Origin of the sequence: Amycolatopsis sp. CFH S0740 (assembly GCF_004522315.1) — a bacterium.
GTDB lineage: Bacteria > Actinomycetota > Actinomycetes > Mycobacteriales > Pseudonocardiaceae > Amycolatopsis > Amycolatopsis nivea.
Window position 1 is genome coordinate 228739 of sequence record NZ_SDLS01000005.1, and the last position, 192897, is coordinate 421635.

At 69.0% G+C, this 192897-nt stretch carries 174 protein-coding genes and 1 pseudogene (1 of these 175 only partly in view); 94 read left to right on the forward strand and 81 right to left on the reverse strand.

All coding sequences use genetic code 11. The features are described from left to right. Both EIZ45_RS11485 and EIZ45_RS11490 read left to right on the forward strand, forming a co-directional pair. A protein-coding gene (locus EIZ45_RS11485; RefSeq protein WP_134664967.1) for an indolepyruvate ferredoxin oxidoreductase family protein crosses the window boundary here: on the forward strand, positions 1-1160 show its 3' end. The gene continues 2284 nt to the left of window position 1, outside the view; 1160 of the gene's 3444 nt are visible here — the last part of the coding sequence; its start codon lies off the left edge, out of view; the stop codon is at positions 1158-1160. 522 nt (positions 1161-1682) lie between these two features. Beyond that, a complete protein-coding gene (locus EIZ45_RS11490) occupies positions 1683-3086 on the forward strand; it encodes an IniB N-terminal domain-containing protein (RefSeq protein WP_205671773.1) in 1404 nt (467 codons plus the stop codon). On the opposite strand, the gene EIZ45_RS11495 is transcribed toward EIZ45_RS11490, so the two are convergent. Then, positions 3080-3886 carry an SDR family NAD(P)-dependent oxidoreductase gene (locus tag EIZ45_RS11495; protein WP_134664962.1) on the reverse strand — a complete coding sequence of 269 codons (807 nt, stop codon included), beginning with the start codon at positions 3884-3886 and terminating at the stop codon, positions 3080-3082. The two genes, EIZ45_RS11490 and EIZ45_RS11495, sit on opposite strands and share 7 nt — an antisense overlap. 13 nt (positions 3887-3899) lie before the next feature. Beyond that, positions 3900-5330, reverse strand: a complete 1431-nt coding sequence (locus EIZ45_RS11500) for an MFS transporter (RefSeq protein ID WP_240690722.1) — start codon at positions 5328-5330, stop codon at positions 3900-3902. A 51-nt stretch (positions 5331-5381) separates the two neighbouring features. On the opposite strand from EIZ45_RS11500, the gene EIZ45_RS11505 reads away from it, so the two are divergent. Beyond that, positions 5382-6104 (forward strand): TetR/AcrR family transcriptional regulator, encoded by a 723-nt coding sequence (locus EIZ45_RS11505; protein WP_134664960.1) that lies wholly within the window; start codon positions 5382-5384, stop codon positions 6102-6104. A gap of 44 nt (positions 6105-6148) precedes the next feature. On the opposite strand, the gene EIZ45_RS11510 is transcribed toward EIZ45_RS11505, so the two are convergent. The 4 genes from EIZ45_RS11510 to EIZ45_RS11525 all read right to left on the reverse strand — a co-directional run bounded on the left by EIZ45_RS11510 (position 6149) and on the right by EIZ45_RS11525 (position 8887). Further along, positions 6149-6946, reverse strand: coding sequence for a sigma-70 family RNA polymerase sigma factor (locus EIZ45_RS11510; protein WP_134664958.1), 798 nt, complete (start codon positions 6944-6946; stop codon positions 6149-6151). 393 nt (positions 6947-7339) lie between these two features. Next, positions 7340-7603 carry a metalloregulator ArsR/SmtB family transcription factor gene (locus EIZ45_RS11515; RefSeq protein WP_240690721.1) on the reverse strand — a complete coding sequence of 88 codons (264 nt, stop codon included), beginning with the start codon at positions 7601-7603 and terminating at the stop codon, positions 7340-7342. A gap of 34 nt (positions 7604-7637) precedes the next feature. Continuing rightward, positions 7638-8000: a DUF5313 family protein gene (locus tag EIZ45_RS11520; protein ID WP_037817763.1), complete on the reverse strand. Its 363-nt coding sequence runs from the start codon at positions 7998-8000 to the stop codon at positions 7638-7640. 20 nt (positions 8001-8020) lie between these two features. Beyond that, positions 8021-8887 carry an RNA polymerase sigma-70 factor gene (locus EIZ45_RS11525; protein ID WP_134664956.1) on the reverse strand — a complete coding sequence of 289 codons (867 nt, stop codon included), beginning with the start codon at positions 8885-8887 and terminating at the stop codon, positions 8021-8023. Positions 8888-9021: 134 nt separating this feature from the next. Here EIZ45_RS11525 and EIZ45_RS11530 point away from each other — a divergent pair, with 134 nt between their 5' ends. Continuing rightward, entirely contained in the window at positions 9022-9756 is a 735-nt protein-coding gene (locus EIZ45_RS11530) for an SDR family oxidoreductase (RefSeq protein WP_134664953.1), read from the forward strand. Between the two features lie 39 nt (positions 9757-9795). Here EIZ45_RS11530 and EIZ45_RS11535 read toward each other — a convergent pair whose 3' ends face one another. Together EIZ45_RS11535 and EIZ45_RS11540 are read right to left on the reverse strand one after the other, a co-directional pair. Continuing rightward, positions 9796-10347 carry an HAD family acid phosphatase gene (locus tag EIZ45_RS11535; protein ID WP_037817768.1) on the reverse strand — a complete coding sequence of 184 codons (552 nt, stop codon included), beginning with the start codon at positions 10345-10347 and terminating at the stop codon, positions 9796-9798. 209 nt (positions 10348-10556) lie between these two features. Next, positions 10557-11426, reverse strand: a complete 870-nt coding sequence (locus EIZ45_RS11540) for an oxidoreductase (protein WP_134664951.1) — start codon at positions 11424-11426, stop codon at positions 10557-10559. A gap of 152 nt (positions 11427-11578) precedes the next feature. Between EIZ45_RS11540 and EIZ45_RS11545 the strand changes: the two genes are divergently transcribed. The 6 genes from EIZ45_RS11545 to EIZ45_RS11570 all read left to right on the forward strand — a co-directional run bounded on the left by EIZ45_RS11545 (position 11579) and on the right by EIZ45_RS11570 (position 20513). After that, the gene (locus EIZ45_RS11545) at positions 11579-12766 is read left to right on the forward strand and encodes an amidohydrolase (RefSeq protein WP_134664949.1); all 1188 of its coding nucleotides are present in this window, start codon (positions 11579-11581) and stop codon (positions 12764-12766) included. 63 nt (positions 12767-12829) lie between these two features. Then, positions 12830-13033 carry a hypothetical protein gene (locus EIZ45_RS11550; protein ID WP_205670037.1) on the forward strand — a complete coding sequence of 68 codons (204 nt, stop codon included), beginning with the start codon at positions 12830-12832 and terminating at the stop codon, positions 13031-13033. Between the two features lie 87 nt (positions 13034-13120). Continuing rightward, positions 13121-14476: a serine hydrolase gene (locus EIZ45_RS11555; protein WP_134664947.1), complete on the forward strand. Its 1356-nt coding sequence runs from the start codon at positions 13121-13123 to the stop codon at positions 14474-14476. Between the two features lie 60 nt (positions 14477-14536). Next, positions 14537-18265, forward strand: a complete 3729-nt coding sequence (locus tag EIZ45_RS11560) for a serine/threonine-protein kinase (protein ID WP_134664945.1) — start codon at positions 14537-14539, stop codon at positions 18263-18265. Further along, positions 18262-19542 carry a hypothetical protein gene (locus EIZ45_RS11565; RefSeq protein WP_134664943.1) on the forward strand — a complete coding sequence of 427 codons (1281 nt, stop codon included), beginning with the start codon at positions 18262-18264 and terminating at the stop codon, positions 19540-19542. The genes EIZ45_RS11560 and EIZ45_RS11565 overlap by 4 nt, the downstream gene beginning before the upstream one ends. Then, on the forward strand, positions 19539-20513 hold the full coding sequence (locus EIZ45_RS11570; protein WP_134664942.1) for an alpha/beta hydrolase: 975 nt from the start codon (positions 19539-19541) through the stop codon (positions 20511-20513). Before EIZ45_RS11565 ends, EIZ45_RS11570 begins: the two co-directional genes overlap by 4 nt. A 45-nt stretch (positions 20514-20558) precedes the next feature. Here the strand turns inward: EIZ45_RS11570 and EIZ45_RS11575 are convergent, their stop codons facing one another. Then, positions 20559-21995 (reverse strand): aldehyde dehydrogenase, encoded by a 1437-nt coding sequence (locus tag EIZ45_RS11575; RefSeq protein WP_037817773.1) that lies wholly within the window; start codon positions 21993-21995, stop codon positions 20559-20561. Positions 21996-22136: 141 nt separating this feature from the next. Between EIZ45_RS11575 and EIZ45_RS11580 the strand changes: the two genes are divergently transcribed. Both EIZ45_RS11580 and EIZ45_RS11585 read left to right on the forward strand, forming a co-directional pair. Continuing rightward, positions 22137-23576, forward strand: a complete 1440-nt coding sequence (locus EIZ45_RS11580; RefSeq protein WP_134664940.1) for a GMC family oxidoreductase — start codon at positions 22137-22139, stop codon at positions 23574-23576. Positions 23577-23719: 143 nt separating this feature from the next. Beyond that, positions 23720-24283, forward strand: coding sequence for a hypothetical protein (locus EIZ45_RS11585; protein ID WP_134664938.1), 564 nt, complete (start codon positions 23720-23722; stop codon positions 24281-24283). Positions 24284-24367: 84 nt separating this feature from the next. Here the strand turns inward: EIZ45_RS11585 and EIZ45_RS11590 are convergent, their stop codons facing one another. Genes EIZ45_RS11590 through EIZ45_RS11600 form a run of 3 tightly spaced genes read right to left on the reverse strand, consistent with a single transcriptional unit; the run spans position 24368 to position 28652 of the window. Beyond that, positions 24368-25978, reverse strand: coding sequence for an amidohydrolase (locus tag EIZ45_RS11590; RefSeq protein WP_134664936.1), 1611 nt, complete (start codon positions 25976-25978; stop codon positions 24368-24370). 3 nt (positions 25979-25981) lie between these two features. Then, complete coding sequence (locus tag EIZ45_RS11595; protein ID WP_134664934.1) at positions 25982-26770, reverse strand: molybdenum cofactor biosynthesis F family protein; 789 nt, start codon at positions 26768-26770, stop codon at positions 25982-25984. A gap of 10 nt (positions 26771-26780) precedes the next feature. Further along, positions 26781-28652: a primary-amine oxidase gene (locus EIZ45_RS11600; RefSeq protein ID WP_134664932.1), complete on the reverse strand. Its 1872-nt coding sequence runs from the start codon at positions 28650-28652 to the stop codon at positions 26781-26783. A 142-nt stretch (positions 28653-28794) separates the two neighbouring features. On the opposite strand from EIZ45_RS11600, the gene EIZ45_RS11605 reads away from it, so the two are divergent. Both EIZ45_RS11605 and EIZ45_RS11610 read left to right on the forward strand, forming a co-directional pair. After that, positions 28795-29511, forward strand: coding sequence for an SDR family NAD(P)-dependent oxidoreductase (locus EIZ45_RS11605; RefSeq protein ID WP_037817781.1), 717 nt, complete (start codon positions 28795-28797; stop codon positions 29509-29511). A gap of 15 nt (positions 29512-29526) precedes the next feature. Further along, the gene (locus EIZ45_RS11610) at positions 29527-30330 is read left to right on the forward strand and encodes an SDR family NAD(P)-dependent oxidoreductase (RefSeq protein ID WP_037817998.1); all 804 of its coding nucleotides are present in this window, start codon (positions 29527-29529) and stop codon (positions 30328-30330) included. A 140-nt stretch (positions 30331-30470) separates the two neighbouring features. Here the strand turns inward: EIZ45_RS11610 and EIZ45_RS11615 are convergent, their stop codons facing one another. Further along, positions 30471-31157, reverse strand: coding sequence for a TetR/AcrR family transcriptional regulator (locus EIZ45_RS11615; protein ID WP_037817783.1), 687 nt, complete (start codon positions 31155-31157; stop codon positions 30471-30473). A gap of 70 nt (positions 31158-31227) precedes the next feature. Here EIZ45_RS11615 and EIZ45_RS11620 point away from each other — a divergent pair, with 70 nt between their 5' ends. Further along, complete coding sequence (locus EIZ45_RS11620) at positions 31228-31983, forward strand: SDR family oxidoreductase (RefSeq protein ID WP_037817784.1); 756 nt, start codon at positions 31228-31230, stop codon at positions 31981-31983. Between the two features lie 23 nt (positions 31984-32006). After that, on the forward strand, positions 32007-32336 hold the full coding sequence (locus EIZ45_RS11625) for a nuclear transport factor 2 family protein (protein WP_134664930.1): 330 nt from the start codon (positions 32007-32009) through the stop codon (positions 32334-32336). A 46-nt stretch (positions 32337-32382) separates the two neighbouring features. On the opposite strand, the gene EIZ45_RS11630 is transcribed toward EIZ45_RS11625, so the two are convergent. The 14 genes from EIZ45_RS11630 to EIZ45_RS11695 form a co-directional block, all read right to left on the reverse strand. Further along, positions 32383-33078 (reverse strand): ABC transporter ATP-binding protein, encoded by a 696-nt coding sequence (locus EIZ45_RS11630; protein WP_037817788.1) that lies wholly within the window; start codon positions 33076-33078, stop codon positions 32383-32385. After that, positions 33075-34793 (reverse strand): ATP-binding cassette domain-containing protein, encoded by a 1719-nt coding sequence (locus EIZ45_RS11635; protein WP_134664928.1) that lies wholly within the window; start codon positions 34791-34793, stop codon positions 33075-33077. Before EIZ45_RS11635 ends, EIZ45_RS11630 begins: the two co-directional genes overlap by 4 nt. Beyond that, entirely contained in the window at positions 34780-35640 is an 861-nt protein-coding gene (locus EIZ45_RS11640; protein WP_043836415.1) for a branched-chain amino acid ABC transporter permease, read from the reverse strand. Before EIZ45_RS11640 ends, EIZ45_RS11635 begins: the two co-directional genes overlap by 14 nt. 30 nt (positions 35641-35670) lie before the next feature. After that, positions 35671-36849 carry an ABC transporter substrate-binding protein gene (locus tag EIZ45_RS11645; protein ID WP_235146988.1) on the reverse strand — a complete coding sequence of 393 codons (1179 nt, stop codon included), beginning with the start codon at positions 36847-36849 and terminating at the stop codon, positions 35671-35673. Positions 36850-36945: 96 nt separating this feature from the next. Continuing rightward, positions 36946-37332: a nuclear transport factor 2 family protein gene (locus EIZ45_RS11650; protein WP_037817792.1), complete on the reverse strand. Its 387-nt coding sequence runs from the start codon at positions 37330-37332 to the stop codon at positions 36946-36948. A 14-nt stretch (positions 37333-37346) separates the two neighbouring features. Continuing rightward, on the reverse strand, positions 37347-38114 hold the full coding sequence (locus EIZ45_RS11655; protein ID WP_043836487.1) for a MoaF C-terminal domain-containing protein: 768 nt from the start codon (positions 38112-38114) through the stop codon (positions 37347-37349). Positions 38115-38235: 121 nt separating this feature from the next. Then, on the reverse strand, positions 38236-39180 hold the full coding sequence (locus EIZ45_RS11660) for a helix-turn-helix domain-containing protein (protein ID WP_134664926.1): 945 nt from the start codon (positions 39178-39180) through the stop codon (positions 38236-38238). A gap of 83 nt (positions 39181-39263) precedes the next feature. Then, on the reverse strand, positions 39264-40316 hold the full coding sequence (hpaD, locus tag EIZ45_RS11665) for a 3,4-dihydroxyphenylacetate 2,3-dioxygenase (RefSeq protein ID WP_134664924.1): 1053 nt from the start codon (positions 40314-40316) through the stop codon (positions 39264-39266). Further along, entirely contained in the window at positions 40313-41821 is a 1509-nt protein-coding gene (hpaE, locus tag EIZ45_RS11670; protein WP_134664921.1) for a 5-carboxymethyl-2-hydroxymuconate semialdehyde dehydrogenase, read from the reverse strand. The genes hpaD and hpaE overlap by 4 nt, the downstream gene beginning before the upstream one ends. A 2-nt stretch (positions 41822-41823) precedes the next feature. Beyond that, positions 41824-42768 (reverse strand): 4-hydroxy-tetrahydrodipicolinate synthase, encoded by a 945-nt coding sequence (gene dapA / locus EIZ45_RS11675; RefSeq protein WP_037817798.1) that lies wholly within the window; start codon positions 42766-42768, stop codon positions 41824-41826. A 15-nt stretch (positions 42769-42783) separates the two neighbouring features. Further along, complete coding sequence (locus tag EIZ45_RS11680; protein WP_167754113.1) at positions 42784-43458, reverse strand: GntR family transcriptional regulator; 675 nt, start codon at positions 43456-43458, stop codon at positions 42784-42786. Further along, positions 43446-44891: a fumarylacetoacetate hydrolase family protein gene (locus EIZ45_RS11685; protein ID WP_134664917.1), complete on the reverse strand. Its 1446-nt coding sequence runs from the start codon at positions 44889-44891 to the stop codon at positions 43446-43448. Before EIZ45_RS11685 ends, EIZ45_RS11680 begins: the two co-directional genes overlap by 13 nt. A gap of 612 nt (positions 44892-45503) precedes the next feature. After that, a complete protein-coding gene (locus EIZ45_RS11690; protein WP_134664915.1) occupies positions 45504-46571 on the reverse strand; it encodes a P1 family peptidase in 1068 nt (355 codons plus the stop codon). Further along, positions 46568-47179, reverse strand: coding sequence for a TetR/AcrR family transcriptional regulator (locus EIZ45_RS11695; RefSeq protein WP_037817810.1), 612 nt, complete (start codon positions 47177-47179; stop codon positions 46568-46570). The genes EIZ45_RS11690 and EIZ45_RS11695 overlap by 4 nt, the downstream gene beginning before the upstream one ends. Positions 47180-47343: 164 nt before the next feature. Between EIZ45_RS11695 and EIZ45_RS11700 the strand changes: the two genes are divergently transcribed. From EIZ45_RS11700 to EIZ45_RS11720, 5 genes are all read left to right on the forward strand, one after another. Beyond that, positions 47344-48738, forward strand: coding sequence for an APC family permease (locus tag EIZ45_RS11700; protein ID WP_134664913.1), 1395 nt, complete (start codon positions 47344-47346; stop codon positions 48736-48738). Positions 48739-48814: 76 nt separating this feature from the next. After that, a complete protein-coding gene (locus EIZ45_RS11705; protein WP_167756414.1) occupies positions 48815-49768 on the forward strand; it encodes an MsnO8 family LLM class oxidoreductase in 954 nt (317 codons plus the stop codon). Between the two features lie 119 nt (positions 49769-49887). Then, positions 49888-50817: an ABC transporter ATP-binding protein gene (locus tag EIZ45_RS11710; RefSeq protein ID WP_134664909.1), complete on the forward strand. Its 930-nt coding sequence runs from the start codon at positions 49888-49890 to the stop codon at positions 50815-50817. After that, positions 50814-52163 (forward strand): ABC transporter permease, encoded by a 1350-nt coding sequence (locus EIZ45_RS11715; protein ID WP_134664907.1) that lies wholly within the window; start codon positions 50814-50816, stop codon positions 52161-52163. Before EIZ45_RS11710 ends, EIZ45_RS11715 begins: the two co-directional genes overlap by 4 nt. A gap of 4 nt (positions 52164-52167) precedes the next feature. Next, positions 52168-54891: a bifunctional YncE family protein/alkaline phosphatase family protein gene (locus tag EIZ45_RS11720; RefSeq protein WP_134664905.1), complete on the forward strand. Its 2724-nt coding sequence runs from the start codon at positions 52168-52170 to the stop codon at positions 54889-54891. Positions 54892-54959: 68 nt separating this feature from the next. Here EIZ45_RS11720 and EIZ45_RS11725 read toward each other — a convergent pair whose 3' ends face one another. From EIZ45_RS11725 to EIZ45_RS11735, 3 genes are all read right to left on the reverse strand, one after another. Continuing rightward, complete coding sequence (locus EIZ45_RS11725; RefSeq protein ID WP_134664903.1) at positions 54960-56153, reverse strand: cytochrome P450; 1194 nt, start codon at positions 56151-56153, stop codon at positions 54960-54962. A 119-nt stretch (positions 56154-56272) separates the two neighbouring features. Then, on the reverse strand, positions 56273-57580 hold the full coding sequence (locus EIZ45_RS11730) for a lipase family protein (protein WP_134664901.1): 1308 nt from the start codon (positions 57578-57580) through the stop codon (positions 56273-56275). Between the two features lie 105 nt (positions 57581-57685). Next, positions 57686-58660, reverse strand: a complete 975-nt coding sequence (locus tag EIZ45_RS11735; RefSeq protein ID WP_134664899.1) for a YafY family protein — start codon at positions 58658-58660, stop codon at positions 57686-57688. 93 nt (positions 58661-58753) lie between these two features. On the opposite strand from EIZ45_RS11735, the gene EIZ45_RS11740 reads away from it, so the two are divergent. The 9 genes from EIZ45_RS11740 to EIZ45_RS47595 all read left to right on the forward strand — a co-directional run bounded on the left by EIZ45_RS11740 (position 58754) and on the right by EIZ45_RS47595 (position 65867). Next, complete coding sequence (locus EIZ45_RS11740; protein WP_134664897.1) at positions 58754-59155, forward strand: RidA family protein; 402 nt, start codon at positions 58754-58756, stop codon at positions 59153-59155. 51 nt (positions 59156-59206) lie between these two features. Continuing rightward, positions 59207-59551 carry a PadR family transcriptional regulator gene (locus tag EIZ45_RS11745; protein WP_199818003.1) on the forward strand — a complete coding sequence of 115 codons (345 nt, stop codon included), beginning with the start codon at positions 59207-59209 and terminating at the stop codon, positions 59549-59551. Positions 59552-59672: 121 nt separating this feature from the next. Next, positions 59673-60551, forward strand: coding sequence for a hypothetical protein (locus EIZ45_RS11750; protein ID WP_134664895.1), 879 nt, complete (start codon positions 59673-59675; stop codon positions 60549-60551). Between the two features lie 174 nt (positions 60552-60725). After that, a complete protein-coding gene (locus EIZ45_RS11755; protein WP_205670036.1) occupies positions 60726-62303 on the forward strand; it encodes a glycosyltransferase family 39 protein in 1578 nt (525 codons plus the stop codon). Between the two features lie 78 nt (positions 62304-62381). Further along, positions 62382-63119, forward strand: coding sequence for an IclR family transcriptional regulator (locus EIZ45_RS11760; protein ID WP_134664891.1), 738 nt, complete (start codon positions 62382-62384; stop codon positions 63117-63119). 89 nt (positions 63120-63208) lie between these two features. Beyond that, a complete protein-coding gene (locus EIZ45_RS11765) occupies positions 63209-64189 on the forward strand; it encodes a thiamine pyrophosphate-dependent dehydrogenase E1 component subunit alpha (RefSeq protein ID WP_134664889.1) in 981 nt (326 codons plus the stop codon). A gap of 23 nt (positions 64190-64212) precedes the next feature. Continuing rightward, the gene (locus EIZ45_RS11770) at positions 64213-65247 is read left to right on the forward strand and encodes an alpha-ketoacid dehydrogenase subunit beta (RefSeq protein WP_134664887.1); all 1035 of its coding nucleotides are present in this window, start codon (positions 64213-64215) and stop codon (positions 65245-65247) included. After that, complete coding sequence (locus EIZ45_RS11775) at positions 65244-65477, forward strand: biotin/lipoyl-containing protein (protein ID WP_037817837.1); 234 nt, start codon at positions 65244-65246, stop codon at positions 65475-65477. Before EIZ45_RS11770 ends, EIZ45_RS11775 begins: the two co-directional genes overlap by 4 nt. A 129-nt stretch (positions 65478-65606) precedes the next feature. After that, the gene (locus EIZ45_RS47595; protein WP_167756415.1) at positions 65607-65867 is read left to right on the forward strand and encodes a hypothetical protein; all 261 of its coding nucleotides are present in this window, start codon (positions 65607-65609) and stop codon (positions 65865-65867) included. Positions 65868-66013: 146 nt separating this feature from the next. Here the strand turns inward: EIZ45_RS47595 and EIZ45_RS46790 are convergent. Further along, positions 66014-66142: pseudogene (locus EIZ45_RS46790) on the reverse strand (carboxymuconolactone decarboxylase family protein); the annotation flags it as partial. A gap of 179 nt (positions 66143-66321) precedes the next feature. Further along, positions 66322-66801 carry a carboxymuconolactone decarboxylase family protein gene (locus EIZ45_RS11805; RefSeq protein ID WP_037818008.1) on the reverse strand — a complete coding sequence of 160 codons (480 nt, stop codon included), beginning with the start codon at positions 66799-66801 and terminating at the stop codon, positions 66322-66324. Positions 66802-66988: 187 nt separating this feature from the next. Between EIZ45_RS11805 and EIZ45_RS11810 the strand changes: the two genes are divergently transcribed. Next, positions 66989-67954, forward strand: a complete 966-nt coding sequence (locus EIZ45_RS11810) for a DMT family transporter (protein ID WP_134664885.1) — start codon at positions 66989-66991, stop codon at positions 67952-67954. On the opposite strand, the gene EIZ45_RS11815 is transcribed toward EIZ45_RS11810, so the two are convergent. Further along, positions 67929-68405 (reverse strand): (2Fe-2S)-binding protein, encoded by a 477-nt coding sequence (locus EIZ45_RS11815; RefSeq protein ID WP_037817840.1) that lies wholly within the window; start codon positions 68403-68405, stop codon positions 67929-67931. The two genes, EIZ45_RS11810 and EIZ45_RS11815, sit on opposite strands and share 26 nt — an antisense overlap. 8 nt (positions 68406-68413) lie before the next feature. After that, complete coding sequence (locus EIZ45_RS11820) at positions 68414-70750, reverse strand: molybdopterin cofactor-binding domain-containing protein (RefSeq protein WP_134664883.1); 2337 nt, start codon at positions 70748-70750, stop codon at positions 68414-68416. 183 nt (positions 70751-70933) lie between these two features. Between EIZ45_RS11820 and EIZ45_RS11825 the strand changes: the two genes are divergently transcribed. Continuing rightward, positions 70934-72553 carry a sigma-54-dependent Fis family transcriptional regulator gene (locus tag EIZ45_RS11825; RefSeq protein ID WP_240690726.1) on the forward strand — a complete coding sequence of 540 codons (1620 nt, stop codon included), beginning with the start codon at positions 70934-70936 and terminating at the stop codon, positions 72551-72553. On the opposite strand, the gene EIZ45_RS11830 is transcribed toward EIZ45_RS11825, so the two are convergent. The 3 genes from EIZ45_RS11830 to EIZ45_RS11840 all read right to left on the reverse strand — a co-directional run bounded on the left by EIZ45_RS11830 (position 72550) and on the right by EIZ45_RS11840 (position 75936). Beyond that, complete coding sequence (locus EIZ45_RS11830) at positions 72550-73509, reverse strand: AraC family transcriptional regulator (RefSeq protein WP_134664881.1); 960 nt, start codon at positions 73507-73509, stop codon at positions 72550-72552. The two genes, EIZ45_RS11825 and EIZ45_RS11830, sit on opposite strands and share 4 nt — an antisense overlap. Before the next feature lie 35 nt (positions 73510-73544). Beyond that, positions 73545-74432 carry an SDR family NAD(P)-dependent oxidoreductase gene (locus EIZ45_RS11835; protein WP_167756416.1) on the reverse strand — a complete coding sequence of 296 codons (888 nt, stop codon included), beginning with the start codon at positions 74430-74432 and terminating at the stop codon, positions 73545-73547. Between the two features lie 94 nt (positions 74433-74526). Beyond that, positions 74527-75936, reverse strand: coding sequence for a pyridoxal-dependent decarboxylase (locus tag EIZ45_RS11840; RefSeq protein WP_167756417.1), 1410 nt, complete (start codon positions 75934-75936; stop codon positions 74527-74529). 108 nt (positions 75937-76044) lie between these two features. On the opposite strand from EIZ45_RS11840, the gene EIZ45_RS11845 reads away from it, so the two are divergent. Then, positions 76045-76497, forward strand: a complete 453-nt coding sequence (locus EIZ45_RS11845; protein ID WP_037817843.1) for an Lrp/AsnC family transcriptional regulator — start codon at positions 76045-76047, stop codon at positions 76495-76497. 183 nt (positions 76498-76680) lie between these two features. Here the strand turns inward: EIZ45_RS11845 and EIZ45_RS11850 are convergent, their stop codons facing one another. Further along, positions 76681-78255, reverse strand: coding sequence for a CdaR family transcriptional regulator (locus tag EIZ45_RS11850; RefSeq protein WP_134664875.1), 1575 nt, complete (start codon positions 78253-78255; stop codon positions 76681-76683). Positions 78256-78347: 92 nt separating this feature from the next. Between EIZ45_RS11850 and EIZ45_RS11855 the strand changes: the two genes are divergently transcribed. The 3 genes from EIZ45_RS11855 to EIZ45_RS46100 all read left to right on the forward strand — a co-directional run bounded on the left by EIZ45_RS11855 (position 78348) and on the right by EIZ45_RS46100 (position 80850). After that, positions 78348-79202: a hypothetical protein gene (locus EIZ45_RS11855; protein WP_134664873.1), complete on the forward strand. Its 855-nt coding sequence runs from the start codon at positions 78348-78350 to the stop codon at positions 79200-79202. Then, positions 79199-80308 carry an o-succinylbenzoate synthase gene (gene menC, locus EIZ45_RS11860; protein ID WP_037817846.1) on the forward strand — a complete coding sequence of 370 codons (1110 nt, stop codon included), beginning with the start codon at positions 79199-79201 and terminating at the stop codon, positions 80306-80308. The genes EIZ45_RS11855 and menC overlap by 4 nt, the downstream gene beginning before the upstream one ends. Before the next feature lie 395 nt (positions 80309-80703). Continuing rightward, positions 80704-80850, forward strand: coding sequence for a hypothetical protein (locus tag EIZ45_RS46100; RefSeq protein WP_167756418.1), 147 nt, complete (start codon positions 80704-80706; stop codon positions 80848-80850). A 67-nt stretch (positions 80851-80917) separates the two neighbouring features. On the opposite strand, the gene EIZ45_RS11865 is transcribed toward EIZ45_RS46100, so the two are convergent. Then, positions 80918-86068: an AAA domain-containing protein gene (locus EIZ45_RS11865; RefSeq protein WP_134664871.1), complete on the reverse strand. Its 5151-nt coding sequence runs from the start codon at positions 86066-86068 to the stop codon at positions 80918-80920. Between the two features lie 223 nt (positions 86069-86291). Here EIZ45_RS11865 and EIZ45_RS11870 point away from each other — a divergent pair, with 223 nt between their 5' ends. After that, positions 86292-87635: a DUF4041 domain-containing protein gene (locus tag EIZ45_RS11870; RefSeq protein ID WP_134664868.1), complete on the forward strand. Its 1344-nt coding sequence runs from the start codon at positions 86292-86294 to the stop codon at positions 87633-87635. A 3-nt stretch (positions 87636-87638) separates the two neighbouring features. Beyond that, positions 87639-88214: a DUF2510 domain-containing protein gene (locus EIZ45_RS11875; RefSeq protein WP_134664865.1), complete on the forward strand. Its 576-nt coding sequence runs from the start codon at positions 87639-87641 to the stop codon at positions 88212-88214. A gap of 73 nt (positions 88215-88287) precedes the next feature. Here the strand turns inward: EIZ45_RS11875 and EIZ45_RS11880 are convergent, their stop codons facing one another. From EIZ45_RS11880 to EIZ45_RS11905, 6 genes are all read right to left on the reverse strand, one after another. After that, on the reverse strand, positions 88288-88773 hold the full coding sequence (locus EIZ45_RS11880; RefSeq protein ID WP_134664863.1) for a hypothetical protein: 486 nt from the start codon (positions 88771-88773) through the stop codon (positions 88288-88290). Beyond that, positions 88770-89798: a MerR family transcriptional regulator gene (locus EIZ45_RS11885; protein WP_205670034.1), complete on the reverse strand. Its 1029-nt coding sequence runs from the start codon at positions 89796-89798 to the stop codon at positions 88770-88772. Before EIZ45_RS11885 ends, EIZ45_RS11880 begins: the two co-directional genes overlap by 4 nt. 240 nt (positions 89799-90038) lie before the next feature. Then, positions 90039-91469 carry an aminotransferase class V-fold PLP-dependent enzyme gene (locus tag EIZ45_RS11890; protein WP_134664859.1) on the reverse strand — a complete coding sequence of 477 codons (1431 nt, stop codon included), beginning with the start codon at positions 91467-91469 and terminating at the stop codon, positions 90039-90041. Positions 91470-91591: 122 nt separating this feature from the next. Beyond that, the gene (locus EIZ45_RS11895) at positions 91592-92431 is read right to left on the reverse strand and encodes an aminoglycoside adenylyltransferase domain-containing protein (RefSeq protein WP_134664857.1); all 840 of its coding nucleotides are present in this window, start codon (positions 92429-92431) and stop codon (positions 91592-91594) included. Positions 92432-92449: 18 nt separating this feature from the next. After that, on the reverse strand, positions 92450-93058 hold the full coding sequence (locus tag EIZ45_RS11900) for a CatB-related O-acetyltransferase (protein WP_134664855.1): 609 nt from the start codon (positions 93056-93058) through the stop codon (positions 92450-92452). 641 nt (positions 93059-93699) lie between these two features. Beyond that, complete coding sequence (locus EIZ45_RS11905; RefSeq protein ID WP_134664853.1) at positions 93700-94329, reverse strand: DUF5701 family protein; 630 nt, start codon at positions 94327-94329, stop codon at positions 93700-93702. A gap of 96 nt (positions 94330-94425) precedes the next feature. Here EIZ45_RS11905 and EIZ45_RS11910 point away from each other — a divergent pair, with 96 nt between their 5' ends. Together EIZ45_RS11910 and EIZ45_RS11915 are read left to right on the forward strand one after the other, a co-directional pair. Further along, positions 94426-95052, forward strand: coding sequence for a TetR/AcrR family transcriptional regulator (locus EIZ45_RS11910; protein WP_134664851.1), 627 nt, complete (start codon positions 94426-94428; stop codon positions 95050-95052). Positions 95053-95190: 138 nt separating this feature from the next. Continuing rightward, a complete protein-coding gene (locus tag EIZ45_RS11915; protein WP_134664849.1) occupies positions 95191-96717 on the forward strand; it encodes an MFS transporter in 1527 nt (508 codons plus the stop codon). 96 nt (positions 96718-96813) lie between these two features. Here the strand turns inward: EIZ45_RS11915 and EIZ45_RS11920 are convergent, their stop codons facing one another. After that, on the reverse strand, positions 96814-97659 hold the full coding sequence (locus tag EIZ45_RS11920) for an SAM-dependent methyltransferase (protein WP_134664847.1): 846 nt from the start codon (positions 97657-97659) through the stop codon (positions 96814-96816). Between the two features lie 84 nt (positions 97660-97743). Next, on the reverse strand, positions 97744-98889 hold the full coding sequence (locus tag EIZ45_RS11925; RefSeq protein ID WP_037817856.1) for a pyridoxal phosphate-dependent aminotransferase: 1146 nt from the start codon (positions 98887-98889) through the stop codon (positions 97744-97746). A 108-nt stretch (positions 98890-98997) separates the two neighbouring features. Here EIZ45_RS11925 and EIZ45_RS11930 point away from each other — a divergent pair, with 108 nt between their 5' ends. After that, on the forward strand, positions 98998-99756 hold the full coding sequence (locus EIZ45_RS11930) for a GntR family transcriptional regulator (protein ID WP_037817858.1): 759 nt from the start codon (positions 98998-99000) through the stop codon (positions 99754-99756). A 42-nt stretch (positions 99757-99798) separates the two neighbouring features. On the opposite strand, the gene EIZ45_RS11935 is transcribed toward EIZ45_RS11930, so the two are convergent. The 8 genes from EIZ45_RS11935 to EIZ45_RS11970 all read right to left on the reverse strand — a co-directional run bounded on the left by EIZ45_RS11935 (position 99799) and on the right by EIZ45_RS11970 (position 110787). Then, on the reverse strand, positions 99799-101286 hold the full coding sequence (locus EIZ45_RS11935) for a CoA-acylating methylmalonate-semialdehyde dehydrogenase (RefSeq protein WP_037817860.1): 1488 nt from the start codon (positions 101284-101286) through the stop codon (positions 99799-99801). 85 nt (positions 101287-101371) lie between these two features. Continuing rightward, entirely contained in the window at positions 101372-102166 is a 795-nt protein-coding gene (locus EIZ45_RS11940; RefSeq protein ID WP_051729435.1) for an SDR family NAD(P)-dependent oxidoreductase, read from the reverse strand. Then, a complete protein-coding gene (locus tag EIZ45_RS11945; RefSeq protein ID WP_240690720.1) occupies positions 102163-103344 on the reverse strand; it encodes a glycine C-acetyltransferase in 1182 nt (393 codons plus the stop codon). The genes EIZ45_RS11940 and EIZ45_RS11945 overlap by 4 nt, the downstream gene beginning before the upstream one ends. Continuing rightward, the gene (locus EIZ45_RS11950; protein WP_134664845.1) at positions 103323-103874 is read right to left on the reverse strand and encodes a cysteine hydrolase family protein; all 552 of its coding nucleotides are present in this window, start codon (positions 103872-103874) and stop codon (positions 103323-103325) included. Before EIZ45_RS11950 ends, EIZ45_RS11945 begins: the two co-directional genes overlap by 22 nt. Further along, the gene (locus tag EIZ45_RS11955) at positions 103871-105199 is read right to left on the reverse strand and encodes an MFS transporter (protein WP_037817867.1); all 1329 of its coding nucleotides are present in this window, start codon (positions 105197-105199) and stop codon (positions 103871-103873) included. Before EIZ45_RS11955 ends, EIZ45_RS11950 begins: the two co-directional genes overlap by 4 nt. A 40-nt stretch (positions 105200-105239) precedes the next feature. Continuing rightward, positions 105240-106952, reverse strand: a complete 1713-nt coding sequence (locus EIZ45_RS11960; RefSeq protein WP_037817869.1) for a hydantoinase B/oxoprolinase family protein — start codon at positions 106950-106952, stop codon at positions 105240-105242. Next, positions 106949-109027 carry a hydantoinase/oxoprolinase family protein gene (locus EIZ45_RS11965; RefSeq protein ID WP_134664843.1) on the reverse strand — a complete coding sequence of 693 codons (2079 nt, stop codon included), beginning with the start codon at positions 109025-109027 and terminating at the stop codon, positions 106949-106951. Before EIZ45_RS11965 ends, EIZ45_RS11960 begins: the two co-directional genes overlap by 4 nt. 1004 nt (positions 109028-110031) lie before the next feature. Next, on the reverse strand, positions 110032-110787 hold the full coding sequence (locus EIZ45_RS11970; RefSeq protein WP_134664841.1) for an alpha/beta fold hydrolase: 756 nt from the start codon (positions 110785-110787) through the stop codon (positions 110032-110034). 67 nt (positions 110788-110854) lie between these two features. Between EIZ45_RS11970 and EIZ45_RS11975 the strand changes: the two genes are divergently transcribed. After that, positions 110855-111274, forward strand: a complete 420-nt coding sequence (locus tag EIZ45_RS11975; protein ID WP_134664839.1) for a MarR family winged helix-turn-helix transcriptional regulator — start codon at positions 110855-110857, stop codon at positions 111272-111274. On the opposite strand, the gene EIZ45_RS11980 is transcribed toward EIZ45_RS11975, so the two are convergent. Continuing rightward, positions 111217-112215: a YafY family protein gene (locus EIZ45_RS11980; protein WP_134664837.1), complete on the reverse strand. Its 999-nt coding sequence runs from the start codon at positions 112213-112215 to the stop codon at positions 111217-111219. The genes EIZ45_RS11975 and EIZ45_RS11980 overlap by 58 nt on opposite strands. An 84-nt stretch (positions 112216-112299) precedes the next feature. Here EIZ45_RS11980 and EIZ45_RS11985 point away from each other — a divergent pair, with 84 nt between their 5' ends. Further along, entirely contained in the window at positions 112300-112698 is a 399-nt protein-coding gene (locus tag EIZ45_RS11985; RefSeq protein ID WP_134664835.1) for a VOC family protein, read from the forward strand. A 48-nt stretch (positions 112699-112746) separates the two neighbouring features. Further along, positions 112747-113268: a phosphoribosyltransferase family protein gene (locus tag EIZ45_RS11990; RefSeq protein ID WP_134664833.1), complete on the forward strand. Its 522-nt coding sequence runs from the start codon at positions 112747-112749 to the stop codon at positions 113266-113268. On the opposite strand, the gene EIZ45_RS11995 is transcribed toward EIZ45_RS11990, so the two are convergent. Together EIZ45_RS11995 and EIZ45_RS12000 are read right to left on the reverse strand one after the other, a co-directional pair. Further along, a complete protein-coding gene (locus EIZ45_RS11995) occupies positions 113269-114963 on the reverse strand; it encodes a bifunctional diguanylate cyclase/phosphodiesterase (RefSeq protein ID WP_167756420.1) in 1695 nt (564 codons plus the stop codon). Positions 114964-115183: 220 nt separating this feature from the next. Further along, a complete protein-coding gene (locus EIZ45_RS12000; protein WP_134664829.1) occupies positions 115184-116092 on the reverse strand; it encodes an SAM-dependent methyltransferase in 909 nt (302 codons plus the stop codon). A 107-nt stretch (positions 116093-116199) separates the two neighbouring features. Here EIZ45_RS12000 and EIZ45_RS12005 point away from each other — a divergent pair, with 107 nt between their 5' ends. The 10 genes from EIZ45_RS12005 to EIZ45_RS12050 all read left to right on the forward strand — a co-directional run bounded on the left by EIZ45_RS12005 (position 116200) and on the right by EIZ45_RS12050 (position 127578). Next, complete coding sequence (locus EIZ45_RS12005) at positions 116200-117810, forward strand: thiamine pyrophosphate-binding protein (RefSeq protein WP_134664827.1); 1611 nt, start codon at positions 116200-116202, stop codon at positions 117808-117810. A 124-nt stretch (positions 117811-117934) separates the two neighbouring features. Further along, positions 117935-119383: an aldehyde dehydrogenase family protein gene (locus EIZ45_RS12010; RefSeq protein ID WP_134664825.1), complete on the forward strand. Its 1449-nt coding sequence runs from the start codon at positions 117935-117937 to the stop codon at positions 119381-119383. 151 nt (positions 119384-119534) lie between these two features. Next, on the forward strand, positions 119535-120989 hold the full coding sequence (locus EIZ45_RS12015; RefSeq protein WP_134664823.1) for a 4-hydroxyphenylacetate 3-hydroxylase family protein: 1455 nt from the start codon (positions 119535-119537) through the stop codon (positions 120987-120989). Between the two features lie 17 nt (positions 120990-121006). Further along, on the forward strand, positions 121007-122008 hold the full coding sequence (locus tag EIZ45_RS12020; RefSeq protein WP_134664821.1) for an amidohydrolase family protein: 1002 nt from the start codon (positions 121007-121009) through the stop codon (positions 122006-122008). A gap of 10 nt (positions 122009-122018) precedes the next feature. Then, on the forward strand, positions 122019-123035 hold the full coding sequence (locus tag EIZ45_RS12025) for a hypothetical protein (protein WP_134664819.1): 1017 nt from the start codon (positions 122019-122021) through the stop codon (positions 123033-123035). A gap of 2 nt (positions 123036-123037) precedes the next feature. Further along, positions 123038-123706, forward strand: a complete 669-nt coding sequence (locus EIZ45_RS12030) for an RraA family protein (protein WP_134664817.1) — start codon at positions 123038-123040, stop codon at positions 123704-123706. Then, the gene (locus EIZ45_RS12035) at positions 123706-124353 is read left to right on the forward strand and encodes an RraA family protein (RefSeq protein ID WP_037817901.1); all 648 of its coding nucleotides are present in this window, start codon (positions 123706-123708) and stop codon (positions 124351-124353) included. The genes EIZ45_RS12030 and EIZ45_RS12035 overlap by 1 nt, the downstream gene beginning before the upstream one ends. Continuing rightward, positions 124350-124988 (forward strand): 4-carboxy-4-hydroxy-2-oxoadipate aldolase/oxaloacetate decarboxylase, encoded by a 639-nt coding sequence (locus tag EIZ45_RS12040; RefSeq protein WP_134664815.1) that lies wholly within the window; start codon positions 124350-124352, stop codon positions 124986-124988. The genes EIZ45_RS12035 and EIZ45_RS12040 overlap by 4 nt, the downstream gene beginning before the upstream one ends. Before the next feature lie 5 nt (positions 124989-124993). Beyond that, entirely contained in the window at positions 124994-125956 is a 963-nt protein-coding gene (locus tag EIZ45_RS12045; RefSeq protein WP_134664813.1) for a flavin reductase, read from the forward strand. Between the two features lie 11 nt (positions 125957-125967). Next, positions 125968-127578: an FAD-dependent monooxygenase gene (locus tag EIZ45_RS12050; RefSeq protein ID WP_240690719.1), complete on the forward strand. Its 1611-nt coding sequence runs from the start codon at positions 125968-125970 to the stop codon at positions 127576-127578. Between the two features lie 59 nt (positions 127579-127637). Here EIZ45_RS12050 and EIZ45_RS12055 read toward each other — a convergent pair whose 3' ends face one another. Both EIZ45_RS12055 and EIZ45_RS12060 read right to left on the reverse strand, forming a co-directional pair. After that, the gene (locus EIZ45_RS12055; RefSeq protein WP_134736049.1) at positions 127638-129014 is read right to left on the reverse strand and encodes an aldehyde dehydrogenase family protein; all 1377 of its coding nucleotides are present in this window, start codon (positions 129012-129014) and stop codon (positions 127638-127640) included. A gap of 55 nt (positions 129015-129069) precedes the next feature. Beyond that, the gene (locus tag EIZ45_RS12060; RefSeq protein WP_205670031.1) at positions 129070-130221 is read right to left on the reverse strand and encodes a CdaR family transcriptional regulator; all 1152 of its coding nucleotides are present in this window, start codon (positions 130219-130221) and stop codon (positions 129070-129072) included. Between the two features lie 74 nt (positions 130222-130295). On the opposite strand from EIZ45_RS12060, the gene EIZ45_RS12065 reads away from it, so the two are divergent. After that, positions 130296-131906, forward strand: coding sequence for a thiamine pyrophosphate-binding protein (locus tag EIZ45_RS12065; protein ID WP_134664807.1), 1611 nt, complete (start codon positions 130296-130298; stop codon positions 131904-131906). A gap of 208 nt (positions 131907-132114) precedes the next feature. Here the strand turns inward: EIZ45_RS12065 and EIZ45_RS12070 are convergent, their stop codons facing one another. Further along, complete coding sequence (locus tag EIZ45_RS12070; RefSeq protein ID WP_134664805.1) at positions 132115-133287, reverse strand: M20 family metallopeptidase; 1173 nt, start codon at positions 133285-133287, stop codon at positions 132115-132117. A 166-nt stretch (positions 133288-133453) separates the two neighbouring features. Here EIZ45_RS12070 and EIZ45_RS12075 point away from each other — a divergent pair, with 166 nt between their 5' ends. From EIZ45_RS12075 to EIZ45_RS12110, 8 genes are all read left to right on the forward strand, one after another. After that, a complete protein-coding gene (locus tag EIZ45_RS12075; protein ID WP_037817913.1) occupies positions 133454-134134 on the forward strand; it encodes a FadR/GntR family transcriptional regulator in 681 nt (226 codons plus the stop codon). 89 nt (positions 134135-134223) lie between these two features. Beyond that, complete coding sequence (locus tag EIZ45_RS12080) at positions 134224-135273, forward strand: histidinol-phosphate transaminase (RefSeq protein ID WP_134664803.1); 1050 nt, start codon at positions 134224-134226, stop codon at positions 135271-135273. Positions 135274-135434: 161 nt separating this feature from the next. Continuing rightward, positions 135435-137201: an iron ABC transporter permease gene (locus tag EIZ45_RS12085; RefSeq protein ID WP_037817915.1), complete on the forward strand. Its 1767-nt coding sequence runs from the start codon at positions 135435-135437 to the stop codon at positions 137199-137201. Positions 137202-137217: 16 nt separating this feature from the next. Then, positions 137218-138333, forward strand: a complete 1116-nt coding sequence (locus tag EIZ45_RS12090) for an ABC transporter substrate-binding protein (RefSeq protein WP_134664801.1) — start codon at positions 137218-137220, stop codon at positions 138331-138333. A 38-nt stretch (positions 138334-138371) separates the two neighbouring features. Then, positions 138372-139532 (forward strand): ABC transporter ATP-binding protein, encoded by a 1161-nt coding sequence (locus tag EIZ45_RS12095; RefSeq protein WP_134664799.1) that lies wholly within the window; start codon positions 138372-138374, stop codon positions 139530-139532. 22 nt (positions 139533-139554) lie between these two features. Beyond that, complete coding sequence (locus EIZ45_RS12100; RefSeq protein WP_043836458.1) at positions 139555-140820, forward strand: amidohydrolase family protein; 1266 nt, start codon at positions 139555-139557, stop codon at positions 140818-140820. Further along, complete coding sequence (locus tag EIZ45_RS12105; RefSeq protein ID WP_167756421.1) at positions 140820-141104, forward strand: hypothetical protein; 285 nt, start codon at positions 140820-140822, stop codon at positions 141102-141104. Before EIZ45_RS12100 ends, EIZ45_RS12105 begins: the two co-directional genes overlap by 1 nt. Beyond that, positions 141101-141478: a Rieske (2Fe-2S) protein gene (locus EIZ45_RS12110; RefSeq protein ID WP_078870676.1), complete on the forward strand. Its 378-nt coding sequence runs from the start codon at positions 141101-141103 to the stop codon at positions 141476-141478. The genes EIZ45_RS12105 and EIZ45_RS12110 overlap by 4 nt, the downstream gene beginning before the upstream one ends. A gap of 283 nt (positions 141479-141761) precedes the next feature. On the opposite strand, the gene EIZ45_RS12115 is transcribed toward EIZ45_RS12110, so the two are convergent. Continuing rightward, the gene (locus tag EIZ45_RS12115; RefSeq protein WP_037817921.1) at positions 141762-142343 is read right to left on the reverse strand and encodes a TetR/AcrR family transcriptional regulator; all 582 of its coding nucleotides are present in this window, start codon (positions 142341-142343) and stop codon (positions 141762-141764) included. A 79-nt stretch (positions 142344-142422) separates the two neighbouring features. Here EIZ45_RS12115 and EIZ45_RS12120 point away from each other — a divergent pair, with 79 nt between their 5' ends. Beyond that, the gene (locus tag EIZ45_RS12120) at positions 142423-143820 is read left to right on the forward strand and encodes a cytochrome P450 (RefSeq protein ID WP_205670030.1); all 1398 of its coding nucleotides are present in this window, start codon (positions 142423-142425) and stop codon (positions 143818-143820) included. Here the strand turns inward: EIZ45_RS12120 and EIZ45_RS12125 are convergent. Beyond that, positions 143803-145266, reverse strand: a complete 1464-nt coding sequence (locus tag EIZ45_RS12125; RefSeq protein ID WP_370318137.1) for a SulP family inorganic anion transporter — start codon at positions 145264-145266, stop codon at positions 143803-143805. The two genes, EIZ45_RS12120 and EIZ45_RS12125, sit on opposite strands and share 18 nt — an antisense overlap. Positions 145267-145496: 230 nt before the next feature. Between EIZ45_RS12125 and EIZ45_RS12130 the strand changes: the two genes are divergently transcribed. Genes EIZ45_RS12130 through EIZ45_RS12145 form a run of 4 tightly spaced genes read left to right on the forward strand, consistent with a single transcriptional unit; the run spans position 145497 to position 148226 of the window. After that, a complete protein-coding gene (locus EIZ45_RS12130) occupies positions 145497-146063 on the forward strand; it encodes a TetR/AcrR family transcriptional regulator (protein ID WP_134664791.1) in 567 nt (188 codons plus the stop codon). A 14-nt stretch (positions 146064-146077) separates the two neighbouring features. Next, a complete protein-coding gene (locus EIZ45_RS12135; protein ID WP_134664789.1) occupies positions 146078-147277 on the forward strand; it encodes an FAD-dependent monooxygenase in 1200 nt (399 codons plus the stop codon). Then, entirely contained in the window at positions 147274-147771 is a 498-nt protein-coding gene (locus EIZ45_RS12140; RefSeq protein WP_240690718.1) for a nitroreductase family deazaflavin-dependent oxidoreductase, read from the forward strand. The genes EIZ45_RS12135 and EIZ45_RS12140 overlap by 4 nt, the downstream gene beginning before the upstream one ends. Beyond that, positions 147771-148226, forward strand: coding sequence for an NUDIX hydrolase (locus tag EIZ45_RS12145; RefSeq protein ID WP_134664787.1), 456 nt, complete (start codon positions 147771-147773; stop codon positions 148224-148226). The genes EIZ45_RS12140 and EIZ45_RS12145 overlap by 1 nt, the downstream gene beginning before the upstream one ends. Positions 148227-148338: 112 nt before the next feature. On the opposite strand, the gene EIZ45_RS12150 is transcribed toward EIZ45_RS12145, so the two are convergent. Further along, positions 148339-148908: a heme-binding protein gene (locus tag EIZ45_RS12150; protein ID WP_134664785.1), complete on the reverse strand. Its 570-nt coding sequence runs from the start codon at positions 148906-148908 to the stop codon at positions 148339-148341. Positions 148909-149093: 185 nt separating this feature from the next. On the opposite strand from EIZ45_RS12150, the gene EIZ45_RS12155 reads away from it, so the two are divergent. Further along, entirely contained in the window at positions 149094-150212 is a 1119-nt protein-coding gene (locus tag EIZ45_RS12155) for a sensor histidine kinase (RefSeq protein ID WP_167756422.1), read from the forward strand. Beyond that, the gene (locus EIZ45_RS12160) at positions 150205-150840 is read left to right on the forward strand and encodes a response regulator transcription factor (RefSeq protein ID WP_043829723.1); all 636 of its coding nucleotides are present in this window, start codon (positions 150205-150207) and stop codon (positions 150838-150840) included. Before EIZ45_RS12155 ends, EIZ45_RS12160 begins: the two co-directional genes overlap by 8 nt. Before the next feature lie 392 nt (positions 150841-151232). Here the strand turns inward: EIZ45_RS12160 and EIZ45_RS12165 are convergent, their stop codons facing one another. Beyond that, entirely contained in the window at positions 151233-152396 is a 1164-nt protein-coding gene (locus EIZ45_RS12165; protein WP_134664781.1) for an IS110 family transposase, read from the reverse strand. Between the two features lie 459 nt (positions 152397-152855). On the opposite strand from EIZ45_RS12165, the gene EIZ45_RS12170 reads away from it, so the two are divergent. After that, positions 152856-155045 carry an ATP-binding protein gene (locus EIZ45_RS12170; RefSeq protein WP_134664779.1) on the forward strand — a complete coding sequence of 730 codons (2190 nt, stop codon included), beginning with the start codon at positions 152856-152858 and terminating at the stop codon, positions 155043-155045. On the opposite strand, the gene EIZ45_RS12175 is transcribed toward EIZ45_RS12170, so the two are convergent. The 4 genes from EIZ45_RS12175 to EIZ45_RS12190 all read right to left on the reverse strand — a co-directional run bounded on the left by EIZ45_RS12175 (position 155020) and on the right by EIZ45_RS12190 (position 158951). Next, complete coding sequence (locus tag EIZ45_RS12175; protein ID WP_240690717.1) at positions 155020-156600, reverse strand: hypothetical protein; 1581 nt, start codon at positions 156598-156600, stop codon at positions 155020-155022. The two genes, EIZ45_RS12170 and EIZ45_RS12175, sit on opposite strands and share 26 nt — an antisense overlap. Before the next feature lie 151 nt (positions 156601-156751). Beyond that, complete coding sequence (locus EIZ45_RS12180; RefSeq protein WP_043829827.1) at positions 156752-157621, reverse strand: SAM-dependent methyltransferase; 870 nt, start codon at positions 157619-157621, stop codon at positions 156752-156754. A 39-nt stretch (positions 157622-157660) separates the two neighbouring features. Beyond that, on the reverse strand, positions 157661-158563 hold the full coding sequence (locus EIZ45_RS12185; RefSeq protein ID WP_134664776.1) for a Scr1 family TA system antitoxin-like transcriptional regulator: 903 nt from the start codon (positions 158561-158563) through the stop codon (positions 157661-157663). A gap of 157 nt (positions 158564-158720) precedes the next feature. Further along, on the reverse strand, positions 158721-158951 hold the full coding sequence (locus EIZ45_RS12190; RefSeq protein ID WP_009081852.1) for a DUF397 domain-containing protein: 231 nt from the start codon (positions 158949-158951) through the stop codon (positions 158721-158723). Between the two features lie 939 nt (positions 158952-159890). Between EIZ45_RS12190 and EIZ45_RS12195 the strand changes: the two genes are divergently transcribed. After that, entirely contained in the window at positions 159891-160289 is a 399-nt protein-coding gene (locus EIZ45_RS12195) for a hypothetical protein (RefSeq protein WP_134664774.1), read from the forward strand. Here the strand turns inward: EIZ45_RS12195 and EIZ45_RS12200 are convergent. Further along, positions 160277-161152: a helix-turn-helix domain-containing protein gene (locus EIZ45_RS12200; protein WP_134664772.1), complete on the reverse strand. Its 876-nt coding sequence runs from the start codon at positions 161150-161152 to the stop codon at positions 160277-160279. The genes EIZ45_RS12195 and EIZ45_RS12200 overlap by 13 nt on opposite strands. Positions 161153-161255: 103 nt before the next feature. Between EIZ45_RS12200 and EIZ45_RS12205 the strand changes: the two genes are divergently transcribed. Together EIZ45_RS12205 and EIZ45_RS12210 are read left to right on the forward strand one after the other, a co-directional pair. Further along, positions 161256-162161, forward strand: a complete 906-nt coding sequence (locus EIZ45_RS12205) for an MBL fold metallo-hydrolase (protein WP_134664770.1) — start codon at positions 161256-161258, stop codon at positions 162159-162161. Positions 162162-162171: 10 nt separating this feature from the next. After that, positions 162172-163476 (forward strand): carboxylesterase/lipase family protein, encoded by a 1305-nt coding sequence (locus EIZ45_RS12210; RefSeq protein ID WP_134664768.1) that lies wholly within the window; start codon positions 162172-162174, stop codon positions 163474-163476. A 3-nt stretch (positions 163477-163479) separates the two neighbouring features. Here EIZ45_RS12210 and EIZ45_RS12215 read toward each other — a convergent pair whose 3' ends face one another. Continuing rightward, positions 163480-164262 carry a helix-turn-helix transcriptional regulator gene (locus EIZ45_RS12215; protein WP_134664766.1) on the reverse strand — a complete coding sequence of 261 codons (783 nt, stop codon included), beginning with the start codon at positions 164260-164262 and terminating at the stop codon, positions 163480-163482. A 73-nt stretch (positions 164263-164335) separates the two neighbouring features. Between EIZ45_RS12215 and EIZ45_RS12220 the strand changes: the two genes are divergently transcribed. Continuing rightward, positions 164336-165001 carry a nuclear transport factor 2 family protein gene (locus tag EIZ45_RS12220; RefSeq protein ID WP_205670029.1) on the forward strand — a complete coding sequence of 222 codons (666 nt, stop codon included), beginning with the start codon at positions 164336-164338 and terminating at the stop codon, positions 164999-165001. Between the two features lie 76 nt (positions 165002-165077). Here EIZ45_RS12220 and EIZ45_RS12225 read toward each other — a convergent pair whose 3' ends face one another. Continuing rightward, positions 165078-165719 carry a hypothetical protein gene (locus EIZ45_RS12225; protein ID WP_370318135.1) on the reverse strand — a complete coding sequence of 214 codons (642 nt, stop codon included), beginning with the start codon at positions 165717-165719 and terminating at the stop codon, positions 165078-165080. Between the two features lie 87 nt (positions 165720-165806). On the opposite strand from EIZ45_RS12225, the gene EIZ45_RS12230 reads away from it, so the two are divergent. Together EIZ45_RS12230 and EIZ45_RS12235 are read left to right on the forward strand one after the other, a co-directional pair. After that, complete coding sequence (locus EIZ45_RS12230; protein WP_240690716.1) at positions 165807-167012, forward strand: MFS transporter; 1206 nt, start codon at positions 165807-165809, stop codon at positions 167010-167012. A gap of 59 nt (positions 167013-167071) precedes the next feature. Next, on the forward strand, positions 167072-167845 hold the full coding sequence (locus EIZ45_RS12235) for a hypothetical protein (RefSeq protein WP_134664764.1): 774 nt from the start codon (positions 167072-167074) through the stop codon (positions 167843-167845). Positions 167846-167851: 6 nt separating this feature from the next. Here the strand turns inward: EIZ45_RS12235 and EIZ45_RS12240 are convergent, their stop codons facing one another. Continuing rightward, positions 167852-168247, reverse strand: coding sequence for a PaaI family thioesterase (locus tag EIZ45_RS12240; RefSeq protein WP_205670028.1), 396 nt, complete (start codon positions 168245-168247; stop codon positions 167852-167854). Between the two features lie 31 nt (positions 168248-168278). Between EIZ45_RS12240 and EIZ45_RS12245 the strand changes: the two genes are divergently transcribed. Continuing rightward, a complete protein-coding gene (locus tag EIZ45_RS12245) occupies positions 168279-168860 on the forward strand; it encodes a TetR/AcrR family transcriptional regulator (protein WP_134664762.1) in 582 nt (193 codons plus the stop codon). Positions 168861-168864: 4 nt separating this feature from the next. On the opposite strand, the gene EIZ45_RS12250 is transcribed toward EIZ45_RS12245, so the two are convergent. Further along, positions 168865-169446: a TetR/AcrR family transcriptional regulator gene (locus EIZ45_RS12250; RefSeq protein WP_167756423.1), complete on the reverse strand. Its 582-nt coding sequence runs from the start codon at positions 169444-169446 to the stop codon at positions 168865-168867. 583 nt (positions 169447-170029) lie between these two features. On the opposite strand from EIZ45_RS12250, the gene EIZ45_RS12255 reads away from it, so the two are divergent. The 4 genes from EIZ45_RS12255 to EIZ45_RS12270 all read left to right on the forward strand — a co-directional run bounded on the left by EIZ45_RS12255 (position 170030) and on the right by EIZ45_RS12270 (position 173417). Next, positions 170030-170377 carry a lactococcin 972 family bacteriocin gene (locus EIZ45_RS12255; RefSeq protein ID WP_051729447.1) on the forward strand — a complete coding sequence of 116 codons (348 nt, stop codon included), beginning with the start codon at positions 170030-170032 and terminating at the stop codon, positions 170375-170377. A 113-nt stretch (positions 170378-170490) separates the two neighbouring features. After that, positions 170491-171444, forward strand: coding sequence for a hypothetical protein (locus EIZ45_RS12260; protein ID WP_134664758.1), 954 nt, complete (start codon positions 170491-170493; stop codon positions 171442-171444). Beyond that, entirely contained in the window at positions 171441-172748 is a 1308-nt protein-coding gene (locus tag EIZ45_RS12265) for a hypothetical protein (protein WP_134664756.1), read from the forward strand. The genes EIZ45_RS12260 and EIZ45_RS12265 overlap by 4 nt, the downstream gene beginning before the upstream one ends. A gap of 3 nt (positions 172749-172751) precedes the next feature. Continuing rightward, positions 172752-173417, forward strand: coding sequence for an ABC transporter ATP-binding protein (locus EIZ45_RS12270; protein WP_134664753.1), 666 nt, complete (start codon positions 172752-172754; stop codon positions 173415-173417). Here the strand turns inward: EIZ45_RS12270 and EIZ45_RS12275 are convergent. Next, entirely contained in the window at positions 173397-174389 is a 993-nt protein-coding gene (locus EIZ45_RS12275) for a GlxA family transcriptional regulator (RefSeq protein WP_134664751.1), read from the reverse strand. The two genes, EIZ45_RS12270 and EIZ45_RS12275, sit on opposite strands and share 21 nt — an antisense overlap. Positions 174390-174511: 122 nt before the next feature. Here EIZ45_RS12275 and EIZ45_RS12280 point away from each other — a divergent pair, with 122 nt between their 5' ends. Genes EIZ45_RS12280 through EIZ45_RS12290 form a run of 3 tightly spaced genes read left to right on the forward strand, consistent with a single transcriptional unit; the run spans position 174512 to position 175868 of the window. Continuing rightward, positions 174512-175156, forward strand: a complete 645-nt coding sequence (locus EIZ45_RS12280) for a DJ-1/PfpI family protein (protein WP_134664749.1) — start codon at positions 174512-174514, stop codon at positions 175154-175156. Beyond that, positions 175153-175602, forward strand: coding sequence for a hypothetical protein (locus EIZ45_RS12285; RefSeq protein WP_134664747.1), 450 nt, complete (start codon positions 175153-175155; stop codon positions 175600-175602). Before EIZ45_RS12280 ends, EIZ45_RS12285 begins: the two co-directional genes overlap by 4 nt. Next, positions 175599-175868: a hypothetical protein gene (locus tag EIZ45_RS12290; RefSeq protein ID WP_134664745.1), complete on the forward strand. Its 270-nt coding sequence runs from the start codon at positions 175599-175601 to the stop codon at positions 175866-175868. The genes EIZ45_RS12285 and EIZ45_RS12290 overlap by 4 nt, the downstream gene beginning before the upstream one ends. Here EIZ45_RS12290 and EIZ45_RS12295 read toward each other — a convergent pair. Then, a complete protein-coding gene (locus EIZ45_RS12295) occupies positions 175840-178500 on the reverse strand; it encodes an AAA family ATPase (protein ID WP_134664743.1) in 2661 nt (886 codons plus the stop codon). The genes EIZ45_RS12290 and EIZ45_RS12295 overlap by 29 nt on opposite strands. A 106-nt stretch (positions 178501-178606) precedes the next feature. Here EIZ45_RS12295 and EIZ45_RS12300 point away from each other — a divergent pair, with 106 nt between their 5' ends. The 3 genes from EIZ45_RS12300 (at position 178607) to EIZ45_RS12310 (ending at position 181795) form a co-directional block, all read left to right on the forward strand. Further along, positions 178607-179449, forward strand: coding sequence for an SDR family oxidoreductase (locus EIZ45_RS12300; RefSeq protein WP_134664741.1), 843 nt, complete (start codon positions 178607-178609; stop codon positions 179447-179449). A gap of 12 nt (positions 179450-179461) precedes the next feature. Next, positions 179462-179878 (forward strand): Dabb family protein, encoded by a 417-nt coding sequence (locus EIZ45_RS12305; RefSeq protein WP_134664739.1) that lies wholly within the window; start codon positions 179462-179464, stop codon positions 179876-179878. Positions 179879-180187: 309 nt separating this feature from the next. After that, complete coding sequence (locus EIZ45_RS12310) at positions 180188-181795, forward strand: ABC-F family ATP-binding cassette domain-containing protein (RefSeq protein WP_134664737.1); 1608 nt, start codon at positions 180188-180190, stop codon at positions 181793-181795. On the opposite strand, the gene EIZ45_RS12315 is transcribed toward EIZ45_RS12310, so the two are convergent. Then, on the reverse strand, positions 181779-183074 hold the full coding sequence (locus EIZ45_RS12315) for an MFS transporter (protein WP_134664735.1): 1296 nt from the start codon (positions 183072-183074) through the stop codon (positions 181779-181781). The genes EIZ45_RS12310 and EIZ45_RS12315 overlap by 17 nt on opposite strands. Positions 183075-183160: 86 nt before the next feature. Here EIZ45_RS12315 and EIZ45_RS12320 point away from each other — a divergent pair, with 86 nt between their 5' ends. Both EIZ45_RS12320 and EIZ45_RS12325 read left to right on the forward strand, forming a co-directional pair. Further along, positions 183161-183517, forward strand: coding sequence for a helix-turn-helix domain-containing protein (locus EIZ45_RS12320; RefSeq protein ID WP_037817963.1), 357 nt, complete (start codon positions 183161-183163; stop codon positions 183515-183517). A gap of 21 nt (positions 183518-183538) precedes the next feature. After that, positions 183539-184411, forward strand: coding sequence for a cyclase family protein (locus EIZ45_RS12325; protein ID WP_134664733.1), 873 nt, complete (start codon positions 183539-183541; stop codon positions 184409-184411). A gap of 51 nt (positions 184412-184462) precedes the next feature. On the opposite strand, the gene EIZ45_RS12330 is transcribed toward EIZ45_RS12325, so the two are convergent. Next, positions 184463-188452 carry a trypsin-like peptidase domain-containing protein gene (locus EIZ45_RS12330; protein ID WP_134664731.1) on the reverse strand — a complete coding sequence of 1330 codons (3990 nt, stop codon included), beginning with the start codon at positions 188450-188452 and terminating at the stop codon, positions 184463-184465. Beyond that, entirely contained in the window at positions 188449-188787 is a 339-nt protein-coding gene (locus tag EIZ45_RS12335; RefSeq protein WP_134664730.1) for a CU044_2847 family protein, read from the reverse strand. Before EIZ45_RS12335 ends, EIZ45_RS12330 begins: the two co-directional genes overlap by 4 nt. Positions 188788-189100: 313 nt before the next feature. Here EIZ45_RS12335 and EIZ45_RS12340 point away from each other — a divergent pair, with 313 nt between their 5' ends. From EIZ45_RS12340 to EIZ45_RS12350, 3 genes are all read left to right on the forward strand, one after another. Continuing rightward, a complete protein-coding gene (locus tag EIZ45_RS12340; protein ID WP_134664728.1) occupies positions 189101-189700 on the forward strand; it encodes an RNA polymerase sigma factor in 600 nt (199 codons plus the stop codon). Between the two features lie 21 nt (positions 189701-189721). Next, positions 189722-190102, forward strand: a complete 381-nt coding sequence (locus tag EIZ45_RS12345) for a hypothetical protein (protein ID WP_134664726.1) — start codon at positions 189722-189724, stop codon at positions 190100-190102. Positions 190103-190487: 385 nt separating this feature from the next. Beyond that, positions 190488-190769, forward strand: a complete 282-nt coding sequence (locus EIZ45_RS12350) for a hypothetical protein (RefSeq protein ID WP_134664724.1) — start codon at positions 190488-190490, stop codon at positions 190767-190769. 8 nt (positions 190770-190777) lie between these two features. On the opposite strand, the gene EIZ45_RS12355 is transcribed toward EIZ45_RS12350, so the two are convergent. Further along, complete coding sequence (locus tag EIZ45_RS12355; RefSeq protein ID WP_134664722.1) at positions 190778-191692, reverse strand: hypothetical protein; 915 nt, start codon at positions 191690-191692, stop codon at positions 190778-190780. Continuing rightward, positions 191689-192027 (reverse strand): PadR family transcriptional regulator, encoded by a 339-nt coding sequence (locus EIZ45_RS12360; RefSeq protein ID WP_037817971.1) that lies wholly within the window; start codon positions 192025-192027, stop codon positions 191689-191691. Before EIZ45_RS12360 ends, EIZ45_RS12355 begins: the two co-directional genes overlap by 4 nt. Positions 192028-192116: 89 nt before the next feature. Here EIZ45_RS12360 and EIZ45_RS12365 point away from each other — a divergent pair, with 89 nt between their 5' ends. Beyond that, positions 192117-192833 (forward strand): TetR/AcrR family transcriptional regulator, encoded by a 717-nt coding sequence (locus EIZ45_RS12365; RefSeq protein WP_134664720.1) that lies wholly within the window; start codon positions 192117-192119, stop codon positions 192831-192833. The last annotated feature ends 64 nt before the right edge of the window (positions 192834-192897 follow it).

Genomic DNA, 192897 nt, shown 5'->3' on the forward strand with positions numbered 1-192897 from the left:
AGGCCCCGAAGCTCGCCAACGGGGAGTGCGACCTCTACCTCGCGTGCGACGCACTGGTCGCCGCCGACCCGGCGTACCTCGGCGTTGCCGACGCCGAGCGGACGGTCGCCGTGGTGTCCACTTCGGAGGTTCCGACCGGGCGAATGGTGGTGGACAAGGAAGTTTCCTACCCGGACCAGTCGAGCATCCGCGGCGCGCTCGGCGACGCGACCGCCGCCGGGCACTACCTCGACGCGCGCGGCCTCGCCGAGCAGATCTTCGGCGACGACCAGTTCGCCAACATCCTCCAGCTCGGCGCGGCGTACCAGACCGGCTCGCTCGCGGTCACCGCGGAGAGCCTGGAACAGGCCATCAAGATCAACGGAACCGCGGTGGAGACGAACCTGCAGGCGTTCCGGCGCGGCAGGCAGCTGGTCGCCGACCCGGACGCGCTCAACGCGGAACTCTCGCCGTCGGCGGGGGACTCGGCCCCGGCCGCGGTCGACGCGGAAGCCGTCCGCCGGGTGCGCGCGCTGGTGCGGGCCGACGGCGACCTCGCCCGAGTGCTCGACCTGCGGGTCCCGGACCTCATCGCCTACCAGGACGAGCGCTACGCGCGGGAGTACGCGGAGTTCGTCGAGCGGGTCCGCGCCCGCGCCAGTGCTTCGGTCACCGAGGCAGTCGCGCGGAACCTCTACAAGCTCATGGCCTACAAGGACGAGTACGAGGTGGCGCGGCTGTCGCTGGACCCGCAGCTGACCGCGGAAATCGAAGCCCAGTTCGGCGTCGGCACGCGGTTCGCGCACCGGCTGCACCCGCCGGTGCTGCGCGCGCTGGGCATGAACCGCAAAATCAGCCTCGGCGGCCGCAGCTTCCGGCCGGCGTTCGCGGCGCTGCGGGCCATGCGCAAGCTTCGCGGGACGAAGCTGGACCCGTTCGGCCGCGCCGAGGTCCGGCGGGTCGAGCGGGCGCTGATCGGGGAGTACCGGCAGGCCCTGACGCGCGCGCTCGAGGTGGCCGACCGGGGCGACTCCCGGCTGGTCGAGCTGGCCGCGCTGCCGGACGCGGTGCGCGGGTACGAGGAGATCAAGCTGGCGAACGTGGCGTCCTACCGGAAGCGGCAGGAGGAGCTGCTGCGGGAGCTGGAGACGCCGGACTCGGTGCGGGTCGCCACTGCCTGAGGGCGGAGCCAACCGCACTGTTGCGGCAGATTTCGCACCGAATCCTCTTAATCGGAGCGTGATCAACCTCCGCAAACGGTATCTAACGCGGATTCCGTGCCGAACTTCCGCGAAACCTCCGAAACGGCGGGAGGGCCGGGCAAACCCGGTCTCCCGCCGTTTCGGCTTTCCCGCCGCGTCCGTCCCGGCGCGAAAAGCCCTGTAGGTGTCACACCAATGGGTGGTCCTGGCGAACCTCTTCGGGCGACCCGCGTCCGTCCCCCGATCGGTGGGGTGGGCGGCGCCCGGCGGGGTGGCACGACGGCAGCCCTGTGACCAGCACGGACGCGCCGAATCCCCTAATGCCCCTAATCGGAGGAGCGGCGAAGTCCCTAGTGGGTGCCCCGGCTAACCCGGGTGACCCCCCGATGGCGGGCATTCGGCGGCGTCCTATGTTCGGAAAAGGAGCCGGCTCTGGGGCCGGCTCGTCCGTTTCTCGGACACCCCACCCCGATCCGTTGTCACCACAGGAGAATACAAACTATGGGCCCGGTGCAGACGCTGCACGAATTCGCGCTGAACCTGCTGAACGACCCGCAGTCGCTGGCGGAGTACAAGGCCGACCCGCAGGGGGTGCTGAACGGCGCCGGTCTGGGCGAGCTGAACCCCTCGGACGTGCAGGACATCATGCCGCTGGTCATGGACAGCGCCCCGCTGCCCGCCGCTCCCGCCGTCCCGGCCGTCCCCGCGGTGCCGGGCGTCCCGGCCGCGCCGAGCATCCCGGCCGTGCCGGGCGTCCCGGCCGCGCCGAGCATCCCGGCCGTGCCGGGCGTGCCCGCCGCGCCGAGCGTTCCGTCCGCTGACCTGGGCGGTGCCTTCGACCAGGCGAACTCCGCCGCCGAGCCGGTGGCGCACCAGGTCGGCGACGGCCTCGGCGGTCTCGCCGGCGCCCTGCCGAACCTCAGCCCGGTCTTCGAGGGCGTCAGCAACGTCGCGGACGCGACCGGCCTGAACACCGTCACCCACGGCGCGCTGGGCGCGGTCTCCGGCGTGCTGGACCACGTCGCCGAGGCGACCCACTCGGTGCCGGTCGTCGGCCCGATCGTCGACGCCGCCGCGATCGACACGCAGAACACCGTCAACGCGGTGGGCGAGCACGTCTTCGACGGCAAGCTCGTCGGCTCCGCGGTGGACGCCACCACCAACCACCTCGGCGACGCGCTGACCTGGAAGGCCGTCGTGGCCGAGTCCGGCAAGCTCCCGGTCGTCGGCGGTCCGGTCAGCGGCATCGTCGAGGACGTCCGCCAGGGCGGCTCGCACCTGCTGGGCACCGTCAACGAGGCGATCGGCTCGACCCCGGTCGGCGTCCACGAGGACAGCCTCCGCGCGGACCTGACCCAGGCGACCGGCGACCTGACCCAGGCCGGCGACCTGTCCGGCACGCTGGACCACGCGACCGGCGCGGTTCCGGGTCTCCCGGCCGTCCCGGCGGTGCCGGGTGCGGGCGAGCTGCCGCAGGTGCCCGGTGTCGGTTCGCTGCCGCAGGTCCCGGGTGTCGGTTCGCTTCCGGCCGTGCCGGGCGCGGGCGAGCTGCCGCAGGTTCCGGGCGTCGGCGCGCTGCCGGCCGCCCCGTCGGTCCCGGGCGTCGGCGAGCTGCCGCACGCTCCGGCGCTGCCGGCCGCCCCGAACGCGGGTTCGCTGACCCACGCCATCGAGGGCGCGACCGCGCACGCGCCGGCCGTCAACGCGGCTGCGCACCACGTCACGAACACCGTTCAGGACGCCGTCGAGACCGGCACCCAGCACGCGACGACCGGCGAGCTGCCGGACGCCTCGCACGCCGCGCCGGTGCTCAACGAGGTCCAGAACCACCTGCACGACGTGGCGGGCGGCCTCGAGTCGCACGCGAGCAACGTGCACCTGGACAGCCTGCACCTGGGTCACTGATCCTGGCGCGTTAAGGGTTTTCCCGCCGCGGGCTCGGACCGGTCACGGTCCGGGCCCGCGGTGTTTTCTGTGCCGGGCAGCAGCGACAGCACCAGTTCGCGGTCCCGGAAGAGGCCGCCGGTGGGAGCACCGGCCGGCAACGTCGCGGCCCACACCACACCGCGGGCGCTTTCGCTCGCCGGGCGGGCCGTGTCCTCGTCACCGCGTTCGGGATGGGTGGCGGTTTCTCCCGGATCGACGGCGTTGACCAGGATCGGGGTGCCCCGCAGCGCCGAGGCGAGTACGCCAGTCAGAGTGTTCAGCGCGTGCTTGGCGAAGGAATGAGCTGGCGCGCGCAGGCTCGCGCCGAGGTCGAGCCCGGTGGAGATCTGCAGCGCGGAAACGCTGGAAACATTGACGATCCGGGCGGCCGGAGCGGCTTTCAGCGAAGGAAGCAGCAACTGCGTCAACTGCCACGGGCCGAGCACGTCGATGTTCAATGCGGATCGGACGGCGGGCAGATCGACGTCGAGCGCGGACAGCGTCGCGAAATCGACGACGTCGCTGGCATTGTTGATCAACACGTCGAGGTAGCCGAAGGTTTCGGCCACCCAATCGGCGGCGGCGGTCATGGTGGCGAGATCGGCGAGGTCGAGCCGTAATGCGGTGGCGTTCGGGAGTTGTGCGGCAAGGGATTCGGCGCGGGCGAGGTCCCGGGCGGTGAGGACGACGTGGTAGTCCTGCTCGGCCAGAAGCCGGGCAATGGCGAAACCGAGGCCGGCGGCACGGCTGGTTCCGGTGATCAGGGCGGTTTTCGACACTGCGTCGCTCGTTTCAGTGGGCGGTGTGTTTCGGGAGGAATCCGACGAGGGCCAGCGCCACGAGGTAGAGACCGGCGCAGAGGCCGAAAACCAGTTCAGCGGCAGGGATCCAGGACGGTGCGGCGGCAGGTCCGACGCGGGCGAAGAACACCGTGCCGAGCGCGGCGACACCGATGGCTCCGGCGAATTGCTGGGCGGCGTTGAGCATTCCGGAACCGCTGCCGACTTCTTCGGGCGTCGCGTCGCCGAGGATGAAATCGAAGAGCGGGATGAACAACAGCCCGGAACCGGCGCCGGTGACGAAGAGGGCGGGGGCGAGCTGCCAGATGGTGATGGCGGCGCCCCAGTGCGCGATCGACCACCACAGGGCGAGCAAGCCGACAACCGCGATGGCCAGTCCTAAGTGGAGGGACGAGCGCCCGAGTTTCGCGGCGAGCACCGCGCCGGACAGCAGGGTCGCGATCGCGGTGCCGGCGGCCCAGGGGAGCAGGGCGAACCCGGATTGCAGCGGCGTCCAGCCGAGACCGGACTGCAGCAAGAGGTTCACGACGAGCACGAAGCCGCTGAGCGAGGCGTAAAACCCGCCGGTGATCAGCAGTCCGAACACGAAACCGCGCTTGGCGAACAGGGACGGCGCGATGACCGGGTGGCTGCTGCGGCGTTCGGATCTGGCGAAGAGGACGAAGGCGACGACACCGGCGGCCATGAGCACGTACGTCCAAGCAGGCCAGCCGAGTTCGCGGCCTTGGATGAGCGGGACGATGAGCAGCGCTGACGCGGCGGTGAGCAGGCCGACGCCGCGCAGGTCGAGGCGGGCGCCGCGGTCCTCGCCGCTGTGTCGCGGCAGCACGCGCAGGGCGAGCAGTCCGGCGAGGATGCCGAACGGGACGTTGATCAGGAAAATCGAGCGCCATTCGCTGCCGAACAGGTTCAGGTGCAGCAGCCAGCCGGCGAGGATCGGCCCGGCGACGGTGGCCAGGCCCATGATCGGGCCGAACGGCATCAGGGCTTTGCGCAGCTGATCGGGCGGGAAGACGACCTTCACCAGCGCGATGCCCTGCGGGATCATCGCCGCGCCGAACAGGCCCTGGAACACGCGGGCCCCGATCAGGAACCCGGGGCCGGGGGCGAGGCCGCAGGCCAGCGACGCGAGGGTGAAGCCGGTCATGCCGAGCAGGAACAGCCTGCGCCTGCCGAGCAGGTCGCCGAGGCGGCCGGACGTCACGAGGCCGAGCGCGAACGCCGCGGTGTAGGCCGACAGCACCCACTGCAGGGTCATCGGCCCGCCGCCCAGGTCAGCGCGGATCGAGGGGCCGGCGAGGGCGGCGACGCTGGTGTCGATGAGGTCCATCAGATCGGCGATCACGACGACCGCCAGCACGAGCCACGCCTGGACCAGCGGAAGCGGCTCGGCGCGCGTTGACGAACTAAGTTCAGTAGTCACGAACTAAGTTCTAAATGACGAACTAAGTTCGTGTCAAGCTATAGTGACGGCATGCCCGCTGCCCCCCGAGAGCGCCGCGCCGCCCGGCACGCGTCCGCCGAGGCCCCGCCGAAACCGCGGAAAGAACCCATCACGGTCGACCGGATCACCGACGCCGCGCTGCAGGTCGTCGCCACCGAGGGCTACGACGCGCTGACCGTCCGCCGGGTCACCGCCGTGCTCGGCACCGGACCGTCCTCGCTGTACGCGCACATCGTCAACAAAGAGGACCTCGACGATCTGCTCATCGGCAGGCTCTGCGCGCAGATCGACCTGCCCGAACCGGACCCGGCGAAGTGGCGGCAGCAGGTCCTGGACGTCTACGGGCAGATCCGCGACCTGTACCTGAAGTACCCCGGCGTCTCCCGCGCCGCGCTGGCGATGGTGCCGACGCACCTGGAAACGCTGCGGGTCAGCGAAGGGATTTTCGCGATCCTGCTGGCCGGCGGCATCGAACCGCAGACCGCCGCGTGGGCGCTGGACTCGCTCACGCTCTACGTCACCGCGTACGCCTGGGAGCGGTCGCTCGTCCAGCAACGGCAGCAGCACGGCGGCGAGTGGGTGCTCAGTCAGGAGGAGTTGATGGAGCGGTTCAGCGGGCTGTCGGAGGAGAAGTTCCCGCACACTCGGCGGTATGCGGCGGAGCTGACGTCCGGTGCCGGGCATGACCGGTTTGCCTTCATGGTCAACCTGATCACGCAGAATCTGGCAAGCGGGGCGCCCGAAGGTGCGTGAGGGTTCCCCTCACGCACCTCGCGGGCTGCTTGGTGCGGCTGGGGTTAGCGGGGTTCCGGGATCGCCGGGTCGCAGCAGCCGGTCATCCGGGGCAGTTCGCGGTTGACCTCGGCCAGTTCGGCGGCGACCGCGTGGCATTGCGCGCACACCGCGAGGTGTCCGGCGAGGACTCCGGCCCGGCGGGCGGGCAGGGTGCCGCGCAGCCACGCGCCCATCCGGCGGCGGACTTCTTGGCACTGCGGCAATTCCGCGTCCGGCACCTGGACTTGCAGGTACGCCTGCCGCAGCCCCTCTCGGGCGCGGCGGGCGAGCACCGCGACGCCGTTCGGGGAAACGCCGAGCACCGGCGCGAGTTCCGCCGGGGTGTTGCCCTCGGCGGACATCCGCCACAACACCGTGCGCCAGCGGCCGGGCAAGGTTCGGTACGCCGACCACACCAGCCGGTCTTCGGAGCGCATGACTGCGAGTTCGTCAGCGCCGCCGTCAAGAGTTACGGGTTCCGGAACCGTGGCATAGAGATCGATGCGGTTTTCGTGGCGGCTCCACCGGGCGAAGAGATTTCGCATGGTGGCTACGAGATACGCGGGCGCGTTCGATTCCGGGCCGCCGCCCGCCGCGACCGTGCTGAGCACGCGGGCGAAGGCTTCGGCGACGAGATCGTCGCGTTCGGCTTGCTGGCGCACCAAACCGGCGGCGACGCGGCGCATCAGCGTGACGTGCCGCCGGAACAATTCCCCGCCGGCCTGGCAATCTCCGGCGCGCACGGCGGCGAGGAGTTCGGCGTCGGTGCGCTCGTCCTCGTCCTCCTCGGCGACCAGCGTGCTGCCCAGTGTCGCGTCCACCGTGCACCTCCCACCGGACCGGCCCACACCTCGTCACGCGGGACTACTGAAAGTAACTGGTACAGCAGTGTACTCCATATGCCGCCGAGGATCCGGCAGTCGGTCGCGCGATTCCGCGCCGGTCGCTGCTGTCAGCCGAACGGGGAAGTCCTGGCCGTCCAAGGACATTTCGTTCGGCCGCCGACTGTCCGAAGTGGACTATTGACGGACGGTCAGGAGGGTTTTCCGGCCAATTCGGTGAAATAGGGCGCCGTGGCCGGGTGGTAGTCGGCGAAGTCCGGCTTCGGTGTGCCGTCGTCGCGCCTGGGGACTCCAAAAGCAGTGCCATCCTCCAGGCGTCGGATTCGTCGGTGGCCGAAACAGTCAGTCGCCGCGACGGTCGAGCCGCTGCTGTCAGGCGGGCGGGGCGAGAAGCCGGGTGAGCCAGGCGGTGAGTTCGGCGAAGCCCCGCGGGTCGAGGGCGTAAAACCGTTGCCTGCCCACGAGTTCGTCGCGCACCAGCCCGCTTTCCCGCAGTACGCGCAGATGCCGCGACACCGCCGGGCGGCTGATGGCGAAGCGCGCGGCGATTTTCCCGGCAGGCAGGCGCTGGTGTTGCAGAAGCGCCAGGATGTCCCGCCGCACCGGGTCGGCGATCGCACTGGCGGCCAGGTCCACAGCGGAAGCGTAACCCTGCAGTTACGCGACCGGCTCACGGCCAGGTCGACGCGCCGCCGCGGCGTTTGCGGACCGCTTTCCCGGTGCCGGGCGGAAAACCGTGCTTGGTGAGCCGGACCTCGGCGAGTTCGTCGGCGCTGGTGACGGTGAGGAACAGGCTCAGCAGCAGGCTGATCAGCAGCGCGGCGACGATCATCCCGGCGGGCATCGGCGTGACCAGGGTGAGGACGACGTAGCCGGCGATCAGCCAGGGCAGCGCCTCGGCGAAGATCCGGAACGCGAAGCGCAGCACCCAGGTCTTCGCGGTCGCGTCGTACAGCACCCACTCGCGGTACTCCTCGGGGAGTACCCCGCCGTAGACGTAGTGCAGCCAGCGCACCGGGCCGGGTCGCTTCATCCCCGCCGGGTACCCCGGGCTCAGGCGGGATACGCCCCGAGCTTGGCCGGGTTCATCAGCCAGAACACGCGGTGGATGCCCTCCTCCGACGCCGTCGCGGTGAGCACCGCGGTGACGGTTCCGCCGTGGCTCACCACCGCCGCGGGCTGGCCGTTGGCATCGCTCCAGCGGACCTCGGCGCCGGCCCAGAACCGGTCGGCGAACGCGCGGACGTACTTCGCCACCGTGACCGCGCCGACCACCGGAATCCGCGTCGCGCGGACCGCGCCGCCGCCGTCGGAGTAGCTGACGACGTCCTCGGCGAGCAGTTTCTCCAGCGTCGCCAGGTCGCCGGAGCGCGCGGCGTCCACGAACGCGGTGAGCAGCCGCCGCTGTTCCGCTGGTTCGACGGGCGCCCGGCGTTCCGCGGCGAGGTGCTTGCGCGCCCGGCTGACCAGCTGGCGCGCGCTCACCTCGGTGGTCTGCACGATGTCGGCGATCTGCTGGTACGGGTAATCGAACGCCTCGCGCAGCACGTACGCCGCCCGTTCCGTCGCAGGGAGCTTTTCCAGCAGGAACAGCACGGCGACCTCGAGCGCGGCGGCCCGCTCGGCGCCGAGCTGCGGGTCTGCCGAGGTATCGACGGGTTCGGGCAGCCACGGGCCGACGTAGGTTTCGTGCCGGGCGCGCGCGGTCTGGCTCGCGGTGATGGCCAGCCGGGTCGTGGTGGTGGCGAGGAACGCGCCCGGGTTGCGGACGGCCGAACGGTCGCAGGTCTGCCAGCGCAGCCAGACGTCCTGCAAGAGGTCCTCGGCGTCGGCGACGCTGCCGAGCATCCGGTAGGCGATCCCGAACAGCCGCGGCCGGACCTGCGCGAACACCGAGGCGGCCTCGGCGATTTCCTCCATCGGCGGCGCGTTCCTTCCTGTTCCGGCGGGCATTCGCGAGCTTAGCGGGCCGGGGTGTCACAAATCGGCGCGCTGTCCGGTCCTGACTGGCGACGCTCGCGGCGGCCGCCGCGGCGGGAACGGAGGGAACGAGCATGAAGATCGTCGTCATCGGCGGAACCGGGCGGATCGGCTCGCAGGTCGTGGGGCTGCTCGAGGGGCACGAGGTCGTCGCCGCCGCGCCGAGCACCGGCGTGAACGCCTTGACCGGCGAGGGGCTGTCCGGTGCGTTGCAGGGTGCCGACGTGCTGGTGGACGTGTCGAACTCGCCGTCGTTCGCGGACGACGACGTGATGGAGTTCTTCCGGCGTTCGACCGGGAATCTGGTCAAGGCGGCGAGTGAAGCCGGGGTGGGGCATTTCGTCGCGCTGTCCGTCGTGGGCGCCGACGAGCTGCCGGATTCCGGGTATCTGCGGGCGAAGGTCGCGCAGGAGAAGCTGATCCAGGACAGCGGGCTGGACTACACGATCGTGCGCGCGACGCAGTTCCTGGAGTTCGCGGTCGCGATCGCGGACACCTCGACGGTCGACGGTGTGGTGCGGCTCTCCGACGGCGGCACGCAGCCGATCGCGGCGGAGGACGTCGCGGTGGCGGTCGCGCGGGCCGCGGGCGAGCCGCCGGCCGGCGGGATCGTCGAGATCGGCGGACCGGACGTGCTGCCGATGGACGAGTGGATCCGGCGGGTGCTGACCGCGCGAAAGGATCCGCGCGAGGTGGTGACCGACCCGGCCGCGAAGTACTTCGGGACGGTGCTGGGCAAGGACAGCCTGGTGCCCGCGGAAGGCGCGTGGCGGGGGAGGGTCGGGCTGGCGGAGTGGCTGGGCCGGTGAACGGCGATCCCGGTTCTCGCCGGGATCGCCGCTCGCGAGTTACGAAAGCTGGCCGTCGTAATCCGGGAGTTTGAAGCCTTTTTCGTAGTCCCCGCCTTCGAGGTCGGTGGACCGGTTGCCGATGTTCGCCGTGATTGTGTAGCCCTGGTCGGTCAGGTCCGCGCGGCAGCGTTGCTTGCCTTCCGCGGTGTGCTCGCCGGATTTGCGGGTGCAGATCGCGTCGATCGGATAGCCCGCATTGCCCAGCTGCGTGCGCGCCGAGGAAGAACTGGTCCGCGCCGTCACGAAGAGGACGGACACGTGGTGCTCGCCTGCCCATTGCGCGACCGCGAGCACCGGCCGGTTCGGTTCGCCGGGGTGGTATTCGGTTTCCAGCGACGTGTTGTCGATGTCCAGCACGATCGCCAGCCCGGACCCGCCCTGCGCGACCCGGTCGGTCAGCCACGGAATGGCCGGATCGACGGCTTCGCGCACGTCGGCCTGCCATTGGTCGTAGCTGGGCAAGTCGGCTGGCGCGGCCGAGGCGGTGGCAGGCGCGGCGATCAGCCCGGCGACGGCGAGAATGGCGGCGCAGGCGGTTTTGACGTTCATCGGCGCGTTTTCTCCTTAGCGTGGCGGAAAGTGCCGTCGAGCACGCTAATCGCGCGGGGGATTCCGGTGTACCGTCGTTCGTCGGTGAATATTTCGTTCGCGGAGGAGAATTCTCGGTCCGTTCACCGGGAGCTGCGGGGGAGTTTTCCGCCGCGATTCGGGGTGATGATTGTCGACGCGGGTTGACAATCATCACCCCGAATCCGCCGTTATCCGGCGATGGTGTCCAATTCGGCCAAGGCGTCCGCGGGCAGTTCCAGTTCGCCCGCCGCCACGTTCTCGCGCAGGTGCGCGACCGACGACGTGCCGGGGATCAGCAGGATGTTCGGCGACTGGTGCAGCAGCCAGGCCAGCGCGACCGCCTTCGGGCTGGCGCCGAGCCGGGCGGCGACGTCGTCCAGCGTCGAGGACTGCAGCGGGCTGAACCCGCCGAGAGGCCAGAACGGGACGTAGGAAATCCCTTGGGCGGCAAGGGATTCGATCAGCTTCTCGTCCCCGCGGTGCGCCACGTTGTACCAGTTCTGCACGGTGACCACCGGCGCGATCGACTGCGCCTCGGCCACCTGCTCGGCGTCGACCACGCTCACGCCGAGTTCCTTGATCTTGCCTTCCTGGCGCATTTCGGCGAGCGCGCCGAACGGCTCGGCCAGCGAACCCGGAACCGGCGAGTGGCCGTCCGGTCCGCCGCCGACGCGCAGGTTCACCACGTCGAGCGCCTCGACGCCGAGGTTGCGCAGGTTCGACTCGACCTGGTCGCGCAATTGCGCGGGCGAACGCTCGTGGATCCAGCCGCCCTGGTCGTCGCGCACCGCGCCGACCTTGGTGACGATCTGCAGCCCGTCGTAGGGCGCGAGCGCTTCGCGGAGCAGTTCGTTCGTGACGTGCGGCCCGTAGAAGTCAGCCGTGTCGATGTGGTTCACGCCCAGCTCGACGGCCGTGCGCAGGACCGCGAGCGCCTCGTCGCGATCGGTCGGCGGCCCGAACACGCCGGGTCCGGCGAGCTGCATCGCGCCGTATCCCAGGCGGGCGACGGTGCGCCCGGCCAACGTGAACGTCCCGCCGGGGAGGTTGTCGGTCAATGTTCCGCCCTTCTTTCCTCGCCGCGCCGGTGCCGTCGCGGCTGCCGTCCATGGTGCGGCCGGTCGCGCGGCGCGGCCAGTACCCCTCGGTCCTGGGAGTGTCAGGGCCAGGCTCGCGGGACAGCCGTCCGATAATTTGGTATACCATTAGCATGGCTTCTCTGACTGTGACCGGCGTGCGTCCGTGGGGCGGCGAGCCGGCCGACCTCGTCCTCGACGGCGACCGCATCTCCGATGTCCGGCCCGCGGGTTCCGCCCCGGTCGAGGGCGAGCGCCTCGACGGCGCGGGGCTGCTCGCGCTGCCCGGGTTCGTCAACTCGCACGCCCACGTCGACAAGAGCTGGTGGGGCAAGCCGTGGGTCTCCTACGGCGGTGTCGCGAGCACCGAAGGCCGCATCGCGCACGAGCGGGCCGAACGGGACGCGCTCGGCATCCCGAGCGTCGAAATCGCCGAGACGGTGCTGCGCGAATTCCTGCGGCACGGCACCACCGCGGCGCGCAGCCATGTGGACATCGACCTGGGGCTCGGCCTGCGCGGGATCGAGATCGTGCAGGAGGCCGCGGAACGGCTGGGCGGCGCGGTGGAGGTCGAGATCGTGGCCTTCCCGCAGGACGGCGTGCTGCGGCGGCCGGGTGTGCTCAAACTGCTCGACGAGGCCGCCGCGGCGGGCGCGGGCCGGATCGGCGGCCTCGACCCGGCGGGCATCGACCGCGACCCGGTCGGCCAGCTCGACGGACTGTTCGAGATCGCCGAGCGCCGCGGCGTCGGCCTCGACATCCACCTGCACGACGGCGGTGAGCTGGGCGCGTTCCAGTACGAGCTGATCGCGGACCGGACCGTGCGCACCGGGCTGCAGGGCAAAGTCACCGTGTCGCACGGCTTCGCGCTCGGCGAGGTTCCCCCGGCGCGGCAGGCGGCGCTGCTCGACCGGATCACCGAGGCAGGCATCTCGCTGGCGACGGTCGCGCCGGTGCGGGTGGCGCCGCTGCCGTGGGCTGAACTGTCGGCGCGCGAGATCCCAGTCGGCCTCGGCACGGACGGGATCCGCGACCTGTGGTCCCCGTACGGCGACGGCGACATCCTGCAGATCGCACTCGGTTTCGCTCGCTTGCACGGCTTGCGGAGGGACGAGGATCTGACGGCGGCGGTGGAGCTGGCGACGCGGCGGGCGGCGTCGTTCGTGGGCCGGGAGCGGCATGACCTGGCACCGGGTTGCCGGGCGGATGTGGTGCTGGTGGCGGCGGAGAACGTGCCGGACGCGTTGATGCGGGTGCCGGTGCGGTCGTGGGTGATCGCTGGTGGCCGGGTGGTGGCGCGGGAGGGCGAGGTGCTCGTCTGAGGGGGTTGGCCGGTGGTTCTTCCGGCTTCGCCTCGCTTGCATGGCTGCCGGAGGGATGAGGATTTGACGGCGGCGGTGGAGCTGGCGACGCGGCGGGCGGCGTCGTTCGTGGGCCGGGAGCGGCATGATCTGGTGCCGGGTTGCCGGGCGGATGTGGTGTTGGTGGCGGCGGAGAACGTGCCGGACGCGTTGATGCGGGTGCCGGTGCGGTCGTGGGTGATCGCGGGTGGCCGGGTGGTGGCGCGGGAAGGCGAGATGCTCGTCTGAGCAGTTAGTCCGATGCTCCAGTCGAGCGCGGATTTTTCCGCATCCTGAGACGAACTTTTGCTCCCGCCGCGGCGATACCTTCCCGGGATGGACAAGCTCGACGCTCTCCGCAGGCGGCTGGAGCAGGACCTTCCCGCGCTGCTGGACCACCACCGAGTCCCCGCCGCGGTGATCGCGGTCGCGGTCGGCGAGGAGACCGCCACCGCGGCCGCCGGGGTGCTGAATCTCGGCACTGGCGTCACCGCCACGGCTGATTCGGTATTCCAAATCGGTTCGATCACCAAGGTGTGGACCGCCACTCTCGTCCTGCAACTCGTGGACGAGGGCCTGGTCGATCTCGACGCTCCCATCCGGAAGTATCTCCCCGATCTCAAACTGGGCGACGCGGCCATCACCGTGCGCCAGTTGCTCAGCCACACCGCCGGGTTCGAGGGCGATCTCTTCACCGACACCGGTCCCGGCGACGACGCGGTGGAGAAGTTCGTCGAAACCCTCGACGGCGTCGCCCAGCTGTTCCCGCCCGGAGAGTTGTTCTCCTACAACAACGCCGGGTACGTCGTCCTCGGGCGGCTGGTGGAAGTGTTGCGCGGCAAGCATTACGAGGACTGCCTTCGCGAATACCTCGCCGCCCCGCTGAAGCTCCAGCAGTTCTGCCCGAACGCCCTCGACGCGATCCGCTTCCGCGCCGCGATCGGGCATCTCGAACCCGAGCCGGGCGCGGACCTTGTGCCCGCGCCGTTCTGGTCGATGCTGCGGTCCAACGGACCGGCTGGGTCGTCGCTCGCGATGTCCGCGGCGGATTTGCTCGCGTTCGGCCGCATGCACCTCGCGGGCGGCGCGGGGGTGTTGAGCGCGGAGAGCACCGCGGCCATGCTGCAGCGGCAGGTCAGCCTTCCGCCGCTCGGCATCATGGGCGACGCTTGGGGCCTCGGCTGGGAGCTGTTCGACACCCCGACCGGCCAGGTTTACGGCCACGACGGCAACACCGTCGGCCAGGCGGCGTTCCTGCGGCTGGTGCCGGAAAGCGACCTCGTCGTGGCGTTGCTGACCAACGGCGGCGACGCGATGAGCCTGTACGCCGACCTCGTTCCCGCGCTGCTCAAGGAATTCGGCGGCGTCGAGGTGGCGCTGCCGCCCCGTCCGCCCGCCGAACCGGAGCCGTTCGCCGCCGACCGGTATCTCGGCACCTACGCCAGCACGGTCGCCGATCTCGTGGTCTCCCAGGACGACGACGGCCGGGTCTGGCTGGAGCAACGTCCTAAAGGGACAGCCGCGGAACTGAGCGCCGCCAGCAAATCCGAACTGGTCTTTCTCGAGGGCGACACGCTGATCCTCCGCGAGGCGCAGGGCGGAATCTATCTGCCGCTGGTCTTCCTTGGCGACGACGGTTCGGGCCGCGCGCGATACGTCCATTCGGGGAGGGCGACCCGTCGCGCCGGGTGACCGGACGGCTTTGCCCGAACTGAACGATCCGGAGGCCGTTCCCGGGTAAGGTTTTACCTCGTGGCCGCTGATCTGGGGTGGAATACGGGGCAGACGCGCATCCACGCTGCCGACGGCCGCCTCCTCGGCGCCGGCGTGCTGATCGGCGGCCGGTACGTCCTGACCTGCTCCCGGGCGGCCCGCGACGAAACCGTTTTCTGGGTCGAATCGGCGGGTTCCGCGGCGCTGGCCGGGCTGGTCCCGCCGCTCGCGGGCGCGCGCGGCGACCTGGCGCTGCTCGAACTGGACACTCCGGTGATCGGCGGCGCGACGCTCCGGCGGAAGGTCGGATCCGGGCGGGAAGTCCGGATCCACAGTCTTCCGCTCCGCCTCGGCTACGGCATTTGGGTACGTGCCACCACCGGTGCGGCCGACGGCGAACGGGTGCCGCTCACTCTGCTGGAGGGCGGCGTCGACCCGGACCTGTCCGGCTGTCCCGCGTTCGACCGCACCACCGGGCGGCTGCTCGGCATCGTGGTGGTCGACAGCGCGGTGCGGCTGGTTCCGGCGGACACCGTGCTGGCGTACTTCCCGCAGCTGCGCGAATGGGTGACCGACGATTCGGTGATCGAGGACCGGCTCGACGAACTCCTCGTCCGCACCGGCAGCCGGCCCGTGCCCGGGGACCTCCGGGTCTCGCTGCCGAAAGCGACGCCGCCGGACCCGTTCGACGCCGTGCTGCCCGACGCGGCGCTGCCGGAACGGCACCGGTTCTGCGGGGAATGCGGCAATCCGGTGGGCCGCGGCGAGGCCGGGCGGCCCGGCCGGGTGCGCGGCTACTGCGTGCGCTGCGGCACGCCGTTCACCTTCCTGCCGACGCTGGACCAGGGCACGGTCGTCGCCGGCCGGTACCGGGTGCTCGGCTGCATCGCGCACGGCGGGTTCAGCTGGATCTACCTCGCCCGCGACGAGGCCGAGGGCGGCCGGTTCGTGGTGCTCAAAACCCTGGTCGGCGAACGGGACCGCGGCGGCGCGCTGGCCGCCGCGCAGTCCGCCGTCGTCCCGCAGCTGCTGGAACTGGACCATCCGAACGTCGTCCGCACCCTCGCGCACGTCGAACACCCGGACCCGGAAACCGGCAGGCCCAGCGGGTATCTGGTGATGGAGTACGTGCGCGGCATTTCGCTGCGGTCGGTCCTCCAGCGCGCGAAGCGGCTGCGTCCGGAGCATGTCGCCGCGTACGGGCTGCAGCTGCTCGAGGCGGTCGGGTACCTGCACGCTCGGGGATTGCTGTACGTCGATGTGAAACCGGACAACGTGCTGCAGGACGGCGATCGGATCACTCTCGTCGACCTCGGCTCGGTGCGGCGGCAGAACGACCGGGACAGCGCGATCGTCGGCACGCCGGGCTATCAGCCGCCGCGGTCCGAGCTGGACCGGGAGGGCATCAGCGTCCGGTCGGATCTCTACTCGGTCGGCCGCACCCTGGAAGAGCTGCTGCGGGAGTGTTCCGGGTCGTACGGCGGTCTTGGCCGGGAAATGCTGCAGGTGCTGATCGACCGGGCCACGGCAAGTTACGAGGACCGGTTCGCCACCGCCTACGACATGGCCGAACAGCTGCGCGGGGTGCTGCGGCAGCTGCTCAGCCAGCGCACGCGTGTGCCGCGCCCGGTCGTGTCGCGGGTGTTCGCCGAACCTCGCGAGCTCGCCGCGGCGGGGCTCGGGGTTCCGGAGTGGGAAGCCTGGGGGCCGGAACCGCCGTTGCGCGCCGACGATCGCCTGCGGGACGACGACGTGCGGGCCGCCTTGCCCATGGCCCTCTTCACCGCATCCGAGGAGGTCTCGGCGGCCTGGCGCAGCGCTGCGATCCTGCTGGACGCGGGCTCGCTGGACGACGCCGAGAACCAGTACCGGGAGTGCGCGCGGCTGGTGCCGGGCGAGCTGGCACCGTTACTGGCGCTGGGTTTCTGCGCCGAACTGCGAGGGTTGGCGGCGGCCGCGGCGCGCTACTACGAAGCGGTGTGGGTGTGCGACCGGTCCATGGTCGCGGCGGCGTTCGGGCTTGCCCGGATCCGGCTCGGGCAGGGTGATCGGGTCGGTGCCGCCGCGGTTTTGGACGAAGTACCCGCGGCGTCGGGCTTGGCGGCTCGGATCGGCGCGGTGCGGGCGCTCGCCGCGCTCGTGCCAGGTGAGACGGAACTGCCGAGCCTCGACGAAGCCGCTGCCGCGTGGTCCCGGCTCGGCGACCTGAACCTGGACGAGGACGCGCAGAGCCGGCTCACTGCGGTGGTCGGGGAAACGCTGCTGCGGCTGGCCGCCGAGAATCCCGCAGCTGCCACCCGGTTTCCTGACTTGCGCCAGGTGAAGCACGACCTCGCGCAGGTCTACTGGGAGCAGGCGAACCCGGCGTGGCCAGCGCTGCGGGACCACGCGGGACGGGTGCGCGGCCTCGAGGTGCCGCGACCGGTCTCGGCCGCACAGCCGAAAGTCGTGGTGCACTACCCCCGTTACCTGCCGTCGCGCACCTCCAGCACGACCGTGAAGGTGACGGTCACGGCTGGCTCCGGCGGCGGTCCGATGCGGCTGTTCGTGCGCGATTCGCCGGGTTGTGTGGTGTACCGGGTCAGCCAGCTGGCTCCGCGAGAGTTGCAGAAACCCTTGCCGCAGCGGCGAATCAGCGAGGAAGGGCTCGATCTCGGGCAGTGGACGGCAGGGGAAACCAGGGAGTACGCGCTGAGCTTGCTCGTGCCGTCGGGGTTGGCGATCGAGCGGGACCATCAGCTGGTCGCGATGTGGGCGCAGCAGGGCTCGGTGCAGTCGGAGGCGGAGACCGTTTCCGTGCGGCTGACCGATGATCCGGCGCATCTGGCCCAAGCACCGGTCGGTCCGCACCTGGGCCTGGGGGCTGCCGTGGATGCCGCGCTTTCCGCGTACCGCAACGGAAACCTCAGTGCCACGCTGGACGCGCTGGGTTCGGCGGTGGCGTTGGCGACCGCGCAGGGCAACGAGGCGGTGCTGGGCCGGTTGCGGTTGCTGGTGGACGTCGTCGACGCGGAGAGCGGGCTGGTCAGCCTGCACGGACCGCTGGCTGGGGAAGAGTTTCTTTCGGAGCGGATTTCGGTGACGTTGCGGCCGCCGGTCACTGCTGATGCCGCGAAGCCCGTTGAGGACATCCAGCTCGAAGGGCCGCAAGCGCCGGTTTACGGCACGGTGCTCAGCGCGCGGGTTGACTCGCGCCGGGTCGACTCGCGCCGGATCGATTCCCGGCGCGTCGACTCGCGTCGGGTGGATTCCCGGCGCGTGGATTCCCGCCGGGCGGATTCGCGGCCCGCTACCTGGCGCACCGGCCGGACCGGGTATCCCGTGCCGGGCGAGGTTTCGGGGATGCCGCCGTTCTCCTCCCGGCGGGTGCTCTGGGCGGGCAGACGGCCGCCGGGCGCGAAACCGCCGGACGACAGCCCGCCGCCGGGACCGGGCCTGCTGGAGGCGACCGTCGAATGCCGGTCTGACGATCCGGTGGTCGTCGGGCGGGCGGTGCGGGTCGCGGTTTCGGTGCGGCGCAAGGAACCCGCGAGCGCGCCGGCTGGTGTCGTGCGCGTCCGGGTGCTGCTCGACGCCGCGCCCGGGGCGGCCCAGCCGATGTCGCGGGTCGGCTGGATCACCGGCGACCGGCTGCGCGAGCCGGCGGAGTTCGACGTCGTCCCGGTCGCGCCGGGGCCGCTGCGGCTGGCGTTCCGGATCTACCGCGAGCACGACGCCCAGCTGCTCCTGGAAATCGCGGCCGCGCTGCCGGTGGAGGTGCTGTCATGACCCGTCAGCTGAGCGCCGAGGTGACCGTCGACAACACCGCCGGGCTGAGCCGCGTCGCGGTGCCGCCGTACAACCGCGCGCGGACGGTCAACCTGCGGTTCCTCGAGTTCCCCGGGGTGCCAGGGCTGCTCGTGCAAGCGTGGGGCAGCGCGTTCCCGGAGGACGGCGGCGGCGGGTACCAGGGCCGGATCGCGCACAGCCTCGGCGAGCTGAACTCCCGGATCGACATCCTCCGCGAAACCTGGCAGCGGCACGTCGTGGACGTCGCCGAGCGGACCGAGCGCGGGCCGCGCCGCCACCCGTTCGCCGACGGCTGGGACCTGTCGCGGCGGCCGGAACTGTTGCGCCGCGCCGGTTTCGCCCTCGCGGACGCCGGCTATCTGATGTACCGGCTGTTGTTCGCCGGTCCGGATCGCGGGCTGCAGCGGATCCGGGCGCTGCTGGAACTGGCGCTCGCCGAGGGCGAGAACGTGATCAGCATCGAATCGGACAGCCTGATCGTGCCGTGGGGCATGCTGTACACCTCGCCGCGGCGGCCGGACGAGTACCCGGACGACGAGAACTGGTCGCTCGCCGGGTTCTGGGGCTACCGGCACGTCGTGGAGCACACCTTCTCCCGGGTCGACGACTTCGACGCGCGGATCACCGTGGACGGCGGCAAACCGGTCGTGGGGCTCAACGTCGACCACGGCGTGGACCGGCAATTCCCGGAGACGCCCTACATCGCGCCGGTGGTCGACTTCTTCCACGGCCGGGCCGAAGTCGTGCTGCGGCCGGACAAGAAAACGCTCGCCGCGCATTTCCGCAGCCGCGATTTCGCCGACCACGTCACGTATTTCGGCTGCCACGGCAAGGTAAGCGGGTCCGGCGGGCTGATCGAACAACCGTATCTGAAACTAGGCGACGGCGAACGGATCTACGGCACCGATCTGACCGCGTGGCTGGAGGAAGCGCCGCTGCCGACGAAGCCGTTCGTGTACGTCGGGGCGTGCCAGGGCGGACAGGTGACGTCGGCGTTCTACTCGGCCTTCGGCAAAGCGTTGCTGGGCAACGGCGGACGCTGCCTGATCGGCCCGCAGATCGACCTGCCGCCCGCGTTCGCGTGCGAGTATTCGCGGCGGTTGTTCACCGAATTCATCGATACGGGCGCGAAACTGGGCGATATCGTGCGCTCGCTGGCGCGCGCGTTCGCCGACGAACACCACAATCCGCTCGGGCTGATGTTTTCGCTGTACCGCGGGATCGACGTGCATCTGTGGCAGGAAGGGCGACCGTGACCGAACCGGTGATCCTGGACCTCGACGAGCACGGCGATTTCGTGGATCCGGAAACCGGCGAACCGGTGCCCGCCGAGGCGGTGCCGCGCTTGCTGGCCCGGTGGCTGGAGGTTCCGGCGACGGCGACCGACATCGTCGTGTTCGTGCACGGCTGGCAGAACAACCGGGAGACGGCGGGCCGGCGGGCGCGGCAGTTCTTCGGACTGCTGGAGGAACAGTACGCGGCTGGGTCTTACGAAGGACTCGGTGCGTGGCAAGGGTTTTACGTCATGGTGCGGTGGCCGTCGATGAGCAACCCGTTCCTGACCGGGTACCGGCGGATCCGCGACCGGGCGCATGCGATGACCACCGACGGGCGGGCCGCGGAGGCGCTCGGCCAATTGCTCGGATATCTGAACGCGGAACGTCAATTGCCGGGCAGTGCGCCGAGTTTGCGGACCGTCACCGGACAGTACCTGCATTGTGTCGGCCATTCCTTCGGCGGCCGGTTCGTCGTGGAAGCGGTGCAGGCCGCGGCGGGCGACGGTCCGCCGGTTCTCGGGTGGGATCGGGCTGACCCGCGTTATCCGTACACTGTGGACACTCTGCTGGTGTTCCAGATGGCGGCGCGCCCGGACATCTTCACCGGCCGGTTCGCCCCGGTGCTGCGTGCCGCGCCGATCAACGGGCCGGTCGTGCTGACCCGGTCCCGGTTTGACCGGGCGACCGGGTTGTGGCACCGGTTGGCGGAGGGCGTGCGAGGGATCGGGAACGTCGGGGTGAAGGCTCCGGCCGACGAGGTCGCGAACACGGTGCTGCACAAGGTATCGGCGGAGTACTCACGGTCCGAATTGGACCGGCGGATCGTCAACGTCGAGTCGGGGTGGCGGTTCCGGCGCGGGCGGTGGTGGAATCCAGCCGGGGCGCATTCGGACATCTGGTACCCGGAGTCGGCGCATTTGCTGCTGTCGCTGGCCGAACTGGCCCGCTGAACGGGGCTCGACAGTCCGAGGCAGACCGCCGAGCCCCGAAAGCGTTCAGTAGCCGTAGTGCAGCCAAACGGCCTTCGTCTCGGTGTACGCGTCCAGCGCCCACGGGCCCATTTCGCGGCCCCAGCCCGACGCCTTGTATCCACCCCACGGGGCGGCCATGTCCGGGATCGGCGGCATGTTCACGAACACCGCGCCCGCGCGAATCCCGTCCGCATAGCGTTGCGCGGTACGGATGTCGCGGGTCCACACAGTCGCGGCGAGGCCGTACTGCGTGTCGTTCGCGCGCGCGACCAGTTCGTCCGGGTCGTCGTACGGCGTCACCGCCAGCACCGGGCCGAAGATCTCCTCGCGCATGATCGTCATCGAGTCGGTGACGCCCGCGAAGAGCGTCGGCTGGTAGAAGTAGCCGTCGCGGTCGACTTCCGAGCCGCCGGTGATCAGGTCCGCGCCTTCGGAACGGCCGGTCGCCACCAGGTTCGCGACGTGCCTGCGGTGCTTGTCCGACACGAGCGGCCCGACCTGGGTCGTCTCCTCCAAACCGGGGCCGACCTGCAGGCCCGCCAGCCCGGCGGCCATTTTCTCCACGAACTCCTGCTCGCGCTTGCGGTCGACGTAGAACCGCGTGTACGCGGCGCAGACCTGCCCGGTGTTCAGCGTCGCGCCGGCGAGGTTGCCCGCGACGGCGGCGTCCAGGTCGGCGTCGGCGGCGATGATGCTCGGGGCCTTGCCGCCGAGTTCGAGGGTGAGCCGCTTGAGGTTGGACTCCGCGCTCGCCGCGGTGATCAGCTTCCCGACCGCGGTGGAACCGGTGTAGGAAACGTGGTCGACGTCGTGGTGCGAACTCAGCAGCGCGCCCACCGGACCGTCTCCGGTGACCAGGTTGACGACGCCCGCTGGGATACCAGCCTGCTCCGCCAGCTGTACCAGCCGGATGCTGGTCAGCGGGGTGACCTCGCTCGGCTTGATCACCACGGTGTTGCCGGTGGCGAGCGCGGGCGCGAGCTTCCACACGAGGATCATCAGCGGGAAGTTCCACGGCGTGATCAGCGCGTTCACGCCGACCGGCTCGCGGCGCGTGTAGTGCAGGGTGTCGGGGAACGAAACCGGGTTCGTGGTGCCCTGGATTTTCGTGACCCAGCCGGCGAAGTACCGCAGGTGCTCGGCCGCGCCGGTGACGCTCACCTGGCGCGAGATGCCGATCGGCTGGCCCTGGTCGCGGGTTTCCAGCGCGGCGAGCTCCTCGTGGTGCTCGTCGACGAGGTCGGCGAGGCGGAACAGCAGTTTCGCGCGCTGCACCGGTGCCAGCCCGGCCCACTCCGGCGAGGTCAGCGCGCGGCGCGCGGCGGCGACCGCGGCGTCGACGTCGGCCCGCGTCGCCGTCCCGACGTCTTCGAGAACCGTGCCGGTGGCCGGATCGCGGGTCGGGATGGGCTCCCCGCCGGCCTCGGTCCACTGACCGTCGATGAACAGGCGTGTCGCCATGGTGCTCCCTAGTCCCGGTCTTCTGGTCGCTCCCGAGTATCGGCGCGCGGCGGGCGGGCGGTCTTGTCCGCGAGGGCACGCCCGTTGTCGGCGAGTGAAGACAATTCCGGGCGCGGCCGGGGGACCGGCCAGGATCAGGACATGGACGTGATCGTGGTGGGTGCGGGTTCGGCGGGCTCGGTGGTGTGCCGGCGGCTGGTCGACGCGGGCGCGAAGGTGACGCTGCTGGAGGCGGGCGGACCGGACACGAACGCGGCGATCCACGACCCGTCGCGCGCGGGGGAACTGTGGCACGCCGCCGAGGACTGGGACTACTACACGGTGCCGCAGCCGCACGCCGGGAACCGCAGGCTGCACCTGCCGCGCGGCAAGGTGCTCGGCGGCTCGCATTCGCTCAACGCGATGATCTGGGTCCGCGGCGCGGCGGCGGACTACGACGGCTGGGGCCTGCCCGGCTGGACCTGGGACGACGTGCGCCCGGTGTACGAGCGGATCGAACGCGACCTGCTCGACCTCGAACAGCACGATCCGCTGCAGCCGATCCAGCAGTCCATTGTGGACGCCGCGCAGGAGATCGGCCTGCCGTTCAACGACAATTACAACGGCGGCACCCTCGACGGCGTCTCCGTGCAGCAAGTCACCATGTCCGGCGGTCGGCGGCGCAACACCTGGCTCTGCTACGCCGAACCGGTCGCCGGCCAGATGACCGTCCACACTGGCGCGCTGGTGCATCGCGTGCTCTTCGAGGGCGATCGCTGCATCGGCGTGCTGGCGGAGATCGACGGCAAACTGGAGTCGCTGTTCGCCGACCAGGTCGTGCTCGCCGCCGGCGCCCTCGCGTCCCCAGCGATCCTGCTGCGCAGCGGAATCGGCCCGGCTGACGACGTCGCCGCGCTGGGCTTGGACGTCGTCGCCGATCTGCCAGGGGTCGGCGAAAACCTGCACGACCACCTGCTGTCGCCGGTCATTTTCGCCACCGACCGGCGCGCGGTCGCGCCGCCGCAGACCGGGCTTTCGGTGACGCAAACGCATCTGTTCTGGCGCAGCCGCCCAGGCCTGGCGGTGCCGGACACGCAGCCGATCCACTTCAGCGTGCCGATGTACGAACCGTGGATGACCGGACCGGCGACCGGGTTCTCGCTGATGGCGGGCATGATCACACCGCAAAGCCGGGGAACGCTGCGGCTGCGCAGCACGGATCCGGCCGAGATGCCGCTGATCGACCTGGCCGCGCTGGCACACCCGGCGGACTTCGAAAGCCTGGTCGCGTCGGTGGAGCAGTGCCAGTTGATCGGCGGCGCCCCGGCACTGGCCGAGGAATGGGGCGCGCGGGAGCTGTACCCGGGACCGGCGGACATCCGGGAGTACGTCCGGCGAACGGCGATCACGTATCACCACCAGGTGGGCACGTGCCGGATGGGGACCGACGAGCTGGCGGTGACTGATCCGACGCTGGCGGTGCGCGGGGTGTCCGGACTGAGGGTCGCGGACGCTTCGGTGCTGCCGCGGGTGATCAGCGGGAACACGAACGCGCCTGCGGTGCTGATGGGGGAGCGGGTGGCGGAGTTCATGCTGGCGTAAATCGGTTCTCCGGGCCGGGCCGGGCCGGGGCGGTTCGGTTCCCGGCACGGACCGCACCATGCTGGTTCTGGTGCGAATTCTGAAATAGCCCACGTCGATTGACGTGATTTTATCTGCATAATCGAGCTTGAAATCAGGAAAACGTGCTTAACCCCTGGGAAATCGTTACCCGCGGCATCGCTAGAGTGGTGTTCCCAGGGGAGGGGATAGTTCATGCCGCGGCGATGGGGGTAGCCGGGACGCTGCTCGCCCAGCAGATGGGAAAGAAGGACCCTGCTGTCGGCCCGGTGGAGACCAGTCGCGCGCCATCGGCCCCGCAGAAGAGCAGCGCGCCGATGTCGGCGAGCGACCCGAGCGAGGCCGCCCCTTCGGAGATCCGGTGGCAAGGAAAGTTCGCGTTGACGAGCTACCCGGATTTCGAATCGCTGCCGCCGAAGGACAATGCGGGCGGCAGCATGAGCCAGGACATCTACGGCACACTCTATCCGTCGGGCGGCGGTGCGGTCTGGACCGGCAGTCGGCCGCCATCGAAGCAGGAGTGCTCCGACTTGGCGGACACGCAATCGCGGGAGAAGATCGACCCGGTCCCCGGAACGCAGGTGTGCCTCAAGACCCGCGGCCGGGTCGTCTACTTCAAGGTGGTCGGCGCCGGCGAGCGGGAGAATTGGGTCTACCGGTATCAGACGCAGCTGATCGTCTGGAACTGAGGGAGCCGGGTCGCTGCTGCGGCGGCCCGGCGGCGAAACTCTCCGCCGGGCCCGTCCGTTCCCGCTGACCTGCGTTGCGCAGCCCTAGTCCCGCGCGTAAACCCGCTTCCCCCCGAACCACGTCTCCCGCACCGTGATCCCGGCCAGTTCATTCGCCGGAGTCTTGAACGGATCCTGGTCCAGCACCACGAAATCCGCCGACTTGCCCGGCGTCAGCGACCCCGTCACGTCGTCCAGTCCGCACGCGCGGGCTGAGTTCAGGGTGAACACCTGGATCGCCTCGGCCAGCGTGATCGCCTGCTCCGGCCACAGGCTCCCGGGGTGCTTGCCGTACGGGTCCTGCCGCGTGATCAGGCCCTCGATGCCTTCCCACGCGTTCGGGGATTCGCTCACCGGCCAGTCCGAACCCCCGGCGACCAGAGCGCCGGTGTCCAGCAGCGTCCGGTTCGGCTGCATTCGCGCCGCGCGTTCGGCGGGGATCACCTGGGCGATGGCGTCCGGGATCACGCCGGGCACCCAGAGGAACGGCGAGATGTCCGCCGACACGTTGAGCGTCGCGAACCGCTCCAGATCGTCCGGGTGGATGAATTGTCCGTGCGCCACTTGGATTTTCGTCGTGTAGTCGCCGCGGGCGCGGAGATTGCCGGCAGCGTCCAAAGTGGCCCGGACGGCAGCGTCGCCCGCGCAGTGGATCTTCGCCGAAAGCCCGGCCGCGACGGCGACGTCCAGCCACTTCGCGAGTTCCTCCGGCGGCATCGTGGTGTCGCCGCAGAAGCACTCGTGGTGCAGGTACGGCTCCAGGAACGCCGCGGTGTGCGCGGGCGGGGTGCCGTCGAGGAAGATCTTCACGAAGTCCGGCCGGTGGTGCTCGCTGCGGTACGCCGCGGCCCGGTCGAGCAGTGGTTCGCCGATCGGGTCCGCGCCGAAGATCGGGTCGTTGACCAACATCGACGACACCACCCACGCGGCCAGTTCGCCCGCGTCGTCCAGCGTCTTCAGCGCGGCGAGGATGTCGAGGGTGGCCCCGGCGTCCTGGAACGCGGTGATGCCGTACGAGTGCAGGATCGCGATCGCCCGCCGCGACGCTTCGGCGTGCTGTTCGGCGGTGAGCGTGCGCGTGTCCCGCATCGCCCGCTCCACCGCCAAGCCCGCGGTCTCGATCAGCAGACCGGTCGGTGCGCCGCTGTCGAGGTCGCGGTGGATCGTCCCGCCGGTCGGGTCCGGAGTGGCTGCGGTGATCCCGGCCAGTTCGAGCGCCCGGCTGCTCGCCCACCGGTTGTGCCTGCTGTCCTCGATCAGCACCACCGGACGGCCGCCCGCCGCCTCGTCCAGCGCCCGCCGCACGGACTCGTGACCGAGTTCGGGGGCCAAAGTGGACGGCCAGGCGCCGCCGACGACCCATTCGTCCGGACCGAGCCCGGCCGACCATTCCCTGACCGCGGCGAGGATTTGGTCCAGGCCCGCGCCGCTTTCCAGGCGCAGCTCGAACAATTCCCGCCCGGCGAGGGCGTGGTGGCTGTGCACGTCCACGAATCCCGGCAGCACGAACGCGCCGCCGAGATCGACGACCTCGGTGTCCGGACCGGCCTCGGCGGTGCTCACCCGGCCGTTCTCCACCGCGAGCGAGGCCGCCCACGGCCGATCTTCGTCCACTGTGTACACAGTGGCGTTGGTGAGGAGCAGTTCAGGCGCCACGGGTCACTGTCCAGCGGGGTCGTAGTCCGGCGAATAGACAGTGTTGCTGAGCAGCCTGCCGTACGCGCCGAAGGTGAAGTGCGTCGGCGACTTGCCGTCCTCGCCCAGTCCGAACAGCGAACCGTGCGACCGCAGTTCCCGCACGTTCCGGTGGTCGGCCACGGTCACCGACGCGCACGGGATGACCTTCTCGCGCCAGGTGAACACGTAAATCCCGGGCCGGATCTGGTAGACGGAGTTCTCGTCGGTGTCGGCGAGACCGCGCTCCGGGCCGGAAAGGCACTGCCAGGTGTACCAGTGCGGGGTGAGGTAAACGTGCTCGTACGCGTGCTCTTCGCTGTAGACCCACTGCACGCGGCGGCCGATCAGCGCGGTGCTGGGCGCGATTTCCTCGCCGTGCGCCTCGCGGCCCTGGATGGTCGCAGGACGGAACCGTTGCGTCACCCGGGGAAGTCCGTCGCCGATCGTGCTCGTGACGACGAGCGCGCGGCCCTGGCGCACGTCCAGCAGCAGGCTGTACGAGGTTTCCGCGCCGGGGTGGAACTGCACGTAGAACAGTCCGGCGTCGACGAGGAACGTCTCGGAAGCGGTCTCGCCGGTGGCGCCGTCCTCGTTCCACGACGCGCGGCCGCCGGTGAAGCTGATCGAGAACGTGCCGCCGTCGGCACAGTCCAAAGTGAACGACTGGTTGTCGAGATCGTCCACAGTGGCCGCTTTGTTGGCGTCGAAGCCGGGGGCGAGCCCGTCGAGCGGGAGCCAGGTGGAGGTGTCGGACAGATTGGTCGCGGGCATGGAGCCTTCCTCAGTGTTCGCAGTGGCCGTGGGCGGCCGAGGGCAGGTCGAGTGCCGGGTTCCGGTCGCAGAACCCGTAGGGGCGCACCATGAATCCGGAGTAGTCGACCGGCATGACCGGCCAGTCCTCCGGACGCGGGATGTGCGTGGGGCCGAAGACGTGCCACAGCACGACGTCGGTGTCGCTGACGGAGCGGTCGGCCGCGGTCCACGCGGGCAGACCGGCTCCGCCCGGGTGCGCGTTGGGGCGGTCGCCCGCCGGGAAGCGTTCGTCGGGCGCGTAGGGCGTGACCCACAGGTGGTTCGTGGCGAACGTCGCGCGCTGGTACACCGTCGATTCCGGTTGTGCCATCAGGGTTGCCGACGGCCGCGGCACGAGCTGGTACGCGGTCGGCGCGCCGAGCCGGTTGGTGTGCTCGGTGCTGCGGACTTCCCACACCCGCGCGGTCGCCGGGTTCGCGTGCCGCTTCGCTTCCTGTTCGGTGCGCAGTTCCGTGGCCTTCCAGGTGAAGGCGTTGCCATACGGGTTCTTTTCGCCGACCGGAATGCCGACAGCGTCCACTTCGTACACCGAGTTGCGCTGACCGTCGACGGCGAAGTCGAGCCGCGCGCAGAACAGGTGCTGGTGCACCGGCGCGAACAGGCCGGGCGCGATCTCGGACGCGTGCGGACTCGCGGACCCCGGCTCGCCCGCGCCGGAGAAGACGATCCCGGTCGCCTTGGCTTCGCATTCGATGGTGCCGTCGAGGTAGAGATACCAGAAGAAGCCGTAGTCGTAATTGCCGATGGTGGAGATCGACGAGATCACCAGCCGGCGCGAACGGCGGACCTCGGCCTTGCCGTCCAGATCCGTGTGCTTCCACAGGATCCCGTAGTCCTCCTCGTGCATGCAGATCGCGTTCGGCACGCGCACCGGCTGGCCGTGGTCGTCGGCGAGGAAGGCGTCGAAGTAGTGGATCACGCCGAGGCAGTCGCAGCCGAGGCGCAGGCTGTTGCCGTTCTTGCCGAGCAGGTATTCGCCGGCGTCGAAGTAGCTGATCCAGAACCGGCCGATTGACGTATCACCGTAGGGAACAACCATCTCAGGCACCGACGCGCGGTACAGCACCGAGCGGTCCTGGAAGGTCAGCTGGTGCAGGGTCAATCCCTCGCGCGCGTTGAACCCGACGCGCAGCTGCCAGCCCTCCCACGTCACGAGCGAGCCGTCGACCTGGAAGCTCGGGCCTTCCGGCTGGGTGATCTCGATGGGCTTGAGCGTCGTGCGCGCGGGGTGGTGCCCGTACCGGCCGGAGTCCTCCGGGACCGGGGTGTCGCCCTCGTCCTCGACCCGCAGGACGCGCTGTTCGGTCAGGTTGAGGTGCGCGACCAGGCCCTCGACCGGATGCGCCCACGGGCTGTCGGTGTCGTCCTCGCGCAGGAAGGTGAGCGAACGGATGACCCGGCCGGTCTCGTCCTCGCGGCCGAAATAGCCGGGGGCGAGCGGCGCGCAGAACGCGTGCTCGATGCGGTCGCCGAGGCCGCGGCGCTCCATGGCCGCCCGCCATTCCGGCGAGGCCTTCGTGACGGCCTCGGCCAGGTCGTACTCCTCGAAGAGATACGGGGGCTGGCCCTCGCCGCACTTCTCGTGGCTGACCAGCTCACCGGCGGTCACCGACACGACCGCGTCGGCCGATTCGCCGGTCGCGGTGTCGAGCAGGGTGAACTGGATCCGGCGGTTGGCCGGGGCGCCCGCCAGCACGGCGGCCTTGTCCGGCTCCACCGGGAGGACCTGCGGAAACCGCGTCGTCTCGGTGATCAGCCCCTGTGCCTCCAGCACGGCCCGGCCTGCGGCGAGCTCGTCGGCGGTCAGCGGGTCAAGGGGGTGCGGGTGTGCGTTGCTCATGGTGTCCCTTCGCGCTCCTCGCCGCAGTGTTCGCGGTGCCCCGGGGACAGCGGTAGCCGGGACCCGGGGGTCGTGCGGTCGCTGACAACAAGGATGCACTCGTTGCCAATCCCCGCAGGCGCCGTTGCTGCAGGATTGCCGGATGCGACTCGACCTCGACGGCAAGGCCGTGCTGATCACCGGAGCCGCGTCCGGGATCGGGCTGGCCTGCGCGCGGGCGTTCCTGGACGAGGGCGCGCGGGTCGGGATCCTCGACCGGGTCCGGCCGCCGTCGCTGCCGGGGGACGTCGTCGCGGCGCGGGCGGACATCACCGACGAGGACCAGGTGGCCGCGGGCGTGCGGCTCGTGGCGGAGTCGTTCGGCGGGATTGACGTGGTAGTCGGCTGCGCTGGGATATCAGGACCGGTCGGACGGCCGCTCTCCGAGACCAGCGCGGCGGACTTCACCTCGGTGATGGCGGTGAACGTGCTGGGCCAGTTCCTGGTCGCGAAGCACGCCCGGCCGTGGCTGGGAGACGGGAGTTCGATCGTCCTCCTGGCCAGCGATTCGGCCTTCGTGTGCGCGCCGGGGATGGTGCCCTACTGCGCGTCGAAGGGCGCGGTGGTGTCGTTGGCGCGGGCGTTGTCGGTCGAGTTCGGCGGCGTCCGGGTCAACTGCGTGTGCCCGTCGGTGGTGGACACGCCGATGGCGCGAGGGGATCTGGGGGACCTGCTGGACGAACCGGGGTTCCCGGTCCAGGCGGCCGGGGAGGTCGCCCAGCAGGTGGTGTATCTGGCTTCCGCGCGGGCGCGGACGGTGAACGGACAGGCCTTGCTCGCCGACTTCGGCTATTCGGCTCGGTCTGGGTTTCCTGCTTGAAAGGGAGAAATGACGATGGCAGACACGCGGGTCGTGGCGATTACCGGCGGAGGGACGGGCATTGGGGCTGCGGTTGCTCGGCGGTACGCCGGCGAAGGCGCACAGGTCGTGGTTCTGGGCCGGCGGCGCGAGCCGCTGGAGAAGGTCGCTGCGGAGACTGGCGCGCACGTGATCGCCGGCGACGCCAGCGTCCGGGAGGACGCGGAAGCGGCGATCGCGGAAATCGTCGAAAAGTTCGGGCGGCTGGACGTGATCGTGGCCAATGCCGGCGGGCACGGGCTGTCTTCGGTGGTGGACACCGGCGACGAGGAATGGGAGATCGCGCTCCGGTCCAATTTGTCCAGTGCGTTCGTGTTCTGCCGCGCTGCGTTGCCTTCTCTCGTGCAGAGCGGCGGGCAGGTCGTCATCGTTTCTTCGCTGGCCGGGTTGTTCGCCGGGCCCAATGTCGCCGGGTACACGGTGGCGAAGCACGCGCTGATCGGGCTGACCCGGTCTATCGCTCGGGATTACGGGCCGCGCGGGGTGCGGGCCAACGCGGTGTGCCCGGGCTGGGTGCGGACGCCGATGGCGGACGGGGAGATGGAACAGTTCGCCGAGGCGGCCGGGTTCGACGGCGGGCACGACGAGGGGTACCGGCGGGTGACCGCCGAGGTGCCGCTGCGGCGTCCGGCCGAACCGGAGGAAATCGCTTCCATCGTGCGGTTCCTGGGCTCGTCGGAGTCCTCGTACATCACCGGGGCCGTGCTGGTCGCGGACGGCGGGGCGCACGCGGTCGACTTGCCCACCTTGGCCTTTGAGCGCGCCGGGATGGGGTCGTAGAGCCGCTGGGGTTGGGCGGCACCGCTGACGTGCTGCCCGACTGAGGTACGTGAGGGGAACCCTGACGGAATCAGATTCCCTCAGGGTTCCCCTCACGTACCTCAGCGCAGGCAACGCCGCATCCGTTCGCGACGGCCGGGTCAGCTTGATTCCGCCAGGGTCCGCAGCCATTTCGTGAGCAGCTGGGTTTCCGTCGCGCCCAGAATCTCCGGGTTCGCCGCGGCGTGCTCCAGCACGCGGTGGATTTCGGCGGACCGGTCCCCGGCCGCCGAGGTGCCGGTGATCGCGGCGATCGCGCCTTCCCGCACCGCCACGGACAGCGGGCGGTCTTCCTCGGCGAGGATGATCTGCCGCAGCGTGACGCCGATGTTCGCCACCAGGATGTGCGCGGCCGCCTGGTCCGGCGGGACCGTCAGGCGGCCCTGGTCGGCCGCCGCCTTGGTCAGGGCGCGCAGCATCGCGCTGGGGCGTTCTTGCGCTTCGGGGGCGTGGCCGGGGTGCACCTGGCCGTACATGAGCGTGTAGAAGCCGGGGTTCGCGATTCCGAACGCGACGTGGGCGTCCCAGCCGTCGCGCAGGTCCTGGATCGGGTCGCCGGACGGCTCGTGCGCGCCCTTCTCCGCGAGGTACAGGTCGAAGCCGCGCTCGACGACCGCGTCCAGCAGGCCCTGTTTGCTGCCGAAGAAGTGGTACAGCGTCGGCATTTTCACCCCGGCTTGGGCACAGATCGCGCGCAGCGAGATGTCCTCGCCCGGCGTCGCGGCGACCTGTTCGGCGGCGGCGTCCAGGAGCCGGGTCCGTGTATCCGCGTTCGCAATCTGTGTCACACCGCTATGGTAGCCGCTATTGCACTGCTACAGTGATACATATCAGCGATAAAGAGATGGAGGGGTCCTCATGACCGACCACACCCTCAAGGGCAAGAACGTCCTGGTCGCCGCCGGGGCGAAGAACCTGGGCGGGCTCATCAGCAGGCAGGCCGCCGAGGCCGGCGCGAACGTGGCGATCCACTACAACTCCGAGTCGACCCGGCCGCAGGCGGAGGAGACGCTCGCCGCGGTCGAGGCGGCGGGCGGCAAGGGCGTCGTGCTCACCGGCGACCTCACCGTCCCGGCGAACGTGGAGAAGCTGTTCGCCGACGCGGAGGCCGCGCTCGGGAAGATCGACGTCGCGGTCAACACGGTGGGCAAGGTGCTGCGCAAGCCGATCACCGAGACCACCGAGGACGAGTACGACTCTATGTTCGACATCAACTCGAAGGCGGCCTACTTCTTCATCAAGGAAGCGGGCAAGAACGTCGCCGACGGCGGCAAGATCATCACGATCGTGACCAGCCTGCTCGCGGCGTTCACCGACGGGTACTCGACCTACGCGGGCGGCAAGAGCCCGGTCGAGCACTTCACCCGCGCCGCGGCCAAGGAATTCGCCCCGCGCGGGATCTCGGTCACCGCGGTCGGGCCCGGCCCGATGGACACGCCGTTCTTCTACGGCCAGGAAACCCCGGAACGGGTGGAATTCCACAAGTCGCAGGCGATGGGCGGGCAGTTGACGAAGATCGAGGACATCGCCCCGATCGTGTCGTTCCTCGCGACGTCCGGCTGGTGGATCACCGGGCAGACTATCTTCGCCAACGGCGGCTACACCACCCGCTGAGCAACGACAGCAAGGGAAACGCCATGTCCGAAGTGGAGATTCCGGAACCGGTGGCGTCGTTCGTCGACGCGGTGAACCGGCACGACGACGCCGCGTTCCTGGACGCGTTCACCGAAAAGGGCGTCGTGGACGACTGGGGCCGGTCGTTCGCCGGGCGCGCCGAGATCAAGGGGTGGAGCGACGTCGAGTTCATCGGCTCGCGCGGCGTCCTGACCCCGGAGGAGGTCACGGTCTCCGGCGGCACCGTCACCGTTGTCGGGGATTGGCGCAGCAATCACGCCAACGGACGGTCGAAGTTCGTCTTCGCCGTCGAGGGCGACCGGATCGCCAAGATGACCATCCGGGAAGGCTGACCGGCCGGGGCGTGGGCGTCCCACCGCGGAACGCCCACGCCCCGGGTCAGTTGGTGCCCAGATACGCCTGGTGCAGCGTGTCCGGCTGGTCCAGCAGGGGCTGCGACTCCCCGGCGTAGGTGACCCTGCCGGACGAAACGACCACGGCTTCCTGCGCGACTTTCAGCGCCAGGTGGGTGAACTGTTCCACCAGGAGGATCGCCGCGCCCGCGTTGGCGAATTCGGTGACCGCCGGGAGAAGCCGGGTGAAGACGGCCGGGGCCAGGCCGAGCGACATCTCGTCGATGAGCAGGAACTTCGGTTTCGCGGCGAAGGCCCGGCCCAGCACCACCATCTGCTGCTCGCCGCCGGACAGCAGTGCGGCGGGCGAGTTCTTGCGTTTCTCCAGTTCCGGGAACAGGGCGAGGACTTCTTCCACGCCGGCCGGGGTTTTGGCGGTCAGGCGCAGGTTTTCCAGGACGGTCAGGCTGGCGAACACCGCCCGTCCCTGTTCCACGTGCGCCAGTCCGAGCCGCGCTCTGGCTACCCGCGAATGTTTCGTGACATCGGTATGTCCAATGTGGATCGCTCCGGATGCCGCCGGGATCACGCCGGACAGGGCTTCCAGCAGACTGGTCTTGCCCGCTCCGTTGGGGCCGACCAACGCGGTGATCTTGCCCGGTTCCAGTGTCATTCCGACGTCGGCGATGACTGGGCCCGCACCGCGCGCGACGGTCAGGTTCTCGATTCGCAGCGTGCTCACAGCATCTCCGTTTCGCCAAGGTAGGCTTTCAGAACCGCCGGATCCGCCAGCACTTCTGCCTGCGGGCCGCTCGCCAGCACCTCGCCGAAGTCGAGCACGGTCAGCGTGTCGCAGACCGACCGGACCAGGTCCAGGTCGTGTTCGATGATCAGCACCGAGACGCCGAACCGGGCCGGGACCTGCCGCAGGCGTTCGCCGAACGCGACGTGTTCCTCGTGCGGGAGACCCGCCGCCGGTTCGTCGAGGAGCAGCACCTGGGGCTTGGCCATGAGGTGGCCGACGACTTCGACCAGCCGGCGCGCGCCCACGTCGACGCGGTCCAGCGGCGTCGCGGCCGGCGGGCAGCCGAAGAACTCCAGCGCGGCAGCGACTTCGGCGGCGTCCGGGCGTCGGCGGGCGACGAAGCGGACGTACGCCTCGATGGTCAATCCCGCCGGGACTCGGTCTTGCTGGAAGGTTCGGCGCAGACCGGAGCGGGCTCGCTGCGTCGGATTGCCGGTGAGCGGACGGTCGGCCAGTTCGACGGTTCCTTCCGCTTGCGGCAGGAAGCCGCTGATGGCGTCGACCAAAGTGGACTTTCCCGCGCCGTTCGGGCCGATGACGCCTAGGACTCCGCCCTTCGGAACGGCCAAGTCCACTCCGGACAGTGCTTTCACTTGTCCGAAGGTGACACTCAGACCCCGGACGACCAGCACCGGTTCACCCGGCGGCAGTCGCGGAGGTTCTTCGTCCAGCGCAGTGATTTGAACCCCAGCGCTGGCCCTCGAGCGACGCCGCCACAGCTCGCGGATCGCGGTGCCGAGGTTGCCGCGGCCGGCCAGTGCCTGGATGCCGAGGAGACCGAAGATCACGTAGCCCCAGTCTTGCGGGACTCCCCATCGCTTCAGCAGCTCCGGCACCGCGACCCACAGGACCGCGCCGAACACTGCCATGTCAATCAAGTGTGCACCGGACATGATCGCCAGCACGTACAACGCCAGCGACTGCAGCGGGGCGAAACTGGTGGGGAACGCGAAGCCGACCTGTGCGGTCAGCAGGCCGCCGCTGATGCCGCCCAGAGTGGCGCTGACCGCGAAGGCCGACAGCTTGGCCGTACGAACGCTGGCGCCTGCCGCCGCGGTGCCGCGCTCGGAGAACGCCACCGCGGCCCAACTGCTGCCCCACGGGCCGCGCCGGAGGAAGTGCACGAGCAAGGCACAGACGATCAGGACGATGATGCACATGAGGAAGTACGCGTTGTCGTCGGCCACAAAGGACGGACGGTCCACCGAGACGCCGTCCGTGGTGCCGGGGAACTGGATTTCCACCAGGGTGACGTCGGCGGCCGCGGCCAGGCCGAGCGTCACCACCGCCAGGTTGATCCCGCGCAGGCGCAGCGCCGGGAGTCCGATGAGGACACCGACGACACCGGCGGCGAGACCGCCCAGCAGCAGCCAGAAGAAGAAGCCGCCGGGTGCGCCGGCTTTGTTCAACGCGGAGACGACCCACGCGCCGATCGCGCCGAAGGTCAGCTGGCACAAGGAAATCATCCCGGCGCTGCCGGTGACGACACCCAGGCCGAGCAAGGCGATCGCGGCTACGACGACGCTCACGCCGAGGTAGGCGAAGTAGCCGTTGAGGCCGACGGTCAGGCCGATTCCGACCAGCACCGCGACCACCGCGACGACCAGTGGGGTTCCGAAGCGGGACACTGCGCCCCGGTCAGCGAGCTGCATCCCACACCTCCTTGCGCTGAGACCACACGAGCAGGCCGACGATGGCCAGGAACGGGACGAAATTCCGCACTACCGAAAGCTGGTCGACCTGCGCGAGCGCGCCCTGCAGCATGCCGAGCACGAGTCCGCCGGCGACGGCGAGGTCCAGCCTGCGGAACCCGCCGAGCAGAGCTGCCGCGGCCGCGGGCACGACCAGCATGGACAGCGAGGTGGCGTCGTTCGACTGGGACGGGGCGACGATCACGATGATGACCGTGCTGATCAGCCCGGTGGCGCCCCACACGGCGGCACTGAGACGTTTCGCGGGGATGCCTAACAGCTCAGCTGTCGTCGGGCGTTCCGACAAAGCACGCAGTGAGATGCCAACGGGTGTCTTTGTCAGGATCAACCGCGCGGCGAAGGCGATCACCACCGCCAGCACGACGGTCACGACCGTCACCTGGCTGATCACCACGCCGCCGACGGTGAACGCCGGACCGGCCAGCAACGCCTGGAACGGCTGCGGTTTGTTGCCGAACAGGATGAACGACAACGAGATCAACAGCAGCAGCACCGCGACGGTGACCGCCGAGCGGGTGCCGGTGCCTGCTTCGGCGAGCCACGTCGAGACGACCCAGCCGATCAGCACGCTCAGCACCCCGCCCAGCAGCACGCCGAGCACCACCGCCAGCCACTCCGGCAGTCCGCCGTGGACGGACAGCGCCACCCCGACGTAACTGCCGAACATCCCGGTGGCCGCCTGCGCGAAGTTGACGACCCGGACCAGCCGCGACATCAGCGTCAGGCACACCGCCAGCACCGCGTAAAGCCCGCCGGCGGCGAGCCCGGCCAGCGCTCCCTGCACCATTGCAGTCTCCTCTTTCCAGAGCGGATCGGGTCAGCGCCGCGGAATCCGCAGCCAGTCGGTACCGGCGATCTCCCACCGGTTCGTGCCCGTCGCGAGCTTCACCGGCCAGCCCGCGATGTTGTCGTGGTGCGTCTGCCCGGGGCCGAACACGTACGGCGTGCCGACCATCGGATCGGAGATCGGCTTCATTTCGCGCAGCGCCTTCGTCACCGATTCCCGCGTGATGTCGCCCGGCATGCCTTCCAGCACCTTCAGGAAGTACTTCGCCGCGAGGTAGCCGCCCTGGCTGAACGAGGTCAGCGGAATGTTGTTGCGGGTCATGAGATCCCGCCACTCCTTGGTGCGCGGACTCGACGGATCGGTGAACGGGTAGAACTCGGCGGGCACGTAAACGCCCTTGCCCGCGTCGGAAACCGCCTTCGCGTACTGTTCACTGTAGACACTCGTGAGCAGCAGCCAGGTCACGTCTTTCCAGCCCTGTGCCTGCGCGGCTTTCAGCTGGCCGATCGAGTCAGGCTCCACCGGGTTCACTGTCACCGCTTTGCATCCGGCCGCGCGCGCCTTGACGATGTAAGGCGTGTAGTCGGAACCGTTGTACGGCACGGTCGCGTCGACGTACTTCAGTTTCTTGCCGGTGATTTTCGACCATTCATCGATGGCCGCGCGGTAGTATGGCAACGTGTTCCCGGCGATTTCCAGCAGTGCGCACATGTCCTGCAGGTGCAGCACTTCGGAGCCGTACAGCAGGGTCAGCGTCATGTCGTGGAACGGCCCGACGTTGGCCGGCCCGATGTTCGGGCTGGTGAAGCACGACGGGTCGACGCCGATGCCGGAGATGGAGAGGACTTTTTCCTGCTGGTAGTACTTGGCGTTGATCTGGCATTCGATGAGGCTGGACGAACCGACCAGCGCCACCGCCTGGTCGCCGCCCACGATTTCGCGGGCCGCGGCCGCCGCGGCGGCGGGGTCGCCCTTGTCGTCGATGGCGTGGTATTCGATCTTGCGCCCGTGCACGCCGCCCGCCGCGTTCGCCGCGTCGAAGACGGCCTTGGCGGCCTGGGAGGATTCCGGGAAGGTGGCGGGACCGCTCAGCGCGTTGACCGAGCCGACCACGATCGGTCCGTTCGGATCGGCGGTGCCCGCGCAGCCCGCTGCGACCAGCGTGACGAGCACGGCCGACGCGAGCGCGGGCAGGAACTTTCTCATCATGGCTCGGCTTTCCGGTCCACAGTGACCAGAGGGGGAGGGGAGAGAGAACAGGGGCGGTGCCGAGGGAAGGACCGGCACCGCCGTGGCGCGGGAGGCTCAGTCGGTCGCCGCGGCGACCGGTGCGGAATCGACGATCTGCTCGAAGCTCGCGACCTTGTCGCCGTCGAACTTCCACACATGCGCCACGCGCGCGGTGAAAGCCTTGCCGGACTTGCGGTTCGTGCCGGTGTACGTCCCGAGCCCGACGATCGAATCACCGGCGTCCAGCAGTGCGGACAGGGAGAACTGGTAGCCGTCCCAGTCGCGGGCGATCGCCTCGAAGACGTTGCGCCGCACCTCGTCCGGTCCGGTGTAGGTGCCCGCGTAGGGGAATCCGGCGGCCTCGGTCCAGGTGGTCTCGGGGCCGATCGGCGCGAGCATGCCGTCGAGGTCGCCGCGGTCGCTCGCCTCGTAGTGCGCGGTGATCACGTCCAAATTGGACACAGGGAAACTCCTCTTTAGACAGGCTGGACGTCGGGGTAGCTGATCGAGCCGAGCGGGTAGATGTGCCCGCCCGCGCGGGAATGCTCGGACCGGCCGTCGCCGGTGATGCCGAGGAAAACGCCGGTGGTGCGCAGGTCGTAGCCGAGGTCGTGCAGCCACACGCTCGCCACCGCGATCCGGAACTCCCGGAAGCAGAACAGGTACAGGCCGTCGGCGAACTTCCAGACGGTCGACATGTCCACGTCGCCGTGCCCGCGCTGCACGCCCTCGACGCACTGCCAGCAGTAGCGTTCGGAGGAGAGGTAGACGTGCTCGTACAGGTGGTTCGGGCTGTAGCGGTACACGTTGCGCTTGCCGATGAGGTCCCGCGACGGCCCGGGCACGTCGCCGGTCGGCTCGCCGCCGTCGGTGGTGCCGGCGTGGAAGGCCTGCGAAACCCGCGGCGTGCCTTCGATGTCCTCGTCGCCGATCACCGACCGGATGGTCATCGCGCGGTGCGTGGTGGTCGAGTAGACGATCGTGAGGGCTTCGCCTTCGACGCTCGTCAGCGGCAGATTCACGAAGAAGACGTCGGGACGCACGGCGACCGCGTCGTACGGGTCCTCGACGCCGTTGAGCGTGAGCCGTTCGCCGTCGAGGAACCGCAGCTCGAGCTTCGCGCCGTCATCGAGCGTGACGGTGAGCTCCCGCCCGGTGAGGTCCGCGTTGGGCAGCCGGTAGGTGTCGATCCCGGCGGCGAACTCGTCGTAGGTGCGCCATTCGTCAGGGGAAGGGTCGGACATGCCCATCATGCTCGCCGCGCCCCGGCCCGGGAGCGAACGTTCGTGCGCTGGCGGGCAACTGCCGGACGCTCGCGGTCAACCCCTCGTGAGTGTTTACGCCGGTTCTAACCGGCATAAACACTCACGACGCCCGCGCCCGCAGCTCGCTCGGCGACTGTGCGAAGGCCGCCCGGAACACCCGCGAAAAGTGCGCCGCGTCGACAAATCCCCACCGCGCCGCGATTGCCGCCACCGGACGGGCCGCCAGCAGCGGATCCCGCAGATCCCGGCGGCAATGCTCCAACCGCCGCTGCCGGATCCACCCAGCGACGGTCGTCCCCTGCTCCTGGAACAACCCGTGCAGATGCCGCGTCGAAATGTAATGCTCCGCGGCGATCTGCGCCGGACCGAGATCAGACCGCGAAAGATTGGCATCGATGTAACTGCGGATCCGCCGCATCAGGTCGTGGTGCGGGTCGGCCGCCGTGCGGTCCAGGTCGAGTTCGGTGGCCAGCATCGTGGTCAGCAGATCGACCGCGTTGTGGGCCAACCGCACGCCCACCGGGCTCGTCAGCACGTCCAGATTCCCGCCCAGCTGCGCCAGGAACGGCACCACGACGTTGCCGACCCCTTCGCGTCCGGACATCCGCACCGCGGTGAGCTGACCAACGAGGTCGCGTGGCAGGTCAACCTGCTGCTGCGGGAACATCAGCACCAGCGTCCGGAAATTCTCTTCGAACACGAGAGAGTACGGCCGGTTCGTGTCGTACAGCGCGACGTCGCCGGGCCGCAGCACGGCTTCGCGGCCGTCCTGGGTGAGGATGCCGGTGCCGGCCAGCATGACGCTCAGCTTGTAGCACGGGCGGTCGGCGCGGGCGATGAGTTCCGGCGTCCGCTCGACCGCGTGCGGGGACGCGGTGATCTCGGTGAGCGCGATCTCGCCCGCCTCGTGCGTGCGGAGCCTGCCGTGGAAGCGGTCGCGGTGCTCGGTGCTCACCTGCAGCGGCACGAACGATCGCAGGACAGCGGACCGGAACTCCGTGAAGTCCTGCGCGACCGTGGTCGGCGTCTGCAAGATAGCCGTCATCGTGTCACCTCTCCGTCGAAGTGCCGGTACCGCTGCGTGCCCGGGGAAGGGACCTGGCGCCCCTTCCCCGGACGGGACGCACCTTAGACCTGTTCGCCCAGTTTGAAACCCTGGTCGGCCCCGTCGGCGCGGGTGTAGGAGAACCCGTCCGCGCCGATGGTCACGTCCATTTCCTTCGTTTCCGTGCGCTCGACGACCTCCTGGAGCTTGCCGTCGAGGTCGAGCACCCGCGAGGCCTCGGTGTACCAGCTCGGCACCACCGGATTGCCCCACCAGTCGCGGCGCTGGTTGTCGTGCACGTCCCAGCTGATCACCGGGTTGTCCGGGTCGCCGGTGTAATAGTCGTGGGTGTAGATCTCGATCCGGTGCCCGTCCGGGTCACGCACGTACAAATAGAACGCGTTCGACACGCCGTGCCTGCCGGGACCGCGCTCGATCTGGTCCGATTTCCGCACCGCGCCGAGGTGGTCGCAGATGTGCAGGATCTGATGCCGCTCGTGCGTCGCGAACGCGATGTGGTGCAGGCGAGGGCCCGCGCCGCCGGTGAGCGCGACGTCGTGCACGGTCGGTTTGCGGAACATCCACGCCGCGTACACGGTGCCCTCGTCGTCCACGATGTCCTCCGACACCCGGAAGCCGAGGCCCTCGTAGTACTTCCGCGCGGCGGGAACGTCCGGCGTGTTCACGTTGAAGTGGTCCAGCCGCGACAGCGCGCCCGGGCCGTGCACGTCGTAGCGCTGGGTGAAGCGCTCGACGTGTTCGGCCTCGTAGAAGAACTCGATCGGGAAGCCGAGCGGGTCCAGCACGCGCACCGCTTCGCCGATGCCGCGCGTGGTTCCCGCCGGGACGCGGCGCACCTCGACGCCGAGTTCCCGGTAGTACGCCTCGGCGACGTCGAGCTCGCCCTCGCCGCGCACGCGATACGCGAGCACGGCCAGCGCCGGTTCCGCGCCCTTGCGCAGGATCAGCGAGTGGTGCAGGTATTCCTCGAACGCGCGCAGGTATATCGCCTGGTCGTCCTCGTATGTCACGACGAGGCCGAGAACGTCCACATAGAACTCTCGCGACGCCTTCAGGTCGCTGACGATCAATTCCGCGTAGGCGCAGCGGATGACGTCCGGCGGGGTCGTGGTCATGCCTTGTCCTTCCCGGCCCCGAAGCGCGCCGTGTGCACGTCGCCGAGCGTGATGTGCACGGCCTGCTGTTCGGTGTAGAAGTCGATCGAGCGGTAGCCGCCTTCGTGGCCGAGGCCGGACGCCTTGACCCCGCCGAACGGTGTGCGCAGGTCGCGCACGTTGTGCGAGTTCAGCCAGACCATGCCGGCGTCGATGCTCTGCGCGAAGTTGTGCGCGCGGGTGAGGTCGGCGGTCCAGACGTAGGCGGCCAGGCCGTACTTGACGTTGTTGGCCAGCTCGAGCGCTTCCTCGTCGGTGTCGAACGGCGTGATCGCCACGACCGGGCCGAAAATCTCCTCCTGGAAGATCCGCGCGTCCGGCTTCACGTCGGCGAACACCGTCGGGGCCACGTAGTTCCCGGTGTCCAGCCCCTCCGGACGGCCGCCGCCGGCGAGCAGTTTCCCTTCCGTCTTGCCGATTTCGACGTAGCTCATCACCTTGTCGAAGTGCTCCGGGTGCACCAGCGCGCCGACCTCGGTGGCCGGGTCGTGCGGGTCGCCGACCACGATGTTGCGGGCGCGTTCGGCGTAGCGGGCGCAGAACTCCTCGTAAATCGGGCGCTCCACGAGGATCCGGCTGCCCGCCGTGCAGCGTTCGCCGTTGAGCGAGAAGACGCCGAACAGCGTGGAGTCCAGCGCCGCCTCGAAGTCCGCGTCGGCGAACACGACGGCCGGGGACTTGCCGCCCAGCTCCATCGACATGCCCTTGAGCCCGGGCGCGCAGTTGCGGAAGATCGTTTCGCCGGTGGTGGTTTCGCCGGTGAACGAGATCAGCCGGACGTCCGGGTGCTTGACCAGCGCGTCGCCCGCTTCCTCGCCGAGGCCGTTGACGAGGTTGAACACCCCGTCCGGCACGCCGGCCTCGCGGAAGATGTCCGCCCACAGGCTCGCCGACAGCGGTGTGAACTCGGCGGGCTTGAGCACCACGGTGCAGCCGGACGCCAGCGCCGGCGCGAGCTTCCAGCTCTCCAGCATGAACGGCGTGTTCCACGGCGTGATCAGCCCGGCGACGCCGACCGGCTTGCGGTTGACGTAGTTGACCTGCTTGCCGGGGACCTTGTAGGTGTCGTCGGCCTGCGCGACGATCAGGTCGGCGAAGAACCGGAAGTTCTCCGCCGCGCGCTGCGCCTGGCCGAGCGCCTGCTTGATCGGCAGGCCGGTGTCGAAGGTTTCCAGCTCGGCCAGCTGCTTGTCGCGGCTCTCCACGAGATCGGCGATCTTGTTGAGGATCCGGGCGCGCTGACGCGGCGGCATCTTCGGCCACGGCCCGTGGTCGAACGCCTCCTTCGCCGCGGCGACGGCGAGGTCGATGTCCTCGGCCTTGCCCGCCGAAGCCGTCATGTACGGCTTGTTCGTGACCGGGTCGAGCACCTCGAAGGTCTCGCCCGAGACGCTGTCGGCCGGCGCTCCGCCGATGTAGTGGCGGATGTGCTCCGGCAGGTTCTCCGGAACGTAGTGCGCGGTCATGGTCACTTTCCTTCCACGGTGAAGCCGTCGACGGGCGAGAGGTACTGCTCGCCCTGGCGCATCAGTTCGGTGATCCGGGCGATGCCCGGTTCGGTCGGGGTGATCAGCGGCGGGCGCACGAAGCCCGACTTGATCAGGCCGCGCTGCTCCAGCACCCACTTGCCCGGCGCCGGGTTGGTCTCGACGAACAGCAGGTCGACCAGCGGGTGCAGGCCGTAGTGGATCTCGCGGGCGCGGTCGAAGTCGCCCTCGGTCCACGCGCGGTACATCTCGGCGCTGGCGGCCGGGGCGATGTTCGCGGTGGCGCTGACGAAGCCGGTGCCGCCGAGGGAAAGCAGCGGAAGGCACAGCAGTTCGATGCCCGACCAGACGAGCAATTCCTTGCCGCACAAGTGAAGTACGCGGGAGAAGTGCTCGAAGTCCTTGGTGGTCTCCTTGATCCCGACGAAGTTGTCGAAATCGCGGAACAGCCGCGCGACTGTCTCCGGCGCGAGGTCGACCGACGTCCGGCTCGGCACGTTGTAGGCGACGATCGGCAGGTCCGGGAATTCCTTCGCGACCGTGGCGTACCAGCGGTAGAGCGCTTCCTGGGTGGGCCGCGCGTAGTACGGGGTGATGATCAGCGCGGCGTCGATGCCCGCGTCGCGTGCTTCGGAGGTCAGTTCCAGCGTCTCGTCGAGCTTCGCCGAACCGGTGCCGGGCATGAACGGCACCTTGTCGTCCACCGCCTTGGCGACCGTGCGGATCGTCTCCGCGCGCTCGGCCAGCGTCATCGCGCCGGGCTCGCCGGTGGAACCGCCGATCGAGACGCCGTGCGAACCGGACGCGAGCTGCCAGTTCACCAGGTTGGCCAGGCTGTCGTGGTCGACGGCGCCGTCGGCGGTGAACGGGGTCATCAGCGGCGCGATCGAGCCGGTGATGGCGTTCGGGGTACTGCGGAACCTCATGGGGTGGGGTCCTTCCTAGGGAGCTTCGGCGGGCGGGGCGGCCCGCCGGTCGAGGTAGGCGTCGAGGGTGGCGGTGCGGTGCCGGCGCGCGGCCAGTTCGAGTTCCAGCGGGTCGGCGTTCTGCTCGATCAGCACCAGCAGTTGTTCGTGTTCCTTGACCGATTCGTGCGCGCGGCCCGGGACGAAGCTGAACGTCGAATCGCGCAGCGACGCCAGCCGGTGCCAGCCGCGGTGCACGAGGTCGAGCACGTGCGGGTTCGGGCACGGTTCGAAGAGGACAGAGTGGAACTCTTGGTTCAGCTCGGTGAACCGGTGCGGTTCGAAGTTTTCCAGCGACAGGCGCATCTGCTCGTTGACCGCGCGCGCCCGTTCGATGTCCTGAGTGGACAGTTTCGGCGCGGACAGCGAAGTGGCGAAACCTTCCACCAACGCAAGCGTTTGCATGGTGTGCTCGTAGGCGGTCTCGTCGACCATCACCACCTGCGCGCCGACGTTCCGCTCGAACGTGACCAGCCCTTCGGCTTCGAGCAGCCGGATCGCCTCGCGCACCGGGACGACGCTGACGTCCAGTTCCTTGGCGATCTGCCCCAGCACCAGGCGATAGCCGGGACCGAAGGTCCGGTCCGCGATCCGGTCCTTGATCCAGCGGTACGCGCGCTGGGATTTGCTCTCGCCTGCTACGGGCGCCACTGGGCGTACCTGGCCTTCCAGTGCTCGTTCATCGGGTAGAGGCCGTCGACGCTTTCGCCGTTCGCGACCTGCTCCGCGATGAACGTTTCCTGGCGCTCCTGCTCGATCACCGCGTCCGCGATTTTCTCCACCAGATGCGGCGGAATCACCAGGACGCCGTCGGAATCGCCGACAATCACGTCACCCGGCTGAACTGTCGCGCCACCGCACGCGATGGTGATGTCGACGTCCCACGGAACGTGACGGCGACCGAGCACGGCCGGATGCGGGCCGGAGTGGTAAGTCGGAATGTCCAGCGCTGCCACCGCCGCCAGGTCACGAACGCCGCCGTCGGTGACGATGCCCGCCGCGCCGCGGACCTGGGCACGCAGCGCGAGGATGTCGCCGATCGTGCCGGTTCCCTTTTCGCCGCGGGCTTCCATCACCAGGACGTCGCCGGGGTTGAGGGAATCGATAGCGCGTTTCTGGGCGTTGAAGCCGCCGCCGTGGGATTTGAAGAGGTCCTCACGGAAGGGGACGTAACGAAGCGTCCTCGCGCGGCCGATGAGTTTCGTGTCCGGGCGGGTGGAGCCGAGGCCGTCGATGGAGACGTGGTTGTAGCCGTTTTTGCGCAGCTGGGCGGAAAGCGTTGCCGTGCCTACGCTGGTGAGCTTGGTCTTAAGTTCTTCGGTGAGCACGAATTCCGCCGGGAGCCCTGCGGATTCCCGGTCGCCGTAAGCCTGTTCGCGCTGGTTGTCGTCGATTTTGGGCTGAGCACTGAACTCCGGCAGCGGCGTGGTGCCCTCCACGACCGGCGTGACCAGCCGCCCGGTGGTGAGGTCGCCGTGGCTGACCTCGACCTCGACCGTGTCGCCCGGCTGCACCACGGACGACCCCGCCGGAGTCCCGGTAAGGATGACGTCGCCGGGTTCGAGCGTGCTGAGCTGGGAGAGGTCGGCGACGAGGGTGCCGAAGTCGAAAATGAGGTCCTCGGTGGTGTCGTCCTGGACGAGCTCGCCGTTGACCCAGGTGCGGACGCGAAGATTTTTGGGGTCGACCTCCGCGGCCGGGATGGTCGCCGGACCGAGCGGGGTGAACCCGTCGCCGCCCTTGGAACGGAGGTTGGACCCGCCGTCGGCGTGCCGCAGATCGTATACGCCAAAGTCGTTGGCGGCGGTGACGCTCTCGACGCAGTCCCAGCCCTCATCCGGGCTGACGCGGCGGGCCTGCTTGCCGATGATCAAGGCGATCTCGCCCTCGAAGGCAAGGAGTTCGGTGCCTGCGGGGCGCTCGATCGGGGTGCCGGAGGCGCTGATGGAGGTAGCGGGTTTGACGAAGTAGGAGGGCTTCGCCGGGGTCCTGCCGCGCTGCTTCGCACGGGACGGGTAGTTCAAATGAAGCGCAATGACCTTGCCCGGCCGCTCCGGCGGGGTGGTGCTCGATACGGGACTCATGGGGGTTGACCTGCCCGGATGTCGTCGGGAGAGGAAGATATCTCAAAAGATATACGATCCTGGCGGGTTGGGGCAAGGGGTGCGTTCGCTCGGAAGCAGGACTAAGGTGCCTCGTGATTCACGGTCCCTTTTTGGGAGGACCGGAAGCGCTGCCTACCAACCAGCGCAGGCTGACTTCCTGTCAGCCGCCGAGTGGTACCCGGCCTACACGGTTCCGGTTACTGGCCAACCGTGAGTCATGACAACCGCAGACAACTCGAAGCAGCACACCGGCACCGGGGTCGGTGTACACCGTTGCGGAGTTGCCTTGCTGTTGCTGGTCATCCCCCTGTGCACGCTGGCTGCCTTCGTCGCAGTGCTCGGTCTCGCCGCGTACATCGTGCACAAGACCGGAGACACCAAGGGGCTACGAGACCTCGCCGTTCTGATCCGCGCCTTGCGTCCGTCGCGGCGACTTATACGTCGCCCTCGTGAGCGCCCGCCCCGGTGAGAACCGTGGCAGACGCTCACGAGGCTTCTTCGACGAGGGCGGTTCCCCGACACGAAAGTCCCGGCTCGCCCGGACGCGGCGCATCGTCAGCCAAGCGCCCAGGCGAGCCCGCCGCGCCTGCTCTAAGCCCCCCACCTCGCCAAGGGAAGCGCCGGAACCCGGTGCCCCCGATGCCCGGTCATCTCCTCGTTCGCCACCAGCGCGTTCAACACCGCCTCCTCCACCGCCTGCACCACTGCCTCGAAGAACGGGTCGATCGCGCCCCACGGCACGAATCGCATGCTCTCGTAAGGTTCGTCGTCCGGCCGGGGGAAATGGCTGGTCAGAGCGCCCGCGTTGGCTGTGCTGAACGCCAGGAACAGATCGCCCGAGAAGTGCGACCCGGTGGTTCCGGTGCGGGCCAGCCCCAAAGGCACGCGACGGGCGAGCGCGGTGCACTGTCCGGGCAACAGAGGGGCATCGGTCCCGATCACCACGATCACCGAACCGGCACCGGCAGGAGCTAGCCAGCTGGTGTCGGCCATGGGGTTGTCGTCAGCGAGTTCCGCGCCCAGATGCGAACCGGCCACGGTGAGTTCCGGGCGGCTGCCGAAGTTCGCCTGCACCAGGGCCCCGACGGTGTAGCTGTCCGACCCATGCGCGACAACCCGTGACGAAGTGCCGGTTCCGCCCTTGAAGCCGTAGCAGGTCATGCCGGTGCCACCGCCGACTGAACCCTCCGCGATGGGGCCGGTGGTGGCCGCGTCGATTGCCGCGACTGCGTGGTCGGTCCGGATGGTCGGGGCGTTGACGTCGTTGAGGTACCCGTCCCACGTCTCCGCGACCACCGGCAGCAGCCACTCCGCCGCGGCGTCCGGGCGTTCGCGGACTACCCAGTCGATCGTTCCCCGGTGACACTGCCCGACGGAGTGAGTGCTGGTGATCAGCACCGGCAGCGTCAGCGAACCCGTCTCGGCCAGCCAGGCGCGGCCGGTCATTTCTCCGTTGCCGTTCAACGAAAAGGTGCCCGCGGAGCACGGCACATCGAACTGGGAGCGGCCGCGCGGGAGGATCGCGGTGACCCCGGTCCGCACCGAATCTCCTTCCACCAGGGTGGTGTATCCGACCTCGACGCCTGGGATGTCAGTGATCGCGTTGTGCGGGCCGGGCTTGCCGCCGAGGGCCAGTCCTAGGTCGCGGGCGCGGGTCATGCGGGGTCCTCCAGGGAGCATCGGGTCGAAACGCGGGCATAGGACAAGACCGCGGTCTCGGCGACGGATCGGTCGAGCGGCGGGACGGCTTGGGTCAGGTGCAGGCCGTAGCCGTCTTCGAGGGTGACGAGGTTGCGGGCGATGGTGACCGGGTCGTCGGTCAGGTCGAAAATCCCGGTCGCGGCACCGGCTTCCAGGATGCCGACGTAACCGCGCACCTGGCGTTCGTACAGGGCGATGTGCCGCGCGGCGTAGGCCGGTTCGCGGCGGGCGATGGTGCCCAGTTCGTACAGCAGCACGCACAGTTCGTCGTTCTTGCCGTTGGGCAGTCCGCTGCCGATCATCGCGCGCAGCCGGGCGCGCGGGTCGGCCTCGGCGGCGACGGCGGCTTCGCGCGCTACACAGAAGCGTTCGACGGCCTCCTGCTGCACGTCTTCGAGCAGGTCGCTCAGGGAAGGGTAGTAGTACAACAGGGAACCCGGCGACATGCCGGCGTGGTCCGCGACGTCGCGCAGCTTCAGGTTCAGCACGCCGCGTTCGACGACCGTGTGCCGCGCCGCGGCCACCAGTTCCGCCCGCCGCTCGGGGGCCTTGCTCGGTCTTGCCATGCCTTGATTCTTTGAACAAATCTCGAAAAACGCAACCCCCGATCCGGATCGAGACCGTCGAAGCCTTGACGTAGCGCGCGTGAGGGCCTTAGCTGAACGCCCGGCTGGTTATTTGAGTTCCATTCAAACAACGTACTTGAGCAACGACTTGATGGAGGCCAGCGTTGTCCACCCCCGTCTTGCGCCGCGGGTTGCGCACCCTCGGCATGCTGCTGATCACGCTTTCCGCGATCAGCCCGGCGTCCTCGGTGTTCGTCATCGCACCGGGCGTCCTCACCGGCGCCGGATCGGGCGCCTTCTACGCCTTCCTCGCCGCCGCCGTGGTCGGCGTGTTCATGGCCTTCGTGTACGCCGAACTGGGCTCGGCCTTCCCGAGCGCGGGCGGCGAGTACACGATCGCCGCCCGCACGCTGGGCAAACTGCCCGGATTCATGGTGCTGGGCATCATGATCGTGACGCAGGTGCTGATCGTCGCGGTGATCGCGCTCGGCGTCGGCACCTACCTGAGCGTGGTGCTGCCCGGCGTCTCGCCCGCGGTCGTGGCGTCGGTGACCTGCGTGCTCGCCGCCGTCGTGGCGGTGTTCGACATCAAGCTGAACGCCTGGGTCACCGGCGTTTTCCTCGCGGTGGAGCTGCTCGCGCTGGCCGTGGTCGCGGTGCTCGGGCTGGTCAAGCCGGCCCGTCCGTTCACCGACCTGCTCGCGCATCCGGTCGCCCCCGGCGGCGGCCCGGCGACGATCAGCGCGGTGATGATCGCGACGGCGATCGCGATCTTCGCCTACAACGGCTACGGCTCGGCTGTCTACTTCGGAGAGGAAACCAAGGACGCCGGCCGCGGGGTGGCGCGGGCTGTCCTCATGGGACTCGGGGTCACCGTGCTGGCCGAGCTGATCCCGGTCACCGCGGTGCTGATGGGCGCACCGGATCTCGGCACGTTGTTCAGCTCTCCCAACATGTTGTCGTACTTCGTGCAGTCCCGCGGCGGCAGCACGCTCGACACCGTGCTGAGCCTCGCGGTCGCGCTCGCCATCATCAACGCCGTCCTCGCGATCGTGCTGATCAGCTCCCGGCTGGTGTTCAGCAGCGGCCGCGACCGCGCGTGGCCGAAGGCGATGAACCGCGCGCTCGCCGCGGTGCACCCGAAGTTCGGCACTCCGTGGGTCGCGACGCTGGCGACCGGTTTCATCGCCGCCGCACTGTGCTTTGTGGACCCGCAGATCCTGACCGTCGTGACCAGCACGTCGATCGTCGTCGTGTACGCGGCGCTGTGCCTCGGCGCCATCCTGGGCCGTCGCTCCGGTGCGACGGCGGGGGCGAAGTACCGGATGCCCGGATTCCCGATCGCGCCGGTGGTCGCGCTGGTCGCGCTGGCGTTCGTGCTGTACGTGAACGCGACTGACCCGGTGATCGGACGGCCGAGTCTCATCGTCACCGCGGCGATCGCGTTGCTGGCCTTGGGGTACTACCTCGTGGTGTTGCGCCGCCGCGGCGGCTGGCAGTTGAGCGAAGCGGTGGAGGAAGAAGAGGACGCGCCCGCGCCGGTGCGGGAGACCTCGTAAGCCGCGGCTGGACCGTCCACTTGAGACCGTGGACGGTCCGGTTGTCGTCCCGCATCGGGTCCGGGATGATGCCCGGGTGCGGGTTTCAGTGCTGGACACATCGCCGATCGTCGCGGGGTCGACCGCGCGCGAGGCGCTGCGGCGCACGCTCGACCTGGCCGAACTGGCCGACGAACTGGGATATCACCGCTACTGGTTGCCCGAACACCACAGCATGCGTGGAGTCGCGAGCGCCGCGCCCGCCGTGGCAGCGGCCCGCATCGCGGATGCCACGAAGAGGATCCGCGTCGGCGCGGGCGGCGTTCTGCTGCTCAACCACCCGCCGCTCGTCGTCGCCGAACAGTTCGGCACGCTCGCCGCGTTCCACCCCGGCCGGATCGACCTCGGACTCGGCCGCGCGCTCGGCGGCCCGCAACGGGTGGCGGACGCGCTCAATCCCGGCCCGGCGGAAAGCTTTCCCCGCCGCGTCAGGGAATTGCTGGAGTATTTCGCCGACGCCGAGCAGCCGTTGCGCGCCACTCCCGCACAAGGAAACGTGCCGGACGTCTGGCTGCTCGGCTCAAGCACGGCAAGCGCTCACCTCGCCGCCGAACTAGGCCTGCCGTACGCGTTCGCCTACCATCTCCGTCCCGCTGAAGCTGCTGCCGCGACGCGAAGCTATCGCGAGAATTTCCGTCCCGGCCTCATCGTCGAACCGTCCATTGTGGTCAGCGTCGCCGTGGTCGCCGCCGCGACCGAGGAGCACGCGGAATGGCTCGCCAGGTCCATTCGGGCTAAGGCATTGAGCCGTTCGCGCGGCGAGCGGATCTTGTTGCCCCGGCCGGAAGACGCGGTGGTCGACCCGGCGATCGGCCCCGGTCCGGTGCTGGCCGGAGCCCCGGCGGCACTGCGGAATTCGTTGCGCACAGTCATCGCCGACACCGGCGCGGACGAGCTGATGATCACCACCCCGATCCACGACCACGCGGAGCGGAAACGGTCCTATGTGCTGGTCCGGGAGATCTCGGACGCGCTGTCCGCGCAAGATTGATCCTTTTTGTCCGGTTAATCGGCTGGGCCGCACGGGGTTTCCCCAACGTTCAACCTGGCGCGGGTTCGCATGTCACTTGTCGTGCCTAAGTTCCTCACGGCTTCGGAAAGTGGGGATTCATGGGAACCAGCGACGCGGTGCGAGCCCGCGCGATCACCAAGTGTTTCGGCGACGTGCTCGCGCTCGACGGTGTCGATCTCGACGTCGCGCACGGCGAGATCCACGGGCTCGTCGGCCCGAACGGCGCGGGCAAGACCACGCTGCTCGGCCTGCTGCTCGGGCTCGCGGTCGCGGACGAGGGCGAACTCGAGATCCTCGGCCGCCCGGTCGGCCGCGCGCTCGCCACCCCGGACGGCATCTCGGGGTTCGTGGACGGGCCGGGGCTGTACCCGTCGCTCACCGCGCGGCAGAACCTCGCCGCGCTGGCCTCGCTGCGCGGCCAGACCGTCGACCTCGACGACCTCCTCGCGCAGGTCGGGCTCACCGACGTCGCCGACGACCGGGCGCGCGGCTTCTCCCTCGGCATGCGCCAGCGCCTGGGCCTCGCCGCCGCGCTGCTGACCAAACCGCGGCTGCTGATCCTCGACGAGCCCGCCAACGGCCTCGACCCGGCAGGCAAGAAACACGTGCACGGCGTGCTCGCCCGGCTCGCCGACGAGGGCACCGCGGTGGTGCTGTCGAGCCATCGGATGGACGACCTCGAAGCGCTCTGCTCGGAGGTCACCATCCTGTCCGCCGGCCGCGTCGTTTTCACCGGCCCGCTGGCGAAACTGTCCGCTGAGGACCGCGAACTGGCGTACCGCCTGGTCACCTCGGACCAGAAGACCGCGCGCGAGATCGCCGAGAACGTGCCCGGACTGCGGATCGACGACGCCCAGACCCCGCGCGGACAGGCCGACGTCCTGGTGGTGCGCGGCCTGGTGCCCGCGCTGGACGACCTGGTCGCGCGCGTCGTCGGCAAGGGCATCGGCGTACGGGAACTGGCTCCGGTCGTCTCGCCGCTGGAGGCCGCGTTCCTGGAGCTGACGGAGCAGGGGGAGAAGCGATGACCGTCCTCGACGCACCTGTCGAGCAGCAAGCCTCGGTCGGACTGGGCCGCGGTTACCGGTTCGAACTGGTGAAGCTGTTGTCGCAGTGGCGGATCCGGGTGCTGCTGCTCGCCTGCTGGCTCGCGCCCGCGGTGTTCGTCGCCGCGGTCAGCCAGCAAAGCGATCTCCCGGTGGACACCCTGTTCGGCCGCCTGATGAACGCCACCGGCTGGGCCGGGCCGCTCGTCCTGCTCGGTTTCGCCGGCAGCTACGCGCTTCCGCTGCTGACCTCCTTGGTCGCCGGAGACGTCTTCGCCGCCGAAGACCGGCTCGGCACCTGGCGGCACCTGCTGGTGGCGATGCGGTCGTACCGGCGGATTTTCGTCTCGAAAGCACTCGCCAGCCTCACCGTGATCCTGTTGCTGGTCCTCGGCTTGGCGGTGTCCAGCACGGTCGGCGGTCTCGTCGCGGTCGGCGGGCAGCCGCTCACCGGACTCGACGGGCACCTGCTGTCCTCGGGCGACGCGGCGGTGAAGGTCGTGCTCGCCTGGGTCTGCGTGCTCGCCCCGACCCTCGCCCTGGCGGGGATCGGCCTCCTCGGCTCTGTCGCATTAGGACGGTCGCCGATGGGCTTGCTGCTGCCCGCGGTAGTCGCGCTGGTGATGGCGGTGGCGCAGCTGCTGCCGCTGCCGGTCGTCGTGCGGCTCGCGCTGCCGACGTACGCGTTCATCTCGTGGAACGGCCTCTTCACCGACCCGGTACAGCTCGGCCCGCTGCTGATCGGCGTCGGCGTGAGCCTGGTCTGGGCAGCGGTCTCGACTGCGCTGGCCTACGCGCTGTTCGTGAGACGCGACTTCACCGATCTGACATACGACGGTGCGGGTCGTCGCGTACTAACCGCGGGCTTGCTGCCGACGGCCGGGCTGATCGGCGTCACGGTGGCAGTCGTCGCGGTCGCGACACCGGCGTCGGGTTCGGGCATCGACCAGGCGAAACTGCAGCAGTCGCTGTCCACAGAGTTCGCGCATCTCTACCGGATCCAGGCCGCGCAGCTGCACCGTCCGGACGTCACGGAGGAGCAGCTCGCCGCCAGCACGGAATGCACCAAGGGCGGTGGTCTCGTCGAGGCCGAAGGCCCGGGCAACGACTGGCGCTGCGTCGTCTCCTGGCATCTCCCTGGTATCTCAGCGACCGGGCAGGCGATCTACCAGCTCGATGTCACCTCGGACGGGCGGTATGTCGCCGACGGCGACGGACCGAAGGAAGTGAACGGCTACTTCCAGGTGCGGACCCCGCAGGGGGACCAGCCGAACCCGCTGTGGCAGTTCGACGGCAACGTCGAGCTGCTCTCCTCCACGAAGGGATGAGGACATGCAAGTAACGCGCCGTCGCAGGCGTGGCGGGAAGAAAGAATCCCGCAGGCTGCGCTTCGTCACGGCCGGGGCGACCGCGGTCGCTCTCGTCGCCACGGGCTCGGGCATCGGCCTCGCCTCCACCAAGCAGTTCGGCACCGACCAGGTCGGCCAGGAAACCGAGAACGGCCTGACCATCTCCAGCGACCAGTACCTCAAGCCGATCGGCGAGCGGCTGGTCCTGCCGAACGGCAAGATCATGTCCTCGACGGTCAGCCCGGACGGCAGTCACCTCGCCGCGCTGACCACCGACGGCGGCATCGCGCTGACCATCGTCGACCTGAAGACCTGGAAGGTCCAGCAGCTCGTCGGCAAGGACAAGAGGGCCGACCTGCAACTGCCGGGCAACGACGTCGGCCAGGAAGGCCCGTCGTACTCGCCGGACGGCAAAACGCTGTGGCTGGGCCAGATCGACGGCTACCGCAAGTTCACCGTGAACCCGGACGGCACCGTCGCCAACCCCACGTGGGTCCCGATCCCGGCCGACGGCTCCAAGCATTCCCTCGCCGCGGGCGCGATCTTCTCCGCGGACGGGTCCACTGTGTACTCCGCGGTGAACGGCCAGAACCGGGTCGTCGCGATCGACGCGGCCAGCGGACAGATCAAGCAGAGCTGGACCGTCGGCAACGCACCGCGTGCACTGGTGCGGATCGGCAACCGGATCTACGTCAGCAACGAGGGCGGCCGCGCGGCCAAACCGGGCGACACCACGATCAACTCGTACGGCACCGACATCGTCGCCGACCCGAAGACCGGGGCCGCGACCACCGGCACGGTCAGCGTGATCGACCTGGCGAACCCGTCCGCTCCGGTCAAGAACATCGACGTCGGCCTGCACCCGACCGCGTTGCGCGCCAAGAACAACACCTTGTTCGTGGCGAACACCGGCGGCGACAGCGTTTCGGTGATCGACGCCCAGCGCAACGTCGTGGTGCAGACCATCGCGACGCAGCCGTGGCCGGAAGCGCAGGTCGGCTACGAGCCGACCGACATCGCGCTCACCGACGACGGCCACCTGCTGGTGACCCTCGGCCGGGCCAACGCGGTCGCGGTCTACCGCTACTGGTTCCCGCAGGCCCCCGCCGCCTTCATCGGACTGCTGCCGACGGACTACTTCCCGTCTGGTATCTCAGCGTCGGGCAACAACATCCTGGTCGCGAACACCCGAGGCATCGACGCCCGCCGCCCGACCGCCGCGGCCGGGCACGCCACGCACGACACCACGTCGAGCCTCCAGCGGTTCACCCTGCCGACCGACTGGCAGACCTGGGCGCAGACGCGTCAGGTGTTCAAGCAGAACGGCTGGACGCCGGGTTCGGTGCAGACGGGCAACCGCAACGTCAAGCCGGTGCCGGTGCCCCGTCGGCTCGGCGACCCGTCAACGATCAAGCATGTTTTCCTGCTGGTGAAGGAAAACCGGACCTACGACCAGCTCTTCGGCGACATGAAGAAGGGCAACGGCAACCCGGCGCTCGCGCAGTTCGGCCAGGCAGTCACGCCGAACCAGCACGCGTTGGCCACTCAATTCGGCTTGTACGACAACACTTACGACATCGGCACGAACTCGGCCGAGGGCCACAACTGGCTGATGCAGGCGGACAACCCGGAGTACACCGAGTCGTCGGCAGGCGAGTACAAGCGCAGCTACGACACCGAGGACGACGCGCTGGGCCACCAGCGCAGCGGCTTCCTGTGGACCGGGGCGCAGGCGGCGGGCAAGACCGTGCGCGACTTCGGCGAGTTCCACCAGTTCCTGACCAAGCCCGCGGACGCGAGCTGGCAGAACCTGTACTGCGACTCGAAGAACATGGCCGCGACCGGCGAGCCGACCGCGTACCCGCTGGTCTCGTCGTCGCCGATCCCGTCGCTGAACAGCGTTTCGGTGCCGGGCTTCCCGAAGTTCGACACCGCGGTCCCGGACCAGTACCGGTACGAGATCTGGAAGAACGACTTCGAGAAGAACGGCCCGGCGGACCTGAACATGTTCTGGCTGTCGAGCGACCACACCGGCGGGCCGCCGAGCCCGGCCGCGCAGGTCGCCGACAACGACCTGGCCGTGGGCAAGATCGTCGACAAGATCTCGCACAGCCAGTACTGGAAGGACTCGGCGATCTTCGTGGTCGAGGACGACTCCCAGGCCGGGCTGGACCACGTCGACGGGCACCGGGCCCCGGTCCAGATCATCAGCCCGTACGCGCAGCGCGGCGTGACCGACAGCCGGTACTACTCGCAGATCACCATGATCCGCACCATCGAGCAGATCCTCGGGATCCACCCGATGAACCAGAAGGACAGCGCGGCCACCCCGATGGCGACCGCGTTCACGCCGAAGCCGGACAACACGCCGTTCACCGCGGTGCCGAACCAGACGTCGCTGACCGCGGGCCTGAAGACTCCGCCGTCGTGCGGCACGGACAACGTCCCGACGGCCGCCACCGCGGCGGCGTCGGCGGCGGTGCCCGCGGACAAGCAGCAGCTGGCCCAGCAGTGGCAGCAATGGCAGTCCCAGCAGAAGCTGACCGGCCCGAACGCCACGGCGGACTACGCCAACCCCGCGCAGATGGACCACTTCACGTGGTACCAGGTGCACGGATGGACCCAGCCGTATCCGGGCGAGGACAAGGTCTTCGCCCCGGACCAGGTGCCGGGCGCGTTCATCCCGTCGGCCGATTCGGACGGCTGATCCATTAACCGGCAAGGGAAAGCCCCTGCCCGCCGTTGTGCGGGCAGGGGCTTTTCAGTGACCTGCGATCACCAGCCGATCGGCATCCGGCGCGGGCCGCGCACCGGCATGTCGACCTTCCACTCGATCTCTCCGGCGATCCGCAGCCCCGGCAGCTTGGTCAGCAGCGCGCGCAGGCCTTCCTGCAGTTCGACCCTGGCGAGGTTCGCGCCGAGGCAGTGGTGTACGCCGTGCCCGAAAGCCAGGTGCGAGTTCGCCTTCCGGTCGAAGCGCAGCACGTCCGGATTCTCGAACCGCCGGGGATCCCGGTTGGCGGAGGCGAAGTCGGTCACCACGGGCTCCCCCGCGCGCACCAGCGAACCACCCACCTCGACGTCCTCCGTCGCGTAGCGAGGAAAGCCCTCCCAATGGCTCAGCGGGACGAACCGCAGGAGTTCCTCGGCCGCGGCGGGCAACAGGCTGAGGTCGGCCCGCAGCTCGGCCAGCCGCTCGGGGTGCTCCAGGAGGACGAAGACCGAGCTGGCGATCAGGGACGCGGAGGTTTCGTGGCCGGCCACCAGCAGCCCGTCGCACAAATCGATCAGCTCCGCCTCGGAGAGCCGGTCGTGCTCGTGGCGGGCCTCGACCAGCGCGGTCATCAGGTCGTCGGCGGGCTCCGCGCGCCGGGCGGCGATCAGCCCGCGCATGTACTCCTGGAGTTCCGCCTCGTTGGCCTCGTACTCCTCGGCGGTGGTCTCGCTCGTGGACAGGATCCCGTCGCTCCAGACCCGGAACTTCGGCCAGTCGGCCATGGGCACCCCGAGCAGCTCGCAGATCACCGACACCGGCAGCGGCAACGAGAAATTCTCCACCAGGTCCGCCGGCCCGCCGCCGGCCGCCATCGCGTCCACGAGGTCCTCGGCCAGCTGCCGGACCCGCCCGCGCAACCGCTGCACCCGGTTCTGGGTGAAGGCTTGGGCCACCAGCTTGCGCAGCCGGCTGTGTTCCGGCGGGTCCATCATGACGATCCCGCCGTCGAGCTTGTGCGGCGTCATCCTCGGCACGTCGGCATCGGCGGCCATGGCCCGGCTGAACCGCCGGTCGCTGAACACCATGCGAACGTCGTCGTAGCGAGTGGCCAGCCACGCCGGCTCGCCGTAGAGCAGTTTGATCCGGATCATCCCCGGCGCGTCGCGTGCCTCCGTGTAGGCCGGGTCGAGGTAGACCCCCTCCGCTGAGCCGAAGGGATATCTGATGGGCTCGATCTGCACATCACTGGTCATTCTTCGTGTGTATCGAGTCCTCCGGGAGGAGAGCACCCCTAACGCGACGCCCCTATGCACACTGGGCACGCCTGGGCAAGCCCCTTTCGGGCCCGCCCAGGCGTTGCGGCATCAGCTTCTCAAGACCCGGCGTGCTGCTCCGGCGCCAGCGAGTTCCCCGCCGCGATGTGCCCGCAGCTGGACGGCGCGGCCTTGCCCGCGAACCGGTCGTTGAGCCAGGCGATCGCGGTCGGCGCCCACACCGGGAGGGCGGTGGCGTGGCTGAGCGCGTCGTACTGCGTGTACTTGATCGAGGTGTTTCCGGTGTCGCAGTACTGATTCGCGAGCGCGCGGACGTCCCCGGCCACCATCACGCCGTCTCCGCCGCCGATGCCCGGTTCGTTGCTGACAGTGCCTTCGAGCGCGCCGTTGCTGGCCTGCCCGATGAACCCGGGGATCGAGGGCGTCGCCGCCGAGCCGATGTTCACCTTGTTGACCGCGTCGACGTACGGGGCCACCGAGTTCGGGTTCGCGTACTCCGGTTTGACCAGCTTCTGCCAGGTCAGCCCGGGGTAGCGGCCGAGCGCGTTGGCGATCGACGCGTGCTCGAGCTCGGCGAGCACCTTGAGGCCGTACTCGCTGGCGTACGGCTTGAGGTCGATGCCGTAGCTGCGCGAGACGCCGATCAGCGCCATCGGGATCACGCCGGACCAGACTGGGCTGCCGCCGACGTATTTGAGGTTGTGCGCGGGGTCGACGAGCACCCCGCCCTCGGCGAACCCGACGAGGTTCTTCTCGACCTCCGGCGCGTAACTCCCGGCGATCGCCGACGCCCAGCCGGTCGCGATCGCACCGCCGGAATAGCCGAGAAGGCCGAATTTCGTGGAATCCGTCATTCCGGTCCCGGACGCGTGCGTCGCGGCGCGAATCGAGTCCAAAGTGGTCTTGCCGTATTCCGGACCGGCCGCGAAATCGGCGGTCGGGCCTTCGGTGTCCGGGATGACGACGCTGTACCCGAGGGCGAGCGCCGGCGCGATGAGCACCGACTCGGCGTTCGGCAGCACGCCGCCGAGCCGGACGTCGCCCGCGATCGCGCGGGACGGTGCGTCGGCGGGATCGAGCGAGTCGTACGCGGACTGGTACGAGATGGCTTTCCCGTTGCCGCCCAACGGATTTCGGACGACCGAGGTGACGTTCGCGGTGGGATTGCCCTGTGCGTCGGTAGTCCGGTAGAGCAGCTGGGTGGCCTGCACTGGAGTCGGGAAGCCGAAGACGTGATAGCTCAACGTCCGGCTTTTCAGGACGGTGCCCGGAGCGTACGACGAAAGCGGCGTGCTGCCGTCGTAACTGTAGAAGGAATCGGCCGAAGCCGCGGCGGGCAGCGCGACGGCGGACGTGATCGCGAGAGCGGCGGCGGCGATCAGCGCACGGACGGGTTTCCGGATCATGACTCCCCTTTGAACCATGAAGTGGATCACGACTGGCGGGTAACTTACCAGCGAGTAGGTATCCGCACAACTACGGAAGGTGCAGGCAGTGCCGGTGCGGAGGGCTCAGGCGGGCCCGGCGTAGGTCGCGGCGATCGCCGTGGCGCGCTGGTGCAAGGCGGTACGCAACGCTTGCGGCGCAAGGACTTCCGCGGCTGTGGCGAGCTGCCACAGCGCCCATTCGGCGTGCCGGGAATCCTGGAAAGCCGCCTCCAGCTGTAACCATCCGTTCGTCCTGATTTCTTCAGCGCGAATGGCGAGCGCGGTGCGAGCCAATTCTTCCCGCCGTTCCGGGCGAATTCGGACTAGCGCGACGATCTGGTCGCCACCGGTCCGGAACCGCGTGCTGCGTTCCTGCCAGGCTCGGCCCAGGTCCACGCGATCCGGCCGCTGCGCGGGCTCGTCGAGTTCCTCGGCGGCCAGCACCCGGGACAGCCGGTAAGTCCGGTCCTCGCCTTCGCGGGTCGCCAGCAAATATCCCAGCTCCCGCGCGGTGACCAGTCCAATCGGGTGCACTGTGCGCCACTTCGGGGCTTGGCCGACCGCTTGGTAGCGGATGCGCACCTGGTGTCCGGCGAACACCGCGCGCCGGATCTCGGCGACCACGGCGTCGGGCGCCTCCTCGGCGACCGAGCGGCGCGAGAGGAGGTCGGTCTCGGGGTCGATGAGCAACCGCTCGGCCACGCCCGCGGCCGTGGTCCGATGGCTTTCCGGCAGCGCGTCGACCACCTTGAGCATGGCCGAAGCGAGCGCCGAACCGAGACCGAACGCCTGCGCGCCGCGCCGCGATCCGGCGACCAGCAGCGCGAGCGCTTCGTCGTGGTTCAACCCGGTGAGTTCGGTCTGAAATCCGGGCAGCAGCGCGAAACCGCCGTTCCGTCCGCGCTCGGCGTAGACCGGGACGCCCGCCGCGGACAGCGCGTCGATGTCGCGCAACACGGTGCGCGTGGACACCTCGAGTTCGCGGGCGAGGGTGGCCGCGGACAGCCGGCCGCGCTGGCGCAGCAGCAGGACCAGCGAGACCAACCGGTCGGCGCGCATGCCGAAAACCCTACCGAATACACGACACAGGATGTCGTGTATTGCTTGCGAGGCTGCTCCGCGTACTGCTGAAAACGCGAACAGGAGCAAATGGTGGAGAGAACGACGGTCAACCCGTGGGCGTGGTCGACGGCGATGGGTTACCACCAGGGCGAACTGGTGTCCGGGCCGGTTCGGACCCTGTACTGCTCGGGGCAGACCGCAATGAGCGCCGACGGCGAACCCCAGCACGCCGGGGACATGGCGAAGCAGGTGGCGCTGAGCCTCGACAACTTGGAGGCGGTCCTCGCCGAAGCGGGCATGTCGCTGGAGAACCTGGTCCGGCTCAACGTCTACACGACCGACGTCGACCTGCTTTTCCAGCACTACGGCGTCCTCGCCGGCCGCCTGGCCGCGGCCGGCGCCGCCCCGTCGACCACGATGCTCGGCGTGACGCGGCTGGCGATCCCGACGCTGCTGGTCGAACTGGAGGGGACCGCGGTCGCTGACGAGTAGGTTCCTTGCTTCGGCCACCCGTATGTATCGCGACATGATATATATGGACGGGTGACCGAACGAGGCATGTCGGAGCAGGTCTTCCTGATCCTCACCGCGCTCGCCGACGAGCCGAAGCACGGCTACGGCATCGTCCAGGCCGTCGAAAAGCTGTCCGAAAACCGGGTTCGGCTGCGGGTCGGCACGTTGTACGGCGTGCTGGACCGGCTGGTCGCGGACGGATGGGCGGAGCGGGACAAGGAGGAGATCCACCAGGGGCGGCTCCGCCGGTACTACCGGCTGACCGACCTCGGGGGCCGCACTTTGGCCGAGCAGACCCGGCGGCTGGCCGCGAACGCCGCCGCCGCCGAGTCGGTGTTGCGTGCGCGGGGCTGGGCGCTCGGGGGTGGGGCATGAGCGCCCCTCGGTGGGCCGGGCAGTTGTTTGCGGAGGCCGCGGGATGACCGCGCCGGAGCTGCGATACCGCCGGATAGTGCGGATTCTTCCCCGCTGGTACCGCACCGACCGCGAGGACGAGATGGTCGGCACCCTGCTGGACGCGCGGGAAGCCGGTCGTCTCGCGGAAGGGCGCGAACTGCTCGCGATGCTGGGGTTGGGCCTGCGCGCTCGGCTGGCTGCTGGCTCAGCCCCAGCTCGCGTGGTCGCTTTCGGCGACACTGTCCGGCTGGTAGCCCTGCTCGGGCTCTTCTGGGGAGTGATGAAGGGTGCTTTCTCCCTCGGTCACGACTTGTGCGACGCGCTCGGCTATCCGCGAGCGACCGGTCTGTATTCCTCGACCGGCGAGGCCAGCCTGTCGCTTTACGCTGCCGCGTCGGCCCAGCAATTGGGGCAGGACGTCGCGCTGGTCGCCGCCGCGGTCGTCCCTCTCGCGCTCCTTTTCGCCGGACGCCGCCGAGCCGCGCGTTGCGTCGCCGGGGTCGTGCTGGTCGCCGGATTCGCCGCGTTCCTGTACCAGTATTCGTTCAGTTTCAGCCCTGATCTGCTCGGCTATTTCATCCCGCAATGGCTGCCGCTGCTGCTCCTGATTGCCGGATTCCACCTCGGCGCACCGCTGCCGTCCGCGCGAAAATGGTGGCTCGCCTTGACTGGGGTCGTGGCTGCCGCTTTTTACTTCGGCTCTTTCGTTGATTCGGATCTGCGCGGACTTTCCTGGTTCACGTGGGCGGCCGCGCTTGTCATTCTGGTCTATTTCGCCTTCCGGCGACGCACGCCCGCGTGGTCGTTCTCGCTTGCCGTGTGCTGTTCGCTGGTGCTGATTCAGCCGCTTGTCCTCCTCTCAACCATGGCCGCGGGCGTCGTCGATCCGCTGGTTATCGTGCAGGTCTTCCTGGTGGGCGCGGGTATCGCAGCACTGACCGCGACCGGAATCGTTGATTACCGGCGGCAAACCGCATAGCGCTCTTTCCGCAAGGAGTTTTAATTGAACACCATGCCAAGGGCGCTTCCGTGCGCCTTGAATCAGCCCGATTCCACGCTTAAGAACAGACGAAGAAACAGCTGGATAATCGCGGGATCCGTCCTCCTGATCGCCATTCTCGGCTACGTCACCCGCTGGATCTGCGACGACGCCTTGATCTTCACCAGAATCGTCGAGCAAATCCTCGCCGGGAACGGCCCGGTCTACAACATCGGCGAACGCGCCGAAGCTTCCACGAGCACGCTGTGGCAATGGCTGCTGGCGTTCGCCGGATTCGTGTTCGGCCAGTCGGACACCTCGACGCTGTCCTGGATGCTCGGCCTCCTGCTCACCGCCGCCGGGTTCGGCTTCGCGGTCAGCGCGACGATCCGGTTGCACGGCGGGCGCGTCGCGGCGATGCTGCCGTGCGGCGTCCTCGTGCTGCTGGGGGTGCGGCCGGCGTGGCAGTACGCGACGTCCGGGCTGGAGACCGGGCTGAACACGTTCTGGATGGCGCTCTGCTGGTGGCTGCTGGTCCGCTTCCGAGGCAGCACCTCGGCCAAACATGTTGTCACCGCGGCGTTCGTGATGGGATTGGGCCCGCTCGTCCGTCCAGAACAGGCACTGGTCGCAGCGGTATTCCTGGTCGCGCTGTGGCTGGTGACCAAGCCGAACTGGCGGGTCGTCTGCGCCGCGGTCGCGGCGGCCGGAGCGCTGCCGGTCGGGTACGAGATCTTCCGCATGGGTTTCTACGGCATCCTCGTGCCGATGCCCGCGCTCACCAAAAACGCGAGCGAATCCTTCTGGGGCCGCGGATTCGGGTACGTCGGCGATTTCGTGAACCCGTACCTGCTGTGGTTGCCGCTGGTGCTCTGCACGGTCCTGCTCGCCGGGGTCCTCAGGCGGCAAAGCACCGATCGGATCGTCACCCTCACCCCGGTGGTCGCCGGTGTGCTGTCGCTGGGATATCTGCTGAAGATCGGCGGCGACTACATGCACGCGCGCATGGCGCTGCCGATCTTCTTCCTGCTGATGCTGCCGGTGCTGGTGCTCCCGGCGGCGAAGAAGACGCGCGTGCTCGGCGCCGTCCTGCTGGCGTGGGCGGTTCTCTGCGCCGGCATCGGCCAGTTCGTCCCGCAAGACGGCAAGCTCATCGACGACGAGCGCGGCTACTACCACGCGTGGACCGGCCAGTCGTATCCCACCGAGTCGGCGGATTTCACCCCGAGGATGAAATATCTCAACGACGCCGTCAGTCCGCGCACCCTGACCTACGAAGGACCGCGGCAGCAGATCCTGACGACACCACTGCGCGCGGACGTCCCGTCGAAGTCCATGATCATCGGGGTGTACCTGGGGACAGTCGGCGTCATGTCGCCGGTGGACGTCGGCGTCGTCGACTTCTGGGGCCTCGCCAACCCGATCGGCGCCCGGTTCGAGTTCCCGACGGTGAAGCCAGGACATTCGAAACCGCTCAGCAACGCCTGGCTGCTGGCGGATTACGCGGACCCGGCGGCCCCCGTCCTCAGCCCGGGCAACTTCGCCCTGCGCGCCGACATCACCGCGGACCAGGTCGCCGCCGCCCGGCACGCCCTGAGCTGCGGAGACCTGGCGGAGATCCAGCGGTCCACCCGCGAACCGATGTCGCCGGGCCGGTTCTGGGCCAACCTGACCGGAGCCGTGCACCGGACCGGGGTGACCGTCCCGCCGGACCCGTTCGAGGCGGAACGAACGTTCTGCGGAAGCCCGTGATCCGTCCGGTGGAACTGCTCTTGCCCAGGTCAGAGCGGTAGCGCATGCTGGAGTCCGCAGCGACGCGGAGGTGAGGGGATGGCGGCAGAGCCGACCTTGATCGGGTCCGTGCAGCGCGCCCTGCACCTGCTCGACGCGGTCGGCGCGAGCGAGCGGCCGGTGCCCGCCAAGGTGCTCGCGCGGACGGTCGGGCTGCCGCTGCCCACGACGTATCACCTGCTCCGCACCCTCGTCCACGAGGGATACCTGTGCAAACTCGACGACGGCTACGCACTCGGCAGCCAGGTGAGCGAACTGCGCCAGCACACGTCGCTGCACGCGCTGCTGCCGAAGATCCGCCCGGTGCTGCGAGCCCTGCGAGACGAGGTGCACGGCGCGGCGTACCTCTCGCTGTACTCCGACGGCGACATCAAACTCATCGACATCGCCGACGGCCCGACCGCCCCGTCGGTCGACCTGTGGGTCGGCGTGCACGAATCGGCGCACGCGACGGCGTTCGGCAAGTGCATCCTGTCCGGCCTCGACAGCGAAGGCCGCCGCGACTACCTGTCACGGCATCAGCTGGCGGACCTCACCCCGCACACCATCACCGACAGCCGGGTGCTGGAGCAGCGGCTGTCGCAGAGCGGGGATGTGTTCAACGATCGTGAGGAGTATCTGCTGGGCACGGCATGCCTGGCGACGACGGTCCGCACGCCGGGCGCGTTGGGCGCGGTGGCGATCTCGTTGCCTGCGCGCCGCCTGGGCTCGGCGCCGTTGCAGTCGTTGCGTCGGGCAGCCCAACGGGTGTCTCGCGCCCTCGCCGTCACACCCTGAACCCGCCGGTTATCACCATCTGAAATCCCGCCCGTTGTCCGGCGGTCCGCGCCCGGCGAAAGTGGCCTCCAGAGCGAACGGGAGGTCCCATGGAAGCGCAGGACAGGCTCGACCTGTACCGCACGATGGTCCTGATCCGCACCTACGAGGAGGCCATCCTCCGCGAGTACCACGCCGACAAGAAACCCGTCTTCGACATCGGGGCCGGCCTCGTCCCCGGCGAGATGCACCTGTCCGCGGGGCAGGAACCGGTGGCGGCGGGCGTCTGTGCGCATCTCACCGGCGACGACGCGGTCACCGCGACGCACCGGCCGCACCATTTCGCCATCGCGCACGGCGTCGACCTGAACCGGATGACCGCTGAGATCTTTGGCCGGACAACTGGACTGGGCAGAGGACGCGGCGGGCATATGCATCTGTTCGACCCCGCCGTGCACTTCTCCTGCTCCGGCATCATCGCCGAGGGCTACCCGCCCGCGCTCGGGCAGGCGCTCGCGTTCCAGCGGCGCGGGACGGACCGGGTCGCCGTCGCGGTCACCGGCGAGGGCGCGGCTAACCAAGGGGCGTTCCACGAATCGCTCAACCTCGCGGCGTTGTGGCAGCTCCCGGTGATCTTTCTGGTGGAGGACAACGACTGGGGCATCTCTGTGCCGCGCAGCGCGTCCACCTGCGTCACGTCGAACGCGGACCGCGCCGCTGGGTACGGGATCCCGGGCGTGCGCGTCGAGGACAACTCGGTCGAGGCGGTCCACGAAGCGGCGGGCCAGGCGGTCGCGCGGGCTCGGGCCGGGGGAGGGCCGAGCCTGATCGAGGTGCACACGTTGCGGCTGTGGGGGCATTTCGAGGGCGACGCGCAGGGCTATCGGTCCGATTTGGACGGTGTGTCGGGCCGGGATCCGTTGCCCACCTACGAGAACCAGCTGCGCGCCGACGGCGACCTCGACGACGCGAAGGTCGCGGAATGCAAAACCGCGGCCAGTGAGCGGGTCGAAGCGGCGATCGCGTTCGCCAAAGAGAGCCCCGAGCCGGATCCCGCCACCGCGCTGGATTTCGTGTTCGCGCGAGCCTGACGACACAGCGAGGAGAAGCAGCAATGACGCTCACCGAACCCTCCGCGCCCGCCGGGCGGAAACTCAGCACCGCGAAGGCCATGGTCGAGGCCATCGCGCAGGAAATGGACCGCGACGAGCGGGTGTTCGTGCTCGGCGAGGACGTCGGGTCCTACGGCGGGATCTTCAGCTCCACCACCGGATTGCTCGACCGGTTCGGCCCGCGCCGGGTGCTCGACACGCCGATTTCCGAGACCGCCTTCATCGGCACCGCGATCGGAGCGGCGGTCGAGGGCATGCGGCCGGTGGTCGAGCTGATGTTCGTCGACTTCTTCGGCGTCTGCATGGACCAGATTTACAACCACATGGCGAAAATCCACTACGAATCCGGCGGCAACGTGTCGGTGCCGATGGTGCTGACCGCGGCGGTCGGCGGCGGGTACTCGGACGGGGCACAGCATTCCCAGTGCCTGTGGGGAACGTTCGCGCACCTGCCCGGCATGAAGGTCGTCGTGCCGAGCAATCCCGCTGACGCCAAGGGATTGATGACCTCCGCGATCCGCGACGACAACCCGGTGGTGTACCTGTTCCACAAGGGAGTCATGGGCCTGCCGTGGATGGCGAAGAACCGCCGGTCGATCGGCCCGGTGCCGGAAGGCGACCACGAGGTCCCGATCGGCAAGGCGAACGTCGTGCGCCCGGGCAGCGACGTCACCGTCGTGACGCTGTCGCTGTCGGTGCACCACGCCCTCGACGTCGCCGACGATCTCGCCGGACAGGGCGTCGACTGCGAGGTCGTGGACCTGCGCAGCCTGGTGCCGCTGGACACCGACACGATCCTCGATTCGGTCGGCAAAACCGGCCGGTTGCTCGTGGTCGACGAGGACTACCTGTCGTTCGGCCTGTCCGGCGAGGTGATCGCCCGCGTGGTGGAGCGGGACCCCAGCCTGCTGCGCGCCCCGGCCGCGCGCGTAGCGGTGCCGGACGTGCCGATTCCGTACGCGCGTCCGCTGGAGTACGCGGTGCTGCCGACACCGGCGCGGATCCGCCAAGCCGTCCTCACCCTGGTGGGCGCATGACCGACGTCCCGTTCCCCGTCCTGTCCGAGAACGACCCGGACGGCGAGGGAGTCCTCGCCACCTGGTTCGCGACGGACGGCGCGACCGTCCGCGAGGGCGAGCTGATCGCGGAGGTCGCGGTGGACAAGGTCGACGCGGAGGTCCCGGCCCCCGCGACCGGCGTGGTGCGGTTCCTGGTGGGGGAGGGCGAGGTGGTGAAGCAGGGCGCGCCGATCGCCCGCATCGAGTAGACGCACGGGTCGCCCCGTGCTGGAACGGGCCGCCGCCGGGCCCCACCGTTGCCCGGCGGCGGCCCGCGCTCGCCTCAGCTGACCGTCGCGAACTGCCCCGGCTGGTACAGCCCGGCTGGCATGCGGACGATGACGTTCATCCGGTTCGCCGCGTTGATCAGTCCGATCAGGCATACCAACGCGGCGAGCTGGTCGTCGTCGTATGCCCGGCGGCGGGCCGCGCTGGTGTCAGCTGACCGTCGCGAACTGCCCCGGCTGGTACAGCCCGGCTGGCATGCGGACGATGACGTTCATCCGGTTCGCCGCGTTGATCAGTCCGATCAGGCATACCAACGCGGCGAGCTGGTCGTCGTCGTATGCCCGGCGGCGGGCCGCGCTGGTGTCAGCTGACCGTCGCGAACTGCCCCGGCTGGTACAGCCCGGCTGGCATGCGGACGATGACGTTCATCCGGTTCGCCGCGTTGATCAGTCCGATCAGGCATACCAACGCGGCGAGCTGGTCGTCGTCGTATGCCCGGCGGCGGGCCGCGCTGGTGTCAGCTGACCGTCGCGAACTGCCCCGGCTGGTACAGCCCGGCTGGCATGCGGACGATGACGTTCATCCGGTTCGCCGCGTTGATCAGTCCGATCAGGCATACCAACGCGGCGAGCTGGTCGTCGTCGTATGCCCGGCGGCGGGCCGCGCTGGTGTCAGCTGACCGTCGCGAACTGCCCCGGCTGGTACAGCCCGGCTGGCATGCGGACGATGACGTTCATCCGGTTCGCCGCGTTGATCAGTCCGATCAGGCATACCAACGCGGCGAGCTGGTCGTCGTCGTATGCCCGGCGGCGGGCCGCGCTCGTGTCAGCTGACCGTCGCGAACTGCCCCGGCTGGTACAGCCCGGCTGGCATGCGGACGATGACGTTCATCCGGTTCGCCGCGTTGATCAGTCCGATCAGGCATACCAACGCGGCGAGCTGGTCGTCGTCGTAGTGTTCGCGAGCCTGCGCCCACGTTTCGTCGGAAACGCCGCCGCCGTCCGCGATCCGGGTGCCTTCCTCGGCCAGCGCGAGCGCGGCCCGCTCGGCGGGGGTGAACACGGTCGCCTCGCGCCAGACGGCGACCAGGTGGAGCCGTTCCGCGGTCTCGCCGGCCGCGGTGGCGTCCTTGGTGTGCATGTCGACGCAGAAGCCGCAGCCGTTGATCTGGCTGGCCCGCAGCGAAACCAGCTCCTGCGTCGCCTTCGGCAGCGCCGTGTTGTTCAGCAGCATCGCCAGCCCCGCGAACCGCTTGCCGAGCGACTTGCCGAGGTCGTTGTTCATCAGGTCGAATCGTGCGCTCATCAGATCCTCCAGTGGTGTGTAGCGGATGCCCATGAGATGCCGGCCATCCGCCGGATGTGACAACTCTGGATGTGACCCGCGTCGCACCCGGCCAGTCTGCTGCGCGAGAGGTCCGGGAGGGCGCTGCCGAGATGGGGCCGCGGAAAACCGGTGGCCCGGCCGCCGCGCCGGGCCGCAGAATGCGGAGATGGCCGACCAGGGCGGTACCGCGCGGGCGACCGGGCTGAGCCTGGTCTCCTGGGCGCTGTTCGCGAGTTCCGGTCCGCTCGCCAAGGCGGTGCTGGACGCGGGCTGGAGCCCGGCCGTGGTCACCGCGGTACGGATCGGTCTCGCCGCGGTTCTGCTGGCGCCCGGCGTCGCGCTGCTGCGGCCGCGGGCGTTGCGGTTCCGGCGTGCTGAACTGTGGCTGCCGCTCGGCTACGGACTGCTCGGCGTCGCGGGCGTGCAACTGTTCTTTTTCGTTGCGGTGTCCCGGATTCCGGTCGCGGTGGCGATGGTGCTGGTGAACCTGTCGCCGGTGCTGGTCGCACTGTGGGTGCGCGTCGTCCGGCGGACGCGGCTGCCCGCGGCGGTGTGGCTGGGCATCGCGCTGGCGATCGCCGGACTGGTGCTGATCGCCGGTCTCGGACCCGGGGCGCAGCTGGATTTCCTCGGCGTCGCAGCCGGATTGGCGTCGGCGGTCTGCTCCGCCGGATACTTCCTGCTCGGCGAACGCGGTGCGCGACAGCACGATCCGCTCGGAATGACCGCCGCGGGACTGGCGATCGGGGCGGTGGCGACTCTAGCGGTAAGTCCATTGTGGACTCTAGCGACCGCCGCGAATCCGGTATCGCTGGGCGGCGCGACGATCCCGGTCTGGCTGGCCCTGCTGATTCTGGCCGTCTTCGGCACCGTGCTGCCGTACCTGGCCGGGCTGCACGCGTTAAGCGGATTGCCGGTCGCCCTGGCCGGAGTCCTGGCGCTGGCCGAACCTTTGGTCGCTGCCGTGCTCGCGTGGCTGCTGCTGGGCCAGGCCTTGGGTCCGGTGCAGCTCATCGGAGTGGCGGTGCTGCTCGGCGGCGGAGTGTTGGTACAGACGGGAAAGCTTGCCCCGCAACCGGAATCGGCTGCGGGGCAAGCGAACCCGGTCACATCTTCGCGGCGCCGGCCTTGATCGCCTCGCGGATCCGCGAGTACGTGCCGCAGCGGCAGACGTTGCGGATCTCGTCCAGGTCGGCGTCGTTGATCTCGCGGCCCTTCGCCTTGGCCTCCTTGACCTTCGCGACCGCCGCCATGATCTGGCCGGGCTGGCAGTAGCCGCATTGCGCGACGTCGTTCTCCAGCCAGGCTTCCTGCATCGGGTGCAGGTCGGCCTTCACGGTGTCCGGCAGGCCCTCGATCGTGGTGATCTCGTCCGTGGCCTTGATGTCGGCCACCCGCACCGAACACGGGTTGAACGCCTTGCCGTTGAAGTGCGACGTGCAGGCCTTGCACACGTTGATGCCGCAGCCGTACTTCGGGCCGCGGACGCCGAGCACGTCGCGCAGGACCCACAGGAGCCGCACATTGTCGTCGACGTCGACGGACACCGGCTTCCCGTTGAGGATGAAGGTGTGCTTGCTCATCGTGCTCCTCAGTAGGTGTGGCTCAGGCCGTCGGTCGGCGATTCGGGAACGGGCGGGACGAACGACTTGACCTCGAAGGCGATCGGGTCGTCGTGGTTGATCGGGAACCGCTTCGGGACCTTCCCGGTCGCGCGGGCGTACGCGCACGCGACGGCCGCGACGGAGCAGGCGACGCCCGCCTCGCCGGCGCCGCCCGGCTGCTCCCCGTTGGACGGCATCGCGATCGCGGTGAAGTCCTGCGGGATGTTCCACTGCCGGGTGTAGAAGTAGTTGTCCCAGCTGGCTTCCAGGAAGTGCCCGTCCTTCAGGTGGACACTGCTGGTCAGCGCGAGCGCCAGCCCGTCGGCGAAACCGCCCATGATCTGCGCCTCGATGCCGCGCGGGTTGATCACGAGCCCGGCGTCGAGGGCGATGACCGCCTTGGTCACGCGCGGGCCGGCGACGCCGTCGCGGATTTTGCGGTTCACCGTCTCCGGGCGGCAGTCGATTTCCACCAGGCAGGCGCTCGCGCCCTTGTATTCCTTGTGGATCGCGATGCCCTGCGCGGTGCCCGGGGCCATCTTCTTGCCCCAGCCGCCGACCTCGGCGACCTTGCGCAGCACGCCCTTCACCTTGTCGTTCTTGAGGAACTCCATCCGGAAGTCGTACGGGTCCTTGCCCATCGCCTTGGCGAGCATGTCCACGACGAGCTCGTTGGCGCAGCCGACGTCGGGCGAGTAGACGTTGCGCATCGACCCGGTGTTGAACCGCTGGTCGGTTTCGGTGAGCGTCTGGTCGACGACGCCGAAGTTGTACGGCATTTCCTGGCTCAGCACGAAAACCGCCTCGGCGACGCCGAGGTTGCCCAGCCCGGTCGGGAGTTTCGTCGCGACCGAGGTGAGCATTTCGCCGAGCCCGTGCCGGAACGACGTTTCGACCGAGGTGTGCCGCTGCTCGAAGGTGAGCACGTTCCCGGCGAGCACGGTCGCCCGGATCCGCGACGTCGCCATCGGGTGCAGCCTGCCTTGCCGCGGCTCGTCGGCGCGGTGCCACATCAGCCGCACCGGCTTGCCGAACGCCTTCGACGCCTGCGCCGCTTCGACGGCGTGGTTGCCGAACAGCTTGTGGCCGAAGGAACCGCCGCCGGTGACGACGTGGACCTTCACCTTGCCCTGCGGCAATCCGATCGCCTGCGCGACCTCGCCCTGCGCCACGATCGGCGACTTCAGCCCGGCCCAGATCTCTGCGCTGCCGTCGCGGACGTCGGCGACCGCGCAGTACGGCTCCAGCGCGGCGCTCGAGCGGAACATGAACTCGAAATCCGCTTCGACCGTCTTGGCCAGCACCGGAACCTTCGGCACCGCCAGCGGAAGCTCGGCGCGGCGCAGGTTGGCGAGCACGGATTCGTCGTTCTGGCCCTCGACGCTGCCGGGGCCCCAGTCGACCTGCAGCGCGCGCACGCCGTCGATGCACTGGCCGAACGTCTCCGCGCGGACCGCGACGCCGGTCGGGATGATCGCGATGTCGGTGACGCCGGGCAGCTTCATCACATCGGCCTTGTTGCGGACGGCCTTCGGCGTGCCGTTGAGCGTCGGCGGACGGCAGATCATCGTCGGCAGCGCGCCGGGGATGTCCAGGTCCATCGCGAACTGCTTCTTGCCGGTCACGATGTCGTGGGCGTCGAGGCGGTTCTGCGGCTTGCCGAGCACCTTGAACTCGCTGGAGCCCTTGAGCTTGCTCGGGTCCAGCTGCACCTGCTTGGTGGTGCTGGACGCGGCCTTCGTCGCCAGTTCGCCGTACGTCGCGGTCTTGCCGTTCGGCGCGGTCACGACGCCGCCCTTGACGATGAACCGTTCCGCGGTCCCGCCGAGCAGGATGGCCGCGGCCTCGAGCAGCTGCTGCTTGGCGATCGCGGCGGCGACGCGGATCGGCGTGTAGGTCGAGACCGTGGTGTTCGACCCGCCGGTGAGCTGGTTGAACAGCAGTTCCGGACGCGCCGGGGCGAGCGTGACGTGCACCTTCTCGACCGGGAGGTCCAGTTCCTCGGCGATGATCATCGCGGTCGAGGTGGTGATGCCCTGGCCGACCTCGGCGCGCGGGATCTCGAACGAGGCGCTGCCGTCCTTGTTGATGGTGACGGTGATGAGCTGCGACGTCGGGAGCGCCGCGTCGGTGAGCGCGTCGTTGAGGTCGTACAGCTCGGGCGGCTGCGGAGCGGAGGGCACGGCGGCGGACGCGGAGGAGGCGAGCCCGACGTCCGCGGCCACGACGAGGGTCCCGGCCGCGACGACGTACCCGAGGAAACCGCGCCGGGAAACGCCCGGGCGCTCCTTCCCGGTGTCCGGCTCGGAGTGACTGAGAGTCACGCTGATTCCCCTTTCGAGGTAAGGACCGCGTGCCGGATGGCAACACGTGCACGCGGGTGGTGGTGATGGACCACCTTGCCGGGTGAATCGGGGCTTGAGTGTTCAAGTTCTGTACAGCGTCAGCGGAGAGCGATGGTTATCCTGCTGCGCGTCACCAACGAAGGTGGAGATCGCGTGAGCTCGATGACGTCCTCGCGCAGCGTGGTGCTGCGGGAACCGATCGCCCAGTCCTGGCGGCGCGCCTCGCTCGCCGGTGTGCGCCCCGAAACCGCGCTGCTCGACCTGCGGTTCGACGAGGTCGACCCGGCCAGCAGGCTCCTGTCGGCGGCGGCGCCGGTGCTGGAGGACCTCGACGAGCGTCTCGCCGGGACCGCGATGTCCACTGTGCTCGTCGACCACGACGGCAGGCTCGTGCACCGCTGGAGCGCCGACCGCGCCGTCGAAGACTGCCTGGACCAGCTGGGCATCGGCGTCGGCACCTGCCTGCTGGAGGACGAGGTCGGGACCACCGGCCCGGGCACCGCGCTGGAAACCCGGTCGAGCATCGTGGTGCACGGGGAGGAGCACTACGCCGAGGCGCTGCGCGGGTTCAGCTGTTACGGGCACCCGATTTTCCACCCGGTCACGCGCAGGCTGGAGGGCGCGCTCGACATCACCTTGCTGGCCGCCGAGGCGAATCCGCTGCTCGCGCCGCTGGTCGCGAAGGCGGTGGAGGAGATCGAACGGCAGCTGCTGGAAGGCAGCCGGGTGTCGGAGCGGTCGCTGCTCGCCGCGTTCCAGTCGGCGTCCCGCCCGACCCGGCCGGTGGTCGCGATCGGCCCGGACCTGTTGCTGTGCAACCAAGCCGCCGCGGACCTGCTGGAAGGCGCGGACGTCGCGCTGCTGTGGAACCTGGCGGGAGAGGCGGCCGGACCGTCCGAAATGGAGACCGAACTGCGCTCCGGCCAGCGCGCCAGGGTCCGGGCCGAACCGGTGCCCGGCGCCCGGGGCGGGATGCTGGTCGAGATCCGCCCGCTGAGCCCGTCCGAGGCCCGGCGGACGCGCCGCCGTGGTGCTGTCGCGCCCGGTCCGGTGGTCGGGCACGTGCACATCTCGGGCCCGCCCGGGACCGGCCGCACCACTGAAGCCCGGCTGCGCGTGCCCGAGGAACCGTGCACCACGTTGACCGGCTCGGAAGCCGTGCTCGGCGGATCCGCAGCCTGGGCCGCGAGGTTCACCGCCGCCGTCGAGACCGGCTCCGGCAGCATTTGCGTGGACGGTGCGGATCTCTTGCCCGCTGAACTGGTCGACCTCGTCGCGAGGCATGCCGCCCGCGGCGTCGGCCCGCACCTCGTGCTGACGACCGGCCCGCGCGAGGGGCTGACCGGTCCGGAGCGGGCGCTGATCGCGTCGTGCGGGGAGAACGTCGAACTGCTGCCGCTGGCGCACCGGCCGGACTTTCCCGAGGTCGCGGCCCGGATGCTGGCCGAACTCGGGGCCGCGCGCACGCACAACATCACGCCGGGCGCGCTGCGCATCCTCGGCTCGTACGACTGGCCGGGGAACCTGCCTGAACTGCGCGGCGTGCTGAGCCAGGCGATCCGCAAACGGTCGGTGGGCGCGATCGGCCCGGGGGATTTGCCGCCCGCGCTGGTGGCGGACGCTTCGGGGCACGAGCTCGCTCCGATCGAACGGGCGGAACGGAACGCGATCGTCGCGGCGTTGCGGTCGGCCGGCGGGAACAAGGTGCGGGCGGCGAGCACGCTCGGGATTTCGCGGACGACGTTGTACGCGCGGATGCGGGCGTTGAAGGTGCCGGGTTAGCGGAAGTCTCCGGGCGATCGCCCGGTCCACCGGCGAAACGCTCGCCGGAAGGCGCTGGCTTCGGAGAAACCCAGTCGCTGCGCCAATTTCTCGATGGGTTCGTCGCCGCGGCCGAGACTGGCTATCGCGGCGCCCCGGCGGACCGCGTCCCGGATTTCGCCGATGGACGTTTTCTCCGCGCGCAACAACCGCCGCAGGTGCTGGGCGCTGATCCCGAGCCGTCCGGCGATGTCGTCCGGCGCGGTAACGCCTTGCTCGACGACGGCGCGGACCCGGTCGGTGTGGGCCGAGCCGTAGTCGCGGGTGGCGAGCCAGACGTCCGGCTGGTCTTCCAGGAACGCGGCCAGTTCGGCTTCGCCGCGGATCACCGGGGCGGACAGGAGCCCGCGGTCGAAGACGAGGACCAGCGAGTCCGCGTCGAACCGCGGATGGCGGCCGAAAACCGCCTCGTAGTGCGGCGCGTGGTCCGGTTCCGGCCACGGCAGCCGAAGTTCGCGCAGGGCGATGCGCTGTCCGGTGAGCCAGCTCAGCAGCCGGTGGACGACGATGGCGACCAGTTCCGCCGCGACGTGCTCCGGGTCGTTGAGCTGGCGGACGTCGATGTCCACCTCGACCAGCGGATCTGCCGCCCGAACCGCCACCGCGGGCATCCCGGGCAGGACCTCGGCGGCTTCCTCCAGGCGACGCAGCGCGGTGCGCAGGTCGGGCGCGGGGGCGACCGATCGGATCACCAGCCGGAACAGTCCGCGCGGGGCTCGCGGGCCGAGAGCGAAGAGTTCGTCGTCGTTCTGAAGCCACAGCTCGCGGGTGAGTTCCGAGACCTGCCTGCGGGTGACGCCGGTGCGGTCCGGCCGGATCCCGAGGCGGTGCAGCAGCGCGGGGACGTCGAGGTTCCGGCGTTCGCCGATCCGCGCCAGCCGCCGGGCCAAGGTGTCCAGAACCGCCGGGTCGTCCACGGTTCAAGGCTAGCGGGCGGTTAACGGGCGATTTTCTACCCGATCGGGTGACGGGGCTCGGTCGTGAATCGCGCGCCGAGCAGCCGCTCGGTCTCCGTCCACAGCCACGCGCCCAGCTCCGGATCCCGGCTTGTCGGCACCGGCTGCTGCACCTCCGCGGCGGCGCTCCGATGCGGACCGAGGTACTCGCCGCCATGCAGGCCCGGCGAGGCGACCGCGGCCACGACCGGCCGGGCCGCCTGATCCTTCCCCAGCACGGTCCCGCAGGCCGCCGCGCGCAGCATCCGCGCGCCGGGCCGTCCCGGCGTGAGCGCGTCGATCGCCGAGCCGGGGTGGACGACGATCGATTGCGTCTCCGCGCGCCGACGCTGCAGTTCGAACCCGAAGATCTCCACCGCGTGCTTGGACATCGCATACGCGACCCGCGCCCGGTAATCCCTTTCGGACAGCCAATTCTCGCGGTCGAACGGGATCTTGCGGGTCAGTGCGCTTCCGAGACTGACCACTCGCCGGACCGCGGGCAGCGCGCGGCGCAGCAGTTCCGCGTGCGCGAGATGGTTGATCCCGACGATCTCCTCCACGCCGAACGCCCCGATCCGGTGCGCTGGTCCCGGACCGAACGCTCCGGCGACGACACCCGCGTTCAGCACGAGCGCGTCCAGCCGCGGCAACGCGCCGAGCCGGTCGCCGGCCCGGCCGATCGACGTGCGGTCGGCGAGATCCAGCGGGACGAACTCGTGCAGTTGCGGGTCGGGGAGCGCGGAAACCGCCGCGCGGCCCCGGGATTCCGATCGCCCGAGCAGCAGCACTCGTGCGCCCAGTTCGGCGAGCTGCGCGGCGGCGAAGAAACCGATCCCGGAGGTGGCCCCGGTGATCGCGACGACCTGGCCGTCGATCCGTTCCGGTTGAGCTATTTTCGACACAGCAGCGACGTTAGGTTCGCCGCTGGTTTCCGCACCAGGACCGGGGTTCGCAGGTTTCGGGACCGTTCCGCGCATTCCGCGCATTCCACGCTCGTCACGACTTTCCGGCGAACTCGGCCAGCCGGTCGGCGATGCGGTCGATGTCGGCTTCGGTGGTGCGGTAGTTCGCGACGCACGCGCGGATCGCCGTCTGCCCGTGCAACCGTGCCGGACCCAGCAGTGCAGTGCCTTCGTCGGCGAGTTGGGCCAGCAGCGCCGGGTATTCCTTGTCGCGACGGCCATCGATACGCACGCAGACGGCGGTCAGCGTGACCGGGTTCAGCAGATCCAAACCGGGTTCGGCGGCGACGCGTTCCCCGAGCCGCGCGGCCAGCCGCAGACAGCGTTCGGCGGCTTCGCGGAAGGCGTCTACGCCGAAGGTCCGCAGAGCGGCCCACACCTTCAATGCCTTGAAACTACGGGAAAGCTGCGGGCCGTAGTCCATGAAGTCGAGCATCAGGTCGTCCTCGGCGACGGTGAGATACGACGACGAGAACGCGAAGGCCGCCCGCAGTTTCGCAGCGTCTTTTACCACCAGTGCCCCGGCTTCGAGCGGAGTGAACAGCATCTTGTGCGGATCCAGCGCGATGGAATCCGCGCGGGACAGCGGGGCGAACGTCTCCCGCGCGGAGTCGGCGAGGACGAACAGCGCCCCGTACGCGCCATCCACGTGCAGCCAAAGGTTTTCTCGCTCGCACAGGTCAGCAATGGGGCCGACGGGATCGATCGAGCCGCTGGTGACCGTGCCAGCGGTGGCGACGACGCAGAACGGCTCGAGCCCAGCGGCCCGGTCAGCGGCGATCGCGTCGGCGAGGAGGTCGACTCGCAGCCGGAATTCGTCGTCAGTCGGGATGTGCCGGACGTGGTCGAGTCCGATGCCGAGAGTGGCAGCGGCCTTGTCGACGCACCGGTGCGCCTCCTCCGAGGTGTACAGCACCAGCGGCGGAGCACCGGATTGCAGGCCGCGCCCGCGGAAATCCGGCCGGCGGTCGGTGAGGGCGGTGGTGATCGCGTCCTTGGTCGCGCCGGAACCGCCGTTCGTGAGAATGCCGCCCGCGCTGGGGCCGAGGTGGAAAAGACCGGCGAGCCACTGCACCACCGACCGTTCGACAACGCTCGCCGCGGGGGAGAGTTGCCAGAAGTTGCAGTTTTGGTTGAGCACCGCGGAAATCGCGTCGGCGTAGGGCGCGATCCCGTTGGGCGGCCCCTGCACGTATGCGAGGAACCGCGGGTGCGCGATGGTGGTCGAGTTGGGCGCGATGCGGTCGCGGAGGTCGGCGAAAAACCCTTCCACGCCAATGCCTTCCGCGGGAAACGGCTCGGCAAGAAGCTTCGCCAGCGTGTCGCGGTCGACGTCCGGCAGGATCGGCCTCGTGGGCAGGGATTCCTCGTAGCTGTCGACGAACCGGGCCAGTGCGTCGGCGGCTTGCGCGCGTTCCGCGGGGGAGAGGACGAGAGGGTGCACGGTGCTGCCTTCCGGGAGATCGAGTGCCGGAACCGACGGTAGTGCGGACGGCAGGGCAGCCGATGCTGAATATTGCGTTTTCCGGGGGTCTGATTAGCATCCTGTGCCATGGATAAGACTGATCACGCAATCGTCCGCCAGCTGATGGCCGACGGCCGGCTACCGAACAATGAACTCGCCGACCGTGTCGGGCTGTCCCCGTCGCCGTGCCTCCGCCGGGTCCGCGCCCTCGAAGCGGCCGGGGTGATCACCGGGTACCACGCGTCAGTCGACCCAGCCGCGCTCGGCCGCGGGCTCGGAGTGCTGCTGCATGTCGAGATGGCGGATCAGCGCAGCGAGGTCATCGAGGCTTTCGAGAACACCGCTCTGGGGCTGGACGACGTGGTGTCATGTCGCCGGATGTTCGGCGCTCCGGACTATCTGATGCAGATCGCGGTGCCTGATATGGCAGCGTATGAGCAGCTGTATATGACGGAGCTGACGCGGATGCCGGGCGTGGCAAGGACGAATTCGCAGTTCGCGATGAAGACAGTGAAGACGACGCCAGGTCATCATTGGTGATCCGCGGCCGACGCCGACCGCTCGGGCGCTGCTTTGGCGACCGCCACAATGCCCGGCCCGAACCTCCGGGCTCTCGTCCAGGGCCGCCGCGATCCGGCCGGAACCGGGCCGTGGCAGGAGACCGCCGTCCACCTCATCGCCGCGACCCGAGCCGTCCGCCGTCGGTGAACGCCGAGAAGTCGTTCACCAGCCGAGCTGGTCCCCGAGCCGCAACCGCAGCCACAGCACCAGCCGCTCGTCCGGATCCGCCAGATCGAACCCGAAGATCTCCTCCGCCCGCGAAAGCCGGTACCGGATCGTGTTCGGGTGCACCGACAACCGCGCCGACGCGGCCGCGATGTCGCCGTTCGTGTCGAGGTAAGCGAGGATCGTCGGCGCGTACGTCGTCCCGTGCTCGACGTCGTGCGCCCGCACCGCCGGACCCAAACGCCGCGGCAAAGACGTGTCATCGGCCAGCAACTGCGCCAGCACGGACAACGTCGCCCCGGCCCACACCTCCTCGATGGCCGCCACCTGGCACAGTTCCGGCGAGGTGCGCTGTTCCGCCAGCGTCCGCAGGACGAGGTCCGCGTCGGCCCGCGAGGAAGCGATCGACCGGAGCCCGGGGACCGTCGACCCGAGCCCGGCCTGCACCGGCATCCGCAGCGCGCCGTGGGCTCGGCGGGCGATGTCGGCGACCAGTTCGCGGTGTGCGGGGCCCTTGGGGAGCAGCGCGTAGACCGTCCCGTCGATCAGCGCGCAGCCGTGCCTGCCGTAGTGCGCCTCGCAGTGCAGGCTCACCAAATCGGCCAGCCGCGTTGCCGCGTGGGCGGCCAGGACGTCTTCTGGATCGGCGACGGTGAACGCGGCGACCGCGACGGGCGCGTCCGGGTCCAAACCGAGCTGCGGGGCGACGGCGGTGACGCTGCTCGGGTCGGCGAGCAGGCGTTGCAGCAGGTCAGCGCGCCGCCGACGGACCACGTCGACCGCGGTGCGCGCGGCCAGCAGGTGCAGTGCGGCGATCTCGGCGGCGTCGAACAGGGCTTGCTCGGCGGTCTCGTCGAGGCTGTCGTCGGCGTCGACCACCCAGATCGACCCGAGCATCTCGCTGCCCGCCCGCACCGCGACGCCCAGCCGGGGCAGCCCGCCCGGCAGCGACGGGAACCGGCAGGTCCGCCGTGTCCGCGCGAGTTCGCGGTACTGGTCGTCGTAGAACACCGGCCCCTCCGGCACCTGCAGGCCGAGGATGCCCTGGCGGCGGCCGTCGTCGATGGGCTGGCCGGGCAGCGTCGAATACGCCAGGATCCGCCGGTTGAGGTCCTCGATCGTGGTCGCGCCGCCGACCATCCCGCCGATGGCGTTGGCCAGCGCGAACAGATCGCCGGCCGCGGGTGCGCCGGGCGTGCGGACGGCGGGTGCGAGCGCCGAGGAGATCATCGCTTCGAGGTGGTGCCACGGCACGGCTTCGTCGGCGGCGAGCAGCACCACCCCGGCGTCCTGCGCGGCGTCCGAAAGCTCGGTGAGGGGTTCGCCGAAGCTTTTCACCACCAGCGCCGCATATCCCACCGCCGCGTTGATGAGATCTTTCGCCTCGGCTGGATCCGCCCCGACCGCGAGCAGGATCGTGTCCTGCCCCGGCGGCGCACCGCCGCGGCGCTCGTGGATGAGCACGCCGGACACCGGCACCGGCCGGTCCGGCAGCGGGGTGACCGGCCGCAGCAGCGACGCGCCGAGCGCGGCGAGGACCTGCCCGAGATCGGGCGCCACCGGATCGAGCATCGTCACCTCTTTAGCCAGACGCACAAAACATCCGCGGAATCTCTGGACCAGCACTGCACGCACCCGGACGATCCGGCCGCGAGGCTGTCAGCATGCACGTTCCACCAGGCGTATCAGCGACCGTACTCCCTCCGGCCCCGGACACAGCCGTCTCGACCGCCCTGCGCGCCGCGAACCGGGCGGGCGTCCGGATCCGGCTGGCCGACGACGTCCGGACGCTCGAAGCGGTGTCGCGGTTCCTCGCCCAGGTCTGGCAGACGCCGGAATCCCACGCCCCGTTCGGCGCGGACGCCCTGCGCGCCGTCGTCCACGCGGGCGGCGCGGTGCATTACGCGGCGGACGACGACGGCATTGTCGCCGCCTCCGGCCTGATTTTCTGTCCGCCGGTGACCCGCGCGGTCTATTCGCTGATCGCCGCCGCGCGCGCGAGCGACCGCGGAGTGGGCTTCGCGCTGAAGCAGGCGCAGCGGGTGTGGGCACTGGATCAGGGCGCGGAAACCATGGTCTGGACCTTCGATCCGCTGGTGAGCCGCAACGCGCATTTCAACCTGGCGAAACTAGGCGCGCGCGGAACCGAGTACACAGTGGACTTCTACGGCCAGATCGAAGACGGCGTCAACGGCGCGGACGAAACCGACCGCTTCACCGCGGTGTGGCCGCTCCGGGACCCGAATCCAGTCCAGCTTCCAGGTCCGGACTTGACCACTGTGGACGTCGACCCGCGCCGCGCCCCCGACGGCGAACCGTTCCTGGCCCGCGACGGTTCCGGCTATTGGTGCCGGGTCCCGTCCGACATCGTGGGCCTTCGCCGGTTGAACGCGCGCCTGGGCGCGGAGTGGCGCTACGCGATCCGCGACGTGCTCGTCCCATTGTTCGCCGACGGCTACACAGCCACCGGGTTCAGCCGGTCCGGGTGGTACCACCTGACCGAAGGGAAGCGGGCGTGAAAATCGAACGGATCGACCTGATCGAAGTCAGCCTCCCGCTTGTCCGTCCATTCCGGACTTCGTGCTCAGTGGACACCGAACGCAACACCCTTCTGTTGCACGTGGTGACCGACGTCAGCGAGGGCTGGGCAGAATTCGGCGGCGACCCGGAACCGGTGTACAGCCCGGAGTTCGCCGCCGGAGCCGAACGGATCCTGCGCGACCATCTCGTCCCGCGCGTCACCGCCTTGCCGCAGCTGACCGCATCCCGGGTCGCGGGCGCGATGGCTCCGGTCAAGGGAAACCCGCTGGCGAAAGCCCTGCTCGAAACCGCCATCCTCGACGCGGAATGCCGCGCCTATGCGATGCCGTTGTCGACCTACCTCGGCGGCGTGCGCGACCGGATCCCGGCCGGAGTTTCCGTCGGAATCACCGACACCGTACCGGAATTGATCGACACCGTTGCCGGTTATCTGGCCGAGGGATACGTCCGGATCAAGCTGAAGATCGAACCCGGCTGGGACCTAGAACCAGTACGCGCCGTGCGCGCCGAGTTCGGCCCAGACCTGCTGCTACAGGCCGACGCGAACACCGCCTACTCCCTGTCCGACGCCGACCATCTGCGCCGCCTGGACGAGTTCAGCCTGGTCCAGCTAGAACAACCACTCGCCGCGGACGACCTCGGCGGACACGTCGAACTCGCGAAACTCCTGCGGACCCCGATCTGCCTGGACGAGTCGATCTGCTCCGCCCGCGACGCCGCGTTCGCGATCCGGTTGGGCGCGTGCCGGATCATCAACATCAAACCCAGCCGCGTCGGCGGATACCTCGAAGCACGACGAATCCACGACGTGTGTGCCGCACACGGAATCCCGGTGTGGTGCGGCGGAATGCTGGAAACCGGCATCGGCCGCGCGCAGAACCTCGCCCTAGCCGCACTGCCGGGCTTTGTGCTGCCGAATGATATCTCAGCGTCGAGCCGTTACTATGCCACCGATCTCACCGCGCCGTTCGAGCTAGAAGACGGTTGCCTGTCCATTCCAGACGGACCGGGCGGCGGCGTCGCTGTCGATCCGCTCGCGCTGCGCAAGCACACCGTCGCTTCGCAAACCCTCTTCGCGGGCTGACGATTCCAGCAGGCCGTCTAACAGGCCCTTTCCGTCGCCCCACCGGACCGCGCCCAGTCCGGTTTCACCGAACGGATCATCAACCCGCTCTCCCTGTGCGAAACCTACTGACCCGGCGGGGGAAACCATCATCGAAGAACCGGATCTGCGGTCCTGCACCGGCGGCGTCGACACAACGGAATGGAACGTCGCCGAAGCCGATGCATCCGGCGAACTGATCTCCACCGGCACGGACACACAGAGTTCTGGACTTCGTTGCTGAGCGGGAAACTGCTGCCACTCGCACTGATGACGGAAAAAGACCGTCCTGGATGACTGTGGTAAGGGATACGGCCTTGGCGTCCAACGATACGAACTGACCCCGAACTTCCCCAACATGGGGCCACAGCGGCAGCATGGCCAGCGGCCACGACTTCCGCAACGCGGTGGCAGGGAACGGAAAACGCTCGGTCACCGTGTTCATCGACACGGCAGGCTATTCGAAGGCCCAGTCAGACCGGATGGACGCGATCGTGGGCGCATTGGTCCGCGACCTCCGCTAAACCTCCGGGCGGTTGCGGCGTCCCCCAGCGCGGCAACCGCCCGGACCCCACGAGCAGCGTGTCGTGCTTACTCGCCTTCCGCGATCCTGCGGGCGAGTGGAGCGATCGAGTCGAAGAGCTCCTGCACCCGCTTCGTGAGGGTCTTCAACCCCAACTCGGCGAGCACTGCCCGGTAGAGAATCCGCTCGTCCCATCCTTCGCTTTCCGCTACCGCGGCGAGAAGAGAAGCGAGTTCGCGAGGAGGAACGTCGGAGAGCTGACGCGGCCCCAGCTCGCGGATCCGCACCCGCGGCTGGTCTGGCAGATGGTACGTCCGTTCCTTGATCCGGCCCTGTTCTGTCGGGTTGTCGACGAGCAGGTCGCCGCGGCGCACCGCTTGGGTCAGCACCGCATCGAGCTCGTTCGCGATCAGCCGGCCGACTCGACTGCCCTTGGCAGCCTCCACGTAGGCTCGGTGGACTCGTTGTCCCAGTACCGGTCCTTCAGCCTGAACGATCGCGAGCACGCCCTCCGTCATTTGCTTTCGGGAGGCCTCGGAAGTCGGAATGAGCGCACCGGCGAAGGTCGTATAGGAAGACAAGGCGCCGGCCGTCGAGGCAAACCCCGGCTCGCTGGGCTCAGGTTCCAGCACCAGCTCGCCGGTTGCCGGACGGAACTCCTCTTCGACAGCGACGACGGCGGCGACAGCGGCCGTCTCCTGAGGCGAAGACGCGGGTTCCTGTGCAGGAGTCTCCGGCATCGGTGCCGGAGCTGTCCGCGCCGGAGACCAGCCTGCCGGATAGATCTCCTCCTCGTTCAGGATCTCCCACAGCTGCGCGAGGGCCTCGTCCGGATCGACGTCGAACGAGGAGCCGCTGATCCGGAAGAACCGCCAGCCGCATCGTTCAAGGTCGCGCTGCCGGGCGAGGTCGCGCTCGTAGACGTCCGGTCCGTGCCAGCGGTCGCCGTCGCATTCCACGGCAAGCCTGGCCCGGCCGCCGACCACCACGAGGTCGATCCGGTAACCAAGTGCTTCGAATTGCGGTTCGACGGTGTAGCCGCGTGCGACGACGCGGTTGTACACCCGTTGCTCGAAAAGGGAATCGAACGGTTCGACGCGCTCGTTGTCCGGTACCGCCGACGAGCGTCCGGTCGCGCCCGCGGGCTGGTCGCGCAGGCCATAGCAGTAATCGAGCAGCTGGTACCGCATGCACTCGCTGTTGGGCAATTCGTCTTGCCGGACCGAGTGGAACACCCAGACCTGGTCTTTGGCCCGGGAGACCGCGACGTTGAACCGCTGCACGTACTGGTCCTGGGTCAGCGCGATCATGCGCCGCTCCGGGTCGGGCGCGGCGACCATGGACAGGAAGATGACGTCGCGCTCCGAACCCTGGAAGTCGGCGGCGTCGCCGCACCGGAGGTCGCGGCTCTGCCAGTCCTCCCGGGAGAGCCGGGCGAGCAACTCGTCTTCGATGCGTTTCGCCTGGGCCTTGCCGAGGAGGGACACGACGCCGAAGGTCTTCCCGTCGTAGGCAGGGTCCGAAAGGCATTTCTCGATCTGCTCGACGATCGCGTCGGCTTCGACGGGATTGATCTTGTTGGTGGCGCCCCGCTCGTAGCCGTCCTCGAGGTAGACGGCTTTGACCGGATCGAGCCGGTCCGCGCCGTACTGCCGGACCGGCAGCAGCCTGATGCCGTCCGGTTCGTAGGCGATCCGGTTGGAGAAACCGATGATCTCCGGGACGCAGCGGCGGTGTTCTACCAGGGTGATCGGCCGGCCGTAGCGCATCTTGGCCTCGTCGAACAAACTGCGCTTCGGGTCGTGCCACGAGTCGCGATAGCGGTCGTCGGCAAGGTACTGCCGGGCCAGGTCCCGCAGTTCCTGCTGGTCGGTGCCGACCGCGGACGGGGAGACCTGCTTGTCGTCGCCGATGACCACGATCTTGCGCGCCAGGTACTGGAGGAAGACCGCTTCGGTTCCGGCTTGTGATGCCTCGTCGATCACCACGACGTCGAACATGTCGGGACGGACCCGCAACTGCTCGGCGATCCGGTAGATCGGCATGATCCACACCGGAACCGACGGCCGGCACCGGTCCATCGCCTTGCGGATCTCGGCGCGCCGCTGGTTGCGGTAGATGCCGGTGTTCTTGCCCGCGCGCTGCACCAGTTGTGCGTACTGGGTGAGGTCTGCGCGAGCGGTCCCGGTGAGCCGGCTCGGAGACGCCGCGTGATCCCAAGCCCGGCGCGCGGCGACGGCCTCGGCTTCCTTGCGGATATCCGCTTCGATCCGGGAAATCCGGCGCTGGACGTCGTTGACGTCGATTGCCTCCTGATCGACCACCCACGCCCGGGTCGCCGCCCAGCTCCACGCTTCCTGAAACCGATTGACCCGCTCCTGCCAGAACGGAGCTCCAGGGTCAGCCTCGACCGCCGCGCGGAAGCCCGGCGCCGCAGTGCCGAGCACGGAGCTGACGTGGTCTCGTCGAGCGATGCGCTGCCGGACCTCCCACAGCCGTTCGAGCCGCTGGCGTGCGCTCGCGTAGAGCTCGTGATCGCGGGTCTTCGCGCCGGACATCAGATCCGCGACACACGGTGCCGCGTCTGTCCATTGCGCAGTCTCGCGAAGGACGGCTTCGAGGTCGCTGAGCGGCTGCGTCGCCGCGACTCGCGCTTCCTCGGCGCCGCATGCGTCCGCCAAGTTGGCATACCTGCGGACGTCGCTGAGATCTTGCCAGTTCGGCACTGGCAGCTGGAGCCAGCGCAGCTGGTTTTCTTCCTGGACCAACAGGTCTGCCAGCGTCAGCACATGCTGCAGTTGCGCGAGCTCGGTCGTGTGCCATTGGAGCCGTTCCTGCAGCGTGTCCTCGGGCGGGATCTCCACGTCCTCCGGCCAAGCCCGGTCGAGCGCGGCCAGCACCCGCATTCCCTCGGCCCACGCCAGGAATGTCTGGAGCTGCGCGGAGGAGGTCGGAGGGACGCCGTCGACCCGGACCCTCTCGAACAACGGCTGCGCCTGCTTCAGCACTTTGCCCGCGAACGCGCCGATCTTCGGGGTTCCGTCGGCCTGCGTCTTGATCACGCCGCCGTCGCCGAGATAGCGGGCGACCTCGCCGGCGAGCGTGGCCAAGGTTCCGAGATCGCCCTCGCGGACCACGACTTCCGTCAGCGCGCCAAGGTGGGCGACCGGACGGGCGCACGCTTCGACGAGACCGGCGATCGTGCCGGCACGGGCCCGCCACTGATCGGCTCGTCCGGACCGGACGTCGCGCAGCGCGGCGTCGAGCCACTGTTCCCGGCGGCTCACGAGCTGATCGGTCTCGTCGGCGATGTGCTGCAAGCGCTGCCGCAACTCTGCCCGTTGCTGCGGCGCGAGGCGGAGCACGGCCCCGAAAGCCGGGTGCTGCTTGAGCGGCGCGTATCGCGAGTCTGCCTCGAACGCGGCACGTTCCCTGGCGGCGAGGTTCGCGAAGGCCGCTGCGTCGCTCACCGAGTCAAGGGCGAGCAAACGCAGCCGGGACTCCGCCTCGTCGGCGAGGAGCTGGTCGTCAAGCAGGTCTCGGTGCCAGCTTCGCACCTCCGCGGCGGACAGCGGTACCGGTGCGTCGGGAGCGATAGTGTCCAACATGGACAGCCAGCTGAGCTCTTCCTCCGCGGCCAGCTGCTGCGCAATGCGCGACAGCGTGCCGCGATAGCCCTGATGGGTTCGTTCCCGGACTTCGGCTTCCCGCGCCTCGATCAGGCGGCTGTGCAGGGCCGAGCGCTCCCGGCTCAACCGGTCGACCGCGTCGAGGTTGCGCTGGACGGCCCGGGCGTTCTCCGCTCCGTCGTGGTCTCCGGCCGCGGCGGCGATCTCCTGCACCGCGATCTTGAGATCGGCCATGTCCTCGCGCGAGGTGCCGACGACGGCGACCGCGAGCGGTTTGATCTGCTCCGGGAGCTTGTCCCGCACCTCGCGAAGCGCGCGGTCGGTCTGGGCGGTCACCAGAACCCGCTTGCCCTGGGCGAGCAGATGGGAGATCAGCGCGGCCGCGGTGTGGGTCTTGCCGGTGCCGGGCGGGCCTTGAACGAGCACCTGCGAGCTGGAGTCAACGCGCCGGATGACCTCGAGCTGTTTCTCGTTGACCGGCATGGGGAGGAACGGCTCGTCGTCGACGGCGAGAATCGCGCCTGCGTCGCCGGCCTGCTCCGCGACCGGGACGTAGTCGGGATCGAGCAGCGGCACCAGCCCGGCCGGGACCTCGCCGGTTTCCTCGATCTGGCGCAGGATCGCGTCGAAAATCTCGATCAGACCGTGAAAGGTGCGCTTCCGGAGGATCACGGCGGGGGCGAACGTCGCGACCGCGTTGCGGGCCGGCACCGCGGCTTCGTCCTCGTCGCGGTATTCACCGTCCGGGTCGATGCTGTGCACGATGCGCTGGACGAATTCTCGCGCCGCCGCGCGGTCCAGTGCGGACCCGTCGTGGGCTTTGACGTCCTCCCGGACCTCGGTGACCTTGTCCGGTGTCGTGATCAGGCGGAGGTCCACCATGTCGAGTTCGAGCCGGGCTGGCTCGGCCGACTCGACGGTCCGCACCTCGATGACGCCGGTGCGGTCGTCGAAGTGGATGCTGACCTCGCTGGTGAGCGCGTGCCGCCGGATCCGGGGGCTGTTGACCGGCTGCCAGCTCAGGCATCCGGTTCCGGCGAGCAATTCCAGCTCTTCCGGGCTTTCTGTCGCCCGGACGTACATGAGGTAGAGGCGTTGGTAAAGGTCTCGTGCCGGCCGGTCGACGAGTTCCTGGTCGGCCCAGCGCTGCCAGCGGGCGAGCCAGCTCGGGAACGCCGCTTCGACGGAGGGGAAGTCGTTCAGGGACAGGTACTCCGGCGCGCGCTCGGCACCGGGTCCTTCCTGGTCGAGGGCCCAGTCTTCGGCGGGTGTTTCGACTATCCGCTTGCGCAGCGCGGGCGCCTGCTCCGGGTCGTCGAGCGGGCTGCTCAGCCAGCGGGCCAGATCGGCGTCCGGTTCGGGCGCCGGGACGACCGGGACCCGTTCGATCGCGAGCACCGGGCCGTCCGGGTCGCCCGGCTCCGCTGTCCGCACGGAGACGGCGGGATGGCGGGGTGCTTGGCTCAGCCAGACCACGTCGCCGTCGCGCTGGTAGGTGTCGGTGGTGCGGACCGGACTGGCCTTGAGGTGCTGCGCACCTCGCAGAAACTCGAAAAGCCTGCGTGCGCGATCCACCAGTGACGTATCCATTCCACCTGCCAGCCGTACCCCGTGCGCAGTGATTCCGCGCCTCTCCTCAATCGGATTCCGGACTGAAACGTGACAGACGGTTACCGAATCGTGAGCTGCGGGACGGCACCGGCCAGGCTGCGGGCAATCCGTGCAAATGGCCAGTAACGGCCCGATGCGGGACAGCGATCGTCAGGAGGACGCCGCGGGAAGGTCTCTCGCGCGCAGGGGGAAGGCATCGGAAGTGGCTCTGTTCGGCAACCGGGAGAACCCAGAGGTGATTGCGCTGCAGCAGCAGCTGGCCGCGGCGCACGCGACGATCACCGAACTGCGCGGATGGGTCGGCCACTTGCGCGGTGCGGGGACGGCTGGCCTCGAAGCGGAATTGCGAGACCTGCGGTCGGCGGTCGAGCGGACGAAGCGCGAGGCAGCGCAATTGGCCGCGACGCGCGATCAGGTCAGCGCGGAGACCGTGAGGTGGCAATCGACTCTGGTCGAGACCCGGGAACTGGCGCTGCTCCAGGAAGCCGGAGTCTACGAGTACGCGCACCCGCTCGACGACTCGGTCGAGTACAAGGACGAACTGAAACTGCTCCGGGACCGGATCAAGCTCGAAGCGCGGGCTGATGCGGTCACCTGTCAGGTCGACTGGGCGGTGAACGGCTCGGTCAAGGAAGGCCAGCGGCTCGGCCGCGACATGGCCAAGCTGATGTTGCGCGCGTACAACGCCGAAGCGGACAACGCGGTCCGCGTGGTGAAGCCGCACACCCGCGAGTCAGTGAAGAAACGGCTGACGACCACGCGGAATACGATCGGGCGGCTGGGCGTCCTCATGCGGATCGCCGTTTCGGACAGCTATCACCGGCTCCGGCTCCGCGAGATCGACCTGACCGCGGATTACCTGGCGAAGGTCGAAGCCGAGCGCGAGCAGGCGCGGGCCGAACGCGAACGGCTTCGCGAAGAAGCCAAGGTCATGAAGGAGATCGAGCGCGAACGAACCCGGCTCGCGAAGGAACGCGCGCACTACGCGGCCGCTCTGGCCAAATTGGAGGCGAAGGGCGATTCGCAGGGCCTGGCCCGGGCGCGAGAACAGATGACGGCCGTCGACGAAGCCATCGCCGGAGTCGAGGCGCGCGCGGCCAACATCCGGGTCGGGCACGTCTACGTGATTTCCAACGTCGGCGCGTTCGGCCCGGGCGTGGTCAAAATCGGCATGACCCGGCGGCTCGAACCGCTCGACCGCGTCCGCGAACTCGGCGATGCCTCAGTGCCGTTCCGGTTCGACGTCCACGCGCTGGTCTTCTCCGAGGATGCCGTCGCGCTGGAAACCGTTCTGCACCAACGGCTGAGCCACAAGCGAGTGAATCTGGTCAACCTGCGGCGGGAATTCTTCTACGCGACTCCGGCGGAAGTGAAGGAACACTTGATCGCCGTCGGCAACGCGCACGTCCTGGAATACACCGATGTCCCAGAGGCAATCGAGTGGCGGGCATCGGATCCGGGACGGCGCGATGCGCGTGACGATTTGGTGCCGGTCGGCCCTTGGGCTTCCGCCGACGGCGATCTCAGCGACGACGGTGGTGAATGAGGCGTGACTCGCCCGCAGGTACCGTCGCGCCCGCCGGCCTGGCTGCCGGATCCTCTCGACGATGCCTTGGTCCGATACTGGGACGGCTGGCACTGGACCTTCCACACCGCTGTGCGCCAGGCAGCGGCCCAGCCCGAGCCCGAGGCGGCGTCGATCGCCCCGGAGCGGGCACCGGAACTGCGTCCGGACATCGCCAGAGCGGTCAGCAGAGTCAGCGGCCTGCTCGCGGGAGCCAGGAAGGAGATCGCTCTCCTCGCGGACTATCTCCGGCCGGAGGAAGAGGTTCTGGCTCTGAGCGGGGCACAGGGCGACGGGCTCGGCGTTCTTGCCTGCACGAACCAGCGGCTGCTCTTCCTCTTCGTCGGGATAGTGCGGCGCCAGCTCCTTGAAGTGAGCTGGAACGAAGCCAAAGCCGCGATTTACAACCGGTCGACGAAGAACCTCGCGGTGTACACGACGAAGCCCACCAAACGCGCGGTTCCTGCGATGTCTGTCCGCGTGGCCAACGTTTCGGATGCTGCTGCACTGGTCGAGGCGGCTGAGGCTGCTTCGGCAGCGCCTCGGCTCGACGTCGTTTAGGGCTCGCACAGGCACTGGTTCGGCCTGCTCCCGCGTCCTGGCGAAGATCGGGCGCTGTCGAGCCTTGTCCCGCCTATCCGACCCCCGGTGCCGTAGCGCGTCGTTCGGTGGATCGGCGCTCAATCGCTTCCGCGACGCCGTCGATCGCCTGTCGGATCATCGCGCCGTATCCGTCGTCGGCCAGCGCGTCCTGACATGCGCGCGCCGCGGCGAGCTGTTCCGCCGCTGCGGAGAACGAGCCCAGGCGGCGGAAGTTGTCGGCCAAGTTCAGGTGCAGTGACGGGTAGAAGCCCGCGATCCGGAGCCCGGCGTCGTGGGATTGGACGTGCTCGTCGGTGACCGTCGCGGCGGCGTCCAGGGCTCTGACATCCCAGACCAGTGCCTCTGCCGGGTCAGCGAACAGATCTGCTTGGTAGTGCGCGAGAACGCAGCGGTAGAACGGATCGCCGCCCGGGCCGAGTTCGTCCCACAGTTCCTGCAGACGCGCCCGCGCGGCATCCGGCGCGCCCGCTCGGCCTTGCGTGACTGCGGCGGTGATCTCGGCCATCGTGTCCGTCATTCGGCAGGTCCTTTCACTGGCATGGCGAGGGTGGTCAGGTCGCCGTCGTCGGCGGAGCGCACGACGACTGGCAGGTGCGAGCCCGCGACGTCCAGCATCACGTCCGGGCCGACGGCGGTGCTGATCGCCGGGTGCAGCGTGCTCACGGCGAACGAGAGCGAGATCGGCGGGCCGGTGACGTCCGCGGGGATTGCTTCGGTGCCGACTGTGACGGCGGTGGCGGAGAGGTCCAGTTGGATCTGCGGGGTGCATTGGCGCTCTAGACATGCCACGAGCGGGTTGCGAGATATCACCGCCCTCGTAAGGACTTCTGGCAATGACGCGAGCATCAGGCGGTAGTCGGGGAAGTCGTCGGTGAGCGTGCGGCACGTTCGTACGGCGTCGCCCTGGAAGGAGATCTCGTCGGCGTGGAGGCTCAGGTGGAGTTCGTGTTGCCGGCGCGTCCACGGCATTGCTACCCGCAGGTCGTCGGCGTCGACGGTCGCGGTCCAGGTGGAGGTGCTTGGTTCGGCTGGGACGAGGGTGCGGGTCGAGAGGCGGTACCGGTCGGTGGCGGTGAGCACGATCGCCTCTGGGGAGACCTCCAGGTGCACGCCATTCAGCACGGGGAGGTCCTGCGTCGTCGCGGTCAGCACCTGCTCGACGGCGGCGGTGAAGACCGGGCCGGTGAGCCGGACCGACGGTGCCGGTGCCGGGGTGCACAGCGTCGCCTTTACCGCCGCGGCGGTTTCCCGGGCCTGGTGCACCTGAGATACCAACCCGGCGACGTGGTCGTCGATGATCCGCGACGCTTCGGCCGGGTCGGCGGCGAGGACCGCGCTGACTCGCTCCAGCGGCAGGCCGATCTCCCGCAACCGCCGGACGAGCAGGGCGGCCGAGACCTGGCCGGGGGAGTAGTAGCGATAGCCGGATTCCTCGTCGACCCGGATCGGGCGCACGAGTCCGGAATCGGCGTAGAAGCGCAGCGCGCTGGCGGTGAGGCCGCAGCGGCGGGCGAACGCTCCGATGGTCAGCAGGTCGGGCACCCGCCCATCATCGGGGTTCAAGCAGCTTGAAGGTCAACCGCAGCACGGTGACCACGGGATCGTCCTAGTGCAGACGGGTGACTGGCCCGATCGAGGAGGCGGCGCTGTCCGGTGGGCGCGGTTACTCGGTCTGGCTGCTCGGCGACCAGCCAGCACAGGCTGAGGGGATGCCTGGCCGGATCGGCGTAGTCCTGGGTGGGTTTCCTTCGGCCTCCTTCAGCACGGTGGCGCCGATCGCGCTCAGACCCGGTCCAGAAGCTCGCGCAGCCGCACGATGTCCTCGGTTCGCGTGCGCCAACTGATGACGCACACCCGCAACGCCGGTCGTCCCGCGACGCGGACTGGGCTCACCCACGCGGAGCCGGTGGCGTTGACCCGGTCCGCGAGGTCGCTGTGCCACTGCCAGGATTCCGTCGGATCGGCGGGTGCGTCCGCGCGCGTCACGCAGACGATCGGCAGCGGAGTGTCGTTGATGGCGAGCCAACCCGCGCCCGTGAGCTGATCCCGCAACTCCTGCCCGAGCGCCGCGTCGTGTTCGATCTGGGTGCCGTAGCCGGAAACTCCGTATGCCAGCAGACTCAGCCACAGCTTCAGTCCGATGAACCGCCGCGACCATTGATTGCTCGTCGTGTACGGGTCGGCAGTGTCGTCGACTTGGCCCGGCATATACGAGGTCGACACGGTGAACGACGAATTCAGCTCGGCTCGGTCGCGGGTGAAGAACATCCCCGCGCCCATCGGCACTGACAGCCACTTATGCGCGTCGACGGTGATCGTGTCCGCGCGTTCGATGCCGGTCAGCACGCCGCGCAGCCGATCCGACAGGCAGACGGCTCCGCCCCAGGCCGCGTCTACATGGAACCGCAGCCCGGCGTCGTGTGCGAGATCGGCGATGCGCGGCAGCGGGTCGATCATTCCCGCCCCGGTGGTCCCGGCCGTGGCGACGACGAGGAACGGCGCCTTGCCGTCCCGCCGGTCTTCGGCGAGCAAGGCTTCGAGTGCGGCGACGTCCATCCGGCCGCTTGCGTCGGACGGCACCAGTCGGCACGCGTCGCGGCCGAGACCGGCGGCGTGGGCGATTTTCAGCCAGGCCAGATGGGAATCCGCACCGGCGTAGAACACTGGCGCGGCGTCGAGGGCACGCAGGCCGCCGGTGCTGTACTGGGGAAACGCGTGGGTGAGCGCGGTCAGCACCGCGGTCGCGTTGGCCTCCGCGCCGCCGCTCGTGAAATGGCCGCCCGCGGTGGCCGGGAGGCCGAGCCGCGCGGAGAACAGGTCGATGCACCGCTGTTCCGCCTCGACCGCGAACGGTGCGTGGCTCCACGCGGCAAGCTGCGGATTCACCGCCGCGGTGATGAGATCTCCGGTGACTGCTGCCCAGGTCGCGGACGGGTTGAACAGCCCGAAATACCCCGGGTGATCGGTGTGCACGGTCCAGCGATCGAGCGCGGCGAGCACCTCCGGGACGGCCTGTTCAAGGTCTTCCGGCCTCTCGAGCGGGTACTTGTCGAGCCAGGCGCGGATCTCCGCGGCGTCGGCGGTCACCGGGCTCGCCGGGTGCTCCGGCCGCGTGCGCCACCCCTCGACCAGCTGATCTACGACACCGTGCAGCAGCTTCGCCGCCGATTCCGCGTCCGTCGCCACCCCGCCGCGGTCCTGCTCGCTCGTCATCAGCCCTCTCCCCAGATTGTGCTAGCACGTAACAGGTTCTGTACTAGCTTGAGACGAGGCTAAGTGGACTCGAACGGTGCCGCAAGGAAGTAAATCCGGCCATTGCTGGCCCGATTCGTGCGCTAGGCCAGGGTGAGTGCGTCGTCGATGGTGGCGTCCAGGAACGCGAGCGTGTCGCGTCGCCGGGCCAGGGGGTTCCGGTAGCTTCGTCGACCTTCCGCACCACCAGTGCGCAGGCTCAAGCTCTCGGCGATGATGCGCTGCCAGCGAGGGTCGAGTTGCCTTGCTGCATAACGTCCTGCGCCAGTTTTGGAAGTCAGCTCCCCGGTGGCGACGAGATGGTGCAGACGGCTCACCCCGAGCACCGCCCACACCGGGAACAGCGGGCTCATCCCGAGCGCGAGCGACAACGCACTGGTGCGCCGGTTCTTCTCCCACCACGGCCGCCAGTAGCTGCTCAGGTTGTCGACAGTGAACGCGCGCAAGGCATCCTGATCCGCCCAAACGTCCACATCGGACGGCTCCGGTCCGCGCAGCGCGATCCCGCGCCTGGCGAGTTCGCAGAACGTCACCGGGTTGAGACCGTCTCGTCCCGCCTCGGTGAAACGGCTTTCCTGTGCGCACGGAACGTCCGGGCAGTCGTCGGGCCCGGCGGCGAGATCGGCCCAGGTGAGCACGGAGCCGTCGAAATGCGGCTTCGGAAACCGGGTGACTGTCGTGGCATGAGCCTGCGCCAGCGCTGAAATCTCAACCCGATCCGGACGTCGATCAGTGACCGCGACGAAATCGATGTCGCTGGCGGTGCTCAGCCGTCCGCGCCCGGCGCCGCGGGCGTGGAAGTCGCCGAAGCAGACCGAACCGACCAGGTAAAAACCCGTCACCAACCCGGGCGCGGCTAAGTCCACTGTGGACAGAAACAGTGTGGTGCTTCGGCGGACTTCCTCAGGTATCTCACTCGGCACGCCTGCCACGTTACCGAGTTACGCGAGTTCGGCGGCGGCCCTCGCCAGGTCGTCGACGCTGCCGGACATGACCGTGCGGACGTGCTTGGTGAGGTGGTCCAACGGCCAGTCCCACCACGCGATCGCCAACAGTCGTTCGACGTCCTCGTCGCGATACCGGCGGCGGATCAGCTTGGCCGGGTTGCCGCCGACGATGCCGTAGTCGGGCACGTCGTCGACCACGACCGCCCCGGACGCGACGATCGCGCCGTGTCCGATGCGGACGCCCGGCATGACCATCGCCCGGTAGCCGAGCCAGACGTCGTTGCCCAGCACCGTGTCGCCGCGGCCGGGCAGGCCGGTGATGGCGTCGAAGTGCTCGGCCCAGTCGCCGCCCATGATCGGGAACGGGAACGTCGACGGCCCGTCCATCCGGTGGTTCGCGCCGTTCATGATGAACCGCACGCCCTCGCCGAGCGCGCAGTACTTGCCGATCACGAGCCTCTCCGGCCCGTAGTGGTACAGCACGTTGCGAGTCTCGAAGGCGGTCGGCTCGTCCGGGTCGTCGTAGTAGGAGAACTCGCCGACGTCAATCAGCGGCGACGTGACCAGCGGTTTCAGCAGCACCACTCGCGGCTGCTCGGGCATCGGGTGCAGGACGTTCGGATCGGGGGAAATGGGTTCTCTCCTCGCGGTGACAGGCTCGGCGGCGGGTTCAACGGCGGGCTCGGCAGGGGGCGGCGGGTTCAGCCGCGAGCGATGGCGGGTTCGGCGCTGGGCGGTGGGCTGGCTTAGCGGCGAGCAACGGCGGATTCAACGGCGGACAGCGGCAGATTCGGCAGCGGACGGTGGTGGATTCGGCGGTGGGCGGCGGGTTCAGCGGCGGACGGTGAGGGGCTCGGCAGTGGGCGGCGGCCCCGGCGGCGGGCGGTGGGCGGTGGCAGGTTCGACGGCGCGCTTAGCGGCGAACGGCGACGGGGTTCGGCGGTGGGCTGGCTTAGCTGCGAGCAGCGGCGGATTCATCGGCGGACGGTGGCAGGTTCGGCAGCGCGCGGTGACGGGTTCAGCGGCGAACAGCGGTGGGTTCGGCGGCGGACGGTGAGGGGCTCGGCGGTGGGCGGCGGGTTAGGCGTGGGCGGTGACAGGCTGAGGTCGGCGGGTTCAGCGGCGAACAGCAGTGGGTTCGGCGGTGGACGATGGGTTCAGCGGCGGACGCTGCGAGGCTCGGCGGAGGGCTTAGCAGCGAACAGCGGTGGGTTCGGCGGAAGGCTCGGCAAGAGGCAACGGGCTCAGCAACGGGCGGCAGCAGACCCGAAACCCAGCCACGTGTGCCGGTTGCCCCACCAGCACCAGCCGACCTTCGGGGCGTTGCGGCGTTCGCTGCCGTCGCGGCCGGTGCCGTTGCTGATCCACAGTGCCGGCGTGCGGGCGTCGAATTTGCCGTTCTCCTTGCGCAGCCGGGAGCCGATGGTCATGAAGCAATGGTTGCGCTCGAGCGCCGACGGTTGCTGCAGCACCCAGTGAATCCCCTCGGTGAGCAGCAGTGGACTGCGCCCGGCCTTGGTGATCGCGGGCAGGGCTTCCTCGGGGCTCCAGTTGGCCATCTCGTCGCCGCGGTCGAGGCCGGTGACGAGGTACAGCGGTGCGTCGGGCAGGTCGATGTCGCGCGGCGCGAACTGGTCGACGTCCGGCATGTCGGTGACGACGAATCCGGCCTTTCCTTCGCGCCGGAGCAGCGGCGAGAGCGCCGACGCGGGTGCCCGGTCCGGGTGGACCGCCAGCAGCGCGCCGTCGGCGACGTGGTGCTCCGCGGCGAAAGCACGCAAGTCGTCGGCGGAAAGCTGGGCGATCTCGGGCACTCCCAGCGCGATGAGGTGGTCTGCCTGGTCCGCGAGCGACGGGAGGGCAGCGATCGACAAGTGGTTCTCCTTCGGGCTATATTTACGTCGGTAGTAAAAGTATGCCGAGTCTCCACATGGGTGTCAAGGTAAATTTACGTCGGAGGTAAGTTTTCGATGGATGTGGGCCTGCGGGAAGCCAAGAAGCAGGAGACGCGCCAGCTGATCTCCGACCACGCGACGCGGCTGTTCCTGGAGCAGGGCTTCGAGGAGACGACGATCGCGCAGGTCGCGGCGGCCGCGCGGGTCGCGAAGAAGACGGTGACCAACTACTTCGCCCGCAAGGAAGACCTGGTCCTCGACCATCAGGACGAGTTCGTCGCGACCCTGGCGGCGGCGGTGTGGGCGCGCGAACCGGGGGAGTCGGCGCTCGCGGCGCTGCGGCGGGCGTTCGAGGCGGCGGTCGCGACGAGGGACCCGGTCGTCGGGTTCGCCGGGCTGGAGTTCAGCCGGATGATCGCCGAGAGCCCGACGCTGTCCGCCTGCCTGCGCGGCCTGCACGAACAGCGGGAACGGGCGCTGGCCCAGGCACTGGCCGACGCAGTCGGCAGCCCCCGGACGGACATCACCGTCCGCACGGCAGCCGCGGTGCTGGGGGCCGTGCACCACAGCCTGTTCCAGCGGATCGAGGAGCTGACGCTGGCCGGACGGCCCGCCGACGAGGTCGCGGAGACGGTCGCGGCGGAGGCGGCGCGGGCGTTCGACCTGCTGGAACCTGCGCTGGGGGACTACGCGGTGGCCTGATCCGGGGAGCCTCCGCAGACAGTGTTCGAGCAGCCGCCTCCCCGCCGTCCGAAGAAGTTTTCCCGGTGATGTCGATCCGCGTGCACCCCGATCGTCGCTTCAGTGAGACGACTGGAAAGACACGCAGGGGAGACAGAAATGAGCGCCGGACGACGCGAGTGGCTGGGCCTGGCAGTACTGGCCTTGCCGACCGTGCTGTTGTCGCTGGACATGAGCGTGCTGCACCTCGCGGTTCCGCACCTCGCCGCGGATCTGCGGCCGTCCAGCACGCAATTGCTGTGGATCATCGATATTTACGGCTTCATGATCGCCGGATTCCTCGTCACGATGGGCACGCTCGGCGACCGGATCGGCAGGCGGAAGCTGCTGATGATCGGCGGCGGCGCATTCGGGCTCGCGTCGGTCGCGGCGGCGTTCTCGACCACTCCGGAGATGCTGATCGCGGCGCGGGCCGTGCTCGGGATCGCCGGGGCGACGCTCATGCCGTCGACGCTCGCGTTGATCAGCAACATGTTCCCGAACCCCAAACAGCGCGGCACCGCGATCGCGGTGTGGATGAGCTGTTTCATGGGCGGCATGGTGGTCGGCCCGGTCGCGGGCGGGTTCCTGCTGGAGCATTTCCGCTGGGGTTCGGTGTTCCTGATGGGCGTGCCGGTGATGGTCCTGCTGCTCGCGACCGCGCCGAAGCTGGTTCCCGAATACCGCGACAACGCCGCCGGGCGCCTCGACCTCGCCAGCGTCGCCCTGTCGCTCGCCGCGATCCTGCCGGTCATCTACGCGCTCAAGGAAATCGCCAAGAACGGCTTGTCCCTGACCGAAATCGTCGTGCTCGTCGCGGGGCTCGCGGTCGGCGTGGTGTTCGTCCGGCGGCAGCGGCGGCTCGAGCATCCGCTGCTGGACCTGCAGTTGTTCCGGGTGCGCGCGTTCAGTGCGGCGGTGGCGATCATGCTCGTCGGCGCGGTCACCATGGGCGGCGTGTTCATGCTGGTCAGCCAGTATCTGCAGATGGTCGCCGGGCTGAGCACGGTCGACGCGGGGCTGCTGCTGGTTCCGCAGGCGCTCGCGGTGGTCGCCGGGTCGATGATCGCGCCGCGGCTGGCGCGCCGGTTCCGGCCGGAATTCGTACTGGGCTTCGGAATGCTGATCGCGGCGGGCGGAATCCTGTTGTTCACGCTCGCCAATGGGGCAGGCGGGGTGGCTTTCGTGGTGCTGGGCATGTCGGTCGCCAGCTTCGGCATGGGGCCGCAGGGCGTGCTGTGCACCGAAATGGTGGTCGGCTCGGTCCCGCCGCAGCGGGCCGGCGCGGCTTCGGCGATGTCGGAGACCAGCGCGGAATTCGGGATCGCCATGGGGATCGCGGTGTTCGGCAGCGTCGCGACGGCGGTGTACCGCGACCAGATCGCGGTACCAGCCCACGTGCCCGCCGCGGCGGCCGCCCAGGCGACCGACAGCATGGCCGGTGCGATGGAGGCGTCGGCGACGCTGCCCGGCGCGACCGGCGAACAGCTGCTGGCCACGGCACGCGACGCGTTCAGCTCGGGACTGCACACGGTCGCCGGGATCGGCGCGGCGATCGTGGTGGTGTTCGCGGTGGTGGGGATGGTCGCGCTGCGGCGTTCGCCGGCGGCGGCGAAGGCAGCGGAACCGGTGCCGGTCGCGTCTTAACCTGTTGTGCGGTAACGGGTTTACCTGTGACAAGAGGGCCGGTGGTCCAGCCGAGCGTTCAGCCCGGCCGGACCACCGGCCCGCAGTCGTAAGATCTCAGGGTTTCCGCGCGACCCCGACCGCCACGATCCGCTGGGCGACCGTCGGCTCGCTGAGCAGCGGGCCGTCCGGCCACCATTCGACCACCGGCACGATTTCCGCGGGCTTGTTCGGCCCGCTCGGGATCAGTTCCATGCCGTGGAACAGTTCCTTGATCTCGGCGCGGGTGCGGGACGAGACGTCCTTCATCGACCCGTTGTGGATCGATTCGATGATGCCCTGCACGGCTTCGTCGTCCTCGGAACCGTCGTGCGGGTCGAGCAGGTGCGAGATCGCCACGTACGAACCGGACGGGAGCCGGTCGATGAATTCCTTCGTCACCTTCGCCGGGACCTCGCGGTCGCCGGTCTGGTGGTGCAGGGCGAGCAGGAACAGCACCGCGATCGGCTGGTTCCAGTCGAGGTGCTCGGTGACCGTCGGATGGTCGAGAATGCTCGGCGGGTCGAAGAAATCCGCCTGGATGTATTCGGTGAATTCGTTCTCGTCGAGCAGCGCTCGCCCGTGGCTGGCCACCACCGGGTCGTAGTCGACGTAGACGACCTTCGCGCCCGAATCCCCGCGCTGGACGATCTGGTGCACGTTTTCCGAGGTCGGCATGCCGGAACCGCAGTCGATGTACTGGCGGATGCCGGCGTGGAAGGCGAGGAACCGGCAGATCCGGGTCAGCAGGTGCCGGTTGACCCGCGCGGTTTCCGCGACGTCCGGCATCACCCGGGCGATTTCCCTGGCGACCTGCCGGTCGATCTCGTAATTGTCTTTCCCGCCCAGCAGATAGTCGTACACGCGGGCGGCGCTCGACTGGTTCGGGTTGACCCCCGGCGGTGCGTTGACAGCGTCGGTCACGACGCGTACCTCCCGCGTGTTGACACGGTGATAGATGCCACACCGAGAGTAGCGGACTTCGGGGACGCCGCGAAACCGGTGCGGCTAAGACTCCAGCAGGGCTCGTTTCAGCGCGCTGACCAGCTCCTCCAGCACGGGTTCCGGCGCGCCGAAGGTGAGCCGGACGTGCGTGTCCGGAGCATGCAGGTCGGCGCCGCGGATCGCGGTGACTCCGTTGCGCAGCAAGGCTCGGTCGATGTCTTCCGGGGCAGCGCCGAGCCGGCCGCAATCGGCGAGCAGGAACGCGCCGCCGCCGGGGCGCACTGGTGCGGGGAGCCCGCTGGCCGCGATGCCGTCGCACACGAGGTCGCGCTTCCGCTGGTACGTCACGAGTTCGCGGTCGAGCCACTCGCGCGGTCCGGTGAGGGCGGCGGCCGCCGCGTGCTGTGCGACCGCGCCGCAGCAGACGGCTTCCCATTGCAGGCGGCGTTCCATCGCGTCGATGATTTCCGGCGGGGCCAGCACATAGCCGATCCGCCAGGTCGCCAGCGCGTAGTACTTGCTGAGGCTGGTGACGGTGATCAGGTGCGGCCACTCCCCGGCCGCTCCCTCGATCGGATGGTGTTCGTTCCGGTCATAGGCGAAGTGCCGCCACGAATCGTCGGAGATCACGACAAGGCCGTGGCGGGCGGCGAGGCCGACCACCGCGGCGATGGTTGCGGCATTGGGGAGGTAGCCGGTGGGATTGACCGGATTGCACAGGAGAATGGCGCGGCTGCGCGGGGTGACCGCGGCGGCCATGCGGTCGAGATCGAAGGTCCAGTCCTCTCGGGAGGGGACGTACGCGGGCACGGCGCCGGATTCGCGGATCGCCCCGTCGAAGAAGTACGCCGGGGTCGGCACGATCACCTCGTCGCCCGGCTCGAGGACGGTGCGCAGCACAAGGGAAAGCCCGTGCTGCGCGCCGTGTGTCACCAGCAGCCTTCGTTCGGGATCGATGCCGGGACCGAGTTCCGCGGCGATGGCCGACCGGAGTTCGGGAAGGCCCCGGCTGTCGCGCGGGTCGGGTTTGTCCATCGCCAGCCGGACGGCCTCGCGGACGTGTTCGGGCATCGGCAGGACCGGGGCTCCCACGAGCGGGAGCATCCGGACGCCGGTGCGGCGGGCCCGGTCGCGAGCGCTCAGCGCGCCCAGTGCCGGGACATCGCGAGAGGCGGGGAGAGTCCAGGAGGTCGAACTGCTTCGCGGCATACGAGCAGCTTCGCACATTGAGATATCAGTATCAACGGTAGATATCTTTGGAGGTCTCTGAAGATGTACCCGTGCCATATCAACCAGCAATACTGGTATTCTGAGTGGGTGTCCGACATCCACGACGTTCTCACCGGCACGCCGCACATCCCCGCGCTGCTGCTGGTCGGCCAGGACGAATCCGGCCTCGACCGGACCAGCCAGGCGTACCGGGCGATCCGCCGGCAGATCATCGATCTGACGCTGCGTCCCGGCAGCAGTTTCACCGAGACCTCGCTCGCGCAGCAGTGGCAGATCAGCAAGACGCCGGTGCGCGAGGCGCTGGCCCGGCTGCGCCGAGACGGTCTGGTCAGCGCGCTTCCGCGCGCGGGCTACCTCGTCAGCTCGATCACGTTGCAGGACACCGACGATCTCTGCGGCCTGCGTACGCTGCTGGCCGCAGAGGCGGCTGCCGAAGCGGCCCGCAACGGCATCTCGGTGCCCGCGATCGAGCGGCTCGAAGTGCTGTCGAAAATCGCATCGGACTACGTCCCGGGCGAGACGGCGCTCGACGACTGGCTGCCGGTCGGGATCGAATTCGAGGCCATCATGGCCCACTTCAGCGGCAACAGCCGGCTCGTCAAATCGCTCGTCGACGTCCTCGACGAACTGGAACGGGTGCTGCGGATGGTGTTGATGATCGCTCCGGACGTCGCGAGCCCGCCGGGTGAACTGCACGCGATTTTCGAGAGCCTGCGCGACCGTGACGCGGAGGGTGCGCGCTTCTCGATGCGGGCCCGGTGCGAGCGGGTGCGCCGTGACGTGCTCCAAGTGCTGACCAAGAGCACTTCGGTCAGCAGGGCGAACATCGAAATACCGCTGAATTGACCGGTGCGGTCCGGGGAGCACGGTCTCCCCGGACCGCTCCGCTCAGACCGCGGTCGGGAAGTGCAGGCTCGCCTCCTCTGGCGCCTCCGGCCAGCGGCTGGTCACCGCCTTGGCGCGGGTGTAGAAGGCGACGCCCTCGGGGCCGTGCATGTGGTGCGCGCCGAACAGGGACTGTTTCCAGCCGCCGAACGAGTAGAACGCCATCGGCACAGGGATCGGGACGTTCACGCCGATCATCCCGACCTGCACCGACCGCTGGAACTGCCGCGCCGCCCGGCCGCTGCCGGTGAAAATCGCGGTGCCGTTGGCCCAGTCGCTCGCGTTGATCAGGTCGATCGCCTCGGTCAGCGAATCGACGCGCACGACCACGAGCACCGGGCCGAAGATCTCGTCGCGGTAGACGCTCATCTCGGGGGTCACGCCGTCGAAAAGCGTTGGCCCGACGAAGAATCCGCTGTCCTCGACGGTGATATCTCTCCCGTCGACGACGAGTTCGGCACCCGCCGCGACCCCGGCGTCGAGGTAGCCCCGGACGCGCTCGAGTGCTTCCGGCGACACGACAGGTCCCATCTCAGACCCTGGTGCCAGCCCCGGACCGACCTTGATCGCACGGGCCTTTTCGCCGATCAGCTTGACCAGCGGCTCGGCCACGTCACCGACCGCGACGGCCACCGAAATCGCCATGCACCGCTGGCCCGCAGATCCGTACGCGGCGGAAACCAGGTGCTCGGCCGCGTTTTCGAGATCGGCGTCGGGCAGGACGACGGCGTGGTTCTTCGCGCCGCCGAGCGCCTGCACGCGCTTGCCGTTCGCGGTCGCGCGCTCGTGCACGTACCGCGCGATCGGGGTCGAGCCGACGAACGACACCGCGGCGACGTCCGGATGGTCCAGCAACGCGTCCACCGCGACCTTGTCGCCGTGCACGACGTTGAAGACGCCGTCGGGCAAACCGGCCTCGGCGTAGAGTTCGGCGACGAAGTTGGCCGCGGAAGGGTCGCGTTCGGACGGTTTGAGCACGAACGTATTGCCGGTCGCGATGGCGATCGGATGCATCCACATCGGGACCATGGCGGGAAAGTTGAAGGGCGTGATGCCCGCGCACACGCCGAGCGGCTGCCGGAAGGAAAACAGGTCGACGCCGGTCGAGACCTGGTCGGAGTACTCGCCTTTGAGCAGCTGCGGGATCCCGCAGGCGAAATCGATCACCTCCAGGCCGCGGACGAGTTCGCCCTTCGCGTCCTCGAAAACCTTGCCGTGTTCGGCGGAAACGATCCGTGCCAGGTCGTCGAGTCGGCTTTCGACCAACGTGCGGAACGCGAACATGAGCCGCGCCCGGCGCATGACCGAGGTGTCGGCCCAGTCCGGCGCCGCGATGCGCGCGGCTCGCACCGCGGCGTTGACGTCGGCCGGCTCGGCGAGCAGGACGTCGGCTTGGCGCTCGCCGGTAGCCGGGTTCCACACCGGCGCGGTCCGGGTCGAATGACCGGTGGTTTCCCGGCCGCCGATGCGGTGTCGGATGGTGGGGTGCACGAGGGAACTCGCCTTCTGGTCAGGGTTTCGGGCAGCACCGGACCCCGGTGCTGTGATCTGGCAAGGGTTTTCGCCGAGGTGAAGCTCAGACGATGAGGTCGCCGCCGTTGATGTCGATCGCGGCGCCGGTGATGTAGGCCGCTCGGTCGGAGGCGAGGAACGCGACGAGTTCCGCGACCTCCCAGGGCATCCCGGCGCGCGGCACCGGGAACGAGCGGGTGGCTTCGCCGAGCGCGGCGGCGGAAAGCAGGCCGCGGACCATCGGGGTGTCGATCAGGCCGGGACAGACGGCGTTGACCGTGATCCCGTCCGGTCCGTAGTTCTTCGCGAGGTGCCGGGTGAGGCCGAGGACGCCGTGCTTGGCTGTCGTGTAGTGCGCGCCGCCCGCGGTGCTGATGGTTTTTCCCGCGGTGGAGGAGAAATTGACGATCCGGCCCCAGCCGCTGGCTCGCATCGCGGGCAGCGCGCGCTGGCAGCACAGGAACGTGCCGTGCACGCTGACCGCGAGCACCCGATTCCACTCGGCCTCGGTGATATCTTCAAATGCCGTCGGTGGTGCGATACCCGCCGCGTTGACGAGGATGTCGAGCCGGGTTTGTTCGGCCAGCACCGCGTCGAACGCACGGCCGACCCGAGCGGCATCCGTGACGTCCACCGCGATCGACCGGATCCGCTCCGCCGGAACCGCCAGCGTCGCCGCCAGTTCCTCGGCGGCTGGCGCGGCGGGGTCGAACACCGTGACGGTCGCGCCCCGGCTGGCCAGCGCGTGCACTGTGGCCAGACCCATGCCGCTCGCGCCGCCGGTCACGATCGCGACCCGTCCGGCGAGTTCCCGGCTGTCCGTGCTGGTAGGAGCGCGGAGATCCTCGACGGCGGTCATGCGGCCGCCAGCAGACCGCGGACCCGGCCGAAAGCCGCGGACGCCTGTTCGAGGTGCTCCCGCGTGTGCGAGGCCGAGACCTGCACGCGGATCCGCTCTTCACCCGCCGGGACGACCGGGTGCGAGAGCGCGAAGACCAGGACGCCTTCCCGTCGCAGTGCCGCTGCCATATCAACGGCGAGCGTTCCGCCTCGCAGCATCACCGGGACGATCGGATGTTCGCCGGGCAGGACCTCGTACCCGAGATCCCGCAAGGCGCTGCGCAGCCAGGAAGTGTTGGCGGCCAGGCGTTCCCGCAGTTCTGGGCGGTGAATAGCGAGCCGGATCGCGGTCAGTGCGGCGGCCGCGAGCGGAGGCGCCATCGCGTTGGTGAAGACGTACGGCCGCGAAACCTGGCGCAGGGTTTCGGTGACCGCGCGCGGCCCGGCGACGAAGCCTCCGGCCGCGCCGCCGAGCGCCTTGCCGAGTGTTCCGGTGACGAGGTCGACCTCGCCGACCAGGCCGAAGTGCTCGGCAGTGCCGCCGCCGAGCACCCCGGTCGCGTGCGAATCGTCGACCAGCAGCACCGCGTCGTACCGTCGCGCCAGCTCGGCGAGCCGGGGGAGCGCGGCGAGGTCGCCGTCCATGCTGAACACGCCGTCGGTCACGATCAACCGGTGCCGTGCCTCCGTGCTCTCGGTGAGATATCGCTCCAGCTCGTTGAGATCCGAGTGGGCGTAGACGCGCCGCTGGGCCTGCGACAGCCGGATGCCGTCGATCAGGCTGGCATGGTTGAGCGCGTCGCTGAAGATCACGTCGTCCGGGCCGAGCAGGGCGGCGAAGACACCGAGGTTCGCGTCGAAGCACGAGCCGTACAACACGGCGTCCTCGGTGCCGACCAGTTCGGCGATGGCCGTCTCGAGTGCACTGTGGACACTTCGGGTACCGCAGAGCACTCGGCCCGCGGCCACGCCGAGTCCTTGATCGCGCATCGCTTCCCGGGCCGCGGCAAGGACTTCCGGGGATCCGGCGAGGCCGAGATAGTCGTTCGAAGCGAGATTGACCAGGGTCTCGCCGTCCAAGCTCAACGTCGGTCCCTGCGCACCGGAGACCACTAGGTCGAGCCGAGGTGGGTGGCCCGCGAGTTCGGTGCGGAGCCGGTCCAGCAACGCGGTGTTCACGCGGTGTCTCCGATCCATCCGGCGCAGGACACGACCTCGAATCCTCGGCTGGGAAAGACTTTGTCCAGCAGGAAGTCGTTGACCGCCGGATCGCTGTCGGCGCATCCGTCGCGCAGCACGGTCACCGGGTAACCGCGATCCGCCGCGTCGTAGCACGTGGCGGTGACCATCGCGCTGGTTGCCACTCCGGCGATCGCGAGGTCGCGGACGCCCCGAGCGCGGAGCACGAGGTTGAGGTCGGTGCCCGCGAACGCGCTGGCGCGGCGCTTCAGGACGACGACGTCCTCTTCGGACACCGGCAACGCCAGTTCGGTGCCCGGCGAGCCTTCGTGGAACGCGTCGCGGGCGTCGAAGAACGACCGGTAGAGCGCGCCGTCGGGCAGGTCGGTCCCGTTGTCCCGCATGGCGAAGTGCACGAAGACGACGAGCGCCCCGGCTTTCCGGGCGCGCGGCAGCAGCCCGGTGAGCGGTGCCACGACCTGGCGGGCGAACGGGTAGCCGTCCGTGATGCCCCGCTGGATGTCGCCGACGATCAGTGCAGTGGTCATGAAAGGTTCCCGTCCAGTCGTTCCATCCGCCGCCCCGTGGTGAGCAGGGCGGTCAGTCCTGCCGTCATGATGATCGCGATCGCCAGCAGCGCATAGGTGAAACTGCCGGTCGCCGACGCGACCGCGCCGGTGAAGTACGGCCCGATGAACCCGCTGAGATTGCTGACCGAGTTGATGAGCGCGATCCCGGACGCGGCGGCCGCGCCGGTCAGCCCGATCGCCGGGATCCGCCAGAACTGCGGCATCGCGGTGAGAATCCCGGAAACGCTCAGGCAGACCGCGATGACGAACAGCGTGCCGCTGCTGGTGAACGTCGCCAGCAACAATCCGACAATACCGAGCGCCATTGGTATGGCAGTGGCCGTCACTGCAGTACGCCGGGCCGCGAAACGAGCCCATACCAGCAGCGCCAGCAATGCCACCGCGTACGGAATCGCGGACAACAGCACGCTGCTGACATCTCCCGCGCCGCCGATGCTGTGCGTGATGGACCGCAGCATCGTCGGCAGGAAGAACTGGAGCGGGTAGAGCCCGAACGCGATGGCGAACCAGGTCACGGCCATGATCCAGACGCGGCGGCTGGTCAGTGCCTCGCGCAGGCCGGAAAGCGCGCCGTGGGCCCGGTGTTCCTCGGCTTCCGCGGCGAGCGTCGCCTCGATCGCTGCCTTCTCGTCGTCGTCGAGCCAGCGCGCGGTCGCGGGGCGGTCGGGAAGGAAGACGAAGACCAGGATGCTGACCACCACCGTCAGCAGGCCCTCGACCAGGAACAGCGAGCGCCAGCCCGCGATGCCGAACAGTTGCTGGCCCCATTCGAGCAGCGCGGCGGCCAGCGGCGAGCCGATGATCGAGGACACTGGTGTCATCAGGAAGAACGCCGACAACGCCCAGGAACGCTGGCGGCGCGGGAACCACAAGGTCAGGTAGAGCAGGATCCCGGCGGCGAGCCCGGCCTCGGCGAACCCGAGCAGCAGCCGGGCCAGGTACAGCGTCGCGGCCGAGTTCACCGCCGAGGTGGCCGCGGTGACCAGGCCCCAGGTGATCATGATGCGCGCGATCCATTTGCGCGCGCCGAACCGCCGCAGCGCCAGGTTGCTCGGCACCTCGACCAGGATGTAGCCGATGAAGAACAGTCCGGCGGCGAGCCCGATCTGGCCGGTGCTCAAGTGCAGGTCGCGGGACATCGGGGCGGCGAGGTAGCCGACGTTGGCGCGGTCGATGTAGCTCGCCACGTAGGCGAGGCCGACCAGCGGGATGATCCGGATGCCCGCTTTCCGCCAGGTGCGCGGAGCGACGGTGCTCCGGCCGGCGGCGACATGGGAACTCATGGCGAAGTCCGATCTGTCGGGGAATGGGAGTGGTGGTGCGTCAGCGCGCCTTGCCGCGTGCGGCGGCGGTAGCGGCCAGGTCGATCCCCCCGTCGTCGATGACGACGCCGTAGTCCCGTTCGGCCCCTTCGCGGGTGACCTTGCCGTCCAGGACGTCCTCGAGTACCCGCTCCGGTTCACGGCCGAACGGGTGTCCGTGACCGCCCCCGCCTGCGGTCACGTGCCGGTGCCGGGTTCCGGCGGTCATGGCGAAATGCGGTTTGGACTCCAGCACGCGTTCGCCCGGACCGCCTTGGTCGAGGACGTTGAGCGACGGAGTCCCCGGCGCACCGCCGGACAGCCCGTACGGCAGGAACCTCCGCCGGTCGGACCGGATCTGCACGCTGGCCTCGGGAGCCAGCAGCGTCATGTCGCGGAACGTCGCGAGGCCGCCGCGCCAGCGGCCCGCGCCGCCGCTGTCGGGCAGGTAGCCGTAGCCGTCGATGCGGAGATGGCCGGAGCGTTCGAGTTCCTCGACCGGGGTGTTGGTCAGGTTCGCGCCCAGCGAGCTGATCCCGTCGACGCCGTCGCGGTCGGGCCGGGCGCCCCACGCGCCGGCGAGCGGGTCCCACAGCACCATGGATTCGCCGTCCGGGCCGACGAGCCCGATCGCGATGCCGTCCGGACCTCCCTCGCCCGCGGCGGGCACCCGGTCCGGGAACACCGGTGCGAGCGCGCCGAGCACCGCGTCGATGATCCGGAAGCCGACCAGTCCGCGTGCCCCGCGAGCGGCCGGGCGCTGTCCATTGAGGATGGACGCTGGCGGGATGACGAAAGTGAACGGCCGGTAGAAGCCGCTGTTCGCCGGGATGTCGGAGGCGAGGACGCCTTGCAGCGCGGCGTAGGCGGCGGAGCGGGTGAACGATTCGGTCGCGTTGAGCGCGGAGCCGACCTGCGGCGAGGAACCGGTGAAGTCGAGTTCGATTCCGGACTCCGACAGGGTCGCCTTGACGCGGATCGGGATCGGCCCGGAGCCGAGGCCGTCGTCGTCGATGTGATCGGTGAACTCGTACGTGCCGGGAACGGCTTCGGCGAGTGCGGCGCGCAGGAGGGTTTCGGAGTAGTCGAGCAGTTCGTCGATCAGCTCGGAGAGCCGTTCGACGCCGTGGCGAGCGGCGAGGGCGCGCAGTCCTTCGGCTCCGGTGTGGCAGGCGGCCAGCTGGGATTCCAGGTCGCCGCGCAGGAGTTCTGGTTCGCGGACGTTGCGCAGCAGCACGCGCAGGAAGGTTTCGTTCGTGGTGCCCGCGTCGATCAGCCGCGAGGGTGGGATCTGAATTCCCTCGGCAAAGATATTAGTGGACTGGACTGCCATCGACCCGGCCGCCCAGCCGCCGACATCGGTGTGGTTGACGACGGTGACCGCGAACCCGAGCAGCGTTTCCCCGCCGAACACCGGGGAAACCGCGAAGATGTCCGGCAGGTGCATGCCGCCGAGCGACGGGTCGTTGAGCAGGTAAAGGTCGCCGGGCGCCACCGAATCGCCGAACTCGGCGAGGATCGCTTCCATCGCGTCCGGAATGGACCCGAGGTGCACCGGAAGCGTGTTCGCCTGGGCGATCACCCGGCCGCGGGCGTCGCACAGCGCGGCGGAGAAGTCCATGCTGGACGCGACGAGCTGCGAATGCGCGGTGCGCAGGACGGTGATCGCCATTTCGTCGGCGATCCCGGTGACGGCGTTGCGGAAGACCTCGAACGTCACGGCGTCGCGGATCATGCGGCACTCCAGGTGATCACGATGTTGTTGAACCGGTCGCGGTGCGCCTGCGCACCGGGCGGGACGAGGGTGGTGGCGTCCATGTCCTCGATGATCATCGGTCCGGGCGCCGGGGTGGAGCCGAGCGCGGCGCGGGTGATGACAGGAGCGGAAACTGTTTCGGCGAAACGACATTCCCGGGTCGATGGTGCCTTGCTCTCGGACTCGGGGAGAGCCAGCACGTCCGAAATGGACACTGGAGTGGGCTGCCTTCCGCGCACCCGGAGGTTCACCGGCTCGACCAGGTCGTCGGTGCCAGCTCGGCCGTAGGTGCGCTTGTGTTCGGCGTGGAACCGGGCGCGGGTCTCGGCGAGCAGGTCCTCGGTGAGCTCGCCGTCGGGAACACGGATGCGTAGTTCGAAGCGCTGTCCGCGGTAGCGCATGTCCAGCAGGCGGTCCACGATCGCGTCCTCGCCGAGTTCCTCGCGGACCTTTTCGGACAGTCGCGCGAATTCCTCGGCGAGCGCTGGTATCTCAGCGAATTCGGCGCGGTACGGGGAGAGCTCGTGTCGTTCGGTGTCGGCGACGAGCAGGCCGAGGCTGCTGAAGAGTCCGGGGTGCACCGGTACGAGCACAGTGTCGATGCCCAGTTCGCGGGCCAGCGCGGCGGCGTACAGCGGGCCGGCGCCGCCGAACGCGACCATCGTGGCTTCGCGCGGATCCCTGCCCCGTTCGCTGGTGACCGCTTTGACCGCGGTTGTCATACTAGAGACGGCTACCTGATATGCCCCGCGTGCGGCCCCTGGGATGTCTTCGCCGAGCTGTTCGGCCACTGTGGACAGTGCTTTTTCGGCGAGGTCCGGATGGATCGCGACGCGCCCGCCTGCCAGGGACTGCGGGCTGAGATATCCGAGCGTGACGTTGGCATCCGTCAGGGTCGGCAGTTCGCCGCCCTGGCCATAGCAGGCCGGCCCCGGCCGGGACCCGGCGCTCGCCGGTCCGACGTGGAGCGCGCCCGCGGAGTCGACGGAGATGATGCTGCCGCCGCCGGACCCGACCTCGGCGATGTCGATCGACGGCGCCCGCACCGGGTAGCCCGCCCCGGAACTGAGCCCGCGCGCCACGTTCATCCCGCCGCCGACCTCGTAGTCCGCCGAGACGAACGGTTCCCCGTGCTCGATCAGCGAGGCCTTCGCCGTGGTGCCGCCCATGTCGAAGGCGACCACTGTGGACAGTCCGATCAGCTGCCCGAGCTTCTGCACGGCGGTGACCCCGGCGGCAGGGCCGGACTCGATGATCTGCACCGGCCGTCGCACGACCGAAGCGGCATCGAGCAGGCCCCCGCTGGACTGCATGACCAGCAGTGGCGCACGGACGTTCTCGGCGCGCAGTCCCGCTTCCAGCCGGGTGAGGTAACCGTGCACCGCCGGGCCGACGTAAGCGTTGACGGCCGCGGTGCTGGTGCGTTCGAATTCGTGCGGCTGAGGGGATACGTCGACTGATGCGGTGACGTAGACCTCGGGCAGTTCGGCACGCAGCAACTCGGCGACCCGCCGTTCCTCGTCCGGCCGGATGTAGGAATTGAGCAGGCACACGGCGACTGCTTCGATGCCGTCCGCGCGCAATCGCCCGGCCAGCGCACGGACCTCGTCCGCGTCGGCCGAGGGGGAGAGCTGCCCGTCGGCGGTGATGCGCTGGTCGAGCTCGTAGCGATTCCTCCGGCGCGCCAACGGTTCCGGCTTCGACCAGGACAGGTCGTAGAGCGACGGACGCCGCAGCCGCCCGATCTCCAGCACGTCGCGGAAGCCGCGGGTGGTGACCACCGCGGTCCGGACTCCGCTCATCGACAGAATCGCGTTGGTGGCCACCGTGGTGCCGTGCAGCATCGCGACGACTGACTCCGCCTCCGTCCCGGCGGCCGACAGCACCGCCGTCGTCGCCGTCACCACGCCCTCGCCGTACTCGGGCGGGGTCGACGGCACCTTCATCGGGACGACCTCGCCTGCCGGGCCCAGCGCGATGACGTCGGTGAACGTACCGCCGATGTCGGCGCCGACCCGCCAGCCGGCCGGTTGAGGATCGTGACTGCGAGGCACTGCGATCTCCTTCGTTCAGCGAGCGACTGGGATCACAGTAAGTGTGCGTTGAGATATCAGCAAGGAGCAGTTGCCATTTTTTAATTCAGAACTGGTAGTAACAGGAAGCGGTGAGGCGGGGGTTTGCGGTGCGGTTCAGTGCGTGGACCTGCGGGTTCGGCAGGGCTGGATGGTGCGGGAGAGGTGATGTCCGGGTTTCGGCCGCGGCAGGCGCCCGACGCGAGGTGCGGCGCGGCTGGGATGCGAGGGGGTTCGGCGGTGTGAGGTGGGGCCCGGCGAGGACGTGCGGTGGGGCTCGGCGGGGAAGCGAGGGGGTGCGGCGGGGATGCGGTGCGGAGGCGAGGTGGGGTGCGACGAGGTCGCGATGTGGCGTGCGGCGGGGAGGTGCGGTGGGGCGCGACAGGGATGTGAGGCGGGGTCGGACGGGGTGCGAGGTGCGGCTCGGCGGAGACCTGAGGGTGGGTTCGGTGGGTTGCGAGGTGGGTTCGGCGGGTTGCGAGGTGGGGTCGGGCGGGGTGGGAGGTGCGGCTCGGCGGGGACGCGAGGCGGCGTGCGGCGCGGAGGCGAGGCGGGGGGCGAGGTGGGGGGCGAGGTGGGGTTCGGCGGGGTCGCGATGTGGCGTGCGGCGGGGAGGCGCGGTGGGGCGCGACAGGGATGTGAGGTGGGGTGCGGCGGGGGTCGCGAGGCGGGGCGCGGCGAGGTCGTCGGGTGCGACTCGGCGGGGCGCGAGGTGCGGCGCGATACGGCCGGGTAGCGCGGAGCTGGCGGAAGAATTCGGTCGGCGGAGGGCGTGCTCTGCCTGTGCTCTGCCTGTGCCGAGCGTGCTTCCGCGCGGCCTTGGTCGCGGGAGACTTTAGGGGGGTCGCCGGACGGTACGTGCCAGGCGGTGCACCACGCCGTTTCTTCCGCGGGGCCGTACTCGTTCGCCAGTCGCGCGGCGGGCATCTGCCGCCGGACGCGGCGCAAAGTGGGTCGGAGTTCTGGTTCCCCGCGGGTTGTCGTGGTTATGCGTCAAGGGCGAGCAGCGCGCCGAGCAGTTCCTCCGGCGTTTCGACCTGCGGCAAATGCCCGGTACGAGGAAGCACAGTAAAGGTCGAACCCGGGATCGCCGCGGCATAGGCCTCGCCGTACCCAGGATCGGCGATGCGGTCGCTTTCGCCCCACAGGACGTGGACGGGGATGTCCGCTTTGCCCAGTCGCTCGGCCAGTGTCGGGTCGGTCATCGCCGGGCCGGTGTAACCCACCAGTGCCAGCACGTCGGGGCTCGGGCCGGTGCTCCCGGCGGGCGGTACCGGGGCCTTTGACGGGTCGTGGAACGAGAACTGCTGGATTTCGGCGACGGTCTTGCCGCGGACGTCGGCCAGCGGGTGTCCGGCGGCTTCGATGCCGATGCCGTCCACGATCACTGCGCGGCTGACGCGCGGGCTGTGCAGCAGGGCGATTTCCGCGGCCAGCCAGCCGCCGAAGGAGTTGCCGAGCACGGTCACGTTCGAGGCGTCTAGGTGCTCTAGCAGGGCGACGTACGCCTTGGCCAGTGCGGTGACGTCGGTGAGTTCAGCCGCTTTCGGGGTGCCGTTGAAACCGGGGTGGGTGGGGAGCAGGACGCGCGAGTGGGTGCGTTCGGCCAGCAGGTCAGCGAAGCCGGTCATAGTCGCGACGCCGCCTCCGCCGTGTAGCAGCAGGAACGTCCGGGTGCGGTCGTGGACGGTGAGTTCGACCGGTCCGGCCGAGGCGATCTGGAGTGTCTCCGAGGAAGTCATATCAGGAACCTTATATAAGGAAACTTAGATAAGCAACCTGTTTCGGAACGGGGTAGGCTCCCCGGTCATGAGGTACCGCCACGCCGACGTCGCACTGGCCGTCAAGCGCCTGCAGCATCGCCATCACCGCGCGCTGAGTCAGGCGCTGCAGCCACTCGGGCTGTCGCTCGTGCAGTGGGACACCTTGCGGCACTTGGCGAATCACCCGGAGGCGTCGCTGCACGACCTTGCCGTGCTGACCTTCCAGACCGACCAGTCCTTCGGCACGCTGGCCGCGCGGATGGTCGAGCGCGGCCTGATCGAGCGGGTGCCGGGGCCGGGTCGCGCGGTGCGGCATCGGCTTACGGAGGAGGGCTCTGAGCTGCGGGCGGCGGGGCAGGAACTGGCGGACGTCGTGGTGAAGAAGTCGTTCAGCCGGCTTTCGGCGGCTCAGCTCAACGAGTTGGGTGCGTTGCTGGATGTCGCGCTGGAGGAGGATCCGGCGTAACCGGTCAGGCGGTCGGCTAGGGCGCGCATCTGGTCGCGGAGTGCGTCCGGCCGCTCGATGACGAACGGCCGGTCGAGTGCGGCGAGGCGCGGCGGGATCCAGTCGAGGCGTTCGGCCCGGATTCGCGCGCGGACCCACGGGTCGTCGGCTTCCAGAATGGCGATGGACGGCGGGAACATCGCGCGGATTTCTTCTGCGGTCGCGCGGATCCGCACTGCTACCTCGTGCTGGTGCGGTGCTTCGGCGATGCCGGTGAGCACCTGGTGGGCGGGGTCGAAATCCGTTGGGGCGCTGAAGGTGCCGTCCTGCGGCTCGGCCCGCTCGATGCGGTCGACGCGGAACGTGCGCACCTGTCCGGCATTTGAGTCGAAGCCGGTGAGATACCAACGGCCGGAATGTGCCACGACACCGTACGGCTCGACGACGCGTTCGCTGCTTCGGCCGTGCGCCGCTGTGTAGGCGAGTTTGACCGGACGCTGGTCGCGCGCTGCCTCGGCGACTGCGAGGAGTACCTCTGCCTCGGCGGTGAGCGCGGGGCGAGCGGGCGTGGTGAAGTCGGCGACCTCCAGCAACGCGTCGAGCCGGCGGCCGAGCGCCTCGGGCAGCACCCGGCGGACCTTCGCGACCGCGCTTTCCGCCGCCGCGACCGACGTGGTGACCAGCCCGGCGCGCCGTCCCGCGACCAGCCCCAGCAGCACCGCGAGCGCCTCCTCGTCGGTGAGCATCAGCGGCGGCATCCGGTAACCGGGGGCGAGCCGGTACCCGCCGTAGCGGCCGCGCACGGAGCGGACCGGGATGTCGAGGTCGAGCAGGTGCTCGACGTACCGGCGAACGGTGCGTTCGTCCACGTCCAGCCGCCCGGCGAGTTCGGCGACGGTCCGGGTGCCGCCGCCCTGCAGGATTTCCAGCAGCGCCAGCACGCGTGCGATCGGCCGGGTCATGCGGAGAATTCTCGCAATACCGGGCGGATCCTGTCCACTATTGCTTCTAGCGTGGCCACTGAGCAACCAGAAAGGAATGTGGCCGTGCAGTTGACTTCTGTCCGCATCATCACCGGTGACGTCGACCGTTTGACGTCCTTCTACGAGCAGGTGACCGGTCTCGTGGCGAGCCGTCCGGCGAAGCAGTTCGCCGAGTTCGTCGGCGCGACGGCGACGCTGGCGATCGGAGCCGCCGAGACGATGGCGCTGTTCAGCGCGGGTGCGGCGGTGCCGGAGGAGAACCGGACCGTCATCCTGGAATTCCAGGTCGAGGACGTCGACCGGGAGTTCGCGCGGCTGCGGCCGCTGCTCGCTGAGGTCGTGCAGGAGCCGACGACGATGCCGTGGGGCAACCGTTCGCTGCTGTTCCGCGACCCGGACGGCAACCTCGTCAACCTGTTCGCGCCGCAGACCGAGGAGGCCCGCGCCCGGCTCGCCAGGTGACGGGAAATCGGCTCGCCCGACCGCCCGGAGACCGGCCAGGATCACCGCATGACACGTGCGCTTCTGCTGGACCGCTTCCGCTGGGTCGACGGACATGCCGACCTCTGGCCGGTTTTCCGGGACGGCGCGGCGTTCGCCGAGGTGGTCAAGGCACTGGCCGACCCGTTCCGGGACGCGGGGGTGACCGCGGTGTGCGGGATCGAATCGCGCGGCTTCCTGCTCGGCGGGGCCGTCGCGCTGGAACTGGGCGTCGGGTTCGCCGCGGTCCGGAAGGCAGCCGGGCTGTTTCCCGGCGAGAAGCTGACCCGCGAAACGGACCCGGACTACCGGGGCTTCCGGCATGTCCTGCGGATGCAGCGGTCGGCGCTGTCGCCGGGCGATCGGCTGGTGCTGGTGGACGACTGGATCGAGACGGGCAGCCAGGCTTCGGCGGTGCGCGACCTGGTGCGCGAGGCGGGCGCTGAGCTGGTCGGCTGCGCGGTGCTGGTCGATCAGCTCGACCCGGCGCTGCGTTCGCGCTTCGGGCGGGTGCATTCGTTGCTGGCCAAGGACGAACTGCCGGAGGAGTGACTACCGCTGGGGCAGCAGTTCCGGCGGCAGGCCGTTCGTTTCCTTGCTGCCGCGGAGGATCTGCGCCCGTCCGGCACCGGGCCAGCTGTTGACCCAGCTCGAGCCGAGGATTCCCTTGGCCTGCTTCTTCAAGGGTGCCAGCAGCCGCGCGCTTTCGCGGTACGTACCCGTCGAGGAGCCGGTCTGGACGAGGCTCGCGAGGGAGAGCGTGACCGGCACCCCGTCGGCGGACCAGTCGTGGCCCAGGACGGCGTCGGCGAGGGCCGTGATGTCCTCGATGCCGCATACGACCAGGAAATCGTCGCCGCCGACGTGGCCGACGGTGACGTCGCCGAGCCGCCGGGCGTGGTCGGTCAGCGCTCGGCCGATGGCGCGGATGAGGTCGTCGCCCGCGGCGAACCCGGCGGTGTCGTTGAGCCGTTTGAAGTGGTCGATGTCCAGCCAGGCCACGACGAACGGCCGTCCGGCTCCGGCCCGGCGGGCGACGTCCTGGGCGATCGCGTCGCTGCCGGGCAGCCGGGTGAGCGGGTTGAGCGCGACCGCGGCCTCGACCTTCACCGCGGCCATCCGGCGCATCACCTCGTTCGGCCGCACCACGCCCTGGTACCGGCCGGACGCGTCGGTCACGACGAGGTCGTCGCCGCTGTTCTCGGCCCCGCCGTCGGCGATGAGCTCGAGCAGTTCGCGGGTGCCGGTGTCGATCCGGACCAGCCGCGGCGGCCCGGCCAGTTTCGCGGCGGGTTTCCCGGAGTACAGCGCGTGCCCGTACCGGCCGGTCACCGCGAGCAGGAAGCGCATCCGGTCGATCGTCCACTGTGGACGCGCTTGCTGGTCGAGCCCGACGATGGCCTTCGGCGCGTGTTCGGCGGACAGGATCGCGTGAACGTCGTCGCACGTCGCGTCATCCGGCAGGGTTTTGGCCTGGCGGAGGAATTCGGGGATCCGCAGTCCGGCGGCGGGCGAGACGGCCGCGGTGCCCGGCTGATCGCCGCGTTCGGCGGCGGGCAGCACTCGCTCGGGGGCGGCGGTGGCGAACAGATTCCCTTGCACCAGCCGGATTCCCGAGCGCCGGGCGAGGTCGAGTTCCGCGTCGTTCTCGATTCCCGTCGCGACGAGCCGCAGGTCGGTTTGCGCGGCGAACTGCACCAGGGCCTCGACGAGCGCGACCGTCGCCGCGTTCGCCGGGAGCCGGCACAGCGTCGCGCGGTCCAGTTTGATCATCTCGATCGGCGCTTCGGCGAGCAGGTTCATCGGCAGGCCCGCCGCGCCGAGCCGGTCGAAGGCCAGCCGGAAGCCCAGGTCGCGCAGCCGGTGCAGGCCTCGCAGCAGGGTGCCCGGATTCGGGAGGGCGAGCGGGGCGGTGACCTCCAAGACGACGTCGGCTGGTCGGCGGCCGGTGCGTTCCAGGGTCTGGAGCAGCGGGATGAACCGCTCGGCGGGCGCGCCGGCGGCGCTGGCGCTCAGGTTGAGGTGCAGCGACACCCCGGTCGCGTTCGGCGGGACCACCGCGGCCGCGCGGGCGGCGAGGTCGAGGTCGGCGTCGATCAGCTGCGCCTGGTCGCCCGCCGCGTCGAGAAGGTCCGGGACCCAGCCGGCGCCCGGATGCCCGACCGCTTCGACTGCGACCGCCGAGCCGCTGTAGAGGCTGTACAGCGGCTCGAAAGCGAAACGAACCTGGTCGGCGGGGGCGAGCACACGCAGATCCTCGCCTGGAACGCACGGATCTCCATGAAACCGTTATCTTCCGTTGACCTGCCCGGGCGGCGGCCGAACCGGAAAACTCTTCGGGATCGACTGCTGTGCTTGGGATTCGCGCGCGCCCGGGACAAACCCTCGGTATGGCCCGTGACCACCATCACAAATCGGCTACGAACCACGTGTGACCAGGCGTGATGGCTCGACCACGAGCGATGCGCTAGCCCCGGGTGCCGGTGATGTACCGAAGGTCGCCCATGCGGAGATCGTCGTCCTGAAGCGGCGGCAGGCCGTTGGCCGCGAGCATTTCCCGGACCGTGCTTCCGCGCACCGTCCAGCCGAGCCCGCTCAGGTACGGAGCCGCTTCGTTGCGCTCGCCGAAGTAGCGCAGCCGCGTCATGTCGGTGTCGAAACCCTCGCCGCGCCACTGTTCGGAGATGCGGTCGAGGCGTTCCTTCGTCTTGTCCTCGTCGCCGGGACGCGGGTTGGGCCGGTTTTCGGTGGCGACCCGGCTTCCCGGCGCGCTGAGTTCGGTGATGGTGTCCAGCAAGCGATCCTGCGCTTCGGGCGGCAGGTATCCCAGCAGGCCTTCGGCGCTCCACGCGGTCGGCTGGGCCGGGTCGAAACCGGCGGCGCGCAGGGCAGCGGGCCAGTCGTCGCGCAGGTCGACGGCGACCGCCCGCCGGTCTGCGGTGGGCTCGGCGCCAAGGCGGGCCAGGGTGCGGGCCTTGAACTCGACCACTGGTTCCTGGTCGAGTTCGTACACCACGGTTCCGTCGGGCCAGGGCAGCCGGTAGGAGCGGGAGTCCAAACCGGACGCCAGGATCACCGCCTGTGCGATGCCCGCGGCGGACGCGTCGAGGAAGAACTCGTCGTAGAACTTGCCGCGGATCTTGGCCGCGTCGATCCAGATCTGCCCGACCAACGCGCCCGACTCTGCCTCGCCGGACGCCAGTTTGGCCAGCAGGTCGACGCCGACCGCCTGCACGAGCGGTTCGGCGAAGCGGTCCGAGAACAGTGTGCTGTCCTCGCGGGTCGCGATCGCCCGCGCCGCCGCGGCCATCGTCGCGGTCGCGCCGACGCTGGACGCCAGGTCCCAGGTGTCTCCGTCGTGCCGGGAAGAAGTCATTGGCCGCAACCTACTCCGATCCCCGACACCGTGTCGCACAGTCCGCCGGGTTTCTTCCGTCGCCGCGTCGGAGCGCCCGGGCCGGCGTGCTGCGTAACGTGCCGGGCATGACGGCTGCGGCGCGGTTGCTGGAAACCTTGGCGCAGTGGGGAGTCGAGCACGTCTTCTGCTGCCCCGGCACCAGTGAGATACCAGTGCTCGACGCTCTTGCCGCCCGGCGAGGCGGACCCGAGTTCGTGCTGACCACCCACGAGGCGATCTCGGTGTCCATGGCCGATGGCTACGCGCGCGCCTCCGGCCGGATCGGCGTCGCCTACCTGCACACGAACGTCGGGGTCGCGAATGGCTTGGCGCATCTGTACGCGGCGCAGGTCGCGCGCAGCAGCGTCGCGATTCTCGCGGGGATCAAGGGAACGGCGACGCTCCCGCACCGCGCGTTGACGACTTCGCCGCGGTTGCTCGAAACGGCCGCGCCGTATGTGGGTCATGCCTGGCAGAACCTCCGCGCCGAGGACCTGCTTGAAGATGTCAGTCGGACGCTGTGGCATACCACGGTCGTTCCGGAGCAACCGGCGATTCTCACCATCCCACAAGACCATCTGGCCGCTGAACCCGGTGTCGCGCCTCCAGTCCGCCGGGGTGCGCGGCAGGGCCCGGCCGCGGAGGCGGTCTGGCACGCGAGCGCGTTGCTCGACGCGGCGCGACGACCGGTGATCGTCGCGGGATCGGACGTCGCCCGGGGCAGGGCCGAGACGGACTTGGCGCGGTTGGCGGAGCGGCTCGGCGCGCCGGTGTTCGTGGAGTCCCGCCGCGACCTCGAACGATGGTCCTTCCGCACGGATCATCCGCTGTACGCCGGATTGTTCGAGCCTCGCGCGCCGATGCTGGCGGAAGCGGACCTGCTGGTGCTGGCGGGCATGCCGACCCCGCTGGAGTTCTCGGCCGAGGTCGCGGCGCTGCCGTCCGGCGTCCCGATCCTGCATCTCTCCGAGGACGCTGCCGAGCCCGGCCGTCGGTATGTCCCAGCCGGGGCGGTGGTCGGCGATACCGCGGCGGCGTTACGCGGATTGGCCGACGGAGGCCGCGCGCCTTCCCGGAGCGAATGGCCTGCCCGGGTGCTCCAGGACAGCGAAAACCGGCGCGCTCGCTGGGCAGCCGAAGTGCCGTTGGATGGGGAATTCAGCGCCGCGGTGGCGATGCGCACCGTCGCCGACGTTATCGGCGGGGAACGTCTGCTGGTCCTCGACGCGGTCACCTCGACGCTGCCGTTGCTGCGGTTTCTGCGGCGCACGCGGGCGGATTCGCTGTTCGCCACCGCGAGCGGTTCGCTCGGCTGGGGAATGGGTGCCGCGGCAGGTGTGGCGATGGCGCGACGCGAGCGCGTGCTCGCGGTGGTCGGCGACGGCGTGGTCCAGTTCGGCGTGCCCGCGTTCTGGACCGTGGCACGCTACCGGCTGCCGGTGACATATCTCGTGGTGAACAACGGAAAGTACCAAGCCGTGGTCGCCGGGATGCGGAACAGCAGCGGTGAGCGAGAGGAGTACCCGCTCACCGACATCAGCGGGGTGGAGATCGCCGCGCTGGCGACGTCGTTCGGCATCAAAGCGACGACGGTCGACGGAGCCGCCGGGTTGCGCGCCGCGCTCGCCGAGGACCCGGGGCCGGAGGCCGGACCCCGGTTGATCGAGGTCCGCGTGAACGACCAGCTGTGGCAGTAGCTTCCGACACCGTGTCCAGTCGCGCGCGCCGGATTTGCGTCGCCGAGGCGATGAAGCGAGGGCTCGCGCCGACCTAGCATCGCGGCGATCTCCGCACCCGCACCAGGATTGGCAGGCGACGCACATGGCCCTGTGGGATCTCAGCGAGGCAGACGGGCATATCTACTCCGGCGGCTGGCGTACCGGAGGCGGAGGCACGCAACCGGTGGTCTCGCCGGGCGACGGCGGGAAGGTAGGTCTGGCAGGCATCGCCGACCAGCACGACGTCGAGCGGGCCGGAGCACGTGCCGCGCAAGCGCAGGCGGAGTGGAGCCGCGCGTCGTACCGCGAGCGGGCCGACGTCCTCACCCGGGCCGCGGACGCGTTGCGCGACCTCCGCACCGACGTCGAGGACGTGCTCGTGCGCGAAAGCGGCTCGCTGCCCGCGAAGGCGAAGCACGAGGTCGACAAAGCGATCGACGAGCTGATCGCCGCGGCCGGACTGGTCACGATGTCGCAGGGCGATCTTCTGCCGGTGGAAGACCCGGCGACGCTGGGGCTGGCCCGGCGGATCCCGGTCGGCGTCGTCGGGGTGATCGCGCCCTGGAACGCGCCGTTGATGCTCGCCATGCGCTCGGTCGCCCCGGCGCTCGCGCTGGGCAATGCGGTGCTGGTCAAGCCGGACGTGAAGACCGCGTTCTCCGGCGGTGCGGTGCTCGCGCACATCTTCGAACAAGCCGGTCTGCCCGACGGCGTGCTGCACGTCCTGCCCGGCGGCGCGGCGACCGGCGAGGCGGTGGTGCGTTCGCCGCACACGAACGCGATCTCGTTCACCGGATCGTCCGCCGCCGGCCGCCGGGTCGGCGAGATCGCTGGCGGTCTGCTGAAACGGGTGGTGCTCGAACTCGGCGGCAACAACGCGTTCATCGTGCTGGCGGACGCGGATCTCGACCGCGCGGTGGCCGGTGGCGCCGGTGGAACTTTCCGGCATCAAGGCCAGATCTGCATGGCGACCGGACGGCATCTGGTCCACGAAAGCGTCGCCGACGAATACGTCGCGCGGCTCAAAGCGGCGGCGGAGAAACTGCGGCTCGGCGACCCGAAAGCACCCGGGACGACGCTCGGCCCGCTGATCACCACCGCGCAGGCCGAGCGGGTGCACGGCATCGTCGAGGCCGCGGTCGCCGACGGCGCGCAGGTCGTGCACGGGGCCACGCACGACGGCGCGTTCTACCAGCCGACCGTGCTCGACGGCGTGACAGTTGACAATGCAGCTTTCCGAAGTGAGATCTTTGGCCCAGTGGCACCGGTAACCCGCTTCTCGACCGAGGAGGAATCGCTCGAACTGGCCAACGCCACCGAATACGGCCTGTCCGCGGCGATCCACAGCCGCGACGTCGCGCGCGCCCTGGGTTTCGCCTCTCGCTTGCGCGCCGGGATGGTCGCGCTCAACGGCCAGACCATCTACGACGCCGCGCACATCCCGATGGGCGGCCTCGGCGCGTCCGGCAACGGCGGACGGCACGGCGGGCATTGGAATCTGGACGAGTTCACCTACTGGCAATGGGTGACGGTTCCGACGATCCAGTCCTGAGCGGTTCCGACACCGCGTCGGACTTTCCTACACGGTGTCGGACGCCCTCGGCGGAGATTCCCGCAGCGGACCGATTCTTCGGCACCGCGATTTCCGTAGCTTCGAATCGTCGCCCGGTGCGGGCCCGTCACAGACAAAGGAGTCGGAGTACATGGACATTTCCGGTGCCACCGGGGCGCTCACCGGCGAGCAGTACACAAAGAGCCTGAACGACGGCCGCGAGGTCTGGCTCGACGGCAAGCGCATCGAGAACGTCGCGGAGCACCCGGCGCTCAAGCCGACCGTCGACGAGTTCGCCCGGCTGCTGGACCTGCGGTTCGCCACTCCGGAGGGGCGGGCGGCGACCCTATTCAAGTCCGAGGAGACCGGCAACGAGGTCAGCTACGCGTTTTCGCTGCCGAAGACGCGGGAGGAATTGCGCGCCAAATTCGCCGCGTCGGAATGGTGGATGCGGGAAAGCCTCGGTCAGCTCGGCCGTTCGCCCGACTTCATGTCGAATGTCGCCGCCGGTCTCGCCGATTACGCCGACGAACTCGACCAGAACCGCGAAGGGTTCGGCCAGAACGCCCGGGATTACCGCCGGTTCGCGATGGAGCACGACCTCGTCCTGACCCACGCGCTCGGCGATCCGCAGATCGACCGCAGCGCCAGCCCGCTCGACGACCCGGACCTCGCGCTGCGCGTGGTGGAGGAGCGCGAGGACGGCGTCATCCTGCGCGGTGCCAAGCAACTCGCCACCCTCGCACCGTTCTCCCACGAGGTGCTGGTGTACCTCAACGGCGTCACCGCAGCGCGCGGAGCGGAAGACTTCGTCATCTGGTTCGCGCTGCCGATGAACACGCCGGGCCTCAAGATCCTGCTGCGCGAACCGCTCGGCGCGGCCGACAGCGGGCACTCGCATCCGCTCGGGAACCGGTACGACGAGCAGGACGCGATGCTGTTCTTCGACGACGTCTTCCTGCCGCGCGAACGCATCTTCCTGCTCGGCGACTCCCTGCGCGCGCTCAAGGGCCTCGGCCGGATCAACGTGTGGAGCCTGCAGAGCACGCACATCCGCTTCCTCGCCCGGATGAAGTTCTTCACCTCGGTCGCGAAGAAACTCGCGCACTCCATCGGCGTGGACACCTTCCGCGGCATCCAGGAGCAACTGGGCGAACTCATCTCCTACGTCCAGACGCTCGAACTGGCGATCAAGGGCGCCGAGGCGGACGCCGTCGTGACGCCGGGCGGGCACCTCGCCCCGAGCAATACCAACGGCGTCGGCTTCTGGTCGGCTGACATCTCAGCGCGGATGGTTCAGATCTTGCGCCAGGTCGCCGCGTCCGGGCTCATCATGCAGCCGACCGAAGCGGACCTGGCCAACCCGGAACTGCGTCCGTTCCTGGACCTCTACATGCGGGGCCACGACATCGGCGCGGCCGAGAAGGCGCGGCTGTTCCGGCTCGGCTGGGAACTCGCCGGCTCGAGTTTCGGGATGCGCCAGGAACTGTACGAGTACCTGCACCGCGGCGACCCCGGCGCGGGCCGCACCCGCCTGCTGCGCTTCTACGACACGTCGGCGACGGACGCGCGCGTCGACGAACTCATCAGCAAGCCGCTCGTCTGAGACGCAAGGAGCATCCCGTGATCATCGACGTCCACGGCCACATGTCCGCGCCGGACGCCTACTACGCCTGGAAAGCCTCGCTGCTCTCGCACCGCGGCGCGCACGGCGGCAAACCCCCGGCCATCAGCGACGACGCGCTCGCCGCCGCGTATCACCACCCGCACCCGAGCTTCGGCGACATCTCGCATCTCGCGCACCTCGACGGCGCCGGGATCGACCTGCAGATGATCTCGCCCCGCCCGTTCCAGATGATGCACAGTGAACGGCCGGCGAAGCTCGTGCAGTGGTTCACCGAGGAGACCAACAACCTCATCCACCGCGCGACCGAGCTGTTCCCCGGCCGGTTCAAAGGCGTCGCCGGGCTGCCGCAAAGCCCGGATCTGACGCCGCGGGACTGGACCGCCGAGCTGCGCCGCACAGTGACCGAACTCGGCTTCGTCGGCGCGATGCTCAATACCGACCCCTACGAAGGCACGGAAACCCCGCTCGCGCTCGGCGACCGGTACTGGTACCCGGTGTACGAGGTGCTGTGCGAACTCGACGTCCCGGTGCTGCTGCACGCGGCCGGGTGCAAGCCGCCCGCGCGCGAGCCGTACAGCCTGCACTTCATCCAGGAAGAAACGGTCGCCGTGTGGAGCCTCGTGAACTCCACCGTGCTGAAGGATTTCCCCGATCTGAAGGTGATCGTCTCGCACGGCGGCGGCGCGATTCCGTACCAGGTGGGCCGGTTCCTGCCGTCGGTGGTGCGCACCGGAGTGTCCTATCTGGACAAACTGCGCCGGCTGCATTTCGACTCGTGCCTCTACACCCAGGACAGCCTGGAACTGCTGATGAAGGTCGTCGGCACCGACCGGGTGCTGTTCGGCTCGGAAAAACCGGGCACCGGCTCGCAGATCGACCCCGAGACCGGGCGCTGGTTCGACGACATCCACCTGCTCATCGACGACATCGCCTGGCTCGGCGAAAAGGAGCGCGCCGACGTCCTCGAGAACAACGCCCGCGCGCTCTTCCAGCTCTGAGGGGGAGATCATGACCGAGATCGTCGCCGGGATCGGCACCTCGCACGGACCGCAGCTGAAGGCGCCACCGCCGCAGGCCTGGGATACCAGAGGCACCGCGGACCGCGCCAGCAAAGGGCTGAAGTTCCGCGGCGAGACCTACAGTTACGAGGAACTGCGCGAGCTGCGGGAGGACTTCTCCCACGAGATCACTCCCGAGGTGATGGCGCGTCGCTGGGAAAGCTGCCAGCGGTCGATGGACCGGCTCGCGGACTTCATCCGCACCCAGGACGTCGACGTCCTCGTCATCGTTTCCAGCGACCACAAGGAAACCTACGGCGACGAATGGCTCGCCCCGTTCTCGGTGTTCTGGGGCGACGAGGTCGCGCACGTGCCGTTCACCCAGGCCCAGCTCGACGCGATGGCCCCCGGCCTGGCCGAGGCGGCGACCGGCGACGTCCCGGACCGCACGATCATGCGGCCCACGCACCGCGCGCTCGGCAAGCACATCATCCAGTCCACCCAGGCCGAGAATTTCGACACCGGCGCCACCGAGGTGATCCCGGCCGGGCGGTATGAGAACCACACCATCCCGCACGGCTTCGGGTTCATCTACCAGCGGTTCCTCGGGCAGGAGTCGACGCTGCCGATGGTGCCGATCTTCATCAACACCTTCTGGGAGCCGAATCCGCCGGGCGCCAAACGCTGCTACGACTTCGGGCGCGCGGTCGGCCGGGCGATCCGGTCGTTCCCCGGCGACCTGCGGGTCGGCGTCGTCGCTTCGGGCGGGCTCAGCCACTTCGTGATCGACGAGAAGCAGGACCAGGAGTTTCTCGAGGCGCTGCGGAACCACGATGCCGACTACCTTTCGTCCGTCCCGGCTGCCGAGATGCGGTCCGGCGCGTCGGAGCTGCGCAACTGGATCGCGGTCGCCGGGATCGCCGACGAGGCCGGTCTCGCCGTGACGAGCGTGGACTACGAGCCGTGCTACCGGACGGAAGCCGGTACTGGCAACGCGATGGGTTTCCTTACCTGGGAACGGAAGTGAGCATGTCTCCCGAAGAGATCATCTCCGCGCTGCGCGGGCTCGACAGCTGCGCGGTCTCCGACGCACTGGACACGCTCGGCCTGCCCGGCGCGGTCACCGCATTGAAGCCGATGTGGCCCGTCGGCACCGTTCTGGCTGGCCGCGTGCGCACGGTCACCGCTGCGCCCAAAGCGACTGCGGGACCGGCGAGGCACATCGCCACTCCGCTGGTCGCGATCACCGAGCCGGACGACGTCGTGGTGATCGACAACCACGGCCGCACGGACGTGTCCTGCTGGGGCGGTCTGCTCGCCGAGGCCGCGGTCCGGCGCGGCGTGGCTGGCGTCATCGTGGACGGTGCCTGCCGCGACGTCCAGGAGAGCGAAGCGCTGAAGCTCCCGGTTTTCGCGCGCACGGCCGTTCCGGTCAGTGCGCGGGGCCGCATCGTGCAGGCCGCGATGGATGAGCGGATCCAGATCGCTGGTATCTCAGTTGCCCCGCAAGACTTTGTGCTCGCGGACGTGAACGGCGTCGTCTTCGTCGCCGCGGGAGACGCCGAGCGCGTTGTCGAACTCGCGCAGCGGATCGCTGATCGGGAAGCCCGCATGGCGGAGGCGGTCCGGTCCGGCCGTGACGTGCAGGAAGTCATGCACGATTCCCAATTCCCCTCAGTCACTGTGGAGCAGCGCTGATGTCTCTCCTCGACCGCTTCTCCGCGCTCGGCACCGCGACGGTGTCCGACGCCCTCGACAAGCTCAAGCGCCCGGGCAGCCTACTCGGGCTCGCCCCGCTCGCGGACGGACAGTGCATGGTCGGCCGCGCGTTCACCGTGCGCTACGTCAGCGCGCAGGTCCCGGCCGGCACTGTCGGCGACTTCATCGACCAGGTCGAACCGGGGCAGGTGATCGTGCTCGACAACGACGGGCGGGTCGACTGCACGGTGTGGGGCGACATCCTGACCGCAGTAGCGCACCAGCGTGGTATCTCAGGCACGGTCATTGAAGGCGTCTGCCGCGACACGCACCGTGCGCTCTCCATCGGCTACCCGATCTACAGCCGCGGTCGCTTCATGCGCACCGGCAAGGACCGGGTCGAGGTGGCCGAGGAACGCGGGCCGGTGACCATCGGCGGCGTGACGGTGCGCCACGGCGACATCCTGCTCGGCGACTCGGACGGAGTCGTGGCGATCCCGCGGGATTGCGAGGACGACGTGCTGGAGGTCGCCGAGATGATCCAGGCGCGGGAGGAAGCGATCCTCACCGCTGCGCTCGGCGGCGCGACGATCGCCGAAGCACGCGCGAAGTACGGCTACCACGACCTGCAGCGGGCGGACGCATGACCACGTTGGCGGAAGACACCAAGGAACTGCTGACGCTCGGCACGGCCACGCTGTACGAGGCTTCCGGCCTCGACTGCTTCCTGGACCCCGCGTTCCGGCCAGCCTGGGACGGTGCGCAGATGGTCGGCCGCGCGGTGCCGGTGTCGGCGCAGCTCGGCGACAACCTCGCACTGCACCACGGCATTGAAGCAGCTGGACCGGGTGACGTGCTCGTCGTCGACGCTGGTGGCGCGCCGTTCGGGTACTGGGGCGAGGTGATGGCGGTCGCGGCGCAGGCACGTGGCATCAACGGCCTGGTGATCGACGGCGGCGTCCGCGACACCCAGCAGCTCGCGTCGCTCGGGTTCCCGGCGTTCAGCACGGCGATCTCGATCCGCGGCACGATCAAGAACTGGCCGGGAACCGTCGGCCGCCCGATCACGTTGCGCGGCCGGGTGGTGCGCCGAGGCGACGTCGTCGTGGCCGACCGGGACGGGATCGTCGTGTTCCCGGCGGACGAGTACGACCGGGTTCTCGCCGCGTCCCGGGTCCGCGCCGAGAAGGAAGCGTCCTATCTGGACCGTCTCCGCGCCGGAGAGACCACTTTGGACGTCTACGACTTCCGCCAGCTCGGCGTTCCGGGCGAGACGAGGTGAATCCCATGACCTCCGACCAGCAACGGATCGACAGTTTCCGCCAGGCCGCCGGACGGTTCGCTTCCGGGGTCACGGTGGTGACGACCGCGCTCGACGGGCACCTTTACGGGATCACCGCGACCTCGTTCGTTTCCCTTTCGCTGAACCCGCTTTTGGTGACGGTCTCGATCAATTCGCACAGCCCGATCCTTGACGAGATCCGCGCGAGCGGGGTGTTCGCGATCAACGTGCTCGGCCGTCATCAGCAGGACGTCTCCGCGTGTTTCGCGCGACGTGGACGCGGCCGGAGCAAGGAACGGTTCGACGAGGTCGAGACGCACACCGAGGCCACCGGCGCACCAGTCGTCACCGGCGCGCTGAGCTGGTTCGACTGCACGGTGCACACGATGCTCGGCGGCGGTGACCACATCATTCTCGTCGGCGAAGTCGTTTCCGCGGGCGGTGGAACTGGGCAGCCGTTGCTGTATTGGTCCGGCGAATACCGTGAACTCAATACGGCGGAAGAGGCCGAGGCGGACATCGGCCGGATCGCGGATTCGCTGTCCATTCAACTGCATTTGCACGGGATGCGAACCGAACAGCTGCTGGAAGCGCAGCACGCGGTCGAACCCGCTGCCGCCGCGCTCGCCGCGCGTGCCGCGGCCGACGACCAGGTCGCGCAATTGCGAGCGCTGGTCGAGGAATCGGAGAAACACGTCCACGACGCCAGCCGCTACAACCCGCTGTCGCTGGAATTCCATGCCCGGCTCGGTTTGCTCAGCGGGAACCCGGCGATCGCGGCGTCGGTCGGTGCGTTGAACCGTCCCCGGGAAAGCGTGTATGCCGTGCACACCAACGCTGAACGGGCTTCCCGCGCTGTCGACGCGCACCGCCGCATCCTTCAGGCCATTGAGGACCGTGACGAGGATGCGGCCCGCCGGTTGATGACCGAACACCTTGGCGTGGTGGCACAAGGAATGCCGTGCTGAACGGAGAAACCATGGACGCAGACGTCCTCATCGTCGGCGCGGGTCCGGTCGGGCTTGTCGCCGCTTTAGACCTCAGCAGCCGCGGCGTGTCGGTGATTGTCGTCGAGGAACGGGAGTTCCTGGAACCGCCGAACGTCAAATGCAACCACGTCGCCTCGCGCACCATGGAGAGTTTCCGGCGGCTCGGGATCGCGGCCGAGGTGCGCGCCGCCGGGTTGCCGCGCGACTACCCGCAGGACGTCGCGTTCCGGACCTCGCTGACCGGACGGGAACTGTCGCGCATCCCGATCCCGGCGAGCGGGGAGCGGTACACCTCCCGCGTCGGCCCCGACACGAGCTGGGCGACACCGGAACCGCCGCACCGGATCAACCAGACGTTCCTGGAGCCGATCCTCGCCCGGAACGCCGCTGCCGCCCCCGGCGTGACCCTGCTCAACCGCACCCGGTTCCACTCGGTGAGCCAGGACGAATCGTCCGTCTCGGCAGTCGTGTCCGACAGTTCGGGCGAACGCACCCTGCGCGCTCGGTACTTCATCGGCGCGGACGGCGGCCGTTCAGCGGTGCGCAAGCAGATCGGCGCGAAGCTCAGCGGTGATCCGGTGCTGCAGCACGTGCAGTCCACGTGCATTCGCGCGCCGAAGCTGTATTCGCTGATGTCCGCCGACGAACCGCGGGCGTGGGGCTACTACACGTTCAACTCACGCCGCGTCGGGCACGTGTACGCGATCGACGGCACGGAAACGTTCCTCGTGCACACCTACCTTGCCTCGGAAGACGAGGCGGTCGACCGAGACGAAGCGATCCGCGCGATCCTCGGGGTGGACGAGTCTTTCGAGTACGACGTCGTGTCCAAAGAGGACTGGGTCGCCCGCCGGCTGCTCGCCGATCGGTTCCGCGACCGGCGGGTGTTCCTCGCCGGCGACGCTTCGCACCTGTGGGTCCCGTTCGCCGGATTCGGGATGAACGCGGGCATCGCGGACGTGCTCAACCTGACCTGGCTGCTCGGCGCGCGTCTCGCCGGCTGGGCGGAGGAAGGGATCCTGGCCGCCTACGAGGCCGAGCGACGGCCGATCACCGAACAGGTGTCGCACTTCGCGATGAACCACCAGCGGAAGCTCGCCCGCCCGGGGCTCCCCGCCGAACTCGAAGACGACACCCCCGTCGGTGCGGTCGCGCGCTCGTCGTTCGGTGCCGCGGTACGGGAGTTGAACGAGCCGCAGTTCGCCGCCGCAGGGCTGAATTACGGTTACGCGTACCACGATTCGCCGATCATCGCCTACGACGGCGAGGAAGCGCCCGGTTACACGATGGGCAGCTACACACCGTCCACTGTGCCCGGTTGCCGTGCCCCGCACTTCACGCTGGCGGACGGATCCTCGCTGTACGACCATTTCTCGCCCGGCTATACGGTGATTGCTGGGCGAGGGGTTGATATCTCAGTGCTGACCGGTGAAGCGGCACGGCGAGGTATCCCAATCGCGGCCGTTGAAGTGGACACGCTCCCGGACGAATATGTCTGTCCCCTCACGATGGTGCGTCAGGATCAAACTGTGGTGTGGCGAGGTGCTCCGCCTGATCGGGCGGCTGCGGCCGAGTTGTGGGAAAAGCTTCGCGGCGCTTGACCCCCGGCCCACAGTGAAGGCCTCCTCGAGGAAATCCCTCCAGGAGGCCTTCACTGGTTTCACCGGCGGATGATTTTGCTGGCCGCCATGGCTTTCAGGCCTTCCACGCCGAACTCCAGCCCGTAGCCGGACGACTTCGTGCCGCCGAAGGGGATCGCCGGATCGACGCCGCCGTGCTGGTTGATCCAGACGGTGCCCGCCTCCAGTCGCTGCGCCACCGCGTCGACCTCGTTCGCGTCCGCACCCCACACCGAAGCGCCCAGCCCCTGGTTGGTGCCGTTGGCGCGGCGCACCGCGTCGTCCACTTCGGAGTACCGGATCACCGGCAGCACTGGTCCGAACTGCTCCTCGTCGACGACCGCGGCACCGTCCTCGACGTCCGCGATGATCGTCGGCCGGTAGAACAGCGGCCCCAGTTCCGTCGCCGGGGTGCCACCGGTGACGACCCGGGCGCCGCGTGCCCGGGCCTCCTCGACCAGTCGGGAGACGATCTCGAACTGCGCGGGATTCTGCACCGGCCCGAGCCGGTTCGCTTTGTCCTGCCCCGGTCCCATCGGTGCCTTCTCCGCGCGTTCGGCCAGCGCGGACACGACGTCGTCGTAGATCGATTCGTGCACGTAAAGCCGTTTGAGCGCGGCGCACACCTGGCCAGTGTTCATGAAGGCCGCCCAGAACAGCTTGTCCGCGACGGCGTCGACGTCCGTGCCGGGCAGCACGATCGCCGCGTCGTTCCCGCCCAGTTCCAGGGTGAGCCGGGCGAGGTTGCCCGCTGAGCTTTCGACGATCCGGCGGCCGGTTGCGGTCGAACCGGTGAACACGATCTTGGCGATCCGCGGATGCGCGGCCAGCGCGGCGCCGACCTCGCGATCGCCGGAGACCGCGGTCAGCACGTTCGCGGGGAGGTGGCGGCGGAAGATCTCCGCCAGCGCGAGCACGCTCAACGGCGTGTTCTCGGAAGGCTTGAGCACCACCGTGTTTCCCATGCGCAGCGCCGGCGCGACGTGCCACACCGCGATCATCACCGGGAAGTTCCACGGACCAATCGACGCTACGACGCCGAGCGGAACGTAATGCTGTTCCGCGCCGTCCGGCAGCGACTGCGGTTCGAGCACCGTGTCCGCCGCGGACCGGAGCCAGTGCGCGGCACCGTGCGCCTCGCCGGCACCACCGGCTTTGCCTTGCTCCGCAGTGATGATCTCGCCGAGTTCCTCGGCGTGCGCGTCGATGTCGTCCGCGATGACGTGCAGGATGCGCGACCGTTCAGCGTGTCCCAGCGCCGCCCAGGACGGTTGTGCCTCGGCCGCGGCGGCGATCGCGGCGTTGAGCTGGTCGACCGTGTGCACCGGTGCGTGGCCGACGACTTCCCGGGTCGCGGCGTCCAGGATCGGCCGTCCGCGGTCGTCGGCGACCGAGACGGTGGTCAGCAGTGCGTTCATGCGGGACCCTTCCGTAAAAGTTCACATTGAATATAGTCAATTGGACGCGGGGCGGCTAGCGAAGACCGGCCAGCGTCGCGATCCGCAGTCCCGCGTGGAGTTCGCGGCGCACCTTCCCGTCGGCGAGATCGACGTCGGCGACCGCGCGTACGCGATCCAGCCGGTAGTAGAGGGTGCTGCGGTGGACGTGCAGGGTCTGCGCGGTGCGCTGGGCGTCGCAGCCGCAGTCGAGGTAGGTCTCCAGGGTCTGCGCGAGGTCTGGCCCGGACTGCGCGTCGAGCAGCCGTCGTACGGCATCCGGGAGGTCTGAGATATCAAGGTCCTCGAGAGGGAGCTGCAGCAGCAGCCGGTCCAATCCCAACTCCGACCAGTGCGCCACGCAGCCGGCGTCGCCGCCGCGCAAGGCGATCCGGGCTTCCCGCAGGGACCGGTGTACACCGGACAGCGGCGCGTGCGCACCGCCGACCCCGGCGTGCAGGCCGGAGAAGGCGGGCTGCGCAAGGAGAGCTGACAGTCGTGCGGTGTCGATTTCGTAGGGCACCAGCAAGACAGCTTCGCTGCCGAGCACCGCGCCGACGGCTTTCAAGGTGGGGAAGACCGGGATGCTCGACAGCGCCCGGTCCAGTACGAGGCGGAGGGTTGCCGAACTGGGCTCGGCGCGCGGCGGGGTCGCGATCGAGATGACCGTGTAGTGCGGGACAGGGGAGAGCAGACCGCTGGCGAGCAGTTCGTCGGCGGCTCGGACGCGCTGGTCGTCGGTGCCTTCGAGGAGCGCGGCGAGCAGGCGTCGCGCGCGGTCCTCGTCTTCCCGGTTGCCGAGTGCCATCGCGGCCAGCAGCAATCCGATCTGCGCCCGGCGTTCGCGCAGCTCGTCGTCGTCCTCGTAAGCGGACTCGTCGTCCTCGGGGATCGTGGAGGAGAGGTAGCCGACGAGCCGTCCCTCGTGCCGGACCGGCGCGACGAGCCGGGACTGGCCGCCGTCGAGCGGCGGGATCCGGACCGGGTCCTGCGCCTGGCCCACCCGGTAGTCCCGGATGGACTCCCGGGCGCGCGAAGATCCTTTGTGGGACAAGATGATCGCCAGCCGGGCGTGGTCGACGTCCTGGTCGTGCACGCTGAACGCGATCACCGTGAAGTCGACGTCGAACACGATGATCGGCCGCCCGAGCCGGTCGGCGTAGGCCTGCACCTGTCCTTCGAGAGTCATGCTCGCCTCTTCCGTTGCCAGCTGCCCGAGATTTGATCTATATTCATTATAGACATTTGACGAGAGGGATCCGCATGGCACAGATGACAGGCGGTGACGCGCTCGCCAGCGCGCTCATCAGCGAGGGCGTCGACACGGTCTTCGGCATTCCCGGGGTCCAGCTGGACGGGCTCACCGACGGCATGTACCGCAAGCGCGACGAGCTGGAACTGGTCGTTCCGCGGCACGAGCAGGCGACCAGCTACATGGCGGACGGCTACTACCGCACTTCCGGCCGTCCCGGGGTGGCGATGGTCGTGCCGGGCCCTGGAGTGCTGAACGCCGGCGCTGGGATGGCAACGGCGTACGCCTGTTCGTCGCAGGTGATGCTGCTGGCGGGGACGATTCCGTCGCCGCTCGTGGGGTCCGGGCTCGGGGCGCTGCACGAGATTCCCCGGCAGACGGACACGGTTCAGGGGCTGACCAAGTGGTCGGCGCGGCCCAAGCGGGTCGAGGAGATCCCGGATCTGGTGCACGAGGGGTTCCGGCAGATGCGGACTGGACGGCCTCGTCCGGTCGCGCTGGAGCTGGGGCCGGATCTGCTGCACGCGGTCGCGGATCTCAACCCGGGGGAGCCGTTCGGGGTGCGGGAGCCGGAGGCACCGGAGCGGGACGTTGTCGAACTCGTGCGGCTGCTGGCGGCGTCCGAGCGGCCGGTGATCCATGTCGGCGGGGGGATGCGGGATCCGCGGGCGTTCAAGTTGCTGGCCCGGCTTGCTGAGCTGCTGGACGCGCCGGTGGTGATGAGCGAGAACGGGCGGGGGGCGATTGATGCTCGGGATCCGCATGCGTTGCCTGCCTTTGCTTTGTGGGAGCTGCGGGCTACGGCGGATCTTGTGGTTTCGTTCGGTAGCCGGTTTCTGACGCCGTTTGGGCAGCAGTTGAATATTGGGGATGCTCGGCTGGCGTTGGTGAATATCGATGCGGCTGATCTTCGCGCGCCGCGCCGGCCGGATCTTGCGGTCAATGCTGATGCTGTTGCGGTGTTGGAGGCGTTGGTTGGGCGGCTGTCGCCTCGGGCTGGTTGGGGGGCTGAGCTGGTTCGGTTGCGGGAGAACTGTGCTGCGCGGATTCGGGCGCAGGCTGGGCCGCAGATGGAGTTCGTGGACGCTATTCGGGCTGTGTTGCCGGAGGACGGGGTTTTTGTCAATGAGCTGACGCAGATCGGGTATGTGTCTACGTACGGGTTTCCGGTGCAGGCGCCTCGGTCTTATGTGTGGCCTGGGTATCAGGGGACTCTCGGGTATGCGATGCCTACTGCGCTGGGGGCCGCGGTGGGGGCTGGGGGGCGGCCGGTGGTCGCGGTCACCGGGGATGGCGGGATCGGGTGGTCTTTGCAGGAGTTCGCTACTGCTAAGAAGTATGGGATTCCGTTGGTTACTGTGTTGTTTGAGGATTCTCGGTTTGGGAATGTTTGGCGGATTCAGCGGGATACTTACGGTGGGCGGTTTATTGGGTCTGAGTTGACTAATCCTGATTTTGAGCTGCTGACTCGGGCGTTTGGGCTGGATTTTGCGCTGGCTGAGGATGCTGGGGCGGTGGAGAAGCAGGTCGGGGCGGCTATTGCGGCGGGGCGGCCTGCGGTGGTTAAGGTGCCGGTGGGGGTGTTTCCTTCTCCTTGGCCGTTGATTCACGAGAAGCATTGAGGGATGGTTCGGGCCTCGTCGCCGGGCGGCGACATTGGCCTCTTGGTTGCGTGGGGCACCCCGAAGGTTGATTGTGCTGACGGTCTGGGGGTGCTTGTCAAGGCGGGAAAGATGCCTTGACAAGCACCCCCAGACCGCAGGGAGGCTTCGTATCGGGGTGCGGGGGAGGGGCTGGGTGCCTCGATGGGTGGGTGCACCGGTGCGGTTTTTAGGGTCGTAGGTGGCTTAGGGCTAGTGCTGTTAGTGCTGTTGCTTGGTCGCCGAGCACGTTGTCGTCGAAGATTGCGCGCGGGGAGTGGTTCATTTCTGCGGTGTCTGGGTCGATTCCTTCTGGTGTGGTGCCTAGGAAGATGAAGGCGCCTGGGACCTCGTTGAGTACCGCGGAGAAGCTTTCCGATGCCATGATCGGGTGTTCCAGTGGTACGGCTCGTTCTGTGCCGAACAGGTCGGCTAGCACGGTTAGCGCGTGTGTTGCTGCTTTCGGGTCGTTCGCGGTTACTGGGTAGACCGACCGGAACTCCGTCTCTGCTTGGCAGCCGAAGGCTGATGCGATTCCGGTTGCTAGTGAAGGTAGTTCGCGGGCCAGGATTTCTACGCTCTCTGCGGACAGTGCGCGGATCGTCGCGGCTAGTGTTGCCTCGTCTGGGATTGCGTTGATGATGTCGCTTGCCTGCATTTTGGTCACTGACAGCACAACTGGGTCGAAGACCGGGAACCGGCGGGTGACGTAGGTGTGCAGGGCCGAGATGATCTGGGCTGCGGCTGGGACTGGGTCCACCGCTTGGTGCGGTCGTGAGCCGTGGCCGCTGCGGCCTCGTACTCGTACCGTCAGGCTGCTAGCTCCGGCCATGATCGAGCCGGGGCGGGTGGTGAATACGCCGGAGCGGCCTGGCAGGACGTGGATGCCGTATGCAGCTTCGACGCCTGCGAGGATTCCCTCGTCGATCAGGCGTTGTGCGCCGCCGCCGGCTTCTTCGCCTGGTTCGAACATGAAGACAACCGAGCCGGCGATCTCGTCTCGGTGGGCGTTCAGGAGTTTTGCTGCGCCAACTAGTGCGGCTGTGTGCAGGTCGTGGCCGCAGGCGTGCATCAACCCGGGCGTCTGAGATGCGAACGGCAGGTCGGTTTCCTCCGTGACGCGCAGGGCGTCCATGTCTGCCCGCAAGAGGACCGAGGGGCCTGGGCGGGAGCCGCGCAGCACTGCGACGATTGAGGTGAAGTCGGGTGGGCCTGGGGTTACTTCGAGGTCCAGTCCGGACAGTGCGGACACGACGGTTCGCTGGGTGTGCGGGAGGGCGAACCCGGCTTCGGGGTGGGCGTGGAGGGTGCGGCGGAGTGCGACCAGTTCTGAGTGAAGGGCAGCGGGGGCGGAAACCGGCATGGGGGCTCCTTAGGCAACGGTGCGTGCCGCGCTGGTGACGCATGCGTCTAATGTCTACAATCAATATAGACGATGCCGGGTGTTCGGGGTTCCGGTGCGCCTCTAATCTGTCACTACGCGTGACCCGCGTCGGCGACGTCACCGGACCGAGTACTTCGGAGGACCCTTGCCGCAGATCACGAACACCGCCGCTGCCGTCCAGGTCGCTCGCGCGCTCGAGGACGAGATCGTCTCGGAGGGCTGGAGCGCCGGGCACTTCGTCGGGCGCCGTCAGGAGCTGATGGCGCGCTTCGGGGTCGCTCCGGCGACGTTGAGCGAGGCGATTCAGCTGCTGCGCGCCCGCGGCATCGTCGATGCCAAGCCGGGGCCGGGCGGCGGGATCTTCGTCGCGACGCGTTCGCCGTTCACGCACCTGAGCGATCAGCTGCTCCAGCTGCGCGAGGGTAAGGCGACCGTGGAGAACTGCCTGCGCGTGCTGGACGCGCTCGACGGTTCGGTGCTGCACGACGCCGTCGAGAACGCGAGCGACGAGGACATCGCTGATATCTCAGCGTGCGCCGACACGTTGAAGGCCGCCTGGGATTCCGCCGAGGCGCCGACGGCGATCTGGGCGCTGCACGCGCGGATCGCGCAGGTGTCGCCGAACGAGCTTTTGCGCAGCCTGTATACGAATCTCGTCGACTACATCATCGCCGCGAAGCTCGAGGGCGTCACCGCGCCGACCACGAAGGAGCGGTTGCGGACGCACCTCGACTTCGCCGAGGCGGTCATGAAGCGCGACCACGAGCTGGCGGAGTCGGCGATTTCGCGACACCGCCGGCCTGCCGTGGCAGCTCGGCCTTCCTGAGATCTTGATCCGGGCGAACTTGATGGATGTACACGCGCTCAGAATTATGTATATTCATTACAGTTAATCGTCCGGCTTGAGGAGGATGCATGCTGCTGGAGCTCCGCAGTGTGGTCGACCGCGTGCTCGCCGCCCCCGATCGCTCGTCCCGCGGTGCGCAGCCGCCGATCCGCTTGTCCCAGAACGAAATGCCGTGGGCGCCCGCGGACGTCATCGTCGCCGCGATGACCGAGGCGGCCCGGAATGCCCACCGCTACCCCGATTACCACCGTGCCGCGGCACGCGCCGCGGTCGCTGAGGCGATGGGTCTGGACGCGGGGCGCATCGCGATCGACAACGGGTCCGGCACGCTGCTGCACGCGCTCGCCCGCCTGGTCTGCGAACCCGGCGTGCACGGCGTGCGCCCGGCACCGTCCTTCGAGGCGTACGCGGCGGCGCTCTCGCTCGCCGGCGCGGAGTCCACAGAGGTCGGTCTCGACGCGAACGGCGCGATGGATCTCGACGCGATGCTCGCCGCGGTCGGCCCGGAAACCCGCATTGTCTACCTCTGCAATCCCAACAACCCGACGGGCGGGCTGCGCGGGGTCGAGGATATCCGCGACTTCCTGAAAAGCGTCCCGTCGCGCGTGCTGGTTGTTGTCGACGAGGCGTACCGCGAGTTCGTGTCCGCCGAACCAGTGGACGCGACTGTCGGATTGCTCGACGAGTTCGAGAATCTCGTGCTGCTGCGGACACTGTCCAAAGCACACGGTTTGGCGGGCATCCGCGTCGGCTATGCCGCTGCCGCACCGCGGATCGCGGAGGCGCTGCGCCGCACGTCTGTCGGGTTCGCGCTCAACAGCGTGGCCGAGGCGGCGGTCATCGCGGCGTTGAGCGCGGAAGGATTGGCTGTGGCGAAGGAAAGAACCGCCGTCATCGTCTCCGAACGCGCCCGGGTCGAGGCCGCGCTGACCGCGGCGAACGTCGCCTTCGTGCCGAGCCAGGCGAATTTCCTTTTCCTGCCGGGAAACGCGGCCGACCTGCTGTCCCGTTTGGAGGCTCGCGGCGTGCTCGCGCGGCCGTTCCCGAAGGCGGGCGGGGCGCGCGTGACGATCGGGCTGCCCGAGGAAAACGACGCGGTGCTCGCCGCCCTGATCTGATCAGCGGTTTCCTCCGACACCGTGTCGGAGGAAACCGGAAGGACTTCGGAGAGCCGCTCGATGAGCCGCCGCACCCGAGTTCTTACGCTAACCGGCAGGACGGACGGAGCGGTTCGTCCCCGCGGCGGGCAACCGGCCGCTCGCAGGAAGGAACGACTGCAGTGACGGAGCGCCTTTTCGAGCACGACCGGCGAGCGTCGATGCGCCGCTCGGTGACCGGCGGTGTGCTCAAAGCAACCCTGCTCGCCGGGCTCACGCTGATTTTCGTCTATCCGGTCGCGATGATCGTGCTCGGCGCCTTCCGCGACGGGCTGCCCTCGGACAACATGCCGTTCACCATGGGCGGCCTGCTCGCCGCGTTCGAAGCCCCGGAAACGTGGCACACGCTGTGGAACTCGATCGTGCTGGTCGTCGTGTGCGGCACCATCTCGGTGGCCGGCGGCGGGCTGTTCGCCTGGATCGCGGCCAACACGAACGTGCCCGGCCGCAAGCTGCTCACGCCGATCATGGTGATCAACCTGTTCGTCCCGCCGCTGTTTCACACCCTCGGCTGGATCATGCTCGGCAACGCGCAGAACGGCCTGCTCAACCAGTTCGGCCGGGAACTCGGCACGCACGGTCCGCTGATCAACATCCAGGGCTGGGGCGGGCTGATCCTGCTGACGTCGCTCGGCTACATGCCTTTCGCGTACCTGCTGCTGCTCGGCGCGTTCAAGAACCGGGACCAGTCGCTCGACGAGGCCGCGGCGATCAGCGGCGCGGGCACGGTGCGCACGTTCTTCACCATCACGATCCCGTCGGTCGGCCCGGCGATCACCGGCGCGGCCCTGCTGATCGCGGTGCTGGTGTTCCAGTCGTTCGACGGACCGCAGCTGATCGGCCGCCAGGCTGGCATCTACGTCTTCTCGACGCAGATATATCACTACGTCCGGGATGAGGCGCCAGCCGAGTACACCAAGGCGTTCGCGCTGTCGCTCGTGCTGATCCTGCTGGTGCTGCTGTTGTTCCTGGCGCAGCGCTGGATGCTGCGCGGCCGCAGCTTCACCACGCTCACCGGCAAGACGTCGCGGCGCGATCCGCAGGAGCTGGGCCCGATCCGCTGGGTGCTGTCCGCGCTGATCGTCGTGGTGGTGCTGCTGAACTTCCTGCTGCCGCTGTTCGCGATGGTGCTCGGCAGCCTGCAGCCGATCTTCGGGGTGATGAGCACCGGGCTGACCCTGGACAACTACGTCACGATGCTCACCGACCCGCAGTTCAGCTCGAGCCTCGCGCTCACCGCGTGGCTCGCGGTCATCGGCGGCTTCGGCTCGATCTCGATCGCGCTGCTCACGACGTACGTCACCGCGCGGCGCCGGGGATTCCTGCGCAGCTACACCTCGTTCGCCGTCTGGATTCCGTGGGCGCTGCCCGGCGTCGTGCTCGGCCTCGCCTACATGTTCGCCGTGCTTTACCTCCCGGCGTTCCGCGGGCTCTACGGTTCGGCGTTCCTGATGACGCTCGTGCTGGTCGTCGCCACGATCCCGGTGTCCAGCCGGATCGCCGAGGGCGCGCTCGCCCAGCTGTCGCCCGAACTGGAGGAGGCCGGCCGGATGTCCGGCGCGAGCGCGGGCCGGGTGCTGGTGACCATCGTGCTGCGCCTGGTCATCCCGAGCTTCCTGGCCGGCTGGTTCCTCTCCGCGCTGTTCATCTCGGGCAACCTCGCCGTGCCGATGCTGCTGGCTCCGCCCGGGCTGGAACCCGTTTCGCTGACCGCCTTCCAGCAGTTCCTCACCGGCGAGATGTCCCGCGGCGCGGCGTTGTTCATGATCATCCTGCTCGCCGCGTTCGCCGTCCTCGCGCTCGCCGCGGTGTCCGTCAAGCTCGGCGGCCGGATCCTCGGCCGCCGCACCGACCAGTTGTCCGGCTCGTTCTCCCGCATCACCCACTGACCCGAGAGGAAGAACAATGAAGTTCTCCCGCACGAAACTGCGCGCGCCAGCGCTGGTGCTCACCGCCGGGCTGCTCGTCTCGCTCACCGCCTGCGCGTCGGCGGGCGCGACCAAGTCGAGCACCCCGGTCGAGGTCCCCGGTGCGTCCGCGGCGGCCAACAAATACATGAACGAGCTGTACGACAAGGCGTTCGCGGCCAACCACACCCAGCTCGTGCTGTACGGGCCCGGGGTGACCGCGAACCAGGCGATGAACGACGTGTTCACCAAGCGCTTCCCCGGGATCAAGCTGCTCCCGCAGGACCAGGCGGACGCGCAGATCCTCACCAAGCTCGACACCGAGGCGCAGAGCGGGAACCGGATCGCGGACATCTACGTCGGCGGCGAATCCCCGCAGGCGGCGGCGAAACCGAACATCTGCACCACCGCGGACGTGCGCACCGCCGACCCCGGGTTCAAGATCCCGACCGACAACGACGGGCGGCTCACCTATTTCGCCTTGCGCTACTTCGGTTTCGTCTACAACACCGATCAGGTGCAGAAGCAGGACGCGCCGAAGAACTGGCACGACCTGCTCGACCCGAAGTGGAAGGGCAAGATCGCGGTCGGCGACATGACCGTGCCCGGCGGCATCCGGTACATCCTCGAATCGCTGATGCTGCCGGAGAACGAGAAGAAGTGGGGCCGCTCCTACCTGGAGAAGCTCGCCGCGCAGGACCTGCAGATATCTCAATCCGAGCCGATGGTGCCCACAGACGTCGCCAGCGGCCGGTTCCCGGTCGGCATCGCCGTGTACCAGGGCTACTTCGAGGCGCAGAAGAAGAAGGGCGCGCCGATCGACATGGTGTTCCCGCTGGAGGACGGCGGAAACTACATGGCGCGCTCGGCACTGTGCCTGATCAAGAACGCACCGCACGCCGAGGCCGCGCAGCTCTACGTCAACTGGCTGTACTCGCCGGAAGGCCAGAAAGCCTTGGCGGAGAAGGACAATTCCTACGGCCGCACGCCGACCGCGCCCGGCCCGCCGGGACTGCCGTCGCTCGACAAGCTGCCGCGGCTGCCGTTCTCGAACCCCGACCCCGCGTTCAACAAGCCGTACTTCGACTTCATCACCCAGGCGTTCAAGAAGTAGCACCTCGCCTCCCGGCCGAAGAGAAAGCGCAGGTCACGATGACCGAGGTCCAGGTATCCGGACTCACCAAGAAGTACGGCGCGAAGGCGGCGCTGCACGAACTGGATCTGACGATCGAGTCGGGGCAGTTCGTGACGCTGCTCGGCCCCTCGGGCTGCGGCAAGACCACGACGTTGCGCTGCCTGGCCGGGCTGGAACGGCCGACCTCGGGCCGGATCGTCATGGGCGACCGGGTCGTGGTCGACACCGCGCGGCGCACGTTCGTGCCCGCGGACAAACGCCAGGTCGGCATGGTGTTCCAGAGCTATGCGCTGTGGCCGCACCTGAGCGTCACGGACAACGTCGCGTACCCGCTGAAGGTCGCGCGGATGCCCGGCCGGGAGCGTGCGCAACGGGTACAGGAAATGCTGGACGCGGTCGGTCTGTCCGACCTCGGGAAGCGTTCGGTCACCGCTCTGTCGGGCGGCCAGCAGCAGCGCGTGGCCCTTGCCCGTGCGCTGGCCGCCCGGCCGGGGATCATCTTCTACGACGAGCCGCTGTCCAATTTGGACAGCAAACTGCGGTACCAGATGGGCCAGCAGGTGCGCTCGCTGCACAACCGGTTCGAGACGACGTCGGTCTACGTGACGCACGACCAGGAGGAAGCGATCACGCTGTCCGACCGGATCATCGTGATGAGCGAGGGCGTCATCGTCCAGTCCGGTACGCCGAGCGACCTGTACGACCGCCCGAATTCCGCGTATGTCGCGGATTTCATGGGCTTCCAGAACATCCTGCCCGGGACGGTCACCGGCGTGCACGGGAAGACCGCCGACGTGCGGGTCGACGACACTTCGCTGGTCTTCTCCGGGATCGCGACCGGCGAGGTTTCGATCGGGGACCGGGCCGACATCGCGTTCCGCGCGGCGCATGCCCGGCTGTCTCCGCAGGGTTCCGGGCCCGGTGCGTTCGGCGGAACTGTCGAGCGCACCACCTACCTCGGCAGTGCCGTCAACCTCCTCGTCCGCGCGGACGGGCTTCCCATGCGCGTGCGCACCGAAACGGCCGAACTGTCCGCGGAATCGGTCCCGACCGCTGGCGAGGAACACACTTTCGCGGTCAGCCCCGACCGCGCCGTCGTCATCCCGCACGAGAACGCGGTCCCCGCCGACGACGATTACCTGACCACGATGACCGATGCCGCCGTCGCGCCCCGCTGACGCCGGACGAAGGGAAGAATCCGTGCCCGATTTCTCCAGTCCTCGTTCCGACGGGCCGCGGATCCGGGAACTCGCCGAGATCGGCGGGCGCACCGACACCCGCGACGTCCTCGCCCACGCGACCAAACAGGCCGAGCGGGAATACGACGACTACTTCATCGTCGATATCGACGCGCACGTCTCGGAAGACCATTTCTGGGGCGAGGTGCTGGAACTCATCGACAACGACGTGTGGCGCCAGATCGGCATGGACCAGTTCGGCAAGTTCGCGGGCAACAACGCGCTGCTGAACATTCAGCCGGGAATGTCGCACCAGAGTGTCGGCGGGCGGATCGGGCATCAGGGCCGCAAGGAGCCGCTTGACGGGGTGTCCGGGCATCCGTTCGTCGCCGCCGCCCGGCGCGGAATGGACGCGATGGGGCTGGACTACCAGGTGGTGTTCCCCAGCGCGATGTTGTTGCTGGGCATGCATCCGCAGGACGAGATCGAGGTGGTGCTCGGACGGGCGTTCAACCGGTGGCTGACCGAAGTCGTTCTGCCGCAGGACGATCGGCTCAAGGGGATGTTGTATCTGCCGTACAACACGCCGGAGGTCTGCGAGGAACTGGTCGAGAAGTATGCCGGTGATGACGGGATCATCGGGTACACGGTGTGCTCTACGCGCAACAATCCGGTGCATTCGGATGTTTACACGCGGTTGTACAAGCTTATCGAGGACAGCGGGAAGCCGCTCGCGTTCCACTCCGGGTATCACTGGGGGGATCCGTCGTTCGCTCAGCTGAACCGGTTCCTGTCGATGCATGCGTTGTCGTTCACGCATTACAACCAGATTCATGTGACCAACTGGATCATCAACGCGATGCCGGAGCGGTTTCCGCGGCTGAAGATGGTGTGGGTGGAGAGCGGGCTGGCTTGGATTCCGTTCCTCATGCAGCGGCTCGATCACGAGGTGCTGATGCGGCCCAGTGAGGCTCCTGGGCTGACTCGGTTGCCCAGTGAGTACATGAAGGAGATGTGGTATACGAGTCAGCCGATGGAGCGTACCAGCATGGAATTGTTGGAGGCGGGGATGAAGGCGTTCAACGCGGAAACTCAGTTGTTGTATTCTTCGGACTGGCCGCATTGGGATTGGGACGCGCCCTCTACGATTACGCGGTTGCCGTTTTTGTCTGAGCAGGCTAAGCGGAATATTCTGGGGTTGAATGCCGCTCGGGTGTTCAATCTTCCTACTGATCGGCGGAAGCCTGCTGCGAAGAGCGTGCTTCATGAGCGGCCTGGGGTTTCGTGATGACATCTGAACTTGCTTCGCTGGTATCTCGGCTGGGCTCGCTGACATCTGAGATCGCCTCGAGCGGCCAGGCCGCGGCGGTCGCCGATGAAGAGATCGCTGAGTTGTTGTACGCGGCGGCTCGGTTGTTCTCTGCCAAGACGGATCGGGTGGGGAAGATTTCCTGGCCGGTTCGTGAGGACGCGTTGACGGCTACCGAGACCGTGGTTTTGGTTACTGCGTTGCTGGATGCCGCGGATGTGAATCTTTTCGATATGGCGATCTGGTATCGGAGGGCCGAATGAGCTCGGTGCGGCGGGACGTTGTTGTTGCTGGGTTGGCGGATCTTCAGGTTCGGGGGCGGGTCGTGGTGGACGTCGACGGTCTGGAGGTGGGGGTTTACTTTCATGCTGGGGAGGTGCGGGCTTGGCATAATGTGTGTCCGCATCAGGGCGGGCCGGTTTGCCAGGGGAAGATGATGCCGCGGACTGTTCAGCCGGTTCGGGAGGATCGGAAGAGTGCGGGGCCTGCGTTTCATCCGGCTGATCGGAATATTGTTTGTCCTTGGCATGGGTTTGAGTTCGACGTTCTTACCGGGCGGCATCCGGCGGATGGTTCGGTGCGGTTGAGGGCGGTTCCGGTTCGGGTGGTGGGGGATGAGGTTGTGGTTCGTATTTGATGTCTGCTTGGTGGGCGGCTCGTCGCCTGGCGGCGACATTGCGCCCGCCGGGTGAGGCTTGGCACCCCGATTTTTTAGTGTGACTACGGCGCGGGGGTGCTTGTCAAGGCGGGAAAGATGCCTTGACAAGCACCCCCGCGCCGTGTTTTTGGCTTCGTATCGGGGGTGGGGGAGGTGTGGGTGCCTTGCTTTGGGTGCATCGGCTGCGGGGGGGGTGAGGGGGCGTGAGGGGGGCCTGAGGGAATCTGGGGTCGTGAGGGTGCCCCTCACGCGCGTGCGTGCGTTAGATCGTAGTGGGGTCTACGTCCACTGCGGCGAAAAGGGTTCGCGCGCAAAGGTCTCGTAGCTCTTCGGTGCTGATCTTCGGTTCGTCCAGCCAGTCCAGGATTAGTGTTGCCACGAAAGAAAGCCATCCCCGCACTGCGAGTTGTGTCGTGGGGGTTACTGGGCGCAGCTGGCTCACGGCGGACAGGATGCGGTCCGCGTTCGCTGCCATTCCTGCTTCGCAGATTTCCCGGATTTCGCGGTCCGCGTCGCCTGCGCTGCGGTGCACGATGCGGTAGCCGTCGGGGTGGGTGCGGGCGAATTCCAGGTATACCTCCAGCCCGGCGCGCAGTTGTTCGGCTACCGGCAGTGCTGGGTCGGGTTCGCTCATGGCCAGGAGCTGGTCTCGCTGGCCGCGCACGATTGCGGCGAAGAAGTCCTTTTTGGTGGGGAAGTAGTGGTACAGCAAACCGCGGGAGACGCCCGCGATTTCGGCTACCTCTTCGATCCACACCTCGTCGTACGGGCGGCCCGCGAACAGGCCTGCTCCGATGGTCAGCAGCTGTTCGCGGCGCTGTTCGGTGCTCAGGCGCGTCCGCATCTCCCCAGCTTACTTGACACCGGTTCAGTAGCGGGGGATGGTGACCCTATTGGATGTGGGTTCAGTAGGGAGCGAAACTGTGGACACCACCGCGATTCCGCATCGGCCGGGCCGGTTGCCGGTGCTCGGGGACCTGCTCGGGACCAATGTGCGCACGCCGTTGCAGAGCACCATGCGGGCCGGTGCGGGGCTCGGGCCGATTTTCACCCGGAAGTTCTTCGGTCTCGAGATCGTGTTCGCCTGCGGAATCGACCTGGTCACCGAGCTGAACGACGAGACAAGGTTCGGCAAGCACGTCGGGCTTGGCGTCGAACGGTTGCGCGGGGTCGTCGGCGACGGGCTGTTCACCGCGCACACGCGCGAGCCCAACTGGCGGCTGGCGCACGACATCCTGCAGCCCGCGTTCTCCGCCGAGGCGATGCGCCGCTACCACGCGATGATGCTCGACGTCGCCCGCGAGCTGACCGCGGCGTGGGACCGCGCGGACGGTCCGGTCGACGTCGCTGCCGACATGACGCGGCTGACGCTCGAGACGATCGGGCTCGCTGGGTTCGGCTACCGGTTCGGGTCGTTCGAGCGGGCCGAACCGCATCCGTTCGTCACCGCGATGATCCGTGCGTTGCGGTTCGCGCAGCTGGACAACGTCAAGCTTCCGTTCGTCCGGCGGGCGCTGGCCGGGTCGGCCGCGCAGAACCAGGCTGACATCGCGACCATGACGAACCTGGTCGACGAGGTCATCGAGAGCCGCCGCAGGGAAGGCGGCGAAGCGCGTGACCTGCTCGGTCTGATGCTCACCGACGGGCACCCGATGACCGGGGAGCGGCTCGACCCGGTGAACATTCGCAACCAGGCCATCACTTTCGTCGTCGCGGGGCACGAGACGACGTCGGGCGCGCTGTCGTTCGCGCTCTACTACCTGACGCGTCATCCGGAACTGCTGGCGAAGGCGCGCGCTGAAGTCGACGCGGTGTGGGGTGGTCGCGAACCGGCCTTCGGGGACGTCGCGAAGCTTCGGTACGTCCGCCGCGTGCTCGACGAGGCGATGCGGCTGTGGCCGACCGCGCCCGGTTATACCCGGGAAGCCCGCGAAGACCTGGTGCTGGGCGGAAAATACCCGATGCGCAAGGGCGATTCAGTCATCGTGCCGCTTCCGATGCTCCACCGCGATCCGGCTGTGTGGGGGCCGGATCCGGAGAAGTTCGATCCGGACCGCTTCGAGCCGGCGGCGGTGCGGAAGCGTCCGGCTCAGGCGTACAAACCGTTCGGCACCGGGGAACGCGCGTGCATCGGCCGCCAGTTCGCGCTGCACGAAGCGGTGCTGGCGCTGGGGGTCATGCTGCAGCGCTACGACTTCGAGGCAGACCCGGCGTACGAGCTGAAGATCGTGGAATCGCTGACGCTGAAGCCGAGCGGATTCACCCTCCGGCCGCGGATCCGGGAACGGGCAGCCGGGCTGACCTCAGCTGCTGCCCGCTAGTTCCCCGGACAGGGTTTCGTGCATCGCCGCGCTGTGTTTGTTCAGTCCGACGATCTCGACGGTTTTCCCGCGGGCCTCGTACTTCGTCGTGATGGCGTCGAGCGCGGCCACGGTCGAGGCGTCCCAGATGTGCGCGGCCGATAGGTCGACGACCACGCGTTCCGGGTCGTCGGCGTAGTCGAACTGGTAGACCAAGTCGTTGCTGGACGCGAAGAACAGCGCCCCGGTCACGGAGTACCGGACGCTGCCGGGCTCGCGCACCGCGGTCACCTCGACCAGGTGCGCGACCCGGCGCGCGAAGATCACCATCGCGGTGATCGACCCGACCACGACCCCGATCGCGAGGTTGCTGGTCGCCGCCACGATGCCCACGGTCACCGCCATCACCGCGACCTCGCCGACCGGCATCCGCTTCAGCGTCTTGGGCGCGATCGAATGCCAGTCGAAGGTGCCGAACGCGACCAGCACCATCACCGCGACCAGCGCGGCCATCGGGATCCTTGACACGACCGGCCCGAACACCAGGCACAGCACCATCAGGAACGCCCCGGCGAGGAACGTCGACAGCCGCGTCCGGCTGCCCGCGACCTTGACGTTGATCATGGTCTGGCCGATCATCGCGCAGCCGCCCATGCCGCCGAAAATCCCGGTGACGACGTTGGCGACGCCCTGCCCGACCGCTTCCCGCGTCTTGTTCGAATGCGAGTCCGTGATGTCGTCGACCAGTTTGGCGGTCATCAGCGATTCCATCAGCCCGACCAGGGCGAACGCCAGCGCGTACGGCGCGATCAGGCCGAGCGTGCCGAAGGTGAACGGCACGTCCGGGATCCCCGGCACCGGCAGCGCCGAGGGCAGCGCGCCCTTGTCGCCGACGGTCGGCACCGCGATTCCGGCCGCGATCGTCAGCGCGGTGAGCACCGCGATCGACACCAGCGGCGCGGGCACGGCCTTGGTGAGCCGCGGGAAGAACACCATGAGCGCGAGACCGCCGGCGAACAGCGGATACACCGGCCACGGCACGTCGATCAGCTCCGGCACCTGCGCCAGGAAGATGAGGATCGCCAGCGCGTTCACGAAGCCGACCATCACGCTGCGCGGCACGAACCGCATCAGCCGCGCGACGCCGAGCGAGCCGAGCACGATCTGGAACAGGCCGCCCAGCACCACCGTCGCGACGAGGTAGCCGAACCCGTGTTCCCTCGCCAGCGGCGCGACCACCAGGGCGATCGCCCCGGTCGCCGCGGAGATCATCGCCGGACGGCCGCCGACGAACGAGATCACCACCGCCATGGTGAACGACGCGCACAGGCCCACGCGCGGGTCGACCCCGGCGATCACCGAGAACGAGATCGCCTCCGGGATCAGCGCGAGCGCGACGACCAGCCCGCCGAGGATTTCGGTGCGCGCGACCCGCGGCGACAGCCATGCCGGACGTCGAATGGACACAGTGGACAGTGACGAGGGCACGGTGGATTACCTGTCGGTTTCGGGGGCGGGCAGAAAGAGCCGTTTCCGACGGTAGCGGACCGATCGGACAGCGCCGCCGTCTCCCGCCTTCAGGTGAGTTGTGGGTCACCTGACTTCCCGGCCGCGGGAGACCGCGCTACGATCAGGGCAGTCGTACAGGACGATCGCCCTGAACGACTGCCCAGGACGATCGACCAGGAGAAATGCGGATGACTTCACCGGCAGCGGCACGGGGGCGGGACGTGCGGCAGCGGTTGCTGGCGGCGGCGACGGAGCTGGTGCCCGAACGCGGCTGGGCAGCGGTGAGCACCCGCGTGCTGGCGGATCGGGCGAGGGTTACGCCGAGCGTGGTGCACTACCACTTCCCGTCGCTGCAGGCGTTGCTCCGCGAGGCGGTCCTGGACGCGATGCGCGAGGTGCTGGAGAGCGTCGGACCGGCGCTGGCCGCGACGCAGAACCCGGCTGACCTGGTGTCCGCGCTGTTCGGGTCGGTCGAGCCGTACAGCGGGGTGGACCCGCTGTCGGTGCTGTTCATCGAGGCGTATCTGGCGGCGCGGCGCGACGACGAACTGCGGGACCAGATCGGGGGACTGCTCCTGGCGTTCCGCGCGCAGGTCAGCAGTTGGCTGGCCGAACGCGGCGTCCCCGATCCGGAGGCGACCACGGAGGTGCTGGTGGCGACCGTCGACGGCTTGCTGCTGCACCGCGGGCTCGCCCCCGGCGGAGACCCGGCAGCGGTCACCGCTGTCCTGCGCGGGCTGGTCACGCAACCTTAGGGAGGGGAAATGCGATGAGAATCCTGGTCTGCGGCGCCGGTATCACCGGGCTGGCCGCGGCGAACCGGCTGTCGGAGCTGGGCAACGAGGTCACGCTGGTGGAGCGGGCGCCCGGGCCGCGTCCGCAGGGCTATATGATCGACTTCTTCGGTCCCGGCTACGACGCGGCCGAAGCGATGGGAGCGTTGCCCGCCATCAAGGAGGCGGCGTATCCGATTTCCGAAGCGATTCTCCTTGATGCGCAAGGAAAGCGCCGGTCCGATATTCAATTCGGCCAGTTCGCGCGCACTGTCGGCGGCCGGTTGCTGAGCGTCCTGCGACCGGATCTGGAGCAGGCCTTGCGCACGTCGCTGCCCGCGGCGGTCGAGCTTCGGTACGACAGCGGGGTGGTCGCTGTCGAGGACGACGGCGACCGGGTCGCCGCGACGCTCTCGGATGGTTCCGTGCTCGAAGCCGACCTGTTGGTGGGCGCCGACGGGATCCATTCGACGGTCCGGCGGCTGGTGTTCGGCGAAGAATCGCGGTTCCTGCGCTACCTCGGCTTTCACACCGCGGCGTTCCTGTTCAAGTCCCCCGAGGTCCACGCCGTGGCAGACGGACGGTTCTGCCTCACCGACACGGTCGGCAGGCAGATGGGTTTCTACGGCTTGCGCGAGGGAACGGTCGCCGCCTTCGCGGTCCATCGCACGCCCGATCCTGGCCTGCCCGGCGACGTCCGGGAGTCGCTGCTGGACACCTACGGCTCGCTGGGCTGGTTGGTGCCGGAAGCCTTGCGGCACTGCCCGCCGTCCGAGGAAATCTACTACGACCAGGTCGCCCAGATTGAGATGCCAACGTGGCGCAAGGGCCGCGTCACGCTGGTCGGGGACGCGGCGTACGCGGTGTCGCTGCTGGCCGGACAGGGTGCGTCGCTCGGGATCGCGGGCGCGTACGTGCTGGCCGATCAGCTGCACCGGGCGTCGTCGATCGCCGAAGGGCTGGCGGAATACGAGCGGCTGTGGCGTCCCGTCGCGGCGGACAAACAGCAATTGGCCCGCAACGGCGCGCGATGGTTCCTTCCGGACAGCAAACCTCAGCTCTACCTGCGTCGGCTCGCGCTCAAACTGGCCCGGTTGCCGGGAATTGACCGAGTCGTGGCCGGGAGTTTGACCGGGAAGTCCACCGCGCTCATCACGAACCTGCACCATTCGGCAAGGGAAGGAGTCCGACCGTGAAACCGATCGCACGCACGGTCTTCAAGGCACCGGCGAAGTTGTACGACCGCGACCTGGGATGGTTGCTGGGCAAGCGGTTCCTGTGCCTGACCCACGTCGGCCGCAAGTCCGGCCGCGAGTACCGGACGGTCCTGGAGGTGATCGGCCTCCGTCCCCGCTCCGGCGAGGTGCTGGCCATCGCGGGATTGGGCCCGTCCTCGGACTGGTACCGCAACATCCAGGCGGCCCCCGCGGCGGAGGTCGCGATCGGCCGCCGGAAGTTCGTCCCCGCGTACCGCGTCCTCGACGAAGCCGAAGCCGCCGACGCGATCGCCGACTACGAACGCCGAAACCTGCTGCTGCGCCCGGTTTTGCATCCCGTATTGAGCAAACTGCTGGGCTGGCGCTACGACGGCTCCGACGCGGCGCGGCACCGGATGGTCCGGCAACTGCCGATCGTCGCCTTCCGCCCCCGCGACGGAGCCGAACCCGACCGAGAAGGTACTGACCGCTGATGAACTACATCGCCGAACTGCGCGAACTAGTCGGCACGCGCCCGCTGATCCTGCCCGGCACGTCCGTGCTGATCGCCGACGAGCGCGGCAGGCTGCTGCTGGTGTTCCGCGAGGAAAGCCAGGACTGGGGGCTGCCCGGCGGATTCCTCGACCCCGGCGAGTCCTACGAGGACGCGGGCTGCCGCGAGGTGCGCGAGGAAATCGGCCTGGCGGTGCGGGACCTCGAACTGTTCGGCGTCTACTCCGGACCGGAGTACTTCTACCGGTACCCGCACGGCGACGAGGTCCACAACGTCACCGCCGCGTTCACCGCGACCGTAGAGAACACCGAGGTCACTGTGGACGGCACGGAGATCACCGGCTACGAGTTCTTCGAGCTGGACCGGCTTCCGGACGACATCATCGCGCCGGAGAGGCCGATCGTCGAGGATTACGTGAAGCGGTTCGGCGGCTGACCTGGCCTGGTCGGTGGGGGCGCATCGTGCTCAGCGGACCCGGTTGACCGCCGGGCCCGGTGGGCCTCGCCGCAGCCGACGAGGCTCACCGGATCAGCGCCGGGCTCGCCGCTTACTTGCCGAGCGCGTCCACCCCGGCCTGGGCGAAGGTCTCGTCCTGCGCACCCGACGGCGCGCCGGCCACGCCGACCGCCGCGATCGGGGCGTTGTTCGCGTCCACCGGGACCGCTCCGGCGAGGAACAGGGTGCCCTTGATGTCCTTCAGCGTCGGGGCCTGCTGCAGCCGGCCGGTCAGTTCGGAGGTCTTGGCGTTCCACGCGACCGCGGTGAACGCCTTCTCCTCCGCCGACGAGTACGACTGCGGGCCGGCGCCGTCGCCGCGCAGGGTCACGATGGTGTTGCCGTCGCGGTCGACCACCGCGACCGACACCTTCTGGCCCGCCTTCTCGGCGGCGTCGAGCGCGGCCTGCGCGGCCTTCTGCGCGGCGGCGATCGAGAGGTGCATGGTCTGGACCAGCCCCTTCGGCGCGGCCTGGGCGGGAGCGGCGGCGGCCGCGGCGTTGACGGACGGGGCGGCCGGGGTGGCGGCGTTGGCGGCCAGCGCGCCGGTCGTGGCGGCTCCGATCACGGCGAGTCCGCCGACGACGGTGGCGACGCGGGTCTTGGCGGTGAAGTTCTTCATCGGGTGCTCCTTGGCTTGTCCGGCTTGATGGATTCATCGTGCGTCCGGGACCGCCTTCACCGGATCGGAGTCTCGGCTCGCCTCGCGGCGCGGAACGGCCGACACTCGGGTCATCCGATCGGATGATGCCGACCGGGTTGGCACAGGTCAGGCTCGATGTGGGACCGGAAAAACGGAGGGCGGCGATGACCGATCGGGACGCGCGGTGGCTCGCCGCGACCATGCACACGGCGTTCTTCCTGCTGCTGGTCGCGTCGATCGTGCGCTTCCTCGACCACCACCACGGCGAACCGGCCGCGCCCTGGGTGATCGCGCTGACCGGTTGCCTGGCGGCGGTCTACGCGGTCGGCCTGGTGCTGCGGGTCACCGGGCCCGAGCAGGTCACCGTGCCGTATCTGGGCTGGCTGACCGTCGTGACCGTGCTGTGGGTGGTGCTGGTGCTGCTCGCGCCGAGCTTCGCGTGGTGCGCGGTCCCGCTGTTCGTCACCGGCCTGCGCACGCTGCCGACCGGACCGGCATTAGTGCTGGTCACGCTGGTAACGGCGCTCGTGGTGATCTCGCAGAACCGGCTCTCGACCGGCTTCGACCCGAACCTGACAATCGTGCCGGTGGCCGTCGCCGCGGTGACTGCCGCGGTGATCACGTACCTGCGGCGGCAGGCGGTGCGGTTGCGGGAAACCGAGCGTCGCGCGGGGATGCTGGACGAACGCCAACGGCTGTCGCGCGAGATCCACGACGCGCTCGCGCAAGGTCTGTCCAGCCAGGCGATGCTGCTCCAGGCGGCCGACCGCGCGTGGGCTGATCCCGACCTGGCGCGCGAGCATTTGCATGCGGCACAACAGATCGGCACGCGAAACCTGGCCGAAGCCCGCAGTCTCGTCCAGGATCTCGCCCCTGCTGACCTCGACGGGCACTCGGTCGAGGAAGCTCTCCGGAACGTCGCCGAACGCGAACCGCAGCCGGTGCGCGTCCAGGTCGACGGGTCCGCCCGGCCGCTGCCCAGCCGGGTGCAGTCCACTTTGGTGCGGATCGCGCAGGGCGCCCTGGCCAACGCCCGCGAACACGCCGACGCGTCGGGAGTGGCGCTCACTCTCACCTACCTAGACGATGAGGTCGTGCTGGACATCACCGACGACGGCCGCGGTTTCGACCCGGCCGCCCCGAGCGCCGACGGCCGCGGCCACGGCCTGCCCGCTATGCGCGCGCGGGCGACCCAGCTCGGCGGCCGGTTGACCGTCGAATCCGCGCCCGGGCAGGGCACCGCCATCTCGGCCGCGATTCCGTTGGGACCAAGCCATGTCTGACGACCAGCTCATCCGCGTCGTGCTGTGCGACGACCACGCCATGGTCCGCGCCGGCCTGCGTGCGTTGCTGGCCGGTGCGGGCGGGATCGAGGTCATCGGCGAGGCCGCGACAGGGCAGGAGGCGATCAACCTCGCTGCCGCGTTGCGGCCGGATGTCGTGTTGATGGATTTGCAGCTGGGTGACGGAATGGACGGGGTGGAGGCTATTCGGCGCATTCGTGCTGTTGCGGAGCCGCCTCGGGTGTTGGTGTTGACTACTTATGACACCGACGCTGATATTACTCGGTCTATTGCGGCTGGGGCTACGGGGTATTTGCTGAAGGCTGAGTCGGCGGATGAGCTGTACGCGGCGATTCGGGCGGCTGCGGCTGGGCGGACTGCGTTGTCGGCGCCGGTGGCGGATCGGATGATGGCGCAGTTGCGGGCACCTCGGCCCGCGTTGACTGACCGGGAGCGGGATATTCTCGAACAGTTGGCGCAGGGGGTGGGGAATCGGGAGATCGCTCGGCGGTTGTTTATCAGCGAGGCTACGGTTAAGACGCATTTGGGGCGGATTTATGAGAAGTTGGGGGTGGATACTCGGGCTGGGGCCGTTGCTGTGGCTAAGGAGCAGCGGTTGTTGTCTTGAGTGCTGTTTGCCGTGGTTGCCGTGGTTGCGTGGGGCACCCCGAAGCCCGATTGTGCTGACGGGCGGCGGGTGCTTGTCAAGGCGGGAAAGATGCCTTGACAAGCACCCGCCGCCCGCAGGGAGGCTTCGTATCGGGGTGCGGGGGAGGGGCTGGGTGCCTCGATGGTTGGGTGCATCGGCTGCGGGGACGGGCTGGGTGCCTCTATCGCGGGTGCATCGGCTGCGGTTTGGGTGGTGGCTAGCGCCCCAATGTGGCATTGGGTGCGTTGGATGCACCCAATGTGGCGTTCGGTGCGTGGGATGCACCCAATGCCGCATTGGGGCGGCAATCCCGATGGCGAGCCGGGCGGGGGTGGTCCGTGAAGGGCTCCTTGAGGGTTCCTCTGTGTTTGTCAAGTGGTGGGGTTGGGGGCGGTAGGGTTGTGGTTGGCGGGTCCGGGAAGTGACTTGTCCGAAGAGCCGGCTGTCGGGGTTGGGCTGGTCGCGCTGGATGTCAGAGTCGCCCCCGTGTGTCCTCCCGGGCCCGCCGCTCGTGCCTGCCGGCGCTCGTCGGCGATCATGACTCGCCAGACGTGGTCGGCGAGGCGGCGTTTGAGGCAGCGCATGGCTTCGTTGCGGGTTTTGCCTTCGGCGATCTTGGCGTCGTAGTAGGCGCGGCCGCGGGTCGCGGGCATGCGGGCCTGTGTCAGCGCGATGGTGTGCAGCGCGTTGTTCAGCCGGCGGTCGCCGTGGCGGGACAGGCGGTGGCGTGCCTTGTCCGCGCTGGCGATCTCGACCGGCGCGGTGCCGGCGTGGGCGGCGAAGGCCGCCGCGGTCGGGAATCGCGAGGCCCGGCCGGTGCGCCCGAGCAGCCGTGCGGCCACCGCCGGCCCGACCCCGGCGATGCCGGGCAGGCTGCTGCCGGACCCGGCGACCGCGTCCTGCATCCGCGTGCGGTTGGCCCTCAGGCGGGCGTCCAGCGCGCGGAGGTCCTCGACCAGGTCCCGTGCGAGGTCTTTGCGGGCCCGCTCGGCCGGCGAGGCCGGGCGGATCCCCGCGAGCATCCCGGCCGCCCGCCGGGCGGTCAGCTCGGCGCGTGCGCCGCCGGGCAGCAGGTCGCGCAGCAGGGCGTGGAGCTGGTTGACCGTGCGGGTGCGCTGCCGGGTCAGGTTGCGCCGCCGTTCGTCGAGCATCCCCAGCACCGTCGAGGGCCCCTCCGCGGCCACCGGGATCCCGTCGCCCTGCGCGGCGGCCACGCCGGCCGCCGCCGCGGCGTCCAGGACGTCGTTCTTCCGACGGCCCCGCGACAGCTGCCGCACCCGCGCGGTCGCCGTCGCGGGAACGTCCACGACGGTCTCGCCCCGCGCGATCAGCCACTGCGCCAGGTGACGGCCGAGCCCCCACGCGTTCTCCACCGCCCACCGGCGCTGCCCGAACCGCCGGCCCCAGGCCAGCAGCCTGCGATACCCCGGCAGCGCCGCCTCGATGCGCACCGTGTCCGACGCGGCGCCCGCGCCCGGCTCCAGCGCCGCCGCCGTGTGACTGGACTTGTGCGGATCGACCCCGATCACGACCATCAACCGCGTTCCTTTCCTGTACCGGACAAGGGAAACCGCGGTCGACAATCCGACTTCCGGCTTATCGCGCCCGAACCTCTGTTGAGTCAGACCGCAGCCGGCACCGGACCAGGACACACACCCTCAACGAGCCAGCCCCGCAGGGCGGCAGGAATCTCACGAGCGACCCCGGCCCGGCACCTCCGGCAGACTACGACCAGTGATCAGCCAGCCCATCCAACCGGTACCCACATACAAGTCGGAATCTAAGTCCGTGAAGGAGCCCTTCACGGCGCGCGGGGAGGTGCGTGAGGGGAACCCTGAGGGAATCAGAGTCAATGAGGGTGGCCCTCACGTACTGGCTGGCGCGGGGAGTGTGACGTGGGGTGACNGGCTGGCGCGGGGAGTGTGACGTGGGGTGACGTGCACACCGCGCACTGCTAGCGTGGTTTCGCGCGTACCAGGAACTAGGGGTGGGGCTTGATCGACGCGGTTGCGGTGTTTTCCAGTGAGGCGGCAAAACTGCTGGCCACCGCCTTGGTCGGGCGGGTCGACAAGGGGCTGGGGCAGCTGGCGGGCATCGCCAGGGCCAAGTTCGGGGCGAAGTTCGGGTCCAGGCCGGTTTCTGTGGCGGAGCTTCGCGGGCAGGTGTTGGCCGCTTGCCAGGACGATCCTGGGTTTTGCGCGGAGCTGATGGAAGCCGTCGCGGTGTTGAACGCTGCGGGGCAGCGGCCGCCGGTCGTTGAGGGTGTTGAGCGGTTTTTCAATCATGCCGAGCATCTTCGGGAGCCGCGCGAATCCGGGGTTTGTCTTATTTACGGGGCGGTCGGGTCCGGGAAGACCGAGCTCGCCCGGCAGATCGCGGGGCTGGTGCGGGATCGGTTCCCTGGCGGCTGGATCGAGATCGACGTCGCGGAATCGCGTACTGGCGCGGTCGTCGATCTGGCGCTCGTCAAACGGCAGGCGCTGCTGAAGCTGGGCATTCCCAGCGGCGAGATCGCGGCCGACGACGCTGGTCTGGACCAGCAGTTCGGCTCGGTGCTGGCGACCCGGTTGTTCACCGTCATCCTCGACAACGTCGGTTCGGCGCGCGAGGTCGAGCTGTTCCGGCCGTTCCGGATGAACCTCGTGCTCGCGACCTCCTCCGCTCGCACCCGTGACCTCGACGCGCTCGATCCGGCGCCGATTCTGTTGGGCGGTCTCGAGAACGAGGGTGCGCGGGAAATGCTTGCCTACTATTGCGGCGCGGTCCGGCTTGACGCGGAACCCGACGCGACCGACGTGCTGCTGGAGATGTCCGGTCGGATGCCGTCCGCGATTCGTGAAGTGGGCTTGAGCCTCGCGCGGCACAGTGGCGAGCCGTATCCGGTCAGCGGGCTGCTCGCGCGCTACCAGGCGAACGGGATCGTCGACGCTGAGGGCGTCATCAACGACTCGCTGGAACAGGCTTTCGCGAGGCTCGCGCCGGAAACGGCCGAGGCGGTCGCGTTGTTGTCCGGGTTTCCCGGGCACTGGTTTACCCGGGAAACCGCGGTCGCCTATCTCGGGATGCCGGACGAAGTCTTCGAGGATGTCCGCAGTGCGATGCTGACTGAGCAGGTCGGCGGCTGGCATCGGCTCACCGCGCTGGTATCTCAGTACGCGGCGAAGCTTCCCGCGGATCGCGACGCGGCGTTTCTCCGGCTGTTGAGCCATGTCCGGGATCGAACGGTCGCCGCGGATCTCGCGGGGGATGCCGGGCGGTTGCGCGAATACGTCGTTCCGCCCGGTCTGTCGTGGACGCTTCCCGAGGACCGGCTCGACTGGCTGCACCGGCATATGGGGCTCATCACCGAGGTGGTGCGCGCCGCGGCCCGGCGGGGGAAGCACGTGGAGGTGTGCCAGCTCGCCGGTGCGCTGGAAGTGCTGATCACCCGGCGCTGGCTGTGGCGCGAGTACGCCGAGATCAGCGACCTCGCGGTGCGTGCGGCGGCGGCTTTGGCTGGTGGCGAGCCGCAGGCGCTCTACGCGCGGACTTTGTCCATGCGGGCCAAAACCTGGTTCCTGGCAAGGGCTTTCGACACCGCAGACGCCGATCTTCGTCTGGCGTGGGAGCTGGCTGAGGCCGTCAACATCCGTCCGGCGCGGCGGGAGCGGCTGCAATCATCGGTGGCGGAGTTCCGGGCGCGGTTCTTCGAGGAACAGGCCGACGCGCGTCCGGCGGAGCGCGCCGGTTCGCTCGCTGACGCCGAGGTCTGGCTCCGGAAAGCCATCGCGCTCGACCAGCATCTCGAACACGGCTACGCGCTCGGCATTCACCATCGGATGCTCGCTTCGGTCCTGATCAAGGCCGGACGCCCGGCGGAAGCGATGGCCGAGATCGAGCGCGGCCGTCAGCACGCCACCGGTGCCAACCTCAGCCGGCTGGACATGGTGGCTGCGCGGGCATTCCTCGCGCTGGGCGGCCTGGTGCGCGCACGGGAGTGCTGGAGCCGTGCCCGCGCGGAGCTGAAATCCACTGGCGCGGACCAATACCAGTGGGAAGTCCGGGAAATAGAGGCGCGCATCCTTGCCGCGGAAGGCCAGCCGGAGGCTGCTCGGACGGCGTGGGGACAGTTGATCGGCGACGCCTGGAAGCTCGGTCATCCCCGGATGAACGAGTACATCACCGAATTCGAATCGCTACGCTGACCCGGTTCCGGCCGAAGTCCAGCTCGGTCCGTCCTAAGTAGAGCATCGACACCGCCGCCAGTGGGTCGACCTGGCGGGAGTCCGGGACCAGTTCGTAACGGCGGCCGCTGCGATCCGCGGCGAGGCAACGGTCTTCGAGCCGGGCAGCAGCGAATTGGGCGTCCGGCCACTGCTTGAGGACGTCGGCAGCCCAGTCGGGGAAGCCGACCTCGGTGTCGTCGGTGAACACGATTGCAGCCGCCGACAGTTCGTGCAGCGACGCGCGGGTGTGGTGCGCGATCACGTGCAGATGGTGCAGCTGCTGCGGCACCTCGGTCGCAGGCAGCCGGACGAGCACATCCGTCGACCCGTGCTCGCGGATGCCGGCGACGAACGCGACCGGTTCCGTCCGAGCCGGCGAGGTGACCGGGTAGCTGGTGAATTCCGCTGGTCCGCTCGGCTCCGGCAGTTTCATCAAGCGGTAGCACGCGGCACGCAACAGCTCAGCCGACTGCCCGGGGACCGCGACCGCTTGTTTGGCAACAGGTTCGTAACTGCCCGGGACATGCCGGTCGATCGCGTCGTCGATCTGCGCGGCCAGCGGGCCGTCGGCGGCAAGCGGGTCCGTGCGCGCGGCCAGCATCGCGGCGGGAGAACCGGGAACCGTTGCCGGAGAAGGACTTCCGGCCATCAGCATCGGCCGGTCCAGCGCGGCGGCGTAGAGCGACACGGAACTCTCGTCCCCGATCACGCACGAGGACGCGGTCACCGCGGCTTGCCATCCGGTTTCGGACGGGATCACCAGCAGCCCAGCCTGTTTCGCCTCGGCGAGCCACGCGTCGAGCTGCCACGAGCTGTGCGCCGCCGCGATGCCGGGATGCAGGATCGCGCACACCGTGGTGGTGTCGACCGGCAGTTCGGCGACGAGCCGGAGCGGAAGGTCGGGACGCTGTCCGAGGACCGACGACGGACCCCAGGTGGACGCGATGGTCACGAGCCGCTTTCCTCGTCCGGCCAGCGCCGCGCGGTACTCGGCCGCCCGGTGCGCCCCGGCCACGAGCCGGTCGAGACACGGATCGCCGACTACCTCCGCGCGCTCGGCCGCCTCCGGGCTCGCCGTGCGGAGCTGGTCGCGCTGCTCGGCGTGCGCGACGGCGATCAGTGCCGGGACGACCCGGCCGTCGTGCACGAGCCGTTCCGGGTTGAGCCCGGCGACGACCGAACTGCCGGGGTAGTACTTCTGGTGGCCGATCCCGTGCGGCAGCAGGACGACCGGGGCGCGCAGCAGGTGAAGATCGTCGTTTTCGCTGGCCGCGATCGCGAGGTCGAACTCGGTCGTGATCGCCTGCTGCCACGGGACCACCGCGGCGCCCAGCTGTTCCAGCAGCCGCGGCACGCCTGCCCCGAGGATGGCCGGGCGCTCGCGGTCGAAGGTGAAAACGGTCTGGACGCGGTGGTCGCCGCTGAAGAGCGTGAGCACGTCGAGCAACCGGTTGAGCGTCGTCACGGTCCGCACCACCACCAGGACCCGGCGCTCGAAACCGACGGTCAGCCAGTGGTCAAACCCAGGATCCACGGGCACTCTCCGTGAAAAAAGTCCGGGGGGGGGGTAGGTATTTGCCATCAGACTGCGCACATCACCTGGCGAAACACTGGTGAAGCCTACCTGCCGTGCCCGGCCGCTCGAGGGAGTGCCCGCGACCACCGGCCGTGGTCGCGGGCCGCGCTCACTCCTTGCGGGCCACCCCGGCCAGCAGCAGCGACTCGTTGGCCGCGTCGAGCGGGATGGTCCGGTCGTCCGGGCCGGCTTCCTCCGGATGCCACAGCGGGGTCCAGGTGACGCCGGGTTCGAGCAGGGTGAAGTCCCCGAACAGCGCGGTGATCTCGGCGCGGTCGCGGTAGATGAGGTCGGTGCCCGCGGCGGCGTAGCGCTGCTTGGCGTCGGCCAGCAGCTGCTCGCAGTGCGGCGGGACGCCCTCGTCGGTGACGTGCGAGAGCGCCAGATACGAGCCGGGGACGAGGAGTTCGCGGAACTCGGCGGCGACGCTGGGGCCGAGGTCCGCGGTGCTTTCGCTGCCGGGCGCGGGCGGCTGCTCGATGTGCAGGACGCAGATGAGCAGCAGCGCGATCGGCTGGTCGAGGTCGATGACGCCCGATCCGGCGAGCAGGGACCACAGCCGTCGCGGGTCGCGCAGGTCCGCGTGCAGGGCGACGTGCCGGGCCGGGTCGCCCTTTTCGCGCAGCAGGCTGGTGGAATGCGCGACAGCGACCGGTTCGCAGTCGACGTACGCGACCTTCACCTCGCCCGGCGCGATCTGCTCGGCGATTTCGTGCGCGTGCCCCATCGTGGGGACGCCGGATCCGAGATCGACGATCTGCCGGATTCCGGCGCGCACCAGATGCCGGACCACGCGGTGCAGAAACCGGCGGTTGGCCTGGGCGATCGGGCGCACCGTCGGATAATCGCGCAGCATCCGCCCGGCGAACTGCCGGTCGATTTCCCAATTCGCGGTTCCGCCGAGGTAATAGTCGTAGACGCGCGCCACGCTGGGACGGCTGAGATCGATCCCCGGCGGCGGAAAGGACTCGTGCTCCAGGCCAGTCACCAGTTTCTCCTCGTGGTCGACGGCGCGGGATCAGCGTAGCGTCTCTCCGGCCCGGCGGGGAGAGGGCGGACGGACGCTGAGCAGATCCGCCTCGGCTTCTTCGAGCAGAATTGCCGATTCCGCCGCCGAAAGGGCGACACTCGAAAGGGATTCCCACGATTGCAGATCGGTGTCGTACGTTTCGGTGTCGTTGAGGAAAGACTGGACGCCGTTCGACGTTTCGGCGAAAGAACGGTCGAGCTTGCTGTTGACGAACTGCAAAATGGTGAAATCGGGGCCGACGTGCAACGGGCCTTTGTCGAACGGCACGAACCGGATGGTCGCCCAGGGGCGGGTGCGGGCGAGGGCGAGCAGATGCCGGACCTGGCCGAGCGCGACGTACGGATTGTCCGTGCGCGCCCGGGTCAGCCGGTGGACCGCGCTTTCGCTGAGGAGGAACTTGTACGTCCGGTCCGGGTGGTCGTCGAGGAGCTTGGCCCGCAGTTTGCGCTCGTGCACGGCGTCGGTGACGTCCGTGCGGCCGTAGGCCTGGAACTGCTCCATCATGTAGTCCTCGGTCTGCAGCATCCCGCTGATGCGCTCGCCGGTCCACTTCAGGATGATCGCGGCCTCCTGCTCGGCCTCGAACACCGGATGGAACCAGGCCGGGCTGGCCGCGAGGCGCCGTGCGTTCCACACCCGGTCGGCGCGGGCGGCCAGGTTGTAGTGCCGCATCCGCTCCGCCTCGGCGGAATCGATCTCCAGGACGTCGATCCATTTGTCGAGCAAATGCGGATGGATCCGCGTCTTGCCGCGCTCCATCTTGCTGATGTTCGGCTGCGTGTAGCCGAGGGCGTCGCCGAGTTCGCCCTGGGTCAGCCCGCGTTCGACGCGGGCGGCGACGAGAATTTTGCCCAGTTCGACAAGCTGGGCCTCGACGGAAAGCCGGCTCACGAGGCGCGAGCCGTTCGATCGGGGGAGAAAACCACACCTTTTCCGGGCACGAAATCATGATAGTCCCTCGCATTACCGACGGCCAGGACGGACGGGTTCGCCCGGTTGTCCGGAGGCGGCGCCGAATGGGGGACCGGGGCGGGCGATCTGTGCGCGATCAGCGGTCGAACTGCCCCTCGCGCAGCGCGCCGGCGAATGCGGCCCATTCCCGATTGTCGAAAACCAGGGCGGGAGAACGGCCGATCTTGGAATCCCGCACCGCGACGACGTCGGGATCGCTGAGATTGATCTCGACGCAGTCGCCGCCGTTGCCGCCGCACGCCGACGGCCGCTGCCAGGCCGCGTCGTCGAGCGAAGAACTCACGGTGTTCGGATCGTAGGAACTCATGGTTTCGTCCTTGTCAAGCCGATGACCTTCTTCGGAATATTCAAACCTCAGGATCGAGGAGGGAATAGGGCGAAGCAAGGCGCGGACTTGCACCGTGCCGAAATGGCCCGATAGGTTCACCTGTTTGGCGTCGGGACAGTTTTCTCGCGGTGATCGCGGTGATGGCGTTGTCCTTTTCCTGGCTGGGATCTGTCCGATGCCGCGGTGTTAGCGGCCGGTCGGGAGCTTTCCGGCGGGTCGTCGCCGGGGCGCCGGGAGCCGGGTGGGCACGGCATGTCAGAATATTCTGCCTAGGCGGGGCAGGTATGCATATTCCAGTCGGCAGATGCCGTGCGGTCTGCGATAAACGGAGAACGCCGCGGTGGGTTGGCTGAATGCCAATATTCTTCGCCGGTCCGGCTTTTTCGGTAAAAAACACTGGTCAGGGCTCTCTGTGGCATCCGGCGGCGCTGCGGTCTCAGTTCTCGATGATCGGTTCTCGTCGAGCACAGATTACCACTCTTGTGAGTGATGAAAAATTGTTCTCGCTGCGCTAGGAATCGCCGCCGTCTTCCGGCCCGACGAGGGTTTCGCTCGCTGCCGGGGCTTCGCGTGCAGTGCTGTGCCGTGCCTGTTAACGCAGGTCGGACCCGGTTGGGACGGTTGCGAGCCGGAGTTCGGCCGGGGAGTTCGTTGTCGCCGAAGTTACCGGCGCCGTCCGGCAGAACCGGCGGACGATATTGCGCACGGTAGTTCGTCGTGTCTCTTTGCCGTTAACCGACAGCTGGATGCCGCTGGGCGAGACGACCGTCAGTGGGTATCGAGTTCTGTGTGCGCTCGTGGTCAAGATGAGAAGTATCGAACCGGGCCGCGCGCCCGGAGAGATGGATGTGGCCCCCTGCTGGAACAGGGGGCCACGGAGTTGTCTGAAACCAGCTTCTAGGCAAAGGAACAGACGCGATGACTGTACCGCCGGAGAACACCGATCCGCTAGACGACGACCACGCCGGAAGGGTGGAACGCGTCGAATTCGGGGCTGCCGTCGCCCCGGCCCGCGGCGGGAAACGGATCGCCACCCGCGACGAGATGCTCGCCGCCGCCACGAAAGTCTTCGCCCGCCGCGGCCCGGGGCGGCACCGCAAGCCGGTCGCCAGGGGCCGGTGGGTGTGCGCGGCGTCGGAAACGCTGTCGTGGCTGGCACCGGTGTTGTGGGGGTGCCTGCAACTGTCCTTCGCCGCGAGCGTGATCAGCGCGGTGGCGCTGCTGATCAGCCCGGTGGTCGGGGTCGCGGTCGCCGGGCTGGTGCTGATCTGCAGCGTCGTGCTGTTCAACCCGGCCCGGCCGAGTCATCGCCGGTAGGTGTCGTATTCGGCCGTTTCCGGAAGGCCCGCCGGGGCGCTGACCTGCCGAAGCAACGTCAACGCCTCCTCCGAGGCCGACCCCTGCGGAGTGGTGCACACGATCAGCACCTGCTCCGGCGACCGCGCCACCGACAGCGTCTGCTGGGTCACCGTCACCCGGCCGACCACCGGGTGTCGCAGTTCGTACGAATCGGCGTCACAGGGTCCGACCCGGTGGTCCTGCCACAGCGAGACGAACTCCGGGCTCTTCATCGTCAGCTCGCCGATCAGCTCGGCCAGCAGCGGGTCGTCCGGGTGTTTCCCGACGGTGATGCGCAGGTTGCCGACCACCGCGCGGGCCTTGCGTTTCCAATCCGCGTACAGCTCGCGGCAGTGCGGGTCCAGGAACAGCATCCGGCTCAGGTTGGGGCGTTGGCCTAGGTCCAAGTGCCCGGCCAGCAGGGCGTGCCCGAGCAGGTTCCACGCCAGGACGTCCGTCCGGCGGCCGAGCACCAGCGCCGGGACGCCGTCGAGCGCGCGGAGGAGGTCGCGGGTTTCGTCGGCCAGCTTCTCCGGGCGGGGACGGCGCGGCTGGGGCGTGCGGCGCGCCGCCTCGGCGAGGCGGTCCAGGTGGGCTCGCTCGTGGGTGTCGAGTTGCAGGGCGCGCGCGATCGCGTCGAGCACCTCGGCGGACGCGCCGCGCGAGAGGCCCTGCTCCAGCCGCGTGTAGTACGAGACGCTGACGCCGGCCAGGTGCGCCAGCTCTTCCCGGCGCAGTCCGGCGACCCGGCGGCGGGGTCCGACGTCCTGCAGTCCGACGTCGGAGGGGCGCAGCCGGGCGCGTCGTGCGTGCAGGAAGTCTCCGAGCGGGCCAGCGGTCATGGGTTCCACTATCCGCCGCGGTGAGATATCACTGCCACCCCCTGCGCGGGGTAGGAAAACGCGGGAGTGGTCCGGGCGCACCGGTCCGCGCAGGCTCGGTCGCATGGACGAGATCATGCTGGGCGACGTCACGGTCACCCGCGTCAAAGAGTTCTCCGGGTCGGTCGAGATGACCCCGGACCAGTTCTTCCCGGGCAGTCCGGCGGGCTCGTGGGACGAGCATCGCGGCTGGCTGGCCCCCGATTTCTGGGATCCGGAGACCGGCGAATGCCAGTCGGCGATCCAGTCGTGGCTGCTGCGCAGCGAGGGCCGCACGATCCTCGTCGACACCGGCGTCGGCAACCACAAGGACCGGCCGTACGCGCAGGTGTGGAACCGCCTCGACACCAGCTACCTCGACCATCTGGCTGCCGCCGGTGTGTCGCCCGAGGACGTCGATGTCGTGATCAACACCCACCTGCATATCGACCACGTCGGCTGGAACACCCGGCTCGACGGCCGCGCCTGGGTGCCGACGTTCCCGAACGCCACGTACCTGATGCCATTGAGGGACTTCGAGTTCTGGGATCCGGCCAACGAAAACGAGACCGTCCTCGGGCGCGGGAACCAGAACGTCTTCGAGGACAGCGTCGCTCCGGTGCGGCGGGCGGGACAGGTCCAGCTGTGGGACGGGACGCACCGGATCGACCGGAATCTGCGGCTTGACCTCGCGCCCGGGCACACTCCTGGCTCCTCCGTGCTGACGCTGGACTCCGGCGGCGACCGGGCGCTGTTCGTCGGCGATCTGGTGCACACCCCGTTGCAGATCGCGGAGCCGGAGACCAACTCCTGCTTCTGCGAGGACCCGGCGGAGGCGCGGGCGACCCGGCGCACCCTGCTCGGCCGGGCCGCGGACGACAACGCGCTGCTGTTCCCGGCGCACTTTGCCGGTTCCGGTGCGGCGGAGGTCGAGCGGGACGGGTCGAAGTTCGCGATCAAGAAGTGGGCCGGGTTCTCCCGGATCTCCTGAAGGGATTCTCGTGTCTCAGCAAGAACATCCGGTCGTCGAGACCGCGGCGGGCGCGGTGCGCGGCCTTCGCGACGCGGCGGGCGAGCTCTACCGGTCCATTCCCTACGCCGCGGCCCCGATCGGGCCGAGCCGGTTCGCTTCGACGGAACCGCATCCGGGCTGGTCCGGAGTCCGCGACGGTACTCAGCCGTCGCCGACCGCTCCACAGCCCACGCGCGACTTCGGGCGACTCGACATGACCCCGTACTTCGGCCCGGGCTGGGTTCCCGGCGAGGAATATCTGACGGTCGACGTGCGTACCCCAGCGGCGGACGCTGGTAGCCGTCCAGTCATGGTCTTCGTGCACGGCGGCGGGTTTGTCACCGGTTCGACCCGCGCCGCGCTCTACGACGGCAGCGCTTTCGCCCGTGACGGGATCGTCCTCGTGACGGTGAACTACCGCCTCGGCATCCCCGGTTTCCTTGCGCTGGAAGGAGCTCCGGACAATCGCGGGCTGCTCGACGTCATCGCCGCACTCCGGTGGGTGCGCGACTCGATCGCCGCGTTCGGCGGGGATCCGGGGAATGTCACGGTGTTCGGGCAATCGGCGGGGGCGACGCTCACTTGCGCGCTGCTCGCTGCCCCGGAGGCTGTCGGACTGTTCCGGCGCGCGATTGTCCAAAGTGGAAGCGGCACGGGCGCCTTCACCCCGGAGCAGGCGCAACGGGTGACCACGGCTGCGGCTGCCGCATTGGGCGTCGAACCGACCGCGGCGGCGTTCGGAGAGATCTCTGACGAGCGGTTCCTGGAGATCTTGCCCGCGCTCGCCGGGCTGAACCTGCGCACCGCGACCGCTGCTGATCCGCTCGCCGGGCTCAGTCCGTTCAGCCTGGTTCTGCCGGTGCAGCCCGCCGACAGCGTGGTCGGCGATGTCGACCTGCTGATCGGCACGAACACCGAGGAGGGACGGCTTTACCTGGTGCCGCAAGGAAAACCGGATGCCACCGCCGACCAGCTGGGCGAGTTGTTGTTCGGGGCTGGCACCGCTCGGATGGCACAGGCGCACGGTGAGACCTCAACCGGCGGCCGCACGTATGTCTACTCGTTCGGTTACCGTTCCACAGCGCTGGATGGACGGCTCGGCGCGGCGCATACCGTCGAGCTGCCGTTTGTCTTCGATCTCGCGAATGAACCGTGGCTGCACGGCGATACCGGTTTGCTGGGCCCATCCGCTGTTCCGGCTGGTTTGGCGGCGGAGGTGCATGCGGCGTGGGTCGCGTTCGCGCGCACCGGGGAGCCGGGCTGGGCGGAGGGTGAGCTGCGTCGATTCGGCTGATTCTCACCGAGTTACGGCGGTCTGGCGTCGGAGTTCGGTTTGGTAACTCCCTGGTGTCTGGCCGAGGATGGCGGAGAAGGTCTCGATGAAGCTGGTCGGGTTGGCCCATCCGCAGCGCAGCGCGGTGTCGGTCACCGAACGGCCCTGTCCGAGGTACACCAGCGCGTGCTGGATCCGCAGCTGTGCGCGCCACTGCGAGAAGCTCATCCCCAGTTCCGTCCGGAACAGCCGGCTGAGTGTCCGCTCGCTGGCTCCGACCGCTCGGCCGAGTTCGCCGAGCGTGGCGGTTTCGGCTGGGTTCCCGCGCAGGCGATCGGTGACCGCGCGGAGCCGGTCGTCGGCGGGTTCGGGCAGGTAGACCGCCTGCTCCGGGAGTTCGGTCAGCTCGTCGACCAGCACCCGGAGCAGCCGGTCGCCGACGTCCGGCCGCAGGTGCGCGCCGCCGGTCAGTTTCAGGACCGCGGCGCGCAGCAGCGCCGAGACGGTGAAGACGGTCGGCGTGGCGGGGAGTGCGGAACACAGTTCGGCGGGCACTTCGAGAATGCTGATTTCGGTCTCGCCGTACGCGCGGTGGCCGTGCTCGAAGGAGGGCGGCGTCCACGAGATACGGTCCGCGGGCGCGACCCACGTGCCCCGCTCGGTGGTGGTGGCCAGCAGCCCGCTCGCCGCGTACAGCAGTTGTCCCCGCGCGTGCTGATGCGCGGCGACCCCTTCCCCGTGGGCCAGCGACCAGCGGCCCTGGATGGGATCGTCGCCCGACCAGCAGAGGTGGCGGCGTTTCGGCATCGGCTCCCAGGATACCGCCGAACGGCCTGCCGGTGATCTTGGCGGGATCCCGGTATCGGCTGTCCGACGGGCGGTGGCGGCGGGTTTCTCGCCGGGCGAAGCTGGTGAGGCAGGGGTGTGGATTCCTTTCGAGACCAGGAGAATCACTATGCCGGAAGAATTGTCCGCCGCCGACCGGCAGGCGATCGCCGACTTGACGACCGGCTGGATCCATCGCGACCGGGAGGACTGGGACGCACTGGCGAAGCTCTTCCACGACGACGCGACCCTGACGATCCTGTGGTTTTCCGGACCGGCCAAGGATTTTGTCGAGCGATCACGGCGGATGAGCGGCGGGCCGTTGCGCAGCAAGCACTTTATCGGCACTCCGGTCATCGAGGCCGCCGGCGACCGTGCCTTCGTGGAGACCGATGCGATGCTCGTCGCCGATCACCTCGAACTGGGAATCGGCGTGACCGTCCACAACAGATTTCTCGACCGGATCGACCGGCGGGACGGCGTCTGGCGCATCGCGCGCCGGGATTCCGTCTACGACATGGGCGGCTTTACCTATCCCTATGGGCTCCGGCCTACTGACGATCTTGATCCGCTTCGGCATCCGCGCGAGTACGCCGCGTTGGCGTATCTGCTGGAGCGCAGCGGACATCAAGTGCCCGATACCTGTCCGACTCGCTTCAGCAAGCGGGAACAAGAAATCATCGAAGAAGGCCGCACCTGGTTGCGGGGAGTCCGCGCATGACTGGCAGCCGGACCGCGCTCGGCCGCATCGGCGAGCGCGAGGATCGACGTGTCCGGGCGGCGTCGGCCGGTAGCGGTCACGAGTCTGCGGGGCTGATCTCCAACGGCGCGGCCGACCCGCCGGCGAGTTGCTGCCGCCGGGTGACCGCGTGGTCGAGCTGCCGCGCCAGATGCGGGACGTTCGCCGAGGTCAGGTAGGTCTCCGCACCGGCGTCGAGCAGCCGCCGGACCGGTCCGTGGTAGCTGACGCCCAGCTCCGGGTCGTCGACCTCGGCGAGGACGACCCGCGCCTTCGGGAACTGCGCCCGCAGCCCGCCGATCAGTTGCGGGCTCACCGGCGGCACGAGCAGCACGTCGGCGGTCGCCGGCGCCGAGTGCAGGTCCAGCACGAGGTAGTCGGAGCCGAGTTCGGCGGACAGCGACATCCGGGCCGAGGCCGACAGCTTCATCGCAGTGGCGACCACTGTCACGTCGTCGTAGTCCGTCCGCGGCGGTTCGGGCCGGACATCGGCGCTGGAGACCGTCGCGACTGGGTTGCCGTCCCTGGTGAGGACCAGGGTTTCGCCCGGTCTGAGCGCCTCGATGAGGTCTGCGACGTCCTCGGGCAGACGGCCGACGTCGATCTGCATCGCCCGCTCGCCGGTCATGATCGGACCGGTCGGCTCGGCAGCTCTCCGGAGCGCGGCGACCGCGGTGGTGTCGTCATGGAACTCGATCATCCCACAAACCGCGGTGCCTTGTCCGGTCCTTCGGGTGATGGCGGATTTTCGCCAGCGTTCGCGTGCGGTCCTTTCTACGCTCGGCCCGTGCATTCGGAGAACATTCGCGGTCCTGTCGTCTGGTTCATTTCCCTCACCGCCGCGCTGGGCACCGCGGCCGTCTACCCGCTGCAGCCCGCGATCGCCGAGGTCGGCGGAGCGCTCGGCACGTCGCTCGGTTCGGTCGGCGTCGCGCTCGCCTGCGGACCGGTCGGCTACCTGTGCGGACTCGCGCTGCTGGTGCCGCTCGTCGACCAGTTTCCGCCGCGCTACGTGCTGTCGGCGCAGTTCGGTGCGCTTGCCGTCGCGTTGGGACTGAACGCGATCGTCGGCCAGGTGTGGCTGCTCGGCCTGGTGCTCGGCGTGCTCGGCGCGTTCTCGTCGGTAGGGGCCGGGCTGAGTTCGGTGACCGCCCGCCTGGCGAGCCCGGACCGGCGCGCTACCGCGCTGGGAATCGTCACCGCCGGAATCTCAGCGGGCATTCTCGCGGGCCGCATCGTCGGCGGCTGGCTGTCCGACCTGATCGGCTGGCGCGCGATGCTGGGCGTTTTCGCCGCCGGATGCGTGGTGGTCGCGGTGGCGGTGCTGCTCGTGCTGCCTTCGGTGGCCGGTACGAACAATCGCGGCTACCTTGCCACGTTGCGCTCGATTCCGGGACTATACCGGCGATATCCGGTGCTTCGGCTCGCGGCGGTCCGGGGAACGCTCTGGTTCTTCGCGTTCTGTGCGGTGTGGTCCGGGATCGCGGTTGCCCTGTCGAAGCCGCCCTTTTCGTACTCCGCCGAGCGGATCGGGCTGTACGCTTTCGCTGGCATATTAGGAATTCTCGCTACCCGAATCGCGGGAGCGTGGACCGATCGCGTGGGCGCGCGCCGAGTGATCCTTTGTGGACTGAGTCTCGCCGGAGCGGCCAGTGCGGTGCTGGCTCTCGCGTTGCCGAGCACTGTTTCAACGCTACTGTGCTTGGCGCTGTTTGACGCGGGGCTTTTCGCGGCGCAGGTGGCGAATCAGAGCACTGTGCTGGCGATTGAGCCAAGTGCGCCCGCGCGGTTCAACAGTGCTTACATGGTGGTGTATTTCGCTGGAGGAAGCCTCGGCACGGCGTTCGGCGCGACTGCGGCGGAGCGGCTCGGCTGGCCGTTGACCGCGTTGGTTACCGCTGCGGTGATCGTGGCCGCGGGTGCCATCACGCTGCTCGCTCAGGGCGCGGAACATCCGGCGGCGGGCGTGGAATCGGTCGCGGCGCGGAACTAGGAACGCGCGCGGCACGTCGGAGAGCCGTATCCGCAGCGCCCTTCGAGAGGACCCCATCGGTGAACGACGACTGGCCGGAGCAGGCTGACGGCTGGGAACTCGCCCGGCACGACCGGGTCGAGGCCTATCGCAAACGCCTCGCCAACAACGTCACGGTCACCGCGACCTGGGACGACAGTGTCGGCACCGGCCGGGTGGAGGCTTACGTCGAACCCGCCGGGATCGGGCGGACGTTGAGCCGGAGCCGCAAGGATTTCCGCGACAAGGAAGCGTTCTGGACCGCCGCGCACTCCGTCCTCGAAATGGCCGCGAACCTGCCGTCGCTGGGCCAAGGACAGGAAAGCCCGGCCGAGCTGGTGCTGTTCGGAGACGTCGCGGGGACCGTCGAGGCCGAACCGGGCAGCGCCGGAATCCCCGAGGCGGAGCTGACGTTCACGCTCACCGACGGCCGCAGCGTCGCCCTGCGCCTGTCCGACGAGCAGGCATTCGACCTGTGCCGGCGCATCGACCGGCTTGACGACCACGTGTGGTCTGCGGAACGAGAGGAATCGGCGGACTCCTTCGCGGAAACCGATGCCGAAGTCCCGGATGCGCGCGGGATCCAGTCGAGCCCGGACACCGGCCACGACGTGGTCGCGCTCCTGGGCACGCAGTTCGGGGTCGGCGAGGACCATCTTCTGGCGCACGTCGACTGGTCGGCGGTGATCGTGGTCGGCGAACCCGCAGTCAGCTCGCTGATCGCGCGGGGCGACGAACTGGCCGCGGCGGTCGGTCCGCGCTGGCAGCCCGCCGTCGTCGACCGGCCGGGGGAGCGATGGGTCGTGCTGAGCTGACGTCTTTCAGCTTGGGCGCAGGTATGTCAGCGTGTGGTGGGAGACCTGCCGTCCGGCGTCGTCGGTGACCGTCGCGGTGCCGTAGATCGTGCGACGGCCGGTCCGGGTCAGGGACGACTCGCAGGTCAGGTCGGACCGCGCGGCGCCGAGGAACGCGGTCGTCATGTTCACCGTGACGGCCGGTTCCTCGGGACCGAGCGCGGAGAGGATCGCGATCCAGCAGGTGACGTCGGCGAGCGTCATGGCGCAGCCGCCCTGCAGGACGTTGCCGGGGCGGAAAAACTCCGGACGGGCGGGCAGGGAAAGAGTCGCGGCGCCCGGCTCGACCGCCTTCACCACCAAACCCCACCACGGCCCGAACGGGCTGCTGTCGATGATCTCCTGAGCCCGCACCGTGTCCACGCTCAGAAACATAACATGATTAGGTAGATGGATGCGGCGAACGAACGAGGAACGGTCCCGGACCACCCGCCACGACCTGGTCGAGGCCGCGCGGTTGCGCTTCGCCGAGCAGGGCTACGCGGGTACTTCGCTGGCCCAGATCGCCGCCGCGGCCGGGATTACCACCGGCGCGGTCTACCACCACTGGGAGAACAAGCAGGAGCTGTTCCACGCCGTGGTCGAGCAGGTGCACGCCGACCTGCACCGGGTGTTGCGGTCCCGCTCCGGTGGCACGGCAACGCCGTCCGACCGGCTCAAGGCGTCCGGTTCGCTCTTCCTGCGCCGGTGCGCGGACCCGGCGGTCGGGCGGATCCTGCTGGTCGACGGCCCGTCCGTGCTGGGCCAGGAACGGTGGCGAAACTTGGACGAACAGTGGTGGCGGGAGCCAACTGTCGCGTTGCTGCGCGAAGCGGGCGGTTCTGGCAGCGGTCTCGAAGAGCTCGCTGTCGCGTTGCTCGGATCGCTTACCGCGCTGGGGCAAGAGATCGCGCACGATCCGCGTCCGGTGCGGATTCGGCGGTGTCAGCAGGTGTATCGGACGCTGGTGGATGCGGTCTCAGGTCAGGTGAACTGAGATATTACGAAGCAGCAAGAAGAATCGCTGCCTGCACCGCTTCCTCGGTGCGCACCGCATCACCACGCCGCAGCGCGTCCTCGGCTAGTTTTTCCAGTCCTCCCAACAGGATCAGCGCGCGAGCCCGTGATAGCGGAGCGCCGCCGGACGCGCGGAATTCGTTGCCCGCCGAGATGGCGCGGGCGACGTTGATGTACGCGTCGTGGTTCAGGTCCGGAGCGTCCAGCAGCGGTACGTCGTGGAGGTAGCTCAGCATGAGCGCAGGCCGGGCCTCGACGACGCCGATCCACGCCGTGACGAGCTGGCGGAGTTGCGTCTGCCAGGGCGCGGTGCGGTCGACCGCCGCGGCTACCTGCGCGGATCCGGTCGCGGCGGCTTCCTTGAGCAGGGCGGCCAGGCAGGCTTCCTTGGAATCGAACTGCTCGTAGAAGCCGCGGCGGGAGGTGTGCGCGCGGCCGACGAGGTCGCCGATCGTGATCTTCGGGAAGCGTTTTTCCGCGAGCAGCGACTCCAGCGCGCCGGTGAAGCGGCTCCGGTAGGCACCGGGGCGTTCGACGGGCGGATGCGGCTCTGCAGCGCGTGACACCGCGCGGGTCCTTCCTGTCCGCGGTTGTCCCGCGATTCTACCAGTCCGGCACCGGCCGGTATTCCGAAACGGGAGCGCGATATCCGCGGAATGGCGGGGAGGAAAGCACGCGGCGGCATTCGGCGGCGCTGGCTCCTCCGGCTGGCAGTAACGCCGGCGACGCTCCGAGAGCGGTTACGCCATCTCAGTGACATGACGGGAAGACGTTTGGCCGATTGCGGGTACGTTCGGTAGTGTTTTGTTCCAGCGTCAGATTGGGGAGTCGAGCGCTAGGGGGATCCAGGTGTTTTCACCGTTTTTCTTCACGCCGCGCGCTAGACGCGGCACTCTGTGACGAAATAGCTGTCACCGCAGGTCAGCGGGTCTATGGACGGGTGCGTGCGCACCTGTCCTGATCGACCGCGCCTGCTCGCCGGAATGGTCCGGCGCATACGTCCCGCCGGCGTTGGGGGCCGGCGGGGACGACGCGGCTGTTCTCGTCCCGGCATTACCGTGCCGAGGACAAAACCTGAATGTTTTTCGTTCAGGCTGGGGGAACATCCGCTCAGGGGAAATCAGGAAAAAGAATGGGGAAATCATGACAATGGGGTCTGCGTCTCTGAAGATCGCCAGGGTGGCTTCGGTCGCTTCGCTCGCGGTCGTCATGTCCGCGGGGATCGTTTCGGCCGCGAACGCGTCGCCGTCCCGGGTGGCTGTCCCGGCGAGCTGCGGCAGCGCCGGCGGCGGCACCTGGTGCCACGGTTCCGGCAGCGACGGCATCTGGAAGGGCTGCTTCTCGAATTACAACCACCCGAGGAACTACCACAGCTCGACGGCGGCCATCGGCGGCGCCAACGACAAGCGGTACGCGTCGGCGGGTTCCTGGTCCAACGCGCACACCAGGGCGGGCTGGGCCTACACCTGCTACACGTACTACAACCCCAACGCGTGATCGTGGCCTGACGCTCCGGGCATGATCACCACGGCGCGGTGCCGGGCCAACGGGGTCCCGGCACCGCACCTCCACCGCAGCAAGCACGCAGCAGCGACGAGAGCGAGCTTTCCGTGCGACTGATCCTCTCTCTTCTTTTCGCGGGAATACTGTTCGCTGTTCCGGCGGTCGTCCTGATGGACGTGGTTCTCGAACAGGAAGCACACAGCGAGACCGCGGCGGACCGGATCGGAGTGCCGTTCGTCTGGCCGGAACGCCCGCAGACCGCCGATCCGGACACGACGCTGCGTATTCTCGCCGAAGCGGCGGAGAAGACCGGTGCTACAGTTGTGCGCACCACCGTGAGCACTCAAGCGGACCGCAAGCACATCACGTATTACGTCTTGCTCGGCGGCGATCGGACGGCGCTGTTCGGCGAATTCGCTCTCGCACAAGGACGTTGGCTGAGCCCAGCGGAATCGCGGAGCGGTTCGGCGACCGTCTCAACGTCGGGCAAAGCGGGAAACGTCGGGGTGCCAGCGGTTTTCGCGGACCGGTACGAGCTTACGTTCGCGCCGTTGCGCCAAGCGTTCGATTCCTTGCCCAGTTCCGGCCAGTACGTGGTGGACGCTGGACCCGCCACGGACCGTTTTCTCGGACTCGTCCGCGAGCGGTTGGCGGAAGCGGGCGTCCCGGTCGCCGATCTGACGCCGCAGCGCGGACCGCAGCCGATGACGGAAACCGGGCCAGGGCTGCGAATCCTGGCGTATCTGCTGGCCGGAGTGTCTACTGTGGTCATTGCGTTCCGGTTGCTGCGCGAGGGAAAGCGGATCGGCGTGCTTCGCCTGGTCGGGCATCCGACGGCACGGATCTGGTACGAGGTCGTCGGGAGAACGCAGATCGGCGCCACTCTCGCGAGCCTGGGTGCGTGCGCGGCAGTCGTGCTCGTCTCGCCCAGCGTGGACTCGTCGTTCCTGTTCGCGGTGGCGCCGGTGACGGCCGCCGGGTTCGCGGCGACGCTGGGCATCGGGCTGCTCGTCGTCAACCGGGTGCGCATTTCGGATCTCGTCAAAGGAAGTCTGCAGTGAATCACAGGACGCGACACCGTTCGCCCTTCGGTTTGGCGATCGCCGCACCGGCCGTGGTCAAGGCGGTCTGCGGCGCGATTCTCGCGGTGCTGGCCGTGGTGGTCTGGCAGCAGTTCTCCGAACTGGCCAAGCAGCAGGATTTGCTGGTGCCGTGGGAGAAAGTCCAGGGCTACGCGGTCTTCTACCCGCGCATGATCGGAAACGACCAGCAGGAAATGGAAACCGGGGGCAACGCGTCGTCGGTCGCGGAAGCCCGGGACCTCTATCCGGTGCTCGACCGGGCAGGCGCGCTCTTCGTCGACGCCGCCAACTACGAGCCGGGCACACCGCCGGATCCGACGTCGCGCTGGCCGGTGCCGCCGATCCGGGTCAACACGCATTACCTTGAGCAGTACCCGATTCTGGACGCCGCGCGGAAGCCGATCACGGTCGCCGCCGACGATCCGGAGTGGGTCGTGGCCGTTCCCGAGCAGTTCAAGCCGCGGGAAGCGCAGATCCGCCAGCTCCTTCAGGAAACTCGCAACGGCGGCCCGGGAATCACCGGGGCGACGCAAGCGGAACAACGCATCACCGGCGACCGGCCGCGGTTCACGAGCCAGCGCGTCCGGATCGTCTGGACCGCTTCCGGGCAAGGCGTGTTCAGCTACGATCCGCAGGTCAATCCCGGGCACGGGAACCTGATCACCGACCCGATCGTCGAGATCATGACACCGGCGAACAGCCTCACTGTCGACCGGCTCAACGCGATCACCGGCGGTCTGGACACCGGGCTCAAGGTCCGCGTCGGCAACGATCCGGCGGGCACGCTGGCCGCGCTCGGCCCGAAGCTGAAGCAGCTCAAACTCGACGACAACCTCCAGCACCTCGTCACCGTGCACCAGGCCATGGCCGCGCAACTGGACCAGGTGCGCGGCGGGATCACGCAGATCGCCGTGTTCGCGGGTGCGGCGCTGTTCGTCCTGGTCGCCCTGACCGCGGTGATCGTGCTCATCGGTTCCGACCGGCTGCGCCGCCGGCTCACCGTGCGCAGACTCCACGGCATCGGCTTCGCCCGTTCGTACCGGGAACTGCTGATCGCCCTCGGCACCACATGGCTGGGCCAGACCGTGCTGGCTGGGATCGGACTGGCGGTGCTGGCGATGAACACGCTGTCTCCGGCGGATACCACGGCAGGCCCGCTGGACCGGTTACCGGAGCTGGCTGCCATATCAGTGCTCTCGCTGGCGATCGAGGCGATGTTCGTGGTCGTGACCGCTCGCATCCTGGAGCGCCGCAACACAGTCAACCGCTTGAAGGAGCTGTGACCCATGGAATTCTCGTGCGAACTCCGCGGAGTCCGGAAACAGTACGCTGCTCACCTGGACGATTTCGCCCTCCGTGTCAAACCAGGCGAGTTCACCGCGCTGACCGGCGCGAGCGGGGCCGGGAAGTCGACCGTACTGAACCTGCTCGGCCTGCTGGAATCGCCGGACGGCGGCGAGGTCCGCCTGTTCGGCGAACGCGCGCCGCGGCCCCGCTCGCGGGCGGCGAATCTGCTGCGCCGCAACCGGTTGGGCTATCTGTTTCAGAACTTCGCGCTCATCGACAACGAGACGGTCGAGCACAATCTGGAGGTCGCGCTCACCTACGCCCAGCGTGGGACGCCGAAGCAGGACCGGATCAAGGAGGCGCTCGCGCAGGTCGGGCTGCGCCGGTCGGAACACCGGAAGATCCACTCGCTGTCCGGGGGCGAACAGCAACGCGTCGCCGTGGCGCGGCTGCTGCTGAAACCGTGCGACCTCGTCCTGGCCGACGAACCGACCGGCTCGCTCGACGCCAAGAACCGGGATCGGGTCCTGGACCTTCTGCAGAAGCTCAACGAGGCGGGCAAGACGATCATCGTGGCGACGCACGACGAAGCGGTGGCCGAGCGGTGTTCGCGGGTGGTGGATCTGTCGGCCCGCGAGGCGGAATCAGTCGCCATCGGGCACTGACGCCGCAGGAGTCTTCGCGGGTCCGGCATCCGGTCCCGGCCGGAATACCTTCCGGTACGCGCCGGGTGTCACGCCGACCGCCTGGCCGAACTGGGAACGGAAATTGCTCGTCGTGGGGAATCCGGTCTGCGCGGCGATCCGGTCGACGGTGTGGTCGGTGGTTTCGAGCAGTTCCTGAGCGTGGCGGATGCGCACTCCGGCCACCCATTGCATGGGGCTTTGACCGGTTTCGTCCTTGAACCGCCTGGTGAGCGTGCGCACGCTCATTCCGGCCGCGTCCGCGAGATCCGCGAGCGCGAGGTCCCGGTACGCGTTTTCCTCGATCCACGGCAGCACCTGGTCGAGCGTGGTCGGGCGGCTGGGCGCCCGGTTGCGGACGATGTATTGCGCTTGTCCGCCGGGCCGGTGCAACGGCGCGACAGCGAGGCGGGCGGCGTCGGCCGCGACTGCGGTTCCGTAGTCGTTCTGGACGATGTGCAGGCACAGATCAATTCCGGCTACCGCACCCGCGGAAGTGAGGATTTTCCCATTGTCGGTGTAAAGCACGTCGGGGTTCACCTGGACTGCCGGGTACTTCCGCTTGAATTGGTCGGCGGCGAGCCAATGCGTGGTCGCGTCCAGGCCGTCGAGCAAGCCTGCTTCGGCGAGGGTGAACGCTCCGACGCAGATCGACGCGATTCGGGTACCTCGATCCGCGGCGGCCCGCAACGCGTCGAGGACGGCTGTCGGGGTCGGTGCCAGCGGGTTCTCCCGGCCGGGCACCACGATGAGGTCGGCCCGCTGGAGGGCGTCCAGGCCCTCGCTGACTGACAGCCGCAACGGACCCGCCGCGATGTCGCGCTCCGGACCGGCGACGAGCGTCCGGTACCCCGGGCGGCCGTCCGGGAGCCGGACGCGTCCGAAGGTCTCGATCGGGGTGGCCAGATCGAAGGGGATCGCGTCCGGGAGAGCAAGCACCGCGATGGTGTACATCCCTGGATCGTAAGGCATCTACCGTCTGGCCAGATACCGGTGGAAGATGTCCAGATAGCCATTGTGGAGATCATCGCGGATGGCTTTCGATGGACGAAAGCGTCCATCGAAAGGAACCACCCATGCTGCGGGCCCAGTTCGTGCTCTTCGACGGGTTCGACCCGCTCGACGTCGTCGCTCCGTTCGAAGTGCTGTCGGCGAGCGGCAAACTCGCCGTCGAACTCGTGAGCGCGGACGGCCCCGGCGTCGTGCGTTCCGGCGTCACCGGGCTCACCCTCACCGCGACCGCCGCGTTCGACCCCGACGCGTCCGGCTACGTCCTCGTCCCCGGAGCCGCCGGCCCGGTGGACGACGACCCCGACCCGAACGTCGAGACCATCCCCGTCCTGCTGTCGCGCTTCGCTTCCGGAGACGCGATGCCGTTGCTGCGCCGCGCGTTCGCCAACCCGGACAGCACGGTCGTGACCATCTGCGGAGGTTCGCTCGCGCTGGCGATGGCGGGTTTGCTCGAAGGCCGCACCGCGACGACCCATGTGCTCGGCGTCGACCGGCTCGCGTCCATCGGAGTGAACGCCGTCCGCGCCCGCGTGGTCGACGACGGCGACCTCATCAGCGGCGGTGGCGTCACTTCCGGTCTGGACGTGGCGCTCTACGTGCTGGAGCGAGATTTCGGTTCGCACACCGCGCATGCCGTCGAGGAGCTTTTCGAATACGAACGCCGTGGCACCACCTGGGTCAGCGCGAGCGGTGTCGGTGAAGTCGCGTGAGCGCTTTCCTGCTGTCGATTCACGTCCTGGCGGCCATTCTCGCCATCGGCCCGGTCGCCGTCGCCGCGAGTATGTTCCCGAGCGCAGCGCGACTCGCGGCTGATGACCCGAAGAAAGCCGCGACACTGCAGGTTCTGCATCGGACGACCCGCGTCTACGCGGCGATCGGGGTGTTAGTCCCGGTCTTCGGTCTGGCGACCGGTGCGCGGATGGGAGTGCTCGCGGATACCTGGCTGATTGTCTCGCTGCTTCTGACAGTCGCCGCCGCCGGGATTCTGGTCACGCTCATCCTGCCCGGGCAGAAACGTGTTGTCGACGCGCTCGGCACCGATCAGCCGGTGACCGTTCGACTGGGAATGACGACTGGCATTTTCAACCTGCTTTGGGCGGCAGTCGTCGTTTTGATGATCTACCGTCCCGGCTCGACGACAGGGGTGGGATTGTGAGCCCGAAGCGGATTCTGGAAATCATCGGCGCGGTGGAATTGACGACGCTTGTGCTGATGCTGGGAAACATCGTGACTGTGCACCAGCCGGAGGTCTCGCAGGTGCTGGGTCCAGTGCATGGATTGGCTTACACGGCAACGGTGATCGCCGCGGTGCTGGTGATGCGCGGCCGGCATCGGGTGTGGCTGCTGGCGCTGGTGCCGGGAATCGGCGGGCTTTTGGCGTCCCGGGCTACGCCTAGTCCCGAAGATCAGGCATGTCCCTGAGCTGTCTCCGCGAAGTAATCCCGAGCTTCCGGAAGATGTTCCGCAGATGCGCGTCCACCGTCCGAGGGCTGAGGAACAGCCGCGTAGCCACCTCCTTCGACGTGGCTCCCGCGGCAACCTCGCGCGCGATGTGCATCTCCTGCATGGTCAACCGGTCGTAGGTATGCGAGGAACGGTTGCGCGCCACCTCCCCGGTTGCGCGCAGCTCATCGGCAGCCCGTCGGGCGAACGCCTCCAACCCGATTTTCGACAGTTGCTCATGCGCCGCACGCAATTGCTCGCGCGCATCTCGACGGCGTCCCGCGCGGCGCAGCCATTCCCCGTATCGCAGGTGCGCCCGCGCGACCTGCACGGAAAGCGGGCTGTCTGTGAGATATGACAGCGCCGCGACGTACTCGCCCTCCGCGTCGTTGACCATCCCCCGTGCGCTCGCCGCGATGCCGAGCGCGAAGTTGGTGCCCGCGGGTTCCGTGCGCTCGACCAACGCGTCCAAGGCGGACCGGGCGACGGCGTCCTCCCCGCATCGCACGGCGGCTTCGATCTGCTCGGGCAGCGCGATGCCGGTGAGGAAGAGGTCGCCGCTCGCGATCGCGTGTGTCGCGGCCTCAAGAGCGGCCGGGTACTCGCCGAGGCCGTTGTGCAGTACGGCCATCGCCCAGTGCGCGTTCGCGGTCAGCTGGCCGGTGCGTCGGCTCGTGGCCTCGGCGAACAGGTCGAGGACCTCCTGCCGGCGGCCGCGCATCGCCGCCAGGTGCATTCGCGGGTAGAGCTGCGGCGGATCGCCGAGCGCGTCGGCGATGGCTTCTTCCTCGGCGATCGCGGCCATCGCCTGCCCGAAGTTCCCGGTGAACACCGCGTAGAGCGCGGCCTGCGACAGGCCGAGCCGGACGGTCATCGGCGATCCGGTCGACTCCCCGGTCCGCGCCAGCCAGTCGACGATCGTCCGGTGCAGGTCGAGGTCCCACAGTTCGCCCGCGAGCACGGTCGCCAGTGCGGGTGTGCGGGTCCAGCCCTCGTCGTCGCCGGTGAGAGCCTGCCGGATCGCGGGCACCCCGGCGCGGTGGCCTTCGGTCGTCAGGCGCACGAGTGCGGTGAGAAGGTCCGGCGGCCCGGCCGGGGGAGCGGCGGCGAGCACCTGGTCCAGCACTCCGGCCGGCCTTCCGACGACGAGGCCCATTTCCAGGGCGGCCACCAGGAACTCGCGCGACCGTTCGGGATCGCTCGCGGCGAGCTGCTGCGCGGCCCGCAGGATGATCTCCGGACCGCGAACCGCCCCGTCCGGGCCCTGGACGAAGGCGATCTGCCCGCGCAGCAGATCGACGGAGGCGCGCTGGGGGAGAGCCAACGTCGAGGTGTCGATGCTGGTCAGAAGGTCGGCGGCGGCGTCGGTCCGGCCTGCCGCGAGCGTTGCCCGCGCGGCGGCGAGCGTGCGTTCGACCTGTTTGCCGTGGTCGAGCGACAGCGCGGCGGCCCGTTCGAGGAACGCCGCGGCGGCCGCTACGCCACCACGGGCCTGCGCGCGCGACGCGGACACCTCCAGCGCGGCCGCGACCTCCTCGTCCGGCCCGGCGGTCGCCTGCGCGCGGTGCCACGCGCGGCGGTCGCCAGCGGTGTCCGGGTCGGTCGAGTCGGCTAGCGCCTGGTGCGCGGCTCGACGTTGTTTTGGCTCAGCCGCGCGGTAAGCGGCCGAGCGCGCCAGCGGATGGCAGAACCGCGCGCGGGTGTCGAACTGGATCAGCCCGGAAGCCTCAGCCGCGGCGCTCGCGGCGGGCACGTCGAGGTCCAGCTGCCGGGCGGCCGCCCACAGCAGGCCCGGGTCGCCGGTGGGATCGGCACTGGCGAGGACCAGCAGCTCCCGCGCGTCCGGGGGCAGGTCCGCCATCCGGGAGAGGAAACTCCGCTCGATCCGGCTCGCGATCGGCGACGGCGTCGGCAGCGCGAACCCGCCGGCTTTCGGCAGCTCGATCAGGGCCAGCGGGTTGCCGCGGGCCTCGGCGAGCAGGCGATCGCGCACCCGCTCGTCCAGGGTCACGGTCTTCTCCCCGGCCAGCAGCTCGCGGGCGTGCGCGTCGCTGAGCCCGCCGACGGTCAGCCCGGGCAGTTCGTCGAGCACGGGGACCGGCTCCTGGTCGCGGGCGGCGAAAACCATCGCGATCGGCTCCGCCGAGATGCGCCTGGCCAGGAACGTCAACGCGCGCGCCGAGGCGGGGTCCAGCCAGTGCGCGTCGTCGATCACGCACAGCAACGGACGTTCCGCCGCGGCCGTGGCCAGCAGTTCGAGGGCGGCGAGCCCGGCGCGGAACGGGTCCGGCGTGCCCTGGGCCAGGCCGAACGCGGTGAGGAGAGACTCGCGGTAAGGCGTCGAGAGGCTGTCGAGGTGCGCCAGCACCGGAACGCACAGCTGGTGCAGCGCCGCGAACGGCATCTCTCCCTCGAACTCCGACCCGGAAGCGCGGATGCGCTGAAACCCTTCCGCGGCTTGCTCGACGTGGTCCAGCAGCGCGCTCTTGCCGATGCCCGCCTCGCCGCGCAGGACGAGCACCCCGCCCTCGCCCCGCTCCGCCGCGCGGACCAGCGCGAGAAGGCGGTCGATCTCGTCGTGCCGGCCGATGAGGGAGGGCGTCGTGGGCATAGGCGAAACCTTAGGGGTAGGCGAAGTAGGCGATTGTCACCGACGCGAGCGGCGGGGCGTCCGGGCGAAAGTGGGGACAGGCCACCGGAGGAAAGGAAGTTCCACAATGGACACCGTGCTCGTCACCGGCGCGACCGGGACCGTCGGGTCCGCGCTGATTCCCGCTTTGCAAGCCCGCGGCAGCGCTGTCCGCGCCATGACCAGGGGACGTCCCGTCGACGGCGTCGAGACCGTCGTCGCCGACCTGCGCGACCCGGCCTCGCTCGCGGTGGCGCTGAAGGGGGTCGACGCGGTCTTCCTCAACAGCCCCTCCGCCCCCGACGCCGCTGAGCTGCAGATTCAGTTCGCGAACCTCGCCCGTGACGCTGGCGTCAACCGGCTCGTGCTGCTCTCCCAGTACGCCGCCCGTGCCGATTCGCCGGTGCGTTTCCTGCGCTGGCACGCCGAGGTGGAGGCACACGTCGCGAAGCTCGGGCTCGACTACACCGTGCTCCGCCCCAACCTCTACCTGCAGGCGTTGCTCAACTTCTCCGCCACCATCGCGCAGGGCTTCATCGCCGCGCCCATCGGCGACGCGGCGGTGAGCGCCATCGACACCCGTGACATCTCAGCCGCCGCCGCTGCCGTACTGACCACTGACGGCCACTCCGGCCGCACCTACACCCTCACCGGTCCGCGCGCGGTGACCCACGCCGAGATCGCCGACGCGCTCTCCGCCGTCGCCGGGCGGGACATCGCCTTCCACGACGCATCCGCCGACCAGTTCGCCGCCGCGCTCAACGGTTTGCTCCCGTCGTGGCAGATCGGCGGTCTGGTCGAGGACTACGCCCACTACGCGCGCGGCGAGGCCGCCGAGGTGGACCCGGCCGTCGCCGACCTCACCGGGCGCCCCGCCCGTGATCTCACCGATTTCGCCCTCGACTACTCCGCCGCGTTCGCGGCCCTCTGAAAGGGAATTTCGATGATCTACCACAGCATTCGCTTCACGCTCAAGCCCGAGGTCACCGGGGCGGAGAAGACCGAACTCGCCGCGACGATGCGCGAGCTGTTCGACCGGATCCCGGCGGTGAAGGCGCGCGTCGTCGGCCCGGATTTCGGCGGGAAGTACGAACTGGGCGCCGTCCTGGTGATCGAGGACATCGCGGGGTACGCGGAGTACATGAACCATCCCGCGCACCTCGAACTGGACCGGGTGGGGCTGCCGCTGGTCGAGGAGTTCATGTCGTCCGACATCACCGACGACCCGGACCCGGAGACCGGCGCGAAGATCGCCGAGGTCCACCGGAGCCGGTTCGCGAACGTGCCGGACATCGCGGAGCTCATCTCCGGGCTCGCCGAGTACACCGGCAGCGCGGTGCCGGGGAAGCACGGCCACTGACGCCACGCAGGTACGTGAGGGGAACCCGGAGGGAAGCTGATTCCCGCAGGGTTTCCCTCACGCACCGCGGAGCGTGAGCCGCGTTAATTCGCTGGCGCGGGGCCCGGGCCGCTGGGTAAACTGTCGTCAGTTGTCGCCGTTCATCGGAGAGGTGCATTGATCTTCTGAGGTGTAAAGACACCGCGATCCCGGGCTCTTCCGCCCGTCGCGCGTCTGGCCTCGGATGACGGCACCCTGAAAACGCCTCCCCTGCCCGCGCCGCGGTGTCTCCACGTTCTTGTGTCCGCTTGCGAACGGGGAGTTACGCCTATGTCTTTTTCCATCGTGTGCTCGGAGCTCAGTTTCGCCTGGCCGGACGGCGAGGTCGTGTTCGACGGCTTCTCCGTCGCCATCGCTGAGGGCCGCACCGGATTGATCGGCCTGAACGGGTCCGGGAAATCCACCCTCCTGCGGCTGGTCGCCGGCGAACTGCAGCCAACCGCAGGCTCGATCAGTGTGTCCGGCGACCTCGGCTACCTGCCGCAAAACCTGATCCTCGCCGCCGAACGCCGCGTCGACGACGTGCTCGGCGTGGCGGAGGTCCGGTCCGCGCTCGCCGCGATCGAACGCGGGGATGCCGCCGAACGCCATTTCGCGACCGTCGGCGACCAGTGGGACGTCGAGGAACGCACCCGCGCGACGCTCGATCAGCTCGGCCTCTCGCACGTCGCCCTCGACGCGCGGGCGGGGGAACTGTCCGGCGGCGAGCTGACCCTGCTCGGGCTTGCCGCGCAGTTCCTGCGGCAGCCGGACGTGCTCGTGCTCGACGAACCGACCAACAACCTGGACCTGCGGGCCCGGCGGCTGGTCGGCGAGGCGGTCCGGGCGTGGAAAGGCGTGCTGGTGCTGGTATCCCACGATCGCGAGCTGCTGCGCCACATCGACCGGATCGGAGATCTGCGGTCCGGGGAGGTGACGTTCTATGGCGGCAATCTGGAGGATTACGAAGCTGCGGTGGCCATCCAGCAGGAGGCGGCTTCGCGGATGCTGCGGGCTGCGGAGTCGGATCTCAAACGGCAGCAGCGCGAGCTGATCGAGGCGCGGACGAAGCTGGACCGGCGGGCCCGGTACGGCCGGAAACAGTGGGAGAACAAGCGCGAGCCCAAAGTGCGGATGCGCAAACGGCAGGAGGACGCGGAAATCGCCGCGGGCAAGCACCGCACGATGCATCTCGACAAGGTGGCGGAGGCCAAGGACCGGGTGAAGGAAGCGGAGGAGGCGATCCGGGCCGACGACGAGATCCGGATCGATCTGCCGGAAACCTCGGTGCCGTCCGGGAAAGAAGTGCTCACTCTGTCCGATGTGGAGCTTCGGAACGGGCTCGCGGTGAACCTCGCCGTGCGCGGGCCGGAGCGGATCGCGCTGGTCGGGCCGAACGGTTCCGGCAAGACCACGTTGCTGCAGACGATCACCGGGGCGATCGAGCCGCGGTCGGGGACTGTCAAGCTGCCGGTGCCGGTGCGCTGGTTGCCGCAACGCCTCGATCTGCTCGACGACACGCTGTCAGCCGCGCAGAACGTGGCCCGGGCGGCGCCTTCCGCGTCGAACAACGAGATCCGCGCTCAGCTCGCACGGTTCCTGGTGCGCGGCAGCCGGGCGGATCAACCTGCCGGGAGCCTATCCGGAGGGGAGCGTTTCCGGGCCACGCTGGCGACGTTGCTGCTGGCGGAACCTGCGCCGCAACTGCTGTTGCTGGACGAGCCCACGAACAATCTGGATCTGGCCAGCGTTCGGCAGTTGTCGCAGGCGCTGAAGTCGTACGCGGGCGCGTTGATCGTGGTCAGCCACGATCTCCCGTTCCTGCGCACCATCGGGGCGACGAGGTGGGTGGAGCTCGGGTCCACAGTGGAGGACACGGTGGTCAGCGGATCGCGGTGAGGAGCGTGACTGCTCCCGCCGCGATCAGCGCGGCGGCGAATCCCGTTCCGCCGCCGAGATTGGCGATGGTGCTGAACACCGCGACCCCGCCGCCCGCGCCGATGGCGAAACCCACCTCCTGCGTCGCCCCGGCCGCGCCCGCGTGCTCGGCGGTCGCGGCCTCGAACAGCGCGGTGGTCGCCAAGGTGCCGATCGCGCCATAGCCGAACCCGACCAGCGCGACCGGAAACACCGTGTGACTCAACGGGATCGCGGCGAGCCCGACAGCTTGGATCACCAGCGCAATGGACGTGGACGTCCGGCTGCGCAGCCAGTTCACACTGAACGGTGCGACCAAGCCGCCGATCGCGGTGGCCACGGCTTGCGGAGCGAGCGCGAAACCTGCCTCGATCGGCGTTTGCCCTTGCGTGTGCTGGAGTTCGAGGCTGACGAGGTAGAGACAGGCCGCGGCGGTCGCAGCGGAAACGACGATCCGCGCGAACGCCGACGCGAAACCCGGTCGCAGGAACAGCCGGACCTGCAACAACGGTTGCCGAAGCCGAAGTTGCCTGCGCACGAACACCATCCCGGCAACCACGCCAGCCGCAATGAACACCATCCCGCGCAGTGGTGCGACGGTGATTTCCTGCAGCCCGTACACAATCCCGCCGATCGCCGCCACCGACCACAGCAGGCTCGGAATCTCCCACCCGGCAGCCGACTGCCCGACCGATTCGGGCAGCAACCACACCGCCAACGCGATCGTGAGCACCGCGAGCGGCACCAGCGCGAGGAAAACCCAGCGCCAGCCCGGCCCTTCCGTCAGCAATCCGCCGACGACCGGTCCCAGCGCGTTGCCCGCTCCCAGCACGGTGACCCACATCCCGTTGGCGAACGCGAGATCCCGCCCGGAAAAGAGCGACCCGATCGTGCCGACGACCCCGGCCAGAATCAACGCGCTGGCCACCCCGAGCAACCCGCGGCACACAATGAGCAACACCGGACTGGTAGCGGCCGCGGCCACCGCGTTCAACACCGCCAACGCGCTCACCCCGAGCAGCAGCACGCGTTTCCGCCCGTAGCGGTCGCCTGCCCGAGCCGCCCCGACCATCGCGACTGCCAGCGCGAGCGGGTACACGTCGACGATCCACGCCCGCGCCGACGCCGACACTTGCAGTTCGTCCGCGATCCGCGGCAGCGCCGTGTTGACCATGCCGAGGGCGAGACTCCCGCCGAGAATCCCAGCCAGCAACGGAATCAGCACGAGCCCGCGCCGCGGCTCCACCCGGGTCAACGCCATGCGACGATCCTGTCCGGACACCCCCGCGATCGACAAGTACGGACTTTGCCGTCCAGTACTGACCGAATGGATAGTGAGGAGGCCGGATGCGCCCGCAAACGGAAAAGGCCGTACGAGCGTGGCGAACGAGCTGCGCCGCCGAGATCACGACGATGGTGCTGGGCGGCGCGTGGAAGCCGAGCATCCTGCACGCACTGGCCGAACACGGCGTGCTGCGCTTCGGGGAACTCTCGCGCCTGCTGTCAGATCTCACCGACCGCGTCCTGACGCGCCAACTCCGCGAACTGGAAGCCGACGGTCTGCTTCGCCGCGTCGTGTACCCGCAGGTGCCGCCGAAGGTGGAATACAGCCTGACGGACCTGGGCGAGAACGCGCAGGAGGTGCTGAACGCAATGGCGGCGTGGGGCCGTTCCTACGCCTCGTACGCGGTCGAGCAGCAGTAGTTTCTCCGTACGATCACGACCATGAGCGAGCGGAACGACCTGCCGAGCAACTGGGGCCGCTGGGGCGCCGACGACGAACTCGGCACGCTGAACCTGATCACCGACGAGGTCCGCGAACGAGCCGCGCGCGAGGTGCGCACCGGCCGCTCGGTGTCCCTGGCGGTGCCGATCAAGCCGGCCCCGGTGCTGAGCGGTCCCTTCCCGCCGCGGACCGCCGAGGAATCGCCGGTCCAGCAGATGATGCTGTACACCGGAAGCCCCGCGATCGCGTACGCGGACGCCCTGACCGTGACGAACCACCACACGCTGTCCACGCATCTGGACGCGCTGGCGCACATCCCGCAGGACGGCCAGGTGTATCCGGGCCGCCCGGCGAACGAGAGCGTCACGATGGGCGGCGTTGTGCACGGCTCCACGACCGCGTTCGCCGAAGGCATCGTGACCAGGGGAATCCTGCTCGATTTCGGCGCCGACGGTCCGGTTCCCGCCGACCGCGCGCTCACCGCGCAGGACCTCGAGGCCGCGGAGGAACGGTTCAACGTCCACGTCGAACCGGGTGACGCCCTGGTCGCGCGGTTCGGCTGGGTGCAGACCCGGTACCGAGGCAACCCCATGCCCGGCATGAGCCTCGACGCGACGCGGTGGATGCACGACCGCGGGGTGTCTCTGTACGCCGGGGATCTCTCGGACGCCTACCCGCCGGTGTGCTCGCCTCCCGCGATGCACGGGGTCGCTCTCCCGCGGCTGGGGATGCCGTTGATCGACGCGGTGGACGCCGACGAACTGGCCGCGGTGTGCGCGGAGCTGGGGCGGTACAGCTTCCTGTTCGTCGCGGCTCCGCCCCGGATCCTCGGGCTGACGGGGGTGCCGGTCAATCCGGTCGCGGTGTTCTGAGCGGCTGTGCGGTGTCCTGACGGCCGGGGTTGAGTGGCTGGAAGGGCAGTCTTAGGCGCACGGACGGCTTTGCTCCGCACCTGCGGGCAGGAGGGTCTTCTCGGCCGGGGTGAAGTCCCGGTCGTTGATGCCGCACAGGTGCCGCATCCAGGCGGCGCCGTCGAGCGGGACCGACGGCCGCGGGCCCGGCCTGGTGTCGAGCACCAGGTTTCCGTTCTCGACGGCCCGGTTGAGCGATCCGTCGCCGAGTTGGATGTCGGTGACCAGCTTATGATCGGGCCAGTGCCACACCTGGAAGTCCAGGGTGGCTTCGCCGAACAGATAGTCGCCGTCGATGCCGTACAGGGTGTTCATCGACGCGGGCATCGTCGGCAGCATCCGGTTCGCGTTGAGGTCGAGCAGGACCACGCCGCTGACCACCCCGTTGACCATGGCCGCGAACGAGCCGGTGGGGTCGATGGCCGGGGCGCCCGGGAAGAAGTCCGAGTGGAACGTCTCGATCGCTTTCCGGCTCGGGAGATCCCACACCGCGGCCGTGTGCCCGCCGTAGACGAAGATCTGCCCGGGATGTCCTGGTCTCGCCTTCGCCTTGGCGACATCGGCTTGCGTGGTCAGCGGCAGCGGCGGCGCGGTCTGCTGCCCGGTGGCCGGATCCCAGAACGTGACCGTTTTCGCGTGCAGGACGACCACGCTCTGTCCTGGGACGGCGATGATCGTGCCGTCGTCGTTCGGGTCTGGGTCGCCGGGAAGCGGCGCTTCGTGTTCGAGGACGAGGTCGTCCGCCCGGTAGGTCCGCAGCGTGCCGTCCTCGCTGACGGCAAGGACGTGTTTTCCGCTCGGGTCAAAGGAAAGCGCGGTCGGCGCGGGCACTGAGACCTGCTTCAGCACCTGCTGATGCGCGTCCAGGAGGGCGAGTTCTCCGGCGTCGGTGCGGGCTGCCCAGCGCCGGCCGTCCGGCGACCGGGCGGACGGGTTCCACGAGGTGGCGTCGGCGGGTTTGGCGTCCGTCGTGGCCACGGTGCTGAGCTGCATCGACCCGTTCCGCACGGTCAGCGCGGTCAACCGGCCGTCCGCGGCGGGGAGGAGGACCGGGGCCGGCGAGGTGTGCGCGGTTGCCCAGTTGACCGTCACCGAGGGATCGGCGAACAAGTACCGCTTTCCGTCCGCCCAGTGCACGGCCTCGAGCGGTCCTGCTCCGGATTTGTTCAGCAATAGGAATTGCCCGGTGACGTCGAGGTCCATTCCGGAGCAGTCGACGCCGCTCGCCAGCTGTCCCGACCGGGTGCCGGAAACGTCCAGGAGGGTGACTGTTTCGCCGTCGCAGGCGGCGAACTTCCGGCCGTTGCCGACGAGAACGCCCTGGCCGAGCGAGCGGATCAGCGCGCCGGTCGCGGCGTCGCGCACCACTGCCTGGTTCTTGGCGTGGGGGTCGCTCGGCTGCTCGAACAGGACGACCTGGCGTCCGTCGTCGGTCGGGTACACCGTGTTCACCATGCCCGTCGCCAGGCTGGCTGGCAGCGGGGTCGAGGTCGCGCGGCGGGTCTGGAGATCCCAGACCTGGAGGAGCCGGGGCCGGGCAGTCTCGTTGGGCACTCCCACGAGGTACCGGCCGTTCGCGCTGAACGCCACGGACTCGAACGCTGTCGCGTCGCCGGCCCGGAGGACGACCGGCGGGGCGGAGCCGTCCAGGTCCCAGATCTTGACCCCGGGCTCGTTCCCGGACTCGGCGAGCAGCCTGCCGTCCGGGCTCAGTTCCAGGGACGAGGTCGGGTTGACGGCGAGTGCGCGCGACTGGGGCGCGGGTCCGGGCAGCCCTTGCCAGAGCGCGACCGGCGTTGTGGGATCGGCGGATTTGATGATCATGCGCTGACCGTCCGCAGTGGACACGATCCGGTCGGTCGCCGCGATGTGCCGCGGCGGAAGGATCCGGTCGATCCCCCGCCAATAGAGCTCCTGCTGCAGCAGCGCGCCATAAGCCTCGCTGCTGTGCGGGTTTTCCCGCCACGCCGCCTGTGCCATCTGCAACGCCGACGTGTCCTGCCCGTTCGCGTCGCGCAAGGATTCCTGAGCCAGCAGGATCGCGTTGGCGGTGTGCAGATTGTCGTTGATGGTCGCCTGATTGCGCAGTACCACGACGGTGAGCACGCTCGCGGCCAGTGCCAAGGTGAGTGCGACGGCGGTGACGATGCGCCAGCGCCGGATGCCGCGTCGTTCGGCGGCGTAGCTGCGTTCGATGTATTCCTTGTGCGGTACGGCGATATCCGACCCGCGCTGGGCGAGCCATTGCCGGGCGGTGGCGAGCGCCGCGCCGCGGAGCAGACCGCCGTGGTCCCGGTCGGACTGCTCCCACTGGTCGATGTCCTGCCGCAGGTCTGCTTGCCAGACCAGGAAATCCCGGTCTTCGGCGAGCCAGTCCCGCAATTGGGGCCAGTAGTCGATCAACGCCTGGTGGACGAGGTCCGCGCGCTGGTCGTCGTCGAGCACCACGAGGCGGCGGGCGGCGAGTTCGTGCGCGATGTCCCGCAGGTCCGGGCCGAGTTCGCCGAGCCGGACCGAACGCCGGGCGAATCCCGCGTCGCCGTCCGGTCTCGCGAGCTGCACGAGCAGCCTGCGCGCAGCGTCCTTTTCGGACGGACGAAGGGCTTCGAGCGCTTCGTCGGCGGCCTGGCCCAGCGCACCGGGCACCCGGCCGAGCTTTTCGTAAGCCGCGTGGGTGAGCCAGCCGCCGTGCCGTTGCTGCCAAAGCCGTTCCAGCACCAGGGAAACCAGCGGCAGCGTGCCGGGCTGGTCCATCGCATCGTCGAGGATGCGCGGCACCAGGCCGGATTCGAAGGCGAGACCGCCGACCTCGGCGGCCGGTCCGGTGATCGCCTCGGACAACTCGTCGCGGGACATCGGCTGCAGGAAGCGGACAGCCTTGTTGAGCCGGTCCGCGGTTTCGCGGGTGATGAGCGAGTCGAGGGACCGGGCGCGCAAGGTGAGCACGACCCGCAGCGGGGCCGGTTCGCCCGGTTCCCGTCGTTGCGACGCGATCATCCGGGTGAGCAGTTCGAGCAACCGGCGCGCGCCCTCGCGGTCCGCGACGACGATCTCCTCGAACTGGTCCACGAAGAGCACTGCGGCACCGTCGGAGGCGAGCGCGTTCGCCGCTGCCGCCGGGTCTTCGACCGGCTGCCCGATCGCGGCGGCGAACATGGCGACCGGTTCGGTCCCGGTGTCCGGGCGGATGTCGAGCACCCGCGCGCCCGCGGCGCGGAGGCGGGGCAGCAGACCGGCGCGGACCAGCGACGACTTGCCCGAACCGGACGGACCGGCCACGACGACGAGGTCTTGCCGGGCGGCTTGCTCGGTCAGCTCGGCCAGTTCGGCGTCGCGGCCGTGGAACAGCGCGGCGTCTCGTTCTTCGAGAGGTTTCAGTCCCCGGTAAGGGTTTTCCGCCGCGACGGTCCAGGTGTCGCCGAGCGCGGTGGTGGGGATGAGGTGCGCGGTGGTGTCGTGGCGGTTGGCCCGGGTGACGACCATGCCGACGACGCCGTTCGCGTCGTCGTCCCACACCGGCGCGCCGCTGAACCCGGGCTCGATGCGCCACTGCCGCGCGTCGGTCTCGATCTGGATCCGGCCGGTGCCCTGCGCGCCGAGCAGCCTGCCCTCGATCCAGATGCCGGCGTCCTGGTCGAACGGGAACCCGAACGTGCGGAACGAATGCCCGCGGACGTCGTCGGTGATCCGCGAAGGAGCGGGCAGCGCGCCGGACGGGGCGGGCTCTTCCAGTTGAAGCACCGCGACGTCGCCCGCTCCGTCGCCGCTGTCCGGCTGCCAGTCGACCACGCGCGCGGGAATCGGAGAACCCGTTGCCAGCAGGGGAAACTCGACCTGCACGAGCCCGTCCGGGCACTCGGTGTCCCCGAGTTCGCCGAGCGCCGCGGCCACCACGTGCGCACACGTGGCGACCCGGCCGGGAGCCACCAGGAACCCGGCCCCGGCGACCCCGGCCGCCCCGCTGATCCGGACGACGGCCGCGGCGAGCGGATCAGCGCTCATGACGACGGCGCGGTCCACTCCATGCTGACCGTGAAATTCGCTTCGCCCGCGGTTTTGGCGATCGCCAGGTTCGCCTCGCCGGTGACCTTGATGCCGAACTGCAGGCTGATCTTGGACGGCCGCTGCTCCATCGCCCGGAACTCGGCGAGCACGGCCTCGGCCGCGGGCCGGATCCGCTGGAGCGCCTCCTGGACCGACTCGGACGCCTGCTCGATCGACGGACCCCGGCCGACCGGCTGGTTCCCCCTGGCGGCCCGGCTCACGCCGTCATCGGCATCGGTTTCGAAAAGAATGGCGTCGCCGCCGCCGACCGGCATGCTGACCCACTGCGTCATGGCCTCGGTACCCCTTCGGACCCGCGATCGCTTCGTGCCGGTCAGTCAATCACAACGGCCGGGGCGGGGAGGGCGGAATCGCGGAATCCGGTGCCTGGCATCGCCCCGCGCGTGCGCTCACGACAGTGCTCTCACTCCGGACCATTCGCGAGAAGGGCTTGCGCTTGGTGACTCGCGAGGTCACCCGATCGGACGCGGGGCTCGGAGGTGAAGATCGCCGGGTCCCGGACGTTAGGGAGTCGAGGAGCTCATTGCCTCCCCGCCCGTCACCCGGGCGGGTGGGCCAGTTCCGCGAGTGAGGAGTTCGCCGGTGATGAGTTGTGCCGGTGGTGAGCCTGGAGAATTCCCGTGCCACGGGTCTCCGGGGGTCTGGTCGTGCCGTCCGTCCGCCCTGTGCGGCGGCAAGAGCGACCGGACGAGGGTCCGCGAAGCGTTCGATGCGTTCATTGACGAGGCCTATGACGCAGCACTGGCTGCTGCGAAGAGGTTCACGGAAGAGGACACGGCACTCGCGCAGGACCTGGTTCAGGACGCGTTCGTCAAGATGTGGTCGATCGTCCTGACCGGGACCGCGGAAGTGACGTGGAGCATCGGGTTCGCGGTGACGGTGGTCAGGAATCTGTTTCTCGACCATCGGCGGCGCCAGGTTCGGGAGCGCAAGCTGATCGCCCGGGCGGCGCGGCCGGAGGCCGCGATGCTGGATCCGGACCAGCGGACTATCGATCGTGCTGTGGTGCTGGAGTTTCTCCGGCGCCTCCCCGACCGGCACCGGGAGATTTTCTTCCTGAGCGAGGTCGGCGGCTTCAAGGCGGCGGAAGTCGCCGAATTGCTGAAGCTGGCTCCGGGCACGGTCAGCAATTACCTGTCGAGCGCCAGGAAGCAGTTGCGGATGCTGGCATCCGGCCTGGCATGAAGGAAGAGAAGGGGTGATGCTGTGGGCGTAGGCTTCGGCTACGACCACGTTGACGCCCCGGCTCGGCAAGATCAGCTGGCAAAGAACGCGCACCTGCGCAGCATTCGCGCCGCACTGGATTCAGCGGATTCGAATGCCGCGCAGGTGCGCGGCGCCGGCGGGACGGCCTTCCCGGGCGATCCCGCCGGCGCTTGCTCGCTTGATCAAGGCAGATGGCCTTACGCCGAACTGGCCTGCTCCTTGCGGGAGGCCGGCAGAGGACGAGGCGATGCGGCCCGCCGAGTCGCGGAGTTGCTGGAACTGTTGGAACTACCCGAGGACGCGGCCGTGTGGTGGCACCGTGCTGCCGAGTCCGGAGACCGGGACGCGGCGATGTATGTCGCTGCTCTCGACGCTTCCTAACTCGCTGATCGGGTCCGCGTAGCGGACAGCGCAAGGCTCCTCGTGTCCGAGAAACGGAACTGCCTATGCCGGGTGTACGGCGGTTCCTCGCCAGGAAAGGAAAAAATGATAGCCCGTTCGGAATCAGTAGTGCTGCTGCTGCGGGTATCAGCAGCATTGGCACTGTTGACGGTTGCTGTGACGAGGGCGGGGGGCCTCGCCTCGGTATTCCGGCGGATCGCCGTCGACATATCGTGTTGATGTCGTCGGCATGACAGGTGCGGCCCCCGGGAGTCGGAGACTCCGGGGGGCCGCATCCGCCGCACAGGTCTGGCTGAAATGAGATCGGCGGTTCCCCATTCGTTCGGTAGCTGTCAAAGGCACCGACCCCGGAGGAGTCCCGACTATGCCGACCGAGCGCCGTATCGCAGAGGAGAGGGACGGCCGGCCGACGCACAACTGGGCGAGCACGGTCGACGGCTGGGTACGTGATCCGGCGATCCGGCGGCACGCATTGCTCGCCCTTGCGATGGCGCTGGTGACGGCTCTGGTCGCGGTCGGCATCATTACTGGCGTGGCAGGCCAGTTCGCCGCCGTGCTCCTGCGCCATCATCTTGTTCTCTGGCTGGGCGGCGCTGGTGTTGGCGGCGCTGGGTGGTGGATCCGCCGTACTCGCCGGGCCAGGTGAGCGCTGGTTCAGTTCCGGTTCGGGCGGGAATTCCGGTCGAAACGATGAAGCAGGACGCCGAATCCGAAGGTGACGACTACCGGTGTGGCGTAAAGGACGAGCGGCAGAACCGCGTAAACGTCCAGGTATCCGAGCAACCGCGCCACGACCGGTACCACGACAAGCGGCGCAAGAAGGACCAAAGCGGCACGACGCCCGCTTCGGGTGCGGAGGCGGCAAGCGGCGAAGACACCGACCACGAGCACCACCAGTTGCACCAATTGGGCGAGCGGCAGATGCATTCCGCGAGCGGTTGTCGTGAGCGCAAGCAGCACAACGACCGTGCCGACGAGGATGGACAGTCGCAAGCGGCCCAGTAAAGCCAAGCCATGGCGCGGCCCCGGGGACGCAGTCATCGCGAGGGCCGCGAAAACGCTGAGCAGCACCCAGCCCGCAGTCACGTCCACCGACCAATGCCGGGCCGGGTCGAGGATTGTGACAGTGATCAAGGCGGCATTAGCCACCCACGCGAGGATCACCGAGGCGCGACGCATGCCCCACACGCCGAGCGCGACGGCGGCCAGCCAAGCCGACCACACCGGGACGTCGGCGAGCGCTCCCAGCCACATCCGCAGCGGCCACCCGTCCAGCCGGGCCACGCTCCGGATCTCGCGCACGGTGGAGGCGGCTCCGGTCAGCAACAGCACCGGTGCCAGCAGGCTGACTATCGCCAACGTGTCCCGCCGGGAGTGTCCGCGCAAAGCATGTCGCCAGTGGACCTGGACGGCGCCCCAGACGAGGTCAACCGTTTCGGCAACCCCTGGCGTGCTTCGGTTTTCGGCACCGTCGAGCAGTACTCCCAGCATTTCTTCGCCGTGCGCGGCTCGGTGCGCGCGCGGGTACAAAGCCAGCAGGCACCGGTAGCGTCGCTCCAAGTCGCTCACGCCAGTCCTCCTGCGCTGCGGAGCTGAAGCCGTTGTTCGGCAGCAGTCGTGTGACGTTGCCGTCGCTGGACTTCCGCGGCCAGCCGCGCGGCGCCCGGTTCGGTCAGGCGGTAGTAGCGGCGCAGCCTGCTGTCCACGACTTCCTCGCGATCCACTTCCACCCAGCCCTCCGCGTGAAGCCGGTCCAGTGCGGCGTACAACGTGCCAGCCCGCAGCTTGACCTGGCCGTCGGAGATCGTTTCGACATCGCGCAGCACGCCGTAGCCATGCTGCGGCTGGGCGGCTAGCGCGGTGAGGACCAGGAAGGTCGGCTCGCGCAGGGCTGAGTCGCTCATGACGCGAGCATATACCGATGATCTGCATATGGCGAGCAGGTCAGGCGAACAGTGTTCGGCGAACGAACGCTCCGGGATAAGGTGCACCCGTGGACCCCAAGGAACGGCGCGCGGCACGGCATCAGCCACCGAAACCCGGAACCAGCACGAAACCCCGGCGGCGCACGGTGCCGATCACTGTCGAGCAGGTTGTCGACGCCGCGTTGGAGATCATCGCCACCGAGGGGTACGAGGCGTTGTCCATGCGCCGTGTGGCCGACGCGCTGAACACCGGTCCCGCCTCGCTTTACGCGCACGTCGTCAACAAGACCGACCTCGACGAGCTGCTCATCGCGCGGCTGTGCACGAGAATTGTCCTGCCGGAGCCGGACGCCGCGAACTGGCGTGAGCAGATCCGCGACGTGTGCGTCCAGCTGCGCGATCTCTACCTGGCCTATCCCGGGATCTCCGGTGCTGCGTTCGCGGTGGCACCCACCGACCTCGACACCGCGCGGCTCAATGAAGGGATGCTGGCGATCCTTCTGAACGGGGGCGTCCCAGCGCAGGCCGCGGCGTGGGGCGTGGATTCCCTGCTGCTCTACGTGGCCGCCTACTGCCTCGAGACCTCGATCGTGCGCCGGCGGGTGGCGGAGAAGGACGCCGTGTGGGTCGTCGGACGGGACGAGATGCAGCGGCGGCTCGCTTCGCTGCCCGCGGAGGATTTTCCTTACACCGCAAGCCATGCCGTCGAGTTGACGGCGGGTGAGGGCCATGACCGGTTCGACTTCACGCTCGAAGTGATGATCGACGGTTTGGCGCGTCGCTAGGCGATTGGTCGCGGGCCGGGTTTGTCGTCCGTGAAGACATCCCTGGGTTTTGTTTGTCAAGCGG

What these genes read in the sequence shown, in the direction of transcription:
- EIZ45_RS12350 (WP_134664724.1), top strand. Translation starts at nt 190,488, where the DNA reads ATGCCGACCGAGCGCCGTATCGCAGAGGAGAGGGACGGCCGGCCGACG.
- EIZ45_RS11990 (WP_134664833.1), top strand. Translation starts at nt 112,747, where the DNA reads ATGACACGTGCGCTTCTGCTGGACCGCTTCCGCTGGGTCGACGGACAT.
- EIZ45_RS11565 (WP_134664943.1), top strand. Translation starts at nt 18,262, where the DNA reads ATGACCCGTCAGCTGAGCGCCGAGGTGACCGTCGACAACACCGCCGGG.
- EIZ45_RS11855 (WP_134664873.1), top strand. Translation starts at nt 78,348, where the DNA reads ATGCACGTTCCACCAGGCGTATCAGCGACCGTACTCCCTCCGGCCCCG.
- EIZ45_RS11980 (WP_134664837.1), bottom strand. Translation starts at nt 112,215, where the DNA reads ATGACCCGGCCGATCGCACGCGTGCTGGCGCTGCTGGAAATCCTGCAG.
- EIZ45_RS11730 (WP_134664901.1), bottom strand. Translation starts at nt 57,580, where the DNA reads ATGATCCGGAAACCCGTCCGTGCGCTGATCGCCGCCGCCGCTCTCGCG.
- EIZ45_RS12160 (WP_043829723.1), top strand. Translation starts at nt 150,205, where the DNA reads ATGTCTGACGACCAGCTCATCCGCGTCGTGCTGTGCGACGACCACGCC.
- EIZ45_RS12305 (WP_134664739.1), top strand. Translation starts at nt 179,462, where the DNA reads ATGATCTACCACAGCATTCGCTTCACGCTCAAGCCCGAGGTCACCGGG.
- EIZ45_RS12205 (WP_134664770.1), top strand. Translation starts at nt 161,256, where the DNA reads ATGGACGAGATCATGCTGGGCGACGTCACGGTCACCCGCGTCAAAGAG.
- EIZ45_RS11970 (WP_134664841.1), bottom strand. Translation starts at nt 110,787, where the DNA reads ATGACTTCCTCGGAGACACTCCAGATCGCCTCGGCCGGACCGGTCGAA.
- EIZ45_RS12045 (WP_134664813.1), top strand. Translation starts at nt 124,994, where the DNA reads ATGACCTCCGACCAGCAACGGATCGACAGTTTCCGCCAGGCCGCCGGA.
- EIZ45_RS12110 (WP_078870676.1), top strand. Translation starts at nt 141,101, where the DNA reads ATGAGCTCGGTGCGGCGGGACGTTGTTGTTGCTGGGTTGGCGGATCTT.
- EIZ45_RS47595 (WP_167756415.1), top strand. Translation starts at nt 65,607, where the DNA reads ATGACGTTCATCCGGTTCGCCGCGTTGATCAGTCCGATCAGGCATACC.
- EIZ45_RS12150 (WP_134664785.1), bottom strand. Translation starts at nt 148,908, where the DNA reads ATGAAGAACTTCACCGCCAAGACCCGCGTCGCCACCGTCGTCGGCGGA.
- EIZ45_RS12195 (WP_134664774.1), top strand. Translation starts at nt 159,891, where the DNA reads ATGACTGTACCGCCGGAGAACACCGATCCGCTAGACGACGACCACGCC.
- EIZ45_RS12310 (WP_134664737.1), top strand. Translation starts at nt 180,188, where the DNA reads ATGTCTTTTTCCATCGTGTGCTCGGAGCTCAGTTTCGCCTGGCCGGAC.
- EIZ45_RS12080 (WP_134664803.1), top strand. Translation starts at nt 134,224, where the DNA reads ATGCTGCTGGAGCTCCGCAGTGTGGTCGACCGCGTGCTCGCCGCCCCC.
- EIZ45_RS12255 (WP_051729447.1), top strand. Translation starts at nt 170,030, where the DNA reads ATGGGGTCTGCGTCTCTGAAGATCGCCAGGGTGGCTTCGGTCGCTTCG.
- EIZ45_RS12050 (WP_240690719.1), top strand. Translation starts at nt 125,968, where the DNA reads ATGGACGCAGACGTCCTCATCGTCGGCGCGGGTCCGGTCGGGCTTGTC.
- EIZ45_RS12055 (WP_134736049.1), bottom strand. Translation starts at nt 129,014, where the DNA reads ATGAACGCACTGCTGACCACCGTCTCGGTCGCCGACGACCGCGGACGG.
- EIZ45_RS12060 (WP_205670031.1), bottom strand. Translation starts at nt 130,221, where the DNA reads ATGACTCTCGAAGGACAGGTGCAGGCCTACGCCGACCGGCTCGGGCGG.
- EIZ45_RS11845 (WP_037817843.1), top strand. Translation starts at nt 76,045, where the DNA reads ATGGATAAGACTGATCACGCAATCGTCCGCCAGCTGATGGCCGACGGC.
- EIZ45_RS11950 (WP_134664845.1), bottom strand. Translation starts at nt 103,874, where the DNA reads ATGACCACTGCACTGATCGTCGGCGACATCCAGCGGGGCATCACGGAC.
- EIZ45_RS11535 (WP_037817768.1), bottom strand. Translation starts at nt 10,347, where the DNA reads ATGAACGTCAAAACCGCCTGCGCCGCCATTCTCGCCGTCGCCGGGCTG.
- EIZ45_RS12095 (WP_134664799.1), top strand. Translation starts at nt 138,372, where the DNA reads ATGACCGAGGTCCAGGTATCCGGACTCACCAAGAAGTACGGCGCGAAG.
- EIZ45_RS11735 (WP_134664899.1), bottom strand. Translation starts at nt 58,660, where the DNA reads ATGCGCGCCGACCGGTTGGTCTCGCTGGTCCTGCTGCTGCGCCAGCGC.
- EIZ45_RS11765 (WP_134664889.1), top strand. Translation starts at nt 63,209, where the DNA reads ATGGAAGCGCAGGACAGGCTCGACCTGTACCGCACGATGGTCCTGATC.
- EIZ45_RS11530 (WP_134664953.1), top strand. Translation starts at nt 9,022, where the DNA reads ATGAAGATCGTCGTCATCGGCGGAACCGGGCGGATCGGCTCGCAGGTC.
- EIZ45_RS12320 (WP_037817963.1), top strand. Translation starts at nt 183,161, where the DNA reads ATGCGCCCGCAAACGGAAAAGGCCGTACGAGCGTGGCGAACGAGCTGC.
- EIZ45_RS11620 (WP_037817784.1), top strand. Translation starts at nt 31,228, where the DNA reads ATGACCGACCACACCCTCAAGGGCAAGAACGTCCTGGTCGCCGCCGGG.
- EIZ45_RS11815 (WP_037817840.1), bottom strand. Translation starts at nt 68,405, where the DNA reads ATGAGCAAGCACACCTTCATCCTCAACGGGAAGCCGGTGTCCGTCGAC.
- hpaE (WP_134664921.1), bottom strand. Translation starts at nt 41,821, where the DNA reads ATGACCGCGCACTACGTTCCGGAGAACCTGCCGGAGCACATCCGCCAC.
- EIZ45_RS11490 (WP_205671773.1), top strand. Translation starts at nt 1,683, where the DNA reads ATGGGCCCGGTGCAGACGCTGCACGAATTCGCGCTGAACCTGCTGAAC.
- EIZ45_RS12135 (WP_134664789.1), top strand. Translation starts at nt 146,078, where the DNA reads ATGAGAATCCTGGTCTGCGGCGCCGGTATCACCGGGCTGGCCGCGGCG.
- EIZ45_RS11715 (WP_134664907.1), top strand. Translation starts at nt 50,814, where the DNA reads ATGACCGTCCTCGACGCACCTGTCGAGCAGCAAGCCTCGGTCGGACTG.
- EIZ45_RS12145 (WP_134664787.1), top strand. Translation starts at nt 147,771, where the DNA reads ATGAACTACATCGCCGAACTGCGCGAACTAGTCGGCACGCGCCCGCTG.
- EIZ45_RS12010 (WP_134664825.1), top strand. Translation starts at nt 117,935, where the DNA reads ATGGCCCTGTGGGATCTCAGCGAGGCAGACGGGCATATCTACTCCGGC.
- EIZ45_RS11505 (WP_134664960.1), top strand. Translation starts at nt 5,382, where the DNA reads ATGCCCGCTGCCCCCCGAGAGCGCCGCGCCGCCCGGCACGCGTCCGCC.
- EIZ45_RS12225 (WP_370318135.1), bottom strand. Translation starts at nt 165,719, where the DNA reads ATGATCGAGTTCCATGACGACACCACCGCGGTCGCCGCGCTCCGGAGA.
- EIZ45_RS11710 (WP_134664909.1), top strand. Translation starts at nt 49,888, where the DNA reads ATGGGAACCAGCGACGCGGTGCGAGCCCGCGCGATCACCAAGTGTTTC.
- EIZ45_RS11660 (WP_134664926.1), bottom strand. Translation starts at nt 39,180, where the DNA reads ATGACGGCTATCTTGCAGACGCCGACCACGGTCGCGCAGGACTTCACG.
- EIZ45_RS11720 (WP_134664905.1), top strand. Translation starts at nt 52,168, where the DNA reads ATGCAAGTAACGCGCCGTCGCAGGCGTGGCGGGAAGAAAGAATCCCGC.
- EIZ45_RS11655 (WP_043836487.1), bottom strand. Translation starts at nt 38,114, where the DNA reads ATGTCCGACCCTTCCCCTGACGAATGGCGCACCTACGACGAGTTCGCC.
- EIZ45_RS11925 (WP_037817856.1), bottom strand. Translation starts at nt 98,889, where the DNA reads ATGCCGCGAAGCAGTTCGACCTCCTGGACTCTCCCCGCCTCTCGCGAT.
- EIZ45_RS11900 (WP_134664855.1), bottom strand. Translation starts at nt 93,058, where the DNA reads ATGCCCGAGCAGCCGCGAGTGGTGCTGCTGAAACCGCTGGTCACGTCG.
- EIZ45_RS12295 (WP_134664743.1), bottom strand. Translation starts at nt 178,500, where the DNA reads ATGCCCACGACGCCCTCCCTCATCGGCCGGCACGACGAGATCGACCGC.
- EIZ45_RS11545 (WP_134664949.1), top strand. Translation starts at nt 11,579, where the DNA reads ATGGCTTCTCTGACTGTGACCGGCGTGCGTCCGTGGGGCGGCGAGCCG.
- EIZ45_RS11915 (WP_134664849.1), top strand. Translation starts at nt 95,191, where the DNA reads ATGAGCGCCGGACGACGCGAGTGGCTGGGCCTGGCAGTACTGGCCTTG.
- EIZ45_RS12090 (WP_134664801.1), top strand. Translation starts at nt 137,218, where the DNA reads ATGAAGTTCTCCCGCACGAAACTGCGCGCGCCAGCGCTGGTGCTCACC.
- EIZ45_RS11975 (WP_134664839.1), top strand. Translation starts at nt 110,855, where the DNA reads ATGAGGTACCGCCACGCCGACGTCGCACTGGCCGTCAAGCGCCTGCAG.
- EIZ45_RS12315 (WP_134664735.1), bottom strand. Translation starts at nt 183,074, where the DNA reads ATGGCGTTGACCCGGGTGGAGCCGCGGCGCGGGCTCGTGCTGATTCCG.
- EIZ45_RS12040 (WP_134664815.1), top strand. Translation starts at nt 124,350, where the DNA reads ATGACCACGTTGGCGGAAGACACCAAGGAACTGCTGACGCTCGGCACG.
- EIZ45_RS46100 (WP_167756418.1), top strand. Translation starts at nt 80,704, where the DNA reads ATGGCCAGCGGCCACGACTTCCGCAACGCGGTGGCAGGGAACGGAAAA.
- EIZ45_RS12245 (WP_134664762.1), top strand. Translation starts at nt 168,279, where the DNA reads ATGCGGCGAACGAACGAGGAACGGTCCCGGACCACCCGCCACGACCTG.
- EIZ45_RS11580 (WP_134664940.1), top strand. Translation starts at nt 22,137, where the DNA reads ATGGACGTGATCGTGGTGGGTGCGGGTTCGGCGGGCTCGGTGGTGTGC.
- EIZ45_RS12165 (WP_134664781.1), bottom strand. Translation starts at nt 152,396, where the DNA reads ATGGTCGTGATCGGGGTCGATCCGCACAAGTCCAGTCACACGGCGGCG.
- EIZ45_RS11625 (WP_134664930.1), top strand. Translation starts at nt 32,007, where the DNA reads ATGTCCGAAGTGGAGATTCCGGAACCGGTGGCGTCGTTCGTCGACGCG.
- EIZ45_RS11805 (WP_037818008.1), bottom strand. Translation starts at nt 66,801, where the DNA reads ATGAGCGCACGATTCGACCTGATGAACAACGACCTCGGCAAGTCGCTC.
- EIZ45_RS12025 (WP_134664819.1), top strand. Translation starts at nt 122,019, where the DNA reads ATGACCGAGATCGTCGCCGGGATCGGCACCTCGCACGGACCGCAGCTG.
- EIZ45_RS11605 (WP_037817781.1), top strand. Translation starts at nt 28,795, where the DNA reads ATGCGACTCGACCTCGACGGCAAGGCCGTGCTGATCACCGGAGCCGCG.
- EIZ45_RS12325 (WP_134664733.1), top strand. Translation starts at nt 183,539, where the DNA reads ATGAGCGAGCGGAACGACCTGCCGAGCAACTGGGGCCGCTGGGGCGCC.
- EIZ45_RS11940 (WP_051729435.1), bottom strand. Translation starts at nt 102,166, where the DNA reads ATGACCGCCGTCGAGGATCTCCGCGCTCCTACCAGCACGGACAGCCGG.
- EIZ45_RS12070 (WP_134664805.1), bottom strand. Translation starts at nt 133,287, where the DNA reads ATGCCGGTTTCCGCCCCCGCTGCCCTTCACTCAGAACTGGTCGCACTC.
- EIZ45_RS11775 (WP_037817837.1), top strand. Translation starts at nt 65,244, where the DNA reads ATGACCGACGTCCCGTTCCCCGTCCTGTCCGAGAACGACCCGGACGGC.
- EIZ45_RS12000 (WP_134664829.1), bottom strand. Translation starts at nt 116,092, where the DNA reads ATGACTTCTTCCCGGCACGACGGAGACACCTGGGACCTGGCGTCCAGC.
- EIZ45_RS11600 (WP_134664932.1), bottom strand. Translation starts at nt 28,652, where the DNA reads ATGAGCAACGCACACCCGCACCCCCTTGACCCGCTGACCGCCGACGAG.
- EIZ45_RS12155 (WP_167756422.1), top strand. Translation starts at nt 149,094, where the DNA reads ATGACCGATCGGGACGCGCGGTGGCTCGCCGCGACCATGCACACGGCG.
- EIZ45_RS12280 (WP_134664749.1), top strand. Translation starts at nt 174,512, where the DNA reads ATGCTGCGGGCCCAGTTCGTGCTCTTCGACGGGTTCGACCCGCTCGAC.
- EIZ45_RS11825 (WP_240690726.1), top strand. Translation starts at nt 70,934, where the DNA reads ATGACGTCCTCGCGCAGCGTGGTGCTGCGGGAACCGATCGCCCAGTCC.
- EIZ45_RS12115 (WP_037817921.1), bottom strand. Translation starts at nt 142,343, where the DNA reads ATGCGGACGCGCCTGAGCACCGAACAGCGCCGCGAACAGCTGCTGACC.
- EIZ45_RS11865 (WP_134664871.1), bottom strand. Translation starts at nt 86,068, where the DNA reads ATGGATACGTCACTGGTGGATCGCGCACGCAGGCTTTTCGAGTTTCTG.
- EIZ45_RS12030 (WP_134664817.1), top strand. Translation starts at nt 123,038, where the DNA reads ATGTCTCCCGAAGAGATCATCTCCGCGCTGCGCGGGCTCGACAGCTGC.
- EIZ45_RS11890 (WP_134664859.1), bottom strand. Translation starts at nt 91,469, where the DNA reads ATGACGAGCGAGCAGGACCGCGGCGGGGTGGCGACGGACGCGGAATCG.
- EIZ45_RS11645 (WP_235146988.1), bottom strand. Translation starts at nt 36,849, where the DNA reads ATGATGAGAAAGTTCCTGCCCGCGCTCGCGTCGGCCGTGCTCGTCACG.
- EIZ45_RS11640 (WP_043836415.1), bottom strand. Translation starts at nt 35,640, where the DNA reads ATGGTGCAGGGAGCGCTGGCCGGGCTCGCCGCCGGCGGGCTTTACGCG.
- EIZ45_RS12330 (WP_134664731.1), bottom strand. Translation starts at nt 188,452, where the DNA reads ATGAGCGCTGATCCGCTCGCCGCGGCCGTCGTCCGGATCAGCGGGGCG.
- EIZ45_RS12215 (WP_134664766.1), bottom strand. Translation starts at nt 164,262, where the DNA reads ATGCCGAAACGCCGCCACCTCTGCTGGTCGGGCGACGATCCCATCCAG.
- EIZ45_RS11750 (WP_134664895.1), top strand. Translation starts at nt 59,673, where the DNA reads ATGGTCGGCACCCTGCTGGACGCGCGGGAAGCCGGTCGTCTCGCGGAA.
- EIZ45_RS12105 (WP_167756421.1), top strand. Translation starts at nt 140,820, where the DNA reads ATGACATCTGAACTTGCTTCGCTGGTATCTCGGCTGGGCTCGCTGACA.
- EIZ45_RS11575 (WP_037817773.1), bottom strand. Translation starts at nt 21,995, where the DNA reads ATGGCGACACGCCTGTTCATCGACGGTCAGTGGACCGAGGCCGGCGGG.
- EIZ45_RS11525 (WP_134664956.1), bottom strand. Translation starts at nt 8,887, where the DNA reads ATGGAGGAAATCGCCGAGGCCGCCTCGGTGTTCGCGCAGGTCCGGCCG.
- EIZ45_RS11880 (WP_134664863.1), bottom strand. Translation starts at nt 88,773, where the DNA reads ATGACGGACACGATGGCCGAGATCACCGCCGCAGTCACGCAAGGCCGA.
- EIZ45_RS11850 (WP_134664875.1), bottom strand. Translation starts at nt 78,255, where the DNA reads ATGCTCGATCCGGTGGCGCCCGATCTCGGGCAGGTCCTCGCCGCGCTC.
- hpaD (WP_134664924.1), bottom strand. Translation starts at nt 40,316, where the DNA reads ATGACCACGACCCCGCCGGACGTCATCCGCTGCGCCTACGCGGAATTG.
- EIZ45_RS11945 (WP_240690720.1), bottom strand. Translation starts at nt 103,344, where the DNA reads ATGGATCGGAGACACCGCGTGAACACCGCGTTGCTGGACCGGCTCCGC.
- EIZ45_RS11610 (WP_037817998.1), top strand. Translation starts at nt 29,527, where the DNA reads ATGGCAGACACGCGGGTCGTGGCGATTACCGGCGGAGGGACGGGCATT.
- EIZ45_RS12035 (WP_037817901.1), top strand. Translation starts at nt 123,706, where the DNA reads ATGTCTCTCCTCGACCGCTTCTCCGCGCTCGGCACCGCGACGGTGTCC.
- EIZ45_RS11595 (WP_134664934.1), bottom strand. Translation starts at nt 26,770, where the DNA reads ATGCCCGCGACCAATCTGTCCGACACCTCCACCTGGCTCCCGCTCGAC.
- EIZ45_RS11960 (WP_037817869.1), bottom strand. Translation starts at nt 106,952, where the DNA reads ATGATCCGCGACGCCGTGACGTTCGAGGTCTTCCGCAACGCCGTCACC.
- EIZ45_RS12270 (WP_134664753.1), top strand. Translation starts at nt 172,752, where the DNA reads ATGGAATTCTCGTGCGAACTCCGCGGAGTCCGGAAACAGTACGCTGCT.
- EIZ45_RS12015 (WP_134664823.1), top strand. Translation starts at nt 119,535, where the DNA reads ATGGACATTTCCGGTGCCACCGGGGCGCTCACCGGCGAGCAGTACACA.
- EIZ45_RS11910 (WP_134664851.1), top strand. Translation starts at nt 94,426, where the DNA reads ATGGATGTGGGCCTGCGGGAAGCCAAGAAGCAGGAGACGCGCCAGCTG.
- EIZ45_RS12190 (WP_009081852.1), bottom strand. Translation starts at nt 158,951, where the DNA reads ATGAGTTCCTACGATCCGAACACCGTGAGTTCTTCGCTCGACGACGCG.
- EIZ45_RS11695 (WP_037817810.1), bottom strand. Translation starts at nt 47,179, where the DNA reads ATGGCAAGACCGAGCAAGGCCCCCGAGCGGCGGGCGGAACTGGTGGCC.
- dapA (WP_037817798.1), bottom strand. Translation starts at nt 42,768, where the DNA reads ATGAGGTTCCGCAGTACCCCGAACGCCATCACCGGCTCGATCGCGCCG.
- EIZ45_RS12340 (WP_134664728.1), top strand. Translation starts at nt 189,101, where the DNA reads ATGAGTTGTGCCGGTGGTGAGCCTGGAGAATTCCCGTGCCACGGGTCT.
- EIZ45_RS11955 (WP_037817867.1), bottom strand. Translation starts at nt 105,199, where the DNA reads ATGAGTTCCCATGTCGCCGCCGGCCGGAGCACCGTCGCTCCGCGCACC.
- EIZ45_RS11555 (WP_134664947.1), top strand. Translation starts at nt 13,121, where the DNA reads ATGGACAAGCTCGACGCTCTCCGCAGGCGGCTGGAGCAGGACCTTCCC.
- EIZ45_RS11685 (WP_134664917.1), bottom strand. Translation starts at nt 44,891, where the DNA reads ATGAGTCCCGTATCGAGCACCACCCCGCCGGAGCGGCCGGGCAAGGTC.
- EIZ45_RS12200 (WP_134664772.1), bottom strand. Translation starts at nt 161,152, where the DNA reads ATGACCGCTGGCCCGCTCGGAGACTTCCTGCACGCACGACGCGCCCGG.
- EIZ45_RS12335 (WP_134664730.1), bottom strand. Translation starts at nt 188,787, where the DNA reads ATGACGCAGTGGGTCAGCATGCCGGTCGGCGGCGGCGACGCCATTCTT.
- EIZ45_RS11760 (WP_134664891.1), top strand. Translation starts at nt 62,382, where the DNA reads ATGGCGGCAGAGCCGACCTTGATCGGGTCCGTGCAGCGCGCCCTGCAC.
- EIZ45_RS12300 (WP_134664741.1), top strand. Translation starts at nt 178,607, where the DNA reads ATGGACACCGTGCTCGTCACCGGCGCGACCGGGACCGTCGGGTCCGCG.
- EIZ45_RS11770 (WP_134664887.1), top strand. Translation starts at nt 64,213, where the DNA reads ATGACGCTCACCGAACCCTCCGCGCCCGCCGGGCGGAAACTCAGCACC.
- EIZ45_RS12130 (WP_134664791.1), top strand. Translation starts at nt 145,497, where the DNA reads ATGACTTCACCGGCAGCGGCACGGGGGCGGGACGTGCGGCAGCGGTTG.
- EIZ45_RS11690 (WP_134664915.1), bottom strand. Translation starts at nt 46,571, where the DNA reads ATGACCCGCGCCCGCGACCTAGGACTGGCCCTCGGCGGCAAGCCCGGC.
- EIZ45_RS12065 (WP_134664807.1), top strand. Translation starts at nt 130,296, where the DNA reads ATGGCACAGATGACAGGCGGTGACGCGCTCGCCAGCGCGCTCATCAGC.
- EIZ45_RS11725 (WP_134664903.1), bottom strand. Translation starts at nt 56,153, where the DNA reads ATGACCAGTGATGTGCAGATCGAGCCCATCAGATATCCCTTCGGCTCA.
- EIZ45_RS12360 (WP_037817971.1), bottom strand. Translation starts at nt 192,027, where the DNA reads ATGAGCGACTCAGCCCTGCGCGAGCCGACCTTCCTGGTCCTCACCGCG.
- EIZ45_RS11635 (WP_134664928.1), bottom strand. Translation starts at nt 34,793, where the DNA reads ATGCAGCTCGCTGACCGGGGCGCAGTGTCCCGCTTCGGAACCCCACTG.
- EIZ45_RS11520 (WP_037817763.1), bottom strand. Translation starts at nt 8,000, where the DNA reads ATGAAGCGACCCGGCCCGGTGCGCTGGCTGCACTACGTCTACGGCGGG.
- EIZ45_RS12275 (WP_134664751.1), bottom strand. Translation starts at nt 174,389, where the DNA reads ATGTACACCATCGCGGTGCTTGCTCTCCCGGACGCGATCCCCTTCGAT.
- EIZ45_RS11810 (WP_134664885.1), top strand. Translation starts at nt 66,989, where the DNA reads ATGGCCGACCAGGGCGGTACCGCGCGGGCGACCGGGCTGAGCCTGGTC.
- EIZ45_RS12005 (WP_134664827.1), top strand. Translation starts at nt 116,200, where the DNA reads ATGACGGCTGCGGCGCGGTTGCTGGAAACCTTGGCGCAGTGGGGAGTC.